Here is a 230,686-nt window from a genome sequence, read left to right on the forward strand (position 1 = left end):
CGGATCCCAAGCCGTATATCCCCTAGCTTCGAATGTACTTCTAATTCCGCCATTCGGAAACGAAGAAGCATCTGGTTCTTGCTGAACTAGGGCACTTCCTTTGAATTGCTCTAATCCTTTTGACGGATCAAAGAAAGAATCGTGCTTCTCAGCTGTAGCACCTGTGAGTGGTTGAAACCAGTGTGTATAATGAGTCACACCTTTGCTCATCGCCCAAGTCTTCACAGCAGCAGCTACCGCCTCAGCTGTCTCTGCATCAATTTTTTTACCTCGCTTTATCGCCTTATCTACTTTCTTAAAAACATCCGATGAAAGAGACGCCTTCATCTGTTCTGTACCAAAAGCAAGTTCTCCGAAGAAGTCAGAGATTTTTCCTTCCGGCAATTTGAATTCAACTTTAGGTCTGGATTGAACTAAATCCAGTGCTTTGAATCTTAAATGTGCCATGTTATGTATATAGTTTATATTTCAAATTGATTCAACAAAAATAAATATTCCCTTCCTTTTTAAATCAAAACAAGTGCATTTTTCGTATTTTTTTATCCGAACAGGGTGTTTTAACACCCAAATCGTAGTGATTTTCAGTTTTTCAGTCAAAAATTACATAATTATTAATCTGAACACACTTCTTATTTTTATAAACATTTCACATTTCATTAATTTAGCCAAAAAGCAACCCGTTGAATTTCTACTATCACCCCAATCCAGAAGAAAACACGACACTGAGTCAAGAAGAATCTGCTCACCTTGTTAAGGTTCTTCGGGCAAAGACTGGCGATGAAATTGCTATCATGGATGGTATGGGCAAAAGCTACCTCGCCAAAATTATTGAGGCCAATCCAAGGAAGTGCAGTTTTGAAGTAATAGATATCAAGGCTGCAAAAACAAAAACTTACAGGACCCATATTGCAATTGCACCTACCAAAAACATGGATCGACTGGAATGGTTTGTTGAAAAATCCTGTGAATTGGGTGCAAACGAAATATCCCTTATTCAAACCCAAAGAACGGAAAGAAAGAAAGTGAACTTGGAACGACTGGAAAAGAAGGCGATTAGTGCTATGAAGCAATCCAAGAATTTTTGGAAATGCAAAATCAATGCATTGACAAAGTTTGATTCCTTTATTTCAAATCAGTTGAATGTAGAGAACAAGTTTGCTGCCTATGTAGAAACAGGTTTTGAAGATTTACTACAAAAGAAAATAAAGCCTGAAAGTAACGTACTGATCTTAATTGGCCCTGAAGGAGATTTTTCACCTGAAGAAATTGACCAGCTCAAATCTTCCAACTTTGAGTTAGTGTCACTTGGAGATCACGTCTTACGCACCGAGACTGCAGGCATAGCTGCAGTGCACACGGTAAATCTTGTCAATCAGAGACTCTAAAAAATCTTAATGGCAGCGTTAGCCACCTCATTTTTCAACTGACGAACCCTCATGTCGAAGTCAATATCTTCATAATCGATATCATCATAAGATACTGAAGACAAAAATTCAACAAGCTTAGCGGGATGAGTAGCCGATTGCCCTTTTTCATTTACATATCGTAATTTGGTCCAAAGCATGGTCTTCAACTCAGTCTCTTCATCATTGGTCATGAAATACTCAACCACCATCGTATTGTGATTGTGCCAGATGATCCTGGAGAAAATTTTAACCCATTCTCCCATTCCAGCTGGACGGATATAGGCGATTTGATGGTTATACACCACCCAAATGGCATCGAATGCTTTATATATCTCAGACATTTGCATGCCATAGAGCTTAGGCACTTTGTCCTCCCTGGCGTTAAAGAAGTAATCAAAATACTTGGCATTATTTAAATGCTTCAACGGGTCGCAATCCTGAAAACGAATAACAGATCTTGATTTCGTTGTTTTCTGATACTTCTTTGAAGGGTCAAACTCAAACATACTCTAAATATCTTTCGGTAATGATTTGTTTATGATGGGCGACGTGCCCCGCAATGATATAAATTATTGCCCGAACAGAAACATCCGTTCCATTTGCATTACCCATTCTTTCGGTTGCCTGACTGGTGAAATTGCAAATCATCTGGATATGGCCTTCTCTGAGCACCTCGAACTCCTTCAGCATTTCCTCAATAGAATTCTTAGAATCATCCGCCATCCGAACATACAGATGATCATCAAATCCCGGCAACTTAGCTTTTTCTCCCCTGGCGATAGACATCGCCCGATAACCAAACATGCGCTCCGCATCTATAATGTGTCTCAGCAATTGCTTGATTGTCCACTTGCCTTCAGCATAAGCGTAATTGTATCGATCATCAGGAATAGCTTGAATGAATTCGATGAACTCGCCTTTTTGGCTTTTAACCATTTCAAGTACATCATTATTTTCTACCTGACTCACATAGCCAGCAAAAAAGTAATGATACTCATTAGATTCGGGTTTTGATATTTGTATCATTCGATTTGTAAAGTAAATCCGTTTAGGAATGTGAAAATTTCGGAGTAACTGTACGGTTTAAGTGTTCCATCCTTGTACGAGGCCTCGGTTAGCAATTGTCTCAAGACATCAATTTGATCATCATCTACCAAAATGACTGCCTTGCCATTCTGTAATACATATAATGGTGTTTTTTCTTTTTTCTTCTCCAGAACTATAAACTCATTATTGACATACCAGCGACCTTTGACCTTACTTGAGTTAGCCTGAAACCCGGCATTCTCCCTCTTGAATTTAAAGTTTTGCAAAAAATTAATCTGGCTCCGACCCATAATGTCTGAAGTTAACCACTGCGTTTCGAACAGCTCTGATTCAGAAATATGAGACTTATTTTCTGACAAGAAAGTTTCAAGATAGGCAGTCACCTTTTCCTCCATGGTTTGTGCATGCAGCTGCCAACCACCAAAAAATATTAGAAAGAAAATGAACCACCTCTTCATCATGGCTTATTCTTGAAACCAACCAGCATATTTTACATAGTTATCCGCAGTGCGTTCAATCATTCCTAACCCTTTCTCTCCTATTTCTTTCACCTTTCTCGCTGGATTGCCGACATAAATAGAGTTAGGTTCAATAATCGTATTTTCTAACACAATGGCACCTGCCCCAATAATGGATCCACTCTTCACCACCACATGATCCATTACAATCGCACCCATGCCAATCAGCACGTTATCCTCTAATGTACAGCCATGTACAATAGCATTGTGCCCAATGGAAACCCGATTGCCAATTACAGTCGCGGCTTTTTGATAGGTACAATGAATGATGGCCCCGTCCTGAATATTGGTGTAGTCACCGATAGTGATCGAGTTGACATCCCCTCTTACTACTGCATTGTACCACACGGTACAATGGTGCCCCATAGTTACATCACCAATAATTGCAGCTGTCTCCGCAAACCAACAATCACTTCCATATTGGGGTTCTATTCCTCTTAGCTTTCTAATCAAACTCATTTATAGATTTGTTTGTAACAAATCTATCCGTTTGAGTTTTGCCATGCAAGTATGGCAGAGTCACTCACCACAATTCCATCAGCTAATTTTTGATCAGAAATCGGCTCATCAAACTTGTTATTGACGGGCAATACACCGGCCCATACATCCAGATTATAATCATCCGCTTCATCTACAGGGTCACCTGTTCTGATTTTGGCAGATGCAGAATCAATTTTAAACTTCATTACGGAAGTAATATCCAGTTCCTTTTGGTTAGGCACCCGACATTCATCCCACCTGCCTTTCAATATATTTTCAGTGATTACAAACAAGCCATGGTTTTTATCCTCATTCGACTCTACTTCTTCCGCAGTACCAAACAAAACTACAGACCTATAATTCGCTGAATGATGAAAGGCCGAGCGAGCCAACACCAATCCGTCTAAATGTGTAACCGCCATACAGACTGGAATTCCTTCTTTCACTGCCTTCATGGTCCTACTTTTCACCGAGCCATGCACATAAATGTGATCTCCATCTCGACCATAGGCCGTTGGGATGATGAAAGGTTCTCCATTCATGACAAAGCTGATATGACAAATACATCCAGCATCCAATATGTTAAAAACTTGTTCCTTATCATAGGTCGCCCTCTTTGCTCCCCTAACTATTTTATTTTTTGATGTCTTTTCAAATTGTTCCATATCCTTAAATTTTAATGTCTCCTCAAAAATATGAATCAAGTGGATTATCATTGTAATCCAATTTTCACAAAACAAAGGGTCCAGTTATGCTACCATGGAAATCCATCATTGTCATCAACCGAAAAGAAAACCGACCGGTTTATCTGCAAATATCTGATGCAGTAATTGCCGAAATCATGCAAGGTAGAATTCAAAAAGGCTTGAAAATGCCTGGTAGCAGAATCATGGCCAGTACGCTTTGTGTAAACCGCAAGACCATTTTGCAAGCCTATGATGAATTGATGGCACAGGGCTGGATGGAGATTATTCCTATGAAAGGAACTTTCATCAAGCAATCCCTACCATATGTAAAACAACAACCTTTAGGAGAAGCAGTAAAAATTAAAGCAGAGACGCAGACAAGCTCTTCAAAGTATGATATGCCCCGGGGAGAACACGTCATAGACGATGGTACTCCGGATTTCCGTTTAGCCCCTGTAGATCTATTACTCAAGACTGCCCGATCCGTATCCAAAGGTGCAGTAGGCAAATCTATTCTTTTAGGCAATCATTTTTTTGGAGAAGCAACACTAAGAAGTAATCTTACCAAACACCTATCAACTACCAGAGCCATCAATGGAACTAAAGACAACATCTTAGTTACCAGAGGTAGCCAAATGGCCATCTATCTTGCTTTTTCCTCTTTATTATCAAAAGGAGACAAAGTCATAGTAGGTCGGTTAAACTATCATTCGGCCGATAAAGCCATCAAATCTGCAGGGGGTGAATTGACAAGAGTACCTGTGACTTCTAAAGGTTTGGATTTAAATGAAGTTGAACAGGCAGCAAAAGGCGGGAAAATAAAGGCGTTGTATATCACCCCTCATCATCAATACCCTACAACTGTAACTATGCCTGTCGAAAACAGAATGAGGTTGCTTGAACTGGCCGAAAAATTTAATTTTTACATAGTTGAAGATGATTACGATTATGACTACCATTATCTAAGATCTCCAATTTTACCTTTAGCCAGTATTGACAGGAATGGCAGAATAATATACATCGGATCATTCAGTAAAATTCTCGTTCCTTCAATTCGCATTGGCTACATGTTCGCCAGCAAATCCATCATCAAGAAATGTGGAGAACTCAGAATGATCATTGACAAATTGGGAGATCCAATTATGGAAAGAGCCCTAGCCGAAATGCTTGTCGGCAACGATATAGATCGATTTTTGAAAAAAGCGGTCAATGCCTATAAGCAAAGACGCGATCTATTTTGCCAAAAGCTCAAGGAAGGGCTGAAGGATGAAATCACATTTAATAAGCCAAATGGAGGAATGGCAGTATGGGTTACTTTCAAAAGCATCAATATTGAAGAGCTAGTCAAAGCAGCTCGAAAGCACAAACTGACATTAAAAATTGATGTTTATGAACACACCAAAAAAGCCTGTAGGCTTGGTTTTGCATCCATGAATCCAAAGGAAATAGAGTCAAACACAGATTTATTAATTAAGGCTGCTAAGACTATTCTGAATCAATAAATATCCGAACTCAAATAATTTGTTTGGTTATTCCTATCAAACACTAATAGTTTAAATATCTTGTGATATATTTAGAATTGCAACTGCCCTTTCCAATCAGCTAACTATGGATCATATCATGATGAAAAGGTTATTGAATGCGCGTAGAGCAAAGAAAATATATTAAAAACCATGGTTGGGAGGTACTATCTGACCAAAAAATAGGAGCCAATTCTCAATTGGTTTTTGTCTTTGGATCTACTGAATTGGTTCAAGATCAAAGCCTATTTGATGAGGTGAGAAAGAACTATCCCAACGCCGAAATTGTAGTCAGTTCTGGGTCAGGTGAAATCATGAATGGTCAGGTAGCACAAGATACGCTGAACGTTACCGCTATTCAATTTGATCATACGACTGTTAAAACCTTGGAAATCAACCTTGATGATGTAAAAGATAGTTTTGACGTTGGTGCTCATATTTCTGCTCATATTGAAAAGGATGGATTGTCGAACCTCATGATATTCTCTAATGGAAATCAGATCAACGGCTCTCACCTACTTACAGGACTTCAGTTCAACTTATCAGAAGCCGTACCCATCACTGGAGGATTGGCCGGAGCTTATGACCCCTTCTCGGCTACCTTTACAGGGTTGAATAATATTGGTACAGAGGGCAAAGTAATTGGCATTGGTTTTTATGGAGACAAGCTCAAAATAGGACATGCTTCGAAAGCGGGATGGACACCTTTTGGTCCTGAAAGATTTATTACTAAATCTACTAACAACATCCTTTTCGAATTGAATGACGAACCTATTCTCGATTTCTATAAAAAATACCTGGAAGGTCTTTTCGAGGATATGGTTGAAGCCATTAGAATCTACCCCCTAGGCATTAAAACGGAAAATGGAGAGGAGCGTTTACTTCGGGCTTTTCTAGACTACAATAATGAAAACGGAGGCGCCTTATTTGCTGGAGATATGCCTGAGGGCGCCAAAGTGAGAATGATGCGTTCCAATGTAAATTCCTTAATTGATGCTGCTGGTGAAGCAGCCTCAGCAAGTACACAATCATTTAAAATAGAAGACCCTGACCTGGCTATTTGTGTCAGTTGTGTGGGTCGTCAATTTGTACTTCAAGATTGGACTGGTGAAGAAATTGATGGAGTGACTGCTGTGTTTGGTGATAAAATCCCAACCACAGGTTTTTATTCCTATGGTGAGATTGCTCCACAAGGCCCAAACAAGAAAAGCGCACTACACAATCACACCATGACAATTACTACTTTTAAAGAACTAAAATGAAGTCGGAATACAACAAAATATTAAGCCGGCAGATCAAGAAATTTTCTAACGGAAAGGGTATTCCTGAGGATCTAGCTCCTTTATTTAGTAGCATCAGCGAGTTTTATGACAATTTCGAACGAGATCAGAAACTCGTAGAAAGAGTAATGGATTTAAGCTCGGATGAGTTGATGGATTCCAATCTGGAACTCAAAAAGCTGAATGAAGAAATGGATCGTTTTGTATACAGTACTTCTCATGACCTTAGAGCACCACTCCTTTCTATTTTGGGATTACTAAATATCATCGAAAGTGAAAATACTCAGTACGACATCAAAGGATATCTAAAACTCCTGAGAGATAGTACTGTGAAGCTAGATCGATTCATTAGTGACATTATTGACTACTCCAGAAACACCCGGTTGGAGATCAATTGTGTAGAGGTAGATTTTGCAGCGGTGATTGATGAGAGCTTCAAGCACCTCAATTATATGCCAGGTTGCTCCACTCTATTGAAACTGATCAACATTGATGATCATGCCAAATTGTACAGTGATGATCGGCGACTTTCCATTATCTTCAATAACCTCATATCCAATGCTATCAAATATCAAAAGTCCGATATTGAAGATAGTTTTGTCAATATTGAGGCTGAGATTACTCCGTCAGAACTTAAAGTGGAAATTGAGGACAATGGTTTAGGCATAGAAGAAAAATACTTAGATCAAATCTTCGATATGTTTTATCGTGCATCACCTGAAGCCAAAGGTTCGGGGTTGGGTTTGTACATTGTACAGGAGACCTTAGAAAAGCTACAGGGAAACATAGAAGTGGAGTCTACTTATGGCAAAGGAACCAAATTTACCGTAACGATCCCAAATATGATCTTAGGTGCATAGTATGAAAACGCTCATTTACATAGCTCTCATCTCTCTACTGCCTTTTTCAATTCGAGCACAATCATCACCAAATGATCTAACACCCTATTTCAACGCTATCGTTGTAAGCAACATGGATTCGTCCCTGGTTTGGTACCAGCAAACCTTAGGATATGAAATACTGAATAATAGACAATTTCCTGAAATGGGCTTCAAACAAGCTAATCTAAAAAAAGGAACATCTATGCTCGAATTGATAGAACTCAAATCAGCTATTTCTCCCAGTGAGGTAGTCCCTAATTACAATAGCAAAACAAAAGTAATTGGCCTTTTCAAATTTGGATTCCAAGTCGAAGATTTTGATCAATGGGTGACCTTTCTGAGGTTGAAACAGGTACAATTCAATGGTGATGTAGTAAAAGACGAAATAACGGGAAAGCGGATGGTCATTGTCTTGGATCCTGATCGTAATCGTGTACAATTGTTCGAGAGATAACTTAGCCCATACCCTTATGTCTACCATCAAATCATATATAACCTTCAAAACGATGTTAAGTCTTTTGATGTTGATGTGCGTGCTTTCTTTAAACTTGAGTCAAGCTCAAAATCTAGCCGACAGCCTTACTTTTATATACACAAATACCAATCAAAAAGTAGTGCTCACCAAAGGCATGCTTTTGGAAGTTAAAACTAAGGACAGGCAAAAGTTGATAGGAGAATTTATCGGAGGTTCTGAGTCTGAACTACTCCTAAAGCAAAAGGACAAAACTCATAAACTGGCCATTGCAAATACAAACAAAATAGTGATCTATAAAGAAGGAAGCAAAGACCCTATTACCGGTTCTGTTCGATTTGTTGTTAGTGCATCAAGGTATACTTCTTTGATACTTGGCGCAGGTGCCGCAGCTGGAGGCATCGCTACAGTGAGTAACAATAAAGCCCTAGGCATTGGATTAATTGGCGTGAGTATTCCCTTGATTTATTATGGTATAAAACTGCATTTCATGCTAAAAAATGCTGATCGTGACGTCATTAAAATGAATAAAGGCTGGACTGTTTCCAGATCGAGTTAGGCATAGGCCTCGAACGAACATCACTCCTACTTCATTGGGAAGAATATCCTCCTGGATTCTGCAATTATTGATCTAGTTTTCTAACAATGAAAACTATGTCAAGACATTCAATCATCTCCCTATTTCTGATTACTGTAATCTTCTCCTACTATTATTCCTGCACGCAGCAAGAACATAACCAACTAGCAACACGGCGCACAGACCTCACCTCAGACTTAGAACAAACCAATATTTTATGGATTGTGGCTGAAGATATGAGTCCATATATCCCTGCTTTTGGAGACAGCACCATCTCCACTCCCCACCTGGATCGATTGGCCAAATCCGGTGTATGCTATGATAACTTTTATGCGCCGCATCCGGTATGTGCGCCTGCCCGAGCGTCAATCATTACAGGCATGTATGCCAATAGCATAGGTGCTAGCCACATGCGAACCGGACCCTGGTATGCCGGCCCTGCAACAAATGAAACCATAAAAAAGTACAATGACTTACAACCCGAAGGACTTGAAGCTTACGAGGCCAGCCCTCCTGCTGAAGTAAAAATGTTTACCGAATACCTCCGTGCCGCTGGGTACTACTGCACCAACAACAGCAAAGAAGATTATCAGTTCATCAAAACCCCAACAGCCTGGGATGAGAGTAGCAATCAAGCACATTGGAGAAACAGGCCTAAAGGCAAACCATTCTTCTCTGTTTTCAATATCATGGTCACCCACGAATCCAAAATCTGGGCTAAGGCTAATGATTCATTATTGGTTGACAAATATTTGGAGGTACTCGTGCCTCCTTACCTGCCTGACACAGAAGTCTCCAAAAACAATATCCGAAGAATGTATTCCAACATTATTGAAATGGATAATCAAGTTGGTGAAATTCTAAATCAACTGAAAGAAGATGGATTGCTGGATGAAACCATAGTCATTTGGTACACGGATCACGGCGGACCGCTACCCAGGCAAAAACGACTACTCTATGAATCAGGCCTACAAGTGCCAGCCATCATTCGCTTTCCAAATCAACAATTTGCAGGAAAGCGTGATGACCGACTGGTTAGCTTTGTTGATCTGGCACCTACCATGCTCTCCATCGCTGGCATTCAACCACCAGACCATTTGCAAGGCCAGGCATTCTTAGGAGAATACGCCGCACAACAAGAATCTCAATATCTTTACGCAGCATCTGATCGCTTCGACGAAAACACAGATAGAGTTAGATCTGTGCGAGACAAACGCTACAAATTCATCCAGTACCTTATGCCTGAATTGCCCATGTACGCAGACATTGCTTATCGCAATCAGATGCCCATCATGCAGGAACTAAAACGTCTTCGAGATGCTGATCAACTCACGCCAGCGCAAGCCCTTTGGTTTAGAACAACCAAACCGACAGAGGAGCTATTTGATCTTGAAAATGATCCACATGAGCTCAACAACCTGGCTGAAGATCCGAGGTACGCGGATAAACTCGGAGAGCTTCGCATGGCTTGCACGCAGTGGATCACCGACATCAACGATACGGGCATGATCCCGGAAATCGAACTCATCACTCGATTCAAACCCAACGGCATTCAGCCGCAGACATTAACACCAAAAATTGTAAAAATGGGTTCTAAGATAACCCTCACCTGCCTAACCGAAGGCGCTTCGATCGGATATAAACTATACAACTTACATGAAGACCCTGAAACAATAAGCTGGTCAATTTATACGAAACCGTTTTCAATTGCACCAGGTCAGCTGCTAGAAGTGGTTGCTCATCGGATTGGGTATCAACAGAGTAAAATTGTAAGCACTGAATAAATTGTCAAATAACTGAAATTATCCATAGACCTAATTCCTCAAACATTGTCAAGGTTATTTTGAACTATATCAAAATAAAATTGTACTTTAGCGTTAACCAAGTAAATGATCCTCTGCACAATTTTTGATACTATTAACCAGCTAAAATAATCGAAACCCACTCTACTGTCTGATAGATTAAATCACACTCTTACAACTGACCTAGTTTACCAAAAATGACCAAGCACATTTCACTTATCATCCTTACAATTCTTGCAATAGGATCTTTCAATCTACAAGCACAGGAATCCACCAATACAAGTGGTGGCCAAACTAATGGAGACCATGGAACTGTCACTTACTCACTGGGGCAGGTAGTTTATACCCAACAGGAAGGAAGCACCGGTAGTGTAAATCAGGGAGTTCAGCAGTCTTACGAAATATCTGTTGTGGCTGGAATAGAAAATACAAATATTGATCTGAGCATTTCTGTCTATCCCAATCCAACCCTTGACTATTTGACGCTTAAAATTGAGGATTTCAAAAGGGGAAATTTTCGGTATCAGTTGCTTAATGTTCAAGGCAAAATCCTAGCGCAGGATGAATTACTCCAACCTATTTACAGAATCAACATGGACAGCTATCAACCCAATATTTATTTCTGTCTGATCAAAACCCAAAATCAAATAATCAAAACATTCAAGATTATTAAAAACTAAACCTAATGAAGCAACTATTATTTACACTCACCTGTATATTATTCTCATCAACTTTATTCGGGCAAAACCCAAACAAGATCAGTTATCAAGCTGTAGTGCGAAACGCTGAAGGAACGCCCATTACTACGGCTGTTGGGATGCAAATCAGCATCTTGCAAGGAACTGCATCGGGCACCACTGTATTCAGTGAGACTCATACCCCCACCCCAAACTCAAATGGTCTTGTTAGTATAGAGATCGGCGCAGGGACAACAGTCTCGGGCACCTTATCTGAAATAGATTGGTCCAATGGCCCTTACTTTCTAAAAACTGAAACCGATATCGCAGGCGGTACTAATTATACCATTTCAGGAACCAGCCAATTATTGAGCGTGCCCTATGCCATGCATGCTAAAACAGCAGAAACTGCTGAAAACATAAGTATTGATGCCGATGATTCGGTATTTGAGGGCTGGGACAAAGATGTAAGTGACGATTTTGACGGAAACTATAACAATCTGACTAACACTCCGACCATACCCACTAATGTAAGTGAACTCACCAACGATGCTGGTTACCTTACGGCGAGTCAAAATTTATCGACTATGTTGAGCGAAGGAAACGATGCTGGTGACAACGAGCTTGTAAACGTCAGTCAGCTAGGCATTGGAACAAGTACTCCCAATTCAAGCGCCGCACTGGAGGTAAGTTCTACTACAGGGGCCGTACTCATGCCTCGCATGACTACAGCACAGCGAGATCAACTTGCGGCTGCAGAAGGCATGCTTATTTACAATACTGACCAAAGCAAATTTCAAGGGTATGGAATGGCCTCTACATCTTCAACAGCTCTAATGGAAAATTCGGTAATCAATGATTACAAATTTTATGTTGGACGTGATTACCTCTATACCGGTCAAACTTTTGAGTTTGACAATGACGTTTCTATAGAATCAGTTACATTTTACCCGTTTTCAGTTATTGAGGCTGGAGATTTAACAGTTCAAATAGTCGAGCTAGATGGTAGCTGTGATGGAAGTGTAGTGCTTGGATCAGGCACGGTAAGCGTATCTGAACCTGGAGAAACTACTGTTACTTTTTCCTCTCCCGTGAGTTGTCCTACGGGCAAAGCCTATGCCTTCAAAATTGTTCCCGTATCGACCGTTTATGTGAGCCTTGATTGCAATAATGATCAACCACCACCAGTAAGTAATTCAAATCACATCTATTTTCATAGTAGCTCCCCAAGATGCAATCAATCTTCATCGGATCTCAAATTTACTATCACGGGCACTAATACCTCTCCAAATTGGATTGATTTGCACTAAGTTCACAAATAGGCAAAAATTCTGGACGCACAGTATTGTTATGACTAGGGTTAAATTTACTCTCCCAACATCTCGTTAGGAGGAAAAATTACTTACACCACATTTTTAAGTCTAAACAAGACAAAACTTGAAAGTCCAAATCATAGACAAGTGTCCGAGCTTTATTTTTCAATCATCACATATAAGAGCCTAAAAAAAACCTAGCCTTAACGCATATCCGAAACCACTGCTTAGATTTAAAAAATGAAAAAGATACTTTTTACTGTTGCGCTTTGCTATCATTTTATTCCAACTAGTCAAGCTCAAACAATCGGGGAAATACGGGAGGAAGTCTTGATTTTAACGGACATCCCTTTTAGTGGAGATGCCATCCAGCCTAACTTCATCAATGCAGATACCAGCGAAGTATATTCATTCAATCACATGGATTGGCTGGATAAACATGTGTCCTTATACGACTTTTTTCATAAGTACAGAGATTTATGTATTGAAAAGCAATTATACTTTACTATCACCATGATTTATATCCCGAAAAAGCAATACTACCATGATAGATATGAAGGCTACCTTCCAACAGGGGAAACAGTCGATCAATGGGTGCTTACGAGTATAGTAAGGAATGAGGAAGAATAGCTCTGCGATAACTCACTTCATGGTCACTAATACCTGATCAGACTCTCCATGCACTCAGAATTCAACACCACCCAAAATGCTACTCAGATGTTGACTAGATTTATTGCATTAGGTTTTTCACACTTGTGATGTATAAACGATGAAAAAATTATCCGAACAAATTGAAAATTACATCAAGCTGAATCCAAAAGAGAGCCAAATTCTTGATCTACACACATACAGAAAAAATTATAATAAAAAGGAAGTTGTTTTTAGAGCAGGTAACATAGCTCATCAAATTTATTTTGTCGCCCAAGGCTGCGTGCGGCTATTCTACAATGTTGATGGTTTAGACAAAACTGCATTTTTCTACACAGAAGGTCAGTTCATCTGTGCAGGAGAGAGTTTTACATTCAACATACCCGCAAGAGAAAACTATCAAGCCTTAGAAAAAACGGAGCTTTATATATTCACCAGAACCAACATTGAGAAGCTCACACAAATGATTCCTAAACTGGAAGTACTGGCTCGTATAGCTGTAGAAAACGAACTGATCACCAGCCAACGGGTCATAGCCTCTTTTGTGACCAAGTCGCCTGAAGAACGTTATCTGGATTTGATCATTACTCAACCAGAACTGTTTCAGCGGGTACCACAACAATATATTGCTTCGTTCTTGGGCGTGTCTCCAGAAACGCTGAGTAGAATTAAGGCTAGAGTCTATAAAAAACTCCGTTCTTGACGATCGTCAAGAAAAAGCTCCAAATCAAAATTTACTTTTGAAGGCAAACATTTACAAACCATGAAAAAAGTATTAGTCGCTGGAGCTACGGGATATTTAGGTCAATTTTTGGTAAAAGAATTGAACAACAAAGGGCACGATGTACGTGTGCTCATTAGGAACAAAAGTCAGAAAAGGATGTTTGATCATGTGAGTGATTTTTTCGTCGGAGAGATCACTCAATCAGACACACTTCAGGGTATTTGCGAAGGAGTGGATCAAGTCTACTCTTCCATTGGGATCACCAGACAAAAAGACGGGTTGACTTACATGGATGTTGACTATCAAGGCAATGCTAATTTGTTAGCTGAAGCCAAAAAAGCAAATGTCGGATCATTTCTCTACGTCTCCGCTATAGGTGGTGAGAAATTAAGGCATCTTAAAATATTTGCCGCCAAAGAAAAGTTCGTAGATGAATTAAAGTCCTCAGGATTGGACTATACCATTATGCGACCCAATGGGTTCTTTTCCGACATGAGGGATTTCCTAGAGATGGCCAAAGGAGGCAAAGTGTATCTGTTTGGCAGTGGACATTATAAACTTAACCCAATTCATGGTGCTGATCTGGCCAAAGTGTGTATTGATAAAATGAATTCTAATCAACCGGAAGCCATAGTAGGGGGCCCAGACCTACTATCTCAAAATGAATTAGCTGAGCTGGCACTAGCCGCATGGGGCAAAAACCCTAACGTTGTTCATCTGCCCGATTGGATAAGAAAATTCATCATCTGGATCATGAGAACTTTCACTTCTTCAAAAACCTACGGGCCAGTTGAGTTCTTCCTTACGCTCATGGCCTTCGACAACATCGCTGAACCAATTGGCGATCATCGCCTGTCTGATTATTTTGAAAGTGAAGTAAAGAAAATGAGAGAGCAAGATTAGGTACAACCAGATGTTTCAGTTCTATTTCGCCAAACTCTCAATGGCCCCTTTGTACTTCCCAAATTGAAAGTCGCTAAGGACACTTGAAAATTTCGCTTCAATCTCATCATTGGCTGGGTTGCCAATACTGCCGAGGTGGGTGTGGTTTACTGATTTGTTCAGCGACTCCCCTCCTTCTTCGATAGCTTTACCGACTTGGATATAGGCATCACGGAATGGCACCCCTTCGTTCACCAGTCGGTTCACTTCTTCTACGCTGAACAGATCATTGTATTTGGGATCGTCGATGATATCTGCTTTTACTTCGATGTTTTTCATTGCGAAAGTACATACCTCTAAGGTTGATTTCAATTCCGTGAAGGCCGGTAAGAACGTCTCCTTGATCGTTTGCATGTCGCGATGATAGCCGGATGGCAAGTTGGTCGTGATCAGCGTCACTTCGTTTGAAAGTGACTGCAGTTTGTTCATCTTGGCGCGGATCAGCTCGAAGACGTCAGGGTTCTTTTTGTGGGGCATAATGCTCGAACCGGTGGTCATTTCTACGGGCAACTTCAGGAAACCAAAATTCTGCGAGTTGTACAAACAAATGTCCATACTCATTCGCGAAAGCGTGGCCGCTATGCTGCTCATGGCAAAGGCTACCGACTTCTCTACCTTGCCACGGCTCATCTGGGCATAGACCACATTGTAGCTCAAATCCTCAAAACCCAACAATTCGGTGGTCATCTTGCGATCTAAAGGAAATGAAGAACCATAGCCTGCTCCAGATCCCAATGGATTCTGATTGGCGATCTTATAGGCCGCCAGAAGGAGTTGCAAATCATCTGTCAGACTTTCGGCATACGCCCCAAACCAAAGCCCAAAAGAGGAAGGCATGGCTACTTGGAGGTGAGTATATCCAGGAATTAGAATATCTTTATGCTTTTTACTGAGGCCATTTAGCGTTTGAAATAGCTCCTCTACCAGCTCGGTGATGATGCGGATTTCGTCACGTATGAATAAGCGTAAGTCAACCAGCACTTGGTCGTTTCGCGAACGGCCGCTGTGGATTTTCTTGCCGATGTCGCCCAATTTCCGGGTGAGCAGCAGTTCTACCTGAGAGTGAACGTCTTCGATCCCATTCTCAATCACAAAATCTCCGAATTTGATTACCTCAAGAATGTTTTTGAGTTCGGCTAATAGCTGGCCCAACTCAGTCTTGGTCAGCAAACCAATGCTTTCGAGCATCGCGGCATGAGCCATAGAACCGTACACATCAAATGGAGCCAATAGTAAATCCAACTCTCTATCTCGTCCTACAGTGTAGGTTTCTATTTCTTTCGATACCTCGTTCGTTCCTTTATCCCAGAGTTTCATGTTATTATAGTCTATAGTCAATAGTCAACCGCCCATGGACTATGGACCGCATACTATGGACTAATTTACAGTTTCAAATCCTTCAACAATTCTATATATCCCTTTATTCCTTCCTCAATCTCATCGATACCGATATACTCATCGGCGGTATGTGAGCGTGCAGAATCACCAGGACCAATCTTGATTGTATCAAACGACATCAGCGCCTGATCCGATAGAGTCGGCGAACCAAATTTTTTCATCCCCAAAAATTCTCCACGTTTCACTATCGGATGGTCTTGCGACAATCCTGAAGAATTGAGTCGCAGTGAACGAGGCTTTACCTCAACGTCCATCAGTTCATCAATAATCTGCACGGTTTCTGCATTGCTATAAGCATCAGTTGTCCTAACATCCACCACAAATTTGCAGCTGTCTGGCACTACATTGTGCTGCGTACCAGACTCAATCAGCGTTACTGTTTTCTTTATTGGGCCTAGGTAGGCTGATTCATTTTTGAATTTAAAATTCTTTAGTTTTTCAATTTCAGTTAATGCCTTATAAATCGCATTTTCTCCTTCATCTCTGGCCGCATGGCCACTCACGCCTTTAGCCTCACAATCCAACACTACCAATCCTTTTTCAGCAACAGCCATGTCCATCAAGGTAGGTTCTCCTACAATAGCCAGATCTATTTTTCCCAAACCATCAAGGATAGAAGCCAGACCATTGGCACCGGATATTTCTTCTTCTGCCGTAGCAGCTAGGATCAGATTGTAAAGCAGACCTTCCTGCTCTTGATAATGTAAAAAAGCTTGTATCAAACAAACCAATGGACCACCAGCATCATTACTCCCCAAGCCGTACAATTTCCCATCAACGATCTGTGCCTTGAAAGGATCAAGTGTGTAAGACGAAGCAGGTTTTACCGTATCAATATGCGAATTGAGTAGAATAGTAGGTTTTGCGTCATCCCAATGTTTGGATTTGAGCCAAAGGTTATTGCCTGATCGAAACGGACTCAATCCTTTATTTACAAAAAAGGACTTGACTACAGTTGCGACTTCGTCTTCTTCTCTGCTGAACGATTGAGTCTCAATCATGGCAGAGAGCAGCGCGACTGCTTCTTTTGTTTTTGGGTCGTATGATGCATCTATTTTTGACATATCACTGTTCCAGGGTAATCCTCAGATTGCACCAAGTCAATCGCATCGAAATGACAAATTTTCACCTGCTCTACACCCGCTTCAATGGCATCAAAGGCATTATCAATTTTAGGAATCATTCCGTCACTAATGGTTCCGTTTTTCTTTAGTCCATCATAGTCTTTATTTCCGATCTTAGGAATAACCGTTTTGCTCTCAAAATCGCTGAGAACACCAGGTTGTTCAAAGCAATAAACCAAGTCGACTTCGTGCGATTCTGACATGCCTGTGGCCAGTGCCGAAGCAATCGTATCTGCATTGGTGTTGAGCAGTTGTCCCTTATTGTCATGGGTCAATGCACACACCACAAGCGTTACATCAAGGTTGATTAATGAATTTAATATTTCATCATTAACTTTCTCAATATCACCTACATAACCATAATCAATTACAACATTCATTCGCTTATGCGACTTGATCAAGTTAAGGTCCGCTCCAGACATACCCAAAGCCTGGATATCAAGCCTTTGTAACTTGGCAACAATCTTTTTATTTAAGCCAGAAAAAATCATCGTCACCACTTCGATAGCGTCTTTGTCTGTAATGCGTCTACCTTCTATCATCTTGGGTTCTATCCCAAGGTTTCGCTGCCACTCCGAGGCGATATTACCGCCTCCATGTACGAGGATTTTCTTCCCTTCTATCTTGGCAAATTTCTTTAAGAAGCTATCTAACGCGGCTTCTTCATTGATGACCTTACCTCCTATTTTTACTACTGTTAGCTTCTCCATTACCCTATCAGTTTTCTAAGCACTAAATTGGCGGAAGTAACACGATGCGCGGCTTGCTGCATCACGATAGAATTCTCGCTATCAATCACCTCATCAGATACAATGACATTTCTACGAACTGGTAAACAGTGCATAAACTTCGCATTGTTTGTCAGGTTCATTTTAGCTTTATCCACCATCCATTTTTTGTCTTGCGACAAGATCTGGCCATACTCTTCGTACGAAGACCAGTTTTTAGTATAGATGAAGTCCGCCCCTTCAAAAGCCTTCTTTTGGTCATATTCCAATTGGGCTCCTTGCATAAATTCAGGTGCCAGTTCATAACCCTCTGGATGAGTCACCACAAAATCAAAATCCATCTGCCCGGCCCACTGCGAAAAAGAATTGGCCACAGCCTGAGGCAAGGCCTTTGGGTGAGGTGCCCAAGAAAGCACAACTTTCGGCTTCTTCACGGGTGAAAATTCCTTGATAGTAATCATATCTGCCAATGATTGCAGAGGATGCAAGGTGGCCGATTCCATATTGATCACTGGGATGGTACAATGTTTCACGAATTGATTGAATACCTTTTCAGTATAATCCTCTTCCTTATTGCTTAACGAAGCAAATGAACGAACGCCAATCGCATCAAAGTAACTACTCAACACACCAGCCGCTTCTTTGATATGCTCACTCGTATATCCATTCATGACCGTACCGTCTTCAAATTCCAGCTGCCAACCTTCCTGGTTCAGATTGAAGATAAAAGACTGAATACCAAGATTAAAAGCCGCCTTCTGCATGCTCAACCTGGTTCTTAAACTAGGGTTGAAAAACAGCAAGCATATCGACTTGCCAGTATATACTTTAGGACCGTAGGTCTCTATTTCTTTTTTTAATGCCAATGCTTCTTCCACCCACCCTTGGGGGTCATCCACATCATTTATTGAGCAAAAATTCATGATAATATTTCTTTTAATGCTTTCACAAAAGCGTCGACTTCTTGTTTTCCAATTCCCATTGGGGGTAATAATCGCAATACATTGGGGCTGGTAGCTGCACCTGTAAAGATTTTGAATTCAGTAAGTAATCGACTTCGGATATCTTTTACTGGATAGTCAAATTCTAAACCTAGCAACAAGCCCTTACCACGGATTTCTTTGATGGCACTGACCTCAGCCAATTCACTTTTTATGTACTCTCCCATCTCTGCGGCATTATGAATCAATCCTTCTTCTTTGATCACATCCAACACCGCTAATCCCGCTGCGCATGCCAAGTGATTGCCACCGAAGGTAGTCCCCAATTGTCCATAACTAGCTTCAAACCGAGGTGCAATCAACACGCCACCAATCGGAAAACCATTCCCCATGCCTTTGGCCACTGAAACTAAATCCGGCTGAATACCTGCATACTGAAAGGCAAAGAATTTTCCAGAACGGCCATATCCTGATTGGATTTCATCCAATATCAACATGGTGCCTGTTTCCTTACATAGTTGTTCTAAAGCAATCAAAAACTCATTAGTTGGCTTGTAGATTCCTCCAATCCCTTGAATACCTTCGATGATTACCGCAGCGTAATCTTTACTCTTTAAAGCTTCACTTACCCCTTCCAAATCATTCAATTCAAACAAATCAATATGATCCGTTGGGTTGGCAGGTGATTGAATTTTTGGATTGTCAGTAACTGCAACAGCCAATGAAGTCCGGCCGTGGAATCCTTTTTTAAATCCTAAAATTTTCTTTCTGCCAGTTTCAAAAGAGGCCAGTTTGAGTGCATTTTCATTAGCCTCAGCACCAGAATTGCACAAGAACAAGTTGTAATCCGTAAGCCCAGACAGCTCCCCTAATTCATGTGCCAATTCATCTTGAATCGGAATCTTTATTGAATTAGAATAAAAACCGATCTCTTGAACCTGCTTGGTGATATTGGATACATATTTCGGATGTGAGTGACCAATCGATATTACTGCGTGTCCACCGTACATATCCAGATACTTCGTGCCATGATCATCCCAAACATAGGCGCCTTGGGCCTTCACTACGTGAATATCAAAAACAGGGTATACTTTATAATTTTCCATGATTACTTCTCTGAGATAATGTCTGATATTTTGTCGTACGACTTCATCAAGCCCTTAATCAAGGCTGAGCTCATCCCCTCATGCTCCATTTCATTGAGGCCTGAAATGGTACATCCACGTGGTGTAGTCACTTTGTCAATTTCCTCCTCCGGATGGCTATTAGAATCTAATAGCAAACTCGCTGCCCCCATACAAGCTTGTGTAGCCATATTTTTGGCCTCAGGTGCATCAAAACCTAATTGGATCGCACCTTGTGTAGTGGCACGAATCAAGCGCATCCAAAAGGCTATTCCACTGGCACAAATAACCGTTGCGGCCTGCATCATATTTTCTTCGATAACCAAAGACTGACCCAAGGCATCGAAGATCTGCTGAGCGACTTTCATTTGCTCCTTACCTTGTTCGTTGGCGCTGAGACAAGTCATAGATTGCCCAACCGAGATCGCTGTATTTGGCATGCTTCGAATGACTGCGATGTCTTTCTTGATCACATTTTCAATATCAGCAATCGCGCGACCTGTCACTGTAGATATGAGTACATGACGACCTTCTAGTAATACTCCTTTGATTTCATTGAGCACACTATTGATTTGCCCTGGCTGGATCGCTAAAATGATAATATCCGATTGCTGAACTGCCTCAATGTTGCTGGAAGTCACTTTGACTTTATTGCTATCGAATTTCTCAGCCAAGCCCGTCACGTTTCTTTTCGTTAGCGTTAACTGATCTACGTGAAAGCCCGTCTGCTCAGCAATGCCTTGAGCTATTGAGAATCCCAAATTTCCTACGCCTATGAGTGCTATTTTCATTTTATTTAGATTTTAGTAATTAGTAGTTAGACCTTAGATCAGAATCCACTGCTCTTCAATCTCAATCCCTCCTTTTGGTCTAATCCAAACATCAAATTCATATTCTGAACAGCTTGTCCTGAAGCACCTTTGATCAGATTATCAATGACAGAGGTCACTAATACCGTATCTCCGTGCTTTTCTACATGAATCAAACATTTGTTGGTGTTTACCACCTGTTTCATATCAGGAGCTTCATCCAACATATGCACAAAGGCGGCCTCCTTATAAAATTCCTTGTACCAACTCACCACCTCTTCCTCACTCGCTTTCACCGTGGTATACAAGCTAGCAAATATCCCTTTCGGGAAATTGCCACGAACTGGCAGAAACTTGATGTCATGGGCAAAGTCATTTTGTAGTTGCTTGACCGACTGATTGATTTCTCCCAAGTGCTGATGACTGAAAGCTTTATAGATCGAAACATTGTTATTTCTCCAACTGAAATGCGTAGTTCGACTCGGGTTTTGACCTGCTCCAGTAGATCCTGTCACAGCATTAACATGCACATCTTCAGTCAACACACCTTCAGCTGCCAAAGGCAATACCCCCAACTGAATGGCCGTGGCAAAGCAACCTGGATTGGCCAGATATTTAGCTGATTTGATGTCCTCCAAATTCAATTCAGGTAAACCATAGACAAATTCATTGCCTTCAGCTTCCAGTCGAAAATCGTTACTCAAATCAATGATTTTCACATCACCAGGCACATCATAGGCATCCAAAAATTCCTGCGTCTTGCCATGACCTGAGCAGATGAAAATCACATCGACATTCAAGTCGAAGTCAGCTGCAAATTCGCCTTCAATATCCCCTATCAGGTCTTTGTGCACCGAGTGAATCGGATTACCCGCATTACTCGAACTTTGCACACAAGTAATATCTACCTGCGAGTGATTGGCTAATATTCTCAATAACTCTCCGGCTGTATAACCAGCTCCTCCTACGACCCCTACCTTGATCATGAGTTGATTGAGTTATAAATTTTAGATTGATTGGCCAATATTTTGGTAAAGCCTTTCACATCTTCACCTGACCAACCGTTATTCATTTCACCGTATTGCCCGAAGGTGGAGCTCATCAAATCTTTGTCGGAAGTAATTCCCACCACTTCAAATCGATAAGGTGCAAGGTTGACGGTGACAGTTCCGGTTACATTCTGTTGAGTATTCTCCAAGAACACTTCAATGTCTCGCATGACAGGATCCAAAAATTGCCCTTCGTGCAATAGCATACCGTACCAGTTGGCCAGCTGCTCTTTCCAGTGCTGCTGCCATTTGGTGAGTACATGCTTTTCGAGTGTGTGATGTGACTTGAGTATGACTACCGGTGCAGCAGCTTCAAATCCCACTCGACCTTTGATACCAATGATGGTATCACCTACATGTACATCACGGCCAATGCCGTACTTAGATGCCATGTCATTTAGTTTGAATATGGCGTCCACTGAATCCAGATTTTCTCCATTCAATCCCACCAATTCGCCTTTTTCGAATTGTAGTTCAACAACTTCGCTTCCTTCTTTCTCTACTTGGCAAGGGAAGGCACTTTCTGGCAACCCTAAATTTGAAGTCAAGGTTTCGTCTCCGCCTACAGAGGTCCCCCAAAGTCCTTTGTTGATAGAATATTTTGCTTTCTCCCAAGAAATTTTGACTCCCTTAGTTGCGAGATAATCGATTTCTTCTTGACGAGATAGCTTATTGTCTCTAATTGGTGTAATGATCTCAATATCTGGACAAATGATTTGAAAAATCAAATCGAAACGTACCTGATCATTACCTGCACCCGTACTCCCATGAGCAATTGCTTTGGCTCCAATAGACTTAGCATATTTGGCAATAGCCAGAGCTTGAAATGCACGTTCGGCACTAACAGACAGTGGGTACGTATTATTCTTTAATACATTGCCATAAATCAGATACTTTAAGCATTGCTCATAGAAATTAGAGGTTTCTTCCAAGCATTTGTGCGAGTCCACTCCATAAGAGAAGGCCCTTTTTTCGGTCTCAGCCAATTCCTCTTCGGAGAATCCTCCAGTATTTACGATGACCGTATGGACATCATATCCTTGATCTTTGAGATAGAATGCGCAATAGGTAGTGTCCAATCCACCACTAAATGCCAATACTACTTTCTTATCACTCATTTCTTCTTATTCAATTTTCGTTTGTTCTTGAAATTGGTCAGGCGCTGGAATCGCTTAGCGATTACACCCTTCGGTTTTTCAATTTCTTTTACTTGGGATTTTTCATCGAACAACATACCTGTACACAAGCAGTTGGCTCGATTGTTTCGTTCCAAAATATCATGGTTTGGACAACTCTTGCAACCATTCCAGAAGGCATCGTCTGTTGTCAACTCCGAAAATGTTACAGGACGATACCCCAATTCGTAGTTGATCTTGAGCACGGCCAAGCTAGTTGTGATTCCAAACAACTTTGTACCAGGAAATTTTTCCTGCGACAATTCCAGAATCTTCTTCTTGATTTTTTTGGCCAACCCAATGTTTCGGAATTTCTCGCTAACCACCAGACCTGAGTTAGCTACGTACTGCTTGTTTTGCCAGGTTTCGATGTAGCAGAACCCTGCCAATTCACCAGCATAAGTAGCGATAACAGCCTGCTCTGATTCAATTTTCTTCCGAACATATTCGGGTTCTCTTTTGGCGATACCAGTCCCGCGTGCCTTAGCAGCAGACTCAATGAGATCACAAATTTCCTGAGCATATTTGATATGCTCCATGGTTGCATATTGCACATCCACGTTCATAACCAATGAACTTTAATGGTTTAAATAAAATATTTTGAAATAATGTTGGAATTGGGGTTACCGCATAGGCAACCCAGTATTAGCAGACCCCAACGGGCCTGTTGTTCCTCCTTGGTGCAGGAGTAGCAGCGATGAATGCGATATGTACTTGCGTGTTGTTCATCCTTGTGATACAAAGAAAGAGAAAGTATGAGTTAAAGCGCAAGCTTTTGTTTTGATTTTTAATAAATCATTCAATATTTAGAGATCATCTAATATATCGATCATTTATTGAATGATTTGCAATGTTTAAAATCAGATCATCTGTTTTTTCAGAAGCATCCTCTCCTCTTCGATATCAAAATATTCGGAGAATACGTCCAATTTTTTATCCTGATCCTTCAAGAATTTTTGATGATTTTCTGACTCTGGATTGAAAGGTCGGTGAGACAAAGCAGCCTGAATTTTCCCCCATTCATTCAGCACTTTTCGAGTTTGATCAGACATATATGTTAGTTGAAATTTATCCCAGAGATAATCTTCAGCCATCTCACTCGGGTGAATCATATCAGTTTTATAAAAACGATAATCCCTAAGATCATCCATCATTATTTCGTAGGCTGGAAAATAACTCACCTGGCCACCCTGAGATAGTTCATGACACAGTACACGCAGTAAGGACTTGCTTAATTGATTTTCGACAATACCGTCTTTAATATGACGAACAGGACTTACTGTAAAAACAAACTGCAACGCAGGATTAACCTTGATCAAGTTTACTTTCACTCTTTCAAAAGACTCTTTCATTTCCTCAAGACTAAGAAGCCTCTTACTGAATTGCTTTTGAGGTATTTTATGACAATTGGCTACTATCTCTAGATTTTCAAGCCATTCGTAAATATAGGCCGTTCCCAAAGTAACAAATACCGTCTGAGCCTGAGTCAGATATGCTGACACTTCTTTGAGTTTGAGCTCCAATAAAGTTTCAAGTGTCTTTTTATCTCTACCCGTAAACTGAGAGTGAAAATCCAAATGATACCATTGCCCCCCAACTTCAACAAACTTCGAATCATCCAGCGAATCTGCACCTAACAGTTTAAAAATACTTATCGGATTATATACGGTTCCAAATGGATTGACCAGTACTTCGAATTTATTTTGCTGCAATCTAAGTCCAATATTCTCAGAAAAACAGGAACCAATAGTCAACAACTGATTTCCAAAACCAATTTGAAAACTTGAAAGTCTGGGGTGAAACTCGGTTCGGAAATTGTTTGCATTGTGGATAATCATATACCAAAGATAAGGCAATAAAAAAACCAGAAACACCTACTTAGGCATTTCTGGTTTTAAATGTGAAAAGCTCTAGCTTCTACCTACTTTATTATTGTTTAATCACTCTGTAGGTGGTTGTGTTATGTCCAAGACCTAACCTAAATAGATATAATCCTTTGGGTAGCTCACTTGAATCCCAAGTCACTTGATGACTACCAAGACTAAATGATTTGTCTTTAATCAAATCAGTCACTTTTGCTCCTATTTGATTGTACACAGACAACGTTACCAATCCTTCTTGCCTTAGCGTAAATGAAAGGTTAACCTCATCACTGAACGGGTTCGGATAGAACACCAAAGCATCAATTTCCTCTTCGAGCACTTCTTCGTTTATACCATTTGCTTGATCTAAAGTTCTAGCTCCTGAGGCACCCAAAGCGTCCAAATAAGTTCTGTGATTATTTGAGAATTCAAAACTGTTATACTCATCCCAATTGATCGACCAGGTCATGAGCCCTCTAAAATTAGGATACCCTGAAGTATTCACTAAAGTGTAATTTCCTCCATAGGAAATACCCTTAACCAAATAATCAAGCGCCTGATGCACTGTAGCTGGCGTCGTATATCCGCCTCCTGCAGCCTGTGGAGAAGCTGGCAGACCAATAGCCACTTGATCCTGCCTCAAAGCTGGAAAGCCTTGCGAATGACCTGGCACTGGAAATCCTTGCAATAACATCTCTGCCATAGCTACCTGAAAATCAGCCGTCCCTTGCTGATAACATGGGCTGTTTTGCCCAAGGCCCAACATACATCCAGTATTGTAATGCTGCACATGGATGTAATTCAAACGATCTTTGAAAGCATAGATGACAGGCAGATAAGCTCCTGCTCCTCCTCCATAATTATTAAGTCCGCCCTGAACATATAATGTTTCTGGTGCTGCAGTGAGAATGAACCCTGCTCCAAATTGACTGAGAATCGTTTGTGTACCATTAATGAAATTAACAATTTTTGGACTGGTAGGATTTCTAAAATCAGAATCTCCAGCGTCCAACGAAAGTGAGCTTCCTTCTAAATCAATATCCAACCCATCAAACCCATATTCAGTAATGATATTGATCATTGAACTACTATATGCTTGTGCATCGGCCGCGTTATCCAAATGAATAGCACCATTGGCCCCACCAAGTGAAATCAAAACTTTCTTACCTTGGCTCTGTAAGGCAGCGACATCATTTTTGAATTCTTGAGCAGTTGGGTAAATGGCATTATCCGGAGTAAATACCATGGTGGATCCCAATTGCGTTGATGGTTCTGCAAAAGACACGTTGATCACGTCCCATTTATCAGAAACTTCGCTCAGCTTCATACCGCCTGCACCATTGATAAAGTTATGCCAGTATCCCACCAAAATACGATCGGGTAAGTCTCCAGTTGGAGGAGTCACTGTTCCTACTGTAATATTTACTACCGTAGATTCGGTTGATTCATTTTGATCATCTGTAGCCTTAGCCATCAGCTGATGACTACCATCTGTAGAAGTCCATGAGAAGGTATATGGCGATGACAAATCTTCTCCTATCTTTATCGCATTTACATAAAATTCTACTTTAGAAACTGTACCGTCTGGATCTGAAGCTGAGACGTCGATCATTACAGTTGAGCCCGAATTGAAATTGGTTCCGCTTGTTGGCGCAGTAATGGACACCACTGGCAACTCGTTGCCAGGAGGGTTAGTTCCGCAATCTCCCAAATCAGTCCAAGCATCTTGCCAATGAGCACCTACACCAGGTTCATAGGCCCACGCACTACCATTACACCAACCACTATATGGATAGTCTCTACATTGATACTTCTTGCCTTCGTTTTGCACTTCGCTGCCAGCTGAGTATCCACCATTTTCCTGGTACTGCGGAGCATTGCATGTACCGCCATTATCCACCGTCACGCTGATATTGATCACGTCGGATGTAGTAGTTGCACCCTCATTATCTGTAGCTACAGCTGTTAAAGCATAATTGCCTTCTGTGCTTACCCAATCTAAACTGTAAGGTGAGGAAAGGTCCTCTCCTAGTTTGGTAGCTCCAGCAAAAAACTCCACTTTGACTACATTACCATCTGAGTCATTTGCATCAGCTGCAATCGTAACTGTGGTTCCTTCAACAAAGCCTGACCCTTCACTTGGTGCTGTAATACTCACAGTGGGTGGAACGTTGCCACCAACTGCTGTTACACTGATATTGATAGGTATTGATGTAGTGCTTGCTCCCAGATCATCTGTGGCCACAGCAGTCAAAACATAACTACCGGCACCGAATGACTGAGCATAAGTATAAGGCGAAGTATTATCATCCCCCACTTTACTACCGTCTACAAAAAACTCTACCAAAGCGACAGTACCATCAGAATCAGAAGCATCTACTGTAATAGCAATCGACCCTTCACTCAAAGAAGCGTTGTTTGCAGGACTGGTAATGGATACACTAGGCGACTGATTTTGTGGATCACCACATGGCCCCATATCCAACCAATGCGCGTACTGCCCATTACTGGTAGATGGATTATTTCCTTGCGTCCAATAATTGGCTTGATAAAGCACTCCATTGTGCGAAACCTGATTACCACCATGATAAACTATATTCGAATCCCAAGCAGGTGCATTACAAGGATTGGCTGAAACCACACTTACAGTCACTTCATTTACACCTGTAAGGCCTTCATCATCAGTAGCTGTTGCTACTATCGAATATGACCCATCTGAAGCTGGCGTCCAGTTGGCCTCATAGCTTGACCCATTTGGCGATGCATTGAAGTCCTGTCCATTTACACTAAAAACAACACTTGAAATAGTGCCGTCACTGTCAGACGCACTAGCGGATAATACGATTGAATTACCTGTAGTCAATTCAGTACCATCTACTGGGCTGGTAATAGAAACCACAGGATTTGTCCCTGCAGTGCTGTCAGAAACGCTTACTGAAACAGTCAAAGAAGTTCCGATTGCCCCTTCATTATCTGTGGCTTTTGCCGAAAGACTATAATCGCCTAAAGCGGCATTTGTCCAGCTATAACTGTATGGTTCTGTACTATCTTCTCCTAGTTTGCTTCCATTCGCATAAAACTCCACTTTAGTCACTGCACCATCAGCATCCGAGGCACTTGCTTCTAAGGTGATGCTTTCACCAATTTGATATGAAGTTCCGGCCTGCGGATTAGTTAAGGTAGCTGTAGGCGGTTGGTTTAGAGGGTTGCTTCCATCGGCAAAAACTTCATTTATCTTATTGATCAACTCAGAGCTGACATTAGACCAGCGTTTTAATTTGGTTCCGAATGACTGTGCAGAACCGCTTATTTCTAAGTCACCATAAACTGTCCAAACAATGGTTCCTGCCAGGCTATTATCAAGTACATACTGCGCCTTCAGACCTAGAGACTGTTCGTTGTCATAACTCAGGAAAAAGTTGTCTTTGGTCAAATAAGGCACTTTAGCCTGATCATCCCAATGCTCAGTCCAGCCACTATTGGCAGCTAATGCTTGCTGCTTGATATAATAGTAATTAGGAGTTCCGTCGTACACTTCTCTCGGCCAGTTCGTAAAGTCAGCACAGGTTGTAATCGGTCCATCAGGCTGCACGGTTTCACTGCGTTTCACCGTGGGAGCATTCAACGCAGCAGCTCCATCTGTCACGACTCCCCGACCATAGAAAGCTGAACCCATATTGATTTTAGAAGCTGGAACTCCAAGACCCAACAGTCCAGACAATGTGTTATGCCAATTGAATTCAGGAGCCTCTGCTCCATCGTAAGGATATAGTGGCGAATTGTGCCCTGCTATATTTGACCAGCCTCCGTTAAAATCATAGGACATGATATTGAAATAATCCATAGTTTGAGACAAAGCAGCCCATTCGAAACCGTCAAGTTTTTGAGTAGAAGCGGAAAATGCTGCAGTTATCAACTTATCTGCGCCTATGGCATCACGAATTTCTTGCACTAGCGTAGTGAAGTTGGCATAATCAGCCTCAGTCCCTGTAAAATTCATTCCTGCATAAGGCCCTGGATACTCCCAATCCAAGTCGATCCCATCAAAACCCATATTGATCAACTTCTGGCAATCTGCCACAAAAGTGGCTCGTTTGACTGGATCAGCGGCCATTTCGGGAAAATGTTTACACATACTCCATCCGCCAATTGACGCCATCACTTTCACACCATTCTGGTGAGCCATTTCCAGTAGCCCCGGTGCTCCGCCATCAGTCGGAAGTGGCAGCGGCAACGAACCACTAAGCCCCCATTCAGGGTGAGTCCATGTACTACCACCTACTTCTACGACATAACCATAAGACTCTGCTCTGGTTTTCACTTCTTCGCTGATATATTGGACTGCGTCCAACTGACCAAATAAAATGTGAAAATCCCAGCTACTATAGATGTCCGTGAAAAGTAGCTCATTTGGTGCCTGTACTTCCTCTGGCTTGTAGATATTCTTGTTTCGATGATCTCCACTATGCAACGAACCGTCTTGTGCCACGCCAAAAAAGGAATAGTTCAGAATGGTGTATTTCGAATAATCAATATTCATATGAGTCAAAGCTCCTGCCGCAGGTAGTCCTGCATTGGCTGCCTTCCATGCATCCCAATTGGTGATATACCCAACGATCTGCTTGGAATGATCTGCTGTTGTTGCATTTCCGCCTGTGTTGACCTGGGCCTGCACTAGTGAAATGAACAAAACTTGAAATAATAAGTAAAGAGATAATTGATGTAGTCTGCGATGGACACACCACTTCCTGCTCATATTTTTATATGAGTGTTTCATAGTTAGTTAGTTTGGTTTTACAATTAATTTAAACTCGGTATGCGCTTACCAATTTAGAAGCTATGTATATCAAATTTGTATTTGGAATAAATTAGCTCAATGGGATAAAGGTGTAGCGGAACTACAAAAAGGGGCGAATTGTCTTCATTTCACCATTAGGCTTGTATAATCATACTAATCGGCGGTTTCCATTGGCCACCCAGAGGAGGATTGGCATAAGTCTGACCTCTATAGATCTACTCCAGTTTGAGCACAAAAAAAGCGACCCAATTTCTTGAGTCGCTTTAGTATTTTTAAGTTTAAGTAACTTATTCAGCTACTACATTGATGTTTACATCATGCTGGACTTCTTTGTGTAAGTCCAAAGACACTTTGTATTCTCCAACGTTTTTAACTTGTGTATTAAACGTGATTTTCTTTCTATCAATTTCGAAACCTTTAGCAGCCAAAGCGTCAGAAACTTGCAATGCAGTAATTGCACCGAAAATTTTACCGCTTTCACCAGCTTTAGTTTTGATCTCCAATACTACGTCTCCGATAGATTTAGCCAAATCTTCCGCATCTTGTCTAAGCTTCTCAGCTTTGTGAGCCGCTTGTCTGATGTTTTCAGCAATCATTTTCTTATTAGAAACGCTTGCGATGATAGCAAATCCTTGAGGGATCAAATAGTTTCTACCGTACCCAGGCTTTACGTCTACTGTATCGTTTTTATAACCAAGGCCTTTGATATCTTCTTTCAATATAATTTCCATGTCCTTGTCTTATTTAAGTGAATCAGTAACATAAGGCAACAACGCAAGGTGTCTCGCTCTTTTAACCGCTTGAGAAACTTTACCTTGGAATTTCTGGCTAGTACCAGTCAATCTTCTTGGTAAAATCTTACCTTGTTCGTTTACGAATTTCAAAAGGAAGTTGGCGTCTTTGTAATCGATATACTTGATACCATTCTTCTTGAACCTACAGTATTTCTTCTTCTGATCGGCTCTGTTTATTGGCTCGTTTACTAGTGTCATGATTTTGCCTCCTCTTTCTTTTTGTTAAATGCACCGCTCTTTCTTTTCACATTGTAAGCCAATGCATGCTTGTCCAAAGCAGTAGTTAAGAATCTCAAGATTTTCTCGTCTCTTCTGTACTCAGTCTCAAGCGCGTCTACGATAGTCGCTTCTGCTTCAAACTCGAACAATTGATAAAACCCTGTTTTTTTGTGCTGAATCGGATAAGCTAATTTCTTAAGGCCCCAGTTTTCTTCATTGATGATTTTCGCACCATTGTCTTCTAGTACCTTCTTAAACTTTCCGACAGCATCCTTCATCTGATCATCAGACAAAACGGGAGTTAAAATGAATACCGTCTCGTAATTTTTCATTATGAAATATTTAGTTTAAAAATTTTGAAGTGCAAAAGTAGCCTAAATAGTTGAAAGCGAAAAGCCTTAAAGTAAAAAGGGCTATAAGTTTTAACTTGTCACTTTTAGACTTTAATCTCTCATAAGTCCCACTTTTCATTTAAATGACTAAAGGCATGATGGCCAGTAAGATCGAATTGGCATGGTACAATAGAAATATAGTTGTTGGCTATCGCCCATTCATCGTTATCCTCTCCTTTGTCATGATTCACAAAATTACCTACCATCCAATAGTAATCACGACCATGCGGGTCTCTCCTTTTATCAAACTCCTCTTCCCATCTAGCATTGGCTTGTCTCGCCACTTTTATACCCATAATAGCCTCATTTTGCTTAGGCGGGATATTCACGTTTAGCGCAATCCCTTCAGGCAGGCCATTTTTTAAAGCCTCATTAGCAATTTTCAACACATACTCATCCACATGAGAAAAATCGGCATGCCAGCTAAAATCACAAAGTGAGAATCCAATAGCGGGCGTTCCCTCAATGGCTCCTTCAATGGCAGCAGACATAGTACCAGAATAAAGCACGCTTATACTCGTATTGGATCCATGATTTATTCCACTCACAACTAAGTCTACTTTTCTCCCTTTTAATACTTCATGCTTGGCCAGTTTGATACAGTCGGCCGGTGTACCAGAGCACTTATATGCTTGAATATCTCCAAAGATGTCCGTCTTAGTTAAGCGCAAAGTATCACCAACTGTAATCGCGTGTCCCATACCTGACTGAGGCCCATCGGGAGCAACAACTACCACTTCACCGAGTTGCGCCATGAGCTCAACCAACTTTCGGATTCCTTTTGATGTGACACCATCGTCATTGGATATTAAAATAAGAGGTTTTGACATAGATTTTCATTCTTTCGTTTAGACCAACAAATAAAGCGAAAAAAAAGACCCAACTTTCATTGGGTCCTTAACATTTCTCAAAGCTTATTAAAAATCAACCGCCCTTGATGACATAACCATCTGCAATCAACCTAAACTCATTAAATATTTTTGAGGTAGCTACCTTTATATTCTTTCTTGAATCTTTATTCTCTCTTGAAAATACTCCAGAGGCATATCCTTGCCATACCGTTTGTTTCTTTTTCCGATCAAAGAATACCACAAGTAAAGTGCCATCATTCATTTCGTAATTACTGACTCTATACTCTTCACCGTCCACTTCTTCATCTTCAAAAAAATCGTCCGTTGTATTATTCTCTTTCTTTGCCCCTTCCAGAGCTTGATCGTTATTCACCCAACTTTCAAAATGAGGCTGATTATAACCTCTCAATGAAAAATCGTCATAGAATATTTTATACATCACCAGTAAGTCTGGCTTTTTAGTTTGCTTGAAATATCCCTGAGCTCCCATTCTAGAAGCAATAGTTTTTTCTAGAATTTCGCGATGATATAATGTATCATTCTCAGGACTTGTCATGAAATTGTAAGTCCGATACTTCTTGAACTTCCCTCCATAACTGTAATCAGAATCTGTAATAAAATCTTTTTGCGAGAGGCAACTTCCTAAAAGGATAATCGCGCCAAATAAACAATAGTTCTTGAGTTGTGTTGAATATGCTCTTATCATTGGTTTTTTTGATTTACAATTGAAGCATCACTACAATTACAATAATGATTGAACCCTACAATTTAAATAAAATTTATCTATTCAGGATAGAAACACAAATTTGAATTAATAAATTCCTGACTTATCAAATAGATATCAACCTTATATAAATTTGCACCCATAAAAACCTTATTAAGATGTCAAGAATTTTAATCATTGGCGCAGGCGGAGTAGGTCGTGTAGTTGCCTATAAATGTGCACAAAACTCGGAAGTATTTACAGACATTTGGATGGCAAGTCGAACCCAATCCAAATGCGATCAAATAGCAAAAGATGTTGAATCAGATCTCAATATCAATATAACAACAGCTCAAGTTGACGCTGACAATGTCCCAGAACTTGTCACTTTGATAAATAAGGTCAAGCCCAAACTTTTGATCAATGTGGCCCTTCCCTATCAGGACTTAACAATCATGGACGCTTGTTTAGAAACTGGGGTACACTATCTGGATACTGCTAATTATGAACCTAAGGATGAAGCCAAGTTTGAATATAAATGGCAATGGGCTTATCAAGACCGATTTAAGGAGGCTGGTCTTACCGCCGTGCTGGGCTGTGGATTTGACCCAGGTGTAACCAGTATCTATACAGCCTACGCTGCTAAACATCATTTTGACGAAATTCAATACCTTGATATTGTGGATTGCAATGGTGGAGACCATGGCAAGGCGTTCGCCACAAACTTCAACCCTGAGATTAACATTCGTGAAATCACACAAAATGGTCGTTACTGGGAAAATGGGGATTGGGTGGAAACCAAACCCTTCGAAATAAAGAAAGAATTAAACTATCCTAACATAGGCACAAGAGACTCCTATGTACTTTATCATGAAGAACTAGAATCACTCACTAAAAACTTCCCTAGCCTAAAAAGAGCCAGATTTTGGATGACTTTTGGACAAGAATACCTGACCCATCTGAGGGTAATTCAAAATATTGGAATGGCCTCAATTGAACCAATCAAATACAAAGGTGTAGATATTGTACCGTTACAATTTCTAAAAGAAACCTTACCCGACCCAGGGAGCTTAGGTGACAACTACGAAGGTGAAACTTCTATCGGATGTAGAATCAGAGGCTTGAAGGATGGAAAAGAAACCTCCTACTATGTCTACAACAATTGTAAACACCAGGAGGCGTTCAATGAAACCAGAGCTCAGGGAGTATCTTATACCACGGGAGTACCAGCCATGATCGGAGCTATGATGGTATTGACAGGAGAATGGACAGGTGCTGGTGTTTTTAATGTTGAAGAATTCAATCCTGACCCATTTATGGAAAAATTGAATACTCAAGGATTGCCATGGCACGAAGAACACAACATTGATTTGGAGGTCGACTAATGTCAAAATCAATACCCTCACCCAGTTTTGTTCTGGATGAACGAAAACTAGAAAGCAACCTGAAGTTGATTAAATCTGTATCTGATCAAGCTCAGATAGAAATCATTCTCGCATTTAAGGGATTTGCTATGTGGGCTGCATTTCCTATTGTTCGACAATACATCTCAGGCGCCACAGCCAGTTCTGTTCATGAAATGATGCTCTGCAACGAGCATATGAAAACCAAATCTCATACTTATGCTGTAGCCTACAAGGACAGTGAGATAGATCAGATACTCGCTGGAAGCAGCCATATCACCTTCAATTCTCTCAATCAATTGGAGCGGTTTGGCCCTAAGGCAGATGCTCAAGGTGTGTCCGTAGGATTAAGAATTAATCCTGAATATTCAGATGTTGAGACGGATTTATACAATCCCTCCTCTCCTACATCCAGACTTGGTGTAAAAGCAGATCCCTTAAAACTAAAAATTCCAGATTATGTAGAAGGCTTGCACTTTCATGTATTATGCGAATCGGATTCAGCAGCTTTGGAGCAAACACTTAAATCCGTGGAAGAAAGGTTTGGACACTTATTGCCTCAAATCAAATGGTTAAACATGGGTGGTGGACACTTGATGACAAGAAAAGACTATGACACTCAACATTTAATCAACATTTTAAAAGACTTCAAAGTCAAACACGACTTACATCTAATCCTGGAACCAGGAAGTGCTTTTGCTTGGGAAACGGGATCCCTCAAGACAACTGTATTAGACATCGTGGATAACGGGGGAGTGAAAACCGCTATTATAGATGCCTCCTTTACTTGTCACATGCCTGATTGTCTAGAGATGCCGTACCGTCCGAATTTAGCCAATGGCTATTCCGATGCCAACAATGGGAATTACCAGTATCGGTTAGGAGGCGTTAGCTGCCTGGCAGGAGATTTTCTGGAAGCTTATTCATTTGACCAGCCCTTGTCGATAGGAGATGAAATCGAATTTCTTGATATGATTCATTATACCATGGTCAAAACTAGCACTTTCAACGGCGTACAACATCCGGCCATCGGAATTATGAGAAAAAATGGGGTATTCGAACTGATCAAGTCATTTGGCTATTCAGATTATAAGAATAGACTTTCGTGACTTAGTGCTGAATTATAATCTTTTTAGTAACTGCGGCTTTTCCTTTGTACACTTTGAGGAAATAGATGCCGTTTTTAAAATTTGAAATCAGCAATTCACTAGATCGACCTACTGCGAGAAATTTGCCAGACAAATCCAGCAGTTCATACCGGTCAAAATCTCCCTGAATAGTGAGTTTTTCATTAGCTGGGTTGGGAAAGATCATTACCTCTGGTTTCAAATCATCCACACCTGCAACGACATAGTCTGAGTCTGCAAAAATGGCCCTAATCATAATCATACCCTCCACCTTTAAGTTGGGCTCCCATTTGTCCTCGGTATTCACAAAAATCTTCTGAGTACCTAAAGAACTATTGTTGTCTAGTCCAATACCTATATAGTCATTAGTAAATTGCTGAAAACCTATATAAAACTCACCCGACACAATAACTGGAGCGTCCAATTTAAAGCGGTCAAACTTATTCAACGAGGCTCCTCCCGGTATAATATAGGTCTGCTCACGCAAGAGACTAGAAGATTCTCCTGAAAGATCCTTTAGCACAGAGAGTACAATTTCCTCCCCAGAAGAAGATGGATTCAATTGGGGAAAGTAAATATCTATATGTGTTATGGTATCCGCACTTGGAACATTATAATATACAGCCAGTTGCGACTTGTTTTTATTTAATCCAGCAGCGTATTCGGCACTTCCATCATCATAAGCCAACGCTTCATGTATTTCAAAATAAGATCTAACCGTATCATTTAATCGATAGTTGTATTCCTCATCGATCAAATAAGTAATCACTTCTGCTCCTTCGGGTCCATCTATGGATTTGATAAAATAACCATCCGTTGTAGATGAGAATATTAGTTCAGTCTGAATAAAAAGAGAATCAAAGCCTGTAAAATACGAATCATTTAAAGCGGGGATAAAATTAGTATTTCGACCCATGGCTGGTAGAGAAAAGTTATCATCGCTATCATTAAGGTAATAAAGTGTTGCATCGAATTTGGAACTATCTGTGTTTGGGTAATCATAGTTTGCCAAAGTATATTCAAACTCTACTGGGTGGACTTTATTCTCTAAAGTAGCAAAGTCAAAAGATATCTCTTGATAAATGGTATCTGGGAAGTCAAATAACAAATCATACGGAATCATACTATACTCACTAAAAATAGGAGTTGGAGGTGCTGTAACTGTTCGATCTATTAAAGACTCACTTGTATCATTCCACCTATCCTGATTGAGATAAACGTAGTCTATGTGCCAGGCATCATAAGGCCCTAAACTGTTTCCAGAAGCTCTAAACCTGAATTGGAATCCCGAATGAAAGTAGTCGTCATGATCAATTTGTATAAATACTTTTTTAAACGAATCAAACAAGCTATCCGCCACACCTAACAATGCATATTCTTCATTCCACGAACCGTCTTTATCCAAGAATTCCAACTTCAACGAGTCTCTCTGCTCCGGCACCTCTCCTAGCCCTCCCATTTGCCAATAAAATGAAAACCAGACAGAATCGCGTTTATCCAGATCAACAGCTTCCAAATCGATAGGCTGAGAAGTTAGCACATCAACGGTTTCACTGTTTACTCCAGTCGGATTATGGGGACTACCAAACAGGTCGTTACCGTCAAAAGAAGCAACATTTACCGTAGGAGCAACTTTACCCAGCGTTCCGTTGATTAAAGCTCCAGTATTACTTTCCCAAAGTGTGGTATCAGCTGTGATATTTGAAAACGAAAAATCATCCCAAAATGGCAAGCTCACTGTATCCCGTATTGTATTCACTCGTGCTCCGCTTGAGCTTGATAGAGAATTTGGAATCCGGTTAATCGACTTAATCTGGATTTGCGCATAGGAAGCTATTGTCTTCATAGCGAATATCAATATTACTACCACTCTCCAAACTTTCAATTTCATACTTCTCTTAACGAAGGTTTAATTCAATATTTTATGATTTCTATTTTAATTAGATGTCAAATCCAAAGTAGGTACGTCTTCCGCAGCAGCAGAATCTACTTCCACTATCCACAAATCAATTTCCTGACCTATACGGGTGATTTTTTTCGCATTTGGAGAATGCTTAAACACTCTGCCAGGTCGGGCTTCGAGGGATTCTATTACTATATCTCCATTTGAGTCTTCTTTCTCCTTAACGATTTTCCCTTCTTTCTCATAAAACACGTCTCCCAGCTTCAATCCATATCCTCGCATCACAAACACCGCTTCGTCCAACACCATATCCGTTAGATTGAGCATTTGAAAAGTCTGATTACCCAAACCATCTCCTACTTCAAAATCAATTTTTGAACCCTTAGGTATCTCATCACCTGCTTTCAATTTTTTTCCTTGATAATACTGACCAAGAATGGTATTCAGGGCAAAATCAGGTCTATACCTTATCTCTCCTAAGAACAACCCAAGGCTTCTCAGCTCCAGTTGTGCATTTTTAAGTGAACGCTGAATCAACGATGGCATTTTAACCACTGGGGGTTTTGACGAGTTTAATGTAATGTAGATTTTTCGTCCTTCTTTTACTTTAGCATTAGCTAAAGGAAACTGCTTCAATACTGCTAACGGAGGAAACTTGGGTGAATACCCAGAATCAGGTTCAATCTCATACCTTAAGTCTCTCTCCTCTAAAAACTCACCTAAATCTTCGAGCAATATTCCTTCAAGATTAGGGACTGTCATGCTTTCTCCATGATTCGTAGTGAAAGGCAAGTAGACATAAAATACGAACAACAAAATAGCCACAGAAACTACTGCTGCCAATCCAATATGTATCAATAAGTCTTTCTTCGAAGCTCCAGTTTTACTCATTTCTTTCTTTCAGTCGGTGACGCGGCAAATTACACGGAATCAATGAAAAAATTAAATAAATGAGTGCTATAAAAAGTCAATTAAAAGAATGTTAAGTTAAATCTCTTCTTATATACATTTGCTATTAATATGGAGAACAAAATCAAAGTGGGCATCTTGTTTGGCGGTAAGTCAGCCGAACATGAGATTTCGTTGCGATCAGCAAAAAACGTAATTGAGGCGTTAGATAAAAATAAATATGAGCCAGTACTGATTGGCATCGACAAAACTGGTCAATGGCTCTATAATGAACAAACCTCACTTATTCTCCATCCTGATAATTTAGAGAAAATAAGTCTGAACAAAGAAAGTGAAAGTGTAGCACTAGTTCCACAGAGTGAAGGCCTACTTTCAGGGGCTGACCAAAAGGTAGATGTGGTATTCCCAATACTACATGGTCCTATGGGGGAAGATGGTACTATTCAGGGATTGCTGAAGTTGGCCAACATACCGTTTGTCGGTGCTGGAGTTTTAGGTTCTGCTGTCGGCATGGACAAGGACGTTATGAAACGTCTACTTAGGGATGCTGGATTACCTATTGGCAAATATGTTACAATCCGTTCTCACCAGGAGCGACCTACTTTCGGCAGTATTACGAAACAATTAGGCCTACCCTGCTTTGTAAAACCAGCCAATTTAGGGTCATCTGTGGGAATCAATAGAGTAGACAACGAAGAACAATATCACAAAGCGCTCGATGAGGCATTTTCATTTGATCACAAAGTAATTATAGAAGAATTCATTGAGGGTCGCGAGATTGAATGCGCGGTTTTGGGCAATGAAAATCCAAAGGCCTCGATTCCGGGGGAAATCTCATTTACCCATAGCTTTTACTCATACGAAGCAAAATATTTAGATGACCAAGGTTATAAAATTGACATTCCTGCCAACATTACTAATGAGCAAATCGCAGCCGTACAAAAGATGGCAATTGATACTTTTGAGGTCCTGGAATGCGAGGGTTTCGCCAGAGTAGACGTATTCTTGACAAAAGATGATAGGCTACTGGTAAATGAAATAAACACCATCCCCGGATTTACTCAGATCAGTATGTACCCCAAACTATGGGAAGCCTCCGGTATCGCTTATCCAGATTTGATTGACCAGCTATTGCAATTTGCTATAGCCAGATTTGAAAGGGAAAAACAGATCAAAAGCTCCGTATAGCTACTGCTGAATTATTATTTTGCTGGATAATTTTGTAAAGTTACCAATAGCCTGCACGATGTACATGCCGTTGTTCGTACTCTTAATATTGTCGATACGATATACTTGATTCAGTGTATTTGGGAAGGACTGTTCAGCTATCACCTCCCCATCCAAACTCAATACTCTCAATAAGATTTCTTCTTTGATGTTAAAGTTAAATTTAACCTCTACAAAATCGGTTGCCGGATTTGGAAAGGCCCTCATAGTTTCGGAAATAATAATAGGGTTATCATCGGCCGAAACAAATAGCTCAATATTGTCTAGATATAAGTTATTCCCATTTTGATTGGTGACTACAAATGCCAACCGAACATCCACATGACCAGCAAGTTCACCGAGATTAACAAAATCACTTCTCCAATCTTCAGATGTCTCTGGAGACCAAGCCGACTCATTCTGAGCTACTGCCAAAACACTGCCCTTTTTATTGTAAACTTCAAAAGGATAATCCTTGCCGCAATTCGTAGAGGCAAGAATTCGCAATCTATCATTTCTGTTTGACCTATTTGCATAAGAAACATCGAATAACATAGAAGCCTCATCTGTGTGTGAAAAGTCCAACACTGGGCTAACAAACCAATTTTCTATGTTCAATGTATCAAGATCATACCCCATAAAACTGAGCGCATAGTCACTAACATTATCTTCTCTGAATTCTGAAATTGTCCAGTTTGTAGGAGCATCCCTTCTCACATAGTACCAACCCGAACTTTCTAATGAACTCGCAAACCTCTGACGTACAGGAATTTCTTCAGAAAGAGAAGCAACTTCAAAGTTCACTGATTCCTTGTTATTGCTTAAGTCTTGATCCTCTGTTCCATTGGGTTTATCAACCTGAACAACCATTTGATAGGCGATATCAGAAAGATTTGAAACCCCTATTTCAAGCACTTCCGTCTTTCCAGGTTCAAGCAAATTTTCCAAACTAATCTCTTCCGTCTGACTCAAATTTCCATACATATAACTCAATGAGAAGCTTGTTATTGATTGGATTCCAAAATTCTTTACGTAGATATCCATTGACACATCTGATTCACAAGTAACAATCGGCAAGGATTCAATTTGTGTTATTCCAATATCATAATCATTTGCAGTACTAGAATAGATTTGGATGTCATCTAGATATAGATTATTCCCACCACCATTGCTACCTATAAAAGCAATAACGACTTCTTGACTTGCAAACTCACCAAAATTTATATCAATCTCATTCCAGTCTGATTGATCCATTGGTGTAAACGAGGCGCTTGTCTCAGGTGCAGTACTAAGGTCAGCTCCGACCTTCTCAAATAGTATATTTTCTGGCGGAAAAGTAGCTCCACAATCTGTAGACACAACTACTGTTAGTGCATCACTGTAAAACGTGGGATGATTCGCATAAGCATATTTAAACCTCAAATCGGCAGTTGACAATCCAGTTAAGTCAAACACCGGACTTAAGAAATAGTCCAACTCACCAAAGGATCCTGCCGCCGAACCAAAGTAATTTAGTATGGCCGCCTTATTTTCAGCAATTACATTAGGAGCAGTTCCAACAGTCCATGCCGATGTATTCGAATTATTGTTTTTTGTCTTCCATAAATCAGTGATTGCCTCATCTGTTCCTTCAAAATCTTCTGCCAACGGCGCAACTTGAGCAGAAGGAAAAAATGTAATTATTGACTCACAGTCATTATCTGTATTTCCATCTGTCCCTCCGTTTACAGATGCGATTTTGATCGAAATCTCATCAATATCTGATTGAATTGAAATTTCAGATGAATTGACAAAAATCGATTGTAAAGGATTTAATGTTTCATTGTATGAATCAGTAACTACTAATTCACCATCCAATAATATCTCTATGGAAAAACCAGTGATGTCATTAGTACCGTAATTTCTCACTTCCAACTGCGGTGAAAATTCCAAATCACAATTTCCAAATGTAGGTGACACAATGGAACGTATTCCTAAATCATTAACTACTTGCACAGCATCCACTTTGCCAAGACTTGTAAGCAGCTCTTTTCTTCGTGGACTGTTTTCCAAAACAGTTCTCATGCGATCACCTTGACAGGTGGTAAAAAGATTCATACATACATCATCTGTATAATCCATGTAGTTTTGAAACATATCAGTGGTAGAGCATGATGTTTGACTGACATCTGGACATCCTGAGCTGCTACTTCCTTGTATAGGTGTATCATCGCAAAAATCGTCTACACCACATCCACCATCTCCCCAGATATGTCGTAACCCCAACCAGTGTCCAACCTCATGTACTAAAGTTCTTCCTTTTGAAAAATCATCCGCATTGTAGCCCGTTCCAAAGTATTCGTAATCCACATACACACCATCGATCAATCTATTTAGATTAGGATCATTATCCATTCCCGGCTCATTAGAAACTGGAAATTTTGCAAACCCTAGCAGTCCACCACTTAGATTTGCTACCCAGATATTAAGATATTCTTCTGCTGGCCAATAGCTATTGGCTGCCAACTCCTCAGCATCATTTATAGTAAAGGAATCTTGATTCCCCACCACACGAACAATACCATCAGTAGGCAGCCCCTCAGGGTCTCTTTTAGCCAATACAAATTCTACTTTGACATCCGCAGCAGCATCTTCAAAGTCCGAAGGAGTGTTCACCTTATCGGCATTCATACGTCTAAAGTCCTCATTGAGCGTGTTGATTTGAGAAATGATTTGTTCTTGAGGGATATTGCCCATTGTCCCTTCTGATTCGCTGGAACGGTGCACTACATGCACCACCACCGGAATCTCATAAACAGTCTCACTGTAGGTTCTTCCAATTCTTTTTTGTTTGATAATCTGCTTTTCAAAGATTCTTTGTTTTAGCCAATTCTCAAATTGAGTCTTTTGCTCCTGTTGATCCATTGGTGATTTTGAATCATTAAAAAGCATGGTACCACATCTGTCTTGCGCAAAGGACAGGTTGCAGGCAGTAATCAATAAAAAAAAGAAGATGAATTTCAATCTGAAATGTGCTTTAAATCCCAAATACCATTTCAAATGAACGAAGCGAAAGGGAATAAATTGGGAGGTTAGGTGGTAAAATGTATCAGCTGATAGAGGCAACATTCACAGCATTAATGGCTTTTACCTCTGGAGCAACACGCTTAACAGCTTCCTCGATTCCAGCTTTCATTGTCATGGGAGACATTGGACAAGCTTCACACGCACCTAAAAGCTCAACTTGCACGACATAGTCATCATCAATATCAAGCAACTTAACATCACCACCATCTGCTTCCAGATAAGGTCTGATATTTTTAATGGCCTGATCAATTCTTGCTAAAAGCTCTTGTTTTTTGTCTGCTTCCATGGGGTCAATGACTTACTTACTGTAAATTTAGTTCATTTGAACAATCTTTGTCTTTTCTTTTGAGGCATTTCTTATTGCCACCTGTCTAGCTACAGTTTGAGCCAGTTCATTAAAGGCTTCCTCAGTGATTCCTTCTTTCATGACTGCAGGGTATCCACTATCTCCACTCTCCCGAATGGATTGCACAATTGGTATTTCACCTAAGAAAGGAATTTCATACTTTTCCGCCATCTTCTTACCTCCTTCTTTTCCAAATAAGTAATACTTATTATCAGGCAATTCTTCTGGTGTGAAATATGCCATATTTTCTACAACTCCTAACAACGGTACATTGATTTGAGGTTGTTTAAACATGGATAATCCTTTCTGCGCATCGGCGATGGCCACTTTTTGAGGCGTCGTCACGATCACAGCGCCAGTCACAGGTACAGACTGAACCAACGTCAAATGAATATCACTTGTTCCTGGCGGTAAATCAATCAACAAATAATCCAACTCCCCCCACTTTACATCACTTATAAACTGCTTCAGTGCTGAACTTGCCATGGGTCCACGCCAGATGATTGCATTGTCTTTTGGTGTGAGGAAACCAATCGAAAGCACTTTTACTCCATACTTTTCTATTGGGATCAGCATGTTTTTGCCATTTTCCTCAACCATGTTGGGCTGTTCATGCTCACAGTCGAACATCGTAGGCATCGATGGCCCAAAGATATCGGCATCAATAATACCAACACTTGCTCCTGTTTTAGCTAGTGCCACCGCTAAATTCGCGGTTACCGTAGACTTACCAACACCGCCTTTTCCAGACGCAACAGCAATAATGTTCTTTACATTGGGTAAAATCATCGACTTACTCCTTACACTGGTAACATCGGAGGTCATTTCGATATTTACTTTTATACCATTCGATATTGGTTCCAGCGCCTTCAAGCAATCATTCTTAATAACCTCCTTGAGCGGGCATGCCGGAGTAGTCAATACCACCGAAAAACTCAATGCATCTTCTGTGATCTCTATTTTTTGAATCATGCCCAGTGTGACCAAATCCTTTTTGAGGTCTGGATCCTGAACTTTACTCAACGCCTGCAATACTTCCTTTTCTGTGATTTTCAAGATTAAAAATGGCTTGTTCTACAATTTTTTTGCAAGTTAAAGGATATCCCTGTTTTGTATCACATAATCAAGCAATTTCGTTTTAGATTTGCACTCCGATACGGGCAAAAACAAAATCATTTCATTTAGTTGATCAAAAGTCAAACCATAGAAGAAATCAAAAGCAGGATGGATATCTATGAGGTGGTGAGCGACTTTGTTGCCCTCAAAAAATCCGGATCCAGCTACAAGGCCCTGAGTCCTTTCACAAATGAAAAGACGCCTTCTTTTATGGTGTCTCCTGCCAAGGGTATTTTCAAATGCTTTAGTACTGGCAAAGGTGGAGATGCCATTTCTTTCCTAATGGAAGTCGATGGATTGAGCTATATCGAAGCCCTCAAGTACCTGGCTCAGAAATACGCCATTACGATCGAAGAGGATGAAGTTGATCCTAACTATCAAGCTGAACAAAGTTTGCGTGAGAGTTTATTCATCACGCTAAATTTTGCCAAAGATCATTTCATTGAAAACCTCTGGAAAACAGACGAAGGGAAAAGCATTGGTCTCTCCTATTTCAAGGAACGAGGTTTTAGTGAAGAAACAATTAAGAGATTTGATCTTGGATATGCGCTAGATCAATGGCAAGGATTGATTGATGCAGCAAAGGATGCCGGTCACAAGGATGAATTCCTGGAACAAACAGGGCTAAAAATTGTAAAGGAAGACAAGGCCTATGATCGATTTCGTGGCAGAGTCGTATTCCCCATACATAACATAACTGGAAAAGTAATCGCCTTTGGTGCCCGAACGCTCAAATCCAATGAAAAAGGCCCCAAGTACATTAATAGCCCTGAGACTGAGCTCTACACCAAAAGTAAAATTCTTTATGGCATTTTTCAGGCTAAAAACGAAATCAGAAATCAGGAAAACTGCTATCTGGTTGAAGGATACACGGATGTAGTATCTCTGAGCCAAGCCGGCATTACTAACGTGGTAGCCTCTTCCGGCACATCGTTGACTGAGGATCAAATCAAGCTCATTCAGCGCTATACCAAAAATGTAACCGTACTGTTCGATGGAGACAAAGCCGGTATAAAGGCATCTATGCGTGGTATTGATATGATGCTCACTGGTGGGTTGAATGTAAAAGCTGTTCCTTTTCCTGAAGGTGAAGATCCTGACAGCTATTCTAAGCAGTTAGGTGGAGCAGCCTTTAAGGAATATCTGGATGAACATGCGCAGGATTTTATTGCTTTCAAAACTGGGATATTCTTAAAAGACGGAGGAGACGATCCGATCAAAAAAGCGGAAAGCATACGAGAGATCGTACAAAGTATATCGCTGATTCCGGATCCGATACAAAGAACTGTTTATATCCAGGAATGTAGTCGTCTGTTACATGTAGATGAAGAAACACTCATCAGCGAGACCAACAAGCTCCTACTTAAGAATAGTAAGGAAAAATGGGAAGCTCCCGTTCCTGAAATTCCACCTGAAGCCTTTGAACCTGAAAAGACCGAAACCAAAATCAGTCGTGATGACATCATCAAAGTTCAGGAGCGAGAAAGCATACGAATGCTGATCAACTATGGATCTGAGCTCATAGAAGGTATGGAAGAAGGTGAAATACCTTTGGCAGATTACTTCATGTCCGAATCAGAAGATATCACTTTCGAAACACCCATATACAACAAGATACTAGAGATATATAAGGAAAACCTGGCCCATGGCAAAATCAGCACCATCCAGCATTTTCTAGATCATGAAGACTTGGCTGTGAAACAAGCCGCGGTAGATTTATCTACGGAACGCTACGAAATAAGTACCAACTGGTCCGATAAGTTCCAAATTCATGTAGCCCATGAATCTCAGACATTAAAAAATTCGACATATACTAATATCTTGCGGCTCAAATTCCGTATCATTCAAAAGATGATTGCTGAAAATATGGAAAACATCAAATCAGCAAGCGGAGAAGAGCAGATAAATAAATTTTTAAGCATCCAGGGAGACTTGAAAAGCATGGAAATGACCATAGCTAAAACCCTTGGAAACGTAACCGTGAAGTAAACCCAAAGTAATATGCTAGACCCTGTATCAGAAGCAATAGAGGCCATAAAAAATGGAGAAGTAATCATCGTGGTAGACGATGAAGACAGAGAGAACGAAGGAGATTTTATATGTGCAGCAGAAAGCATCACGCCTGAGATTGTCAACTTTATGGCCACGCATGGTCGAGGACTAATCTGCGCCCCTTTGGTGGAAGAAAGGTGCGATGAATTGGGTCTCGAACTAATGGTAGGCAAGAACACCGTTCTCCACGAAACTCCGTTTACCGTATCGGTAGACTTGATTGGCTACGGCTGTACTACAGGTATTTCTGCAAGTGATCGGTCAAAAACAATCAAAGCTTTGGTTGACCCAAACACAAAACCTGAAGAACTAGGCAAACCGGGCCACATTTTTCCGTTGAAAGCAAAAAAAGGTGGGGTTCTTCGTAGGGCTGGACACACCGAAGCCGCCATTGACCTGGCCAGATTAGCAGGCAAATTTCCAGCTGGTGTTTTGGTGGAAATTCTAAACGAGGATGGCACTATGGCCAGATTACCTGAATTAAAAGTAGTCGCCGATAAATTCAATTTAAAATTGATCTCAATCAAAGACCTCATCGCCTATAGAATGGAGAAAGAATCTTTGATAGAAAAAGAAATCAAAGTGGACATGCCTACCGAATGGGGCAATTTCAAAATGACCGCCTACAAACAAATCAGTACAGGCGAACACCATCTAGCCTTAGTAAAAGGAGATTGGGATCCTAAAGAACCAGTGATGGTTAGAGTGCATTCTTCCTGTTTAACAGGAGATATTTTTGGTTCGTGCCGATGCGACTGTGGAGAACAATTACACAATGCTATGACCATGGTAGAAAAAGAAGGCAAAGGAGTCATTGTATATATGAACCAGGAAGGCCGTGGTATCGGTCTTTTGAATAAGCTTAAAGCCTATAAACTTCAGGAAGAAGGACTGGACACTGTTGAGGCAAATGAAAAATTAGGTTTCCAGGGCGATCATAGAGACTATGGCGTGGGTGCTCAGATATTGCATGACCTTGGTGTGGAAAAAATTAAGTTGATCACTAATAATCCAACAAAAAGAGTCGGATTAATGGGATATGGCCTGGAAATTGTAGAAAACATTCCTATTGAGGTAGACCCAAACGTACATAATAAAAAGTACCTCGAAACCAAGCGAGATAAAATGGGTCATAGTATATTAAAGAATGATTAAAAAGGTTTCTATATTTTTCGTACTACTAGCTCTTGTGCTACCCAGTGCAGCACAAGAGTTCTCTTCTCGCATGTTTCATAAAGGTTGGTTAGTCACAGAAGATCAGGATACCGTTCGAGGGGACGTGAAGTACGACATGGAAACTAATGCTGTTCAGGTTGTAGTTGAAAATGAAAAGGTTCAAACCTATAGCAGTAAGAAAATTCTGTACTTTGAAATATATGACAGCATCCTAAAAACATATCGCCAATTTTACGCGATACCCTATCAAGTAGAATCCAACTATAAAGTCCCCGTCTTGTTTGAAGTTTTGTATGAAGGTAAAACCTCATTGCTGGTCAGGGAAAAGATCGTCATGACTACTGATCCCTATAGTCAGTCCTATTTCAACGGACCTGCTGCTTCATCCGAGAAACTTTCCTTCACCTACTACTTTGTGGATACCGATGGAAATATGGAGATGTACAATGGAAAGAAAAACCACTTATTTGAAATACTAAGTAAAAATTCAAATCAAGTAAAAGAATACGTCAAGGTAAACAAGCTCAAAACAGATGAAATGAGAGATATTGTTCGTATCACAGCCTTTTATAATTCTCTTTAAACGTACTTAGAAATAAGTATTTTTAAACAATTCTACCATTTGCCTAGTTATTTGGTCTCCAATTCTTTTTAGCTTTAAACTTGACTTAAATAAGTCAGTTACAAACTTTAAAAAAATAGCTATGAAATTGAAAGCCATATTTTCCGTCCTTACTCTATCCATTTTAGTTTTTGCTTGTGGCGGAGATGATGACAATGATGATCCATTCGCAAGTGTTCCTAGTAGTGAAATTGTTGATATTGAGTTGAGAGATGCTGCACTCTCTGGATCGGCAAGTTCTTCAGGGCGAAGCGCCGCAGTAGGTCAAAAATGGTGGCTTCAAAAAGTCAGTAAAATAGACCTCTCTGGAGAATGTGGGGATGCCGAAAGCCAAGAAGTCACCACTGAATACTATTATGCTTTTTACCCTTCTGGCCAATATTATTATCAGTCCAGTAAAGAAGGTACTCCAATCTCAGCAGGTAGCTGGCAATGGGTTGATTCTAACACCAAAGACGCCATTTATGTAAATGTTCAAGCTGGACAGGTAGAATTCACTCTTAGAGGATTAAATGATGATGAACTAATAATTGCAAGTGATCAAAGTCAAGCATCTTGCACAGTTATTACTTGGGAACAATTTGGAAACCCATATGAGGAATAAACATCTTAGAGGATTTTAAATAAAAAAGGAGAGCCAAATCAGCTCTCCTTTTTTATTAATCTTATTTTAAGAAAGTCACAGAAAGACTAGCCACATCCTTTGGCACATAGGGTGACATATCTGATAAATCAATAAATTCAGAAGTGAAAGCTTCATTTGAAGGTACGTCATCCCCTGCCCCAAGGAAGCCAGTCTCCTTATCAAAGTATGCCGGCGGTACAGCATTGGTTAAATGCGCATCTATCACGGTTTGATCAGTCACTCCTAGACTTTTCAGCTCTGCATCGAAAACGGTATAAATGGAATAATCATCCATCACATCTGCCGTCTCAACAGTAGACAGGGGAAGTGCTACTTCCGCCACTGCAATATCATTGGCATCGTCAGCTCTGGCAATGAAGGCATAGTTTCTATCCACAGCCAAGTCAGCATTTACCAATTCTAAATTCAGATGATTCGAATTACCAAAAACCTCATAGAGGTCTCCAGATTTTACTACTGTCATTTTAAGCTTATTCAATTCATCCTCATTAGGAAAGCCATCGATCGTAACAGTCATTGTTTGTTTTGAGTTATCACTTGACTCTTCATAGTCAAGTCTATAGAAGGTATCTATAAAATCTTCTCCTTCCAATCTATTGATATAGTAAGGGTTTAAAATAGCTGTCCCGCTAACAGGGTTACTATTCCAGACAACCTGAAGCGCCAGACTTCCATCTTCATCTTCTACAATCATCTCATGTTCATAATTGACTCCATCATACGACACTCCATCATTAAACGTAAATGTCTTAGATCGACCATCCTCGTCACTTTCAATGGTAAAAGTTTCGACATTTGCCACATGGGCAATGCCTACTATCGTTACAACTTTCTGCAAAACGGTCGCGGCTTCCTCCCCCACATAAATAAATTCTCTTAGCGCACCATAGATGGTATTGCCAGAAACAGATTCTTCATTCATTTTTACACGTCCAGCACTTAACCCCGCTGAATTACTCAAGGTACTAGGGATATCTACTGTGAACGTTTCAGGAAATTCAGCTACAGTATTTTCTTTAGCTTCTTCCTCTGTACAAGACCACAAAAAAGCAGTCAAAAACAAAAGCAAACCGACATTTTTCATAATTATTAAATTTAATAGGTATCTTTTTACAAATAATTAAAACTTTTCTGATGTCACCTTCATCATAATACCGAAACGCACAATTAACCGATTAAGTATTTATGAGTACCGCGACATTGCTAGACATTGCGATGAATCATTCGGAGAACATCATTGATCGTGCCAAACTTGGAGACAAGGGAGCATTTAATAAGCTGGTGAGTCTCTGGCACAAGAGAATTTATAATTTTTCTCTTAAATATTTCAATGATCATGATCTGGCAACGGAGGCAACACAAAAAACCTTTATCAAGGTGTTTGACCATCTGGGGCAATTGAAGGAAATTGAAAAATTTAAGTCCTGGATATATGTGATTGCGCTGAACCAGTGTCGTGAAGAAGATCGAAAATTTGGCCGATTGTCAAAAATGTTTGTTTCTTCTGATGAGGTAAGTGAGGTGAAGTACAAACAAGAACAAACCAGCAGCCCCGAATCAGATTATGTCAAGTCAGAAATGAGTGATATAGTAACAGAAGCAATCAATGAATTGGGTGAAGAGCAAAAGGCGGTTTTGATCATGAAAGAGTATGAAGGATTGAAATTTAGAGAAATCGCAGAAATATTGAACGTTTCAGAAAATACGGTGAAATCAAGATTGTATTACGGATTGAGCCATTTGAAAAAAATATTAGAAAAGAGTAGAGCATTTAATGAATCATACCATGATGGAAAATAAAATTGATGAGGCAAAAATCATCGACTATTTGTATGGTGAGTTGCCCAAAGAGGAAATCAAAGAAGTAGAAAGCTTGTTGAAAGAACACCCCGAGCTGAAGCAAGAGATGGAAAGTATGCAAGCCACAAGAAATGCGCTGGGCACACTCGAGGACAAGGAGATCATCCCCCCCACTTTTGTTTTTAATAAAGAGCAGAAATCAGTTTCCTTCTTTCAGTCAGAAGCCTTTAGGTGGGTAGGATCCATTGCTGCCGGCTTGAGTTTATTATTGATTTCAGCAGCACTGTTAAATTTTAACATATCAAATTCCGCTCAAGGCCTGCAAATAGGATTTGGCGAACTAACACCACTCGCTGATGAGGAATTGAATAAAGAGAATGTAAAAGCTTGGATGACTGAAGTAATGGATGACTACGAATCATCTACAGATCAGAAAATTGCAGCGGTTCAAACGCAGTTGACTTCCGAAATGGAAAATCAAGATCAGAAAAACATTGCATTAATGACAAATATGATGAAAAGTCATGCGGCAGGTACAGGCCAATTGATGCAGCAATACGTGGCTCAGTTGAATGACGAAAATAAAGAGATCATTCAGAATTTCTTTACTGTATCTACTGAAAAGCAAAAGAAATATGTAAAAACCGTCATGGCCGATTTTAATGAATTTTACCAAAATCAACGAAACTACGACATGAGGTTAATTGAGACTAGCTTGAGCAAAATACAAAACACACAGGACGTCAAACAACTGGAACAAGATCAGTTGCTCGCCAGCCTGTATGATATGGTCAAAACTCAAAGTAAATAAGTACGCACATGAAATTAAAGTATATTCTAATAGCCATATTTTGTTCACTCCAAGGCACAACGCTTTGGGGGCAGAATATAGATCAGTCTAAAATGGATCGAGACCTCAAGATTGCTGAGGATGTCGTTTCTTCTTTGATCAAAGGAGAGTCTAACGATGGTCGGTTTTATTCAGCCAGTCCAAAAGCTAGTTACATCCCTGGTTTTGGAGTCATGATAAACATAAACAGTTCTGGCAAATTTTACTCTCACAATTTCGACCCGTCTTACGACATTACTTACGTACTTGATGGAGAAGACTTCAGAATTGATATCGATGAAATGGTAGAGCTTGAAATGCAGGCAGAAATATTAGCCAGACAGGCAGAAGAAATCGAGCGTCATTCTGAAATTATAGAAAGAGAAAATGAAAGAATGCTACGTGAGCAGCAACGTGCCCTAGAGGAGAAAGAACGGGAGCTAGAAAGACAAATGGAGCAATTAGAAAGAAGACGTGAGCGAGAAGAAGAAAGAGAAAAAGCCGAAAAAAGACGCATTGAGCATAGAGAAGTGAACCGAGTGGTGATTAATAGTGATGATGAATATACCTATCGTTACTCCTATAGCAACTCTGATGATAATGACGACGAAGATGACAAAGGGTACAGCTATGCTTCCAAGGGATATCAAAAGGACTTCGACGACTTAAAACCTTTGTATAGAGAAGTTATGGTTACATTCCTTACTGATTATGCCGACCTCATAGGTCAATTGGCTAACAATGAACAAGTAATGTTGGTCACTAAAAGTGGTCCGCAAGGGTTTGGAGCCGTACTTTACAATTCCTCCAACCAGGGAGGCAAATTTAGCGCCTCTTCTACTAGAAGGAACATTGCAGACTTCAAGGCGGGCCATATTTCCAGAACAACATTTGAAAACAGAATCAACTTCGTTGAAAGTAAAGGAGATGAGCAAGTTGACCCAGATTTAGAATTGTTTTCAAGTATTTTCCAAAGGCTATACAAAACCGACTTGGCAACAACCTATTATACATCCTCTCCCATTTCTTATGAGCGATTAAAGAGTTTTGGAGTTATATATAGAATGAAAATGTACTCTTCTATTTCCACCGGAAGAGATAGCTACAGAATGCCCACTCAAAGAAAAAGCAACCTGAGTCGTACAGAACGAAACGAAGAGGTAATGGCCTTATACCCACAGTTTATTAGTGAATTCAAGAGGAATATAATAGACTATGGAAAAACAATAAAAAGCCTGGAACCTGATGAATCCATACTCTTCCAAATTAGACTTACAGAATGCAACAACTGTGATATCCCCAATGAAATCAACGTGCTGGTAAAACAGCAAACGCTTTTAGACCTTGATGCCAATAGAATTAATGAGGATCAGGCTTTGGAGCAAATTCAAATAAAAGACGCTAGCTAATCTAAATTATAATTTCAAGTATAGTCTGGGACGCCTTAAGCAAGCGTCCCTTTTTTATTTACAGCACAAACATTTCTGCTGCTTGCTGTTCATTATCGTCTACCGCTTCTTTTTGAAGTGTAAAATCATTAGTCTTTACATCATAGACGTACTCTTCCTTTAGCTCTTGCTTATTCTTTGCTATATATTCGATAGCGTCAAGCGCATAATCCAACTGTTCATTAGTCATCGTTGGGTGCAACGACATCCTAGCCCAGCCTGGTTTTCCAGTAAGGTTTTGGCTATCAATACCGTCAGTGAGTCTTTTGGATTGCGACTGATCCAATTCGAACAAATAATGACAGTACGTGCTGGCACATGCCCAACCACCTCTAATTTGAACACCAAATCGATCATTCATGATTCTTACTACAGCGTTGTAGTGTATATCATCGATGTTAAAAGAAACCACTCCGATTCGTTTAGAATCCTGCTCTCCCACTATACGAACACCCTCAATTTGATTCATTCTTTCGAATGCCTTTGATACAAGCTCTTCTTCTCTACACTCTATATTTTCAGTACCCATCTTATCCTTCAAGCGAATAGCAAGCGCTGCTCGAATGGCTTGAAGAAATCCCGGTGTACCTCCATCTTCTTTGGCTTCGTCGTTAGATGTAAATCCATAATCACCCCATGGGTTTGTCCAGGTCACGTTTCCTCCTCCTGGAACACATGACTTTCCGGTATAGATTTTCTTATTAAAGAGCATGACTCCGCAGGCTCCCGGCCCTCCCAAAAACTTATGAGGAGAAAAGTAAATGGCGTCTAAAGCCTGAAGGTCATTTTCTGGATGCATATTCATGGCAACATAAGGTGCTGTCGCGGCATAATCCACAAAGCAATACCCCCCGTTTTTGTGCATGACCTCAGCCATTTCATGAATAGGAGTAATTACTCCTGTCACATTCGAACCTGCAGTAAAGGCTCCAATTTTTAGTTTCCGATCTGCATATTTGTCAATTTCGGTTTGCAGCAGGTCTAAGTCTATTTTCAAATCTTTGCCCGGTGGCACAATGACCACATCAGCAACAGTCTCCATCCAAGATACATGATGAGAATGATGCTCCATATGAGTGATAAATACAATCGGCCGATCTTCCTCATCCAGCTGTGGTGTATTTTGCTGAACACAAAGTCCAAGTATTTGCTGAAGCCGTACTACGCCGCCAGTCATACCAGACCCTGTAAGCACAAGCATGTCATTTTCAGAAGCATTTACATGTTCTCTAATTATCTGTTTGGCTTGGTTATAGGCTGTAGTCATCAGACTGCCTGTTTTATTGGAGTAAGAGTGAGTATTGGCTACCCATGGGCCAAATTTTTTGGCAACGGCCTCTTCAATTGGAGTATATAGTCTACCGCTGGCTACCCAGTCAGCATAGAGCATATCAAAGCTACCAAAAGGCGTGTCGAATGATTGGTCGCAACCAACGACATTTTTTCTTATCTCATCGAAATTCATTGGATCAGTGTTGTTTGGATTGCAAATTTACAAATCTACCTGAAGGAACAAATTAATTGAAACACTAAGTGATTAGATTAAAATGAGAAGTGCGCTTGTCAGATAATTTTGATTAATTTACTCCACCTTATTACCCCACAATTAGGGTTATTCATTAATTAAATAAAATGAGGCTTTTATTATTGCTGTCTTTCTTTCTAGGCATTGCTACGTCCACGAGTGTAGCTCAGTCTTCTCTTGCTCTTTCGAAAATTGATAGTTTAAAATCACTTTCCAAAACTGCAGCCGACAGCACACTAGTCGACCTATACAATCAGATCAGCTGGGATTATCGAAACATCGATATTGATTCCTCCATTCATTTTGCCGAACGTGCCCTTTGGCTTTCTAGAGAAATGAATTACCTCAACGGGATCAATCATAGTCTAAATTATCTTGGAATCGCTTACCGAAACCGAAGCAATTATTCTAAGGCCTTAGAGCTGTTTTTTGAAGCACTGAAGTCTTCCGAATATTCAAAAGACTTACAGGAAATTAGTTATACACTCATAAACATTGGTAACATTTACATTTTTCAAACCAACTACAAGGGAGCGATAGACTACTTCCAGCGAGCATTGGAAAATGCCAAAATCATCAATAATGAAAACATAATGGCCTATTGTTATTTAAACATAGGGCGATCACTTGTTGGACTTGAACAGTATTCGGAGGCCGAAGAGTACTATAAGCAGGCTCAAGACCTTCGGAAAGCAATGGACGATTTAGAAGGTATGGTTATCTCTAATGTAGATTTGGCCGAGTTATACATTAAGACCAACCTTCCAGATAAGGCGCTAAGACTTCTCGAAGAAAATTTGGTTAATGTCAAGCGACTTAATCATACCAGCACCTTAAGCCTCAGTTACATTAACATAGCTCGCTGCTACTTGATGAAAAATAATGCAAAAAAAGCGAGAGAATTCATACAAAAAAGTATGGTACTGAATGAAGCACATGGACTGAAAAGCAACAAGTCCCAAGCACTTCATTTGTTATCAGAAATTTCTGAAAAATCAAACAATTATAATCAGGCCCTAAACTATTTCAAGCTCTACGTAGCAACCAAAGATTCTATTTTCAATGAAGAAAACACAAGAAAAATTGAATCTCTGCACGCTCAGTATCAATCAGAAAAAGCAGAAGTTGAAACCAAATATCTTAGGGAGCAGACCAGACTTAACGAGGTAATCATTGAACGACAACGAGCAATAATAACTTTGGCAGTAATTGCCTCACTTCTTTTCCTTACTGTAGCCATTGTAGCCTTTTGGTCAAGCAATGAGCGCAAAAAACTAAATGCCCAGATTGAGGACCAAAAAGAAAGGGCTTATAAACACAACAACGACCTCATTGATATCAACAATGAAAAGAACAACTTGATTAGGATCCTATCGCACGATTTACGAGCACCTATAAATAATATCAAAGGGCTTACAGAAATTCATCAATCTGAACATCAGGAATTTGGGGCATCAGAAAATCACACATTAAATCTAATCAAGAGCGAATCGGATCGCATCCTTTCTATGATTAGTAAAATATTGAATGTAGAAGCTCTGAGTGCTACCCCTAAACCTGCAAATAAAGAGAAAGTAAATATTACTAAGGTGATAAAAGACACCATAGCAAGCTTCAGCTCAACAGCTAAGGCTAAAAACATAACTATCTCAGGCACATTCACTGAAGAAGATCATTACATTCTAGGTGATGATATTCATTTACATCAGGTAGTAGAGAACTTAGTTTCCAATGCAATAAAATTCTCAAACTCTGATACAACTATAACGTTGGATTTGATCGTTGTGGGTAGATGTGTACAACTCAGTGTAAAGGACCAAGGGCCTGGGTTAACAGAAGATGATCAAAATAAGATATTCAAGAAATTTCAAACCTTAAGTGCCAAACCTACGGCCAACGAAGTATCAACTGGATTAGGTCTTTCGATAGTAAAAAAGTATGTAAAGCAAATGAATGGCAAAATTTGGTATGAAAGCGAATTAGGTAAAGGAACCAAATTCACTGTTCAGTTTGAACTCATCTAATTCAATTACTGCACCAGCAAGAACTCATAGTTGTTACATGGGTTATAAAGTGCAAACACCGTCAAATCTGGCTGAGTAGGCACCGGATAGTAGAGTGAATAAACTTCTCCTCCACCAACTCCAAATATCTCATCTGTAATGGACTCTAGGTTATCCCTTTCTTCTGTAGTAAGGTCACAAGGATAATAATCATCTGCAGGGTCAGCGCTAGATGTAAATTGAATCTCCACCTTGTTTTCTGTGGCACTTAGCACATCAAACTTCCTAAGCGCCAGCCTCGAATTGCCATTGTCGTCTTCGTAATAAAGACCTGTAGCATATTCAGGCTGAACTAATGAATCCACACTACAAGAATAATAAGCACTGTCACTATCTAAAAACCCATAGTTGAAAGCAAAGCCAGTGGCTGAAGGAAAGAACTCATTGATAGAACCACTTTGAGACAAAGAAAATCCATTCGCATCAGCTACAAAAAATACATTCACACTGTAAGGATTGTCTTCCATAGGCTGAAAATCAAGACCCTTCACATCAAACAATGACTTATACATGGTTGCATTCCCTAACCCAGTAACGCTACCCGTGTAAACAGGAGACATTGTAGGTCCTCCAGAGCACATGGGATCTCCTGTTTCTGAAAAATTAGTAAGGTTCATTTCTGAAAAGGTGTAACTGTTTCCAGCTAAACTAAAGCTAAAAGGATCTGACAACACTAACTTACCGTCAAAAAAACCATAGCCCGAGGTTTGGTCTAGCACTACAGAATTGTCATTTGCTACAATCTCTGCATTAGTAAGGCCCACTGCAGCACTTCGAAGGTTAATGTTTCTTTGGTCCAAGTTAATACTCCAAAAAACAGACATATTTTGATCTGAAAGAGCAATCTGCTGTGTGGTTCCAGCAAACAATGAGCTAATGGTATCATACGCCAGCATATTTTCAGATAAGTCTCTGGAAAACACATCGGCGGCATTCGTTGAAGCTGGAACTAGAGATATCACAGTTTCATCTCCTGAGTTGTCAGACTTACTCGCGAATTGTAAGTTATCTCCTTCTTTGCCTACATAGTAAAATTCAAACTCAGCCCCGAAGCTAGAGGCATTCTGTTCAAACAGAAAGTGAAAAACTCCGTACGTTTCAAATATTAACTCTAAACTCAATTTTGTATCCAAACGATAGGCAATGGTCTGGTCAAAGAAATAATCATCGTCTCCGGGTACGTCAGATTCTACATGCACGGTACCGTCTTCGGCAAAATCCAAAAGAATATAAAAAACGCCCGATTCTGAAGTTGGCTGATAATTCAGCACCCAACCATTGGCTGGAGCTACGAGTTCATTTTGCAAATCACTAATTGCTGCCTCGCTTCTCTCTGCCGGTGAAGTAATCTTATCAATCTCGTTACTACACGAAGCAACAAGAACAAGGATGATGATATATAGTCCTTTAATTCGATTCATAATTATCATAATCTTGACAAAGCCGATGCTCTCAAATCATCTAAATCTATACCTGTTGATTTCAGGTAATGTTCCTTAATGGAATTTAATTTCTCTAAGATCAGCTTCCTTCCAGCGTTTCGATCCTCACAACCTGCAGTAGTACAATTTTCCTCTAAAGTGATGTACTCATCAAAAAAATCAGCTTCTGCCATATAAAATGCAATGATTTCAGCAAAATCTTCATTCGGACTACTTGTCCCGTAGGGAGAAACAAACCCTCTGATCAGTGCCTCTTCTTCCGTTACATTAAACCAAGACCCTGCACTACTATACCCTTCTGCAGAAATCTCCTCGAAGGCAGTAGGCAACTTGTCGTTTTGATGTACAATGTGAGCAAACTCATGATAAACAGTATGAAGCTGTCTGAGCAGCCATTCTTCATCATTCACATCAATGGAGTTTACATCGGTAAATGTAATTCGAGCGCCAGCATCAGCCGTTCCTAAAGTCACCGTACCGTCCCCGTTGTAAATCAATCCTCCTAAAAACACGATTTCGCCCGGAACATATCTCCTGAAATAAGCTTCGCCGCCTTCTACATCAGCATATACATCTATCCAATACTCATCAATTAGATCCAGCATGGGCCGGATCACATCCAGCTTTGGTGGTGCCACCTGTTGCCCCGGATCTACAAATTTTTCATCATATCGGTAACGCACTGCTATTCCATACTCTTGGACAAAGTTCTCATCGATGTACTTGTCCAAATCGGTTGTTGGTGCATCTACATCTGTTACCGGAGTGTCCAACTTATCTTCTTCCAAACAGGCAACTAACAGTACGACAATCAAACCAAAGCTTAGTTTGACCAATGAGCTAACTTGAGAAAGTTTCATATCTTTAAAAACTCCTTTCATATTATCTTTCATTAGGTTCTAGTCCGCCTACCTCTTGAGCTGAAGTTGGAATTTGCAATACTTTCCTATTGTCATCTGCTTCTAAAGTCGCTATTACAGATCCGTCAGGCCCCAAGTGCTCTACGGGAACCTGAAACCGCTTAAGATCAAACCATCGCATGCCTTGTGCGATGAACTCTTTCTGGCGCTCTAGAATTAAATACTCATAAAGTATAGTAAAATCTGTCCAGCTAGATGGATAAAAATCACGTAAGAGAGTCATAGACAATGTCACATCATCTCCAGAATATCTTCTATCTGTTAATACCTGTAAATCGGCTAAGGCCTCATTATTATTTCCCAGTTGAATGTTACATTCCACACGATTCAAAAGCACTTCTTCCCCTCTAAAAGGCAGGGCTATATGATAGGGTGTACCCACGTTAGAGTTAATACTACTCCTTTCAAACAAGCTCTCATAACGTACCGGATATAAGGCATTTTGCCCTTTCACCCAAGCAGGGTTTTCTCTTTCATCTGTTACATCATCAAATACATTACGAGCAAACAAACTACCATAGTCATTTCTATCGACCCCATAAGCAAAATCGGTCCTTTGTACCAGCGATATTTTTCTCATAAGCATCAAATTGCTTGGTAGGTCAGGAGAAGAATACAGCTGTGGGTAACCTGTAGTTGAAGATTTGGCCGCTCTAAACTCCTCAGAAGTCATATCTCTAACGAATGCTGCGGGGTTGCTACCCAATAATTCATTGGAGTACTCAAGACACTCTATAAAGTCCCCGGTGAACAGATAGAATCGAGAAGCAAATGCCAAAGCCGCATTTCTTGTAAAATGGTATTTACCGCTATTTGAATAAAAGCTATCATCCACCAATGCTAATCCTTGTTTTAGATCATTTTCAATTTCATCATATGTATCCGACACAGACAGTCTGCTATACTCAACTAAAAATTCGGTTTCTGGTGTTTTAATATATGGCACACCCAGTCCTGATCCATCTTTCAATATCCAGTTATCCTCACTAAACAAATTGACCAACATAAAATGGCCATAGGCACGCGCCAATAGAGCTTCTCCTTTTATTGCATCCCGGTAAGCTCTATCCGCTTCATCTATTTCAAGATCATCAATAATATTGAGGACTTCATTAGCATGAGAAATAGCCGTATAAGTTTGGTACCAGAAAAAAGCTGGTGTATCCTGCTCATTAGGATCTGAAAACGGTTCTTCCCATACATACATCTGCTGATGTGCAGGCCTGAGCGTAGTACCCACTGTATAGGTAAAATCATCAGACATCCAGTCTGTAAACGCATAGCTCGCATCTGAATAAGCATTGGTCATCAATTGTGCGGCTTTATTCAAATCATCTAAAGACACTCTATTATCAGGAATCTCTTCTAAAAATGAATTACAGGAGCTAAGTATGATAAGCCATAATACTGCCCCCTGTTTAAACTTTTCAACTAACACCTCAATTGAATTCACAACAAATACCGTTATTCTTTGTATCAATTTCTTCATCTCCTTAGATTCCAATATTTAAAGAAAATGTCACCAACCTAGGTTGTGGCAAGGATACTCCTCCTGAACTAAAAAACTCGGGGTCTTGACCATTCAGTGCATCATCCGAATAGATCAACCATAGGTTTTGCCCTTCTACGCTCAAATTCACAGTATTCAGTCCTACTTTACTCACCAGAGTCGTAGGTAGCTGGTATGACAGCCTCACCGTTTTAAGTCTGATATAATCTCCATCAGCTACGCGAATATCACTTTGGTTATAAAGTGAATAGCTAGTCAAATCTGTACCTCCAGCGGCCACTGTTCTAAATGGCAAAATAGCTGGTACATTAGTAATATTCTCATCTCCAGGCACTACCCATCGATTAGCTAATTCGGCAGGCAAAGCATCAAAATCCGTATAATTTGCTTGGACCACATCGTTCAAACGAATCTTATAATCAAACTTGCAAGATAGCAGCACACTCAGCGACAAACCTTTCCAGGTAAATGTATTCGTCAAACCTGCTCCTCCTCTTGGTTCGGTTGAGCCTTCAAATTTTAAAGTAGTGGTCAAATTATCTCTGCTCTGCAAATCGTACTGTAATACCACTTCACCATTCTCGTCGTAGAAAGTAGGAAATCCCGAACTGTTAAGGCCAGCAAACTTAGAGGAAAACAACCCTCTTCTCGGTCCTCCCAAAACAGCAGCCCCGTTTTGTCCTAAGGCATCCACCAATCTTGGACCAAAATCCAATCGTGTAATCTTGTCTCTTGTGTAACCTATATTAAAGTTCGTGGTCCATGAAAAATCGCCTCGAGTCAAATTCACCGTATTTAAAGTGAATTCAAATCCCTGAGATTCCATATCCGCAAAATTTCCGGTTTTCACACTTTGTCCGCCTACTCCACTCGTTAATACCTGACCAATCAGGTCAAAAGATTTTCGGCTGTACCAATCTATAGAGGTGTTTATTCTGTTATTCATCAATCCAACATCAACACCTATGTTCAATTCCTTCAACTTCTCCCAGGTCAACTCTGAGTTAGTCAAATCCTGAATATAAAGATAAGGTTCTTGATCAGTGGGCCGAACGGTTACATCCGCTTGCAAATTGAGCAATGCACTCGCATTCGGAGGAAGGTTACCCGAAATACCATAGGTACCTCTTAATTTCAATTGATTGATCACGCTCATGTTGGACATGAAGTTTTCACTGTGAATATTCCAGGCCCCACTTACATTCCAGGTCGGAAGGTATCTGGCACTTTTGCTTTCTCCTAATTGGTTGGATCCGTCGTATCTCACTGTGAAATTTGCTATATACTTACCCTTGTAAGCATAGCCTCCATTCAAGAACAACCCTATAAAACGATCTCTTAACTGGTTTTGGGAGTAGATATCAATGTTTTGTGAGTTGAAAAATTCGACAATGTTTGGATCGGTCACTGCGATGCCTCCACTCTCATAAACAACGCCCAATCCTGTAGTACTTTTTTCACTTCTATTGGTAAACCTAATTTCTTGACCACCTAATACATTGATTTGATGGATTTCATTGTATGTTTTTGACCACTCTGCACTTACTCTACTGAAAAAGTTAAGCATGTCACTTTTATCCAGGTAGTTAAAACCACCGATAGGTAGTACCACCACCGGATTCAGCCCTGGATTATCGGGGTCTCTGTATAGTAAATTATTGGCATCCTGAATAAACTGCGTTTCATTCGCCCTATAGGCTTCAGACTGATTCGACCTTTCATGCACCGTATGATCACGTTGGGTAGAAGCATATCTTAACTGCATGACCCCTTTCAGTGAAATATTCTTGGTTGGATTGAGTTCAAAGTCAGTCTGAGTAGAAACATCAGCCACAGTGATATCTATAAAATTGTAATTGAGCTCTTCCAAAATATTGAAATCAGCATAGTTTCTTCTGAAGTATTCTAATTCCCCATTTTCATCATACGGACGGATGGAACGGCTTGTATTGAGGGCATAACTCAGCGGATTGATATCAAAACTTCTACTATATCTACCAGTAATAGGGTCAAATTCTCTATTCCTTGTACCTGGTACAGTTTGGTCACGATAACTGGCCGACAGTTTTAGACCAAAAGTGAAAATATCAGACAGAAAATAGGTGTTTCTTGAACTTGCCGTTAGCCGCTGAACCTGATCAGCAATGGTCTGGCCAGCATCATTCAAATAACTAATGGAGTAGTAACTATTGGATTTGTCTGTACCCGAAGTGAAACTCAAAGAATGCTGCTGTTGTAACCCGTAGTCTCTAAATAATACACCAAACCAATCTGTATTGGCATTTTCATACTGATTGAGAAACTGTTCGTTTAGTCCGCCTCCGGCACCCCAGGGTATTTCATGCTGAGCAATCTTTGTATACATCTTGCCCATGGCTCCATAATTCTGTGCCCTCACAGAAGTCGTAATATCAATCAAGCCCTTTTGAGCCATTTCTCTGTAAACAGACATCTCCTCGGTAGAATTCAATAGACTGAATTGATTATAAGTTGGACGAATTTTTACAGAATAGTTACCTGAATAATTCACTCTCAACGCCCCGCTCTTACCCCGCTTGGTGGTAATAACTATCACACCATTAGCAGCACGCGCTCCATAAATTGCCGTGGCAGAAGCATCTTTCAAAATTTGAAAAGACTCGATGTCATCAGGGTTGATATTGGCTATAGATGAGCTGATTAAGGTATTGGCGTTTCCGGAAATAAAATCATCCGTATTGACATTGGCCAAATCTTCCAAAATCACTCCATCGACTACAAAAAGAGGTTGATTATTACCATTAATGGATGCGTTTCCTCGAATTCTGATTTTAGGCGAAGAACCAAAGGTGCCAGACACATTATCTACATTCACCCCCGCCACACGACCTTCCAACACTCGACTGACATCCACAATGCCATCCACTTTGATGTCATCCATTTTCAGGTTTTCAGAAGCTCCGGTAAATAGCTTGCGGTCTACTTCTTGAAATCCATTGACCACTACTTCTTGTAAGGCTACGGACTCTTCTTGAAGCCTGATTCGTATCTTTTGACTGTTGTTGCCTACGGTCAATTTCTGCTCCTTCATACCGAGCATTCTAACCACCAAAACATCACCCTTGCTAGCCGTTAGAGAAAAATTCCCATCTAAATCTGTAATTGATCCATTGGTGGTATTTTCCACAACCACTGAAACACCAATCATAGGTTCTCCATTGGGATCAACTACTTTTCCGGATATACTTGTTGTTTGAGCAAACAGAGATTTGTTCGAACAAAAGGATAACACAAACAACAATAAAAATCCTAAGCCCCTTCTAGCCATCAATCAAAAAAATTTAATAAGAATAAATCAGGTAATATTAGAATTACTCCTCTCTTGAGAAGGCATAAACCAAATCAAGTGGAACATTCTTATAATAGGCAGCTCTTTCATCGTCCGTAAGAGAATCGTTGAAATATGATACTCTGACTGAATCCACAGGATATCTAGCCTCTAAGGCATCAATGGAGTCGTCTCTAATCATAGGGAAGGTAGTAGTTTGACTCATATAAAGATTGTTGTCTTCGTTAAGAAGAACTTCAAAGTCTTCCTCATCCAATAGGTCGCTTTCCAAAGTAAGTACTTGAGTCAAAGAATCTAGAACCCAAACACCAGTATCTCTAAGCACCTGATATCCAAAATACTTTTGCTTCCTTTCAAATACTGAATCACCATCCATATTCAATTCATAATATACCAAAGGAGATCCGTCATTAAGTGAAAGTAAACTAATATCGTATTGTGAATTATTATAACTATCGTAAGCCTCTTCTATTCCTGAAAAGATAAACCCATTCAAGTACCAAGTACCTACCTCATGAGTATCCAGCAACGTCTCAACAGGCTCAGGATCATCACTACTACAAGAAGAAACAAAAACAACGGAGAAAGCGATTAATACAGATTGTAGAAAATTTTTCATATGGTACGATTTAAGGGAACTGTTATTCTTTTTTCAATTCCCGTTTGGTTGAAATTTGAACCTTTTAAATATATCAACTTAAAAGGCAAAGACCCTTGTTTTAAAAATTAAATTTTGCGTAATAATTATTCACAAGGGAAAATTGCGCAGCGTTACTTTTAGACACCCAAATAACAAATGATCTATTAGGATAGCTCTCTTGTTCATTTTAGCGCAATCACTAATTAAACAAAAAAAAATCAGAAATGGTTGATGGCAGCTACAGGTTTGTTTCAAGTTTTTTGAATTTCCTCCTAAACCATATGGACATCAACCATAATTTCCTCTTAATTTACGTTCAAACGAATCATCGAAACGCCCTTGGCCAATCATAATAATTTCCTTAAATCTCTTGCACAAAAATGCCAGTCTCAGTTTGGAGAGCAATGTGATCAATTGACCATCATCTTTCCTAACAAAAGAGCCGGCGTGTACTTTGCCGATTACTTGGCACAATTGTACAATCGACCCATTTGGTCTCCCGTGATTCTGAGCTTCGAGGAATTTGTGGAGCAAAAGCAAAGCAAAAATTTTGCTGATGACCTACAGATGATTTTTCTACTCTACAAAGCCTATAAAGAGATAGTAAAACAGCCAGAGGATTTTGATGCTTTTTTCCCTTGGGGTGAAATGATCCTCAAAGACTACAATGACATTGATAATTACCTGGTAGATGTTGAGCACATCTTCAGGGTTATAAAATCGCAAAAAGAGCTTGACGAAGCTTTTCAACATTTATCAGAAAAGGACCAACAGATCATTCAAGGATTTTGGAAAGGCTTTCTCCCTACTCCCAATAAGAAGCAAAATGAGTTTATCTCAACCTGGTCCATACTCGCTGAATTATACAGTCGGTTCAACACCTTATTGAATGAAAGTGGACTAATTTATAAAGGGAGAATGTTTCGAGAATATGCCGAAAATGTAGAGAAAGAAAATGTCAATCTATGGTTTGCCGGTTTCAACGCCCTAACTAAGGCGGAAGAAAAGATCATTAAGTCCTATCTGGATCTTGGAACAACTGATATCTTCTGGGATGTTGATGAATATTATTTCAATGATGAGAATCAAGAGTCAGGTACATTTTATAGAGAGTATGCGGCAGACCAACATTTCGGCCCAAGTATAAAACGTGACCTCAACCAACGAATCCATGATTCCAATCTTAAAATTGATGTGCTCTCGGCTCCTTTTAGCATGGGACAAATCAAGGCTGCCGCTCAAAAAATTGACACCTTAAACCTCTCAAATGCTGAGCAATCAGAACTACTGATCATTCTGACTGATGAATCACTACTTCAGAACACCTTGCATGCCCTACCCGAGCAAATAGAACACGTCAATGTCACCATGGGATGGCCCATAGCCCAGTCCAGGATTTACCTTTTTGTTTGCAAAGTGATTGCCCTCTTTGACAAATATCAATCCAGTGAAGTGAAAAAAATTCAGCATAAAGAAGTCTTAAGCCTCCTGGAATACAATGATCTATTACAAATCGGTCAAGAACGTATTCATAAGTTTGATTCCATTGGAATAAAGAATAATAACGTTTATCAAGCCGTTGAGCATATTGTCGAAGAATTTCCTGAGCTCCATTCCGTGCTGAAGCCAGCATCCAAGACATCAGAACTCAGTGATCAACTCATCACATTTTTTAATGACCTTGAGCTCAACAGTCTCACCGATATAGATCGATCTGTAGCCGTTTTGATTCATGGTACCTTAAAAAGAATTGATGCGGCCCTAAAGCAGCATAGTGTTCAACTCAACTTTACTTCATTCAACAAGCTCTTCTTGAAATTAGGAAATACACTAAAACTGCCACTATCCGGAGATCACAAAAAGGGTATTCAGGTCATGGGAATTTTGGAAACCAGAAATCTCTCTTTCAAACATGTTTTGGTGATAGGAATGAACGAGGGGAAGTGGCCCAAAGACAGTTCAAATACTTCTTTCATCCCCTACAATATTCGTAAAGCCTTTGATTTGCCAACGGTAGAACATCAGGATGCCATGCAATCCTATTTGTTTTATCGCTTGCTACATAGTGCTGAAAATCTCTGGATTTCGTACAACAATATTTCCGAGTTCAATCACAATGGCGAATTGAGTCGCTACGTGCGCCAGCTACGGTTCGAATCCAATCTGACTATTAATACTTCTTCATTGGTAAATCCTATCACTGCAGAGACTCCTCCGGAAATAACCATTCAAAAAAACGGAGACGTATTAAATAAGTTAAATGAATTTTTAACCTCAGATTCTGAGTCGACCAAAAGGCTCTCTCCTTCTGCACTCAATACGTATATTGATTGTAAGCTTAAATTCTATTTTCAACACATCGAAAAAATCAAAGAGCCGAATGAACTATTGGAAGACATGGATCCATCCTTATTTGGGAACCTGCTACACGGAGCGATGGAGCATCTTTATGAGCATAAGGAGCTCTGGACACCCGAAGATGTGAACCATGCCAAATCTGAATTAGATCAGGCCATTAAGCAGTCATTTACTGAACAAAAGCTTTCAGAGAGTCAAGGGCAAACGGGTCGTCAATTGATCGCCTATGAGGTCATCAAATCTTATATGCAGCGAATTTTAAGTTTTGATGAGATCCATTCTCCTTTTACGATCCTGGGACTTGAGGCTACAGACTACTATGTAGACTTCCCCATAGAAACCATGGACGGAAGTGTGGAAGTTGGACTCAAGGGTGTAATAGACAGAATCGACGAATATGGAGAAGCGGTAAGAGTGCTAGACTACAAATCTGGCAGGGATGATCGAAAATTTGGATTGATGTTTGATTTGATAGACGGAAAATCCTCCAAAAGGAATAAAGCAGTCTTTCAGCTTTTCTATTATTGCCTGCTTTATAAAGAAAACCATCCAGACCTCAAACGCCCTATTCAGCCTGGTTTGTTCAACAGCAAAGATCTGTTTGATAATAAATTTGATTCCCTACTCACGCAAACCGTTGATCGCAAAAACAGACCAGTACTCAATTATGCTGACTTTGAAGAAGACTTTAAGGAAGTATTGCTCTACCTGCTTACGGAAATATTCAACCCCAACATCCCCTTCTCTCAAACTGAAGATGAGCAAAAATGCCAGTACTGTACCTACAAACAGATTTGCAATAAAGGATAGTCTTGCAGAACTTTAGCCGAACAATTTTTCACAAACAAAAACAACTAACACTATGCTTAAAAAAGTAATCATTGGTTTGGTCATCGCATTTGTAGTGTACTTTGCCTACGGCGTATTCACCACACGATCACACAGCCCGCTTACTACCGCGGAAGGGAGCCTGGGAGATTTAACAGTTTCAGTTGATTACTGCCAGCCCTACAAAAAAGGTCGATTGATCTTTGGTGAAGAAAGCGAAGACGCCTTGGTTCCCTATGGGAAATATTGGAGATTAGGAGCGAATGATGCTACTGAAATCACTTTCAGTCAGGATGTGAGCTTTGCCGGTGAGTCAGTGGCTGCCGGACGATACAGAATGTATGCGGTACCTAATCTTAGCAACTGGGAAATTTCACTCAATAGCCAACTTGGTGAGTTTGGCTATTTTGAACCTGACTATACGCTGGATGTACTCAAGGTGAAAATCCCAACACGAATCAACCCAAACACCATAGAGCAGTTTACTATGGCTTTTGATTCTGATTCTACCAACCTGTTTTTAAGTATGGGATGGGACGCTACTATGATAAGAGTACCCATTGCTAAGCAGTAGTATCAAAAGACATAAAAAAAACCATTCTGATATCAGAATGGTTTTTTTTATGTCTTTGAGTTGGTCTTACTTATGCCAACTGAGCATCTAATTTTCCGGCCAATACATTTTTCGGCACTGCTCCTACTTGCTTATCCACTACTTCACCATTTTTGAATACTAGTAAAGTTGGGATACTTCTTACGCCATATTTAGCAGACACTTCAGGGTTAGAATCAACATCTACTTTTCCTACTACTGCTTTTCCTTCGTAATCCCCAGCAAGCTCTTCCACTACAGGTCCAATCATCTTACAAGGTCCGCACCATTCTGCCCAAAAATCCACCAATACAGGCTGATCTGTTGATAATACGTCGTTGAAGTTGCCGTCTGTAATTTCTACTGCTTTGTTCATGTCTATTGTTATTTAAATATTGTTATGCATCGAAAAACGCAAATATAGTTCAAATAGTTGATGCCAAAGGATTGATTTTAATGATGATCTGATAAAGAAAGTCTATCTTCCGAAGGCTATCAAAAGTTAGTCTTTAAGCAAGACGCCATTGCTATATTCATACTCTAAAGTCACATTCCCGTCTTGGTCGTACCATTTGGCCGTACCGTGCATCTTACCATCATACCAGTTACTTTCTTCCATGATCTTTCCATTATCATAGTATTGAGAGCGTTTCCCTTGAAATTCTCCCGCTACATAGTTTCTTTTTTCGGTAATCACTCCATTGTTGTAATAAATAAACTCCCCCTCTTCTATCCCATTTACATAATAGGCCTTCAAAGTAAGATTGCCTTTATCGTCCATCTCTAAATGTGTCCCGTGCATGGTTCCACTGACATAAGTGGAAATGGATTTCACCAATTCATTGGGATGATAAGTAATCCAACTTCCATTTCTATATCCATCAAAGTACTCTCCCTGCTGCTCAATTTTCTCTCCAAACTTTACTGTGGCCTTGACCAAGCCCGGCATATGATCAAACTCTACTCTTTCGGCATAATCAGGTAAATTATCTAAACTCTCGGCACCACCGGAAGTAACTACTCCAGAATCACAAGCACCCAGTACAATAAGAACTCCAAGAACAAGAATGTAAATACTGTTTTTCATTTCAAATGATTTTGATTCAAAAGTTCAAATGTAATTTTTTTACTTGAAATTTTCACTCACCTGTTTCCAGTCTTCTATAGTGTCTACATCTATCAATTTCGGTAGCAAAGCGTAACTATTATTAAGCTCTGAGATAGCCTCAATCGTTTGACTAAGCACTTTGTCCGTGCTCCAATCTATCCCGGCGAACAAACCAGGTTCAAATGCTTTCATACCAAGTAAATAGTAGCCACCATCATTCGCAGGTCCAAGTACAAAATCGTTGTTCTTTAGTTTTTGGAAAGCTTGCTGAATGTGTGCCGATGTGAGTTCTGCACAATCGGCACCTACAATACATACTCTATCATATTGCTTAAGTTCTTCCCGAAAGGCAGCGGCCATTTTATGACCTAAGTCACCACTGGCTTGAACTTTTCTTATCGCCTTCCTCCAATTATCATTGTGATCTACGTCCTGAGTATAGTATACAATCCGCTCCGCCTCAATGTTGGCTGTTTGTTCTTGGGTATAAGCCACAAGCTTATGGTAGATATCCAATGCCGTCTCATTTCCTACAGATTGAGCCAGTCGGGTCTTTACCTTTCCCAACTCAGGGTTTTTAGCAAATATGATCAGTGCTTCATTCGACATTTTCAAGAAGCGGTTTGTTTTTCAATAATTCAAAGGCAGCCAACCCAATGACCACAACATACTCTAGCGCTATCCAACTCAAGGGATGTTGATAGCCCTGATCCGAGTAACCGAGATAAGACAAAAATATCAATCCTGACCAAACCAAAGGAAAAGCGAATTTTGTGATGCTGCTAAAGGCTAATAGTGGTATGATATACCAGGGGTGAACGGTAGTTGCGAAAAGCAACTGAATAAACAATACAATAGAAAAAGCCTTTGCCCACTCAGTTTTGTTGTTGACAATAAAAACGGAATAGCTCACAATTAAAACAAGGGCAATCACTGAAAGCCAGGGTCCTGCAGTCTGCACTACATCATACCCTTTAATCCAAAATCCCATCTCACGGACAAGAAAAAACAAGCCAGCATTGAATTCAAACTTCCTAAAGAAAAGATCCAAACCACTGCCCAGGCCAGCTACTATTTCCAGGCTCAGAAAAGGCAAGAAAAAGATTACCAAAACAAACCCAATCAGAAAGTAACTCAATAAAGATTTTCTCCAACCTAGTTTCTTAAGCAAAATGGGCAAAAACATCAATGGGGTGAGTTTGGTTAACACACCGAAAGATAAAGCCACGGACCCACCTACCCATTTCTTTTGTTGATAAAACCACCAGGCCAGCAGAATAAAAAAGATTACTACGCCCTCAAAATGCAGATTAGCGGTCAACTCCAGCATAACCAATGGGTTCAGTGCGTAAATAAGAACCCGTGCAACACGCTTCGTCAAATGAAACAACAGATAGATTGCTCCCATTTCAAACAACAAAAGTATCACCCTCATCACTGTCATAGACCAGAAAATATCATTTACTCCAAAAAGAGAGGGTATAGAAAAGATGTACTGGCTAAACGGTGGATAAGTAGAATGGTAGACTTGTGAATTTAGACTTTCATAAAGTGGCTGATATTGATCCGGCAAGCCATCTATCAATGCTTCTGGTGTTGACTGGTATGGACTTATACCAGCTGACCAAATCTGCCCGTCCCATATGAAACGAAAATAGTCATCTGATAAAGAAGGTGATCCAAAAAATAAAGTTAACCTTATCACCACCGCAACGATCATCAGTTGCTTAATACTGAATTCAACTTTGAAAACAATAAACAAGTAAGACAAGAAAGCAATACCATACACAGGCACGAGCCAGACACTACTTCTGGTCATACCATATTGAATACAAAGAATGGGAATAAGTAATCCCAAAATAAGCCAGGCGGTTTTCAACCCAAATGGCTTTTTAGGCATGTTTGATATGCTTCAAAGAATGAAAGAACACGATCCCAAAACCTATGGCGAGCATCAGGTGAAAAATGATTAGCCCAAAGTCGTGCAACATCCAAGCCGAAGCGATTCCCCAAATAAAATAGACACACAACATCCCTTCTACCAATGTCCCCCAGGTCAGTTTGGGTTTGATATATTGATTGCTAGACCAACTTTCCGATCTCTTGGTGATGTTAAATTTCGGGGTTCGGATGAAAGGTGTTTTAAAACCCAAATACCCCTCCATCACGGCAATTGCATTGTGCAACGCCAACCCCATAGAAAAAGATAAAAAGAGAGGGAATTTCTTGAGGAAAGCTGTCTTAGTTTTAACTTTCTCAATTTGCCTTAATCCTACATAATAGAAGGCTGCAATTGAAAAGAATCCAATCAAAAACAAACTCCCCAGATTAAAAAGCCATGCTAAGCTTGGATTGGAATTCTTAATATAGAGCATGGGAATACTCAAAATAGAAGCCACAAGTAGTAATACAAATACACTACTATTCAACAAGTGCATAGCAGCATGCGCTTTAGTCTTAAAGGATTGATCTGACCTAAAAACTTTAAATAAGTTCTTCTTGGCGGTTTCAGCGGCTCCCTTGTTCCACCTATATTGCTGAGATTTGATGGCTGACATAATCACTGGTAGCTCTGCTGGAGATTCCACAGATTCATCAAACTGAAATTGCCACCCCTTGAGTTGTGCTCTGTAGCTGAGGTCTAAATCTTCTGTCAGTGTATCGGCAGACCAACCACCTGCATCAAGCACACAGGCTTTGCGCCAGATACCTGCCGTACCATTGAAATTCATAAAGCTTCCCGAACGATTGCGTCCCCCCTGCTCAACGGTAAAGTGTGCATCCAAACCGAAAGCTTGCATTTCGGTAAGCATAGAATAGTTCTTATTCACATGCCCCCACCGGGTTTGCACCATTCCTATTTTGTCATTTTCAAAATAGCCTACCGTTCTTTTGATGAAATCTGGATTGGGTAAAAAGTCGGAATCAAAAATGGCTGTGAATTCTCCTTTGCAGAACCCAGTACCATAGGCCAAAGCACCAGCTTTAAATCCCTTGCGATCTTCCCTGATAACATGCTGAATATCAAATCCTAAAGATTGGTAGTGTTTTATTTTCTTTTCAATGATCCCAACAGTTTCATCCGTAGAATCATCCAGCACTTGTATCTCTAGTTTTTCCTTTGGGTAATCCAGTTTTACCACACAATCAATCAATCGTTCGGCCACGTACTTTTCATTATAGATGGGGAGCTGGACGGTAACCCTAGGCTCATACGATTGATCGAACGCAGGAGATATTTTGGGCTGTGGACGCGTATATACCCAGGTTAAGTGCAACTGCCCCAAGCTGAACAAAAATATGGCTAACAAAGCCGTACAATAAACGACCACTACGATCCACTCCATCTACAAATATCTAAATATCGTTTGAATGATTTTGTATCCAGCCAAAATGGTTCCTTTAATAGTTCCGGATATCTTTGATACACCAATTCTGTTGCGATAGTTCACTGGCACTTCAGCTATTTGCATTTTCAGCTTGGCCGCTTTCAGTTGCATCTCCACTGTCCAGCCATAAGTTTTGTCCTGCATATTCATGGCTAACAAACTCTCATATCTTACAGCTCTAAATGGCCCCAAGTCGGTGTATTGCACTTTATATAAAAGCTTCAATAGATAAGTAGCCAGCCAGTTTCCAAAAACCTGCTGTGGGGTCATAGAACCTTTCTCTTTTCTACCGAGGGCTCTGGAACCAATCACCAAATCGGCATTACCCACTCTTATTGGTTCAAGCAGCGCATGAATAAACTCCGGATAGTCCGAATGATCCCCATCCAAAAAAACGACAGCATCAGGTTTGAGATTAGTTTGACTAGCGATGTAAGACATTCCTTTCAAGCAAGCATTTCCATATCCACGAGCTGCTTCTTCCAGTACCACGGCTCCTCGAGTCTTAGCCACTTCCATCGTATCATCTGTAGACCCATTGTCCACGACTATGATATGACGCACTCGTTCCTTCGGAATTTCATCAATGACCATTCCTACAGCATTTTGCTCATTAAGGACGGGAATGATTACATCTACAACTTGGGGTTTAGGCATCAATCCTCAGGATAAGGAATGAAAATGAAATTGGTGAATTTCTCATCTACAACAAACAAACAGCAAAACTCATCCGGATTTTTGTAAGCTTCTTTGAAGATATCTACATTCTTTTCTTTCACAAGATCACGCTGAACAAACTCATCCAAAAAGGACGCTGAATAATTCCATTCGGCATCCAATTCTTTTTGCTTGATCAGGATCTGACCCACGCCTACATCTGTCTTAGCAATCGGGAAAATAGGATAATCTGAAAATCCTCGGCTTCGAATTTGATAGGAAGCCTCTTTCAGATTGTCTGATACTTTGATGAAATCCTGGGTAATCGTTCCCAGGTATTTGCCGCTTAATTCTGGATCGTTATTCATAATCAATTAATAAAAACTAGGTGCCGGAGGGGGTGCCATCATTTGTTGCTGCATCATCATTTGCTGATGCATAAACATATCGTTATAATAATAATTTGATTCTCGATAGAAATCATTAATCACAACCTGAACCGGTACCACAACTTCAAATTTCACTTTCTCTTTACCAACCTTCAAAGGTTTAAATAACTTGTATGAATATGTACGATCGGGACCGCAATAAATTGATAAAAAGTCCTTAACCATATTGTCGAACAAAGGATGTAATGTATTCAACAACTTATAGGTCTCTACAAATCCTTTTTCATCTACGATACAGTGGACCAAAAGATACCCCTCTGCATCTGCCTTAATTACATCATAAAATTCTTTATTGCTTAAATGATCTTTCAACATTGAATTAAATCCCTTGAATTTGGTTAGGTTATTCAAGTCTACGCTTTGGTACACTTTGTCAGACTCACTACCACTGAACGACTCTATCTTTATACCTTCTTTATAAGTGTTGGTAATTCGCCTATTAGAAATCTGATCCTTTACTATCTCAGTTCGTGAACCTGATAAATATTGGTCTTCTGAATTTGAGGTTTTGGAGTATTTAAAATAAGCGTCAATATCATATCCCTGCTCAACTTCATGATAGGTATACACACACTGATTGACACCTAGACTATCAAAAGTCCGAACGGTCTGTTTTTGATCATTTTTAAATATTGTTTCCTTTCTCAGAACACCATTTTCATAAAAACTCTTAAAAAATCCATTCTTCCTCATCGGATAAAAAGAACTGTATTGAGCGCTATACAACTTTGAATTGCCCTTATAATAATTGACAGTCCATATACTGTCCTCTATATTAATGACCTTACCTGTATAAACGGCCACCTCCATATTTCTTACTTCACCCCAATACTCGTTAAAATGAATAGTATCCCCATTGTTGTACTTATAGTGATATTCAGCCATTTTAATCAATGAATACATATTTTCATAATCCCACTCTCTCTCCATTATTTTTGACTTTAGAACAGGTATATGTCCAAAGTACTTTAAAGCCACATCGATAAACGCTTTATTTCTTCGTGGAAAACTCTCCCAAAAATGACTACCCTTTTTACGCACCTGATAAGTTTTAATCATAGGTGACTGCATGGCATACATTTGCCCCATACCAGAGGAAAAACTATAATGAACGGCAAATTCTAAGTCTCCAAAGGCACATAAATATTTCATAAACTGTTTGTCCGTTTGGACTGTTGGACCTACTTTATATTCAACATTAAAATTAGTAGCAGTAAAAAAAGAATCAACCCCAAGAATCAACCATTCCACATCATCTGGGTCAAGTTTTATTTTTTTTTCCTCATAATCAGACTTAAACCAGATTTTCTTGTTTTGATATTTAAGTAATCCAAAGTTCTCCTCGCCGTTACTAAAATAGCTACCCAAGATAAATTCATTGGTGCTCATCGAAATGTTAACACTATTTTCGGGTGAATAATCGAGAACATCAAAATACCCTTCAATTGGTTCATTATCTAAATCATAATAGTATCCAACAGGAATTTGACACTCGCCATAAATAGCAGTAATTAACAAAGAGAAAAATAGAATTAGACGATTGATTTTCATACTCAGCTTTAAAGAACTAGTTGCAAACTAACTTCTCTTCGAATACAAAAGCAATATTCAACACCGAGTAAAGAAGTAAAAAAACTGGCGGTTAAATTCAGCTTCTTTCCTAGTTCAAGTAGCAATTGACGTGAGTTTAACACAATTAGCTATGTTATCGATTAAAACTACACTAGGAGAATTAGTGCATAATTCCCTGATCCTTTAGGAGTTTGTACTTTTCACCACAATTCATACTGGTTAATTCAGAGCCCTTAGCTCCTTTACCTTTTTTGTACTGGGCTTTGTTTTTGGCCACATAAGAGTCATAAAAGGCCTGAGCTTCTTCTCTAAAAACATCAATCACATGTCCATCCACCTCTTGATTATGTGCGTCGTTATCCGGGTAAGCTTCGATGAGTTTGGCCAATTCCGAGTCGATTTGAGTTAGGTTATTGATATCTAACTCCCCATGGTTAAACCTAGGAACACCCAGAACAAACTTGGTAATATAATGAACGGCATATATGTCTTCTGCTTCAAGTGAGGCTCCTTTCACCTCAAGTTCTCTTTGCATAGGCAAGGCAAAACTTTCGGCTATAAAAGAACGTTCTGTCCCATCCATAAAAACCAACTCCTCATAATTTTCTTGTAGCCTTTTTGTTCCAGCCAATGGATCTTTACCTTTTTGCCGATTCTCCTTCTTTTTTGCCGCTATAGCTTTCTCTGCTGGCTTCAATTGGGGAGCTGTGGTGTTCCAGGTGCTTAGAAACTCATAAAGCGGTTTTCTAATTTTACTTTTTTCTGAATGATGAAGCGTGGCAACTTTAGCGGATATGTCCTCTTGTCCAAAACTTTGAAATGAGAAAAGGCAAATCACCAATAACGCAAGGGGTGCTTTGAAATAATTCATGAGTCTGAGTTTTGAAATTCGAATGATAACTATAAAGTTAAATACATTTTGAGAAAAGGTCTACCCAATCATTGCATCCTTTTCATGTACATACGTTCCCTCCGCTTAAGCTTTGGATTACTATTCAAACTAAATTTTTATAAAACGCAACATAGTTGCATTTGTTAATCAAGAAAATTATAATTGCAACACTATTGCATTTACAGCTTTCTTATGAAAAACACCATTATTAGCCTAGATTATGTCGGATTCATATCTTCTTTGGTATGTGCTATCCATTGCGGCGGTCTTCCGCTTTTAATCAGCTTTACATCCCTTTCGGGATTAGGCTATCTCAATAATCCCTGGATTGAAGTTGCCCTGATCCTCTTCAGTTTGATCATCGCCTTCTATGCTCTAATCATCGGTTACCGACGGTGTCACCACCGTCCACTTGCCTTAATCATTGTAACCCTAGGGTTCGCCCTCCTCTTGTTTGGTCATACTTCTAGTTCAGAATGGTTCGAAATCACTTTTTCAACCCTTGGTGCGATAGCCATAGCCAGCGCCCACTTTGTCAACTGGAAGCACATCAGGTATGAATATCTCAAAAAATCCACTCGCTGATCGTGCTGGTAAATGTCTTACAAGTCCTCGAAAAGTCGAATCAGATCATTCTCAAATTTGAACAACAATCTATGACAAAGTTTAGAAAGTATACTGGACTCTTGATTATCCTATTCCTCTGCGTCTTCACCAATCTATTTGCACAGGAAGACCACAACTTCCCTCCACCTGAAAAGCCGCCTGTAGTAGTCGCAACCAAAGCCACAGCCCATATCAAAATAGACGGCAAACTCAACGAGGCAGACTGGCAAAAAGTAGACGCGACGACTTCGTTTTTTAAAATGGAGCCTAGACAAGGAGGTGACTATCTGTACGACACCAGAGTAAGTTTATTGTATGACGACAAGAACCTCTATGTGGGAGCTTTCTGCAAAGACTCCTTGGGACGCAAGGGAATCAGAGTGCAGGATTTAAGGCGAGATTTCAAATGGGGAGAGAATGATATCTTTTTCGTTCAACTCGATCCTCAAAACCTGAAGCAATACTGTGTCTCATTCCAAACTACGCCCTACGGCAATCAGCGAGACCTACAGAATTTTAACGACAGTAATACAGACAATGATTGGAATGCCCTTTGGTCGGTTCGTACGCACAGAACGGACTCTGGTTACTATGCAGAGTTTGCGATTCCATTCAAATCTATTCGTTATGAGCAAGTGGAGCCTGGGCAGTCCCCTACCTGGGGCATCACCTTTAGCCGATTGGCCAGAAGAGATTACGAGCAGACCGTATTCCCTGCGATTCCACAATCCTTTTCCCCGTACCGAATGACCTATGCTGCCCAATTAGAAGGATTGGAGTTGCCAGAACCAAGCGCCAATATCAGAATAGAACCGTATGCACTGTACCAATATGACCAAATCGAAGAAGGTGACAATCAAGATTCTGATGGCGACTTGAAGCTTGGAGGAGATATAAAATGGGCCATCAATTCTCATTCGGTCTTAGACCTCACCTTCAATACCGATTTTGCCCAGGCTGATGTGGATCGGGCCGTCAACAATCTGGAACGGTTCAATATATTCTTTCCAGAGAGGCGACAATTCTTTTTAGAAAACTCAGGCATATGGGCTGGAGCCAGCAACAGTGCAGTGGTACCATTTTTTAGTCGAACCATTGGCCTCAATGGTAATTTCAACGCTGAACCAGCCAGAATTGACGCTGGCACACGATACACGATGCGAAACGAAAAACGTTCAATTGCAGGGCTTTACATTCACCAAGCCGAAACAGACAAATCCCCTGCCGCCAGTTTTATGGCAGGGAGGTACTTACAGAATTATGGAAATGAAAACAACCTAGGCGTAATGCTTACACACCGACTGGACGAACGGTCCAGCGAACTAAGCATAGCGCAAAGCAATAACACAACCCTTTCGATTGATGGGTTCATCCGACCTACAGACGAATGGCAAGTATCCTATCTTATATCAGGATCAAGAGATAACTCGAATGACACCTTAGGTATCGCAGGCTCTTTCTTTGCAGGCGCCAGCAGCAACAAGTATTACCTGGGATGGCGTACCAACTTCGTTTCGGAAGACTACAACCCTGACATGGGATTTGTTTTTCAAAAAAATGTAATCCAGCATAATCCCGGTGGCTACTACATCTGGCGACCCAAAAACATTTCTTGGATCAGGAGGTGGGACCCTGGCGCATTTATTAATTATTACCACGATTTTAACGCTCCTGATAATTTTCAACAAGCCAATATTTATCTCTTTCCCATTTACATCTACTTCATAGACAATAGTTTTTTGCAGTACGCCATATACCCAACCTGGCAAAATATCAATTTCAGTTTTGCGCCATTGGGAATAGCCATACCTGAAGGAGAATATTACTACACCAGACAGCAAGTCAATTTTAGAACCAATCAATCCGCAAAAATATCTTTGACAGGCAGCATAAATTGGGGCGGATTTTATAATGGTCAAAGAACCACCATTGAAGGAGGGTTGAGAATTGCACCTATTCCACACGCTGCCCTTACGGTCGATTATGAATGCAACAAGCTTACTGACATTGGTGAAACACCACAGCAACTCCAAACACACCTGACCACCATCGGCTCTCGTTTTGCGCTCAACCCAAGGGTACAACTATCCGCCTTCTATCAATACAATACTTTCGACGAACAAGGAAGGTGGAATGTACGAGCCAGTTGGGAATATCAACCGCTCTCTTTCATCTACCTGGTATTTAATGACCGACAAATCAACGGGTTAGACGACCCCTTTTCTGAGCAACAGTTTATAGGAAAGATTACTTTTTTGAAGCAGTTTTAGAAGTACTTTTAAGCAACCGAGTAAGAAACGTATCCCATCATAGTCAGTCACCAGACCATCAGAAAGTTTCAAAGAGCCTAAACACCACGTCTCTATGCTGCTTACTTACAGGAATTTTTTTCTCATGAACATTTAGCATGTTTCCCTCAAAGCCAGTCACCGCATTGATGTTAATCACATAACTCCTATGGACTCTTAGAAACTGATCAACCGGGAGCTTTTCTTCCATTTTTTTTAGCACTGTAGAGTAGATATACTTATCCGACTTGGTATATACCGTGGTGTAATTATTATCAGCTTCCAAAAAGGAAATATCGCCAAAAGACACTCGTTCATAATAAGTATTTTTCTTCAGAAAGAGACAATCATTGATTCTCATGACGCGGTTCGCCTCCGAACTCGTTTCAATCTTATTGTCCATTTTTTTCGTTGATTCTTGCCTGGAATAGTTTGACAGCGCCAGCTCTATCGCAATGGATATTTCTCGATCATTGTACGGCTTGATCAAGTAGGCGTAAGGGTTAGCGCGTTTGGCTCTCTCTACAATATTCTGATCGCTGTGAGAGGATAAGAAAATAAAAGGGAGGCAATATTCTTCCTTTACCCTGGTAGCCAAGTCTATCCCATCCTTCTCTCCCTTCAATGAAATATCAATAATCAATAAATCGACGGCATAATTTTCCAGCACACTCAAAGCATCTTCCACGCTTTCAACCGGCTCCAAGGTTTTATAATCCTTGGACAGTCGCAATGCCAGGTCCAGAGCCAGTAGTGCCTCATCCTCCACGATCAAAATACATGGTTTTACTTCTTCGTTCGTCTGCATAGCATTAGGGATTAAAGTTCATCGTCAGTATCCAGGTAGAGCAGTTGTCATTCATATATTTCAGATTTCCATCCAACTGTTTTACCAGTGAGCGTACTAACTTCAATCCGAATCCTTCTTCGCTAACGGAAGGGTCCAAACCCTGGCCGTTATCTCCTACCTCCAAAACAGCACCGCCTGATCTGACTTGGAAACTAACACTGATACAAGGTGCTGCAACGCCTTCAAAAGCATGCTTCAATGAATTGATCACCAATTCGTTAACAATAAGTGCCAAGGGAATAATGAGGTCGACTTTCACCTTCTCTTCAGATAGCTCAAGCTGAGGTTTGACCTCATGATTATAACTGAATACCAGATTTTTGACTAAATCGTTAAAATATTCCTTCGCAGATATTTCCGTGTGCTGATCTGCCTGATACAGTTTCTGATGAATCAACGACAAGGCATCTACCCGATGCTTGCTTTCGCTAATGGCTTCCTCAGCCGGATGCCCATTCAAGTCGTAGCTCTGCATATTGAGTAGGCTTGATATCATCTGGAGATTATTTTTCACTCGGTGATTGAGCTCATGCAGCAGCATCCCCTTCTCGTGTTCCCTTATTGAGATGGTCTCTTTTTGTTGTGCCAGCAGCAGATTGGTCGTTTTTTTCTGCTCATTCCTGTGATAGAGAATGATGCTAAAGCCTACAAAAAACAAAACGCCTATGGCCAGACCGACCGCCAGATAAGTTCTCTGCTGACTGATGGTACCCAACAGTTCTATCTCCGTTTCACGTTTATCAATTTCATATTGAGCTTTCACCTGCTCCACCTTTTGAATGTTTTCTTTGTTCACCAGGCTGTCCTGATAGTTTTGAAAAATTTTCTGATAGGAAAATGCCTGAGCATACAACTCTTGCTGCTCATAAAACTCTACCAGCAAAAGACTAATGTCTCTCACCTGCTCCTTGAGGCCTTCCTTCAAGGCCATATCATGAGCCTCTAAAAAATAATCTTCTGCAACGGAAAAATTTCCTTCTTTCTGCTCCACCAGCCCCAGATCTGCCATATACACTGCGGTAGAATAAGGATCACCTAACTCTTGTGTGATCTTGATCGCTTTTATCAAATAACTCCTGGCTTTTCCCAGGCTGTCCATAGCATTATAGACCATACCCAAGTTGCCAGTAGCGTAGCCCTTGACAATGGCCTTTTGTCTCTGATCATTTATTTCTAATTGCAACTCTAAACTCCTCTGAAAATAGGAAGCAGCACTATCCAGTTTTCCATATAATCGATAAGCTTCGCCAAGATTGAGCATCGTCATGGCAAGATTACCAAAAGGAATAATTGAATCTTGTTGAAATTTAAAGATAGCTTCTTTAAAAAATTTACAGGCATTTAAATATTCCTTGTCTACAACAGCATTAGATCCTAATTGTACTAGTACTGCAGATTGAGCACGCTTATTATCCAATCTTTCATAAATTTCGTAAGCTTTGATCGCAAATCGATAAGACTCCTCCTTTTTACCTAAAAGCCTTTTATTCATTCCAATCTCTTCCAGCGCATAAGCTTCTAGGAGAGATATCTCATTTTTTTTCGCAAGTTCGAGCGCTTGAAGTGCAAAACGAATTCCTTCATTAAGGTCTGTATGGCTATTAGCTACTCTTATTAATGATCGAATACGATCATTAACACTCAACTTTTTTTTTTAAGCACAACCATTACACTATCAGTGTACTTTCGACTTTGTGAAAAGATGGCTTCAGAATAAAGCATTAAAGCCATGCATATAATACACCTAATCATGAGTTGGAGGTGTGCTACCATTCGAAACTTTTGCCAAAGGATCTATACAAAAGTAGAAGGGTGCCTTGGTCAGTTTTTCCGCCAGCTCTTTGGGCATTTTTTCCTTGGGCAGTTTAATGCGGCTCAATAAATTTTTGAGATAACGCCTTACTCCTTTTACACTGGGATAAGTACAAAAGAAAATTTTGAATTCCACTGCGGTAGGCTCTCCGCCAATACCAAAAAAATATGGAATGTATTCGTTGTTTGGGAAGATGGATTGAATCGTTGATATATCCGGTATAGTGATTTTATTTTCAGCCAGAGATTTAAAATAAATGGTTCCATCAGGGCCAATGGTTACGCCTTTATCTTTACTGATTTGATCCAGGTCTTTATTGAAGTTAAGTAAGTCAAGAAATGGATCGGAGGCCAGATTCATCGTGACATACATCAGATGGGCACCTTTCAAATCGACTAAATCAGTGTCTGTCAGAGCCAAATACGTTTCTGTTTCTAAGTCGAGATCGAGCGTAGAGCGCTGATCTCTAAAGGCAATTCCTTCCTTATATGCCGTACAGAACTGATTAGCATTATACGGAGAATTGGCTTCACCCGTATGAATAGAAGCAAGCAAGGGGCTGATGTTAAAATCACTCTCCTTCATAGCCCAGGTAGTGGGCGTAGGATCATCGGATGCATTGGACAATTTGATCTCAATAACACCCTTAGTTTTAGGTTTGTTGGCCATCATGCTAGATATAGGATTGGTTTAATCTTAGGTTATTCATCAAACCTAGAGCATCTAAAGGTTTAATACAAGCCAAGAGAATCAGAAATGCATTTATTTTCACCTTGTCGATCATCTCACCGACAAACCCAAATTGTTAATAGAAAATAAGGAGTAGTCTTTTGTACTTTTCTAATACGGCCTATGAACCATCTCAAACAAACTTGTTTCGGTTAACTCAGCATCTTTTTCCTTTCACTCATTACATCCAGTCATTCACTCATCTTTTTCGGTTGGGATGGAATAAAAGTCGAACATAGTGTCAGCAATGGAGCAAGAGTAGCTTACTCAGGCTTCACGAAGGTGGAGCAGTAACCACCCTAATCAACGAACTGACCACACAGCTAAAAGTGGAGGCGAAACCCGAAAAGCCTAATCAAGAGTAGGGATTTTAATTAATACCATAATGCCAAAATTAGTTAACATAACCAAAGACACCCCCAAAGCGGTACAGATTTGGGGATTTCACGGACCTTGTTCGGTCAAGGACGTAGCAGCTGCGCTCAATACCATTGGCGCAGAGCTAAGTGGCTCGGATCATGTCATTCACATCATGTCCGGTACACATGGCTACTGTAGTGGCCAAGTTGGAGCCGTAGCAACTAGAGAAGAAAAATTTGCGAACGAAGACCGATCGCTTGCTTCACCAACTACCAAAGACAACAAGAAAGTTGCGCTTGAAGTCCATGACTTCAATACGGATAAGTTGTCCGCACCCGATTATGTCACGGCAGCCATGTCCAAGCTAAACAAGGACATGAGAAGTATTGTGAACAGTAGTGACAAAACTGCCACTTTTCTACTCGCCTACTGCTGTAGCGCCGGAACGGAATAAGAGGCTGAGATCCTCTGGCAGGTGATACACTTAGTCGTGACCTGGTTACGCAAAGTTTTATCAACCAAGTCAGAAAATTCGAATCAATAATTACCAGAATTAGCACGTGTGGGTCTCATGAAGTTCAACCTTACCCATACAGGGTATCTATTGGATCATTTGAAGTCATTCATCAGAGCTACCATGCTAGCACTTAATCAATTTTTTAACATAAACTTTTAGAATATGGCTGAAAAAGCGCTAGTGTCCATGGCACAACAGTTCCAGGGACTACCGATGGACTCCTTGATTGGAGGACCACTAAACGCCGCCGCAAAAGCAAATGCGGCAATGGCTCTGACACAGACAACGTTCATGTTGGACACCTGTTTCACTAAGACTGACTCAGGAATAAAAAGTCCATCAGGAGATACGGTTTACAACTACTCTCCTATCATGATCAAAATGTCTCTGACCAGAGGGGTGATTACACCTAAGGATCCAACCGATCCAAAATCAAAAACGGATATCCAGGAAATGGAAACCAAGTTTGACCTGCCAATTATTACAATAATTCCATTGAATTCATTGGCTGTGGACAACGTGGACATCACGTTTGATATGGAGGTGAAATCTAGTTACGGAGAGGAAGCTTCTCAGGAAACAACTCAGAAAATAGCAGCTGCGGCTTCATTTGAAGCTAAAGTGGGCTATGGACCTTTCTCTGCGACTGTGAAAGGTAGTGCGAGTTACGACAAGGAAGACAAAGCGAGTTCCAGCTCTCACTATGAGAAAAGTAACTCTGCGAAGTATCATGTGGCTGTACATGCAGCCCAATTGCCAATGCCTAAAGGAGTAAATACCATCATTGATGCATTCTCCAAAGCCATTGAGCCTGTAACTATGCCAACTGTGAAAAACAGTGGCGGTAAAGGTGGTAATACACCATAATTAATTAAGAGAGGTAAATAGAACCAACCATGGCAAAAAGAAAATTTGAACCAGCCTTTGAAAACCTGCCTATGGAGCAGATCATAGGCGCTCCATTAAAAGCCACAGCATCTGCGAATGCTATGATGGCCAGAGAACAAGTTACGTTCCTAATGGATTACTGTTTTAAAAAGGAAGGGGATAGTTACGAACCTATCATGGTAGAAATGGCTATGACGCGTTCTCAATTGGATCCTGACGGTCCGTCCGGAAAGGCTACAATTAAGCAATACGTCACCAAGTTCAATTTACCTCTCTTGACTTTGATACCCTTGAATTCGCTATCTGTAGAAGAATTCGAAATTGACTTTGATATGGAAGTCACTTCACTCGAACAAAGTGAGGCAAAATCTGACAGATTGAAATCAAGTGACGCTCAAAAAGAGGGAGAAAAGGAAGTGAAATTTATGGGAAAGGTGAGCAACAAAGATCAGCAAACCAACTCCTCAAAATACGAGCGGAAAGTAGGCTCCAAGCTATCAATCAATATCAAAGGAGGGCAGCAGTCGCTACCTGTAGGACTCACCTCAATCATCGATCTATTTTCCAAAAACATGGAACCCATTGACCTGAGAGAAAAAGAACAGGATGGTGATTCCACTGATAAATAACAACTAAAAGATATACTACTATGATGAATAAAGATCAAATAATGCCTTGTCAAGTGTGCCAAACACCAGTACCCTTTGACACTCATCAATTTTTACAAGGATTTAGATTTTCCTGTCCCAACGTAAACTGCGATGCCAGCTATGGTCTTCCGCAGGACAGCCAGGGAATGGTAAAAAAGACCATCGATCAACTGGAAAAACTGAAAGCCAGAACCCGATAAACCAACAAAATTATGTTTTCATTTAAATCATTCGTTGAATCCATACAAGGCGCAGTACTTGGCGCCAATGATGCTTTGATGTCCAAAAATCTGGAAGTACTTAACCAGTACTTCGAGAAGGATGATGATGACGGAGAGATTCAGAAAAAGATCGACGAGGCCCTGAGTGCTACAGATGCTGTGGTCAATCCCAGTTCCAAGATCAGTCGACAAGATCTTGATCACGCGCTCCGCTCGATCAAAGAACTTAAAAGCACACTCAGCCAGCCCGATGCCGAAGAACAAGCGATGGCGCAGGGAGATTTGAGGCCCAAGACCGTCATACTGAACTATCCTACTACAGCGCCAGACGGAAGCATAGCCAACAAAGAGGTACACGTACCGCTGATTACGTTGGTTCCTGTTGAATTTTCCAAAGTGGAAGAAGTCAGACTCAAAGCTGACTTGGAACTCAGCCTAGTGAATGATGAATTGCAGGTAGGGCTTGGAAAATTCAGCAACCGACCTAAAAACACTGAGCAGGAGTCAGAAGCATCTAAAAAAGGCAGCGTGGGTAATGTAGAAATTGTGCTCAAACCCCAACAGATGTCAGATGGCTTGCAACATGTTGTTGACTCCTATGAGAAAATACTCAAAGCACAATTACCTAACTAATTCCATAACCAAACAAAAAACACAGTACCATGAATACGATCAACCTAAAACAAAGACTCAATATTTTCGAAGAAGCTGACACCTCTTCAAAATTGTTAGGAAAAATTGAGGCGGGAAAATATGAATTGCTAGAATTCAAAAAAAACTTTCCCAATGCAGATACTGATTACGCAAGGGTATTTGCTCCCGACCTCAATCAAAATGTATGGATCTGCGCTAGGTATCAGCAGACTCAGTATGCCTACATAGATTCACCAAAAACTTCTGAAGCTTACAACTTTGAAAATGACGGTGAAGCCATAGATGAACAAGCTTTGGTAGACTTGTTACCTGAGTTCGTGGATTTCACCTATGACTTGCACAAACCTACCTATCCTTTCCCTCTAAAAAACTGTAAAGTACCGCAGGCTCCCCCAGCACAAAACAACTGCTGTACGTTTGTAGAGGCCATACTGGTCAAGGCCTGGGAAAACAGTCAGTCCGGATTTGTCTGGAATAGCAAGAACCATGGTCAAATGATGATATATGATGCGAGTGACTACTATTCTCCAGTGACTTGCCTTGTGGATCGAAACATGGCCGTTGCCATTGATAATGAGGAGGAAGCTCCGCAGCCATGGACTGTTATACAAGGCTGGAAAGAACAATGGAAAGGAGGACACACCTTCATTATTCTAGATCACCATGCCCCAACTGACCGAGTGCTGACTTTGGAATCTAACCTTGCCTATAGGCTCAACGGTGTTGGCTATCGGATGATAGGTAGCATAGCAGATCACCCCCATCCTTCTGCAAACTGGTGGAACAATGATGAGCTATGGACATGGGAGAGAATTAAAGCCGTATACGGACATCGAAAATCGGCCAAGCTCAAAGTGAAAAACATAGCGTGGGTATAAACCTAGTGCTGTTCAAAAAGATGTATCACCCCGATCCAAAAGAAGTATTCAGCGAAGACCACAGGCCATTCTGAAGTACTGAAGCACTAACGCTAAAAGGATTCTAAAACAATAACTATGAGGTTTTTACACCTATATACGCTATTCCTATGTCTACTGGGAAGTACCAGGGCTGCTTATAGTCAGTCCAGTACAATCAGTATTGAGATGGACGCATTTTCTCACTACATCTGGCGGGATGATATAAACGATTTCATAGTATTCCAGCCTTCTATAGATTATCGTTTTCCAAGATCCAACGCAGAACATCGGCAGCCCGGACTTAATTTGAATCTATGGCTCAGCGTTAACTCGGATGTTGAATATGGGGTTCCCATGGAGTCGGCCACTACGTTGTACTACCATTGGATCACCTTGGATTCCATGGACTTCAAAGCTGGTCTGGTTCATTATTCCGGACATGACAGTACGATGATGTTTTTCGATTTACCTATTCACAATTGGATGGAGTTGTATGCCGGTTTTGCCGCACCGCAACTGTTTTTGTCACCTGAGGTTGAGATCTATTATCACGACATGACTGGGGCTTATCCAACACTAGGCCTCTCGTATGGTTGTCGCATTGGCAAGGTTCCCTTTGAAGTTTCATTTTTAACCGGCTTTCGTTTTGCTAGTCAAAATAATGATAATGGATGGCGTGAGGTCGACTTCACTTTGGGAGTTCCGTTCCATATCAAATCATTTGATCTTGAAGTCTCCATTACCCATTCGCAGTTTCCTGGCCAGTCGCTGCATCGAACTTTCATAGGTCTGAATATTTCACTTCCCTAACCGCCTGATCATGTCTTTTAAATCAATAAAACTCGTTTTACTACTGCTACCTGTCTATTGCTTCGGACAAGAAGGAAAGCCTATCAGTAGAAAAGTGTTCATCAACTATGCCGTCAACCAATTGACCAATGTTGACTACATCAATCAAAACTTCGAACTCGACTTTTATCTTCAGCAATATTGGAAAATTGATTCCACTGATCTATCTCATCAGGAGATACCAGGCGATTCATCAGAAAACCTGGCCAAGATTGATTCAGAGCATTTAAACTGGGTTCCAAAAAATGATTTCACAAATGCTATTTCAATCGAGTCCATTGGAGATATTAACTATTCCTTCGAGCATGGTTATGTTTTGCAAGACGCCCGGTACAAAGGCACTTTCTACAACCCCATGGACATGGAGCAATTCCCATTTGACAGTCAGGACCTTATCATTCATTTAGAAGATTTTTCAAAGACCAGCGAAGAACTGGAATATCTCTATGGTTCTCCTTTCGAGTATTACAAAATTGCTAGTGACACTTTTCTAATTCCCGGTGGAGCTGCCTACGAAATGGGGTTGGATTTTTCTGAATTTCACCTAAATCCCACGGCGAAAGCCGTTTTCAATAAGCATCTGTATAAGTTCGATAATCAAACCTATTCTGTTTCCCAATTTATCATGAACATCTCTCGCAAGAGGGGCTTCTACTTTACCAAGATACTTTTCATCTCATTGCTTATTGTGCTCATGTCATGGATTGTGTTTTGTATGGATCCTTTGGATCTGCACAATAGGGTGAGTTTTAGTATTACGGCCTTTCTGGCACTAACCGCACACAATTTTGTAATCAACGATCTGCTCCCCAAGATTAGCTATTTGACCACTATGGACTATATCGTTTTGGGCACCAACCTCATGGTTTTTTTCACTGTGATTGAAAGTGTAGTTGTAGCCAAAGTTGCTTTCAGAAAGTCAGAAAAAGCAGCGAATGAAATCGACAGGTTTTGCTTTCTCGGATGCCTCGCATTCTTCTTGTCACTTTGCCTATTTGTTTATATTAAATCGTTAATCAATGCTCCAGTACAATAAAAAAATAAAAACTCTCATTGATTCTCATCCGACGCCTACACTTTTCTTATCAAAGGAGGTTATCAAGTCATCCTATTTGAATCTAAAAAAAGCACTGCCCAATGTCAGTCTATATTATGCAGTAAAAGCCAATAGCCATCCCTCAATCATTGAAACATTGGTAGAGTTAGGATCGAATTTTGACGTTTGCTCCAACGCTGAAATAGACATTGTAAGCCGACTAAAAAAACCTTCGACCCAATGGATACATACACACCCCATTAAAGTACAAGAAAGCATCAGCTATGCTTATAAAAATGGCATTCGAACCTTTGTAGTGGACAACTTATCTGAGCTCAATAAGCTAACAGAGCTAAAAAGTGAAATCCGTATACTGGTGCGAATGGCAGTTGAAAACACCAACGCAAAAATTGATTTTTCAAAGAAGTTTGGTGTGATAGGTGAAACCGAGGCGATAAACCTAATAAGACAGGCACATGATCTAGGATTTAATAACCTAGGCCTTTCCTTTCATTGTGGGTCCCAAGCCATTGAACCAGAAGGGTTTAACCTGGCTCTTGCTGCTACAAAAAATATCATCGCTGTGCTCAAGATTTCCGGGATACAACTTTCCACCCTTGATATTGGCGGAGGCTTCCCAAATCATCCTTCACTTCCTGATTTCGACATTTTCAAGTATTGCGATCAATTCAAAAGTGATCTTGAAGAAATTCACACGCAGGGCCTCGAGCTCATCGCAGAGCCAGGACGATTCATCGTGGCCAACTCAATGATTCTGGCAACAAAAGTTATAGGCAAGTCCAGACGAAAAAAGAAACCGTGGTATTTCGTAGATGAGAGTGTCTACAATTCTTTCTCTGGCCAGGTTTATGATCAAATGCAATACCCACTGTGGTTGGAGGAACTCAAAGTTGGAGAGGTTCTACCCAGTGTAGTCGCAGGACAAACCTGTGATTCACTAGATATTATTCTAAAAGAAGTCGATTTGCCCGATCTGGAAATTGGGACTGTTCTCCTCTTTAAAAACATGGGGGCCTATACCTCGGCTTCGGCCTGTAATTTCAATGGATTTCCAAGGACACAAATTGTGGCTGTCGACCAGTTTTAATTATGGAACTAGATCATAAAGTTCACGAAAAACGAGAAGGCCTATTCGCAGGATTGGCTGTTTTCATCATTTTGGAGTTTCTCACCTATTTCATCTACCTCAACGCCATAAATGCACAAAAAGGAGAGATACTAGAAGGACTCTATAGAACCGCCTATGTTATCAGAACATTAATTGACGAAAAGCAACATCAACTACTCGACTGCGTGGATCAAGAAGAGTTTCCAATTTACCTGGATCAAATCGAGCCTTTGTACCGAGCCCTAAACGTAGACAGTAGCATCGAATTCATATACACGATGATACAAAAGGACTCAACTATTCATTTCATTCTAGACCCTACCCCTCCGGGTCAATATGATAAAAAAGGAATTGAGACTAAGTCTCATATTATGAACATCTATAAAGATCCCAGTAATGAGTTGAAAAAATGCTTCGATACACACAAAAAATCAATCACACACAAAGCATACAATGATCAATGGGGCTCTCATATCAGCTGCTATCTACCCTTGTTTGACGAGAAGAAGTTCATCGGGGTATTGGGCGTGGACATATCGTCAGAAACTTACAATAATCGTCTGGAACCTATAAAAAAAGCAACGCAACGAACGATGGTCACCATATTTTTTATTGCCTACTTATCCGGCATGATCATCTGGTTTCTGAGGCGATTGCAAAAGGAAATTTGTGGTGAAATGGACTCCAAATCTTATAAATAAAATGACACAGCTAAGACTCATCATATATTTTGTATCCACTTATTTGATTTCTTCGTCAGTTGGACTCAATTCGGTGATCATTCCACTCTTCATGGAAGAAAACCCCCAGGTATTTGGGCCTTTATTTTCCACCATTATTCTTTCCACGGAATCGGTCATTGCCATTATTATCTGCCTATTGATGGCCATCATAATAAGAAAAATAGGAATCAAAATATCCTTAATGATCACCATAGTTTTTAGAGCGCTGGCACTAGCAGGAATGGCATTTATTACCAGTGGTACTAGTTGGCTTATACTTTCTGCCCTGGTAGGTGCCGGCTCATTTTTTTGTCTAATGACCATTCAGTTTTGCATCAATCACATTGAAATCAAAAAATTCAAGGGTTTGGTGTATGCCCTTTTCGGAACCATCATATCCTTGGGCATAGCGACTGGCCCGATCATCTATGCCAATAAAACCATACTGTCTCGATTTTTACCTGCCTCAACTTGTGAGCTGTGGGAATACGGGCATGAAGGCCCCTTTATCATCAGTGCGGCTTTGACCTTATTATTTTCCTTGCCACTCTTTTGGAATAGAAACATTTTACCCAATCTACCCAATACCGACTCTTTTTCAATCCCTGATCTAATCTCAGCAAACAAGGGGGTATTATTTGCGGTGGCTTTATGTGGCATATCCTTTTTTGGCGTTTCCTGGCACATTACTGTTTATGGAATTAGAAATGAGCTGGGGCTTCAGGAGGCATCCCTTCTTTTGACCGCCTTCATGTTGGGATCTGTAAGTCTGGACACTCCTATTTCCACACTGTCAGAGTACTTTGATAGACGCTTTGTATTGGTCTATTCTGCACTAATTTGTACCATATTGGCCATTTTCTTACCCTTAGCGATTTACGAAAATTATCAGGCTTATATTCTACTTTTTATTTGGGGTGGTCTGATCAGCGGCATGTACTCCATTTCACTAACTCTGCTAGAAAGTAAATACGGACCTGAAGATGCCCTGGCTAGTAGCACCGTATTTGCGCTCATGGAAAACACAGGCGCGATGGGAGGACTCATTTTAATAGGTATTCTGGTTCATTTCATTGGAACGGATGGCTTCTCATACGTCATAATATTTGCGAACATGGTCTATTTTTCATTTGTCTTGATGACATATAAAGTAAAGTTTAAGTCTAGTTCTTAAAAGGTGTCCAATACCTCAATCAATTGTTCTTTTTTGCCTTTTGACAGTGGGATTTTGTATTCGCCGAGATAAACGTGAACTGGCCCTATTCGCGTTATTTTATTTAGATTGATCAGGTAAGACCTATGTACTTGATGAAAGGCATGTCCAAATGCTTTTTCTTCAAAGCTTTTCATTGTTTTCTTCAGTACACTTACTCTGTTCGCCCAGTGAATCTCTATATAATTTCCATCGGATTTCACAAAGTCAATTTGATCAAAGGAGACCTTTATGTAGTTAAAATTATCTTTTATAAAAATAGCATCCGAAACTTGGCTTGGGTGATCATTGGTGATTCTTGTGTTTTCATCTACCGTCTGACCCAACAACGATTTTGATAATGCACTAATCACTTTCTGGTTTGAACTATTCAGATAATTTTCAGGAATAGTTATCGATGCTTCAGCAGTAGCATGACTCATATCATTGCTATTCAAAAGTATAAATGGAATGTCTAACTTATCAGCGAGTCGTTTGGCGAGCTGAATACTGGCTTGCTCGCCACTTAACAGGATGTTGAGTTGAGTAGATGCATAAGTATTAGCACCAACTTCTTTATTTACCGAATCGAATGTGCTTTCTTCAAGTTGATCAATGCCAACTTCAAGGAACAACTCATTCAATGAATGATCAGAATTCTCTCTCTTTCTCATTGATTACAATGTTTAGCTGTAATCAAAGGTGAGAAGAAGCCGACAAGAACGGGTCTCTCCATTTGCCTAAATAGTCTCCTTATTAGACAGATGGTCTCCTTATTCGTCAGAATCAACCATAAAAAACTGAATGTCTGTTGTTTACACCTACAATTAAAGAGACTTCAAAATTTGACTTGGGGGGAAATTATATTTCTCGACAAACACTTTATGGAAGTAGCGGCGATTGCCAAACCCAGTCATATCAGCTACTTCGGTTACATTATGTGTACCGGACTTTAAAAGCTCAAAGGCTCTTTGCAGCCTATAGTTGCGAATAAATCCGGCAATAGACAAATTAGTGAGCGCTTTAATTTTACGGTAAAGCTGACTATGGCTCATACCTATCTCGCCGATCAATTCATCCACAGAGAATTCTTCATTACTCAATTGGGCCTCAATCAGCGCATGCAAACGATCCATCAATTCCTGATCCATTAAACTGTAACCTCCCTCTCCTTCTTCTGAATCCTTTGAGCCAATCGTATATTTGGATTGTAATAGCCGTCTTGTTTGGATTTGATGGTTTACAGTGAGCAATAGCTCATCTACACTAAAAGGTTTATTCAAATAGGCATCCGCTCCACTTTCCAACCCTTCTACTCTACTCTTCAACGTAGATTTAGCGGTCAGCAAAATTATGGGCACATGACTACTCAGCGAATTATTTTTTAGCGCTTTCGTCAGTTCGAAGCCATCTTTTTCGGGCATCATCACATCACATATAATCAAATCGGGAATATGCTTCAATGCCAGAGCCACTCCCTCGGCTCCGTCACTGGCCATTAGTGTTTGATACTTTTCTTGTAATACAGATTGGATAAAAGTCCTTAAATCATTATTGTCTTCTACGATCAGAATCACTTGTTTTTCTGATTCTGGGTCAATCCCCTGATTCTCAACTTGGGGCAAGTCATCCAGAACAAAAGTTTGATGGATTTCGCTTGCTTCATCGACTTGAGATGTGCTTATTTCGGAAGATGAAACCTGCTCAATCGGTAGTTCAACCACAAACTGCGTTCCTTTGCTTACCTCACTAGACACCCGGATTGTCCCACCTTGCAATTCGATAAGTTCCTTAGTAAGTGCTAGCCCTATACCTGTTCCTTCATACTCCCTTGTAGTGGCCCCTTCTACCTGATAGAACCGATCAAAAATGTATGGTAATTTATCTTCAGCTATTCCTATCCCGCTATCCTTCACGCTCAAAGCAATGCTATTGCCATCAACTTCTGATGGTCCAATAGTAACATCTATTGTCCCCTCCTCTGGAGTAAACTTAAGCGCATTTGACAACAAGTTGTAGATAATCTTATCCAGCTTATCTCGATCGAATAAATGATAAGAAATGGGCAGCTGTGAATCCAGATTAAGTCTGATATGCTTTTGATACGCAGCACTCTGAAAATTCTCAACCACATTTTTGACAAACTCATTTAAAGATCCTCGATAGAGCTCCACAGACATTTGTTGATCTTCAAGCTTGGATAAATCCAATAACTGATTGATCAACTGAAGGAATTTTTTGCTGTTTCTCCTGATCAGCTCCACCTGACTCCTGGTAAAGCTCTCATCCAACTTGTTTTGCTTTAATATTTGCTCAGAAGGACCAAGAATTAATGTTAGCGGCGTACGAAATTCATGTGTAATGTTTGAAAAGAACTGGGTTTTCAATCTGTCCAATGCCTTGAACTGTTCTGCTTCTTTTCGTTCAAGCTTAAGTCTATTCTTGAGTTGTATTCTGCGCCATTGAAAACGTGCAATTAGAAAAATTGTAGCTAGCGAAACAATCGCATAGAGCGACATAGCCCACCAGGACTTCCACCAGGGAGGCAGGATGGTAAGCTTTATACTTCGTGCTTGTTCATTCCAGTGGCCATCATCATTAGAGGCCTTGACTGAGAATGTATAAGACCCAGCCGGTATTCTGGTAAATACCGCTTTCCGGTCTTTATAATCTGTATAAATCCAATCCTCATTAAATGGCTCTAATTTATAAGCAAACTGGTTTTTTTCAGGTTGTTTGTAATTGAGTGCTGCAAACTCAAAGGCAAACATGTCCTGATCGTAGTTGAGTACGATTTTTTCTTCGTGGTTCAAGGCGTGCTTCAGTACCGAAGAATCGTTCACTTGTACAGATTGGTTAAACAAGAGAAAATCGGTCCATACCACTTGTGGTAAATCGGTGTTCTCCCCAACACTATCTGGATGAAAAACACTGAGTCCATTGACACCTCCGAAATACATAAAACCGTTCCGGTCCTTGTGATATGCCTTTCCATTAAACTCATCGCTTTGCAGACCGTCGGCATGATCGTAAACTGTAAAGGTGCCCTGATCCGGAACAAATTTATTGAGGCCTTTATTAGTGCTCAACCATAGATTGCCCGTATCATCGGCTAAAGCCCCATAGATAAATGCGTTCGAAAGCCCGTCTTTTTCATGATAACTTTTGAGCGTTTTCGTTTTTGGGTCAAAAAGATGAAAACCACTTTTCGATCCAATCCAAATTCTTCCATTCGGTTCTTCGGTAATATTGGTAACTTCATTGCTTGAAAGCACTTTGCTCTCGACTAGCTTAAAGATATCCTCCTTAAAATCGAACAAAAACAATCCAGCAGCCGATCCCACCCAGATTCTATTTTCTGTGTCTTGAACTATGCACGCAGCTGTTGATTGGTTAAAATTGGTTTTGTCATTTTTGATCGCATACCTCTTGATTTTTCCTTCATCAAGGTCTATCCGAAAAACTCCTTTTTTATTAGTTCCGACCCACAGCTGGTGCTGATGATCTTGCAGGATGGATTCAATCCCGATGTCTTTCATGGATACTTTATCATTTCCTTCAAAACGGATAAAATGATCACCTTTGGGTTCATAAAGGTTCAACCCATTTCTAGTTCCAATCCAAATGCGATTTTTGTGATCTTGATAGAGACTCAAGACATAATTAGCGCTCAGCGAATAAGAATCTCCTACATTGTGCCTGTACCTCCGACTTGTGTTGTTTTTTCGGTCGATTACAGTTAACCCCGTAAAGGAACCCACCCATAACTGATTTTGATCGTCCAACAAAACACTTCTCACCGCATTGTCTTGTAGAGAAATCGAGTTGTCGGGACTGTATTGATAGTGTGTAAATGTTCTGGTTCTAGGATCGTGAAAATTCACTCCTTTATTGGATACACCCACCCATAAGTTTTTTGAACGATCTTCCAAAATACTCCAGACTGTATTGTTACTTAATGACTTCGGGTCATCTTCATTGTGCTGATAGCGCACAAACGTATCGTTGGCAACATTCAGTAAGTTGAGACCACCGTTCGCTGTACCAATCCACAAGTCTGCATTTGAATCTTGATAAATGCTCAGTACATGGTTATCGTTGATTGAGGTCTCATCATCTGAGTCATACAGATATCTCCTGAAATTTTTATTTTCAGGGGCATATAGATTCAACCCATCACGAGTCCCTACCCAAATCTGCTGTTTACTGTCTTGAAATACCTTGGTGATCTCATCAGAGCTCAAAGTGAACTTATTGGCTGAGTCATGGTACAAAGAACGAACCATGCGGTTTTCTATGTCTAGTACGTTCAATCCTTTCTTTGTGCCTATCCATAGATTCCCTTTATCATCCTCCTCCAGGGATGTAATGTAATTATTACTCAGAACTGTCGAAGATGATGGGCTTTCATCATAATGGTCAAAGCCTGAAGCATCAGAGTTCAACAGGTTGAGTCCGTTTTCAGTACCAACCCAAATCTGATTTTTGCTATCTTCAAATAGTGCCGTAACATGATTGTGACTCAAGGAATTGGCTCGCGCCGGTTCATTTAGAAGAACATCAAAGGTTTCCTTTTTTGCATCAAATAGGCTTAGTCCATTTTTGGTTCCTACGAGGACTCGACCACTGCTATCCTCAACCATGCAATTGATATGACCATTGCTTAGGCTACTGGGGTCTTCAGGGTTACTTCTAAATGGTTTGAAATGGTATCCGTCGAATCGATTGAGTCCATCTTGTGTACCCACCCAAATGTATCCTTGCTGATCCTCCAGAAGACAAATGGCCGTGACCTGAGACAGCCCATGCTCAAGACCATAATATCTAAATTTTAGGTCAGGTGCATTTTGCCCAACCACTGGACTAATACCGCTGAATGTCAGAAGCATCACAAGGCCGATCAGAAGAACTCCCTTACTAAGATGAATGGTAGTTACTAGATATTTTCTCACGCGTTTTCTTAATGTTCAAAAATATATGATCAGTAGCGAAAGACCGTCTGAAAAGATTTAAACTCTGTCAAAAAAATTGATATCAACACTATTTGTTAATTATCTGATGCTAAAGATTATCGAAACCATCATATCCCCCAATATGAACGGAACTTCACCCGGATTCTTCCATTCATCAACATTTTTTTCAAAAATGGAATTTTACCTATTCATTCACGTCAAAGCTTGCATCAGCAGGTCTGTTTTTCCTTTTATGCCATGGTATTTAATATTGAAACGAACAGATTAAAGAATATAAAGATCGAAGTAGAATCTTCTTTGATCGATTACATGCAATACTCCTGGGAAGATTCCTCATTGCTTGTGAAATACCGACACGGAAACTTCTTAAAACAAAGTGTGAAAAGATATGAAGGTGTTTCGCAGGAGCAGTTTTTTGAAATGCTCAACAGCGATTCTGTAGGCAAAGCGTTGCTTCGACTAAAAAGCCGAATTAAACCCGCATCAAGCCTCGGTATAAAAAACCAGGATTTTAAGATCACCTGCTTTTGTCCATTCGTAACCCAGGTTTGGTCATCCACCCATTTTAATTGTTAAGTATCTACCGTTTAGATTTTTTAGCCATGAAGTATATCGTTTTTACTTGAAAAGCATTCCTATGAAAAATTTTACAATTAAAAAATCACTTTTCTTTATTGCTGCTGCATTGCTGGCTTCCAATCCCTTGCTTGCGCAGAATGCAGACCCCACCTTCACCTCTATGGCAGTTACCGCTGTAGATGACGGTGCTTCCTATAGGTACCTCGCCCAAACCAACGATGCGGACGGTGATGCAGTCACTGTGACAGCCCCTACCAAGCCAGATTGGTTGACACTGTCAGCTATAGATTTAACTACTATAGGAGAAGGAAGCGCAGGAGGCACAGATGGAGATCAGGCGACCGCAGAGTTTAGTGCTCCGACGGGTATTGTAGTAGATGGAGCAGGCAATATGTACGTATCTCAAAACGGCCCTAATCAACACAAAATCAGAAAAATCACGCCGGACGGCATAGTATCTACCTTAGCAGGAGCAGGTCCATCGGGGAGTGCAGATGGTACAGGAAATGCCGCTTCATTCGCTAATGCCTTTGGTCTTTTCATTGATGTATCTGATAATATCTATGTGGCTGATAATGCTCATATAAGAAAAATAACCTCGGCAGGTGTAGTCACTACCATAGGGACAACCAGCCAACCGGTAGATGTAGTAGTAGATAGCGATGGTAAAGTTTATTCGATAGAGTATAATTCGGGAGTGATTAATAGATTTGCTGCCGGCGGCGGTTCGCCGACTACCTTTTCTACGGTTAACGGAGGAGGCCAAATAGGCGGCATGGTGATCGACGCTTCCAACAATATTTATGTAGGAACAAGAGGTGCTGATATTGGTACTGGTAAGATATATAAGGTCACACCAGACGGCAACACAGTCACTGAAGAGGTGACGGATCTTAACCTAAGAGGTGGATTAGCTATGGACGGTGATGGAAATTTTTATTACACTACCTATGGCAATGAGGTTCATAAAGTGACTATGCCAGGTGCGACTGTCAGTACAGTACTCACAGGACTCAACGGATCATGGGAAGTGGCTGTAGATGCTTCTGGTAATATTTATGCCCCATCAACGAATGGTAATCAAATCAAAACCACGTTAAAAGGGTATAAACTAAGTGGTGATGCCACGAACAAGGTAGGAGATCATAGTGTAACCCTCACGGCCAATGACGGTAATGGTGGTACAGTGGATCAAGGTTTTACCATTACGGTAAATGATGTAACGCCACCGTCCTTTGAAAATAGCACTCCTTCTGCTGCAAGTATCACCGGAACTGGCCTTACACTCAATGTAGATATAGATGAAGGCGGAACGATGTACTATGTCGTGCTGGTGGATGGAGCGGCCGCACCTACCGCTGCCGAAGTAAAAGCAGGAACAGGCAGCTCAGGGGCAACAGCCGCAGCCAGCGGTTCTGCTACGGTTAGTACGGGAGATTTTACACATGCATTTAGCATTACCGGATTAAGCACCGCAACAGCCTACGATGTGTATGTGGTAGCAGAAGATGATGAGAGCTCACCCAATGTACAGACATCACCTACAAAAATTGATGTCAATACGACCAACACCCCTCCTTCCTTTACTTCTACTGCGGTCACTACCGTCAAATTAGGAAATGAATACAGCTATGACATCTCAGCAACGGATGCTGATGGACACGGACTCACTTATACGGCCCCAACAGTACCTTCATGGCTTTCCTTCAATGCAGCAGGAGTAAGTACGTTGGCCGGTAGTACAACCAGCGGCATGGCTGACGGCACTGGCACCGATGCCCAGTTTAATCAGCCAGCAGGGATAGCCAGAGGCAATTCAGGGAATATTTATGTCGCTGAATGGGCCAATCACACGATACGAAAAGTTACTCCCGAAGGTGTAGTAACCACTTTGGCCGGAAGTCACGGTACGACCGGCTTTGCTGATGGTACCGGTACAGCAGCCAGGTTTAATACTCCGGCAGGGATAGCGGTAGATGCTTCAGAAAATGTGTACGTTACTGAATTTAGTGGCAATAGAATAAGAAAAATCACTTCTGAGGGAGTTGTGACTACCATAGCAGGAAATGGTACAGGCGGCTTTGCTGACGATACCGGCACTGCTGCTCAATTTAATGGACCAATTGGCATAACGATAGATGAATCAGGGAATTTATATGTTGGTGATTTCAATAATCATCGTATTCGAAAAATTACCGCCGAGGGAGTTGTGACTACTTTAGCAGGAAGCGGCATAGCTGGCTTTGCTGACGGCACGGGTGCAGCTGCTCAGTTCAGTAGTCCTACAGGAGTGGTCGTAGATGCTTCTGGAAATTTGTATATGGGAGAATTTTCTGGCCACCGCATTCGGAAAATCACGGCTGAAGGAGTGGTGACTACTTTGGCAGGAAGTGGAATAAGCGGTTTTGCTGATGGTACCGGCACTGCTGCACAGTTTAATTCTCCGTTTTCAATCACACTGGATCAATCAGACAACGTGCTTGTGGGAGGCAGTGGCTTTCGGCTTCGCAAGATAAGTCCTGCTGGTGTAGTATCTACCGTAGTCGGTAATGGTAGTTCCGGATTTGTAAATGGAACATTATCAGAAGCACGGGTTGGACAAATCTGGGGAGTGGCAATAGAAGACCAAGGCAAGATTTTCCTTGGAGACCAAACCTCTCATACCATTCGAACAGTATCAACAAGCAATAAATTATCAGGCACTCCTACTGCAGACCATATTGGAACACATAATGTGGTTCTGGAGGTTTCAGATGGTAATGGGGGTACGGTACAGCAGAGCTTTACAGTTGAAGTATTGGAAAACACACCTCCAGCATTCACTTCTGCTGCCACTGCTTCATTTGAGGAAAATGGCACAGGTACTGCTTATACAGCTGTAGCCACAGATGCGAACAACATTACCTACAGTTTGGGATCGGGTAATGATGAAGCGCTGTTTGACATTGCAGGAAGTACTGGCGTAGTGACTTTTAAATCGGCACCAGATTTTGAAACTCCTGGTGATGGCGACAAAAACAACACCTATGTGATCAACGTCATTGCCACAGACGAAGCAGAGAATGCCTCCAATCAGGACGTGACCATTACGGTGACGGATGTAGATGAAGTTGCTCCAGTCTTCACTTCAGGTACTGCAGCTAGTTTTGCTGAAAATGGAACAGCTACTGCTTATACTATATTAGCCACTGACGCAAATACCTTGACCTACAGTTTAGGTTCTGGTAATGATGAAGCACTGTTTGATGTAGTGTCATCGTCTGGTGTAGTATCATTCAAGTCAGCCCCGGATTTTGAAACTCCTACAGATAGTGACAAAAACAATACCTATGTGATCAATGTCATAGCTACTGATGCTGCTGGCAATGCGACTAATCAAGAGGTAACAATCACGGTGACTGATGTAGATGATGCTGTATTGGGTGTAACAAACCATCTAAATACATTCTATGTGTATCCCAATCCAGTGACTGAAGAAAACTTCACTGTGAGTTTTGATCAGGTACGAAATGGTACAGTAAGCGTACTCAATATGGAAGGAAGACTGCTTAAGACATTACCTGTAAATGGAAAAAAGGTAGAGTTGAACCTCTCCGATGAAGTCCCTGGAGTCTACCTCATCAAGCTCTCTTCAGCAGAAGGTACACAACAAACGAAACTGTTCAAGCAATAAGATATTAATCAATTTTAATACACAACAACACAAACTGCTCCGATCTCTTCGGGGCAGCTTTTTTTTACATTCAATTCCTAGAAGTGTGTCTCTTAAGACTTCAACCTTTATTTACACTCTACTCTCTAATAAGACAATATTCTCCACATGAGATGTTTGTTTGGCTTAAAAACACCCTTTTCAAGCGTCAGGAGATGCTTTTTTGCTTATCAAACTTTTCCTCGGACAAGGATATATTCATTTCTCATTTTTTTTATTCCCGATGTGAAAATGATGGGAAATGCTTCTCATCTTTTGAAGACACAAGAAATCGACCGAAAAAATCCACTAACACTAGACTGAAAATGGGTATCTCCACCTATGATTTTAAATATCATCATCACTCGAAAGCTGGGTTACTATCCCCGAAATTTTGTACTTTATTTTTTATCTAACCAAATTATTTAATAGCATTGAAGTGGTTAAAATTTAGTAATGGATTTAAACATTGTCGAAATTATATTGATCACCAGTTTGGTCAACTCACTATTTCTTTTGATACTGGTATTCATCTCTAAAGCCAAGAGAAACAATATCAGTATAACTCTTACCTTGTTTATATTTCTGACATCTCTCAACTTTGTCAGCTGGATCATTGTTCCTTACCTGAGCTTTAATTATTACTGGTTTTGTTTAGATCGCTTTCCCGTTGTATTTTTTCTAGGCCCATTAGTCCGTGAGTTTTCCTGCCTCATCAGTCAAGACAATTATAACAGAAGGAAATTTTTAAGCTCTAAAAGTCTATTTGCTGGCTACTTTGATGTTGCATTAACTGGCTTAGTTTGGATATACATATGCTTCATAAACCCTGAGGATAAATTCGAAATTCTTTTTGACGTTTTTACCTTACACATCTATGAAACATTAGCTGTACTTTACAATGGTTTTTTTATTTTTCAGGCTATAAAAATTTTCAACAAAGCCGCCTCAAAATCACCAAAACTCAAACACGTTTTTTTAACGATAGTCGTAATCTTTTTTTTGTGGATCAGCACATTTCTTGCAGATCTTTCGGTCTACCCATCTCAGGTTCCCGATAGTACATTCTATCCACTTTGGCTACTTATGTTTTATCTCAATTTATACTTGGCTTACAATTTTCTATTAAGCCCGACAAGATTCACTTCACCCCTTTCAAGTTCAACTCAAAAGGATTCAGAAAAGGATGAAGATTTAGCTCAAAGGTTGAAAACATTAATGGAGTCAAGCAAGTTTTTCAGAGACCCCAAAATCACATTGGCTTCACTTAGCTCCAAACTGGAAGTAAGTTCAGGTAGGATTACGTTTATCTTGAGAAAACATTTCAAAATGAACTATTATGATTTCATCAACAAATACAGAGTTATGGATGTCATGGAGCGCTTTAGAGCCGGTGATAGTGGTAAGTTCACCATTAAGACAATAGCTGATGAATCCGGTTTTAGGTCCAAAACTACTTTTGTTAAAGCCTTCAAAAAAGAAACTAACATGCTCCCAAAAGAATATATTAGTTCAATCAACACTAAAAAGTTCAACTAAAGTTGAACTGAACATATTCCCGTTTCATTCAAAGACATAATGAATTTGCTGAAACTAGTTTTGACAAAACAGCAAAACAAATGAAACGGACAGTATTATTTCAATTTATCTTAATCATCACGCCACTGGCGAATAGTGTTTCTCTGTGGGGACAAGTGACATCAACCAATCCTGAGATCATCGATGAACTTATTAGTCGCACACTCATTGTCGAACAACTGGAGACCGATCAAAAAACAGTCGACTTTTACGATAAAAAGATTGCTAACGCAAAAAAGCAGAATTTAAAAGATAAGTATACAACCCAAAAGGGTGAGTATCTAATGTTCCCAAAAAAGTACAATGAGCTTATATCTCGGGCTGCTAACAAAATTTTAAAATCTCATCCGTCCATTGAATACAAAACCTCATCAGAGGTGGAACAGTTGCGAAAAATTGGATCATCTGGTTACACAGTTTTGTATTACGAACCGTTTACTACGGTAGGCTCCAACCTTCACATTAAGTCAATAAAGTATTCAAGAATAGAAAGTAAAAAAGCAGATTATTCCTTTTTTCTTCCTGCTATTCCTTATCGGGATGAGACAGAAATCATGGAATATGAAGATTATAAGATTGCCCTTAAACTAATGATAAATCATCTGGAAGCTACCAAGGCACAGCAGAATAAGAATTATTCATTTCATAACTACGCAAAAGATCAATCGACACAAAATTGCAGTGAAAAATCAAGGTATTCGTTAACAATAGATCAAAAGATGGTTCAGAAGAATGAATCCAAAGAATCTATGAGTAAAGCTTTTGGAAATTCCGTCAATCCGGTACCTACTGCTGAGCTTCTCAAGCTAATTGAAAATGATGTGGACCAAATAATTGCTTTGGCTATACCCTTAAACATCGTTAGCGGAACGTCTCCTGCTAATACAGCGATAAAGATTTCTAGTTCAAATGTGAACGTATTCAAATGTCTTGTAAATACGAAAACTGGTAAAATTCTGGCTGCTACCGGACAAAAAGCATCTGTCAATATCAACTCGAAAGAGTTAAAGAAATTAGGTTCTTGTAAATAGGTGTGAAATGGCCAAAGTTCTCCGCAATTTATCAGAATCTTCAAAAAACACAGTATGCTTCTAAAGGGTTATCTCAGTTCAATCAACGCTAGACAGTTCAATCAAAGATGAACTGAAAATACTCCTGTTTCAACGATACAAAATAACAAGCTTTTCCAATTGTTAAAAAGCAATTACCGACGGGCTATAGCTAGACATATCTTATGTAGAATCCATTTTAGTTAACAGTATATTTAACGAACCATAATTACATCATGAAAAGAAATTTTAAAAACCCAATTCCAGTGTTCTTATTTATAAGTGGATGTCTCTTATTCTCCATGACTGCATGTGAGGAGGAGGATCCAACTTTTTGTTTTGAATGCAAGCGTGTAATTCAAACTTTTGATTCTGATGATTTTCTTTTTCTCCGCCAAGAAGATAGCTTTTCACGTTGTGGAATTACAGAAGCTGAAATGCGTCAGGTAGAAGCTGATGGTACTAGAACAGAACAAGTCACTTCTGGCTCCAACGCAGGAGGCAGACAGGAATTTTTTACAACATGTACAAAATCACAATGATTCTAACAAAATCACATTCTCCACATGGTGGGTATGAGGAAACATATCTACCGGTTGAATTTTGGTGACTTTGTATTGCTCGTCCATCAAAGCAATGTCTCTGGCTTGAGTCGCAGGATTACAACTTACATAGACGACCTTCTTCGGTGAAAGTTTCAAGATCATGTTCACCACATTTTCATGCATCCCTGCTCTTGGCGGGTCGGTAATGATCACATCTGGCTGACCATGCTGAGCCACAAACTCGTCATTGAGCAAGTCTTTCATATCGCCAGCGAAGAAGTCGGTATTGGTGATACCATTTACTTCTGCATTGACGAAAGCATCTTGAATGGCAGCTTCCACATATTCAATTCCTACTACTTTTTTTGCATTTTTTGCACAGTAGTTGGCTATGGTACCTGTACCTGTATAAAGGTCATAAACCAGCTCATCCCCTTGCAAGTCTGCAAACTCCAGCGTTTTGTCGTATAATACTTTGGCTTGGGCAGAGTTGGTCTGATAAAATGACTTTGGTCCTATCTTGAATTCCAAAGCACCCATTTTTTCTACGATATGATCCTTTCCTGCGAAGGTTAGAATCTCCTGATCGTAAATGGTGTCGTTTTTCTTTTGATTGATCACATAGAGCAATGAAGTAATCTCTGGAAATTTCTCCTTGAGATGATTCATCAAAGTATTGATTTTTTCTTCGTCATTTTCAAAGAATTGAATCAACACCATCAACTCGCCAGCATCTGTATATCGAATCATCAAAATCCGCAACAAACCAACCTGCTCTCGGATATCGAAGAATGAATAGTTGTTGGCTATGGCGAAAGATCGTATTTCATTTTTTATGGCATTGGCTGGATCAGTCATGAGGTGACACGTATCAATATCCACGATCTTATCGAATAATCGAGGCACATGAAAACCGAGTGCATTTCGTTCGATCACCTCATCAGAATCGATCTGCTCCTTCGTCAACCATTTCTTATTGGAAAATGTAAATTCCAGTTTGTTTCTATATCTGTCGGTTTTGGCTGAGCCTATGATTGGTGCAGCCTCTGGCAATTCTACCTTTCCAATGCGAGTGAGGTGATCCATCACCTGTTGTTGTTTGAAGGCCAGCTGAGAATCGTAGGCCAGGTTCTGCCACTTGCACCCCCCACAAGCACCAAAATGTTCGCAAATCGGCTCAATACGCAAATCAGAATATTTGTGAAATTTAACTGGATAACCCTCCAGAAAGGACTTTCTTTTTTTCCGTATCTGCACATCCACCACATCACCAGGTACAGTTCTCTCTATAAAAACTACCCGACCATCATCCTGCTTTGCCAAACTCTTACCTTCTGCGGCTACCGCCTCCACCGTCAGGTTTTCAATTACAATATTCTTTTTCTTTCTTGCCATGAGCCGGCAAAATTAGATAATTGATCTTTCAAAATTCAATGTTTCAGATTCAACATTTAGGAATTATTTCGAATGGTAAAATGGTTCTATAAAGACAGAGTGGGTCAATTCAGCAAAATAAATTCCCGTTTTATCAATCCTCTGTTTATCTTGTTCCAACATGAAAAAACTGATACTGGTTTTACTTATTGCTCTTTTATCCCAACTCAAGGCTCTCGCCTTTCATATCGTGGGCGGAGAGATGGAGCTGGTACATATTGATGGTTATCAGTATTACCTCAATTTGGTTCAGTACTTCGACAAGGCACAAACTGACAATCCTGGCCCAGACCTATCCGTTCAGGTTTATATTTTCAGAAATAGCGATCATACTCTAGTAAGAACTGAAACACTCAATTTGAGTTCGGAACAGGCTGTTGAATATAGTAATCCAGATTGTGCGATTGGGTCACTACAGACTTCCAGAGTTTTTTATTCTGCAGAAATCACGCTGCAGCCTGAAATTTTCAATGAACCACAAGGGTATTATGTAGTTTGGGAAAGATGTTGTCGAAATACTTCCATATCAAATATTGTAAACCCGGGAGGACAAGGCATGACGTATGCATTGGACTTTCCTCCAGTGATCAAAGATGGAAAACAATTTATAAACTCTTCGCCACAGCTATTCCCTCCGCTGAGTGACTATGCCTGTGTAAACCAAACCTATTACACCGATTTTGCAGGTACTGATGCTGATGGAGACTCTATTGCCTACTCCTTACAACTGCCGTACAATAGTACTTCACAAGTGGCTCTTCCCATTCCACAACCTAAACCCTTTGTGGAATTGATTTATGCCAATGGCTCCAACATCAATAATATCATTCCGGGCAATCCCTCTTTAAATATAACTTCTGCCGGTTTTTTGACAGTAAACCCCACCTCTACTGGGCTGTATATTTTTTCAGTATTAGTAGAAGAGTATAGAAACAAAGAAAAAATAGGAGAGTTGAGACGCGATTTTCAGATGTTGGTCATCGATGGCTGTGATCCACCTACTCCACCAAAAGCTCAAGTTCGTTTGCCTGGAGAAACGGAATTTTACAATGAAGTTGATATCATCAACTATTCAGCTGCTGAGGAGAAGTGTTTTGAGTATTTAGTAGTAGACAATGCAGGTGAAAACGTGACCCTCAAGGCAGAAGGAGTAAATTTTAATGCCGATGTTTCTGATGTCTTTGAGTTCACTTCAGGCCCAATCAATGCATCTGGAGATACGCTAAGAGTTGAAGTTTGTATTTCTGATTGTCCATATGTTCAAAACGAGCCCTATATTATAGACCTCATTGCTTCAGACAATGCTTGCCCTCTTCCTCAGCGAGATACCGTACGAATGACCATCAATGTGGAACCTCCGCCAAATAATAGCCCCTATTATCAAAGTCCTGACGCAAACAACATTCAAATAAGATCACAAGCCGAAGGCCAAACTGTAGCGCTGGACGAATTGTTAATCGGTGTTGATGATGACCCTTTTGATTCGTTGCGGTTCTTCTTTTATGCAGAAGGTTACGACCCTGTAAACTATGGTATGTCTCTAGATACTATTTTGGACATTTATGGACGAAAAGAGGTGAAATTCAATTGGAATACAGACTGCAAAACTTACCCCTTTGGAGATAAAAACACCTTTGACCTGGGCGTAGTACTTGAGGATTATGACACTTGTGCATTTGACAGTGGAGACACCCTCTTCTATGAACTCGAGGTAATTCTTCCGCCTAATACTGCTCCAGAAATTAGTGGACCAGAGTCTGATTATAATAGACAGATTAAATCCAATTTACTTTTTGATGTACGAGCTGACGACGACGATGGAGACCCCATAGAACTCAAAGGAGTTGGAAACATCTTCAACTTTAGTAGTGTAGGAATTTCATTCGAAGACAAACAAGGTAGCGGAAATGTCGAATCGCCACTTACCTGGGATTTGTCCTGCGACAATCTGGGCATCAAAAGCACCGCAACCTATACACTCTACTTTATAGCTGAGGATACGGACTACTGTGAGGAGACCAATGCTGATACATTGGCAGTTCAAGTAAATGTGGTGGTACCTCCCAATACAAAACCAGTATTCGAAAATGAAGAATTCTATTCATTGAGCGTCAATGACGAGTTTGTTCTGGAAGTAATTGCATCTGATGGTGACAACACAGATTTACTTACTTTAGATTTATTGTCTGTCAATTCTGCACCTTCATCAGAGGGTTTTTCTTTTGAAGGAAATACAGGAGTAGGTGCAGTCTCTTCCACCCTTACGTGGACACCGGAGTGTGATTTGCTTGGAGAAAATCGCACACCCGAAACATACCCTGTTGATTTTTTAGTTTTCGATGACAATTGTCCAAACATAGAATCAAGAGTCCACACTATAAACTTCCAAGTTGAAGAGCTATCAGTCGACTACGATATCTTTACTCCTCCCAATGCTTTTTCTCCTAATGGAGATGGTCACAATGACACTTATACTTTGAGCAATCTGACGGAAGACTATTACAATCTACCTCCGGACAACTGTGATGATCAGTTTCAGTCTATTGTAATTTTTGATCGAGCTGGAGGAAAGATTTTCCAATCTAACGACAGGGAGTTTGTGTGGACAGGTGATGGTGCTGATCCAGGCACCTATTATTTTCACATTGATTATCTCAATACTGATTACAAAGGTGTCATTACTTTGGTCAGGTGATTAAAACCCAAGACCCACTCGAAACCCATGTCCATAGCTAGAACCATCCTGCACGGCACCGTAAAAGTCAACTCTAAGTACTTTGAAGAGGTGTTCTAATCCAACTCCATATTCGAGATAATGACTGGAAGCAGGTGTATGTAGATACTTGACAGTTCCTACCACCTGAGCTTTTGTTTTTCTAATAAATGGCAGTTTGTTTAAAATAAAACCATTGAAATGGTGATCAGCATGAAGGCCTACCCAACTGCCCGAAGTACTGAACTGATAATAATCTAATAGCTGATAATGATCATTGCCAAACCTGGCAAATACAGACTCATTGCCCATATGATGTTTGAAATCAATAAATGTCATCTGCTTATCATTTAGAAATGTGCCAGCCCAAGCTGTATAGTTACCGCTACCAAACAAGCCATAGTTGACACCTTTAAATACTCTGATAGCCATCTCATCAAAATCAACATCTGAACCCAGGGCAGGAATCCCCTTTCGGTAATACACAAACAACGTCGGGTAAGGACTGTCTAAATTAAACTTTTGATCTGGTCGAGTGATATACTTCTGCCCAAACTTGATGTAAAAACTTGTTCCAAAAACAAGCGCATCAGAAGTGCCAAAAGAAGTACTTGGTAATTCCGCAGTCAATGGTGCATTCGGTTCAAAATCTCGATCTTCGTTGTAAAAGAAAGAATAGTCTGCCGTGTTGTAAAGCTCATTTCTTCGGACATACTCTAAAGTTGATTTCCAGGTAATACCATTCACCACCTCGCTTGAATAATAGAGTTTGACAAACGACTTTTCATACAACTTCATATAACTCCTTCTGTTGACCAAGCTCTCAAATGAATTGATCAAAGGGGAAATGGGAGCATCCTCGTTGAATTGAGAAACGAACTTCCCTCCTTCTAAGTAAGCTCTGGTTCGTTTGATTGGATCAAACTGATAAGCAAACTTGGCCTTATAATAAAAATTATCACTCGAAAACCCATACCGTAAGGTTGGTGTGATTTGATACTTCCAAATCGCATCTTTTTCCTGGGTAAAGACCGTTTTAAAGTTGACCACAGCCCCCTCCACTGTATTGTATTGTACCAGATCATAAATAGGCTGAAATCTAAAGTATTGCTCTTTAAAGGATTGCTGTCTAAAATAACCACCTATAAATAGGTTCTCTATATTGAACTTATTGGCATACTTGTCTACTGAATCTTTGTAAGACTTGGATTCCATCAAGACCTGCAGGCTATCCTTCCACAAATAGTCTACTTTCTCAATTTTAGTTAAAGGAATGGGTCTCACATCTTCCCAATAATCTTTATCTCTCTGATTGGCTTCCTTTTCTATTTTGAGCACCTCATTGTCAAAATAACCATCAGCAAAAAGTTGTTCATTTGAAATTCCTTTGGACCGAGCTGCTTCGTCATTCAACTGTATTTGATATTCAGAATGAATACCTACAAAATTTCCATTGCCTCTAAAGCCTAACACATTTAAGTAATAGGTGAACCTTTGAGAAAGCAACATCCAAACCTCTTCCTGTACAGGAGCATACACTTGGTAGACATTGACTTGATCAATAAACTCGATCTGGTGTTCTTTAGTCAATTTCAAATCCACACTATGAATCCTCCGGGAGTCCTCCATGATATAGACAAAACCTTGGAATGCGGGATCATTTTTTCTTTTGGGAATGACTCTAATCTTATTAATCAAATGATCACCTTCGAGAATGGTCCCTTCCAGTTTGTAGTCATAAAACATCATCGCATTGTTAGCAATCGGTGAAACAAACCCACGTTCTGACAATCCTGGAAAAGTCAATAAATTATCATAAAAGGTGATCAACATCTGCGAACCCTGATTGTAGCTGAAAGCAGAATTACTACCACTCACCTTGGAGGAAATCATAACCTCTTTGATTTTATCAGGCTGCGCCACACTCAATTCAGAAACCGACTCAGACAGATATACAATACCGGTATCCAATGGAATATTCACACCCAGCACCTGGTCCGGCCTTTCGTCCAGCGTCTGCATGCCCTTGATATAGACTTTGCATTTATAAGCCTCCACTTCCTCCAAGTGATACTTCCTTTTAGCTATAGCCTCTCTAATTACTGCGTATGCAGGATCTTCACCATTAGCTGTCACCACCACTTCCTGCAATTGTAATACCTCCGGTTCCAGCACAACGTTTAGTAGTATACGACGATGATCCACTTTTAAGGGAATCTCCTGTTTTTTATAGCCTACATATTGATAAACCAATACATAATCACCCGGCGAAAGCTCGATACTATATCGGCCTTCAATATTGGTTGTGGTTCCTTTGGTAGTGTTTTGTATGTATAGCGTAGCATAAGGAAGCGGTTCTCCTTGCTGGTCAGTCACGGTACCAAAAAGCTCTGCTGACATTCCCTGAAAGAAGCCGCATATTAATAGTAGACCGACTAAAAATGATTTAAAAAATAGGTGCATGAAGTAGGCTATCCAATCACTAATTCAAAGCCAAATTAATAAAGAATCCAAAGCTGGAAACAATTTATCTCAAAAACGAGTATTACCTCAAGACTTATTAAATTCGAGCTGAATTAGAATTACCAATGCCCAAATCTCAAACAGTTGTCATCACGGGAGGAACATCAGGAATAGGCAAAGCCTGTGCAGAGCTGTATGCTTCCAAAGGATATAACCTCGTATTAACTGGTCGAAATCAAGAAAGATTAGATCAAGTCATCCAATCCTTTCAATCTTCTGGCTACCAAGCCTTGGGCGTTCAAGCTGATGCAGCCAGCGAAGAAGGTGCAAAGGATGTAATTGAACAAACCATTAAAACCTTTGGATCTTTAGACGTACTGATCTGTAATGCAGGCATCTCAATGAGAGCCATGTTTGAGGACCTGGATCTAAAAGTATTCAAAGAGGTGATGGACATCAACTTTATGGGTACTGTAAACTATGTCAAGTACGCCCTACCCCATTTACTGGAATCAAAAGGAACAATCATTGGCATATCTTCAATAAACGGACATCGTGGTACCCCTGCTCGTACCGCTTATTCCTCTTCTAAGTTTGCCATGGAAGGTTTCTTTGAAGCACTAAGAACGGAATTACTCTATCGAGGCGTGCATGTATTGGTAGCCAGCCCGGGATATACTGGTACAAATATCCGTAATGCAGCTTTGACAGCTGATGGAAAGGTACAAGGAGAATCTCCTAAAGACGAAAGCAAAATGATGACCGCCGAAGAGGTGGCGTTACGAATTTATAAAGGACATCAAAAAAAGACGAGGAACTTCATACTCACACCACTTTGCTGGTGGCTAAATTTCCTTAACCACTTTGTACCAAGACTAATGGACAAGATAGTCTATAATGTATTGGCCAAAGAACCCGATTCGCCATTGAAAGAAAAGGCTAGCTAATACGCTTGATCATTTTCGATCTGATGTATGCTTCACGTCCATTCCAATCTACCTTTACCCAAACACCTTCTTCATCAAGAATATTGAGACGGTGTCCTTTTTTCACTACTTCAATCAGATCCGCTCCTCCTGAGGGTCCTGTCATCAGGTAAGCATGATCTTCAATGATAATTCCTCTCGGTTCGCTCAGCTCAAAATTAGTTAACCAAAAAAAGAACAATAACACCACAATTGCTGAAATCGCATATGGCATAGCATTAGAACCCGACTTGAACTTTCTATAAAGAACAATGGCAATCAAGAAAATAACAACACTAAAAATGAGCATATTAAACTCAAGGTAATATTTGTGCACAAGTCCTTTGAACAGTGTAGTATCGGATAATGCAAACCCATAAACCTCATGTTCACTGGCCAGTTCTTCCATCTTATTCTGTGCCCGTTTGTCTGAAGTCTGTTCGTAATATTTGCTTAAGTAAACTAAAGCCTGGCTATAATCTCCTAACCCCTCTTTGATATAAGCCATCTTCATGAGCATTTGGGGAGAAGCCTCATTATTCCCCTCGAATACCTGCTCATAGATCTCGAAAGACTCGGTATATTTTTGAAGCTTAAACAATGAATCGGCTTGGGCCAATTGTCCCTTGATTTCCCCTCCAAAAGACGAAAAAGATGTGGTCGATAAACCGACAAAAAGTATTGTAATAAATTTGAAGATATTGTTTTGTTTTTTACTCATCTCGTGCCTACATTTGCAACCGCAAAATAAGGGAAGGGTCAAGAAAAATGAAACTTTCCGGCGCGAAAAAGTATGATTCGTTAGCTCAGTTGGTAGAGCAACGCCCTTTTAAGGCGTGGGTCCTGGGTTCGAGCCCCAGACGAATCACTTTCAAATAAAGACCTCGGTGACTGCCGAGTTTTTTATTGTCCATAGTCTAACTCGATTCGTTAGCTCAGTTGGTAGAGCAACGCCCTTTTAAGGCGTGGGTCCTGGGTTCGAGCCCCAGACGAATCACACCAAACCGTCGCATCTTATGTGACGGTTTTTTTATGCCCTAAAATCTACTTGCAAGATTTATTATTTAAACTTCCGTATAGACAGTTCTTCTGGTATCAAACTGATAACTTTCTGGATTACCAAAGAGTAAATTCCCTGGCTTTTTGGTGTCTTCACTGGTGAAAAAATCCACCAACGCTGAAGCGAGCTCTTCCTTACTCAGTTGCATATCTCCATTGATATCCAACTTTTTGAAGCAAATATCAATGAACTTAATTTCTACTCGCAATGACACGAAGAAGCACATATACTCCTGTTTAGACAAGAAGTTATTATGATCCTTGTCGTAGATATAAAATATATCTTCAGCCATTTGTTTCGCTACTTCTTCAAATGGGCCATAAATTTCATTGACCGCTACAGCCTCTAAAAATTTCAACCAATTGGTCAAATTACACCTACTTGGTTCTTGATTGGCTAAAAACTCCGTGAGTCGATGCCAAAAATCCTGCCCCCTTTTAGTTATGAAATCTTCTACTTCCGAAGGTGGCATCAGACACCTGAATATGGCTACATTGTCCCCTAGATTTTGAAAATCACTCTGCATGAGCAATCCATCATGATCGAAATCTAAAATTTTAAATAGATGGGTAAATTTTTGAGTAAGAGTTGAAGAAAGCATTTTGTAAAGAACGGAAAAAAACGGAATAATTCCTATTTAAGCTCGCCTCACCAATAGCCACTAGTCAAACAATCCGATTATATCTAGAGCAGTATATACCAATGCCAACGAGAGCAAGGCATTGATCGCCATTTTTGCTTTTTCATTCTTCATATACTTTTGAATCATAGCCCCAAACAACGCCCAAATAGATACACTGACAAAGCACACCAAAGAAAGAAATACCGTCCAACTTAATAACCAAACTGGTTTTTCATTTGCTCCCACCAGAAAAGAAGTAAAAATGGTCATTCCATAAAAAAGTCCCTTAGGATTCACTACCTGCAGCAACAATCCTCTAGAATAGCTAGCCAATTGGGTATTTTCTTGGTTGGCAACATAGCTAGCGCTGAAGGTTTTATAAGCTAACCAAACGATATAGGCAGCTCCTACATATTTCAAATACTGCTGAGCCCAAGGTGCGTAATACAATAGAGAGCTTGAAAGGACAGCACAGGCAAACAGCAGTAGAAAAAAACCTGAGGCGATACCCAACAAATATTTGAGTGTTTGTTGATATCCAAACAACATGCCCATAGAAGCACTGGAAATATTATTTGGCCCAGGCGTCATGGTAGTCACAAATACAAAAGACAAGAATGTAGCATTTACAAATTCCATAAATTTAGTGGATGACGATCAGCAATTTATAGTCGAAATAAACTGTTTGGAGGTACTTAACGTGAATTGTTTAAACGCTTTATATGAATATTTCTAATCTACGTCTAAATAGACCATCAATTGGAAGTTGTCAATTCATTTTCAAACTTCAGAAAGAAATCCACCAAATTCTCTTCATGCTCTAGTTTTAGTTTTTTCCTAAGACGATAACGAGCTGTTTTTACGCTTTCAGGTGAAATACCCAACACTCTAGATGACTCTTTCAAATTCATATTCAGTCGTAGCAGTGCCGAAAGCTTCAATTCAGCATTGCCCAAATCAGGATATTGTTTTTTGAGAAGGGCAAAGAAATCGGGGTGAACCTCTTCAAACATTAGTTTGAAGTTTTCCCAATCCTGGTCTATTCTAAAACTATCAGAGATCATCGTGTTAATTTTATTTAGCCCCTTGTTTGTATCTGGCAAAGACTCCTTCTTCAGTTCGTTGATTTTCTCTGTCAGTTCTCCCATGAGTTCATTTTTTTGAATAAAATTCAATGCATAGGAGGTCAGTTCCTTTTTCTTCTGAACCAGTTGATTTTGCAGGTCCTTTTCTTTGAGTTTTGAATTCTTCACCTTGAGTCTCAGAATCAAAATCAGAAACAAGAGAAATGAAATCACAAAAACGCCGGTAATCAACGTCCGGAATAAGAATAGCTGTTCTTCGGCCTTTTCTTTTTCCAACAATGCGATCTGTTTCTGATTCTTTTCCTCTTCATATTTTAATTGAAGAACCTCTACCTTCTTTTGCACCTCCTCTCCTCTTACTGATTGATCCAACTCATAGAGTTTCTCAAATGCCTTAAAGGCTTTCTTGTAACTACCCTCAGCAGCAGATATATCTTTCTTGTCCTCATAGGCATGAATCAAACTCAGTGGGTCACCAGACTTTTGGCTCATTTCAATAGCTGAATCTACGTAAACTTGAGCCAGGCTATACCTCCCTCTTTTTGCGTGCAAGACAGCCAAGTTGGAATAAAGATCATTCACCAAAAAATGTTTCTTATTTTCAAAAGTATCTTTTGCTTTTTGCAGATGCTTTTCAGCCACCTCTAGGGAGTCCATTTCAATAAGTATCGAACCTACATTATTGTGGAGTAATGCTTCCCCATCTACATCCCCAATAGCCTGTTTGAACACAATCGCCTTCCTAAGAAATTGAAGTGCCGTATCTAAAACCAAATTTTCTGCAAATGCCTTACCTAGATTTAAGTAAATAGAGGCCAACCTTACTGTATCTTGCATGCTCTCAGCGGCAGCCGCAGCCAACTTGCCATGAACAATGGCTCTTTTATAATTGCCCATAGCATCATACACATTTCCCAAATTTGAGTTACTCGAAGCGATACTTCTGTAATCTTCGTTTTCTGTAGCGATCCGAAGAGCTTCCAGATAGTAAGTGGCCGCATTTTCGTTGTCACCTCGAAGCCAATAAGCAGAACCTAAAATATTATTGTATATGGCCGGCATTCGAGAATCCCCCATACGTTTGGCTATAACTAGTCCCTCTTTAGCTAGAGCCTCCAGTATATCCGGATCACTTTTGCGGTACGCAAAACACGTCTGTGGTATCCATTTAAGTTTTTCTTCTGAATCAGGCATTGTAGCCAAAACCTGTTTCAGCGAGTCTAATTGAGCCCAGGCTCCAATAGATGAAAAGAGAAAAAATAAAACTATCGTAGTGCGCATGAGTTTGACTTTTGAGTACAACTCTCTTAGTTTAATCCAAAAATAGGCAATTGTCAGTCAACACAAATTACTAATGGAATGATGCAGCTAAATTGTTTACCTTACTAAAAATAAAATAGAACATGAAATACTTCTCATTCCTGTTTTTTCTTACTTTTTTCCTCTTTGGCTGCGGCTCTGATGATGATGGAGGTGACACTTTCCCTTCTTTCGAAGAATCTACTATTCAGGAAATTCTGAATGCACATAACGAATATAGAAGCGATGTGGGCATTGCGAACATTAACTGGTCCGAAGAAGTTGCCACCTCTGCACAAGCCTGGGCCGATGAATTAGCCAAAGACTGTGAGTTCAAACATTCGGGTGGGGACTTTGGTGAGAATATTTGGGCCGGCACGGAAGGCGCCTTCTCTCCCACCGATGTAGTGATGAGCTGGGGTTCTGAGATTGAAGACTATGATTACGATTCGAACACTTGCGCAACAGACAAAGACTGCGGTCATTACACTCAAATTGTTTGGGAGAATACTACCAAAGTAGGCTGCGGCGTGGCTACCTGCAATGGTAGAGACATTTGGGTATGTCAATATGATCCTCCAGGGAATTTTGTAGGCGAGAAACCTTATTAATCATTGAATATGAGGAAAATCAGATTTTCCGGAGACATAGCTCAATATAATAAATCAAGTCATGGTCTAAGTTTGAGTAAATCAAACACGAAGAGCCATGCGTATAACCAAAATATTAGTTCCGATAGATTTTTCTAAGTGCGCTATCAACGCACTTAGGGTTGCCACAGAAATTGCCACCAAACAAGGGGCAAAAATCGAGGTCGTCAATGCCTTTCATGTACCCTCTTATGCACCAATGGATGTAATGGCTGTAGATTTAGTGAATCAACCACTACTGAAGGAGGAAGAACAAAAAGTAAAAGAGGAGTTCAGATCACTGCCAGACCAAATACCACAATTGAAGGACGTAAGTTATTCCACTAAGGTATTTATGGCACCTACATCGGATGCCATTTATCAATGCACTGAACAAGATGACATTGACCTCATAGTAATGGGCACAAAAGGTCAACATGACGTGGTAGAAAATCTATTTGGTAGTGTGAGTGCACAGGTCATCAAATCTGCGGATGTCCCTGTATTGGTCATCCCAGAAAATGTGAACAGCTTTGATATAAAACATATCGGCTTTGCGGCAGACCTTCATGAGATAGAAAACATGAATCGCCTAAGCATCTTGTCTCTATTGGCCAAAATGTACGATTCTGAAATCAACATCTTCCACATTTCTGAAGAAAGTGACCAAGAGTCTATAAGTGAAGCAGCTCGTGAGCGCATGTTCCTTGAAAGCTCACTGAAGGATATCAAACATACTTTTGCTACCATCTATCATGAAGAACCCCTTGAAGGCATCATGGAGTTTTCAGAGCGTAAAAAACTAGATATGCTAGCCATGTATCCCAGACAACATAACTTATGGGAGAAGTTAGTACATGGAAGCACTACAAAAAAGGTAGTCATGCAGATCAAAATTCCGCTATTGACAATTCATGAGTAAGTCTCCTTAGATAACCTATAAGGTTTTGAAAGCCTTATAGGTTTAAGTCTCACATTAGAAAAGAAGCACCGAAGAGAAATCAACCACCTTAACTAAAATCTCTTCTTCAAATCTACTTTTTAGAATTTCATTTTCTTCATCATCAAAATCTTTATTAATAAATTTCAGTCCATGCTGAAATGATCTATCAAATATTGCTACAAATGCAAAAGTAGATCTCTCCTTATCAATTCTCCTGACCCAAGTCTTTACAACTTGATCACTTTCTTTCCGGTAGAAATAAAAGTGATGCCAATGATCGACTTTATCCCTTTTACCATCTTTCATATTAACTCCAACTGGGAGTTTCAGCTCAGGATGTAACTCCTTGTAAATTTTTAGCCTGTTTATTAGCTGATCTTCACTCATATCTATTTCGTACCTTTCGGCATACGGATAGCTACCTGGAGAGAAATTGCAAGAACTCAAGCCAATCAGGAATGCTGAACAACAAAGCCATTTTATATGATACATATTCGACTTCATTATTTCACATTTTGTGCGTTTTCATAAAAGCTTAATGCTATAAATCCATCCCCAACCAATCCAGGGTAGATTGATACATGATATTATCTTTATCAGATTGAGACAAATCGCTTTCTTCTATAAACTTACCTATCTCTAAATCACCCAACGGGAACGGATAATCAGTTCCCAGAGTTATTTTCTCAGAGCCAATCATTTCGATGATATATTTCAAATATGGAAGATCATGCGTAATACAATCCACCCAAAACTTACCTAGGTATTCTCTCGGATTGTTTGAATTGTCTATGGCTACCAAGTCTGGGCGACAGTTGAAACCATGCTCTACCCTACCAATTGTCGCCAGCAATGAACCTCCCGCGTGCGAGAAGTTGAATCGTACCTTCGGAAACTTCTCCATCACTCCACCAAAGATCAAAGAGCAGGCCGCACGAGAAGTCTCCGCTGGCATGCCCACCAACCAAGGCAACCAGTATTTAGACATATGCTCTCTACCCATCATTTCCCATGGGTGGATCATAACAGCTAAGCCGAGCTGTTCACAAGCCTCCCAGATTGGATAAAACTCTGGCTCATTCAAATTCTTATTATTGATATTCGAACCGATCTGTATGCCTGGCATACCTAATTCTTTGATTCGATGCAGCTCCTTTACCGCATGTTTTGCCGACTGCATAGGCACAGTCCCAAGCCCAATGTAATTCTTTGGATAATCATTCACTACCTGAGCGATGTGATCATTCAAAAACATCGACAACTCTAAACAATCATCTGCCTTCGCCCAATAACTGAACATCACTGGAATGGTACAAACCACTTGATAGTTTGTATTGAATTTTTCGTATTCTTCGATACGTACTTTAGGGTCCCAGCAGTTTTCGTTGATTTCCCGAAAGAACTCACCACCTTTCATCATATCAGCATAATGTGGTCTTTTATGCACCAAGTGGATAAAATCACCATAACCAAACTTCTTAGCAAAGTCAGGCAATTTTTCGGGCAGGATATGCGTGTGCATATCGATTTTCAGGTTCTTGCTCATGGGTCGTTGTTTAATGCTTTTTTGAATCTATCGACTGATTCAATCAATTTCCGAAATTAAGCATTTAGATTTGCCTTTTTGAAATTAGAATAAAAAAATTATGACTGCAGAAATCCACACCTCAAAAGGTGTAATGAAGTTGGAGTTTTTCGAAAAAGATGCTCCTAATACAGTAAAGAACTTCACTGACTTGGCTAAGAAAGGTTTTTATGATGGATTGACTTTCCACAGAGTAATTCCTGACTTCGTGATCCAAGGCGGTTGTCCTGATGGTACGGGTGCTGGAGGCCCTGGTTACCAAATCGACTGCGAGCTGGACGGCGACAATCAATTTCACGATCGCGGTGTATTGTCTATGGCACACGCAGGCAGAAATACTGGCGGATCTCAGTTCTTCATATGCCACAGTAGAACGAACACGGCTCACCTGGACAGAAACCATACTTGTTTTGGAAAAGTAGTAGATGGCTTGGACGTAATTGACCAAATCAATCAAGGAGATAAAATGGACAAAGTGGTAGTGAACGACTAATTCATTATTCAATAAGAATTTAGAGCGGCTATTCAGCCGCTTTTTTTATGCTCTCATTTTATTAATTTAGAGCAATCATCTAAACTATAAACCATGAAAATCAACATATTACTAGCTTCTTTGGCTCTGATTGCATTTACTTGTCAACCTGCTAAAAAGAAAGAAGAAAATCCTTCAGTTCCTGAAAAAGTTACAGCCCCAACCCTTACTAAGGTCTGGGAAACGGACAGCACCTTACAAACTCCAGAGTCTGTCATATATGATGAATTTCGAGACGTACTCTATGTTTCCAACATCAACGCCGTACCTCCTACCGCCAAAGACAATGATGGATATATCTCAATCATTTCGATCAATGGAGAGATCATAGAAAGAGAATGGGTCACTGAAATCTCAGCACCTAAGGGCATGGGCATTTCAGATAGTAGTTTGTTTGTGACCAACATAGACGAAATTGTAGAAATAGATATTCCAAGTGGCGTCATCATCGCAAGATATCCCATAGAAGGTGCCGCGTTTTTGAATGATATAAGTGTAACTAAAGATGAAGATGTCTACATCTCTGATACAGGAACCAATACAATACATGTACTAAATAATGGGAATGTGAGGACATGGCTCAACGACACGACATTAATAGGGCCGAATGGTCTATTGCATCAGGGAAGTCATCTCATGGTTGCTTCTTATTTTGGAGATGAGTTTTCCCGAATAGACATCAACACAAAAATGAGAGAGGTAATATCTGACTCCATTCCAGGAGGCGATGGAATTGTAGCCTATGGCGAACACTATTTCGTGTCAAATTGGAATGGCGAGGTTCATTTTGTAGATAATTTAGGAAGCAGAACCTTAGTCTTAGACACTAAAGCTGAGGGCCAAAATGCCGCTGATATTTGCTACCTGCCTGAAAAGCAATTGTTACTGGTGCCTACCTTCTTTGGGAACACTGTAGCTGCATACGAAGTGAAGTAACAAAAGACCATACAAAGGGTTGTTGAGCATAGAGAACATCAGCTTGACAACCCTTTATTCAATAATTCAGCTCTTTACTTTCCACATTCCTGAACATTCCCTCCGACTTGTAGAATTTACCCCGTTCAATCATCCCGAGATATTCGGTTTTTTCCTCTCTCCTTTCATAAACATAGTGTGTACCCAAATAGTCGAGGGAATACACGTCAAAACCCATAGATATATCAGAATCTCTAACCACCAGAGCATCAAACAGCATACCTGTATACGTTTCGTAATTATGATCGAAGTAGAAATAGAGAATATGACCTTTTTCGCTTACCGGATCTAAGACGTGTTCAGATTCTGTTCCCATCATCGTATTTTTGATTTTCATCTTTCGCCAAATGAAAAATGGAGATCCTTTACTTGTGAACAGTTTCCACTTATACCAATAGGTAATTTCAATATCACCTACTTTAAAAAATACTTTCCTGTAATAAAACAGATTCAGTGAATCGATATAAGCCGCAACCACTCCCATGAAAAACAGCAAAAAGAAAATAATCCCTCCCCACATGAGTCTTTCATCAAGATTTACTGTTTCATAAAGGAGAAGAAATTGGTTCAATGTGGATCGTTGGTTTAAAAAGTCTAACGATTAAATTTTTAAGAAATTGATCGCGTGCTTTAAATATTTAAAATAATAAGCAAAAATAGCAAATTTGGCAGGTTCCTGCTTTCAAATCGAGTACCTTCTGGATAATTTTGTACAAGCAAAGAAATTATGGAAGCAGGCGTACACACCACAAAAGAGAAAGCTCTCTCTCTCAATCTAAATGAATCCATTTATGGTACATTGGCTGAAATTGGAGCAGGACAAGAGGTGGCGTCCAATTTTTTCAAGGCTGGTGGAGCCTCTGGAACCATAGCCAAAACCATGTCAGCTTATGACATGAAGTTTTCTGATGCAATCTATGGAGCAACCAAGCGATACGTCTGCGAAGAAAAACTCCTCAAAATGCTCGACAAGGAGTATCACCTGCTATCCAAACGCTTGAATCATCGAGCCGACGAAACCCGTTTCTTTGCTTTCGCTAACACAGTTGAAACTATTAACTACCAAAAGACCAATCAAGGACATGGCTGGATTGGGGTACGGTTTCAACTGACTCCTTTCGCAGAACCCAACGACTGCATCATCCATGTCGTACTGAAAGATCCGGATATGCTCTGGCAGCAAGAAGTGCTTGGCAAAATTGGAGTTAACCTGATCTTTGGTTGTTTCAATCATTTTGGTGATCCTGAGAAACTGATGACTTCAATTGTCGACAATTTCAGTAAAGATCGAATTGAAATTGACATGTTCAGGTTGGAAGGACCTGCATTTGAAGGTATCGATAATCGGTTGATGAGTTTACAACTGGTCAAACACAAACTGACCAGAGCTGCCATTTTCAACCAACATGGTGAAGTCAAACAACCAACTTCTTTCTTATATAAGAAAAATGTGTGTGTATTGAGAGGCAGATTCAGACCCGTCACGCATGTAAATGTAGATATGATGCTGGCTGGTGTGCGTCAATTCAAAAAAGAGCTAGAAGAAAACAACGAGCAATTCGATGTCATTGCTGAACTCACCTTGAAGGACCTTACGCTTGATGGAGAAATCGACGAGCAGGATTTCCTGGATCGAGTGGACTTATTGAACTCCTTAGGACAAACCGTACTCATTTCCAATTACCAGGAACATTATCGATTAGCTGTTTATCTCAGTAGGATTACCAGAAAGGGAAAGATTGCCTTCATATTAGGCATCAACAATTTGGCGCGCCTTTTTGAAGAAGAGTACTACACCAACCTTCCTGGTGGAATTATGGAAGCCTTCGGTAAATTGTTTGCCGCCAATCAACAAGTATTGGTTTACCCAAGTAAAACCGATAGATCAGATCAACTTCAAACAAGTGATAATTTTCAACCTTCAGACCACCTCACTCATCTCTATGAGCACCTGAGAACCAACCTTTTTATTCAGGATATAAAAAACGCCAAAGTCGAAAACCTTCATATTATTTCAGATAATGTTTTAGAAATGATCAAAAAAGGTACGGCTGGTTGGGAAGAGTATGTCCCCTACAAAGTGGCTCACATGATCAAGGAGAAAAAAATGTTCAAATATTCTGGACAAACAGCAACTGTATAGGTCGCCGATCATCATAATCTGCCTTTGTTAAAAAAAATGTGGGTTATTCCATTTCCTCTTTTATATTCGTGGTTTCATGTAACAGCATAACAATTGACTGTCGCAAGATTTGTGTATCAACCTGTACACTGCGACAATCTCACTAAACAACAGAAAATGGCAGGAAGAGGAAATTTTAGCAATCGATTGGGATTCATTTTAGCAGCAGCTGGCTCGGCGGTTGGACTAGGTAATATTTGGAAATTCCCTTTCGAAGTGGAAGCAGGTGGCGGAGCCGCATTCGTACTCATTTATCTTGTCTTTTGTTTTCTGCTATGTTTCCCTGTTATGGTTACAGAGATTGCCATTGGTAGGAAAACCAGCAAAAATGCAGTGGGTGCATTCAACGCCTTAGGCTACAACAAATGGAACATCATAGGCAAGATGGGAATCCTTGCTGGTGTAGTAATCCTGTCTTTTTATAATGTAGTAGCTGGATGGGCATTGGGCTATTTCTTTGAATTGGCGCAAGGAAACTTCAATGTTGGGAAAGAGTTTGGTTCTTACGTAGCCAATGTGAGTACCACCGGAATCTACGCAGTCGTATTTATGGCAGTGACCGCCTTTGTCGTATCGAGAGGTGTGTCAGCCGGGATCGAAAAAGGAGCAAAGATTCTGATGCCGACATTGATCGTTATGATTCTCGGGTTGTTGGCTTATTCTTTAACACTTCCCAATGCGATGACAGGAGTGCAATACTACTTGATCCCTGAGTTCTCTGAATTGAATCTAAAAACTATTGGTGGAGCCTTAAGGCAATCATTCTTCTCGCTATCCTTAGGCATGGGAACCATCATTACCTACGGTAGTTATTTATCTAAGAAAGAAAATATTATTAGTTCAACTGTATCTGTCACTTTCTTCGACGTTGGCATTGCTTTTTTAGCAGGCTTAATGCTCTTTCCTTTAGTTGCGTATAGCACAGGTGGAGACATGTCTAACGTGCAAGGGGGAGCCGGTCTGATATTCGCTGCTTTGCCAAGTGTATTCGAATCATTAGGAGCTGGATTAGGCAGCTTGTTAGGAGCGTTCTTTTTCCTTCTTCTATCATTTGCCGCCTTGACCTCTACAGTATCACTGCTAGAAGTACCAGTCTCTTATGTTGTAGACGAGCATAAAATCAGTAGACCAAAAGCAACAGCCATTACAGCCGCAATTATCTTTGTTGTTGGACTCCCTTCTTTAGTTGGAAATGGATACAGCGAAACATTTACGGCTTTTATCACTTATGCGGGAGCAGCCTCACCCGTGGGTTTTATGGACTTTCTTGGACACCTGGCAGATTGTATGCTGCTATTGGGAGGGTTCTTGATTGTAACCTTCGCAGGTTATGTTTGGAAGAAAGAAAACCTAAATGAAGAAATTGCGATTGGCTACGAAGGCTACGAAAACTCCAGAGTAAAAGTATTCATCGGTTTTGCGGTACGGTACCTATGTCCAGCACTACTAGGCCTATTGTTTATCATGGTAGTATTGAGCAACTTCTTCGGCGTAGACATTATCAATTAATAAAATACATCCTAAAAAGGAAACTCAAGGTTCTTCGGAGAGCCTTGAGTTTTTTTATGTCAAAATGTGGCCTTTCTATTTTTGGATCACTCTGTATTTCTGGAGGAAATGTATTTATTGTGAGTGGTGAGGGTCAAGCCTTCCTTCTTGCACGAAGACTTCTTTGGTCGTCCCTTCCTCCCTACGAAGTGACTTGAATTAATCGTCTGGCAAGCAAAAAGAACGAGTCATCCCGTAGCCTGCCTGTCGGCAGACAAGGCTTGTTGAGGGATCTTCTAAGCTTTTGGACAATTGTGCATAAGTCAAAAGTTCTCGCCTCCAACTTTACAGACTGATCCCTATTTCTTTACAAATGTATCTTCCTCACCTTCGATGATGATTGAATAATCACCTGGCTCCAAACGTTTTAGAGGGATTTCTTTGGCTTTGCCTTGCAATATGATATCTCCATCCTTGAGTATCTCATATCGCGCTTCTCTTGAAAAAGTCATCTTATCCGTTACTAATCTTGGTGAAAAAGTAACGCTCTCCGGATAATGGTAATGCTCCATTTCAGTAGAATATAGATACCGCCCTTCAGGTAGTTCGTATTTAATTCTGTACTTATTTCCTCCATCTGTATGTTCAGGGAAAAAAACATACTGCGCACCCGCAAACCTTCCCTTAGAACGGAGTGTTTTAATTACATCCCAATAGGTCCCTTTTAGTTTTTCAATTTTGTACTTCCCGTCTCTTCGATCTCCTTTGGTGTACCAGTGCATAATTGAATCGTTGAGTACCAGGCTATCAAATTTAAAGTTACTGTGATACAAAACGGCTTCAGGATTTACAATACGTGGTTTGCAACTGTCACCATGAACCACTTTCACAGAAACGGGCGTGTATAAATCAACATCTCGAAAGGCCAATCGGACAGCTGTAAGCGACAAATTAGTTCGCGTTTTCTTTCCATTTACATAGATGGACTGAACACAAAACTCTCCTGAATCGGCATCATAAGGATTTTGAATATATAAGCCTTCACCTTTATAGACTCCAGTCAATAAAAGCTCTTGACCAAAAGTGGCCTGAGACATCAAGAATATGAGAAAAATTAAATTACGCTTCATTTTTCACTATGGGAATGAGGTAAATTTCGTAATATTTTTACTTCTAACGAAACTCCATCCCAAAATAATACAATTTCTATTCGAAACGTAATGAAACGATAGGATCTAATTTGGATGCCTTATGGGCTGGTAAGTAGCCAGATAATAAACCCACAACGACACCAACTACAAAACCAAAGAGCATCCAAAGCCAGGGAACAACAAATGTGTCCGCCAAAAAATGGGAGATAATGTTACCAACAATAAAACCCAATACCACTCCGCCAAAGCCTCCGATTTGGGTAATTACGATGGCCTCTATCAAAAACTGTTGACGAATGCGTTTGGGTGTAGCGCCCATGGCCTTACGGACTCCAATCTCCCGTGTCCTTTCTGTCACAGATACGAGCATAATATTCATCAGTCCAATAGATGCGCCTAACAAGGTGATAAACCCTATGGTAAATCCCCCTATTTGTAAATAACCGGTAATCTCTCCTAGCCTTTCTGCCAATGATTTCTTTTCTTGAATAGCAAATGAGTTATCGCTACCAGGTGTATCACGTCTAATTGCCTTCATCAGGCCAGTGGCCTCTCCCATCAGGTGTTCCATTTTGGTAGGGTCTTTTACAGATACACCCACATGATATTTCAAAGACCTGTTTTTAGCCAGACGTCGAGCCACATTCAAAGGTACGATAACCGCACGATCGGCACGACCTCCTTCAGAGCCTTGCTTTTCTAAAACGCCAACCACTTTAAATTTTGAGCCCAAAAAAGAAATAGACTTATTAAGAACATTTTCATTTTCTTTGAAAAGGGTAGTTAAAACCTCATGACCAATTAAGACTACATTAGACCCATTTTGATGTTCAAATGCGGAAATACTTCGTCCATCTTCCAAATCATAGCCTTCTACATACAAGTAATTAAGGTCACCTCCAATCACTGCAAAATTTGGGTTGGTAACTTCTGATTCGTATTTTATTTCAGCAAAGCGAGTAACACTGGTATATAAAGCCGTTACCTCACCTACTTTGTAATTCCGTACAAACTGAGACACTTCATCAAAAGTCAATGGTGGATAACTCTTTTGAGCTTTCCCTGCCTTCTTCCCTCTTTCTTCTCGAATATCTTCAACAACAAAAGTATTCGACCCAAGATTGGAGAAACTATCATTAATAGAATTTTGAATACCGTCAATAGCAGTGAGAATTCCAACTAATGAAGTAATACCAATAGCAATAATGGCTGCAGTTAATACCGTTCTGAGTTTATTGGCTAAAATTGACTTAACGGCTTCCCGGATGTTTTCGATTAGATTCATAGACAAACGCTTCTGAATTTAGACGTATGTCATGGCAATTTATTACAACAAGACAACTAATAATTGAAAGTTCAGTTTAAAAAAACCTAGAGTTAGTAAATTGGCATTCAAATATGATGGATATGCGTAAAGGTTTGGTTTTGTTCTTTCTGGTGATTTCATTCGGGCTCAAGGGGTCTCACATCCTACTCCCCATGGACAATACGCAGGCCAATCACCTAAAAGCTTACGGAATTGCCTATTGGGTACTTCAAAATGAAATCGAAGTCGATTGGCTTCTAAACTATAAGGGCGGCGCCTTTATGTTTAAGTATTATCAAAATTTTGAGAATGAACTGATCATTAGAGGGGTAAGCTATCTGGTAATTTCTGATGCACAAGCCAATGGAATTCTCAGTGAAATTGCCAGTCCATCATCCAATATGGATGCTATGAAGTTGGAAAAATACCCTAAAATAGCTGTCTACTCACCGAAAAGTAAGCAGCCTTGGGATGATGCGGTGACCTTGGTATTAACCTATGCAGAAATTCCATACGACGTGGTTTTTGATGATGAACTAATGTATGACGAATTGCCGAAATATGACTGGCTACACCTTCACCATGAGGACTTTACAGGTCAGTATGGCCGTTTCTATCGTGTCTATCAACACTATCCCTGGTACCAACAACAACAGCGTGAATATGAAGAATCTGCCAGAAAACATGGATTTTCAAAGGTTTCTCACCTGAAACTGGGTATTGTAAAAAAAATACAATCCTATGTAGCAAGTGGCGGTTTCTTATTTGCCATGTGCTCCGCCACAGACACCTATGACATTGCGCTATCAGCAGAGGGCGTAGACATTTGTGAAAGTATGTTTGATGGTGATCCTGCAGATCCCCAAGCTCAAAACAAATTGAACTTTGATAAAACTTTTGCATTCAAGGACTTTATGCTAGAACGCAATCCATATATATATGAATTCTCTAACATAGACACCCAACCCAATCAAAGAGGGTTAACAGAGGACAATGACTACTTTTCTTTATTCCAATTTTCTGCCAAATGGGATCCTATCCCTACCATGCTTACCCAAAACCATGAGCACATCATCAAAGGATTTATGGGACAGACGACAGCCTTTAAAAAACGTTTGGTAAAATCCGATGTGGTACTACTTGGAGAAACTAAGTCGATCAATGAAGCCAAATATATCCACGGGGTCTTTGGAAAAGGTTTCTGGACATTCTACGGAGGACATGACCCAGAGGACTACCAACATCTAGTAAATGAAGAACCTACAGACCTCAACCTTCATCCGAATTCTCCGGGTTATCGATTGATATTAAATAACATCCTTTTCCCTGCAGCCAAGAAGAAAAAACAGAAGACCTAATCAACTTTATCGTACATTTGAGATTCAATTAACCAAAATTCCTTAATAACATGGATAACAGAAAATTTTTACCCTTATTAGTCGTAGCGGCCTTTGCGCTTTTTGTAGTGGTCGGCCTTTCTTCTAGCCTTTTTTACACTTTAGGACCAGCTGAACGAGCAGTTGTATTTTACAAATTTGGTGCAGAGAAATTAGACAAAGACAATGTGATTGGACCTGGCTTTCATGTAAAGGCTCCTTGGAACAAAGTTTATGTATTTGATGTTTCAGAAAACAAAGTAGAAGAAGGAATGGATGTGCTCGACAAAAATGGACTGTCTCTCAGCGTTGATGTATCAGTCAGATTTACACCTATGCCTTCAAGAATTGGATACATACAGGAGACATTTCAACAAGACTATATAAGCAGACTGGTAATCCCAGAAGTAAGGTCTTCAGTCAGACAAGTTATGGGAAGATATACAGCTGAAGAAATCTACTCTACCAAGCGATCTGAAGTGGAAGATGCAATCAAAAGTGAGACCGCTGAGGTGCTAAGTCAGGAGGGCAACAATGTCATTATGAAAGCACTTCTTATAAGAGCAATTAACCTTCCTGCGCAAATCAAGCAGGCCATTGAAAATAAATTACAGCAAGAACAAGAAGCTTTGGCCTATCAGTTTAGACTGGATAAAGAAAAAAGTGAAGCAGAAAGAAAGAGAATTGCAGCTGAAGGTGAAGCGGCAGCCAATAAAATTGTTAACTCAAGCTTAACACCTCAATTACTGAAAATGAGAGGAATTGAGGCTACAATTGAACTATCAAAGTCACCAAATTCGAAAGTAGTGGTGATTGGGGGTGGCGATGAAGGCCTTCCTTTGATATTAAACAATAATTAGGCTTTAAATTGAAGCAATAATTCACTATTTTCGCGTAAAATTTTATTAGTCCTTTCACATAATTAAAATAAATCAATGGCAGAAGACACCGCAGAAATCAAAGTAGGAGATAAGAGCATTGAACTTCCATTAATCACCGGTACCGAAAATGAGACCGCCATCAATGTTGGCCAACTCAGAGCTCAAAGTGGTTTGATTACCCTAGACCCAGGGTACAAAAACACTGGAGCAACCCAAAGCGCTATTACCTTTTTGGATGGCGAAAAGGGAATTTTGAGGCACCGTGGATACTCGATAGAAGAACTGGCGGAAAACTCTACTTTTTTGGAAGTGGCTTACCTGCTGATTTATGGTGAATTGCCAACGGAAAGTGAATACAAAACATTCACTGATGATATTACACAGCACACGTTAGTACATGAAGACTTCAAGAAAATTCTTGATGGATTTCCAGCAAGCTCTCACCCAATGGGTGTGCTTTCGTCTTTGGTAACTGCGATGACTGCATTTTATCCAGAGAGCCTAGATCCAAACAGATCCAAAGAGGCGGTTTATATGAGCATCGTTAGAATCTTGGCTAAAATGCCAACTTTCGCTGCATGGGCATATAAAAACCAAATGGGACACCCTGTAGTGTATCCAAAGAACAACTTGGATTACTGCAGCAACTTCCTTCACATGATGTTCAACTTGCCATCGCAAGATTATGATGTGGATCCTGTAGTTTCTGCTGCCTTAAACAAGCTATTGATACTTCATGCTGATCATGAACAAAACTGTTCTACGTCCACTGTAAGAATTGTAGGATCATCACAAGCTAGTTTGTATGTTTCTTTGTCTGCAGGCATCAACGCACTTTGGGGTCCTCTACATGGCGGCGCAAACCAAGCAGTGATTGAAATGCTGGAAAACATCAAAGCTGATGGAGGCGACACCCAGAAGTGGATGGACAAAGCAAAAGACAAAAACGACCCTTTCAGATTGATGGGCTTTGGACACAGAGTGTACAAAAACTTTGACCCTAGAGCTAAAATCATAAAGAAAGCTGCTGACGATGTATTGGATAAGCTAGGTGTAGTAGATCCTGTTTTGGATATCGCTAAGGGACTAGAAGAAGTAGCCTTGAAGGACCCATATTTCGTAGAGAGAAACCTCTACCCTAACGTAGATTTCTATTCTGGTATTATCTACAGAGCACTTGGTATCCCTACTGAAATGTTTACTGTAATGTTTGCATTGGGTAGACTTCCAGGTTGGATTGCTCAGTGGAAAGAAATGAGAGAAAATAATGAGCCTATCGGTAGACCAAGACAAGTATATGTTGGTGAAACTGAAAGACCATATGTAGATATCAACAAGAGATAATTTATTTATCTCTAAGAGCAAGAAACCCTGTCGAAATCGTCAGGGTTTTTTTATGCCTGTATTACCTTAGCAACTTCACTAGAAATTCAACACTATGTACAACGTACTTTTATTCGCACACTCCTGGTTGAGATGGGTAGTTCTAATTCTTGCCCTGATCAATATTTATAAATCTTTTGTTGGTAAAAGTGGATCCATCTCGTATGGCAAAGCTGAAAAAGGATTGGCTGGAGCATTTGTTGGCTGCCTGCACCTAACTTTCGTTCTAGGATTGATTCTTTATTTCATTAGCCCATTTGCTTATCAAGCTTTTGGCGGATCTGAATCTGTAATGAAAAATGCCACGCTTAGATTCTGGGCAGTAGAACATGCCTTCGTAATGGTTTTGGCCATCGCAGCAGCTTCCATTGGAAAGGCAAAGGCAAAAAGAGCTGAATCAGATCCAGAAAAATTCAAAGCTCAACTGATATTTTTCTCCATTGCTCTTGTCCTTATGCTTTCAAGAATTCCTTGGGGAGAGGCCGGTCGTCTTTTCAGATTTTAAAAAGGAGATACTCCAAATTCAGATCTCAACACCTGATATACTCGATTGATGGGTAAGCCCATGACATTATAAAAGGAGCCTTGGATCGATTGAATTCCAATCATACCCATCCACTCCTGAATACCATAGCTACCAGCTTTATCAAAAGGCTGGTAGTTTTTTATATAATGCTCTATTTCGGCCGGTGAAAGGTCTTCAAATTGAACTTTGGTCACATCACTAAAACTCATCTTATGATCGGGACTAGAAATGCACACACCAGAAATCACTTCATGAGATTTTCCAGACATAGAAGCGATCATTCTAAAAGCATCTTTGTCATCCAAAGGCTTACCCAAAATTTCATCATTAGAGATTACCACTGTATCTGAAGTAAGGATCACCTCATCCCTGAAAATAGCACGGTAGGCTTTATTCTTTTTCTCGGCTAAATACTCAGCAGCAGATTCATTCGAAACATCACCTCCCAGTGTTTCATCTACATCCAATACGTGCACTTCAAATTCAAAGCCGGCATCTTTCATCAACTGTTGCCGACGTGCGGAATTAGAAGCTACGATCAATTTTTTCATTATTGTCTTCTGGTTTAATTGATCCAAATAGATAACCACAAATCACCTTGGGGTAAAAATAAGTTGATTTTTGGGGTAACGTAAACCCAGAGAAGCAAACATCCTTTACGGTTTGCATCGGTATCTCTTGTGTAATAATAGCGGCTTGAACTTTTTCTGAAATTGCCTTTTTTATACAGGTTGACATGCTGCGTTCAAAACGAATTTTTTTTGAGCTTGGCTGCTTTTCTTTTTTGATACCCAAAACTTTCTCCATTATAAAGTAATGAAGTATGGTGACATCTAATTGCTTAACCACATCAGGTATCTCCCATTCTATTTCGTAATATTTTTCTTGGCGCAACCTGATTTTATAAACCTCCTCTCCCATCATTAAACCAAAAGCCCATTTTTTTCCAGAAATCACTTCAGAAACATCCTCTTCATTATCCAACGATCGAATCAGAAAATACTCTGAGAGTTTTTCTAAAAACGTGTCTGGATCAAATTTTTTGATTTTTCTAATCAAACGATGTGTTGGGAATATCCGAAGGTCATCTGACTCCATATTGGTCAGATACATCGTATGATAATTATAAGGCTCTTCTCCAGTATGCGATGAATTGTTTTCTCGCTGTTCATGAAGATAGGCCAACGCCCCTTGGTATCTATGATGTCCATCTGCTAAGACCACTTGCTTGTTTTTCAACAAGCTCATAATCTCCTGAATAATTTTATAATCATGTATTACCCCGAGCACATCTCTAACCCCCTGATAATCCTCACAATCATACAAGGGAGAAGCCACTGTATCATCCATGTATTTTTCAATACTATTTGTCGGATCAGTATATAGCCCATGTGTTGGACTTACGTGAAGCTGAGTATGTTCCAGAAGTTTTTTACGATCATCAACTGAATGAGGCATGGTATCCTCATGCCTGAGTAATACCTTTTCATCCCAATCATAGAGTTTTATATTACATATAAAGCCTTTTCGGCAATACTCCTTGTTATCTCCTGGTAATTTGAAGTACTGATAGTAGACATATATAGCAGGGGTCTTATCTTGAACGATTATTCCTTTGGATTTCCAGTCTTCAATCCTCCTATCCAACAATTCACCATCAGGACCTTCCTTAGGAACTGATATATGAATACTATTAAATTCGTTTTGATATAGCTTTTCGCGGTATTTTTCAGATACCACATCAAACAAAGGAGAAGTCAACTCATCGATACCCTCTCCTAGTTTTTCATTATAGCGCCAGGCGCGTAATGGTTTTATTTCCGCCATAGAGTTCTAGACCAATAATTAACGGTAGGTGTTTCTTGCCTTCCATTGCTTTGAACTCTTATTGGTACTCTTTGCAGCAGGATTTGTTTCAGCCAAAGCCATAACTGCCATCACAGCGGCTATTTTTTCCTCCTCTTCATCATTCCCATCCAGAACATCAGGAGTAAAATGATTGTCAACAAACTTGGTATCAAAGTCCCCGCTCACAAATGCCTCATGATTGATGGCATATTTGCAAAATGACAAAGTGGTCTCAATACCATTGATCTGGAATTCATCAATGGCTCGAGTCATACGATCTATCGCCTCCTTTCTGGTCGCTCCTTTAGTGATGAGTTTTCCAATCATAGGATCATAATGGATAGGGATATCCATACCTTCTTCATAGCCATCATCGATACGAACACCCGGCCCTTGAGGTCTTTTGTAGGTGATTAGCTTACCAATATCTGGCAGAAAGTTGTTCTTAGGATTTTCAGCATATACACGTACTTCCAACGCATGGCCATTTATTTCTAAGTCTTCTTGAGCGAAACTAATTTTCTCACCTCTCGCCACTTTGATTTGTTCTTTCACCAAATCAATTCCTGTAATTTCCTCGGTCACACAATGCTCCACCTGCAGTCTGGTGTTCATTTCCAAAAAGAAGAAATCGTGATTTTCATCCACAATAAACTCAACCGTTCCTGCACCAACATAATTGCAAGCACGAGCTACATTGATAGCTGTTTCTCCAATGGCCTTTCTTTTTTCCTCATTGAATATAGAAGAAGGTGCTTCTTCTATCACTTTTTGATGACGACGCTGAATACTACATTCTCTTTCGAACAGGTGCAAAATATTACCATGCTCATCTCCAAGAACTTGAACTTCAATGTGTCTAGGAGAACCAATGTACTTTTCTATAAACACTGACCCATCGCCAAAGGCTGATTTTGCTTCACTTATGGCGCGAGTCATTCCTTCTTCAAGTCCTTCTGGAGATTCTACCACTCGCATACCTTTACCTCCACCACCAGCACTTGCTTTGATCAAGACTGGATAGCCAATTTCATCGGCCACTTTTTTGGCCAATTCCAAATCCTCGATAGCCTCATTAATACCTGGCACCATTGGGATATTATAAGTTGCGACCGCCTGCTTAGCAGCCAATTTATCTCCCATCACTTCCATGGATTCGGCTGACGGGCCTATTAAAGTAATGTTAGATTTTTTGAGTTGTCTGGCAAATTCTGCATTCTCTGACAAGAATCCGTATCCCGGATGAACCGCATCCACATTCAAATCCTTACAGACTTGAATGATCTTATCTATTACTAAGTAAGACTGCGATGAAGCAGCCGGGCCTATACAAACCGCTTCGTCAGCTAGTTTCACATGAGGGGCTAGTCGGTCTGCCTCACTAAAAACAGCGACAGTGGCTATTCCCATCTCTTTCGCAGAACGAATCACTCTAATCGCAATTTCACCTCGATTAGCGATTAATATCTTCTTAATATTCTTCATTTGGGGTAAAGTATTGTTCGAATCAACTATCTAGTAGCGAATATAGATGAAATATTGGCAAAGAAATTGCTATCGGGAATATCAAATAATATTGCGTAAATGTTAGCAGAAATGTTAACTTTGCACTCGTTTTAAAAACAGCATTGTTGCATTAAATCAAAGCAAATTAATGGATTTATTTGAAAAATTTAATGAGGATAGAGGCCCTCTAGGTCAGCACTCCGACATGGATAACACAAACTTTTACATGTTTCCAAAGTTGGAAGGACCAATCGCTCCTCGTATGCAGTTCAGAGGTAAAGAGGTCTTAACCTGGAGTTTGAACAACTACCTGGGGTTAGGAAATATGCCAGAGGTAAGAGAAGCTGATACTAAAGCTACTGAAGATTGGGGACTAGCCTATCCTATGGGTGCCAGAATGATGACTGGCAACACAAAATATCATGAGCAATTAGAGCAAGAACTAGGTGATTTCGTAATGAAGGAATCTTGTCAGTTGCTTAACTATGGTTATCAGGGCATTATGTCCATCATTGATGCTGTGGTAAATAGAAAAGACGTTGTAGTTTACGATGCTGAATGTCATGCATCTATCATTGATGGATTGAGACTTCATGTAGGTAAAAGATTTGTATATCTCCATAATGACATGGAGAGCTTAGAAAAGCAACTCGTGAGAGCTGAAAAACTAGCCAAAGAAAACGGCGGTGGTGTTTTAGTAATCACAGAAGGTGTTTTCGGCATGTCTGGTAGCATGGGCAACCTGGCTGGCGTAATCGAACTTAAAAAGAAATTTGAATTCAGACTCCTTGTAGATGACGCACATGGATTCGGTACTATGGGTAAAACTGGTGCTGGAACTGGTGAAGAGCAAGGTTGTCAGGATGGAATCGATCTTTACTTCTCTACTTTCGCAAAATCAATGGCAAGCATTGGCGCTTTCGTTGCGGGTGATAAGAATGTGATCGAATTCTTAAAATACAATGTAAGATCTCAGATCTTTGCTAAGTCACTTCCAATGCCGTTGGTAATTGGTGCCTTAAAAAGATTAGAGCTTCTGAAAACTCGTCCTGAAATGAAGGACAAGCTTTGGACTATCGTTAATGCGATCCAATCAGGCCTAAAAGAAAAAGGCTTCAACTTAGGTAAAACTCAGTCTCCTGTTACCCCTGTTCTTTTGAATGGTGGATGGAAAGAGGCGGCTAACATGATTACTGATCTTAGAAACAACTACAGTATTTTCTGTTCTATGATTGTGTATCCTGTTGTACCTAAGGGTGTTATCATGCTCAGAATTATACCAACAGCTGCACATAGTTTGGACGACGTGAACGAAACAATTACTGTATTCGAGGCGATTAAAGAAAAGCTAGATGCGGGCGTGTATAGAGACGCAGAAATATCACAATTGGCATAACTTAAAAAAATATTAAAAAACATGGCCTACGCCATTGATTTATGGTTTTTTAGTATAAATTGCCAACTCTTGTTTAATATTCAATAACCTTAAATAGTAAAACAATATGAAAAGATTTAATGAAGTTAGAGACCTTATCGCTTCTTTAGAGGGAGATTTTGAAAAATTCTACGACAAAAAGAACCAAGCTGCAGGTACTAGAGTAAGAAAAGGAATGCAGGAGCTTAAGAACCTTGCTCAAGAAATCAGAATCGAAGTTCAAGACATCAAGAACAAAGGTTAATCCACTGATTAATAAGAAACAAGAAGGGATGATTAAATCATCCCTTTTTTTGTGTCCAATATTTTATACTCCTCGGCGATCTGTTGTCTCAGCGTTTCACTCGCCTCTACTAATGGCAGTCTTAGTTTACTATTACCAATTTCCATGAGCTGTAAAAGTGCTTTTACACCTGTAGGATTTCCTTCAGAGAATATTAACTTCAACATCTCTTCCATATCATTAGCCATCACTTTTGACTTAGAAAAATCTCCTGCCAAAGCAGCATTCACCAAATCCGATGTATGACCAGGGAGAGCATTTGCGATCACAGAAATAACTCCATGACCTCCACACTTGATAAACGGTGTGATCAAATCATCATCTCCTGAAGTCAGGATAAAATCATCAGGCATCTTCCTTGCAATCTCCTCGGCCTGAACGACCGTATCTCCTGACGCCTCTTTAATACCAATGATATTAGGATGTTGAGCCAAAGCGATCACAGTCTTTGTCACCATATTCACTGAGGTCCTTTTAGGTACATTATACAATATGATCGGTTTTGGTGCTACATCTGCGATAGCTTCATAGTGCAGTTGTAAACCTCTTTGTGATGGTTTGTTATAAAATGGGCATACCACCAGAAAAGCGTCCACTTTAATATCAAAATTCTTGAATTTATTCACCAAGGCCTGCGTATCATTTCCACCCAAACCATATACAATAGGTAATTTTTTAGTGTTCTTAGCTATTACAAATCTTAGAACTTCTAACTTCTCTTTCCCAGTCAAAGTGGGAGATTCAGCCGTGGTACCCATCACTACCAAGTAGTCTACCCCTCCCTCACTCACATGATTAACCAACCTTTCGAGCGCATCATAATCTACACTCAAGTCTTCTTTAAAAGGCGTCACTAACGCCACTCCTGTCCCTCTAAATTTATCCATTTCTTACATTTGTTAAATAGTGATACACTTGCGTGAGATAAGACGCATATTTATCATCATTTGGGTTAATCATCATTTCAAAATATTGATCCTTGCCTTCTTCATATCTACCTACCCGGCATTTCGCCTTTGATCCTGCCAATATATTCTGTGTGTATTTATTCTGATTCCAATCCAGGCTCACCAAAAAATCGAAAGGCTCATTTCTAAAACCAGACACTGCTTCTTTCGACCAATTGCCTTTTGAGTTTAGATCCTTTTCATTGAAAAAAGCATAATCAGGATCCGGGCGCTTAGCAGCGACAGGAATAAATGACATGGTACTTACTTCCTTTCCATCGGATTCAAACTTACCGATAAGTTCCTCTAACCGATCCTGTGGGCGGTTATCATCTAAAGTATACAGCAGACCAATTTTTTTAGCTTCTTTATAGGCATCAGAAACACGAATCGCGTCATTTTTCTTCAGCGCTAAGGCAGTTTTTATTTTGATTAATAATTTTCCTATCATTTTCTGAGTATCAATTGATCATCTGATCGAAATCAGATTCGGATACGATGTTGATGTTGAGTTTTTCAGCCTTTTCAAGTTTTGCTGGTCCCATCTTATCCCCGGCAACCAAATAATCCAGCTTGCCTGAGATAGAGCTCACTACTTTACCTCCATGGTCTTTTATTATGCCTTTGAGCTCATCCCGTCCATACTTCTCAAATACTCCTGAGATCACGAACGTCTTTCCTCCAAGTACATCGCTACTGGTTTGAAATTGACTTTCATCAATTTCAAAATTGAGCCCTGCAGATTTCAACTTTTGAACCAGCACTCTGTTTTCTTCCTTAGCAAAATACTGAATCAAACTTTCTGCTATACGATCACCAATCTCAGGCACTGTTACTAATGCTTCAAAATCAGCTACCATCAACGCCTCCATGTTTTTAAAATGGATGGCTAATTTTTCCGCCACCGTTTTGCCTACAAATCGAATCCCCATCCCGAACAATACTTGTTCGAAAGGCACCTGTTTAGAGGCTTCAATTCCTTTCAATAGATTCTTTACGCTCAAATCCTGAAAACCTTCCAAATCAATCAGGTCTTCATATTTTAAATCATACAAATCTGAGATATTATTGAGCAACCCCTTCTCAAACAGCACTTTAATTGTCTGCTCTCCCATAGAATCTATGTCCATAGCTTTACGATGGATGAAATGCTCTATACGTCCTTTGATCTGCGGTGGACAGCCTTCTATGTTAGGACAGTAATGATTGGCTTCGCCTTCATACCTAACTAAGGGTGTCTCACATTCTGGACAATTTTCGATGTAATGCAGCTCCTCCGAATCTTTAGGCCGAAGTGCCAAATCAACACCAGTAATTTTAGGAATGATTTCTCCACCTTTTTCTACGTGCACCTGATCCCCTATCCTGACACCTAAGCGTTGGATCTCATTGGCGTTGTGCAAGGAAGCCCTTTTTACAGTTGTTCCAGCTAAAAGTACTGGTTCCAATTCAGCGACAGGAGTCACTGACCCAGTACGACCTACCTGATAGGTCACTCCATTTAAGCGAGTAATAGCACTTTCAGCCTTGTATTTATAAGCAATAGCCCATCTAGGGTTTTTGGCTGTAAAGCCTAAATCGTTTTGCTGCTTAAGGCTATTTACTTTGATAACGATACCATCAGTCTCCACAGGCAACTCATGTCGCTTCTCTTCCCAATGCTGGATATAAGTCAATACCTCGTCAATGTCTTTGCATTTTTTATAAGTAGGAGAAACGTTAAACCCCCACTTGGTCAACGATTCCACCGCATCAAAGTGGGTTGGTACCTCATTCCGATCGGTCATCAAGCTGTATAGGTAGCAGTCCAGTTTTCGAGCAGCGACTACCGACGAATCTTGCATTTTCAAAGTGCCAGATGCCGTATTTCGTGGGTTAGCCAAAGGTTCTTCCCCGTCTGCGATTTTTTGTTTATTGAGGTCTTGAAAAACAGAGTTGGGCATAAACACCTCTCCCCTGACTTCAAAGTTTTCGGGATAGTCGGATCCTTGCAGTTTTAACGGAATAGATCTAATGGTCTTCGCATTGGCGGTCACGTTATCACCTTTTGAACCATCCCCTCTCGTCACTGCCCTAAGGAGTTCTCCATTTTCATAAGTCAAGCTCAGCGCCACGCCATCAAATTTCAATTCGCACACATACTCGAAGGCTTCACCTTCTAATCCTTTACTCACTCTACCGTCAAAATCTTTTAATTCCTCCGGCGAATAGGTATTTGCCAAAGAAAGCATCGGGAACTTATGAGCTACCGTTTCAAAATTCTTTGTGATTGTCCCTCCCACACGCTGTGATGGCGAATCGGTTTTTTTAAGATCAGGGAATTCTGTTTCCAGCTGAATCAGGCGGCTCAACAATTGATCAAATTCAAAATCCGAAATCTCAGAAACACTCTCCTGATAATATTTCTGGTTATGATAATTGATCTGTTCGCTAAGGGATGCTATTTCTTTTTTTGCCTCTTCTACCGACATGGAGTTTCACTATTCTAATATGACAAATCTATAAAGACTTTGGCTTTTCAAATCGAGTTCTGTTGAATTATAAACATAGAATTTAAAATATTAACTCAATTGATAATAATTGTTAATGGATTGACGAATTCAGAATTACTAATAAAGAATAACAACATCATGCAGTCTTAAATAATCGTAAGTTGCTTATCAAAAATCGTAATTTATACTTGTGTCAATGTTAGCTACCTTTTCCTTGTTGAAAAATGCATTCAATCCACAGGATATACCTTATTATGTCTAAATTTGCGACTTCAAAAAAATCAAATCGCTTTGTCGAATATACTAGCAATCACAGGACGCCCCAATGTGGGAAAATCTACACTTTTCAATAGGCTCGTAGAGAGGAAAAAAGCCATCATGGATGATGAAAGTGGGGTTACACGTGATCGTCACTATGGCTTTGGCCAATGGAATGGCAAGTACTTTACAGTGATCGATACAGGCGGATACGTAACTGGCTCAGACGATATATTTGAAGAGGCCATTAGGGATCAGGTGAAACTGGCTCTAGATGAAGCAAGTGTTATTCTATTCATGGTAGATTGTCATGATGGCATGACCGATATGGATAAGGACTTCGCCAATATCCTTAGAGAATTGAAAAAACCTGTGTTTGTTGTAGCCAACAAGGCTGACAATCCAGATTTGACTTTGATGTCCAATGAATTTTACGGCCTCGGTTTAGAAAGTGATATCCATGTCATTGCTTCCACCAGCGGATCTGGAACAGGCGATTTGCTCGACGCTGTAGTTGAACATTTCGAAGATAGCGATGTAGAGAACCCCGAAGAAGGAGTGCCGAGAATCTCTATTTTAGGCAGACCTAATGCGGGTAAATCTTCATTCCTTAACGCCCTGCTCGGCAAAGATCGTTCGATCGTTACCGATATTGCCGGCACTACCAGAGATGCTATCAATACACGCTACAAACTGTTTGGCAAAGACTTTATCCTTACCGATACTGCAGGGATTAGAAAAAAAGCTAAGGTTAAAGAAGACATTGAATTTTATTCTGTGCTGCGTGCTATTCAATCTCTTCAAGACAGCGACGTCTGCATCGTAATGATTGATGCTGAGCGCGGCTTTGAAGCTCAGGACATGAATATCATTACACTGGCAGACAAGTACAAGAAGGGGATCATGATCATGGTAAATAAGTGGGATTTGATCAAGGACAAGGACAATAAGACGACTGATAACTTCAAAAAAGAGATTCAGGAGAAACTGGGCAATCCGCTTTCTTACATTCCTATCATATTCACTTCGGTTACCGAAAAACAAAGAATCTTCCAGGCCATCGAGTTGGCTATTGAAGTCAACACCAATAGAACCAGAAGAATCACGACTTCTGAGCTGAATGATGCTATGCTCTCCGAGATAGAGCACTATCCGCCGCCAGCCCTTAAAGGCAAGCACATCAAAATCAAATACGTAACACAGTTACCAACAAGAACGCCATCATTTGCTTTCTTCTGTAATCTACCACAGTACATCAAAGAACCTTACGAAAGGTTTCTGACGAACAAACTACGCTCTCATTTCGATTTCCGTGGTGTACCAATTAAAATCTACTTTAGACAGAAATAAGATTGTCAGAAGCCAAGCATCGCAGACTGTTTGAAAACCACCTACCTGAAAAAGCAGTGGACTATTGTTTCTCACTTTGGAGTGAATTGGGATTCAATTTTCGGATCACTCGGAAACGGCAATCCAAGTATGGCGATTATCGCTACGACCCTGCGACCCACTCACATACCATATCCATCAATCATGACTTGAATCCTTATGCCTTTTTGGTGACTTACATCCATGAAGTAGCCCATCTGTTTACCTATGAAAAGCATATGCGAAGCGTATCGCCACATGGACAAGAATGGAAGCTGCAATTCAAGAAGCTGATGCTGCCTATGCTACGAGAAGACATATTTCCGATGGACGTGCTGGGGCCACTAGCAAGGCACATGAAAAATCCAAAAGCGACAAGCACCTCTGACAAAGCTTTATTTGTGGCTCTCCGCAATCACGACGAAAACAAAATTGGCCTCCTACTCCGAGAAGTAGAAACTGGAAGTAAATTCCTGTTCAACAAAAAGGTCTATCGGAAGTTAGAAGTTCGGCGCACCCGAAGCCTCTGCGAACTCACAAGCAATCAAAAAAAATATTTAATTTCTGAGACAGCACCTGTCCAGGTTTTCAAGAATTAAGTTTAACCCGTCATGCCGCACCTGTTGCAGCATCCTTTACTGATAGAGCTACATTTTTTTTGCAACAGATCCCGCAACGAGTGCACGAAAGAACACGATCAGTCTCTCTTCCAAAAGACATTGAGGACGCTGCAAATGCATCTGAGTCCTATTCTAGCGACTCTGATCAATTTCATAAATTTTCCCTACTTTTAACTACCAACTAACTATACAATCGTTTTGGCTAAAAAGCACTTCGGGAAACACATTAGAGAAGGGGTATTAATAATCTTCAGTGTCTTGTTTGCACTCTTCATCAATAAGACCGCAGAGAATCATAAAACCAATCAAAAGAAAGAGATCGCTATTGAAAGCATACACAAAGAGCTCTATCGGAATTATTGGACAATAAAACGGTGGAATGAACAACATGCTGCAATTATTGCAAGACTGGACAGTCTTTCCAGCGGTTTAAAACCTGAACTGGAACTAAAATTAAAGCAAAGTGATTTTTTCAATATGAATCTACTCATAGAGAATGGCGGTTTGATTAACTCTATGTTAATCAGTAGTGCTTGGGAAGCAGCCAAAGAAACTGGTATTTTTTCAGAGTTTGATTATGAGTTACTGCAGTCAATCACCAAAGCCTATGATTTTCAAGAAACACTTACAGATGAGACGATTCCAAAAATAATGGATACCTATTTCAGTAAGGATGCCCACAGAATGGAAGAAATAGATTTAACCCTTATACTTTTTCAGCTACAAATGTATCAGCTATACGGTCATGAGACTTTATTACTCTCCTTCTATGACGAATCCATAAATATGATTCATGAGAACACGCATTTGAAGAATATGATTTATGTGGACTCTTTGAAAACTTACATTGAAAAATAAAACTAAACCACCCCACAAAGCGCATATAGCATCCTTGCTCCTACATTAGCGTTCCATTCCTTATCACCAGTTTGAGGTGCTACTTCACATAGATCAAAGCCAATTATTTGTCGCCCCGAGGCTTTCACTTGATTGATCAAATAAACCGATTCTTCAAACGACAATCCTCCGGGCACAGGCGTGCCAGTTCCAGGACAGAGTGAAGGCTGAAGTCCATCGATATCAAAGCTGATGTAAACTTTATCTGGAAGCTGAGTTACTATTTCCTTGCATAAGGACTGCCAGTTAGCACCTTCAAATTGTTGCCATTTGAGTTCCTGATCGAAATACACAGCCACTCTTTGATCTGCATTGGCTACAGCCAATTCCTCCTCACAAAAATCCCTAATACCGACCTGCACCAATTTAGAAATGGAAGGCAATTTCAAAGCGTTATACATGATCGAAGCATGTGAATGTTCAAATCCCTCATAGGCTTTACGTAAATCCATGTGTGCATCGATTTGTAGGACCCCAAAATCATCATACTTTTCACTAAGGGCTTCTAAATATCCAAGCGGTGTACTATGGTCACCACCAAGTAGTCCGACAACCTTTTCCTTATTTAAAAAGGCAAGCGTTTTACTTTTTAGTTGATTTTTGAGAGTCGTTGTACCTTTATTGACAGCTGCAATTACCTCGTTGGCTTCTGGATGCGTTCGACCTGCTTCCAGAGTCTCTATATACGGTTCGGCCATTTGTCTCAACTCTTGACTCTTGGCTCTAATATTCTTATCAATCGGCTCCATCCAAATCCCCTGCCTCCAGGTTGATTCTCTTCCGACCACCTCCAAATCCAATTGCGCGGAAGCATTCAAAATGGCTTGGGGACCATCAGCTGTACCTGCCGAATACGAAACCGTAGTATCCCATGGCACTGGCACTATAACTATACGAGAATCTCCTTCAAGAAATGGCAAACCGAATATGGAACCTTTCACCCCAACGGCACTTGGATCATAGTTAGATGAGCTAGACATAGAATTAAGTCTGCGCTGGACGAACTGGTTTATGATACTTCACCAACTCCATGTTATTTTGAGACACCTCTGCCCAAGAATCTTTAAATTTCAAATGAACCAACCCTGCTGGAGAAACATTTCCTATCACAGCACCACTCACATACTCCGCTAAATAAGTAATGGCTGGATTGTGTGCCACAATAATCACTTTGTTATTTTTTTCTTCCAGCTCGTTAATTACCCTCAACAATATGCGAGTTGATGACTCATAAAGATCTTCCATAAAACCTACATTCATCGGATCATATCCCAATTGCTCCGCAAGCAAAGCAGTAGTTCTACGCGTTCGAATAGCTGTACTGGATAGGATCAAATCCGGCGTCCCTAATAACTCAGCCATGGTTTTACCCAATTTCGATGCATCTATCTCACCGTCTGAGGTCAGCGGCCTTTCAATATCCTTGATATCGAAATTTGTGGAGTCCGCTTCGGCGTGTCTTACTAGAAAAAGTTCTTTGTTCATGTGATGTAATCCGTATTACAATTGAGCAATTTATTTAGAAATCTAAATTTCGTATTTGCTAAAATCAATTTTTTTTAATCATCTTTGACGCTTTTAGGAATTAATTTCAAATTCTATGTCGAAGAATCTGGTAATAGTGGAGTCGCCCGCCAAGGCGAAAACGATTGAGGGGTATTTGGGAAAAGATTATAAAGTAGCTTCGAGCTATGGTCATGTTCGAGACCTGCAAAAGGGTAATAACGCCATAGATATAGAAAACGGATTTCAACCCACCTACGAAGTTTCGAAAGACAAAAAGGAAGTCATACGAGACTTAAAAAAATTAGCCAAGGATGCAGAGACCATCTACCTCGCGAGTGATGATGACCGCGAAGGAGAGGCGATTTCTTGGCACTTGCAAGAGGCTTTGAAACTGGATGAATCCAAAACCAAAAGGATTGTCTTCCACGAGATTACAAAAAATGCGATCAGCAATGCCATCAATAATCCAAGGACTTTAAATGTAGATTTAGTAAATGCCCAGCAAGCAAGAAGGGTACTGGACCGATTGGTAGGGTTTGAACTTTCTCCTATCCTTTGGAAAAAAATAAAAACTGGCCTTTCAGCTGGACGTGTGCAATCAGTGGCTGTTAGACTTGTAGTTGATAGAGAAAGAGAAATCGCAGAACATAAGGCGGTTTCTTCTTTTAAGGTAACTGCTGAATTCTCGTTGGAGAAAGGCAAAGTATTGAATGCAGAATTGCCTTCCAAATTTAAAACCAAAGAGGAAGCAGAAGCATTTGTGAGCGATTGTGTCAATGCCTCGTACGACATTAAAAACCTAGAGAAGAAGCCAGGTAAAAAATCACCAGCGCCACCATTTACCACTTCTACCCTACAGCAAGAAGCCAGTAGAAAAATTGGATTTTCAGTTTCTCGTACTATGAGCGTGGCACAAAAACTATATGAAGCAGGTAAGATCTCTTATATGAGAACGGATTCTTTGAATCTGTCTGATGAAGCTATTGCTGGTGCGAAAAAAGAAATTGCTTCTAGCTATGGAGACAACTTTGTAAAGACTAGAAAATTCAAAACCAAAAATGCTTCAGCACAAGAGGCACATGAAGCCATCCGACCAACTAACTTTTCAGAAAAGCATGCGGGCAATGATGAAAGCGAAAGAAGATTGTATGAGTTGATCTGGAAAAGAGCCATCGCCTCTCAAATGGCGGAAGCTGAAATAGAAAAAACAGTGGCCACCATCGGCATCTCTACAAGAAATGAAAATCTAACCGCTTCTGGTGAAGTAGTGAAATTCGAGGGATTCTTAAAAGTATATACTGAGTCAACCGACGACGAAAACGGAGAAGAAGAAAGCAAAGGCATGTTGCCTCCATTATCTATAGGACAACCCTTGGATTTAAAACAACTCAAAGCTCGCGAAGGATTTAGTCGACATGCTGCCAGATACACTGAAGCCAGTTTGGTGAAGAAACTAGAAGAGATGGGCATTGGTCGTCCATCGACCTATGCGCCTACCATTTCTACCATTCAGAAAAGAGAATATGTGGTAAAAGAAGCTCGAGATGGTCATGAAAGAAAATACAGCGAAATCATTCTAGAAGATGGTGAAGTGGTGATTAGCGAAAAAACTGAAATCACAGGTGCGGAAAAGAACAAGCTCTTCCCTACGAACATTGCCATGATTGTAAATGACTTCTTGGTGGATTATTTCCCGAACGTGATTGACTATTCTTTTACGGCCAACGTAGAAAAAGAATTCGATGAGATCGCTCATGGTCAGAAGACCTGGAATGCGATGATAGAATCGTTCTATGGCGGTTTTCACAAAACTGTAGAAGACACAGAGCAAATAGAGCGTTCAGAAATTGGCAAAGTAAGAGAATTGGGTAACGATCCGGCAACCGGCAAGCCTATCATTGCCAGAATGGGGCGCTTTGGTGCTATGGTACAAATGGGCGAAACCAGTGAGGATGAAAATGCTGAAAAGCCTAAATATGCAAGTCTAAGAAAGGGCCAATTTTTGGATAACATTACTTTGGAAGATGCCTTGGAACTATTCAAATTGCCACGTGAAGTGGGTGAATATGAAGACAAGGTCATTACAATTGCCATCGGTAGATTTGGCCCTTACGTTAAGCATGATGACAAGTATATCTCTATAGGAAAAGATGAAGACCCATTAACTTTAAGTTTGGATCGTGCGATTGAGCTGATACAAGCTAAACAAAAAGCGGATGCTCCTATCGCTCATTATGATGATCTGCCTGTTCAAAAAGGTGTAGGTCGATTTGGTCCATTTATTAAATGGAACGGGATGTTCATCAATGTGAACAAAAGGTATGATTTTGACAATCTATCTGAAGCTGACATTGTTGAATTGATCAAAGAAAAGATTCAAAAAGAAATTGACAAGGTCATTCACAATTGGGAAGAAGAAGGCATTGTAGTTGAAAAAGCACGCTGGGGAAGGTCAGTCATCAAAAAAGGAAAAGTAAAAGTAGAACTTCCTAAAACGGTGGATGCGGCAGCACTAAGCTTGGACGAAGTACAAGCTATCATTGAGAAGAATGCGCCTGCCAAAAAGAAAAAAGCTACTACAAAAAAGAAGACTACGAAAGCCAAGAAAAAGTAGGATTTGCTACACTAGCAAATCCACATCTCTAATCAATATTCTCCTTCTGTCGAAGTTGATTACATTCTTTTCTTTGAGTTGATTCAAAGTGGTGGTTACAGTTTGCCTAGAGGTTCCAGTTAGATTGGCAATATCTTTATGAGTGAAGTTATTTTGAATTAAAGTTTCAAAACCCACTTTCTGGCCACTCTCAACTGCAAGTTCTTTCAAAAATTCAACAATTCTTGTTCTGGAATCTTTCGAAGTAATCGATTCAATGCGTTTGTCCAACTTCTCGATCTTACGTCCCATCAGACTCAATACTCGCGAAAACAAAGACTGATCAGTTTTGGCAGCGTCCAGCAATTCATGAACTACTAAAACACGAACCGTTGTATCATTGGATAGAACACGAGCATACTCTTCTCTCTTTTCCTGTTCTACCAGTGCCATTTCTCCGAATATGCTTCCTTCGCTTAAGATAGACTTTACTACCTCGTGACCAGATTCATCTTCCTTAGCCAACTTTACACTTCCTTTTTCAATGAAATAAATCAAATCCGAAGGTTCATTGATTTTAAAGATGTAATCATCTTTTTGGTAAACTATTTGACTCGAGGAAAGTACCTTCTCCCCGTATTCTAGAAGTATATCTGATCCATTATTCTTCATATCCTTGAGGTGTTATTATTTTAACCAACTAATTACATTAACACCCACCCGAACCATTACCACTACTCTATGTACTGATAGAAATTTCTTTAATTTTCGGTAAGCATTGGGATTATGCACATCGCATTTATATTTGCCCATATTATTACGATGACCTATTTATATCTAAAAGCCCTTCACATCATTTTTGTTGTCACCTGGTTCGCTGGGTTATTCTATATGGTCAGGTTGTTCATCTACGCGACTGAAGCTTCTCAGAAAGTGGAACCCGAAAAATCTATTCTGCTTAAGCAAATGCTTTTGATGCAAGGCAGACTCTGGTACATCATAGCATGGCCCTCAGCAATTATTACTTTGGCCGTAGGAACCTGGTTGGCTATTGAGAGTGCTTTCTGGACCATGCCCTGGTTTCACCTCAAAGTGCTATTCGTATTGGGGCTTTTTCTTTACCATTTCATTTGTCAAAAATTATATAATCAAATGAAAAGAGAGATATTTAAATACTCCTCTACTCAACTTCGAATCTGGAATGAAGTTGCTACTTTATTCCTTTTTGCTATTGTCTTTATTGTAGTTCTGAAAAGCACATTAAACTGGATCTGGGGAGTCGTTGGAATTATTCTTATTGGAATTTTACTGATGCTTGGCATCAAGATTTATAAAAAACTTAGAAATGATTAAAAAAGTAATACCCTCTATTCTTCTAATTACTACCACCCTGCTTGCCACTTACTGCAGTCAGCCTTATGGTAAAAATGAATTGCCAATCATGGGAAGAAAAAAAATCGTCGAAAAAGAAGTGGAAGGGGCAATCGTCATGGACACACTAGACCATATGATTGCAGACTTTGCTTTCTATGATCAAGACAGTGCATTAATTACGAATGAAACCTTCAAAAATCAAATCTACATATCAGATTTTTTCTTTACCTCTTGTCCAACAATCTGCCCGAAAATGAAAAAGCAGATGTTACGGATTTATGAGAAATTTGAAGAAAACCCTGAGGTTGCCATTCTATCGCACACCATAGATCCTACACACGACAACGTAGAAGTATTGAATGAATACGCAGAGGCACTCGGTGTGAAAAGTTCTAAGTGGCATTTTGTAACCGGAGATGAGGATACAATCTATCATATTGGCGAAAAGAGTTATATGGTAACAGCAGGAGAAGACAGCGAGGCACCAGGAGGATACATCCACAGTGGAGCCTTTTTGCTTATAGATGACCAAAGGCGAATTAGAGGGGTTTATGATGGTACAATGGAAGAACAAGTCGACATTTTGTTGTCCGACATTGATCTTTTACTCGAAGAGTTAAAGCGAAGAAAATAATGAAATTTATTGTTTTAGGATTAGCACTTGTTGTCCTAGTCAATTGCAGACCCGAAAACAGATACTCAGGTAGCGAGGCTATCAAATTTGATCAATACATGTTTCAGGGTGAGCAGTTGTATATGGCCCACTGCCTCAATTGTCATCAAAAAGATGGCTCAGGCTTGGGCAAATTAATTCCACCTCTTTCCACTGATTTTGTATCCAAACAAAAGGAATTGTCCATCTGCGGGATTAAACATGGACTAGAGGGTCCAATAACCATCAATGGAATTACTTATCAAGGGGTAATGCCGAGCAATCCTCGACTAACTCCACTCGAAATTGCAGAGATCATGACCTACATCAGCAATTCCTGGGGTAACGACTTCGGAATGATAAATACTGCTGAAGTGAGTAATGCATTAAAGAATTGTGCAGATTAACTATTTTCTAAAAGGTACTTTTCAGCCTCATCTTTTGAGTTAAGCATATCGTCTCTCACTTTTTGAATCTGCTTTCGTTGTTCTATGAGATATTGCATCACTTCTCCATGAGGAGAACCTTCTTCTACTTGCTCAAACTGCCTCATCCATTCCATCATGCCTTCATTCGCATCTTTCAATTTTTTAGACAGCTCTCTCATTTTACTGACTTTAGACGAATGGTCAATCAAAGAATCTAGCACTAGGGAATCCGCCTTTTGAGAAAGTGTAGTTGACAATGCTCTTAAGTTTCCCATTTTCGGCATTACCTCATCATGCACCAGCATCACCTCTTCAAACAAAGCTTGTTGTTCCTTTTTATCAGAATTACAGGCAAAAGTAAAAGCTGTAATAGTCAGTAGAATCAGAAGGTTTCTTAGTTGCAAAATCATAAGTATTTTTAGGTTTTTTATGCCAATAAAACACAAATGTATCAATTTAGATTAGCATCAAAACAGAAACGGAAAGAACTATACAAATTTTGATTCCGTCTGGATAATCGTTAAATTGATTATAAATAAAAATTACTAGCTATGGTTTCTATTCTATTGTTTTTCTCAATTGGGATATTGGGTGTTTGTTACTACAGGTACAAAACGATTTTAAAAAAAGAGCACAATAACTGATTTTTAAAAGAACTCATCACCCCCTATTCTCAACCGCCTTAATTATTCTATCAATTTGCTGGATGTGATGATTATAATGATGTTCTAAGAATTTGATAGTTTGATGCAATGAAAACCGTCCGGCAAACGGATGTTTAAAAATCAACTTCCCTAATGCCTCCTCTGGAAAACTTTCGATCAATTCTTTAAGAGCTAATCTATTTTTTTCAAATTGATTTTTCAGCTCGACGTAGCTAATTTCCTTGGAAGGTTCTGGCAACTGCCTAGGCATTTTAAATTTGATCTTAGAGTCGAGTAATAGTTTCAAAAGCATTGATCTCAATTTGGCACCTAGGGAGGTTTCTCCTAGAGCGTCCATTCCAAGCATTTTTTTTCGGATATATCTCAGTGTACCAAACTCCGAGTTGGACAAATGAGCCAATACCTGATTAATAGACCACCTACCCTCACTTTGAGGAACAAAAAACAAATCGTCATCCATTTTGTTCAAGCGCTCTTCTAATTGCACTCTTTGAAACTCAAGGGAGTCAAAAGCCTCCAATATTTCACTTCTTGCATCCATGTTCATCGTTTTACTCATTAAAAACAATTCGTAAATGCATCAATATTTGGAATTTACGAACTTGTAATATTTGTATTTTTCAAATACTATAAGCAACTGAGTGCTCTTTATTTCATAAGAAATATTGAATTTTTTATATTTTTTTCATTAATATAGCGGTGAAATTACACTACGATTTGTATTAATATTGTAACGGAAAATTAAAGACCACCACTTTAAATCAGGACATTTTAATACAACAGCATGCACATTTTAGATATTTTAGCCCTATTTATATGCTTAGCGGGCATCTTTATCTACGTCAACACTTATTATCTGAAACTACCCTCTTCTGTAGGCCTCATGATATTGGCTTTGGGTCTTTCATTTGCGTTGTTGGTCATCGAACAGATCATTCCTGAGTTTAAACTAGGTACAGAACGAATTTTACAGGACTATGACTACCATGAAGTCCTTTATCAACTTGTTTTGAGTTTTATGCTCTTTGCCGGAGCACTGCAGATCGATTTCAAAAAATTAGCTGAAGAGCGTACTCCTGTGCTCATATTAGCACTCTTGGGAGTCCTTATATCCACATTTACAATTGGTGGTTTTGTTTACTACCTACTGATTTGGATTGGAATTCCTCTTGACTTTATGTACTGTTTAGTATTTGGAGCATTGATTTCTCCAACCGACCCTATTGCCGTAACAGCCACTATAAAAAAATATAGCCTGTCAAAAAATCTTGAAACCAGAATTGCAGGTGAATCACTCTTCAATGATGGTATGGCCGTTGTTATTGCTTTGACCTTACTCGACTTAGCTCATGCTGGTGAAGATCACTTTTTGGGCTTTGTTGATATCGTATGGGTATTTGGTACGGACATTACTGGTGGAATTGTGATTGGCCTTTTCCTAGGCTATTTAGGCTATCGTCTATTAAAGTACATTGACAACGACGAGGTTGAAGTAGAGGTATTAATGACTCTGGCTCTTGTGATGGCTGGCACGCAGCTCGCAGAATTTGCACATGTATCTGCAAAACAAGCTGTTGTAGTCATGGGACTTGTTATTGGCAATGAAGGCAAAAGTGGCCATGTAACAAGCGCCGCCGGTGATTATGTATTTAAATTTTGGCACCTGATTGAAGAAACATTAAATGCTATGTTGTTTGTGCTGATAGGATTGGAAATGCTTATTATTCCTTGGCGACTGGATTATTTTGCTGCAGGATTATTCGCTTTCAATATTGTACTGTTTGCAAGATATTTAAGTGTTAGTTTACCGATTGCAGCAATGAGCACCTATCGAAGCTTCGAGAAGAATACCATTCATGTACTAGCTTGGGGTGGACTGAGAGGCGGCATTCCTATTGCCCTTTCCTTATCCCTTCCCGAATTCGAAGGAAAGGAAGTGATCATCACCATGACTTATACCGTAGTAGTCTGTTCAGTGCTTTATCAGGGACTAACTATTCCCAAACTGATGAGGATCACATTCCCAAGAAAATAGTTTTACCTAATGGCCTTGGTCCATATAGGCCGGGATGAATGATTCAATACATTTTTTGATACATGACTTGCTATCAGGTGTAGCAGACCATGTCTATCATGCGTTCCAATGGCGATCATTCCAGCATCTATATCAGAAGCATAGTCCAAAATGGCTTCCGCTAAATCTTCTGAATTTTTAGCTACAGTAGAGTTATTAGGAATATCATATTCTGAAACAAAAGCCTTCAATCGTTGCTGAACATCATCAGCCGTTGTCCATTCTGAATTATAAACTTTGATGATATGTAATTTGGCATCATAAAAAGCCTGTAACTCTTTTAAATCCCCTACAATTTGAGATTGGTCATTTTGAAGATCTGTAGCGAAAACAATATGCTTTACTTCTGTAAGAGAACATTCTCCCTTTACCACAATAACAGGGCATATAGCATGCCTAACTGCTTTATCTGCCACCGAGCCTACTAATATTTCCTGTAGACCAGAAGCCCCACTAGATCCCATAACAATCAAACTAGCATCATGACTTGCAATATTTTCTGAAATCGATGAGTATGGATTTCCTATTTCAATTTTATAGCTAATGTTTAGATCACTATTCTTTGGGTCATTCACAATGGCTTCAAGGCGCTCCGTTGTCTTATCCAGCAACAACTTAACATACAAGTTGTCCATAGGATCATAATGTGTCTCCCCTGAAATTTTCATAGTTTCAATATTAGGGTCCTCCACTATATGCAACAATAAAACATTTGAATCCGTATGAGCCGCCAGTGAATGAGCTGCATTAAGTGCATTCATAGACTCTTTAGAAAAATCAATAGGGACAAGTATTCTTTTCATGAAATTTGATCTTTTATTTATAAACTTTTTTAGGTTATTCATAAATTTAATGAATCCGAGTCGGAAGAGGGATATTTAATTGGAATTCATTTTTGTAAGCAAATCAATCGTGATAATATTGCCCTGCTTAGTTTATAAATAAAAATGAATCAATTCAAATCACTCATATTCTTCATTGCGTTCATAGGTCTTTTCTCATGCGATTCCTCTAGCGAGAAAAAGAAGAAACCTAGTCCAAGAGTAAAAAGCTTGAGCAAAATCACCGAACCCAGAAATGGTGTTAGAAAAACTATTGGAGACACTATTGAATTCAATGTCACTGCCAACGACACTGATGTTCAGATAGACTCGATTCAAGTATCGAATAATGGAGAAATCCTAGAAAGCAACCAATCGACTTGGTATACAAACTCAGAAAGCCCAGGCAAAAAGGACTTAACTATTTCGGTGTACTTAAATAATGGTTCAGTGGAAAAGAAAAGGCACTCAGTCACTCTCCTTTCTGACATAGAGCCAACCCGGTATACCTATAGAGTGACCAATACTTATACACATGACCCTGATGCGTTTACTGAGGGGCTTTTCATAAAAGACGGCGAACTTTTTGAAAGCACCGGAAATCACGGAGAATCTACTTTGAGACGGGTGGAACTAAAGACGGGCAATGTAATTCAATCCATTGATATATCTTCAGATTATTTTGGTGAGGGCATAAGTATAGTAGACGACAAAATTTACATGCTTACCTACAAAAAAAGATCAGGTTTCGTTTTTGACAAAGACAGTTTTGAGCAAATTGGTCAATTCTCCTATCCCACCGAGGGTTGGGGAATGACCACAAAAGATGATACACTCATAATGAGCGATGGTACTTATATCATCAGGTTTATGGAACCCGAGAGTTTTTCTGAGGTCAGACAGATCAAAGTATATGATCAAAACGGCCCTATTGACTATTTGAATGAATTAGAATATGTGAACGGAGATTTATTTGCCGTGCGATGGCAAACAGAACTTGTATACATTATAGATCCAGATACAGGAAAAGTAAAAGGCATACTCGACCTTGAAGGCATTTTTGATTATTCCCTATATGACAGACGAATTGATGTTCTCAATGGAATAGCTTATAACGAAAAAACAGACAAGTACTACATTACTGGTAAGTGGTGGCCTAAATTATTTGAAATACAGCTCATAGCTGCAAACAACATATAACATGACTTTAGAAGAAACAACAGCCAAAGTGCAAGACCTAGCATCAAAAAAAGGTGGTGCCATAGGTTCCAAAATTAAATTTCAATTTGACGAAGGAGTAATTTATCTGGACGATACCATATCTCCAACAACAGTTTCAAATGCAGATGATTATGCGGATTGTACAGTACGGGTAAGCTTGTCCAATTTCAACAAATTAATGTCAGGTGACATGAATGCTATGGGAGCGTTTATGATGGGCAAAATCAAAGTAGATGGCGACATGTCCATTGCGATGAAATTGTCGAATCTTTTTTAGCCCTTGCAATAAACTAATCTAACCTATTAGTTCTTCTCAAGCTTGATTATAGCACTAGTAAACTCTGTGGACTTATTTTATGTAAAAAATGAACATGAGCACATCAGAATTAGAAGATCTTAAATATCCCATTGGTAAATTTCAGTTTCCAACAGTCATTTCTAAAACTGAAATCGAAAACAACATTCACACCATCTGTCATTTTCCACAGGTGCTTAGAGAAACTGTTCAATATTTATCTGACGAACAACTAAATACTCCTTATCGGCCAGATGGCTGGACTGTACGTCAATTGGTCCATCATCTTGCAGACAGCCACATGAATAGTTACGTCCGATTCAAATGGACGATCACTGAAGAGGAACCAACAATAAAAGCTTACAACGAAAAAGCCTGGGCAGAACTGAGTGATGCCAAATACGATGCTATTGAACCCTCCCTACTTCTTTTGACAGCTCTCCATCTGAAATGGACCAGCCTGCTTAATAATCTTTCCGAAGAAGATATGAGAAAATCTTTCGTTCATCCGCAAAATGGAAGGAAGATTGAACTTCATGAAAACATTTCCCTATATGCTTGGCATTGCAATCATCACTTGGCCCACATTGTCAATTTGTCTGAAAGGATGAATTGGGTTTAGATTGCTACTGTCTGCTATAGTCTTTTTAACTTAATGTTTTCAATTTCTTTTCTTGATTAACTAACATTTGTTAGTTTTGAAAAAATGCCTAAAGCTGACACTAAAAAAACTAAGAAGCAGATCATTCTTGAAGAAGCTGCTACCCTATTCAGGGAAAAGGGATATTCGGCCACTACCATGCGAGATATCGCAGGAAAAGTTGGTGTAGAAGCAGCCAGTCTATACAACCATATTAAATCAAAAGAACAGATCCTTTCCAAAATCTGCTTTTCATTAGCCGACACCTACACGACTAAGATGAATCTAATCATGGCCACCGAGGAGTCCCCTATTAATAAGATCAAAGAACTTCTTCTACTCCATCTGGAAATAAATGCCATGAGTTCTCCACTTGCCAGTGTGATGAATGATGAATGGCGTCATCTAACCGAACCTGAAAAAAGTGAATTCCTAGGTCAGAGGCGCAGTTACGAAAATCATTTCCTTACTATCATAAAAGATGGAATGAAAGATGGGTCTGTGGTAGTCGAAGATGCAAAGATTGCCCTTTACACCATGCTCTCTTCCATTCGTTGGCTACAACATTGGTATCATGCCAACAGAGATATGGACGTTGAAGGCATCAAAGCAACGATAATCGGACTACTAATGAACGGAATAGAAAAGAAATGAGCAAACGTGTAACAATTGTCGGAGCAGGGTTAGTGGGCTCACTATTGGCAGCGCTCTTGGGCAAACGCGGTTATATTGTAGAGGTCTTTGAAAGAAGGCCTGACATTCGCAATGCCAATATTTCTGCTGGCAAGTCCATCAACATGGCTTGCTCTGCACGGGGCTGGAAGGCACTGGATCTAGTTGGCGCAGGAGACAAAGTCAGAGAAGCAGCCATTGCAATGAATGGTCGTATGATGCATGGCATAGACGAATCATTGACGTTTCAACCGTATGGCAAAGAAGGTGAGGCGATTTATTCCATTTCGAGAGGAGGGTTGAACCAAATTCTTATCAGTCATGCCGACCAATATGAAAATGTCAATTTCAACTTCGAACACAAGTGTATAGACATTGAGTTAGACACCCCTATTGCTATATTCGAACAAGCTGATGGAGAAATTGTCACCATAGACTCAGATCTGATCTTTGGTACGGATGGTGCATTTTCTGCCGTTCGTTCCGTAATGCAAAAGTTGAAGCACTTTGATTTTTCGCAAGAGTATATCAGTCACGACTACAAAGAACTGAGCATTGATGCTAAAGGTAAAGATTTTCAAATGGATAAGCATTCTTTGCATATCTGGCCCAGAGGGAGCCATATGCTGATTGCTCTACCAAATCCAGATGGGAGTTTTACCTGCACCCTATTTCTCCCCTATGAAGGAGAAAACTCATTTGAAAAGCTGACAACCGAATCAGAGATAAAAACTTTCTTCGAAAGTAAGTTTCCAGACGCATTGAAGCTTATACCAAATCTGGTTGAGCTTTTCAACGAAAATCCAACTTCTCCTCTGGTCATAATAAAATGCTTCCCATGGACCTACGAAGGCAAAGTGGCACTTATTGGGGATGCATCACATGCTATTGTTCCGTTTTATGGTCAAGGCATGAATGCCGGATTTGAGGATGTTTCCATTATAAACGAATTGATGGATAAGCATGGAGAAAATTGGGTGGAATTGTTCCAAGGGTTTGAAACTTCAAGAAAACCTGATGCAGACGCCATTGCGGATCTTGCGCTTAAAAATTTCATAGAAATGAGAGATTTGGTAGGGCAAGATTGGTTCTTAAAAAGAAAGCAAATAGAAAGAGCCCTTTACGAGACTTTTCCCGAACAATTTATACCGCAATATTCCATGGTATCCTTTACCAACACACCCTACAGTGAAGCGGTGAGAAAAGGAAATCAACAAGATCTGATCCTAGACGAGTTGGCAAGTAAGGAAGATATTCTCGAAATTATAGAAAGAGGCGAATTCAAATCATTCGTTGAAACAAACAACATGATCCAAAACTAAAATGCACCATTTTTACCCACTCAAAATATCGAAGCTGATCAAAGAAACAGATGACTGTGTTTCTTTGGAGTTTGATGTACCACCTCAGCATCAAGAGCTTTTCAAGTATAAGCAAGGACAACACGTTACTCTTAAAAAGATCATTGAAGGTGAGGACGTGAGACGCTCTTATTCTATTTGTACCAGTCCAAAAGAAGACCGACTAAAAGTTGCCATCAAGAAGGTGGACGGTGGAGCATTTTCCACATATGCCAATGACAAGCTACAGGCAGGTGAAGAACTTGAAGTAATGCCTCCCTCAGGCAGTTTTAATACAGAACTAAAAGCTGAGCAAACTAAAAGTTATGTTGGCTTCGCAGGAGGCAGTGGAATTACGCCCATAATCTCCATTCTAAAATCGGTGATGGATACTGAACCAAACAGTGAGTTTACCTTAATCTATGCCAATAGAGGCACGGACTCCATTGTTTTCAAGGAGGAAATAGAAGGCTTAAAAAACACTTACATGGAGCGACTAAACATCTTCCATGTGTTTAGCGAAGAGCATACCGAGTTTCCACTATTTGAAGGATTTGTTGATGAAGAGAAAGTGGCAGCTTTTTCAAAAACCATCATTGATCTTGACAACACCGATGAATTTTTCATCTGTGGACCCGAGCCCATGATGCTAGGCATTCAAGCAGCGCTATTGGATTTGAATGTAGATAAGTCAAAAGTTCACATCGAACTGTTTACTAGTCCGGTAGGTAAACTAGGAACAGGCACAGGTAAGAAACAAGAGTCTTTCGAAAAAGTAAAATGCAAAGTCACTATTCAGATAGATGGCGTAAAAATAGACTTTGACTACAATAGCAACGATTCCATTTTAGATGCTGCCGCAAAGAAGGGAGCTGATCTCCCCTACGCTTGCAAAGGTGGGGTCTGTTGTACTTGCAAAGCCAAACTCATTGAAGGAGAAGTCGACATGGCAGTCAACTATGCTCTGGAAGAAGACGAAATAGAAAGAGGATACATCCTGAGTTGTCAGGCTCATCCTAAAACAGACAAAGTGGTCTTAAGTTTCGACGAAAATTAGACGTTGAATTACGACAGGATATTGAGTAAATTTATAGAAAGCCCAAAAAGATGAACACGATAGATTTAGAAAAGGAATTTCAGCGCAAGCTAGACGCCGAGGAGAAAATCGAGCCTAAGGATTGGATGCCCGATGACTATCGAAAAACATTGATCAGACAAATCTCTCAGCATGCTCATTCCGAAATAGTTGGAATGCTACCTGAGGGCAACTGGCTCACACGCGCTCCTTCGCTCAGAAGAAAAGTGGCGGCTTTAGCCAAAGTGCAAGACGAAGCCGGGCACGGTTTGTATTTGTACAGTGCCTGTGAAACTTTGGGTGTAGAAAGAGACGGTCTTTTAGATCAATTGCACGATGGCACCGCAAAATACTCTTCTATATTCAACTACCCGACCCTGACTTGGGCCGACATGGGAGCAATCGGTTGGTTGGTTGACGGTGCAGCTATCATGAACCAAGTACCACTATGTAGGTGCTCTTATGGACCTTATGCCCGCGCAATGGTCAGAGTATGTAAAGAAGAAAGTTTCCATCAGCGACAAGGATATGAAATCATGCTGAAGTTATGTAATGGAACCCCAGAACAGAAAGCCATGGCGCAAGATGCACTCAATCGATGGTGGTGGCCTTCAATCATGATGTTTGGTCCTAACGATGCAGACTCCCCTCACACTGCGCAGTCTATGGCATGGAAGATCAAAAGATTCACTAATGATGAATTGAGACAGAAGTTCATTGACGCGACTGCACCTCAGGCGGATATTTTGGGAATCACGATCCCAGATCCAGATTTGAAATGGAATGAAGCAACTGGTCATTACGACTTTGGCCCGATTAACTGGGATGAGTTCTGGGCAGTAGTAAAAGGAAATGGTCCTTGCAACAAAGAACGATTGGCTACCAGAAAGAAGGCCTACGAAGATGGCGAATGGGTGCGCGAAGCGGCTCTAGCCTATTCAGAGAAGAGAAAGAAAAAATCAGCAGCATAACCCCAAAATTGAAAATCATGAGCAACAAAAATTGGCCCCTTTGGGAAATATTTATAAGAAGTAAATCAGGCATCAATCACAAGCATGTGGGCAGCCTACACGCCGCTGATGCTGAAATGGCAGTAGAGAATGCCAGAGATGTCTATACACGTCGCAGTGAAGGTGTTAGCATTTGGGTAGTGCCATCTAGTGAAATCACCGCTTCAGACCCTGAAGAAGGTGCAGAACTATTCGAGCCTGCGCAAAGCAAGGTGTATCGCCACCCTACTTTCTACAATTTGCCGGATGAACTGAAAAACATGTAGGATGATGAAGGATCAAAATGCATACAACTACGTTCTTCGATTAGCAGACAACTGCCTAATCCTGGGTCAACGACTTGCGGAATGGTGTGGTCACGGCCCAGTGCTGGAGCAAGATATTGCACTGACCAATATTTCACTGGATCTGATCGGTCAAGCCAGAAACTATTATCAATATGCTTCTGAACTGACCGGAAGCGAAAAGTCTGAGGATGATATCGCCTTTCTAAGAAATGATAGAGAATATCAAAACCTGCTGTTAGTTGAGCAGCCTAACACTGATTTTGCCTACACGATAACAAGGCAATATTTGTTTGACGTATTCCATTTTCATTTGCTGAATGAATTGGCATCAAGCAAAGATGATGGCATCGCTTCTGTGGCGCAAAAAAGCATCAAGGAAGTTACCTATCACAAGAGATGGAGCGGACAATGGGTACTTCGACTAGGTGATGGTACGGAAATAAGCCATCAAAAAATACAGACTGCTTTGGATCACTTTTGGTCATACGCCTTCGAGAGCATTACTCCAGATGAGCTGGATCAGCAAATGGCGGATGCGGGTATCGGGGCAGACCTAAGTAAGATCGCCGATTCGGTAAAAAAAGAAATCGAGGCTCATTTGAGAGAAGCAACTTTGACCATTCCAGAAAGTACTTGGAATCAAACGGGTGGAAAAACAGGCATGCACTCCGAACATCTAGGGTACTTATTGGCAGAAATGCAACACTTACAAAGAGCTTTTCCAGGTGCAGAGTGGTAAACACTAAAACCATATCGCCAGAAGAAGTACTGGATGTTCTACGATCTGTGATGGATCCTGAAATCCCCGTCCTTTCGGTGGTTGATATGGGAGTCATTAGACATATTGAAATCACTGATCATTTGGTGGTTACCATCACTCCTACCTATTCAGGTTGCCCGGCGATGAATACCATTGAATCTGACATTAAGAAATGCTTACAAAAAGAGGGTTATGAAAATGTAGAAGTCAAAACGGTTCTGCAACCAGCCTGGACCACAGACTGGCTGACCGAACATGGCAAGGAGCAATTGAAATCCTATGGCATTGCTCCTCCTCAAGGAAGTACATCCAAACGGTCCTTGTTTCTAGAAGACGAAACCGTGCCGTGTCCACAATGTGAATCTAAAAACACGGTGCTGGTCAGCGAATTTGGATCCACGGCGTGCAAGGCCCAATACAAATGCAAAGACTGTCTGGAACCGTTCGATTATTTTAAATGTATTTAATCCCAAAAAGTAACAAACAACAATGACCCAAACCCTACAGCACGAAATCAAAGACGGCATCGCCATCATTCGATTCAATCGACCGGACGTCTTCAACAGCTTCAATAGAGAAATGGCCCTTGGCTTTCAGTACCTATTAGACCAATGTGGCCAAAATGATGAAGTCAGAGCCATTTATCTTACTGGTAACGGCAAGGCATTTTGTGCTGGTCAGGATTTGGCTGAGGTTACCGCCTCAGATGCTCCATTCATTGAAAACATCGTAGCCGAACACTATAATCCAATCGTTCGAAGAATTAGAGAAGTCGAAAAGCCAATCATTTGTGCTGTGAACGGCGTAGCTGCTGGAGCTGGAGCAAACATTGCACTGGCCTGCGACATTGTGGTGGCCATTGAAACTGCCTCCTTCATTCAAGCCTTTAGCAAGATCGGATTAATACCAGATAGTGGTGGAACCTTCTTCCTCCCAAAACTAGTTGGTTTTCAAAAGGCAAGCGCATTGATGATGATGGGGGATAAAGTTTCTGCAGCAGATGCCGAAAAACTAGGCATGCTTTATAAAGTACTAAGTACGGAGGAATTTGAAACTGAATCCATGAAGATCGCTCAAACGATTGCCAAAATGCCAACTAAAGGATTGGTGTACACCAAAAAATTATTGAATGCCGGACTGACCAATAACCTCAATGAACAGTTGGATCAGGAAGAAATCTATCAGTCCAAGGCAGGTAAAACAGAAGATTATAAAGAAGGCGTTCAGGCGTTTTTGGAGAAAAGAAAACCGGAGTTTGTTGGTCGTTAATAAGGTGTCAGAGCGACGGTTCTCCTGTCATCTCGACCAACGGGAAAGATCTTCGCAATAAGATTTCTCCTAACGTCGAAATGACAAAAAGAAGGAAAAACAAAATATGAAAGTCTTGAATCTAACATCTAAAACATTGATTCTATCAAAATGAAAGTAATAGGAATCATCGGCGCAGGATCTATGGGCAGCGGCATCGCACAAGTAGCCGCCACAGCTGGACATGAAGTCATTTTGCTAGACAGCAGCAAACCCATGCTCGAAAAAGCCGAAAAGAGCTTAAAAAAAATATTGGATCGATTGGCTGAAAAGGGCAAACTAACAAAGTCTGAAGCAGGAGCCATTCTCGATCGCATTCAGTTTACTGATCAACTCAAGGAGTTTAATTCTTGTGAGCTCATCATCGAGGCCATCATAGAAGATTTGAATATCAAAAAACAAATTTTCAGAGAGCTGGAAAGTATTGTTGGCACCAATTGCATTATTGCCACGAATACTTCTTCTCTATCTGTATCAGCCATAGCAAGTGCTTGTGATCATCCACAAAGAGTATTGGGTATCCACTTCTTTAATCCAGCTCCATTAATGCCGTTGGTAGAAATCATTCCTGCTGTTCAAACTAACGAAGTTGTGCTTAAGGAAGCTAGATCAATCATTGATAGCTGGGGCAAAATAACTGTACAAACCAAAGATACTCCTGGTTTTATCGTCAACAGAGTAGCTAGACCATTCTATGGTGAAGCTTTAAGGATATTAGAAGAAGGTATAGCCGATGTAGCGACCATCGATTGGGCTATGACTGAAATCGGTGGATTTAGAATGGGGCCATTTACCTTGATGGATTTCATAGGAAACGACATCAACTATACAGTAACGGAGACAGTATTCAAGTCATTCTTTTATGACCCAAGATACAAACCGGCATTCACTCAAAAACGACTAGCCGAAGCTGGATATCTGGGTAGAAAAACTGGTAAAGGCTATTACGATTACTCAGAAGGTGCCTCTAAGCCAGAACCCAATTTTGATAAAACATTAGGCACACAAATATTCAATCGAATATTGGTGATGCTGATCAATGAAGCTGCTGATGCCCTATTCTGGAACATTGCTAACAAGGAAGACATAGACCTGGCTATGACCAAAGGAGTAAATTATCCAGCGGGTCTTTTACGTTGGGCTGATGAGTTTGGTATTGACAATTGCGTGAAGCAAATGGATCAGTTGTATGATGAATATTTAGAAGACAGATATAGGTGCAGTCCATTGCTCCGAAGGATGGTGAGGGACAAGAAGACTTTTTATTAATGATGACACCCAAATCCATAGTAGACCAAATGTTTGCCAACGACAATTTTAGTCAGTGGTTGGGTATTACCGTGGAGAAAGTGGAACAAGGTTTTGCGCGAATTGGCATGATCGTGAAAAGTGATATGCTGAATGGATTTGGCATAGCCCATGGCGGAATTACTTATTCATTAGCCGATAGCGCCTTTGCCTTTGCGTCTAATTCTCAAGGGAAACATGCGGTGTCCATTGAGACTTCAATCTCACACACCAAGGCGGTAAAAGAAGGAGATAAATTAACAGCAACTGCCAAAGAAGATAACCTCGCTAACAGACTTGGCATTTACAGTATTACGGTCACCAATCAGGAAAATGAAGTTGTGGCCTTATTTAAAGGAACAGTATTTAGAAAAGATACCCCATGGGGTAATTAATAGATGAAAGAAGCTTATATCATAGATGGCGTAAGAACGCCAATTGGAAAATTTGGAGGCACGCTTAGCCCAGTAAGAACAGACGATTTGGCAGCCCATGTCATTCGTGAATTGATAGCCAGAAATGAGTCATTAGACCCGGCATTAATTGATGACTGTATTCTAGGCTGCGCCAATCAGGCGGGCGAAGACAATAGGAATGTGGCCCGTATGGCTTCGCTATTGGCAGCCCTTCCCTATTCCGTACCTGGCGAAACGGTTAATAGGCTTTGTTCCTCAGGACTATCATCCATTATTCAGGCCAATCGAGCGATCAAAGCTGGCGATGGTGACATCTTTATTTCTGGCGGTGTAGAGCACATGACCCGTAGCCCATTGGTCATTGCTAAATCGGCCAAACCATTTGGTACCGATTCCAAGATGTATGATTCTAGTTTTGGCTGGCGATTCGTCAACCCAAAGATGCACGAACAGTTTGGCACTGATGCCATGGGCATGACGGCAGAAAATTTGGTAGAAAAATACAAGATTAGCAGAGAAGATCAGGACGTTTTTGCACATTGGTCTCAGCAGAAAGCAGCTGCAGCACAGGCCAGTGGCCGTTTGGCCAAAGAAATTGCCCCAGTTTCCATTCCCCAAAGAAAAAAAGACCCCATTGTATTCGCTGATGATGAGTTCATTAAGGGAGACACCACATTGGAAGCCTTGGCGGGACTTCGTCCAGCATTCAAGAAGGACGGATCAGTCACGGCAGGAAATGCTTCCGGTTTGAACGACGGAGCAGCAGCCGTCTTAGTAGCTTCAGAAGATGCGATCAAAAACCACGACTTGAAACCGATGGCTAGAATAGCATCATCGGCGGTAGTTGGCGTAGAACCAAGAATCATGGGCATCGGGCCAGTAAAGGCTGCGCTGAAAGCACTAGAAAAAGCCGGATTGACCATGGACGATATGGATTTGATCGAACTCAACGAGGCCTTCGCCGCACAGGTACTGGCCTGTACAAGAGCGTGGGGATTGGCAGACAACGATGCTAGACTAAACCCGAATGGCGGTGCCATTGCTCTAGGTCATCCATTAGGCATGACAGGTGCAAGAACAGCCTATTCAGCAGCACTCGAATTGAATTTGACAAATAAAAAATATGCGCTCGTAACCATGTGTATAGGAGTAGGTCAAGGTTATGCAGCCGTATTAGAAAGGGTATAAACTATGGCAAAACCAAAAGTAAATCCAGACGCGACTGAAAAGATTGATGCCTATTTGGCTACGGTCTCAGATGAGAAGCGTCCTATTTTGGAACTGATCCGAAAAACGGTGAATGCCGTAGACGATCGTATTCAAGAAGATTGGAAATGGCGTGCGCCATGTTTCAGTTTGGAGGGTCTGGTTTGCTGGTTTGTGGGATTCAAAACTCACGTAGGGCTAAACTTTTTTAAAGGTGCGCTCATTAAGGACACGTACGGCGCTTTTGTAGAAAACAAAAACGACGACAAAGGCAATCGGATGATGCACTACAAGTCGTTGGACGAAGTGAATACGACGGTCATCGAAGACTATGTAAAACAAGCCATCCTGCTCAACGAAAAGGATATTAAAATTGACTTCCCCAAAAAGAAGGTGATGGAGGTGCCTGATTACTTTGAAGCAGCTTTGAAAGAAAATTTGGCCGCCAAGAAAGTTTTCGAGGGATTCACAGATGCCCAGCGAAGAGACTATATCGAGTGGCTCGTGGAAGCAAAAAAGGAAGCCACAAGAGAAAAAAGAATGGCCCAAGCGATCGAATGGATTGCCGAAGGCAAAGTAAGAAATTGGAAATATATGAATTGTTAAAAAGAATCAAGATGCAAGAACCAAGACAAAAGACTTTCTTGGCTCTAAAATCTTGACTCTTGACTCTGTAAAAATGATCTACGAATTCAAAGGACTTAAACCAGTAATCGACCCGAGCGCGTTTGTGCACCCGCAGGCCACTGTGACTGGCAATGTATTCATCGGAAAAGATGTCTATATCGGTCCAGCTGCGGCCATTCGTGGAGATTGGGGCAAGATCATCATTGAGGATGGCTGTAATGTACAGGAGAATTGTACGATACATATGTTTCCGGGTACTACCGTGTATTTGAGAAAAGGTGCACATATCGGCCATGGAGCCATTATTCATGGTGCAGAAGTAGGAGAAAATTCATTGATCGGGATGAATGCCGTATTGATGGATAATGCCGTGATAGGCAAAGAATGCATCGTAGGAGCCTTGGCCTTTGTGAAGGGTGAAATGCAAATACCTCCTAGAAGTTTGGTAGCGGGTAATCCCGCCAAAATCATCAAAGAGGTTTCGGATGAAATGATCGCCTGGAAAACAGAAGGTACCAGATTGTATCAAGAGTTACCGAAGGATTGCATGAATTCTTTGAAACCATGTGAACCATTGACTCAAGAAGAACCCAATCGACCAGAGCAGGTTGTGAATTTTAAGACTTGGAAGAAGACTGAAAAAACTTAACCGTAATCGTGAGGAACGGGGACGCCAAGTCGGAGCGATCTCATCCATTGGAAAGATTGCTTCGCTCCTCTCGCAATGACGTAAATGATAAACGAATGAACCCACAAAAAATACAACACTACACCCAAGGACAATGGACCACCGGAGCTGGTGACGGCGAAATGCTTCATCATGCCATCACGGGTGAACCTATCTTTACCCACTCCATCGAAGGTTTGGATTTTAAAGACATACTGGAATATGGCCGAAACGTTGGTAATCCTGCTTTGCGCAAAATGACATTTCAGGAAAGGGGTCTCATGCTCAAGGCACTAGCTATGCACCTCCATTCCAAGAAGGAAATGTTCTATGAACTGAGTAAAGCTACAGGTGCGACTCGCGTGGATTCATGGATTGATATAGAAGGCGGCATTGGAAACCTATTCGCTTATGCCAGCCTCAGAAGACAATTTCCCAACGAGGCACACTACATAGATGGCGATACCGCTCCCCTATCCAAAGGAGGAAGCTTTATCGGCCAGCACATCATGGTGCCCAAAGAAGGGGTAGCAGTTCACATTAATGCCTTCAACTTCCCTGTATGGGGAATGCTCGAAAAGGTGGCTGTCAATTGGTTGGCTGGCATACCTGCAGTAGTGAAACCAGCAGAGCAAACTTGTTTCCTCACCGAACTGATGGTTAAAGAAATCATCGATTCTAAGATTTTACCTGAGGGTGCATTGCAGCTGATCGCAGGATCAGGGAAAGGACTCTTGGATCATGTGAGTATGCAGGATGTAGTCACTTTTACTGGATCTGCTAAAACCGGTCGCATGCTCAAACAGCATCCAAATTTGCTAGAGCATTCGATTCCATTCACCATGGAGGCTGATTCATTGAACTCATCGGTATTAGGTGAAGATGCTGTGCCAGGTACTGAAGAGTTTGATTTGTTCATCAAAGAGGTAAGAAAAGAAATCACCGTGAAGTGTGGCCAGAAATGTACTGCGATAAGAAGAATCATTGTACCGGAAAAGCTGGTGGAAGATGTGCAAATCGCCTTAGGCAAAGCCTTGGCGAAAACTACTATCGGCGATCCTGATGTAGAAGGCGTACGTATGGGAGCACTCATCAATCATACCCAAGTTGACATCGTAAAGCAGCAAATCGAACTCCTGAAAAAATCATCCGAAGTAGCGTACAGCAACGAAGACTTTGAAGTGATGGGCGCTGATAAGTCCAAAGGGGCCTTCATCTCGCCTACTTTGTTGGTCAACAAAGACCCCATGAATAGCGAGGAAGTGCACACTGTTGAAGCATTTGGTCCAGTGAGTACGATTCTACCCTACAAAGACCTGGACGAAGCCATTGCCATTTCTAAAAAGGGATTGGGATCGCTAGTATCATCCATTGTGACTGCAGATGATAAAATTGCCAAACAATATGTCTTGGGAGCAGCTTCCCATCATGGCAGAATTTTGGCATTGAACAAGGATTCCGCCAAGGAAAGTACAGGCCACGGCTCACCGATGCCATTGCTAACTCATGGCGGCCCAGGGCGTGCGGGAGGCGGAGAAGAAATGGGTGGAAAACGTGGTGTGATGCACTATATGCAAAGATGCGCTGTACAAGGTCATCCGACTACGGTGACAGAAATCGCCAATGTCTATCAATATGGTGGGGCCTATAAAGAAGACGTAGCCCACCCATTCAGTAAGCACTGGGAAGAGTTGGAAATTGGAGAAACTTACATCACCGCCAAACGAACGGTAACTACTGGCGACATAGTGAACTTTGCCAATGTGAGTTGGGATCACTTTTATGCCCACACAGACGAGACTTCACTGGATGGTACCATTTTCGAGCAGCGTGTGGCTCATGGCTACTTCATTTTGTCAGCTGCAGCTGGCCTGTTTGTACAAGCCAAAAAAGGTCCTGTATTGCTCAATTATGGATTGGAGGAATGTCGATTCACAAAGCCTGTTTATGCTGGCGCTACCATTGGCGTACGCCTGACAGTAAAAGAAAAAATAGATCAAGAAAAGAAGGATGATATAGCGAAGGGTATTGTAAAATTTCTAGTTGACGTCTATGACGAAACGGGAGAAACGATAGCCATAGCTACGATTTTAACGATGATCAAGAAGAAAGATCAATCTTAAAACTCAATACTCAGTACTATACTACTCAATACTAAAATATGAACGGAAGCGTAAACATAGCAATCAACAACGGCATAGGTATCATCACCTTTTTCCATCCTCAGAGTAATTCCTTGCCAGGTGAAATATTAAATCTATTGGCAAAGACTATTACTCAGGCGGGGCAAAATGAGGAGATAAAAGTTATTATATTAAAGAGTGAAGGAGATAGAGCTTTTTGTGCAGGTGCCAGCTTTGATGAATTGATTTCAATTGAAGATTTTGAAACGGGAAAAGAATTCTTTTCAGGATTTGCCAAAGTAATTAATGCGTCAAGGAAATGTCCTAAACTCATCATCGGTCGAGTGCAAGGTAAAGCTGTTGGTGGTGGTGTAGGACTAGCGAGTGCGGTGGACTATTGTATGGCTACCAAATTTGCTTCAGTGAAGTTGAGCGAATTGGCGATTGGGATAGGGCCATTTGTGGTGGGCCCTGCCGTAGAGCGCAAAATTGGTGTGTCGGCCATGTCACAGATGGCGATCAATGCTACCGAATGGCAAACGGCCGACTGGGCTAAAGAAAAAGGTCTATACACTGATGTTTATGAAAATGTAGATGAAATGGATGAAGCCATTCAAGTTTTGGCTAATAAACTGTCAGCATCAAACCCTGAAGCTATGCTTCTGCTCAAGCAGATTTTCTGGGAAGGCACTGAGCATTGGGATGAATTATTAGCTGAGCGAGCTGGTATGAGCGGAAAGCTAGTACTATCCGATTTTACGCGAAACGCGATCAACAAATTTAAAAACAAGTAATTGAATCATTTCGTCTTATCCCGATAGCTATCAGGAAGACGGTCGATATAAAACATTAAATACCCAACAATGGCGACTACGAAAAAAGCGAACAACCAACTAACAAACATTAGTAAGCAAAAGCTATTGAAGGCCTACAAGCTGATGGCTACAGCAAAGACGTTGGCGGATAAATATGAAGAAACCTTCAAAGTGGTTTCTAAATATGTTCATGCCACTTCTAGGGGCCACGAGGCCATTCAAATTGCCACAGGAATGCAATTGCTACCACAAGACTATTTGTCTGCCTATTATAGGGATGATGCTACGCTCCTCTCGATTGGCTGTACGCCATATGATTTAATGTTGCAATTGATGGCAAAGAAAGACGATCCCTTTTCCGGAGGCCGTACTTACTATTCGCACCCAAGTTTGAAGGATGATGACAAGCCTAAAATCCCTCATCAATCTTCGGCTACTGGTATGCAAGCCATCCCTACTACAGGAATTGCCATGGGTATTCAATACAAAGAACTAAGAAAGATTGGAGAAAAGCACAAAGAAGCACCTGTAGTGGTTTGTTCACTAGGTGATGCTTGTATTACCGAGGGCGAAGTTTCCGAAGCTTTCCAAATGGCGGCTCTAAAGCAATTACCAATCATCTACCTGGTACAGGACAATGAATGGGACATTTCAGCCCATGCGAGTGAAATCCGTTCTGGAGACGCTTCGGAGTACATTAAAGGATTCCCAGGAATCAAAGCCATGAAAGTGAATGGCACCAATTTTATCAAGTGCTACGAAACGATGGAAGAAGCGATCAAGTACGTTCGCAAAGAAAGAAAGCCAGTACTGGTACATGCTAAGGTTCCTCTGCTTAATCACCACACGTCGGGTGTACGAATGGAATGGTATCGTGATGACTTGGAAGAACACATGCAATATGATCCATATCCATTCTTTAGAAAGCAACTGGAGGATATAGGCATTTCCAAAAAGGAATTAAACAACCATGAAGAAGATGCCAGATTGCTCGTGGATGATCATTACGACAAAGCTTTGAAAGCAGAAGATCCAAACCCTCAGGATCTTTTTACTCATGACTATGCCCCTACTCCTATTACAGAAGAAAAGGGAACTCGTTCGCCGAAAGGCAAAGAAAAAGCCGTGATGGTAGATAGTGCCTTGTTTGCCGTACAAGAACTCATGGAAAAGCATGATGAATGTTTGCTCTATGGCCAAGATGTTGGACACCGTTTGGGTGGTGTGTTTAGAGAAGCTGCTACCTTGGCGCAAAAATTTGGTAAAGACCGTGTATTCAACACCCCCATTCAAGAGGCCTTCATCGTAGGCAGTACGGTAGGAATGTCTGCAGTTGGTTTAAAGCCGATTGTAGAAGTACAATTTGCTGACTATATCTGGCCAGGACTGAATCAATTATTCACAGAAGTGAGCAGGTCTTGTTATCTCACCAACGGAAAATATCCAGTGAGCATGATTCTAAGAGTACCAATAGGGGCCTATGGTAGTGGAGGTCCTTATCACTCATCGAGTGTAGAATCTGTGGTGGCAAATATTCGAGGAATAAAAATCGCCTATCCTAGCACGGGTGCAGACATGAAAGGTCTGATGAAGTCAGCGTATTACGATCCAAATCCGGTAGTCATCTTTGAGCACAAGGGCCTTTACTGGTCCAAAGTAAAAGGTACAGATGCAGCAAAAACTGTAGAGCCCGATGCAGACTATGTGATCCCATTTGGGAAAGCGAGAATAGCGCTCGAAGCTTCTGCGGAAGCAGTGGAAAATGGAGAAACCATGACTATCATCACTTACGGCATGGGCGTACACTGGTCACTCAACGCAGCTAAGAAATTTAAACACAAAGTAGAGATTGTAGATTTGCGTACGATACATCCATTGGATAGCGCCACCATCTATCAGTCGGTTCGCACCCATGGCAAGTGTCTGGTAGTTACTGAAGAGCCTGTTAACAATACATTTGCACAAAGCATTGCAGCAAGAATTCAAGAAAATTGTTTTGAATATTTGGACAGCCCAGTTAGAACGATAGGCTCTGAAAATATGCCTGCCATACCATTGAATTCAACACTGGAGGCTGCTATGATTCCATCAGCAGAGAAGGTGGAGTCGGTAATTTCGCAAATGCTGGCGGACTGAGACTAAACTTTCATTACATTATTGTAGAAAGTAAAGAGTAGATTTTTGTAAATTGATTTAAAATCAATCAGTAATGAAAAAGTCTACTCTTTTACTATCATTTGTTATATCTACGCATTTGCTAATGGCTCAAAAAGCGGATTCGGATGAAATAGATGTTTTGATAGAAAGGCACAATTTTTGGCGATCAGAAGTCGGAGTAAATGACATCAACTACTCCGACGAGTTGGCCGAAGTAGCCAACCAATGGGCCATTCAACTAAAGAAAAAGGGCTGTGCATTTGAACAAAGTGAAAATGCTTATGGAGAGAATTTATTCAAAGGAACGGTAGGTTACGTCGGTGCAAATGATGCCGTAGACTCTTGGGCAGCCGAAAAAAAGAATTATGACTACAAAAAAAACAAGTGTGAATCAGGAGAGATTTGCGGTCACTATACACAAGTAGTTTGGAAAAACACCACCGAAGTAGGCTGCGCCAAAACCATTTGTGATGGCTCTGTTATTTGGATCTGCAATTACAATCCTCCAGGCAATTTTGTTGGACAAAAACCTTACTAGGCCTCTACCATAGGAAACTCTACTCCGAAGGTGGATCCAACCCCAACTTCTCCTTCGTACCAAACACGTCCATTTAATAGCTCGGCATACCGCTTCACTAATGACAGCCCTAATCCTGAAGAACTTTCCCCATCAGTAGGTCTTGCACTTAGTTTGGCGAATTTTTTAAACAATTGCTCTTGTTCCTCGAGTTTAATCCCAGGTCCTTGGTCAGATACCTTTACCTGAACAAGGTCTTCCTGTTTTTCAATAAATACCCTGACTTGAGTATTATACTCAGAGAACTTTAATGCATTCGAAATAAAGTTCTCAAATATCAATGGCATATAAGTTCGGTCACCTTTTACCATAGCTGACTCAAGGCTATCTTCCAATATTAGTTTAATCTGTTTTTTGTGCGCAGACATTTCCATCTGTTCAACCATGTCTTTTAGCATTTCCTTTAAGTCGACCTGTTCCCAGTTAATCTTTAAGCTTTGCTGATCAGACAATTCCATTTCCAACACGCTATTAATCAGGTTTTGAGATTTTTCAGCTGATTGGCTGATCATCTCAACAAACTTGTTTCTTGTTTCTAAGTTTTCTTCTACACTCAATAAATGGATCAAACTTGTAATGTTGGACAAAGGATTCTTTAGGTCGTGTGCAAGAATCCTAATGATATATTCTTTCTCTTCAACGTGTTTCTGTAGATCTGCGGATTGAATACTAATGGTTTCTTTCTGCTGCTTAAGAATTTTATTTTTTTCTTCCAGTTCAGTCAAAGCCTTCCTTTGAATAGATTCAAAAACATATGCGATGAACAAGACAATAAGCAATAAACCTGGTAAAACTGAAACAAACCAAGCCGTTTTCATTTCTGGATTGTATTCCACCGGAAGCTTTTCTCCTTCCAAAGCCAACATGCCAAACCACTGCATCACCAAATAAGAAATTCCTCCCCAAGCTAAACCAGAAACCCTGTTCACTACTAGAATAGCTAACACTGGAATTGAAACTATCCATGGATAAATAGCTGACCAAATGCCACCGGAAAAATAAGTTAGTACAAATACTGCAAGAGCACCAATTAGCACGTACAGATTGCCAAGAATATTAAGTGGAATTTTTGTTTTGCACAACAAGGGAAGTAGTAAAAAACCTACTACATTAAAAATCATCAGCTGAACACCAAGTTGATACTCAAAGTAGACGCTAAGCCAGATGTAAGCATTAGAAAACAAGCTGGTAAGCAAACACGCCCTTACGAATAGACGAGCCCTTCTCAGTTTGTCTGGAACCGAAAAATATGCAGAGTGAATGAAGTAGTCAATTAGTGCAGAGACCTTCATACATAGCTTTTAGTGAAAAAATCAACCTTCTCTACTAATATAACGCGAAATACCATTCTTCCCCTCCTTGGTTCAACAAATTTATAAGCCAAAGATGTTTAGCCAGCTATTGAAAAAGCCAAAAAGGCACTTACCAGAATCCAAACTCCTTCTAGCACACCTAGTGAAAGCGTCTTTTTCAACGAATGATCCTCAGCATACTGAATGAGCAGAGGCAAAGAAAGGGATATTAATGCTTCACAAAAGATTACATAGACCGGGGCATTAAAGATCATCAGCGTATTATTTTTATACCACCACCAACCTGCATTGTTGGCTAAGTGTTCGTAGAGAGGAATATACATCCCTCCGGCCAAGCCAAGCATAATTGATGCCTTCGGTATTCCGAACTTCCGAGTCAACAAGACACCTATAAACCCAAGTTGCAGGATCACATTACTCCATGCAAAAGGCATATAAGCAGGAGAGCTCCATATCATTAATTCCTTGTTTGGATATACAAGACTGTTTATTGTTTCTACTAAATAATGATCCGTAATCAATTCTAAAACTCCTGCGACAGTCCCAAAAATTACTAGTCGAAGAATTAATGGATTTTTATATTTGACCGCATAGAACCAATAAAACCCATACAAGGAATAAGTAATAATACTAGCTGTAATTGGCCCTAAAGCTAAAATAGAGCTTATCAGAGACCAACCTACCAACACCGCAGCTGAGATTAAAATAGCTTTGGTGGTTTTTTTATCAAGGCCAGCAATCAAGTTTCTTTTTGTTTCCATAGTAGTCTTGGTTAGTTACCGGTTACTCCCCAGTTTTTTTTCAAAGAAGGGGGAATTAAAAAATGTGTGCGCTGGCCACTATTATAAAATTTGATAATCCCTTCCAGCAATACTTTATTGAAAGGTTTTGATATTTCATTCACAAAATTATCTCGCTCAAAGAAGCTGATCGTACCAGTCAGAAGCTTGGTGAGTTTAAGCACCAAATGATCTGCAGTGCCAACCTCATGATCAACACCAATGCACTTAGCCAAATCGACACCGCAAGCGTCAGAATACTCTTGTAAAAAGTTATGCATGAGGTAGCCGGGCAATTCATCAAAAGTATCCCCAGGTATCATATGGTTTACAAACTGAATACATGAACTCGTTAGAGCTTCCCCTGCAATGGAAGGCGCTGCCTGATGCTCGAGTATTTTTGTGGCCAGATGGAACCCTTCTTCATAAGTATCTGGCAACAGGTTTTCATTTATACCCATGAGATAGCCTACAACCTTCCATGAGTGCATATAGGCAGATATTTGCTCAGGTGTCAACTCTACTTTGAGTTGCTTTAATCCAGAAAGAATTACTGGAGCAAAAGACATGAGTGTACCAGCAAGATCCTCTTGATTAATTGGTTCTCCATAGGTTTCTACATCCCAATTTTTCCCATCTCTCCTATTTTTCAAATAGTAGCGAATAGAAGAATGAATCAAGCGCACCTTTTGAGTGGTAACAATACCTTGGCCACCTGTAGCCAATCCACCCGGAGACATGACGTTCAATACCATTTGTGCTGTTTCCATAAGGCGACGAGCTAGAGGATCTATGTCTCCTTTGTGAGACAGAAGCCTTCCAGTATCATAAAGGACTTGCGCACCTTTGGCGCACGTATAGCATAGCGGCAGTGAGCTGACATTGAGAAGCATAAAGACCTCTGGCCCGTAAGTAGCGAATACCCCTTCTCCTTTTAGTATTAAATCTTCGTCTGCCCATTCAGGCAAATGACAAGTGGATTCAAAGTATTCAAATAAGATTTGATTCAATTCAGCCCCCAACGACGCAAAGGTTTCCTTATCAAATTTATGGTTCTGAACGACAGTCATGAATATCTCATTGATTTGTCTCTCAAATCCGGAATTAATGATTTTAGCTATGGTTTCGTCTGCAATTGGATCTGTCTGTAATCGACATTGATCCAAGAATGGAGTGGTGATCTTTGAGCTATCAAAGGTCTCTTTCATACTTTAGATTGGTTACTTTTTCTCAATATAAAAAGTGAATATAACCAAACTGAATGAAGGGTGAGGCACTCCTAATAAATAATAAGCAGTTTTTTTAAGCAACTGCCGGAGCGTTCAAGTACGAAGCCCACTCCTTCTTCATTGCGCCTAGATTGTTGCGCAAAAACATGATATAGGATGGTTTGAAAGGCGGTCTCTTTAGTACCAGCCCCGCTTCTTCAAGCGTATGATTGCCTTTTTTTGCATTGCAGGCTTTGCAAGCGGTCACCAAGTTGTTCCAGGTAGATTTTCCTCCCTTAGATCTTGGCACCAGATGATCCAATGTGAGGTCGTTATCTATCCCACAATATTGACAAAGTCCGTGATCTCGTTTGAAGATGTTTTGCCGTGTAAGGACAACTCCCCGATAGGGAACATGAATATAATTCTTAATTTTAATAACAGCTGGCATTGGATAGGTAGTCGAAACCGTATGCAACTCTTCTTTATGGTCAGCCTCTAGCAATTCGGCTTTCTCCAAAAAAACAAGTAGGAATGCTCTCTGAACCGTACAAACCGTAAGGGGACTATAATCCTGATTCAAAACAAGTACTTTTCCTGACATTGCCTCTATTTTAGTATTACACCGATGTAATAGGCAATGAAAATAGCCAATTAAATGCTAAAATCGAAAATTAATCGATAGGATCACGCTCTAGGCCTGTTCGGGAACCAGTTTTTTAAGCAAAATTCGACGAGCACTTAATTGTTCGTCTCCTATTTCTGCCGAACTTACTTTTTTTACTTCACCACCGCTTACTCCAGCATATTCATCCCCTCCTAAAAAGATATATCCCAACTCTGACTTACTACCAGCGAATAGTAAATCACCAGGAATCATGTCATCCAAATTACTAACCTCTTGACCTGATTTCATTTGTTCTTCCACAGTACGGGGCAGTTTGTATCCACATACTTTAAAAACCTGTTGAATAAAACCACCTGCATCAACTCCAAATGGTGTTTTTCCACCAGGCAATAAAGGCGCATTTAGGAACTTTTTCATCACCTCTTTTAGGTATTCAAATTCCCTTTTTTGAGCAAGACTTTTCGATTCTCCATTGAAGGCCACTTGCTCTTCAAGTTTAAACAACTCATTGGTTGATATGGGCAGTACACTTCCAAACAGAATATGAACATGTTTTTTTTGAAAGTAAATCGTGCCACTCAGGTCGATGCATACCTTATAATCAGAAAGGTTTACTTGGTTGAAGTATTCTTCACTGATCGGGGTATGTTGATTTTTGTTGATCCAGCCAGTAGAATTATCGAAATGCAACTGAATTTGCATCATATCCTTCTTTTCGTCTAACACAGAATAATGCTCTCCAAAAAGTAGTTCTGAGGTTAAATCAGAATCGCTTTTAGGTTTGGCTCGCATGGCCACTACACTCAATCGGCAAATACCCTTAGGGTTATCACTCATGCTAATATTGATTTCGTTCAAGCTCTCTTTTTACATCTTTCTCTTTGATGCTATCTCTCTTGTCATGAATCTTCTTTCCTTTAGCTAGTGCCAATTCGAGTTTGGCGTATCCCTTGTCATTCACAAAAAGTCGTAGTGGAATAATCGTCAGGCCTTTTTCCTGGCTTTTAGAATCTATTTTATCCAGTTCAACTCGGTTCAATAACAATTTTCTTTCTCTCAATGGTTCGTGGTTATTAAAAGTACCCTGCTCATATACAGCGATATGCATACCCTTAATAAACATCTCTCCCTTGGAGATATAACAATAAGCTTCTTGCAAACTGGCCTTACCTTCTTTGATGGACTTTATTTCGGTGCCCTTGAGCACCAAGCCAGCTACATATTTGTCGATAAATTCAAACTCGTAATTTGCTTTCTTGTTTCGAATATTTACTTGATTTGAAAATCTCCCCTTACTCATCGTTACACTATCGAATTAAAGTTATAATTTTTATTATATCTGGCTAAAATCCAAAAATGAATTGGACAATTTTAGAATTTCATTCTTGGCATGGGTGAAGCGGTAAGCGGTGCTGTGTCTCCGGCCAGCCATTGATAATGTGCTGTCATTGCTATCATACCAGCATTGTCGGTACAGTACTCAAATCGTGGAATGAAAGTTTCCCAACCCTTTTCAGCAGCCATGTCTTCTAATTTTTTTCTCAACCCACTGTTCGCGGAAACCCCACCAGCAATAGCCACCTGGCTCACACCTTCCTGTTTTACTGCCAATTCTACCTTCTCCATCAACATATCAATCAAATGTCTTTGAATACTGGCACACAGATCATTTTTATTGTTCTCTACAAAATCTGCACCCTTCATACTCTCCTTATTCAGGAAATTCATGAAACCAGTTTTAATGCCACTAAAAGAATAATCTAAACCAGGCATTGATGTTTCATTGAATGTAAACTTTTGTTTGTCTCCTTCTTTGGCTAATTTATCTATCAGAGGACCACCAGGATACGGCAACCCCATCAGTTTCGCACATTTGTCAAAGGCTTCTCCCACCGCATCATCCGTAGTTTGACCTAAAACAGTCATATCCAGATAGTCATCCACTCTCACAATCTGAGTATGTCCTCCGCTAACCGTTAGGCACAAAAAGGGAAACTTAGGTTTTGGTTCTTCGATGAAATGCGCCAATATATGCGCCTTCATATGATGCACTCCAATCAATGGAATATCTAAAGCCAAAGCCATAGATTTTGCAAATGCTCCACCAACCAATAAGGCTCCGAGTAAACCGGGGCCCTGCGTAAAAGCAATGGCTGACAAGTCAGAAATTGTAACGTTGGCCGTGCTCATAGCTTCTTTCACCACTGGTCCGATCGCCTGCTGGTGAGCACGAGAGGCTAATTCCGGCACCACTCCTCCATATTTACTGTGTATTTCCTGTGTCGCAATCACGTTGTTCATCACCTTACCATCTATGCATACGGAAGCAGACGTCTCATCACATGAAGACTCTATAGCCAGAATAACATTTTTCACGTTTAATACTTTGTTTGATTGTAATAGTTGAAGCTCAAAAGTACAAATCTGGGCATATTTTTTGTACCATCAATCAAAGTTCCGTAATTACCGATGATTATTGTTTAAATAATCCAAATTACTTTTGCGGAGCAGTAGTTTCATGAAGGAAAATTCTCAAAAAAATTCAAAATTAAGACGCAGGCTATCGAGGCTCTTTTTGTGGCTTCCTATTCTATTGGTGGCTTTAGGAATTTTGGTTTTTTCCATTTTTCAAATACCGAAAATTCAAACCAGGTTCCTCAATAAGGTCTCCTTTCTCATTGCTGAAAATACTGGATTCGATGTAAGTATAGGGCACGCCAATCTGACCTGGTTTGATCACATGGTTCTTCAAAATGTTCGATTATACGATCATCAAAATGACAGCACGCTCATTTCAGTCAAAAACATAAAAGTAGATTTTAAACTTTTTGATTTTCTAGTCAACAGAAAATTGAATGCAGACAAGCTAGAACTTGAACGCCCTTACGTACACGTGATCAAAGAGAATGACTCTACCGAAGTCAACATTTCACGGTTTATTACGGACTTAAAAGACATCTTTAAGAAAAACAGAAAAAACAAAGAGAAAAAAACAGCACTTACATTGGATGAAATTCTAATTGAAGATGGGCTGTTTTCATACAATGACCTGAGATATAATCCCATATCAGAGGGTAAAGATTATCGTCATTTTGCCTTTGATTCCATACAGGCTCATGTTTCTTATTTCGCCTTCATAAATGACAGCCTTGGAATGAATATTAATCACCTTACTTCCATTGACCCTGAAGATCAACTGAACATCAAGGAATTTATAAGTGATTTTTCCTTCACAAAAAAACAAATGACTTTTTCAAACTTAACCCTGCAAACAAGTCAAAGTCTGATTCAAGATTCGCTGATATTTAAGTACGACCACCCCTCTCAGTTTAAGTATTTCACTGACAGCATTTCATTCTATGCCAACCTAAATAATTCAGTAATTAGCACCAATGAAATTGCCTTGTTCAGCCCAGCTCTATCTGAAATGGAGCAAAAATTAGATATTACAGCACAAGTTTCGGGTTCAATTGATCGACTCAAAATTATGAACTTCGATATTCGATCTAAAGGAAAAACAAAGTTTGGAGGTAATGCAGAATTTTATGGTTTACCAAAAATTAAAGAGACCTTCATTAACCTTGAAATTGAACAGTCCATTATAGATCCTGCTGACATTAATAACCTTATTCCTTCGAACATTCAACAACAAGCATTAAATGTAGGGGCCATTGACTTTAAGGGAAGCTTTATGGGCTTTCTTACAGATTTTGTTGCTAATGGACATTTGATATCATCGGTAGGTCAAATAAACACGGATATTAACTTTAAAATAAAAGAAAACAACAAGGCTTGGTATTCAGGAGGGCTGATTTTGAAGCATTTTGATCTAAGAAGTATCTTCCCTAATCAAAAGGACCTAAAGCACATTACTCTAAATGGAAATATCGATGGAAGTGGTTTAAGAACAAATAATACTGACTTTATTCTAAACGCCCATGTGGACTCACTTCGAATTAAAGATTATAATTATCAAAATTTGGCTACCAATGGACATTTTAAATTGGGTTTTTTTGATGGCAAACTTTCGGCCAAAGATCCTAACCTTAATTTTGATGGAGAGGTCAAAGTAGATTTAAAAGATCAAAGAAATAAGGTCAACATCAAAGCCAAATTAGATACGGTCAATCTCTATGCCATTGGATTAACTAAACAGGCCTTCAACCTTTCATCATTCGTAGATATTGACATGAAAGGGCTCAAAATGGATGACTTGGTAGGCTATATATCTCTATACGACAACCATGTTGCATATGAAGACAAACTTCTCCATGTAGATTCAGTTAAATTTTTATCTTCCTTAATCGGCTCCGAACGCCTCATTCATTTCGAAACAGATGGTTTAACAGGTGAAATGAAAGGTGAATTTCGAAACAGTGTATTCTTAAGAACAATTAAAGAATTCTACCAAGAAGTTAAACTTAATCTTGAAAACAATGAGGAAGACCTAGAGCGGTACTATGCAGATAAGTTGGATGCCGAACTTGAAAAGTATGATGTGAAGGTTGATCTGAATTTTTGGGATTTAAATAAATTCGTCAAGCCTTTTTTTCCGGAATTTGACATATCCAAAGAAGTTAAACTTCAAGGTTCATTTATTCAGGACAGTACATCAAGGCTTACATTGTTTGGCGCCATTGATTCATTGACCCTTAAGAATGTTTCACTATCTAAAAATTACCTGGACATCAATATCTCCAAAGACTACTTTGGAAGAAATACCTTTGCCTCTGCTTTTGCTTCTTCAAACAACCAAAGTTGGTCTGACAAATACGAAACAGAAAATGCCTTCGCCGATATCATTTGGTACAAAGACAGCATGACAGTCGCGATGAACATAGAACAACCTGAATTTTCAAATAGCCTGACCATTGAATCTTCAGTTCGCTTTTTCACTGATTCGACACAAGTACACTTCCAAAACTCAAATATTGAAATACTAGGAAAACAATGGACATGGGACTCATTAAACAAAATAACTAACAAGAATGAAGAATGGGTTTTTAATAGTGTCAAAGCCTCGAATGGTTCCGAAAAGTTAGAAGTATCCGGCATCTACTCACTCAAATCTCCTGAATCACTTTTCATAGATTTAAAAGATTTCAATATTCAAAATATTCAATCTTTAGTAGCCAACAAAGTAGAAGGTACGATAGATGGGCGTATAAAAATCAAAAGACAACCCGAAAATGACTTAATTGAAGGAAACCTTATAGCTCGCACTTTGAAAATTGAGGACTTTATGGTGGGAGACCTTTTTGGTGTTTCAAAGTGGGAAAGTGAATCTGAGCGCTTAGTAATGAACATAGACTTAGTTCATAATGGAAAGAAGAAAATTGACATCTCTGGTCATTACTACCCGAAAAAAGATGTTGATCAACTGAACCTCACGGCAAAATTCGATAGCGCTGATTTAAAAATAGCAGAACCATTTCTTAAAAAGAACTTCTCAAACATTGGCGGAATGGCTTCTGGTCAATTCAACATTCTGGGAACACCTAAATACCCTATCCTCAAAGGCACTGGAAAAGTTACAAATGGAGCGGTGCTAGTTAACTACCTGAACACTCGATATCAATTCAACGGCAACTTAATTTTTGACGAAAATGAAATAAGCACCAACAATTTAGTTTTAACTGATAATGAAAAAAATACAGCCTACCTGACTGGGGGTATCTTTCATGATGGCTTTAAAAACCTCGTTCTGGATTTTCAAGGTGAGTTCGAAAACTTCAAACTACTAAATACTTCAGCAGCAGATAATGATGCGTATTACGGCGTAGCCTATGGAACAGGCAGCGTTGATTTCCTTGGTGCCATAGACAACATTCAGATTACAGCTGAAGCACAAACCACCAAAGGTACCAGACTCTCCATTCCTCTTGGAGAATCTTCTGATTCACAAATTGAACAGAAAGAATACATCGAATTTGTCGACTTAAAGGATAAGCAAAGTGCACAAAAAGTAATTGAAGAGGTACACACACAAGAAAAACTAAAAATTAAAGGTGTTGAGTTAGATTTTGATTTAGAGTTTACACCTGATGCCTATGTTGAGCTAATTTTTGATGTTCAGGCCGGCGATATCATCAGAGGTCGCGGAAATGGTAACATTGAACTTCAAATCAACACTGATGGCGACTTTACTATGTTTGGCGACTATACGATCGAAACCGGAGGATATAACTTCACGCTTTACAACATCATTAATAAAGAGTTTGATATCAAAAAAGGCAGTACCATATCATGGTATGGCGACCCATACAGAGCTATATTAGATATCTCAGCTTCCTATAGGCAGTTGGCTTCCCTAGCCCCTTTGATGGTTCGCTTCTTGGACCCTGATGACATCAACTCTCCTGAGACTCGAAAAAAATACCCTTCTATTGTAGAATTGAAGCTGAAAGGAAACTTGTTGGCACCGGACATAAAATTTGATATCAATATCGAAGATTACCCTCCAAACAACCAACTACCTAATAGCTCTGTTACATTAGATGAAGTAGTCACAGCATTTAAGGCAAGCTTGAGAAATAACGAGCAGGAAATGAATCGGCAAGTATTCAGTTTGATTATTTTAAGAAAATTTTCAACTGAAAACAGTTTCCAAGTCAATAGTCAAACCCTGGGTAATAGTTTAAGTGAATTCGTTTCTAATCAGCTCAGTTATTGGGCCACACAGGTGGATGAAAACCTGGAAGTAGATGTAGATTTAGCAGGTTTGTCTGATGATGCTTATAATACCTTTCAACTGAGGCTATCATACACCTTCCTTGATGGAAGGCTCCGAGTTACCAGAGGAGGTAATTTACCCAACCAGGAAACCAAAGGAGATGTCAGTACGATTATAGGCGATTGGACTGTTGAATATTTGTTAACTGAAGACGGTAGATTTAGAGTAAAAATGTACAGTCGCTCCGATCTTGACGATATCAATTCCCAGCTAGGTGAAAGTAACTTTGAAACTGGCTTTAGTCTCCAATATATCAAAAGCTTCGACCAACTTAATCAGATTCTTTCCGACAACAGAAAAAAGAATATCTCAAAAAGAGAAAGTAGTTCAGAAGAGTCAAAAGCATTAAAAGAAATCTAAAATATTCCTTATTTAGACTTCTACTAACCCTTTATTATGATTACTTTTAGATAAGAAAATAAAAACTACTCATAGATGGAATTGAATAATTTCATGAAGTCCTACGCCGAAGAAATCAAAGGCAACTTTTCTGAATATGATGATCAGAGATCAGTGATCGTTGTACCACTCGAAATGGATCGGCAACAAGCCGTTGTAGGTGAAATTGATCATGAGAATAATCTTATCTCAATATCTTCTAAAGTATGTGTGGCTGAAGAAAATTTAAGGTTCAAAGAATTGCTCGAAGAGAACCACAGATCCACTTATGGGAAATTTACTATTGTTAATGATTTTCTTAAAGTAGAATCAAGATCTCCAGCCGATTCTATATCAGATGATTATCTCAAGTGTGCCATTCAAGAAGTGGCGCATCTCGCAGACAAGTGGGAACTCAGCATCACTGGTCAGGATATATTTTAGTCACACCAACTCTTATCCGCAACTGTAATATTTATTAGTTTTGTTTCATAGGCTGCCTTATCGTTCCGATTAATCGGAAAGGAAAGTCCGGGCAACATAGAGCATCGTACTTCCTAACGGGAAGTCCCGATTTATCGGGAAGAAAGTGCAACAGAAAACAAACCGCCCTGACAAAGTTTACTTTCGTCAGTGGTAAGGGTGAAATGGTGAGGTAAGAGCTCACCGTCTCGATGGTGACATCGGGAGCTAGGTAAACCTTACGAGTTGAAAGATCAAATAGGTTCTGCAAGGAGTGGCTCGCTCCGATCTCGATAGCTATCGGGAATGTAGAATGGGTAGATTGATAGATTTTAGCAGCAATGCTGAAACTAGATAAATGATAAGGGCCCATCCCGATAGCTATCGGGATGGGATACAGAACCCGGCTTATAGGCCTATTTTAATATTGAAACCAATATGACAAAAATTTTAATTATTGACGATGAAAAAAGCATTCGTCACACCCTACGCGAAATTCTTGAATACGAAAAGTATCAAATTGAAGAAGCTGAAAATGGAAAAGTCGGTTTAGAAAAGCTGAAAGAAGAAGATTTTGATGTCGTACTTTGCGATGTAAAAATGCCTGAAATGGATGGAATTGAAGTACTCGAACAGGCTCAAGCACTTGATCACACACCTCAATTCATTATGATCTCCGCCCACGGCAACATTGAAACAGCCGTTGATGCAACAAAAAAAGGCGCTTACGACTTCATTCAGAAACCACCAGATCTGAACAGGCTTCTGCTAACGATTAAGAATGCATTAGACAAATCTGACCTCATTCAAGAAACCAAAGTCTTAAAAAAGAAAGTAGCCAAGTCACTTGAAATAGTTGGAGAATCGAAATCTATCCAGGAGGTAAAAGAAACCATAGAAAAGGTGGCTGGAACCGAGGCCAGGGTTCTAATCACTGGCGAAAACGGTACGGGCAAAGAACTTGTAGCAAATGCTGTTCACAAATTGAGCAACAGAAGCAAAAAGCCACTAGTAGAGGTCAATTGCGCCGCAATTCCATCTGAACTGATAGAAAGTGAACTTTTTGGTCATGAAAAAGGCTCCTTCACTTCAGCTGTAAAACAACGGATCGGCAAGTTCGAGCAAGCGAATAACGGCACCCTGTTTCTAGATGAAATTGGCGATATGAGTCTTTCAGCACAAGCTAAAGTTCTTCGTGCGTTACAAGAAAATAAGATCACTCGTGTGGGTGGTGAAAAAGAAATAAAAGTAAATGTTAGAGTACTTGCTGCTACCAACAAAGACCTCAAAGAGGAGATCAATCAAAAACGCTTTAGAGAAGACCTATACCATCGTTTAAGTGTTATTCTTATCAAAGCACCGTCCCTTAAAGAAAGAGTAGACGATATTCCATTGCTGGTTGATAAATTCCTTGAAGATATTGCGGCTGAATACGGTACAAGCAAAAAAGCAATAGACGAAAAAGCTCTAGATCAGCTCAAAAAAGGAGCCTGGACTGGAAACATTAGGGAGCTAAGAAATGTAGTGGAAAGACTTATAATTATGTCAGAAGACAAAATCACAGCCGATGATGTAAAAAAATATGCGGACACCAACTAGTGATCCGCATAGTAAAATATTTTTAACCTCTTTATTTTTTACTTAGACAGTTCTGTCGAATTCACATCACCTTTTGCATAAGTGGGACATGTTCTTTGAGTGCATGCGCTCATTGCAAAAACTACCAGGGCTACTATTAGTATTTTTATTTTCATCTTATGTTATTATCAATTACCTGCTTCAATATTAGAACATAAATATATAAAAAATATTACACTTTCGGTGAAATATTGATTTTCTGTAAAATATTAGCTGAGTTATTCATCCAACGGTTAAACAACCATCAAATTGCATCCCCTAATGTCGGAATTATCCAACCTTCCCAGTATTTCAAACTCCCCATTTCCATTCAACCGCCCTAAATCTCTTGTCTCGAGAAATGCACAAGAATGCACATTAGCAAGGTCTATCACATTTACTCCACCTGTCTTACCGCATTCCAAATATGAAAAAGGATCTTCCGGGTCCCGAATCAAAATTTTCATCTGATCAGGTAGTTTATATGTGTTTGCATCGAATGAATAAGCCTGCGAGAGCAGCTCTGTCATTCCGTATTCTGAATGAATCTGAACCTCTCCCAAGCCCTCATGAAGAATGGTATAAAATTCACTTTTCACCATGTCCTTCCTCCTACCCTTCATTCCTCCTGTTTCAATAATTTTAAGACCATCCAACTTCACATCATATTCTTTCGCCCTATCCACCAAATCCAACAAGGCATAGCCCACTCCAAATAGTACGACCGATTTATCCGAAACGCTTAGAGTCTTTTGCAAATCACTCAAAAGGTCATCCAACCGCTCAAGGTAAAATCCTCCTCCTTGACCTTTCACTCCCTTCGTAACAAAAAAATCTACCATCTTAACTAAGGATGAATGGCCTTGTTCTTGATAAGAAGGCAGTAAGGCAAAAAATTGAAAATCAGAAAGTTCCTTATACAATTGCTCAAAAATTGATTCAGCATTGGCTAGGTAATAACGGGAATCCTCAATAAAATGTCGACTTCTATTCGACCCTGTAGTCCCGCTACTCAAATAAATTTCTTCCTCGATCCATTCACCCGTTTTTATTTCATGGTTTTTAAAAAAATCTATGGGTAAAAATGGCACTTCGTAAAGACTCTGAATTCTACTCTGGTCTATACTCAAATAATCAAGATATTTTCGATACACCGAACACTTCTGTGCCTGGTAGTGAAACAGCTCCATTGCCACCTCATCAAAAGATTGATGATTAACTTTGCTACTCTTTTTTTTGAAACTATTTAAAAGCTTCATAAGTTAGAAATAGTAAGGGATTAGAAGAGATCAATTGTATTAATATTGGTATTTTTAGCAAATGTAATTTTAATTGGATGAAGGGAATGTTAAAATTTTGGAATAAAGTTTTGTTGGCTCCATTTCTTGCTATTTGCATAGCAATAGCTGGGCAATCCTGCCAGGAACCGGATCCATTCCCTACTACACCTCAAATTCAATTCAATAATCTCCAATACGTAGAGCTTACTGAAAACGGCAACCCTGACTCTTTAATCTTATATTTTGACTTTCAGGATGGCGATGGAAACTTAGGTATTGAAGGAGATGAAAATTACCCGCCCTACCAAGACTATAATTTCTACTTTGACGCCAATAACCAATTGATTACGTACAATCAAGCTGAAGTAGATCTTCCTATGACAGTCTATGACCCGGAAGAAGATGCTGTCATTGAAATCAATGAAGACATTAGACCTTCATATGACTGTATTAATTATGAAATTCTTTATGTGAATTATGAAGACAGAACCTACCTTCTACCAGGAACAGACCCTGACGAGATAGACTCAGACCTTTATGAGCAAGACACGATTTTTCTTGAGAAGAATCCTTTCAGAAACAATATTGAAGTTCAGTATTATCGAAAAAGAGGTAATAACAACTATGAAGAAATAGACTGGAGATATCTAACCAGCGAATACGGCTGCGGCATTTCATTTGATGGACGATTTCCTATTCTGGATTTTGAAAGCGCAGGTGAGTCGGCTTCTTTAGAAGGCACCATTAAATATGCTATGGTCTCCACTGGTTTTAGAACTGTCCTCAGAAAAGACACGTTTAGTATCAAATTCAGAATAATGGACAGAAGCCGAAATCGAAGCGAATATGCAGAAACAGGCGATGTAACTTTAGATCAACTAATCAGGTAAACGCTAGTAAAGATCCGGGTAATTAGAAGGATCAACCTCTCCCATTATTTCATACACTTTATCGAAAATGGTTTCTACACTTGGCTTAGAATAATAATCGCCATCTGACCCATAAGCAGGCCTGTGTTCCTTAGCCGCAATGGTCACTGGTTGACTATCCAGATATCTGAAGCACTCTTGCTCAACTACTAGTTTATCCAGAATATAAGCTGAAGCCCCTCCTGGCACATCCTCATCCGCAACAACCAGTCTATTAGTTTTCTTTATAGAAGAAATAATGCTTTGATGTCTGTCAAACGGAAGCAAAGTTTGTACATCGACAACCTCAACCTCAATACCGTAATTTGCTAGTTCAACAGCAGCATCCATCACTATTCGACACATAGAACCATAAGTGACAATAGTCACATCCTTACCCTCTCTGATAACCTCTGGGATACCCAATGGTACCTTAAATTCACCCACATTATCAGGCATTCTCTCCTTAAGTCGATATCCATTTAGACATTCAATAATCAAGGCCGTATCGTCTGACTCTAGAAGCGTATTATACATACCTGCCGCTTGAGTCATGTTTCTAGGCACGAGTACATTCACCCCTCTCAAAGCATTAATAATCATTCCCATAGGAGATCCAGAGTGCCACACGCCTTCCAACCTATGCCCTCTTGATCTAATGATTAAAGGAGCCTTTTGACCACCTTTAGTTCTGTATTGTAATGTCGCCAAATCATCAGACAACGTTTGAACTGCATAAAGCAAATAATCCAAATACTGGATTTCAGCAATCGGGCGCAAACCTCTTAAAGCTGCTCCAATACCTTGACCAATGATTGTAGTCTCTCGAATACCTGTATCCGTTACTCTTAATTCCCCGTATTTTTCCTGCAAACCAGCAAACCCTTGATTCACATCACCTATCTTTCCAACATCCTCTCCTAAAGCGAATACTAATGGATTTCTGTTAAGTGCGTCATCAAAACATGCCTGAAGCACCTCTCGACCGTCCACCATTTTCGAATCTTCCGAGTACTTAGGAGCTTCTTCTCCAATATTTAGTGCAGAGTATTTAGATTCACTATACAAGTGAGATGAGTACTCGTCATATCTTTTTTCATCATTCTTTTTGAGCCAATGCACGAGCATGTCCCTACTCCTAGAAGGTTCTTGTCTTGTTAACCTTAAAGCTTTCTTAGCCCCTTTAGTCAACTCAAGTTTATTGATATTCAAACCTTCCTTTAAATTCTTAGCAATGGAGAGCAATTTTGTTTTTTCAGCACTCCGTTCAGCTACAGTATCTATCATCCCGATCAAAGAAGCCACGTCCGAATCAATAGCGGTAGTATAAGCTTTCCAAGCCTCAATACGGGCGGTTTTAGCCACTTGCTTAGCTTCTTCCTCAATCGCATCCAATTCCTTTCCTGTAGCCAACTTTTCATCCAGAATCCACTCTCGCATCTTCTTGAGACAGTCAAATTTAGCTTCCCATTCTAAACGCTCCTTAGATTTGTATCTTTCATGAGAGCCAGAAGTAGAATGTCCTTGAGGCTGCGTTACTTCTTCTACATGCACCAATACTGGCACATGCTCATTTCTTGCAATCTTCTCAGCTTTTTGAAATGTCTTACAAAGGTCCACATAATCCCACCCTTTTGTGGTCAGGATTTCAAACCCTTTTTCTTTGGCCGTTCTCTGCAAGCCTGCCAGTGCTTTTGAAATGCTTCCTTTGGTCGTATGATACTCTTTTGGCACGGATATACCGTACTCATCATCCCAAACTGCCATAACCATTGGTACTTGAAGCACACCGGCTGCATTCATAGCCTCATAGAAGTGCCCTTCCGATGTTGAAGCATTCCCAATAGTTCCAAATGCTATTTCATTTCCATTAACTGAAAATTGTTTGTATTTTTTAAGTGCTGGATTGTTTCTATAAAGCTTTGAAGCATAAGCCAATCCTAATAATCGAGGCATTTGCCCCCCTGTATTGGAAATATCCGAACTTGAGTTCTTCATTTTCGTCAGGTCCTTCCACTCCCCTTTTTCGTCAATCAGTCGCGTCCCAAAATGACCGTTCATCATTCTTCCGGCAGAAGCTGGTTCATCTTCCACAGAGGTGTGCGCATAAAGCTGAGCAAAAAATTGCTGCGAGGTCAACTCTCCAATCGCCATCATAAAAGTTTGGTCACGATAGTAGCCTGACCGAAAATCTCCATTTTTAAAAACCTTAGCCATGGCAATCTGAGGAAGCTCCTTACCGTCTCCAAATATTCCAAATTTGGCCTTTCCCATAAAAACCTCCTTACGGCCGATATAGCTATCTTCCCTACTTTCTACTGCAAGTTTGTAATCATTCAAAATTTCCTTTTTCGAGGACATGATTTCGGTAGTTTTTTCTGAGACTTTCACCATTTGAAGATAAGATTTTTAGGACGATTATAAAAGAACCTAACCCTACAAATTTAATAAACACACCACATCAATCAAATATTTTTAGGAAGAATACAAAATAATATTATATTTGAGACAAAATAAAAAGACTAAACAGAATATAATTTGGTTATTGCAAGTTTTTCAGACATAATCATAAATGATGTTAGTTTTTTGAAATTTATATTTTCATAGCTGACTCAGAACGTCAAATAATCTTCCGAATCTGAATCAGATCATGTAAATTATTAGTAACAATTATTGTCGTATATTTTATTGTAGTTAAACAATTTATGCCATGATTATCGGGGTACCCAAAGAAATTAAAAACAACGAAAACCGTGTAGCACTTACACCATCAGGAGTAAAAGAACTGAAAAGACACGGACATCAGGTATTTGTGCAAAAGACTGCCGGAGAAGGCAGTGGGTTTGCAGATGAAGAATACACCAGCGTAGGCGCTGAGCTCCTACCCACCATTGAAGACGTATACGGCAAGGCCGAAATGATCATCAAGGTAAAGGAGCCTATTGAAGCTGAATACAAATTGATCAAAGAAGACCAGTTGGTATTTACTTACTTCCATTTTGCTTCGCATGAACCATTAACCAAAGCCATGATCGACAGTAAGTCGGTGTGTTTGGCTTACGAAACAGTGGAAAAAGCTGACAGGTCATTACCACTCTTGGTACCTATGTCTGAAGTTGCTGGAAGAATGTCGATCCAGCAAGGCGCTAAGTACCTGGAGAAGCCTTTAAAAGGAAGAGGTATTCTACTTGGAGGAGTTCCAGGCGTTCGCCCTGCGAAAGTTATGATCTTAGGCGGAGGTATCGTTGGAACTGAAGCTGCTAAAATGGCTGCCGGAATGGGAGCAGACGTTACGATCCTTGACCTGAGTTTACCAAGGTTGAGATATCTGGATGATGTGATGCCAGCTAATGTTAAAACCTTAATGTCAAGTGAATACAACATCAGAGAACTGATCCAAGATCACGATTTGATTGTTGGGGCCGTATTAATCCCAGGAGCAAAGGCTCCAAAGCTGATCACTAGAGATATGCTTAAAGACATGAGACCAGGCACTGTATTGGTTGATGTAGCTGTAGATCAAGGTGGATGTATGGAGACAACAAAGCCTACTACTCACCAAGAGCCTACTTACATCATCGATGATGTAGTTCACTACAGTGTAGCTAACATGCCCGGTGCTGTGCCATACACTTCAACATTAGCGCTTACAAATGCGACCCTTCCTTATGCTATTCAATTAGCTAACAAGGGATGGAAAAAGGCTTGCAAGGAGAACAATGAATTGAAACTAGGGTTGAATGTAATCAAAGGAGACGTCGTTTACAAGGCTGTATCAGATGCCTTTGACTTACCCTATACTCCTTTAGATAAATATATTTAATTTCCATAAACCGGAATCTTCTCAATTAACTGGAAGGTTCCGGTTTCTATATTCTGCTCACTGCAGAAATGATCCAACCCATTAGTAACGACCAAATACTTCGCCTTCAACGTCTGATTGTAAATGGCTGCCTGTTGAAATGTATCGTTTGAAATTTTGACCCCTGGAGCTTTACATTCCACTACCATCAGCGGACTACCTGAACTATCATAAGCCACAATGTCTGGTCTTTTCTTTAATCGATTGTACCTAATTTCAAACTCTGTTTTTAGAAGTGATTTAGGGTACTTTAAGTAATCATTCAAGAATTTAAGAAAATGTTGCCTCACCCATTCTTCCGGGGTTAACATCACATATTTTTTACGAAATTCATCCCATATTTCCCTCCCCTTTTCTGTTTCTTTAACTTTAAATTGAAACCGGGGAAGATTCAACTCCTCCATGACTACTAATTATTTACTTTCAATATTAGCACAATTCATTTACTTTTAATCTCAATCCGGATGTTACTCATTAACATCTACATAACTTCAAAGCAATTCCCATATGAAAACAAAGAAAGAAATAGTTGATAACTGGCTCCCAAGGTACACAGGTGTAGAATTAGAAGACTTTGCTGAGTACATCCTACTCACAAATTTTGCTAACTACGTTGAAATTTTTGCAGAAAAATTTGATGTAAGCGTAGAAGGCAAAGACAAGCCTATGCAATCTGCTACGGCCAACAATATCACTATTATAAACTTTGGAATGGGTAGTGCCATGGCTGCCACTGTGATGGACTTACTTTCTGCCATCGAGCCCAAAGCAGTCCTGTTTTTAGGAAAATGCGGGGGACTGAAGAAAAAAACACAGCTCGGTGATTTAATTCTTCCGATTGCGGCCATTCGAGGAGAAGGTACTTCCAATGATTATCTACCTATAGAGATTCCGGCACTCCCTTCATTTAGACTGCAGCGTTCTGTTTCTTCTATGATCAAAAAGCACGAAATGGATTACTGGACTGGTACGGTATATACCACAAACCGAAGAGTATGGGAACATGATAGAAAATTCAAAAAGTATCTGAGGAAAATTCGAGCCATGGGTATTGATATGGAAACGGCGACTTTATTCACTGTAGGATTTATCAATGAAATACCGCGAGGTGCACTTCTACTTGTATCTGACAACCCTATGACCCCTGCAGGAGTCAAAACCGATGCATCAGACAAGAAAGTAACGAGTCACTTTGTCGATAAGCACATTCAGATAGGTATTGATGCTTTGCTTGAATTATTCAACTCTGGCGATTCAGTCAAACATATGAGGTTTGACTAGTCTTATGAATTCGCGAGTATAGTAACAAACCAACGCCCACAACAAAGAACAGCATCAATGCAATGGTGCTGTTTCTCATTGACCCTGTCCATTGCTCTATAAAGCCAAAAGAAAATGTACCAACCACTATAGAAAGTTTTTCTACCACATCATAGAAACTAAAGTAAGAGGTATTGTCAATAGTATTATCCGGGATCAATTTTGAGAAAGTTGATCTTGACATAGATTGAATTCCTCCCATCACCAGTCCTACAACTACCGCTAATCCATAAAACTGATATTCTGTTTGCAGCACATAGGCGTAACCGCAAATTCCTATCCATATAATCAACATCGACAATATGGAGATACCATTGTTGTACTTCTTTGATATGGCCGCAAACATATATGCACCAGCGATGGCAACAAGCTGAATTATAGTAATCGTAACTATCAGTTTGGACGCCTCAAGACGTAACTCTTTCTCCCCAAAGATTGCAGCCAAGTGCATCACTGTTTGAACTCCTGCACTATAAAAAAAGAAAGCTAGCAGATACACCTTCATCGCCCTAAGATTTTTAAGAGATTGGAAAACAATCTTAAGTTCCTTCACTCCTTTCAAAAACAAATTGTCTGTTTTCTTCAAACGATCCTTATTGTCTGGCAAATAAAAGAAACTATACTGCGCAAAGCCAAACCACCAAAGACCCACAAGTAAAAAAGAAAGTCGAACGACTTCTGATTCAGCTTCGAATCCCAGAGACTTATGCATTATTATCATAGCGAAACTTATCAAAAGCAATAATACACTACCGATATACCCGTAAGCATAACCCTTAGCACTCAGCTTATCATATTCAGATTCGGTGGTGATTTCAGGAAGGTACGAATTATAAAACACTAGACTCCCCGAATAGCCTACACCAGCTAAGATAGAACACACAATCCCGTATTCAATATTACTGCCTTCAAACCAGTACAAACCTGCTGTCGATACTGCACCAAGGTACGTGAAAAGCTTGAGGAAAAATTTTTTTTTACCACCATAGTCTGCCATCCCAGACAACCAAGGAGATATAAATGCTACAATTAGAAATGCAGCAGCCACCGCATAAGAGTACAACACCGTGTTTGTTATTTCAGAACCGAAAAAAACTACTGTTTCGGATTCAAAAGCCGCTCGGGTGACTCCATTAAAGTAAATAGGAAATAAGGTGGATGAAATGACTAATAGGTAGGCAGAATTTGCCCAATCGTACATGCACCAGGCCTTTTTTATTTGATTATCAGATGGCATAGTCATAAAAAAAGGCCTCGATAAATCGAGACCTTTCCATATTATTAAAGATTAGTAATTAATCAACTCTTTTAGAAGAACTGTAAAGTACTTTCCTAGCATTCGCTTCTTTAAACTCCTGCTGAACATCAGTTACGATACCCATCTTGGCATCTACATCTACTTTCATAGACATTGTAATCTGATCTCTTTCTACTTCACTCAATTTATCCTTCTCTTGGTTTACAAATCGAACCACATCCTTTACTTCAATGAACACATCATTCACTTGAATCTTGGGAGTAGTACCATAAATGGCTGTTCTCTTTGGTTTACCAATGTACACATAGCTCACCAACGATTTTCTCTCCAGCTTACTCAACTGAGTAGACTTTGGAAGCTTCTGCTCTACCATGATAGTAGTTTCTCTCAATACTGTTGTCACCATAAAAAAGAACAACAACATGAAAATAATATCTGGTAATGCAGCCGTTGGAATTTCCTGAGAGGTACCTGAACTTTTCTTAAACTTTGCCATATCAACCTCCTATTTTATTTGGTTCAGCAATGGATATCGCTCTTGGAATACCAGCTCTTGCTTTAGTATACATTTCTTTTTGCTCTGGATCCTTTTTATCCAATTGCAAAAACTCTTCAGCAGTGATACCTACTCTTTCACCATACACTTCATTGTAAGCGGCATTGACTTCGTCAAGTACTCTTACATAAAGCTCATAGCTCGTTCCTCTATCTGCCTTGAAAGACACAATTGCCTTTCCTGGTTCATCGGAAGAATCAGATCTTCTGCCTTTACTATTCACATGCCTTCTCAAAGTTGCAGGCAGTTGATTGTACAACAATCTACCATCCGCAGAAGGCTTACCAAAGTTCAAAATAAAATCTTTGATCATTGGTCGCAATTTAGTCACATCTCTCATTGGCTCATCTTCAACCAATAATTGGTCATTAGAGTTAGCCAAAATCTTAAAGATGTTTCTATCATTTGTTTTTACCTCTGGTGGCGGCTCGTTAGGATCCGGCTTCGGAGGCAAAAGCATCGCGATTCCTTTGTCGTTTGCAATCGTGGTGGTTACCAAGAAGAAAATCAACAAAAGAAAGGCAATATCCGCCATCGAACCCGAGTTTACCTCGGCCGCAGGTCTATTTTTACCTTTCGCCATAATCTTATTTTACTGCTTTTGAAACTTCTGTATAAACAATGCCGCCTAGTGCACCTATGATCAAAATGTACATCATAGTCAGCAATCCACCTACAAACTTAGATAGACCTTCGTCAACACCAAGCTCAAGAGCAGAAGCAGTCACTTCAGACCCGGACAAAGCGTAAGAGATAATAAATACGACAACCAAACCAGCTACACCAGCACCTGCTTTAGTCAATGACTTAGGATCACTTACTGAATTTATTATTGGAAAGACAATCGCAGCTAATCCTGCTAGGATCGTCAATGTGTAAGACACATATAATGCTATATCTATAGAATCCATTTCTAATTTCTTTTTAAGTGAAAAATCTTATTTAGCAGAATGCTTAACCAAGATATCTACTAAAGAAATAGAAGCATCCTCCATAGAGTTAACTAGTGAATCAATTTTAGAAACAAGGTAGTTGTAGAACAACTGTAGAATAACCGCAACGATCAAACCACCAACTGTAGTCAAAAGTGCTACTTTAATACCACCAGCAACCAAGGCAGGAGATACATCACCAGCTTCAGCAATCGCGTCGAATGCGTCGATCATACCAATTACAGTACCCATGAAACCAAGCATTGGAGCCAAAGAGATGAAAAGTGAAATCCACACCATTCCTTTTTCCAATTTACCCATTTCAACAGAACCGTAAGCGATGATTGATTTTTCAACCATTTCAACACCTTCTGACATTCTCATCAATCCTTGAACAAAGATAGAAGCAACAGGTCCTTGTGTATTTCTACAAACATCCTTTGCAGCTTCAACACCACCTGAGTTCAATGCACCTTCTACTTGCTCCAACAACTTCTTAGTGTTAGTAGTAGCCAAGTTCAAAGTGATAATTCTTTCGATGGCAACAGCCAATCCTAAAATTAGACATAGCAACACGATGCCCATGAACTGCCATCCACCTTGGATGAACTGATCTTTTACGATTTGATGAAAACCAGGCTCTTCAACCGCTACTTCTTCGTAATCAGCTGCAGCAACCTCTTCTTCTACATACTCTTCTTCCGCATACTCCTCTTCAACAGCTGTGCTATCGCCTTCAGCTACCATCTCAGTAGAATCAGATGCTACTTCTTCTGTAGCTACTTCATCCTGCGCCATTGTTTTTAGGGTGCTCATTGTAAACACACCAGTCAACATCAATAAAATTACTAATCTTTTCATAGTCTAATTTTTAGTAAATCTTTAATAAAGGTTTAAAAGTTATTCTTTTTTAATACTAATTCAGTGCAGAGAGGAAGGGATTCGAACCCCCGGTACCCTTTTGGGGCACACTCACTTTCCAGGCGAGCACCTTCAACCACTCGGTCACCTCTCTCTAACTTTTTTAGTTTTCTCCAAGCGACAAATAAATTATAAAATTACACTATTTGCAAATAGTTACATATTAATTTGGATAACACCATTTAAATGGTCATTTCGCCCCTTATTGGAATGCTAAGTTTCTTTTTGACCTGCTCAATGGACTTTTCTGTACCCAGCAAATGCATCATCTTAGCCACTGCTGCTTCGGTAGTTATATCAAGTCCGCTTATGACTCCAATCTCTGTCAACTTTTTACTCGTTTCGTACCTACCTTGAATTACACTTCCTCCAATACACTGGGATACATTTAGAATTACAATTCCTCTATTCACTGCCTCTTCTAATAGGTCATTGAACCAATCGTAGTTCATAGTATTGCCTGAACCATATGATTCAAGAATTACCCCTTTCAGTCCTTCTATGCTCAAAATACCCTTCACTACCGCAGGTGAAATATTTGGGAAAATCTTTAAAATAGCAACATCAGGATCTAATTCAGAACTGTATTTCAACTCCTCGTCTTTGTATTTCTTCAGAAAAGATTCGTTGTAGACAATCTCTACGCCGGACTCTGCCAAGTATGGGTAATTTTCAGATTCGAACGCTGCAAAGTTGCTGCTTCTAATTTTCTGTGCCCGGTTGCCTTTTAATAGGTAATAATTAAAATAGAGACATACCTCTGTAACCATTGCATGATCTCCATTTCTTGCCGAGGCTATTTCTAATGCAGTAATCAAATTCTCCCTTGCATCCGATCTAGTCGCACCTATAGGGATTTGAGCTCCAGTGAAAATGATCGGCTTATTTACTCCCTTGAGCATAAAGCTGATCGCCGAAGCTGAATAGGCCATGGTATCCGTACCATGAAGAATCACAAAACCATCGTATTGATGATAGTTATCTTTCAATATAGAAGCCATATCTTTCCATTGTTCTACATTGATATTGGAGGAATCAACTGGTTCTGGAAATGAAATAACCGTTAGTTTGAGGTCTAACTTATGCAACTCTGGTATCTTTTCTAATACCAGACTGAAATTGAATGGTGCCAGAGAACCTTCCTCGTCATACACCATACCAAAAGTACCCCCTGTATATATCAAGAGGATGGAAGATTTGGGGTCTTCCGAACTGGTCGCAATGTTGACTACTTTAAATTTACTTACTTGGGTCATTCTTGTTGTTTAATTGAAAATGCGATTGGCATTTTCGGTAGTAGCATTAGCTACCTCATTTTTGGTAATACTTTTTACAGCAGCTATTTTTTCAGCTACTAGCTCAAGATAAGCAGGTTCGTTTCGCTTACCTCTATGTGGGACCGGTGCAAGATAAGGACTATCCGTCTCCAATACCAAATGATCTAATGGGATTGACTCAAGCACAGGCTCAAGTCCTCCATTCTTAAAAGTAGCTACTCCTCCGATCCCCAAGAGAAAACCCAACTCAATAATTTGATTGGCCTGCTCCACCGAACCAGAAAAACAATGGAATATACCGCGGAAATTTTCGGTTTTTAGATCCGATACTAAAGCTATAGTTTCATCAATAGATTCCCGGCAATGGATGACAATAGGCTTATCTTTCTCAATCGCCCATTTGGATTGGATGTTAAATGCCTCTTTTTGCTGTTCGAAATGAGTCTTGTCCCAATAGAGGTCCGTACCCATCTCCCCTACTGCCACAAAATCCCTTTTGTTCAGCCAGTCCTCTACTATATAAAGCTCCTTCTCAAAATTCTTATCTACAGAACAAGGGTGCAAACCCATCATTGGAATACAATATCCCGGATAACGGTATTCTAGCTCCAACATCGCATCAATGGACTCGCTATCTATGTTGGGCATGTATATTCTCTCAATACCATGCTCCTTAGATCTTTCGATCATATGATCTAAATCATCCTTGAATTTATCCGAATAAATATGTGCGTGTGTTTCAATTAACTGCATTCCGATTTATTATAAGTTTCACCTAATACTTTCTACCCTTCCAAACCAACTTTATCGGCATTAGGCAAAACGCAAATGTGATTAAATAAAAGACGAAATCATAGATTTCGAAGAGTAGAAGATGGACTATAGAAAACCTAGAATCAGTAACCTTTTCGATTTGGGAAGCGATTTTCAATTTCAACACAATGACAGTAATTCCCAACATTATCCAAAAAGGATTGTCAAATGTCAGATGTATAAGAGCAGGCCAAAACAACCATTTAATCAAACCACCTAGCCAAACCAGCGGATTCAAATCAAGCAATCCTTTCATCCAACGCTTGCGTTGATGAAGCAACTCCAAAAACGTTGCAGGCTTTGTGCTAGCTACTGCAGATGTATTGAAGTTCACGACTAGTTTGCCTCCATTTGACAGAACGGCCTTTAACAAAGTAATATCTTCTACAATAGATTGTTTCAAACCTTCATGACCGCCAATTTCATCATACGTTGATTTGGGAATCAAGAGATTGTTTCCCCAAGCAGTCAAGCCAACACCCATTCTTGCAAACCAGCCAATGATCCATTCATTGAACAACCAGTCAATATTTTGCAGTGAGCTCAGCCAACCACTTTCAGTAACTTTGGTTAACCCCACTACAATTTCACGCTTATCGAACACCCCACTCAACATTCCCTGAATCCAATCCGGGTGAAACTGCATATCTGCATCAGTAAGCAACAAAAAATCTCCCTTGGCTTGTTTTGCCAATTGAGAAAGTACTTTTTGCTTTCCGAATGAACCATCCCGATGATGAAGAGAGAGGACGGATGCATTTTCTGGTTTATGCTTTTCCAAATACTCCAAAGTTGAGTCATCGGAGTCGTCGTCGCCCAACAGGATTTCAAACTTTGATGAAGGATAAGTCAACTTCATCAGGCTGTCGCAAAGTGCTCGGACATTTTCCTCTTCATTTCTTAGCGCTATCAGTATGGAAACAAAGGGCTCTTGTTGTTCCTTGTGATTTTTTGCTTTTTCCAGTTGGGATCCAAGCACGATGACCAAAAACAAAATCCATATTAAAACCACTCCGATGGTAATCGACGCTAACATATTTCTTGGTCAATTAATCCAAACTTAAACCCCTGATCAACGCAGTACTGGAGATATCTTGGCAATACCCACTTCAATTTGTTAATTGACTTTTCGTTATCATGAAAAACTATAATATCCCCTGATTTTGTCTTTGATTTCAAAACCTTCAGGCATTTTTCATTACTCAGTGTTTTGTCAAAATCCCCGGCCATTAAAGACCAAAGCACGACCCCATCACCTTTTTTGAATCGACCATAAGGTGGTCTAAATAAAGAACTGCCGTCGAATTCATCGATAATAGCTTGTCCTCGTTTCTTATTCTCAAAATAGGTTTGCCTTGATATTTTTCTTCCATCGAGATGACTATAACCATGATTGGCGAGCTGATGCCCAGCATTTTTAATCTTTTGGATCAGATCCTGATGTTTTTCTATTTGTTCGCCAAGAAGAAAAAATGTAGCTGAGACGGAATACTCCCCCAAAGACTTTAATACAAAGTCTGTCACCTCTGGTATTGGACCATCATCAAAAGTCAGGAATATCTTGTTGTCTTTATTTGGCAGTCTCCATAGATGCCTTGGGAACAGAAAATGAAAAAAACTCGGTATTCTATGAAGATAGAAGCCCAAGGTATTATGTTTTGAATTTGGCTGACAATAGGGTCACATCATCACGGTAGTCTTGTCCTTGACGAAAATCATTGACAAATTTCATTATGGCCTCATTAAGTTCATGAGGTTTAGAGTTTTCCACGCTCTTGATAGCTTTCAAGATGCGTTCCTCTCCAAACTCCTCTTCTTCAGGGTTAATCGCTTCGTTCAACCCATCCGTATAACAAAACAGATAAAACTGATCCAAGTCATTCACAACTCCCATTTCTATAAAGGGTAATGGAGAAAACATACCCAGCACTGTGGTGCCCTTAGTGAGCTCCACATCTTCCTTCAAATTCTCCTGCAGCAAAGGAGGGTTGTGACCACAATTCACATACCTCAGTTGTTTATTCGATTGGCTATAAATAGCCACAAAGAAAGTAATGAATATCTCACCGTTTCCACTGAATTTAATCTGATGGTTCAATTCAGAAACAATAGTTTTTAAATCATTAGTCTGCCTCACCAAAGTATGCAGTGAAGCCTGAAAATTGGACATCATCAAAGCAGCCGGCACTCCTTTTCCTGACACATCAGCAATGCACAATAAAAACTGATCGTCATCAATTGGAATATAATCATAATAGTCTCCTCCCACATTATGATGCGGTTGGTAGTAGGCGGCCACTTCGAACCGATCTGTTGCCGGTAAGTTCTTTGGGAATAGATAATTTTGAACCTGCTTAGCAATTTCTAGTTCCTTCTTAAAAGCTTCTTGTGCTAGTTGCTGACGAGCCAATTTCTTATTTTCAATAGCCACCAAAATAATATTGGTTAAAGCCTCCAAAAATGTAGTCGCCGAATTGCTTGTAAAGCCAGCCTCAGTTTCAGCGATATCCCCTACAAACACCAGCGCCAGCAATTCATTCTTATGCATCACAGGAATGACATGATCAAACTCTTGACATTCGGTTTGACCTAATGCCTTCACTTTCTCCTCACCCTCGAATTGATCAACTGGAATATCTTCTATAATCGCTGCATCGACACCAAAAAACACCTTGCAATTCCACTCTCCTTCTGACTCAACGAATAACGCCAACTTCTTTACCTTTAGATTAGCCAATAGGGTGAAGTGATATATTTTATATAAGGACTCTTCCGACAGGTTGTTATTGATCGCTTCCGTTACTTCAAGCAACGCATTCAATTCCAACTCCTTGAGGTCTGATTCTATGGTTTTGGTTTGTCCCATTTAGCTTGTGTGCGCCTTTAATCCTTCTTTAGAGGCCAGGTAGTAATAATTCCTAAAATTAATCTCTATATCAATGCCCTCAGCATCCAACTCGACGTCTGGTTCATTGTAGCAACGCAGCCAATTTTTTCTGACCATTTTAGCCAGAATAGGCTTCAAATCTTCGTCCGACAATCCCAGAGTCTCCTTCAAGTCATTATAATGAATCAAGAAGTACAATTCGTCCAATATGTCAAATTCGAGGTCGCTCATACTCGATTGGGTTTAAGGTTAGATTTTATGGATTCGATCTCTCCAGGTGTAGGCCCCAAAATTAGAGGCTACCCCAAAGAATACAACATAAAAAGGGTAAATTATTTGAAGTAAAGCAAAACTTATCAAAGACACCCTATTGTCCTGGGCTTTACTCACTGAATATATAAATATGTAGTCCACCATAAACTTAGCACCTAGAATATAAACACCTAAAAGGTTCACAGTGAAAGCGGCATCAATTATCATCCAACTCCAAACTCCATAGAGAAAAAACAAAAGAACAGGAACAATCATAGAAAATTTGTCCTGATGAAGTTTCCACTTAGACGCCCACCTCCTTCGCTGATGATAAAAACCCTTCCAACTTTCCGGGGCTTCACTCTTTACTAATGCCGCTTTGAGAAATTTGATGTTATAAGGATATGCTCGGTGAATTTTTCTCAACAAAAACTCATCATCACCTGAAGCAATATGCTCATTGCCTTCAAAGCCACCTATCCCTTCAAATACTTCTTTGGAGAAAGAATAATTGCAACCATTAATCATGGTCGGCTTGCCAATTTTCATCGTAGCAGCTCCTACACCTACCAAGGCAGCGAGTTCTATGTTCAGCATATCAATCCACCTGGACTTTTTTGCATTAAAAAGTTTAACAGGTCCAAAGGCCAATTTCACCCCACTAGTAAAAGCTCGTTTATGGTCATCCAACCAGTGCTCTGTTACCTCGCTATCTCCATCCGTACATACGATTAAATCTGCTTTGGCCAAACTAACCCCAAAAGTGATCGCTGCTTTTTTCCCCTCTTGCTTCTCGGGTAACTGAGTATAGTTTAACCCTTCATATTCCATTTGAAGCGACTTGACAATAGATTTAGTACCATCTTGCGAATGATCGTCCACTATTATAACCTCAAAACTTGAACTAGTGAAAGACGAATTAAAAATGGATCGAATGAGCCTTTCAATATGCTGAGATTCATTTCTTACAGGTACAATTACGGAAGCGAATACATCTGTATGCCCCTTTGGGAAAACAACCGGAAACTTTTTAGCATGCCACAACCATAGGAGAAGCAGCAAGACGCCTCCATAGCACAGAGTCATAACACTAGCAATCCAATATATCAAAGCGCTTTCTTTAGATCAGACACGAACAACACTCCAATTAATGCCGGTAAAACGATATTAATCATCCATACCATAAAACTTGCAACGATCACAACGCTTAAATCAGAAATGAAAAAACTAAAAAATAGCGTTGCGGACAGTTCTCTTTTTACCAAATCTCCCAACACCGACAAGTTAGGAATGAGGGTTTTAACCAGAAAAATCCAAAAAATTCCGTAAAGAATGGTAAGCAAAGGAAGCTGAATACCTAAAGCCCAAAAAATCAAATAAAACTGGACGACGAACACGAAATACCTTCCGACTGAAATGCCCCCAATCACGATAATGGATTTAACATCAAGAGATATTAATAAAGTAATGTATTGACGTATTTGATCTCTAAAAATATAGAAAACAAGACCAAGCATAATTACACTAGATATCGCAACAACAAATACAACACTCAATTCATCCATTGGAATGTTAAGGCCTCGACTAACTAAGAAAAACACCGACACTACTCCAAAACCTAGCGTCGGTAATAGCTGAGAAAACCGATCTATAGCTAAGCCTGAAAATACATGGTCTCTATTTATTTTGCTCAACCCTAAATAGCGAGAAAAACCATCTCCAATTCCAAAGGGGCTAACCACATTCAGGCTTTTGCCAGACAGAATCGTTTTCATACATCTCCAGACAGATGGTTGCTGAATAGGTTTCAAAATGAATCGCCATTTCCATGCTTCAATGCCAACATTCAATGGGAGAAGAGCGAGACAAAAAATCACCCCTAATCCATTGACCAAATCAACGGACTTAAGCATGGTCATGGCTTCTTTATTGTTTATGAACTTCAATCCAATTACAGCAAAAATTGTTAAAGGCAGCACCCAAGACCAAAGAAACCAAATGAGTTTCCACCAACCATTACTTGTTCGATTTGATAATGCTCTAATCATTTCTCAATATATGACTTCATGTCACTTTTCATAAAAGGTAATCTTTCTATCTTGCAATGCTATCCAACTCCATGAATAAAACTAAGGAAAAAATCATTTTAGGTCTAGACCCCGGCACCACAGTGATGGGATATGGAGTAATACTTGTCCAAGGAAGTAAATTAACTACACTGCAACTGGGTGTGATTCATTTGAGCAAGTACAAATCCCATGAACTCAAGCTCAAGAAAATTTTTGAACGGGTAACTCATGTCATTGAGGAATTTGGCCCAGACGAAGTGGCACTGGAAGCACCATTTTTCGGTAAAAACGTACAGTCTATGCTCAAACTGGGTAGAGCTCAGGGCGTTGCCATGGCAGCAGCCCTAACCAGAGACATTCCTATTACCGAATATGCTCCTAAGAAAGTAAAACAATCTGTGACTGGGAATGGTAATGCATCAAAGGAACAGGTAGCTGCCATGCTCCAGTCTATATTGAAACTTAAAGAAATTCCGAAGTTGCTGGATGCTACAGATGCCTTGGCAGTCGCTCTCTGTCACCATTATCAAGGAGGCAAACCTCAGACCTCCTCCAAAAGCTGGAAAGCCTTTTTGTCTGATAATCAAGATCGGTTGAAGTAAAGGAAATACTACCAATTTCTAATAACGTCATCACGAGCAGCGCGAAGTGATCTCTATATACTGAACAAGATTGCTTCACTTTGTTCGCAATGACGATAAATAATTTAGTAGGCTACCAAGTAGTAGACTTAATCTTCTGCGCAGCGCGCATAATATCTCTTCGGCTAATCTGCCCTTTTAGGATACCATTTTCGGTTACTGGAAATCTTCTGAAATAAGTATTTAAAAACTCGTTGGCGCAAGCCACCACATCCATGTCCATCTCCAGAGTTTTCACATTGCTAGACATAAAGTCTGATACTTTACCTTTTCCACTGGGAATGTTGTGATAAGAAGACTGAACCAATACCTTCAAACAATCCTTCTCAGAAAGCATACCGACTAATTCTCTCTTTTCATTTAATACAGGGCCTCCAGAGATTTTCTTTTTAAGCATGATATCAATAGCTTCTGCTATTTCTTGATCTGGAGTAAAAGTGATTAGGTCTTTGGCCATGTAGTCTGCAATAGTCTCATATTTGATGCCTTGTTCTTGCTCTACACGAGCGCCTTTAAAGTTCATTACCATGGTTGATTTAGTTAGAAGTTGAAATTAGACGAACTCTTATATTACCATATTTTCGACCAAATCGCAAGCAAAATCCTTATAAAATACAATTTCAGTAGGATATTTGCAATATGTTTATTAGTTTGATGCCAAGCCTAGGAATTTTGACCACCCATTGATGTTTGAACTTTATTGATAAAAGAGTGTTAATTATATCAGAATAGTTAATCTCTTATTAGAAATAAACCGTATAAAATATTAAATTTGCGGGCTCGTTTATACTAGTACTAGGCAAAGAGAGCCCTAAAAAAGGAAAACAATATCATATGAGACAACTGAAGATCACACAATCGATTACTAACAGACGTGAAAGTCATACCTTAGAAAAGTATTTTACAGAAGTTAGTAGTGTGCCGATGATTACTCCTGATGAGGAGGTTGAATTAGCACAAAGAATCAAACAAGGAGATGATCTTGCTCTTGAAAAATTAGTAAAAGCGAACTTAAGGTTCGTGGTATCTGTAGCCAAGCAGTACCAAAACAGAAGTTTACCGTTGAATGACTTGATCAATGAAGGTAACCTTGGGCTAATAAAAGCCGCAAAGAAATTTGACGAAACCAAAGGATTTAAGTTTATCTCTTACGCCGTATGGTGGATTCGTCAGTCGATCATGCAAGCACTTGCTGAGCAGTCTCGAATCGTAAGATTGCCTATGAACAAGTCTGGAGCGATCAACCAAATCAGAAGAGCTTATGCTGAGCTAGAGCAAAAGTACGAGAGAGAGCCAACCGAAGAGGAATTGGCGGATATCTTGGATATGAAGCCTAGCGAAGTAAGAAACACACTCGGCGCTGAGGTGAAGCAAATGTCTATGGACGCTCCTTTCGGTGAAGATGAGTCTGGTTCTCTTTTGGACGTTTTAGAAAACAAAACTACTGTCCCTACCGACGGTCAGATGGTATTCAACGATTCATTGAAAGTAGAAACTATCAGAGCTTTGTCTACTTTGACTGCCAGAGAAAGAGAAGTAGTAAGAATGAGCTTTGGTATCGGATCTGACAACCCATTCACCTTAGAGGAGATTGGTGATATTATGGGCTTGACTAGAGAACGTGTAAGACAAATCAGAGAAAAGGCCCTACAAAAATTGAGAGAGCCATCTAAAAATCAAAGATTGAAAGAATTCTGTGCTACTTGATCAGTAGTATAGATTTATGATATTGAAAGTCCCGTTTTTGACGGGACTTTTTTTATGCCCATACCTATACAGGTTATACAATTTGGCCTGCCACGTGCGTTTCATCTATCATTTCAATTTATTGAAAACCTTACTTCAAAAGAAACAACTCCTGTATTCCCATAAGTGAGTTCTGAAAGGCATTGCTGCAATAACCTCTAGTTCAAAAATTCAATTTTAACCAAGAGTTGGTGAACTAATTGAAATATAAAATGGTTTTTTTGTCTAATTAATTATTACTTTTGTTAGACATGAATAAAACCATAAGCATTCTGGGGTCTGGATTCTCCTCGCTCGCATCAGCCTGCTACTTAGCCAAGGCCGGATACGCCGTCACAATTTTTGAAAAGAATGATCAAATTGGAGGTAGAGCCAGGCAATATCAAAAAGATGGGTTCTTATTTGACATGGGCCCAACATGGTATTGGATGCCAGATGTTTTCGAAAGGTTCTTCAATGATTTTGGTATTCAGCCACATCAATACTATAAGCTCCACAAGTTAAATCCAGCTTATCAGGTATACTTCGATAAAAATGACTCCATTTCTATTTCTTCTCATCTGGATGAAATCTATGATTTATTTGAGAAGGAAGAAAAAGGAAGTGCAGATCAGCTGAGGCAATTTTTAAAACAGGCCGAAACAAACTACAATGTGGCGGTAAAGGACATCGTGTACCGACCAGGAATATCTCCGTTGGAACTGATCAGTCCTAAAACCATCAACAGACTCCACCAACTATTTTTTGATATACGGAGGCAGGTAAAACAAAAATTCAATAACCCCAGACTCATTAAAATTCTGGAATTCCCGGTACTCTTCTTAGGTGCTAAACCTAGCAACACGCCGGCCATGTATAATTTTATGAATTGGGCTGACTTTGGACTTGGCACCTGGCATCCAGAAGGTGGAATGTACAGTGTAGTTGATGGCATTGCTAAATTGGCTGAAGATCTTGGAGTTACTATTGAACTGAACTCGCCTGTCGAGAAAATAGAAGTCAATGCAAAGGGTACGGTTGATGGCATTCGCATAAATGACCAACTGATTCCTTCAGACATTGTGCTTAGTGGCGCAGACTACCACCATACCGAACAACTACTTGACCCACTTCATAGACAATACTCAGACAAATACTGGTCTAATAAAACCTTTGCCCCGTCTAGCCTTCTGTTTTATGTGGCCTTCGACAAAAAAATCAATAACGTGAGTCATCACACCCTGTTCTTTGACAAAGAATTTGACTCTCATGCGGCCTACATCTATGATATGCCTGCCTGGCCCAAAGACCCATTGTTCTACGCCAGCTTCCCGAGTATGACGGATGAAAAATTCGCGCCCGATGGAAAAGAAGCTGGTACTTTTTTGATTCCAATAGCAGCAGGCATTGAAGATTCTGATGAAAACAGAGAAAACTACTTTAATCTCATTATTGACAGGATGGAAAAGCTAACCAATCAAAAACTAAAAGAGCACGTGCTTTTTACGAAGTCCTACTGCATCAACGATTTTATAAAAGACTACAATTCATACAAAGGCAATGCCTATGGCCTGGCCAATACGCTCACCCAGACGGCATTTTTAAGGCCCAAAATAAAAAGCAAAAAAGTTAAGAACCTGTACTTCACAGGACAGCTCACTGTTCCTGGCCCTGGAGTGCCACCTGCACTGATCTCCGGAAAAATAGCAGCAGACCTAATCACCAAGCAACTAAAAAAATGAAAGAATTATTTGATCAAGTATCTCATTTGAGCAGTGTGCTTATCACCAAAAAGTATAGCACCTCATTTTCTATAGCGGTGCAGCTTCTCGCTCCTCGTATTCGTCCTGCCATCTACAACATTTATGGATTCGTAAGATTGGCCGATGAAATCGTCGATAGTTTCGAAGGCTATCCCAAGGAAGAATTGTTGGACAGATTTGAGGAAGAATACAACTACGCACTAAAACATAAAATAAGCACAAATCCGATCATCAATGCCTTTCAAAATACGGTGGCTGAATATCAAATAGATGATGCGCTTGTTCGAGCATTCCTAAAAAGCATGCGCGCAGACCTCACCAAACAGGTGTATCAAAATCAGCAAGAAATGGCAGCATACATTTATGGTTCAGCAGATGTTGTTGGGTTGATGTGTCTGAAGGTTTTTGTAAATGGAGATCAAGCTGAATTCGATCGACTCAAAGGGCCTGCGATGAAGCTCGGCTCAGCATTCCAAAAAGTGAACTTCTTGAGAGATTTCAAGCAAGACTTTGATGAATTGAACAGAACTTACTTTCCCAATATCAACCCTGACACTTTAAAGGCAGAAGAAAAAAACCAAATCATTCAGGAGATCAAAGAAGAATTCAAGGCGGCCTATGATGGAATCAAAAAACTACCCAACGAAGCCAAGTTGGGGGTATATGTGGCTTATAAGTATTATTCAAAGCTGCTCAAACAAATAGACCAAACACGACCTGAAGTATTAAAAGAAAAAAGAATAAGCGTATCCACGCCATCCAAAACATATTTACTAATTAAGTCTTACATTAGCTACCAACTCAATTTTATTTAGTCATGCAGCTCCTGTTGTTTTTAGGCTTCCTCTCTACCGATTCTATTATTCAAACTCATGTAGTGCATGAGTTTCACCTCCTTGAAACCAGAGAGGAAGAACTCGCATTTATAGACAAATACCAAGACGATTCAGACCCTACCAAACTTGGATATGTGTGTGCTGTAGAAATGAAACAGGCTGAATATGGGATCAATCCGATTTTCAAATACAAGACCTTTGTAACTGTCAAACAAAAGCTAGATGAACTGATCGAAGCCAACCCAACCAACGTCCATTTAAGATACGTTCGATTGCTGCTCCAAGAGAGTACTCCAAAAATCCTGGGTTACAACGAAAACATAGAAGAAGACAAATGCATACTCACCGAAATATTGGAGGTCAATGATGAATCGGACTTGCTAGATGATTACATTTATAAAAATACTTCGCTATGATAGCTTTCTATATACTCATCACTATAGTTACGTTTAGCCTGATGGAAGTAGTCACCTGGCTCACGCACAAGTATGTGATGCATGGTTTTTTGTGGTATTTGCACGAAGATCACCATCAACCGAAGTACCAAAATCTTTTTGAAAAAAATGACACTTTCTTCGTCATTGGGGCAATTCCGAGTATCATTCTTTTTTACCTTGGAACAGTCCCTGATATCAACTTTAAATTTTTCATAGCACTGGGCATCTTGTTTTATGGAATTGCTTATTTTCTGGTTCATGATGTATTGATCCACCAAAGACTTCCATGGTTCAAACACACCAAAAACAACTACCTCGTTGGTCTAAGAAAGGCGCACAAAACACATCACAAACATTTGAATAAAGAAGATGGCGAGTGCTTTGGCATGCTGCTGGTACCTAAAAAATACTTTAGAAAAGCAGTCCAATGACACCCATGTATTTCTACATACTCATGGGTTCTGTCATCGTACCCATGCTCTACTCCATTTTTGTCTGTGATTTCATTATCCACTGGAAAAAGTTCTTTTTATCTACAGCCAGTATCGCTGTCTTATTTTTGATATGGGATGCTTTTTTCACCTCCTGGGGTGTATGGGGGTTCAATGATGACTACTGCTTGGGTCTATACATCTTGCGTATGCCTATCGAAGAATGGTTATTCTTTTTCATCATTCCTTTCTGTAGCCTGTTTACGCATTTTGCGTTTTTCTACGCTTTCCCAAAACTGAAGCTAAATAAGCAACTGACGCAAATCATTTCTGCTTTGATCGTGCTCACGGCAGCATCGCTGATCATCATCTACCCTACCAGAGCCTACACCGCAGTCAACTATTCTTTTCTGCTCATTACCCTGTCACTTGGCATCCTATTCAACATCAGACGGCTGCAGCAGTTTTACATCTCCTTCCTGATTATACTCGTTCCGTTCTTTATCGTCAATGGGTTGCTCACTGGGGTATTAAGTGAAGCACCAGTGGTGTGGTATGATAACCAGGAGAATCTAGGCATCAGGCTCCTCACCATTCCCATCGAAGACATTGGCTATGCTTTCACCATGCTATTTGGCAATCTGGTGATATTTGATTGGCTGAAAGATTAACGGGCATCTTAGCTAATGCCAAATAGCTAGAAGAGCATTATTCAAACAAGCGGCATTACCCATTTAGTAGGGTTACCTTCTAGGTTCGTAGGTTGTCATAGCCTTTGCGAAAAATCCAGCAATCGGCAAAAACATGTACTCAATTAATAAAAGCCCCAACTTTCATTGAGGCTTTATCTTAGTCATTAATAGAATCCCAAACCTGCTTCACTTTTTTACATATATTTCGAACCTCACTTGAAGTTATGTGATCTTCGGCTTTAGCAGGGACAATTCTTCCAGCAAAGATATCAAGACAATAACAAGCCTCGGGAAGAACAAATTCACCAGGTTTTATGACTTCAGCAGTCAGATATGTAAGAATCGTATCCGAAACAATTTTACCCTGTTGAATGGAAAATGGCTTTCCTTTTGAAATGTGAATTTTCACACCTCCATAAAATACATCTCCATCAATTTGACTTTTAATAACAAGATCTGGAGCCACCAGAACATCTACACCTCCAATAATTGTAGACTTCCTTTTGGGCTTTATCACCTCATATTCGGTCTCCTTAAAAATTGATGGTAGTTGCATTTCAACAAATCGTTCAAGAGCTTCAATAGATACTTGTCTATCAATTTCTTGCCTCCTATTTTTCGGAACTCTTGACTTCAATATACCTAAAGCATCAATAACTGGATCTAAATTCCCGTTGTCACCCAGACTTTTTTTCAATCGTGCCTTAGGCAATTGATACCAAGGAATTAAAAAAGGATTTGGTTTCATTTGCTGATTAACAATCTTCTCCTTACCTGCATCAGTTGCATTATAAAATTCTGCTAACTGATTTAATGATATTTTGTAATTTCCCATTGCAACTAACCTTTTGGTGGAAAACTATCATTACCATAGGAGTTCTTCTGACGGATTTTCCCATCTATTCCATGAACTAGCATTTCTGACTTGTTGGCAATCGCTAATTCCCTTGCTTGTCTTATTGCATCTTTTTGTGTTGATGCAATTTTTGAAGCGAGCAGAGCACCTTCCTTCTTTACAGCCCAATTTCCATTTGAACTGGTTAAAACATGAATGTTTTTTTTCATGATATTATTTATTTTATTAAAATTTCTCAACCTACCCGAGATCATCTCGTATTATTTGATAATCCTAATAAAATTAATATCTTCGCGTCGCGAAACATGAAGGTCTACTCGTTTAGATCATCAAAACATGCCGATTGGTTCACATTGGATTGATTGGCATGTTTCTTACAACTGTCTTGCCAAAAGGTCAACACTGCCATATCGACATAATTAACAAAAATTAACAATTGGTTATGGCATATTTACTGACAAAACACTGTCAGTTTTAAAGTTATTAATCTGAATATTAAAATTTCAGCGATATTAGAAGTTTAAATCTTGAGGCAGCACATCTCAATAAATTTAATTTTATAGCACTTACCCCCTCCCATTATAACCCTTCAATAACCCATTAATAATATTCCACTGGGCGAGGATGTAGGTGCCCATGATCCAGATGGAGGCGTTTTCCATGGGAGCGTAGAATTTGTTGATCGCGATGAGCGAATCGGATAAGATGAAAAGGATGGCACCGAAGACCACTTGATTGAAGCTTTCCGTATTGGTTCGGCCATTTCTATATACCGCTCCTAGTGCCATCGTACAAATCAAAGTGGCATAGATGGTTACTGGAATCTTCAAACCATCTAAAGAAGGCCAAAGGGTGTACAGCAACCCAATAGCAAATACCGCAAATGGCAAGACATTAAACATATGCTGAATCGGAGCGAAATTATCACCTCCACCCTGCGTTTTAGCATTTTTGAACGAGAAAAAGTATAACGTTTGCGCGACAGCGAAGGCACCAAGTCCTAGCAAAAAGAACCAATCCGCTTCACCCACATACATCAAGGCTACATCTCCAAACCAGGAAAAGAGTAAGGCAAATACAGCTAAAATGAAGGATAGATTCACAGGCACTCTCATGCCTTTTCGAAAGTATACCAGCAACACAGGCATCAACAGCGGTTTGGTGAACTGATTGAGCCAACTCCACTCCATCGCATGACTGAGCAGTTCAGCTACCGCGATGACAATAAATACATACTTGAGAATCTGGGCTGTTTTTTCGTCTTTCATCTATCTACATTGCTTTACTCACGAAGTGAGGGTTTAATGCCCAAACACTTAACTTGTAAACTATTATTTTCTTAATCAATCCTCATGAGCTTGCTCTGAGGCCGGTTGACTAGCTAGCGCCAATTTCTTAACCGGATTCGAATATAAATAGATGAGTCCAATTAAAACGGTCGCCGAAGCAATATAAAAGACCAAAGAGATGTTTGCCAGTTCATTGTTGTAGATGAGGCCCGATAAGAAAGCACCCATACCAATGCCTATCTCCAGTGCAATGTACATGGTAGCAATTCCTCTCCCTCGATGCGCTTCATTGCTAAGGTCAATCGTCCAGGCAAAAATGGTGGGTGAACAAATCCCTACGCCCAAACCAAACGCCACACCACTGATTACAAACATAGTTTGGTTATCGGTATTGGCTAACAGTAGCATAGCCACCAGCAAAATCATACTCCCTATTTTGAGCACTGGAATTCTTCCATATTTATCCGACGCTTTGCCGGCAACAATTCTCACCAACAAGGAAGCAATGGTAAAAAAGGTAAAAAACAGTCCACGATTAGGGAAGCCAAGTTTATCACTCAAATCGGGTATTACCGTAAGAATAGCTCCAAAAGAAAACACCGATAACATCATCATCAATGAAGGTGAAATCACATTGGGCTCGAAGACTTCGTTGGGTTTTACATAAAAATGACTGGCAGATAGTTTCTCTCGATCTTTCAATGACTCTTTCATCCCGATCAAAATCAAAACGGAAAGTATAGCAAATGAAGAGGAGCTATAAAACATAGCATTCAATCCTGCACTAGACGCAATGAAAGAACCAATCGCTGGTCCGGCTGCCATTCCTAAACTACTGAAGAATCCAACGATGCCCATCGCTTCTCCCCTTCTTGCGGCTGGCACAATATCCGCCACATAAGCCGAGGTACCGGTAGGTTTGAATCCTGTAGAAAATCCATGAAAGAATCTCAGTGCAAAAAAGCCAATAATTCCAGTCACAAAGGGGTAGATCAGCGCAGCGATACCACTCACCAAAGCCCCTACAACCATCACAGGAATTCGACCGACTTTGTCGGCCAACTTACCACTGAAGGGTCTGGACAATCCTGCCGTGACGGTGAATAGGGCAATAATAAGCCCTTTGTATTCTCCTCCTCCCAGGCTATCCAGATAGGATGGCAACTCTGGGACAATCATATTGAAACTTCCGAAAAACAGAAACCCACTCAAGCATAGCAGAGCGAATTGGAGGGTGAAAATTGAGTTATTGTTGTTCATAGTAGGCACGCAAAGCTAACCCGAATATCATATAAACCTTCCGAGGTTTATATCTCTTCTCTATTAGGAAATTATTAAAAGTGATGAAGTCTAATCGACCTTAAAAACTGGTGAACGTAGAACGGCTCTTTTTGTCCAGTTTCAGATCTTTCAGCAGCTGAGAGTTTACACGTATTTCAACAAAATAAGATTGGCGAGGACCAAACGGCACCCAGTTGAAATTTAACGTCCAGCAGTGTAAATCTCTACCGATATTTAAACGAGTTACGGTAAACTCCTTATTCTTTATATCATATCCTGAGTTAAAACCAATTCGGGTTTTATCAGTAATACTCAAATTACCATTGAAATTCAGCGTTTGGGTAATGACCGGGTCATTGAACCCATTCTTGGTATAGTTGAACGCGTAGTTTACATTCAGCGCCCAGGGAACGTCGAAAGGCACATACTGGTTAGGATCTCTTGAAATAAACTGGTTTACATTTCCAGCAATTTGATTCTCCTCCATACCTGGCAAAAATGGATTGTCTGGATCTGAGTTATTAATATGATCTGGGTTCATGCCCACGCCTTGACCCTGCTGACCTTCTTTTGACTTACTCCCTTTTGGTTTCAAATTAAGTCCTATTGCTACATTGGCTCTGGTCAGTCGACCCAAGCCTTCTCCATTGTCCCAAGCCAGTCGATTGATTCTTCGTTGATAAACCTGATCATTAGAACCTATACTGTCCAACACGTACACATAAGGATCAATTGTTCCACTCATATTTAGGCTCACCACTCTATTAAACAAGCTCGTACGGGCGTTCCAGTTGATGTTACTCAGATTGAAAGAATCTGCCAAGAAATTATAACCTGAAGACATGGATAGGTTGTCAAATATTTTCACCTTTTTATATTCTTCTATAGAGTCGTTTTTTGCCTTTACCTTCATTTCTAAGTTATGATTCATAGAAAAGGATAAACTGGCACTTTCACCTTGAGGTGGCCCTCCATAAGCAAAGCCCTGATACTTAGACAATGTACGTGTGTTTCCGTCTTCGTCAATCTGCACCTCACTATAATTGCCCTTCGAAGGATCTCCAAAATCAGGACTGTAACTAAAACCTACACTAGGTGTGATAACGTGTCTAATCGCTTTAACCTTGCCCCCACCAAAATTATACATCCCGTAAAACCGCGTAGACACCGACGCTCCTGAACTGTACCAGCCCGCTCTAGAAAATTGTCTCAATGTGTCCACTCTCACTCCTTCTTCTACTGGATCATAAGTGTATTGCAGTTCTTTAGGATACCATACTTCAGTGTAGTTGAAACTAGGACTGACCGTCAAATATTTCATCACGTTGAAAGAAGTCGCAATTGGAATGGTGTGCCTCGCTCCCAGCTTGGCTCGATCAAATAATGTGGCTAGGTTATCCGAGCTAAAACCAATCACACTATCATCCAGCGGATTTCTATTAACCACGTCAAAGCTGGGGTTAGCAACCGCGGAATTGGATAATTCACTTTTTGCCACCAGATTATAGGAGAATCCCAATTTGCTTAATATACCGTTCTTTGAGCTCACCATATTTTTAAATGGGTAAATTCTGTTCATATTGAAACTCATTTCTGGCAAGGTCACATTGACAATTTCTGTACTGATATTTTGGCTATGTCTGGCATTGACACTCAAATTGAACGGAGTCCCCTGAAAAGTCTTTGAGTAAGAAATATTCGAGTTGAATTGTGCATTTACACTTTGTTGATAGTCATAACCTACATTGTTGGCGTTTGCAGAATAAGTAGATGTACCCGCCGATACCGAAGCTGAAAATCGAGAAGTCCCGACCGACTGCGGACTATGTGACCAATTCAACCAAAAATCCTTTGAGAACGAATCATCCTCAAACTGTGTGCTATTAGTCTTATTGTATCTCAGGTTGAAATTACCAGAAAATGCATATCTCTTTCGATAGGTCGAAACACTTTGTAGGCCATAACTTCCATTGGTGAAAATGTCTCCGGTCAATTTCAGATCCATGTAATCATTGATATCGAAATAATACCCGCCGTTCCTTAGGAAAAAACCACGCTGCTGATCTTCGCCATATGATGGAAAAATGATTCCTGAAGCCTTTTCTTTTGGCTGAGGGAACATACCAAATGCGAATCCAATTGGCGTTGCTATTTCCCCAAAGTATAAATTGAATGGACCAGAAACTACCTTGTTGTTGGGGATTACCTTCAATTTAGATGATTTGATGTAGTAGTGCGGGTAGGCATGGTCGCAAGTAGTGTATTTGGCCCCTCTGATAAACATCTCATCTTTTTCGTTTTTCTTCACCTTTTCACCATGCATAAAAGCTCCATCCTGCTCGGTAATCACCCCGTTGATCAGTGCTCGCTTCGACTTGAAATTGTACTTAATATCGTCGGTTTCGTACACATCCTGTTTTTCAGTAAATACCGGCTTTCCTACTTTTCTTCCTGTAGTATCGATTACATATTTCGCCTGAATGGAGTTGGTCACCCAATCCAGCGAAATTCGCTCTGCAGATAGCGATATGTCTCCGTAGTCAATTTTAGAATCTCCATACAGATACATCATTTGATTTTCTAAATCAAAGAAAATAGAGTCGCTGGCCTTATAATCAATCGTAGTCTCAATATCACCTTTAGGCTTCTTGGTCACAGCTTCAGGCACGGTTTCTGTTAAACTGTCTACCACAGCGGGATCAATCCCCAGACTTTCTGCCAAACTATCGATGACAGCGGCGTCTGCACCCAAAATGTGCTGAGCGGAATCGGCGATTAGCGGCAAGTACTCAGGATGATTCACTAAAGAGTCTCGAAGACCCAAAGAATCGACCAATTGAGGCAATTGCTGCAGGATTTGAGCCGTATCTAGTGTGGGAACTTGACCAAAAGCTGAAAACCTAACGGAAATGAGAAAAAGAAATGGGACTACGTACTTGATAATGCGCACCAGGGGTTTTCAGTTACGAGTAAAAATTTACATTTTTGTACAAAAATATTGCCATTATAATTTAAACTAGCGTATCTGGATGAAAAATATTTTTGCAATATCATTTTTTTCGATTTTGTTCATTTTGAGCTCCTTCAACTACACCGGGGTAAAGGATGTGACCATTAGAAAAATTGTGATTGATGCCGGCCATGGAGGCAAAGACCCTGGCACTTTTGGGTCTTATTCTAAAGAGAAAGACATTGCGCTGAGCATAGCGATGGAGACCGGTAAAATCATTAAAAAATATATGCCTGAGGTAGAGGTCATTTATACTCGACAGGATGATAGTTTTCCAACTCTTTTCGAGAGATCTGATTTAGCCAACAAAAATGACGCTGATCTTTTCATATCCATCCATTGCAATAATGCACCCTGGAGCAACGAGGTGCATGGCACAGAGACTTATGTCATGGGTCTCAAAAATTTTGATAGAAATTTTGAGGTGGCCAAAAGAGAAAATTCTGTAATACTTCTAGAAGAGAATTACGAAGAAACCTATCAGGGCTTTGACCCGAATTCACCTGAGTCGTATATTCTATTTTCATTAACACAGTCCGTCTACCAAGAGCAAAGCATTCTGTTGGCTACGAATGTAGAAGACCAATTCAAAAATCGTGTAGGAAGAAAAAGCAGAGGCGTTAAACAGTCGAGCCTGTACTTGCTTTGGAGCTCTGCTATGCCCAGTATATTAGTCGAAACTGGATTTTTGAGTAATCCCAAGGAGGAGAAGGAATTAAATGATAAATTGCAACAAACCTATATCGCATCTGGTATCTACCGTGCGTTTCGTGATTACAAAACCGAAATAGAATCTAAAAATTAAACCTAAACGTGAGCAAAGAAGTAAAAGTAGGCTTGTTCGCCATCATCTCAAGTGCCATCCTCTATCTCGGATTCAACTATTTGAAAGGAAAGGACTTCTTCTCTCCTACCAATAAGTATTATGTTCTCTACAAGAATATTGATGGATTGAATGTTTCAAATCCTGTGATTGTCAACGGCTATGCTGTGGGCCGTGTGAGCTCAATTGGCATTTTACAAGAGAGAGACAATAAGATTATTGTAGAACTAGACGTGGATGAAAATGTAGTCTTGGGAGATTCCACTGTGGCTCAACTAACCAACAGTGATTTCTTAGGTAGCAAAGCTATTTTGCTACAAATTGGTGACTTATCTAAACCCTTAGAAAGTGGTGATACCCTAAGGTCTGACATAGACAAAGGCTTGGCAGCGCTATTTGAAAGTGCCGAACCCATTACTTCGAACCTTACAGTAACGATTAGAAGAATCAATGAAATTTTGCTAGGAATGGAAGGCGCTGGTGAAGATATCAAAGCCGTTTTGCAATCACTTAATACTACACTAAAAGGTGTCAATCTTTTTGTAAGACAAAACAACCAAAACTTGAAGCAGACCCTAACCGGGGTAAACACTTTGCTAGCCAATGTAAATACCAAGGTTGACATGCTTGAACCCATTTTACTCAATGCCGACTCTACCATTAGTATGGTCAATGACTTACCACTTGACAGCACACTAAACTCATTAAATGGAACACTTGCTGAACTGACATTGCTTTTAGATGATATCAATGCAGGAAATGGAACTGTCGGTAAAATTTTAAAAGAAGACAGTCTTTACAACAACCTAAACAAGACCATTCAAGATTTAGATCAGCTTTTGATTCACTTTGATCAAAACCCGAAACATTTCCTTGGACCACTCGGTAAATCCAGAAAGAAAATCGAAAAAGACAGGGCTAAAGCGGCTGCAGCTGCGGAGTAAACCAAAATCATCCAAATGTAACAAAAAAGTCCCGTCAGGTTTGACGGGACTTTTTTGTATATCAATTCCGAACTTTATTATAAAATAAATCCAAAGCTTATCGCTTGCAACTCTGGCCCTCTGCCTTCAGCAAAGACATCATTTAGATCATAATTGAAGAACAAGTCCATGCCTCTGAATCCTACCTGCGCTTTTATCCCGTATCTGAAATTATTCAGATAGTAATTACCCTTGTCCTTATCCTTCTTATTATCACCGTTTTCCGAGTATTTGATTTTAGTCCAGCTATCTATACGGTAACCTGCATACATTCCAGCTCCGATTCTAAATCCTCTATTACTGTATTTACTCCAATTCCACCCACGATTTCTTCCTCTTGAATTAAACTCTAGCATGGGCATCAAGCTAGCATTAACATAAGTGGCGGCTAGTTTACTTTTCTTACCGTTGATATTCGGGTCTTCCACAAAAGTGGTTTCGGCATCAGTTTTGGTGATTCGCACAGCTGTATTTTCCATTTTCCAGTTGTACCAAGTCATATTTCCACCCCACTTCAATTTTAGAGGCCCTGCTATCCTCGTGTGATATGCTCCACCAACCCCTACATACCATGAACCCCAGGGTTTGACCGCATAGGCCGCATTATTATTGTCTGGGAAAGAGCCGTTCTCCAGCCAGTTGTTCATTCCCAACTCCACTTCAAACGTACCGTATGTACCTCTGCCACGAGGCTTACGCCGATCAACTCTTACGTATTCATCGTCATCGTAATCATCGAATCGGCTCCCATAGTCATCCCGATCATATCTTCTTTCATATTTATCGTCTTGATAGCTATCATCTCCATAGTAACTCAAGGGTTCAGTAGACTTATCAACATCTACATTAGTGTCCTTCCTGTATTTATCAGACTCATTGACTATGCTTATTTCTTCTGTATCAGAAGAAGTAGAATCTATACTTTGGTTCAGTTCACCAATCATGGCATTAATATCGTATTCTTCAAGGTCTTTCAGGTCCTCTTCAGTTTCCGCATAGATAACCATCTTACTGCGTTCTCCAAACTCTATCACCACGGTATCTTCCTGTATCGGATCTCCTGCCCTAGCTCCTATGGCAAGGACACCTGAGAGTATAAATAGTCCTAATCTTTTCATTGTATTATTTATTTAAGTTTTTGACGTTATTCTTTTTTGAGTTTTTTTGAAAGAGGTTGTCTTTGGCATCTCTAATATCTGCCCAGAGTTCTCCTGGTTTTATTTCGCGGGTTTGCTCCCATATTTCCTTTATTTTGTTCCCACTGGTTGTATCAGTCTTTTGTTCAGCAATCATCTCTTCTTGTTTAGGCAATGACCTACTTCCACGCTTATAGGTGATTCTGATAGATTTGATTTTTTTCTTTGTAGCCTGATTTTCTGTTTTGGGAGTTTCGATTTCAGCTTCTGCCAATTGCGTTTCTTCTATTTCCAATATTTCATCAGTTTCCATCACTTCAGTTTCCTTATCAGTTTCTGATTTTGCCAGAGGCTGTGTTCGCTCCAAAGGTTCCGCTGTTTTTAACACAACTGTAGACCGTTGTACTTCTTTAATAGGCTCATCAAGTTCCGCCACCAACTGTGGTTCATCCTGCATTTCGTTAGCCACTGGCTCTTTTTCCTGTATTAGCTTAGAAGAAACTTCAATTAAGGCCACTTGATCTTCGGTTGGCGATTCATTATTCCATAGGAAGGCCACCCAACCGGAAACAAGTAATATCAACACTGCCGCAGCCACCCGCCATATCGTAAAGACAGGAGCTTTCTGCTTTTCGTCGAGCATGGCTTCCAGCTTTCCCCAGCTATCCACCTTTGGCACAGATGGAGAATTTTTCAGTTTATCTCGAAATAACTTATCCGTCTCTTTAGCTTCCATTGTCTCTCTTTTTAAGTTCCCTTTCGTTTTCTGCTAACTTCTTCTGCAGTAAACTTCTTGCTCTACTCAACTGCGATTTGGAAGTATTAACAGAAATCTCTAGCTGTTCTGCAATCTCTTTGTGATTGTACCCCTCAATCGCATACAGGTTAAAAATGGTTTGATACCCTTGTGGCAATTCCCGAATCATCAACATCAAATCTTCCGCTTCTAGGCTTTGATCTGCTGTTTCAAAATCCACAGCCGGATTGATTTCATCCAAATCCACTTCTTTGTACAACTGCCTATTGTTTCTTATCCATTCCAGACAAGTCGTCACCATAATTCTTCTAATCCACCCTTGAAAACTACCCTCACCCTTAAACTGATCTATCTTTCCAAAGACCTTCACAAATCCACTGAGCATCATTTCTTCAGCCATATCCACATCACTGATATATCGTCTACACACAGTGAGCATCACCGGAGCCTGCTGCTCATATAGCAGCTTTTGAGCGCGCCTGTCTTGACGCTTGCACTGACGGATCAGCTCAGATTCGGAGTTTATTTGACCTATTTTGAAACCCATTGGTTATGAATTCATGGACAAGATGCAGATTGGTTGCATCGGGTTGCATCGGTTTGTAAATTTATTGAATTAATAAATGAACCGCGTGAAACAATATCGGAGCTCTAGGTATGATTAGTTAGGTAACATTGAATATCTTAATCACTACAAACGAATCAACTATGAAAATCACTACCATCCTATTTAGTTTCCTTTTTACATTCAGCAGCTTTGCTCAGGAGTCAGATGCTATCGGCTCTATATTTCCAGAAATGCCGACTGAAGATTTGTTTGACAATAGCATTTCACTCCCAGATGATATAAAAGGAAAGTACTCAATCATTGGGCTGGCCTACAATAAAAAATCAGCGGATAAAATGCCTAACTGGGTGGTACCCATATACAAAAAGTTTATCGCAGAGCCTCCGGGATTGCAAATAGGCTATGATGTCAATACTTACTTTGTTTACATGTTCAGTGGCATGACTGTGGCTCTAAAGGATGTAGTAAAAAACAAAATGATGAATGAAATGGATGAGGTACTCAAGCCACACACTCTCTTTGAGACGGGTGAACTAAAAAGTTATCAGAAGATTCTAGATATGCTGGGCAGAAAAGACACGCCCTATTTTTTCATACTAGATCCGGAAGGTAAAATCCTGTGGGCCACCAGAGGTACGCCGCGTGAATCTAAAATCAATAAATTGGCTTCTTATATAGATGAAAGCAAGTGACATGCGAACAAGTTTCGACCAAGCGTCCTAAATACCAGATGAATACTGGCTAATACTCTTTAAAACTCAGGAGGGTTAAATACATCTATCGCGTTTTATATTAAACAAATAAACACGTGATATGAAGATTTCATTTTATCAGTTTTCCCTAATTACACTTACAATTTTCCTTTACTCCTGCGATGCAATGGAGTCCGAAGAGATTGAGGTTTCGCCCAATCTTTCATTTGATATGGTGATGGCCACCTTTGGTGACAACCTCGACCCAACAAACCTTCCCAACTACGCAAATCAAGCTATTCCTAACTATATCAATGAGGATAACACTGGCGGCAATAGCATCACAGATGGCGGGGCTCTTTTAGGTCGTGTACTGTTTTACGACAAAAAGCTTTCTTCTGATAACACTATCTCCTGTGCCAGCTGTCATCAGCAAGCCTTTGCCTTTGGGGATCAAGCCATAGCATCAGTTGGGGTAAATGGTTCTACTGGTCGTCATAGCATGCGATTGGTCAATGCTAGATTCGCAGAAGAGGAGAACTTCTTTTGGGACGAGAGGGCAAGTAGTCTGGAAGAGCAAACTACCATGCCTATTCAGGATCATGTGGAGATGGGCTTTAGCGGACAAAATGGTGACCCTGATATCGATAGTCTCATTAATAAATTGGATACTGAAGGTCACTATCAAGAGCTATTTACCTTGGCATTTGGAGATAGCGAAATCACTGAATCTCGCATGCAGAACGCCCTCGCCCAGTTCATCAGGAGTATTGTTTCTTTTGATTCGAAATATGATATGGGTAGAGCATCCTCGGGTAACAACAATGACAACTTTTCCAATTTTACGGATTTAGAAAATGAAGGCAAAAGGCTATTTATGCAAAGAGCTGACCTGAATAATCAGGGCGTAAGAGTAGGTGGCGGTCTAGACTGCAACACCTGCCATCGAGCACCTGAATTTGATATTGATCCTGACTCTAGAAATAATGGAATAATAACCGCGCTAAATGGCGGTGCGGATACCGAGGTGACTCGATCACCATCACTAAGAGACTTATTTGGGATCGACGGCTCAGCCAATGGTCCATTTATGCACAATGGTTTCTCTACTGATTTTGACGATGTGTTGGAGCATTATGAAAGTGTACCGATGGGCAACAATACAGACCGAAGGCTTTCGGCTGACGGAGGACGCCGAGGGGGTGGCGGTGACATGGTTCGAAACTTAGCCATTACTGACCAAGAAAAAGCAGCCGTTTTGGCCTTTATGAAAACGCTGACTGGAAGCAACATCTACATCGATGAAAAGTGGTCTGATCCTTTTGAGTAATTTTATACATTTGGCTCATGGGATTTAATCAGCAACAAAAGCGTAAGCTTAAAGAAGTGGTGAATGGGCAACATACTTACTTTGATCAGCTAGAATCTCAGATAAATGAGCTCAAAAATCAGGCGAAATTTCTTAAAGGGAGGATTGATGAAAATTCTAAGAATTTAGGCTGGAAAGAAAAATTGTTTGGTGGCAGCCTTGGTGGAAATAAAGAGTTAGCTGAACTGGTAAAGAGCACTGAAAATGAATTACAAAAGGTTGAGTCCACCTTGGAAAAACTAGGTAAAGAGCTTAAAGAAAAGCCAGATATAATTAAAAAAGAATTGACTAACGCCCTAAAGGAAATAGATTCTTACTTTAAAAAATTAACTGATGATAGAACTTTGCACTATGACTTATACAAGGCAAGCAAAAAATATGAGGAACTTTTGAAAAAAGCTCATCAAGGAGTCATTGATGCATTATTATTTCTAAGTTGGGAAAAGTTAATTAATCACCCTGAAGCTAGTGAAAAGCTAAATGGATTCAAGAATGAAACTTTAAAGTATCAGAAGATTGTGGATAAATTAAGAGATAACTCTTCAACTCAACCTATACCTGCGGCTAACTTGATTGATTTGATAAAATTTGATTCGCAAGAAGTCGCAATGTCAAGCTTTAAAAAGTTACTAAGTCAAACCTCAAAATATAAAAAATACACCGACAGCTTTTTAATTCAGTCAAAAAAAGAAATCCAGGAGTACAGAAGAAAGGCCTATGAGGAGGTGACTGATCAACATCTCGATTGAAACTTTAAAGAAACAAAAAACCCTGACGTCCCGATAGCAATCGAGAGTCAGGGTTAGACTATAAACTTGAAATGTGTTCTTTTTTAACGACCTGATCTTTTCACGGTACTCAGTTCTTCTTCATTGATGACATTCACATCAGCGTCACCTTTGTATCGGACAGTGCTTAAACCATTAGCATCTACGGAGAGTCGCCGGTTGGCATTCACTCGGACATTTGAGGCTCCAGATGCAGAAACATCAGCGGTTTCAGATTCATGATCGTAAGCCTTGAGTGTAGAAGCACCAGATACATCTACTTCCAGATACTCAGATTCTCCTTCCAGATCTAAGGAGCTTGCTCCATTTAAATAAATTTTTAGTTCCCTAGCCTCCAAATTCATTTCTCCAGAAGAGGCACCTCCCAGGTCAATTTCCAAATCATCTACTTCAAAATCTTTGAGTTCGAAGTAGGATAATCCTTTGCTATTGATTTTTTCCAGCCCAGGCATGGTGATAAATACATCCAATCGGAATTCATCATCAAGGTCCTTAAGAATATCCCACTTTCTACCTGCCATATCTATCTCTAAAATGTTTCCATATTTTTTAATCAGCACATCTTGTTTGTAGCGTTCTCTACCTTTCACTTCTATTTTATAATCATCTCCCTGAGTGATGTAAACATTGTAGATACCTCCTACTTCCAACTCATCAAAATCTACTATATCAAAGCTCATAGGTTCGCCGTCGTATGACTTCACCTTATACTTATCCTTTCTTTTAGATTTAGACTTCAATTTAGATTTTGAACTTTTTCGATCACCTCGGTCCAATAAACCTTTAGAGTTATATCGTTCGCTGCAGGTCAGGCAATCCAATCCATCTTCTGTAAAAATCCATTCGTTGGTGGTTGTGATTTGCCAGCTCCTATAGCCATTGCGGTTGAAGGTATGTTCAATAATATCAACCATGTCATCATCCATGACAAATTTTTGATTGTATGGGATATACAAAGTCATGTCTAGTTCCTGAGCTCTGAACTTCGACCTGTTTTTAAAAGAATAATCTGAATCAAATATCAATTCATTATCTTTTTGACGCACCTCATAAGTTATCATCTGAGCATTCTTTTCAGCTTCTTGACGAGATCTGCCATGGGCTTCATATCTGAGGTCTAGTCGAACGACAGAATCCTTATGGCCACGCAATTTCAGACTGGTAGCATCTATTCCACGAAAGTCCACATAGTCCAGGGTCAAAAGGATCGGTTCAGCCCTGTTCAGGTCAAATGTTCTGGATTCTCTATATGAACCTTCATTTCTGAACTCTCCTATGACGCTAGGTACTGCAATAGATAAACTAATTAGGCAAATGACCCAAACACCAAATATTGACCACCCTAATGGGGCTCGAAGCACCATACGCTTAGTGATAATCGAAATGCCTAACAGACACAACACTAAAAATGGGATAAAGGCTGTTAAAAAAACGGCTAGAAAAGTAAATCCAGAAACACTCTCTGCCAAGATTCCGGCGGGTAAGAAAGTAGCACTAATCCAATCTCCAAAACCAGTAAACAGTCCAAGCAGTACACCAGCCGCTACAAACAAGCTAATCATACCTGATACACCAATCATTGTGATCACGATACCTGCAAAGACTCTGACAACATCCATCAGTACTCTTGAAAAAGGCCCTAACAAGCCACCCAAGGCTGTGAACAAGGCAGCGATCAATCGAAATGGAAAAAGTAAAACTTTAGCCACAGCACTTTCTTCACCTTCTTCTTGTTTTAAACTTTTCTTGACGTTGTGTTCAATATTTGACAGTGTGACCGGCTCTCCTTGCATCTGCATTTTGTCGGTAAGAGACTTGGCGACAGGTGTAATCATCCATAATATGATGTAAATGATCAGACCTGTTCCACCAAGGAAAATAGATAGCACGAAAATCAGTCGAATCAAAGTAACATCCGCTGCAAAATAAGCAGCAATACCACTAGACACTCCTCCCAACACCTGATTGTCAGGATCCCGAAACATCTTTTTTACTTCTTCATCATCTCCCAGAGTGGTTGACCCAGGGATGACTATCCAAAGAATAATATAAGCCATGAGTACCGCTCCACTCATAAAGCTTACGAATATGTTGAGCAGAAGCAATACAGCTATCAATCGAATCCAGAGTGGGTCAATGCTGAAATAATAAGCAATACCAGCAGCCACACCACCAATGACCTTTCTTTTTTCATCACGGTGAAGCTTTTGTTTTCCTGGATCATTTGCATCATGAGCTCGTTGTTCTTCTTTTTGCTTTTCTTTTTTCTCCTGTTTCTCTTCGGAAGTAGGCTCTTCTTCAGTGTGAGCTGGTGCATCATCCTCGAGTGCCTCAAAATCAGCCACTGTTCCCATGGTATCAATCAAAGATTGGACATCATCATGATTAATGATTTGCTTGCCGTCGTCTAGTTTGGACAAGAATATCTCCGCCACCCTACTTTCAATATCTGCAATGATCTCGGCGCTATCTTCATAGTTAGAAAAATAGTTATTGATGGTTTCTAAATACTCCTTCAGTTGAGCATATCCATCTTCTTCTATATGAAAAATAATACCGCTTATATTGATACTAATATTTTTCTTCATTGTCTTTTATTTTATACTTGATCCAACAGAATGGCATCCCATTGGGAAATTTCGGTTTATAGTTTTGTTGAAGGTTTTCATGATTTGGCTGTTTTGGTTTTTGACACCTTTTTGGCACTTATCTTTTTAGTAGACGACACTAATTCCTTCCAAGTATCATCTAATTTACCTAAAAACTCACTCCCCTCATCGGTGATAGTGTAATACTTCCTAGGTGGCCCTGATTTGGACTCCACCCATTTGTAATCTACCAATCCAGCCTTTCTGAGGCGAGTAAGCAGTGGATACAGCGTACCCTCTACTACCATGATTTTTGCTGAGGTGAGTTCTTCGAGCATATCTGAAGCGTATACCTCTCCTCTCGAAATGATTTGCAAAATGCAAAACTCGAGAATGCCCTTTCTCATCTGTACTTGTGTGTTTTCTATCTTCATATCCAATTGTCTTGGGCTTTGCTCAACTCAACAAGCTTCCTACAATCTGGAAGACAAGTGCGAACAAGAGAAAAATTAAAATAATCATAGTCTTGAATTTTTGTGAGTTTAGTTAGCATCGAACTTGAGTTAGGTTCGACGCATATTTTGAAATTCTTTTTGACCTTGCTAACTCTATACGGAATAGTACCTTGCAAGGCCAAGTACTGGGTGAAAAAAATTACATTTTGTTATTTTTCTTTATTCAGTTCAATAAATTATTTAAATAATTATAATTTATTCTCTTCGTTTAGATGTTATACTTCCAAACAGGTAAGAAGAACCTCCGATTTTCAACCCCATTAATCCGGAATCAAACGAGAAATTCATCAGACTCATAGAATATAATTGAATAGCAAAGTGAGAGTATTTAGATTTGTTGAGATAGTTCAATTGATGCACGTGAGAATAGTCATTGCCGCCATCCTGGGATGGCTATGTATTTCCAACTCCTTTGCTCAGTCCAATACACCAAAATATAGTAATGAATTTTTGGCGATTGGAGTGAACGCGCGTGCTTTGGGTATGGCTAGTGCCTTTACTTCTGTAGCGAATGATGCAAGCGCTGGCTACTGGAATCCATCGGGGCTCACTCAACTCGAATACAAGTACGATGTTTCCCTCATGCATGCCCAATATTTCGCAGGTATTGCAAACTACGATTATCTAGGCTTCGCTACTCAAATTGATTCCATCAGTTCACTTGCCTTTTCTGTTATTCGATTTGGAATAGACGACATCCCTGACACGAGGTTTTTGTATGATGCCAATGGTGCACTCAACTATGACAACATTCAATTCTTCTCTGCCTCAGACTATGCATTTCTCTTTTCCTATGCCAGAAAACTGGATATACTTGGAGGCGTTGATGTAGGAGGTAATGCCAAAATCATTTATCGACATGCCGGTAATTTTGCATCTGCTTGGGGTTATGGGATAGACCTGAGTGCGACAAAGTCATTCAACCAACTTAACCTAGCAGTAATGCTCAGGGATATCACAGGCACTTATAATTCCTGGTCGCACAACACCGAACTGGTCGCAGATATTTATACGCAGACTGGCAATGTAATTCCTGAAAACTCGATCGAGATTACTTTACCAAGAGCCATTCTAGGTGCCAGCTATCAATTTACCATCAAGCAAAAATTTGGATTGCTCGTGGCCATGGATCTAGAGACTACTTTCGATGGAAAAAGAAACACATTGATCAAGTCAAACACCATTTCTATTGATCCAAAGATAGGAATAGAAGCCAGCTATATATCAAAATTCTTTCTTCGATTTGGCGCAGGCCAATTTCAAGAGATTCAAAACTTTGACCGTACTACTTCCACCGTCTATCAACCCAATTTTGGTGTAGGCGTCAAACTCCAAAATTTTAATATCGACTATGCACTCACTGACATAGGAGATCAGGCTGAAACACCATACTCTCATGTTATTTCACTTAAACTTGGATTTGATGATAAGAAATAAGTGTTATATCACCTTGGCATTCTTATGCATACTAACTACTACCATGGCACAACCTTATGGCAACGAATGGATAGATGCAAATCAGCGTTATTTCAAAATCAAAATTGGTGAGGATGGAATTTACAGAATGACCCAGCCAGAGTTGGCCGCCTCTGGTTTTCCCGTAACTATAGTAGATCCAAGAAGAATACAGCTGTACCATCAGGGCCAAGAAGTGGCTATACATGTGGAGGGTCAAATCGATGGGAGTTTTGATGCATCAGACTATTTAGAATTTTATGCAGAGAAAAGCGATGGAAGTATTGACACCCAGCTGTATAATGACCCCGCTAATCAGCCACACACTTACTACAATATTTTTTCCGACACGGCTGCCTACTTCTTAACCTATAAGGTTAACCTTGAAACCGGCCTCCGAATGAACGAATTTTCGGAAAACAACACAGGTGGTTTACCTGCTGAAAATTATCACATTGAAGAGAGCCTGTTATTAAAAACAGACGCCTATTATGAAGGTCAGAGCTATGGTTCGGACAACAAGATCGTACTCCCTACTTATGATCGAGGGGAAGGCTGGACCGGCAGTTTTGCAAGCTTAGGCCAAAGTTTGGATAATACGATTAGCGGGTTAAACAATCAAGTACAGGATGATATCAATCCATCTATCGAAGTCATGCTCGTAGGAGGTAATAACAACAGTCATAATGTCACCATTTTCGTAGGGCCAAACTCAGGGTCGTTAAGGGAAATTGCCACCGCTTCCTTCGATGCAGATGAAAATTATTTAGTTTCAGAGCAGATCAACTGGACCGATATGACTGGAGGTAGCATGCTTGTGAGAGCTACAGTAAATGGAGTTGCTGGAGCTGCTGACCGTGTTTCTGTTTCTTACATAAAAGTAGACTATAGTAAGGGATATGATATGGGATCAGCCAATAATAATCGGTTTGTCATGAAAACAAACGGTGGCAATAAGTCCTATATAGAGGTAAGTAGCGCTCCTTCTAACATTGTCCTTTATGATATTTCCACAAGAATAACCCCAATATCAATAGGCATAAACGAAGGCACCGGTACATTCAATGCTGTCATTGACAACACAGCTACTCAAAGGACGCTATTTGCTCAGTCAGGACTAAAGACAATTACATCCTTTGAAGAAGTATCTTTCAACCTATTCAACCCAGCCAATTACAACTACCTGATGATCAGCCACAGTGATCTAAGAGGAAACACCAGCAGTGGTCAGGGAGATCAGGTGACTGCCTACAAAAACTATCGAGAATCCGTAGCAGGAGGCGGGTATACCGTGCTAGACATCGACATTGAAACCATCTTCAATCAATTTAACTACGGCAACCCCTCTCCCCTTGCCATTAGAAATTTCTGTGAATACATCTACGACAATGGTACTCCCGAATTCCTTTTCCTAATTGGGAAAGCATCAAATGTGCAAGCCAATTACTACAGGCAAGATCCTACGACAACGACTACCAGACATTTCATTCCTACGTATGGCTATCCTGGAGCAGATGTTCCCTTTTCTGCTGGCTTTGATGGAGGTGATGGATATGGTGTGATCGCAACAGGGCGAATAAATGCTACAGAACCAGATCATATCGAAGCTTATTTAAATAAAGTCATTGAGGAAGAGGCACTACCCTTTAATACGTTAAGGCAAAAAAACCTCGTTCATCTTAGCGGAGGCAACACCGAATCTGAACTCAATGTATTTCGCTCATACATTGACGGCTTTGCCAGTATAGCAGAAGGTGAGCTTTTAGGAGGAGAGTCTGCTCAACTCTCTAAAAACAACAACAGTGCGGTTGAGTTTATCAATATATCAGATGAAATAAATGACGGTGTCATGATGGTCACTTTCTTTGGTCATTCCAGTGGTAGTATTACTGACATAGAAATTGGAGAAGTTTCGGATCCTGCATTCGGCTATTCCAACAAAGGCAAGTATCCCATTTTTATGGTGAACGGATGTCTGGCTGGAGACTTTTTCAGTGAAAACGAATCCTTCGGTGTAGACTGGATTATCACACCAAACTTAGGCGCGTTGGGCTTCATGGCACACAGTCATGTAGCTTTTTCTAATAACCTGAGAAGGTACACGAACCTCTTTTATACCATTGGCTTTACAGATGAGTCATTCATCAGCAAGTCTGTAGGAGAAATCAAGAAAGAAACTGCCTTAAGGTTTATCAATACTTATGGCTCATCAGAGTCATCTATTTCTCAGGTTCAGCTTGTAAACCTCCAAGGTGACCCCGCAGTCAAAATATTCGGACCGGACAAACCGGATTATGACATAAACGAGGCTTACATCAAGGTTGAAACTTTTGATGGATCTGAGTTGCTAGCTACAGTAGACTCATTTTACCTTGAGATGAATATTCGAAATTTTGGAATCTATGCTACTGACACTTTTGATATTTCAATAACGAGGACCTTCGCAGACGGCAGTACTAAAATATACGGACCTGAATTATACGATCAAGTACTAAGAGAAGATACTGTCCAGTTTACCATAGACAATGAAGTGAGTAATCCCTCAGGTTTAAATACTTTCACCATCAATCTGGATCCATTCAATCGAATAGACGAAATGGACAAAACCAACAACACTGCTTCTATCGATGTATTTTTATCTTCAGGCAGCACATTCAATTTGTTTCCTAGCAATCTATCCACACAGTCCGAGCCTAGCCAAACCTTCTATTTTCAGTCTTCAAACTTACTAGTTGGCACAAGATCGTTCGACATTGAAATAGACACCTCAGCAACCTTCGACAGCCAGTACTTAATTAGTCAAACTATCAGTACAAAAGTCATTGGCAAGCTAGATATTAATCTCGAAGGCAAAGGAAGCATTCCCAACAGTAGAGTCTTCTATTGGCGAACCCGATTTACGGACCCGCAACCTTCTGAAGGTGATGAGTGGGTTACAAGTTCTTTTATATTTGATAGAAATCTTGGTGAAGGCTGGGCACAAAACAACCCAGTTCAATTTACTGAGGCTATTACTGAAGGACTTGATTTAGAACCCAATACTGGCGTATGGAGTTTTCAATCTCCCACATTACAGCTTGAGGTTCAAAACTATGGATCGAATCATTCAAGTTTCGATTATCAAGATACAGAAGTACTACTCAACGATCGCAACTACTTCATTACCAACTCCCATGCCGATCCTGGATGTAGAAACAACACCATTAATTTTCTAGCGTTCAAGCGACAGTCTACGGTACCATTCAAACCCGTTTCACCACCAGGATTCGATGAGCTGCAGCCGCTAATTTGTGGTGTCCTCCCTCAAGTGATATTTAACTACACTTCTGGGGATATGAGCAATGCATCATATGGTCCTGAAGCTTTTATTGATAACCTAGAAAATGATGACAAAGTATTGATTTTTTCACTAGGTGCAGTCGATTATTCTACTTGGTCAAATGAATTTAAGGATGCTTTGGAAACCTTAGGCTTTGACAGGACTAATTTAGATGCACTTCAGGATGACGAACCTGTTATTATGTTTGGTGCAAAAAATATGGCAGCCGGTACTGCAAGAATTGACACCTCAGGTGTAGTTCCCAAAAACGCACAACAACTTCAGCTAACAGAAACAATAAATGGTAGTTATGACACCGGGGAAATTTCTTCAGGACTCATAGGACCGGCCTTGTCCTGGTCACAGTTAACTGCTGATATTCAAGATTCTGGTAATCCAGGCGATGATTCAAAGACACTATCGATATATGGAGTTAAACAGGATCGAACGGAGGACTTACTAGATCAGAGCACCTCTTTAAACAATTTTGATTTGAGTAATGTAGATGCTAACCTCTACCCATATACCAGGGTGCAATTAGAAATAAGTGATCCAGTACTTCAGACTCCACACCAACTCAAATCATGGAGAGTGGACTATGAGACGGCTCCTGAGGGTCTATTGCTTGTAAACAGTCAAGAAGGGACCTCCAGCCCGATAGAACTTCAGGAAGGACAGCCCTACAATGCTTCCTATACATTTTGGAATTTCTCCAAAAAAGAATTCTCAGACTCAATCAAAGTGAATTATG

General features: G+C 40.1%; 210 protein-coding genes, 3 tRNA genes and 1 other RNA gene (2 of these 214 running past the window's edge). 108 read left to right on the forward strand and 106 right to left on the reverse strand.

Annotated elements, in window-relative coordinates:
* On the reverse strand, positions 1-447 hold the beginning of the coding sequence (locus ACO6S2_RS13770; protein ID WP_422359139.1) for a glutamine synthetase III. 1,719 nt of this gene lie to the left of the window's left edge; the window shows 447 of its 2,166 coding nt (coding positions 1-447); it begins with the start codon at positions 445-447; its stop codon lies beyond the left edge, outside the window.
* A gap of 233 nt (positions 448-680) precedes the next feature.
* On the opposite strand from ACO6S2_RS13770, the gene ACO6S2_RS13775 reads away from it, so the two are divergent.
* Positions 681-1,385 carry an RsmE family RNA methyltransferase gene (locus ACO6S2_RS13775; RefSeq protein ID WP_422359140.1) on the forward strand — a complete coding sequence of 235 codons (705 nt, stop codon included), beginning with the start codon at positions 681-683 and terminating at the stop codon, positions 1,383-1,385.
* Here the strand turns inward: ACO6S2_RS13775 and ACO6S2_RS13780 are convergent.
* The 5 genes from ACO6S2_RS13780 to ACO6S2_RS13800 are packed head-to-tail and all read right to left on the reverse strand — an operon-like array spanning position 1,382 to position 4,116.
* Complete coding sequence (locus tag ACO6S2_RS13780; RefSeq protein WP_420581026.1) at positions 1,382-1,912, reverse strand: acyl-CoA thioesterase; 531 nt, start codon at positions 1,910-1,912, stop codon at positions 1,382-1,384. The two genes, ACO6S2_RS13775 and ACO6S2_RS13780, sit on opposite strands and share 4 nt — an antisense overlap.
* Positions 1,905-2,432, reverse strand: a complete 528-nt coding sequence (locus ACO6S2_RS13785; protein ID WP_422359141.1) for a DinB family protein — start codon at positions 2,430-2,432, stop codon at positions 1,905-1,907. The genes ACO6S2_RS13780 and ACO6S2_RS13785 overlap by 8 nt, the downstream gene beginning before the upstream one ends.
* A complete protein-coding gene (locus ACO6S2_RS13790; protein ID WP_422359142.1) occupies positions 2,429-2,914 on the reverse strand; it encodes a hypothetical protein in 486 nt (161 codons plus the stop codon). Before ACO6S2_RS13790 ends, ACO6S2_RS13785 begins: the two co-directional genes overlap by 4 nt.
* Positions 2,915-2,917: 3 nt before the next feature.
* A complete protein-coding gene (locus ACO6S2_RS13795; protein WP_422359143.1) occupies positions 2,918-3,430 on the reverse strand; it encodes a gamma carbonic anhydrase family protein in 513 nt (170 codons plus the stop codon).
* A gap of 23 nt (positions 3,431-3,453) precedes the next feature.
* Positions 3,454-4,116, reverse strand: coding sequence for a pyridoxamine 5'-phosphate oxidase family protein (locus ACO6S2_RS13800; RefSeq protein WP_422359144.1), 663 nt, complete (start codon positions 4,114-4,116; stop codon positions 3,454-3,456).
* Positions 4,117-4,202: 86 nt separating this feature from the next.
* Between ACO6S2_RS13800 and ACO6S2_RS13805 the strand changes: the two genes are divergently transcribed.
* From ACO6S2_RS13805 to ACO6S2_RS13855, 11 genes are all read left to right on the forward strand, one after another.
* Positions 4,203-5,639: a PLP-dependent aminotransferase family protein gene (locus ACO6S2_RS13805; RefSeq protein WP_422359145.1), complete on the forward strand. Its 1,437-nt coding sequence runs from the start codon at positions 4,203-4,205 to the stop codon at positions 5,637-5,639.
* Positions 5,640-5,776: 137 nt separating this feature from the next.
* Positions 5,777-6,919 (forward strand): FIST signal transduction protein, encoded by a 1,143-nt coding sequence (locus ACO6S2_RS13810; RefSeq protein ID WP_422359146.1) that lies wholly within the window; start codon positions 5,777-5,779, stop codon positions 6,917-6,919.
* Positions 6,916-7,797, forward strand: coding sequence for a sensor histidine kinase (locus ACO6S2_RS13815; RefSeq protein ID WP_422359147.1), 882 nt, complete (start codon positions 6,916-6,918; stop codon positions 7,795-7,797). The genes ACO6S2_RS13810 and ACO6S2_RS13815 overlap by 4 nt, the downstream gene beginning before the upstream one ends.
* Before the next feature lies 1 nt (position 7,798).
* Positions 7,799-8,272, forward strand: a complete 474-nt coding sequence (locus ACO6S2_RS13820) for a VOC family protein (protein WP_422359148.1) — start codon at positions 7,799-7,801, stop codon at positions 8,270-8,272.
* Positions 8,273-8,288: 16 nt separating this feature from the next.
* The gene (locus ACO6S2_RS13825; protein WP_422359149.1) at positions 8,289-8,849 is read left to right on the forward strand and encodes a hypothetical protein; all 561 of its coding nucleotides are present in this window, start codon (positions 8,289-8,291) and stop codon (positions 8,847-8,849) included.
* 95 nt (positions 8,850-8,944) lie between these two features.
* Positions 8,945-10,651 (forward strand): sulfatase-like hydrolase/transferase, encoded by a 1,707-nt coding sequence (locus ACO6S2_RS13830; protein ID WP_422359150.1) that lies wholly within the window; start codon positions 8,945-8,947, stop codon positions 10,649-10,651.
* A 215-nt stretch (positions 10,652-10,866) separates the two neighbouring features.
* Complete coding sequence (locus ACO6S2_RS13835) at positions 10,867-11,349, forward strand: T9SS type A sorting domain-containing protein (RefSeq protein ID WP_422359151.1); 483 nt, start codon at positions 10,867-10,869, stop codon at positions 11,347-11,349.
* 5 nt (positions 11,350-11,354) lie between these two features.
* Complete coding sequence (locus ACO6S2_RS13840; protein WP_422359152.1) at positions 11,355-12,656, forward strand: hypothetical protein; 1,302 nt, start codon at positions 11,355-11,357, stop codon at positions 12,654-12,656.
* Positions 12,657-12,899: 243 nt separating this feature from the next.
* A complete protein-coding gene (locus tag ACO6S2_RS13845; protein WP_422359153.1) occupies positions 12,900-13,289 on the forward strand; it encodes a hypothetical protein in 390 nt (129 codons plus the stop codon).
* A 139-nt stretch (positions 13,290-13,428) separates the two neighbouring features.
* The gene (locus ACO6S2_RS13850; RefSeq protein WP_422359154.1) at positions 13,429-14,010 is read left to right on the forward strand and encodes a Crp/Fnr family transcriptional regulator; all 582 of its coding nucleotides are present in this window, start codon (positions 13,429-13,431) and stop codon (positions 14,008-14,010) included.
* Positions 14,011-14,070: 60 nt separating this feature from the next.
* Positions 14,071-14,934, forward strand: a complete 864-nt coding sequence (locus ACO6S2_RS13855; RefSeq protein WP_422359155.1) for an SDR family oxidoreductase — start codon at positions 14,071-14,073, stop codon at positions 14,932-14,934.
* A 21-nt stretch (positions 14,935-14,955) separates the two neighbouring features.
* Here the strand turns inward: ACO6S2_RS13855 and argH are convergent, their stop codons facing one another.
* The 16 genes from argH to ACO6S2_RS13935 all read right to left on the reverse strand — a co-directional run bounded on the left by argH (position 14,956) and on the right by ACO6S2_RS13935 (position 32,943).
* A complete protein-coding gene (argH, locus tag ACO6S2_RS13860; protein ID WP_422362448.1) occupies positions 14,956-16,290 on the reverse strand; it encodes an argininosuccinate lyase in 1,335 nt (444 codons plus the stop codon).
* Positions 16,291-16,355: 65 nt separating this feature from the next.
* The gene (locus ACO6S2_RS13865; RefSeq protein WP_422359156.1) at positions 16,356-17,435 is read right to left on the reverse strand and encodes a M20 family metallo-hydrolase; all 1,080 of its coding nucleotides are present in this window, start codon (positions 17,433-17,435) and stop codon (positions 16,356-16,358) included.
* Positions 17,423-18,205 carry an acetylglutamate kinase gene (gene argB / locus ACO6S2_RS13870; RefSeq protein WP_422359157.1) on the reverse strand — a complete coding sequence of 261 codons (783 nt, stop codon included), beginning with the start codon at positions 18,203-18,205 and terminating at the stop codon, positions 17,423-17,425. The genes ACO6S2_RS13865 and argB overlap by 13 nt, the downstream gene beginning before the upstream one ends.
* Positions 18,205-19,149: an N-acetylornithine carbamoyltransferase gene (locus ACO6S2_RS13875; RefSeq protein ID WP_422362449.1), complete on the reverse strand. Its 945-nt coding sequence runs from the start codon at positions 19,147-19,149 to the stop codon at positions 18,205-18,207. Before ACO6S2_RS13875 ends, argB begins: the two co-directional genes overlap by 1 nt.
* On the reverse strand, positions 19,143-20,270 hold the full coding sequence (locus ACO6S2_RS13880; RefSeq protein WP_422359158.1) for an aspartate aminotransferase family protein: 1,128 nt from the start codon (positions 20,268-20,270) through the stop codon (positions 19,143-19,145). The genes ACO6S2_RS13875 and ACO6S2_RS13880 overlap by 7 nt, the downstream gene beginning before the upstream one ends.
* A 2-nt stretch (positions 20,271-20,272) precedes the next feature.
* Complete coding sequence (proC, locus tag ACO6S2_RS13885; protein WP_422359159.1) at positions 20,273-21,079, reverse strand: pyrroline-5-carboxylate reductase; 807 nt, start codon at positions 21,077-21,079, stop codon at positions 20,273-20,275.
* Positions 21,080-21,117: 38 nt separating this feature from the next.
* Positions 21,118-22,083, reverse strand: coding sequence for an N-acetyl-gamma-glutamyl-phosphate reductase (gene argC, locus ACO6S2_RS13890; protein ID WP_422359160.1), 966 nt, complete (start codon positions 22,081-22,083; stop codon positions 21,118-21,120).
* Positions 22,080-23,264, reverse strand: coding sequence for an argininosuccinate synthase (gene argG / locus ACO6S2_RS13895; RefSeq protein ID WP_422359161.1), 1,185 nt, complete (start codon positions 23,262-23,264; stop codon positions 22,080-22,082). The genes argC and argG overlap by 4 nt, the downstream gene beginning before the upstream one ends.
* Positions 23,261-23,887, reverse strand: a complete 627-nt coding sequence (locus ACO6S2_RS13900) for a GNAT family N-acetyltransferase (RefSeq protein ID WP_422359162.1) — start codon at positions 23,885-23,887, stop codon at positions 23,261-23,263. The genes argG and ACO6S2_RS13900 overlap by 4 nt, the downstream gene beginning before the upstream one ends.
* A 294-nt stretch (positions 23,888-24,181) precedes the next feature.
* Positions 24,182-25,159, reverse strand: a complete 978-nt coding sequence (locus ACO6S2_RS13905) for a GSCFA domain-containing protein (protein ID WP_422359163.1) — start codon at positions 25,157-25,159, stop codon at positions 24,182-24,184.
* 91 nt (positions 25,160-25,250) lie between these two features.
* Positions 25,251-29,960 (reverse strand): Ig-like domain-containing protein, encoded by a 4,710-nt coding sequence (locus ACO6S2_RS13910; protein WP_422359164.1) that lies wholly within the window; start codon positions 29,958-29,960, stop codon positions 25,251-25,253.
* Positions 29,961-30,268: 308 nt separating this feature from the next.
* Positions 30,269-30,712 carry a 50S ribosomal protein L9 gene (gene rplI, locus ACO6S2_RS13915; protein ID WP_422359165.1) on the reverse strand — a complete coding sequence of 148 codons (444 nt, stop codon included), beginning with the start codon at positions 30,710-30,712 and terminating at the stop codon, positions 30,269-30,271.
* Between the two features lie 9 nt (positions 30,713-30,721).
* Positions 30,722-30,973: a 30S ribosomal protein S18 gene (gene rpsR, locus ACO6S2_RS13920; RefSeq protein ID WP_084370700.1), complete on the reverse strand. Its 252-nt coding sequence runs from the start codon at positions 30,971-30,973 to the stop codon at positions 30,722-30,724.
* Positions 30,970-31,326: a 30S ribosomal protein S6 gene (gene rpsF, locus ACO6S2_RS13925; RefSeq protein ID WP_422359166.1), complete on the reverse strand. Its 357-nt coding sequence runs from the start codon at positions 31,324-31,326 to the stop codon at positions 30,970-30,972. The genes rpsR and rpsF overlap by 4 nt, the downstream gene beginning before the upstream one ends.
* 119 nt (positions 31,327-31,445) lie before the next feature.
* Positions 31,446-32,216 (reverse strand): 5'/3'-nucleotidase SurE, encoded by a 771-nt coding sequence (surE, locus tag ACO6S2_RS13930; RefSeq protein ID WP_422359167.1) that lies wholly within the window; start codon positions 32,214-32,216, stop codon positions 31,446-31,448.
* 94 nt (positions 32,217-32,310) lie between these two features.
* Positions 32,311-32,943, reverse strand: a complete 633-nt coding sequence (locus ACO6S2_RS13935; RefSeq protein ID WP_422359168.1) for a DUF4136 domain-containing protein — start codon at positions 32,941-32,943, stop codon at positions 32,311-32,313.
* Positions 32,944-33,119: 176 nt separating this feature from the next.
* Here ACO6S2_RS13935 and ACO6S2_RS13940 point away from each other — a divergent pair, with 176 nt between their 5' ends.
* Both ACO6S2_RS13940 and nspC read left to right on the forward strand, forming a co-directional pair.
* Positions 33,120-34,325, forward strand: coding sequence for a saccharopine dehydrogenase C-terminal domain-containing protein (locus ACO6S2_RS13940; RefSeq protein WP_422359169.1), 1,206 nt, complete (start codon positions 33,120-33,122; stop codon positions 34,323-34,325).
* Complete coding sequence (gene nspC / locus ACO6S2_RS13945; protein ID WP_422359170.1) at positions 34,325-35,452, forward strand: carboxynorspermidine decarboxylase; 1,128 nt, start codon at positions 34,325-34,327, stop codon at positions 35,450-35,452. Before ACO6S2_RS13940 ends, nspC begins: the two co-directional genes overlap by 1 nt.
* Before the next feature lies 1 nt (position 35,453).
* Here nspC and ACO6S2_RS13950 read toward each other — a convergent pair whose 3' ends face one another.
* Complete coding sequence (locus ACO6S2_RS13950) at positions 35,454-37,229, reverse strand: T9SS type A sorting domain-containing protein (RefSeq protein WP_422359171.1); 1,776 nt, start codon at positions 37,227-37,229, stop codon at positions 35,454-35,456.
* Between the two features lie 177 nt (positions 37,230-37,406).
* Positions 37,407-38,264, reverse strand: coding sequence for a PASTA domain-containing protein (locus ACO6S2_RS13955; protein WP_422359172.1), 858 nt, complete (start codon positions 38,262-38,264; stop codon positions 37,407-37,409).
* 129 nt (positions 38,265-38,393) lie between these two features.
* On the opposite strand from ACO6S2_RS13955, the gene ddlA reads away from it, so the two are divergent.
* Positions 38,394-39,470 (forward strand): D-alanine--D-alanine ligase, encoded by a 1,077-nt coding sequence (ddlA, locus tag ACO6S2_RS13960; RefSeq protein WP_422359173.1) that lies wholly within the window; start codon positions 38,394-38,396, stop codon positions 39,468-39,470.
* Here ddlA and ACO6S2_RS13965 read toward each other — a convergent pair whose 3' ends face one another.
* From ACO6S2_RS13965 to ACO6S2_RS13975, 3 genes are all read right to left on the reverse strand, one after another.
* A complete protein-coding gene (locus ACO6S2_RS13965) occupies positions 39,471-42,491 on the reverse strand; it encodes a choice-of-anchor J domain-containing protein (protein ID WP_422359174.1) in 3,021 nt (1,006 codons plus the stop codon). It lies immediately after the preceding gene.
* A gap of 85 nt (positions 42,492-42,576) precedes the next feature.
* Positions 42,577-42,840 (reverse strand): NifU family protein, encoded by a 264-nt coding sequence (locus tag ACO6S2_RS13970; protein WP_422359175.1) that lies wholly within the window; start codon positions 42,838-42,840, stop codon positions 42,577-42,579.
* A 27-nt stretch (positions 42,841-42,867) separates the two neighbouring features.
* Positions 42,868-43,956, reverse strand: a complete 1,089-nt coding sequence (locus ACO6S2_RS13975; protein ID WP_422359176.1) for an Mrp/NBP35 family ATP-binding protein — start codon at positions 43,954-43,956, stop codon at positions 42,868-42,870.
* Positions 43,957-44,085: 129 nt separating this feature from the next.
* On the opposite strand from ACO6S2_RS13975, the gene dnaG reads away from it, so the two are divergent.
* The 4 genes from dnaG to ACO6S2_RS13995 all read left to right on the forward strand — a co-directional run bounded on the left by dnaG (position 44,086) and on the right by ACO6S2_RS13995 (position 48,470).
* Entirely contained in the window at positions 44,086-46,005 is a 1,920-nt protein-coding gene (dnaG, locus tag ACO6S2_RS13980; protein ID WP_422359177.1) for a DNA primase, read from the forward strand.
* A 12-nt stretch (positions 46,006-46,017) separates the two neighbouring features.
* Positions 46,018-47,223, forward strand: a complete 1,206-nt coding sequence (locus ACO6S2_RS13985) for a bifunctional 3,4-dihydroxy-2-butanone-4-phosphate synthase/GTP cyclohydrolase II (protein ID WP_422359178.1) — start codon at positions 46,018-46,020, stop codon at positions 47,221-47,223.
* Positions 47,216-47,827 carry a hypothetical protein gene (locus ACO6S2_RS13990; RefSeq protein WP_422359179.1) on the forward strand — a complete coding sequence of 204 codons (612 nt, stop codon included), beginning with the start codon at positions 47,216-47,218 and terminating at the stop codon, positions 47,825-47,827. Before ACO6S2_RS13985 ends, ACO6S2_RS13990 begins: the two co-directional genes overlap by 8 nt.
* A 121-nt stretch (positions 47,828-47,948) precedes the next feature.
* Positions 47,949-48,470, forward strand: coding sequence for a hypothetical protein (locus tag ACO6S2_RS13995; protein WP_422359180.1), 522 nt, complete (start codon positions 47,949-47,951; stop codon positions 48,468-48,470).
* A 61-nt stretch (positions 48,471-48,531) separates the two neighbouring features.
* Here the strand turns inward: ACO6S2_RS13995 and ACO6S2_RS14000 are convergent, their stop codons facing one another.
* Positions 48,532-49,596, reverse strand: coding sequence for a hypothetical protein (locus tag ACO6S2_RS14000; protein ID WP_422359181.1), 1,065 nt, complete (start codon positions 49,594-49,596; stop codon positions 48,532-48,534).
* Between the two features lie 101 nt (positions 49,597-49,697).
* On the opposite strand from ACO6S2_RS14000, the gene ACO6S2_RS14005 reads away from it, so the two are divergent.
* The 3 genes from ACO6S2_RS14005 to ACO6S2_RS14015 are packed head-to-tail and all read left to right on the forward strand — an operon-like array spanning position 49,698 to position 52,550.
* On the forward strand, positions 49,698-50,312 hold the full coding sequence (locus ACO6S2_RS14005) for an RNA polymerase sigma factor (protein ID WP_422359182.1): 615 nt from the start codon (positions 49,698-49,700) through the stop codon (positions 50,310-50,312).
* Positions 50,299-51,123: an anti-sigma factor family protein gene (locus tag ACO6S2_RS14010; RefSeq protein WP_422359183.1), complete on the forward strand. Its 825-nt coding sequence runs from the start codon at positions 50,299-50,301 to the stop codon at positions 51,121-51,123. Before ACO6S2_RS14005 ends, ACO6S2_RS14010 begins: the two co-directional genes overlap by 14 nt.
* An 8-nt stretch (positions 51,124-51,131) precedes the next feature.
* Positions 51,132-52,550 carry a hypothetical protein gene (locus ACO6S2_RS14015; RefSeq protein WP_422359184.1) on the forward strand — a complete coding sequence of 473 codons (1,419 nt, stop codon included), beginning with the start codon at positions 51,132-51,134 and terminating at the stop codon, positions 52,548-52,550.
* Positions 52,551-52,608: 58 nt separating this feature from the next.
* Here ACO6S2_RS14015 and ACO6S2_RS14020 read toward each other — a convergent pair whose 3' ends face one another.
* Entirely contained in the window at positions 52,609-54,054 is a 1,446-nt protein-coding gene (locus tag ACO6S2_RS14020) for an aminotransferase class V-fold PLP-dependent enzyme (protein ID WP_422359185.1), read from the reverse strand.
* A 167-nt stretch (positions 54,055-54,221) separates the two neighbouring features.
* Between ACO6S2_RS14020 and ACO6S2_RS14025 the strand changes: the two genes are divergently transcribed.
* On the forward strand, positions 54,222-56,138 hold the full coding sequence (locus ACO6S2_RS14025) for a tetratricopeptide repeat-containing sensor histidine kinase (protein ID WP_422359186.1): 1,917 nt from the start codon (positions 54,222-54,224) through the stop codon (positions 56,136-56,138).
* Positions 56,139-56,143: 5 nt separating this feature from the next.
* On the opposite strand, the gene ACO6S2_RS14030 is transcribed toward ACO6S2_RS14025, so the two are convergent.
* From ACO6S2_RS14030 to ACO6S2_RS14050, 5 genes are read right to left on the reverse strand one after another with little or no spacing between them, the layout of a single operon-like run.
* The gene (locus ACO6S2_RS14030) at positions 56,144-57,598 is read right to left on the reverse strand and encodes a DUF4302 domain-containing protein (RefSeq protein WP_422359187.1); all 1,455 of its coding nucleotides are present in this window, start codon (positions 57,596-57,598) and stop codon (positions 56,144-56,146) included.
* 5 nt (positions 57,599-57,603) lie between these two features.
* Positions 57,604-58,500 carry a substrate import-associated zinc metallohydrolase lipoprotein gene (locus tag ACO6S2_RS14035; protein WP_422359188.1) on the reverse strand — a complete coding sequence of 299 codons (897 nt, stop codon included), beginning with the start codon at positions 58,498-58,500 and terminating at the stop codon, positions 57,604-57,606.
* 1 nt (position 58,501) lies between these two features.
* Entirely contained in the window at positions 58,502-60,028 is a 1,527-nt protein-coding gene (locus tag ACO6S2_RS14040; protein WP_422359189.1) for a RagB/SusD family nutrient uptake outer membrane protein, read from the reverse strand.
* 4 nt (positions 60,029-60,032) lie between these two features.
* Positions 60,033-63,356 (reverse strand): SusC/RagA family TonB-linked outer membrane protein, encoded by a 3,324-nt coding sequence (locus tag ACO6S2_RS14045; protein ID WP_422359190.1) that lies wholly within the window; start codon positions 63,354-63,356, stop codon positions 60,033-60,035.
* Between the two features lie 43 nt (positions 63,357-63,399).
* Positions 63,400-63,996 (reverse strand): hypothetical protein, encoded by a 597-nt coding sequence (locus ACO6S2_RS14050; protein WP_422359191.1) that lies wholly within the window; start codon positions 63,994-63,996, stop codon positions 63,400-63,402.
* A 360-nt stretch (positions 63,997-64,356) separates the two neighbouring features.
* On the opposite strand from ACO6S2_RS14050, the gene ACO6S2_RS14055 reads away from it, so the two are divergent.
* Both ACO6S2_RS14055 and ACO6S2_RS14060 read left to right on the forward strand, forming a co-directional pair.
* Positions 64,357-67,185, forward strand: coding sequence for a PD-(D/E)XK nuclease family protein (locus tag ACO6S2_RS14055; RefSeq protein WP_422359192.1), 2,829 nt, complete (start codon positions 64,357-64,359; stop codon positions 67,183-67,185).
* 52 nt (positions 67,186-67,237) lie between these two features.
* Positions 67,238-67,777 carry a DUF2911 domain-containing protein gene (locus ACO6S2_RS14060; protein WP_422359193.1) on the forward strand — a complete coding sequence of 180 codons (540 nt, stop codon included), beginning with the start codon at positions 67,238-67,240 and terminating at the stop codon, positions 67,775-67,777.
* A gap of 70 nt (positions 67,778-67,847) precedes the next feature.
* On the opposite strand, the gene trxA is transcribed toward ACO6S2_RS14060, so the two are convergent.
* The 9 genes from trxA to ACO6S2_RS14105 all read right to left on the reverse strand — a co-directional run bounded on the left by trxA (position 67,848) and on the right by ACO6S2_RS14105 (position 75,841).
* Positions 67,848-68,171, reverse strand: a complete 324-nt coding sequence (gene trxA / locus ACO6S2_RS14065; protein ID WP_422359194.1) for a thioredoxin — start codon at positions 68,169-68,171, stop codon at positions 67,848-67,850.
* 126 nt (positions 68,172-68,297) lie between these two features.
* Complete coding sequence (locus ACO6S2_RS14070; protein WP_422359195.1) at positions 68,298-68,882, reverse strand: toxin-antitoxin system YwqK family antitoxin; 585 nt, start codon at positions 68,880-68,882, stop codon at positions 68,298-68,300.
* 39 nt (positions 68,883-68,921) lie between these two features.
* Positions 68,922-69,512 carry a TIGR04282 family arsenosugar biosynthesis glycosyltransferase gene (locus tag ACO6S2_RS14075; protein ID WP_422359196.1) on the reverse strand — a complete coding sequence of 197 codons (591 nt, stop codon included), beginning with the start codon at positions 69,510-69,512 and terminating at the stop codon, positions 68,922-68,924.
* Positions 69,502-70,803, reverse strand: a complete 1,302-nt coding sequence (locus tag ACO6S2_RS14080; RefSeq protein ID WP_422359197.1) for a glycosyltransferase family 87 protein — start codon at positions 70,801-70,803, stop codon at positions 69,502-69,504. The genes ACO6S2_RS14075 and ACO6S2_RS14080 overlap by 11 nt, the downstream gene beginning before the upstream one ends.
* Positions 70,796-72,250, reverse strand: a complete 1,455-nt coding sequence (locus ACO6S2_RS14085; protein ID WP_422359198.1) for a cellulose synthase family protein — start codon at positions 72,248-72,250, stop codon at positions 70,796-70,798. Before ACO6S2_RS14085 ends, ACO6S2_RS14080 begins: the two co-directional genes overlap by 8 nt.
* Positions 72,251-72,949: a glycosyltransferase family 2 protein gene (locus ACO6S2_RS14090; RefSeq protein WP_422359199.1), complete on the reverse strand. Its 699-nt coding sequence runs from the start codon at positions 72,947-72,949 to the stop codon at positions 72,251-72,253.
* Positions 72,949-73,317 (reverse strand): hypothetical protein, encoded by a 369-nt coding sequence (locus ACO6S2_RS14095; RefSeq protein WP_422359200.1) that lies wholly within the window; start codon positions 73,315-73,317, stop codon positions 72,949-72,951. Before ACO6S2_RS14095 ends, ACO6S2_RS14090 begins: the two co-directional genes overlap by 1 nt.
* A 6-nt stretch (positions 73,318-73,323) precedes the next feature.
* On the reverse strand, positions 73,324-74,949 hold the full coding sequence (locus ACO6S2_RS14100; RefSeq protein WP_422359201.1) for a hypothetical protein: 1,626 nt from the start codon (positions 74,947-74,949) through the stop codon (positions 73,324-73,326).
* A gap of 181 nt (positions 74,950-75,130) precedes the next feature.
* Positions 75,131-75,841, reverse strand: coding sequence for a hypothetical protein (locus tag ACO6S2_RS14105; RefSeq protein ID WP_422359202.1), 711 nt, complete (start codon positions 75,839-75,841; stop codon positions 75,131-75,133).
* Positions 75,842-76,054: 213 nt separating this feature from the next.
* Between ACO6S2_RS14105 and ACO6S2_RS14110 the strand changes: the two genes are divergently transcribed.
* Both ACO6S2_RS14110 and ACO6S2_RS14115 read left to right on the forward strand, forming a co-directional pair.
* Positions 76,055-76,447, forward strand: a complete 393-nt coding sequence (locus ACO6S2_RS14110) for a MerC domain-containing protein (RefSeq protein ID WP_422359203.1) — start codon at positions 76,055-76,057, stop codon at positions 76,445-76,447.
* Positions 76,448-76,518: 71 nt separating this feature from the next.
* Complete coding sequence (locus ACO6S2_RS14115; RefSeq protein WP_422359204.1) at positions 76,519-78,738, forward strand: DUF5916 domain-containing protein; 2,220 nt, start codon at positions 76,519-76,521, stop codon at positions 78,736-78,738.
* 58 nt (positions 78,739-78,796) lie between these two features.
* Here the strand turns inward: ACO6S2_RS14115 and ACO6S2_RS14120 are convergent, their stop codons facing one another.
* The 3 genes from ACO6S2_RS14120 to ACO6S2_RS14130 all read right to left on the reverse strand — a co-directional run bounded on the left by ACO6S2_RS14120 (position 78,797) and on the right by ACO6S2_RS14130 (position 82,091).
* On the reverse strand, positions 78,797-79,564 hold the full coding sequence (locus ACO6S2_RS14120; protein WP_422359205.1) for a LytR/AlgR family response regulator transcription factor: 768 nt from the start codon (positions 79,562-79,564) through the stop codon (positions 78,797-78,799).
* Positions 79,565-79,568: 4 nt separating this feature from the next.
* Positions 79,569-81,251 carry a histidine kinase dimerization/phosphoacceptor domain -containing protein gene (locus tag ACO6S2_RS14125; protein WP_422359206.1) on the reverse strand — a complete coding sequence of 561 codons (1,683 nt, stop codon included), beginning with the start codon at positions 81,249-81,251 and terminating at the stop codon, positions 79,569-79,571.
* Positions 81,252-81,350: 99 nt separating this feature from the next.
* On the reverse strand, positions 81,351-82,091 hold the full coding sequence (locus tag ACO6S2_RS14130) for a hypothetical protein (RefSeq protein ID WP_422359207.1): 741 nt from the start codon (positions 82,089-82,091) through the stop codon (positions 81,351-81,353).
* Between the two features lie 442 nt (positions 82,092-82,533).
* On the opposite strand from ACO6S2_RS14130, the gene ACO6S2_RS14135 reads away from it, so the two are divergent.
* From ACO6S2_RS14135 to ACO6S2_RS14185, 11 genes are all read left to right on the forward strand, one after another.
* Positions 82,534-82,962, forward strand: coding sequence for a hypothetical protein (locus ACO6S2_RS14135; RefSeq protein WP_422359208.1), 429 nt, complete (start codon positions 82,534-82,536; stop codon positions 82,960-82,962).
* 225 nt (positions 82,963-83,187) lie between these two features.
* Positions 83,188-83,892 carry a DUF2589 domain-containing protein gene (locus ACO6S2_RS14140; RefSeq protein ID WP_422359209.1) on the forward strand — a complete coding sequence of 235 codons (705 nt, stop codon included), beginning with the start codon at positions 83,188-83,190 and terminating at the stop codon, positions 83,890-83,892.
* 29 nt (positions 83,893-83,921) lie between these two features.
* Positions 83,922-84,542: a DUF2589 domain-containing protein gene (locus ACO6S2_RS14145; RefSeq protein ID WP_422359210.1), complete on the forward strand. Its 621-nt coding sequence runs from the start codon at positions 83,922-83,924 to the stop codon at positions 84,540-84,542.
* 20 nt (positions 84,543-84,562) lie between these two features.
* Positions 84,563-84,763: a hypothetical protein gene (locus ACO6S2_RS14150; RefSeq protein WP_422359211.1), complete on the forward strand. Its 201-nt coding sequence runs from the start codon at positions 84,563-84,565 to the stop codon at positions 84,761-84,763.
* A 12-nt stretch (positions 84,764-84,775) separates the two neighbouring features.
* Positions 84,776-85,417, forward strand: a complete 642-nt coding sequence (locus ACO6S2_RS14155; RefSeq protein WP_422359212.1) for a DUF2589 domain-containing protein — start codon at positions 84,776-84,778, stop codon at positions 85,415-85,417.
* Positions 85,418-85,446: 29 nt separating this feature from the next.
* Positions 85,447-86,316 (forward strand): hypothetical protein, encoded by an 870-nt coding sequence (locus ACO6S2_RS14160; protein ID WP_422359213.1) that lies wholly within the window; start codon positions 85,447-85,449, stop codon positions 86,314-86,316.
* Between the two features lie 117 nt (positions 86,317-86,433).
* A complete protein-coding gene (locus ACO6S2_RS14165) occupies positions 86,434-87,147 on the forward strand; it encodes a hypothetical protein (protein WP_422359214.1) in 714 nt (237 codons plus the stop codon).
* 10 nt (positions 87,148-87,157) lie between these two features.
* Positions 87,158-88,222, forward strand: coding sequence for a hypothetical protein (locus ACO6S2_RS14170; RefSeq protein ID WP_422359215.1), 1,065 nt, complete (start codon positions 87,158-87,160; stop codon positions 88,220-88,222).
* Positions 88,206-89,330: a type III PLP-dependent enzyme gene (locus ACO6S2_RS14175; protein WP_422359216.1), complete on the forward strand. Its 1,125-nt coding sequence runs from the start codon at positions 88,206-88,208 to the stop codon at positions 89,328-89,330. The genes ACO6S2_RS14170 and ACO6S2_RS14175 overlap by 17 nt, the downstream gene beginning before the upstream one ends.
* A 2-nt stretch (positions 89,331-89,332) precedes the next feature.
* The gene (locus tag ACO6S2_RS14180; RefSeq protein ID WP_422359217.1) at positions 89,333-90,052 is read left to right on the forward strand and encodes a hypothetical protein; all 720 of its coding nucleotides are present in this window, start codon (positions 89,333-89,335) and stop codon (positions 90,050-90,052) included.
* A gap of 1 nt (position 90,053) precedes the next feature.
* Positions 90,054-91,247: an MFS transporter gene (locus ACO6S2_RS14185; protein ID WP_422359218.1), complete on the forward strand. Its 1,194-nt coding sequence runs from the start codon at positions 90,054-90,056 to the stop codon at positions 91,245-91,247.
* Here ACO6S2_RS14185 and ACO6S2_RS14190 read toward each other — a convergent pair.
* Both ACO6S2_RS14190 and ACO6S2_RS14195 read right to left on the reverse strand, forming a co-directional pair.
* The gene (locus tag ACO6S2_RS14190) at positions 91,244-91,939 is read right to left on the reverse strand and encodes a LytR/AlgR family response regulator transcription factor (protein WP_422359219.1); all 696 of its coding nucleotides are present in this window, start codon (positions 91,937-91,939) and stop codon (positions 91,244-91,246) included. The two genes, ACO6S2_RS14185 and ACO6S2_RS14190, sit on opposite strands and share 4 nt — an antisense overlap.
* A gap of 153 nt (positions 91,940-92,092) precedes the next feature.
* Positions 92,093-96,217 carry a hybrid sensor histidine kinase/response regulator transcription factor gene (locus ACO6S2_RS14195; RefSeq protein WP_422359220.1) on the reverse strand — a complete coding sequence of 1,375 codons (4,125 nt, stop codon included), beginning with the start codon at positions 96,215-96,217 and terminating at the stop codon, positions 92,093-92,095.
* Between the two features lie 258 nt (positions 96,218-96,475).
* Between ACO6S2_RS14195 and ACO6S2_RS14200 the strand changes: the two genes are divergently transcribed.
* The 5 genes from ACO6S2_RS14200 (at position 96,476) to ACO6S2_RS14220 (ending at position 103,677) form a co-directional block, all read left to right on the forward strand.
* Positions 96,476-96,814 (forward strand): hypothetical protein, encoded by a 339-nt coding sequence (locus tag ACO6S2_RS14200; protein ID WP_422359221.1) that lies wholly within the window; start codon positions 96,476-96,478, stop codon positions 96,812-96,814.
* A 61-nt stretch (positions 96,815-96,875) separates the two neighbouring features.
* On the forward strand, positions 96,876-100,490 hold the full coding sequence (locus tag ACO6S2_RS14205) for a T9SS type A sorting domain-containing protein (protein ID WP_422359222.1): 3,615 nt from the start codon (positions 96,876-96,878) through the stop codon (positions 100,488-100,490).
* A 474-nt stretch (positions 100,491-100,964) separates the two neighbouring features.
* Complete coding sequence (locus tag ACO6S2_RS14210; RefSeq protein WP_422359223.1) at positions 100,965-102,047, forward strand: helix-turn-helix domain-containing protein; 1,083 nt, start codon at positions 100,965-100,967, stop codon at positions 102,045-102,047.
* 80 nt (positions 102,048-102,127) lie between these two features.
* Entirely contained in the window at positions 102,128-103,117 is a 990-nt protein-coding gene (locus ACO6S2_RS14215) for a hypothetical protein (RefSeq protein WP_422359224.1), read from the forward strand.
* Positions 103,118-103,371: 254 nt separating this feature from the next.
* The gene (locus ACO6S2_RS14220; RefSeq protein WP_422359225.1) at positions 103,372-103,677 is read left to right on the forward strand and encodes a hypothetical protein; all 306 of its coding nucleotides are present in this window, start codon (positions 103,372-103,374) and stop codon (positions 103,675-103,677) included.
* Here ACO6S2_RS14220 and rlmD read toward each other — a convergent pair.
* Positions 103,669-105,075 carry a 23S rRNA (uracil(1939)-C(5))-methyltransferase RlmD gene (gene rlmD, locus ACO6S2_RS14225; RefSeq protein WP_422359226.1) on the reverse strand — a complete coding sequence of 469 codons (1,407 nt, stop codon included), beginning with the start codon at positions 105,073-105,075 and terminating at the stop codon, positions 103,669-103,671. The two genes, ACO6S2_RS14220 and rlmD, sit on opposite strands and share 9 nt — an antisense overlap.
* Positions 105,076-105,235: 160 nt before the next feature.
* Here rlmD and ACO6S2_RS14230 point away from each other — a divergent pair, with 160 nt between their 5' ends.
* Positions 105,236-107,809, forward strand: a complete 2,574-nt coding sequence (locus ACO6S2_RS14230; protein WP_422359227.1) for a gliding motility-associated C-terminal domain-containing protein — start codon at positions 105,236-105,238, stop codon at positions 107,807-107,809.
* Here the strand turns inward: ACO6S2_RS14230 and ACO6S2_RS14235 are convergent, their stop codons facing one another.
* Complete coding sequence (locus tag ACO6S2_RS14235; RefSeq protein WP_422359228.1) at positions 107,810-110,290, reverse strand: DUF5686 and carboxypeptidase regulatory-like domain-containing protein; 2,481 nt, start codon at positions 110,288-110,290, stop codon at positions 107,810-107,812. It abuts the gene before it with no gap.
* Between the two features lie 125 nt (positions 110,291-110,415).
* Between ACO6S2_RS14235 and ACO6S2_RS14240 the strand changes: the two genes are divergently transcribed.
* Positions 110,416-111,237, forward strand: a complete 822-nt coding sequence (locus ACO6S2_RS14240) for an SDR family oxidoreductase (protein WP_422359229.1) — start codon at positions 110,416-110,418, stop codon at positions 111,235-111,237.
* On the opposite strand, the gene ACO6S2_RS14245 is transcribed toward ACO6S2_RS14240, so the two are convergent.
* Entirely contained in the window at positions 111,230-111,976 is a 747-nt protein-coding gene (locus tag ACO6S2_RS14245; RefSeq protein ID WP_422359230.1) for an SH3 domain-containing protein, read from the reverse strand. The two genes, ACO6S2_RS14240 and ACO6S2_RS14245, sit on opposite strands and share 8 nt — an antisense overlap.
* A 74-nt stretch (positions 111,977-112,050) precedes the next feature.
* Here ACO6S2_RS14245 and ACO6S2_RS14250 point away from each other — a divergent pair.
* Both ACO6S2_RS14250 and ACO6S2_RS14255 read left to right on the forward strand, forming a co-directional pair.
* A tRNA-Lys gene (locus ACO6S2_RS14250) sits at positions 112,051-112,123 on the forward strand.
* Positions 112,124-112,179: 56 nt separating this feature from the next.
* Positions 112,180-112,252 (forward strand) — tRNA-Lys (locus ACO6S2_RS14255).
* Between the two features lie 67 nt (positions 112,253-112,319).
* Here the strand turns inward: ACO6S2_RS14255 and ACO6S2_RS14260 are convergent.
* The 3 genes from ACO6S2_RS14260 to ACO6S2_RS14270 all read right to left on the reverse strand — a co-directional run bounded on the left by ACO6S2_RS14260 (position 112,320) and on the right by ACO6S2_RS14270 (position 115,303).
* Entirely contained in the window at positions 112,320-112,916 is a 597-nt protein-coding gene (locus ACO6S2_RS14260) for an EF-hand domain-containing protein (protein ID WP_422359231.1), read from the reverse strand.
* Between the two features lie 60 nt (positions 112,917-112,976).
* Positions 112,977-113,576: a LysE family translocator gene (locus ACO6S2_RS14265; RefSeq protein WP_422359232.1), complete on the reverse strand. Its 600-nt coding sequence runs from the start codon at positions 113,574-113,576 to the stop codon at positions 112,977-112,979.
* Positions 113,577-113,692: 116 nt separating this feature from the next.
* Positions 113,693-115,303 (reverse strand): tetratricopeptide repeat protein, encoded by a 1,611-nt coding sequence (locus ACO6S2_RS14270; protein ID WP_422359233.1) that lies wholly within the window; start codon positions 115,301-115,303, stop codon positions 113,693-113,695.
* 122 nt (positions 115,304-115,425) lie between these two features.
* Between ACO6S2_RS14270 and ACO6S2_RS14275 the strand changes: the two genes are divergently transcribed.
* Entirely contained in the window at positions 115,426-115,932 is a 507-nt protein-coding gene (locus ACO6S2_RS14275) for a pathogenesis-related family 1 protein (RefSeq protein ID WP_422359234.1), read from the forward strand.
* Positions 115,933-116,029: 97 nt separating this feature from the next.
* Positions 116,030-116,872, forward strand: a complete 843-nt coding sequence (locus ACO6S2_RS14280; RefSeq protein WP_422359235.1) for a universal stress protein — start codon at positions 116,030-116,032, stop codon at positions 116,870-116,872.
* A gap of 54 nt (positions 116,873-116,926) precedes the next feature.
* On the opposite strand, the gene ACO6S2_RS14285 is transcribed toward ACO6S2_RS14280, so the two are convergent.
* A complete protein-coding gene (locus ACO6S2_RS14285) occupies positions 116,927-117,280 on the reverse strand; it encodes a hypothetical protein (RefSeq protein ID WP_422359236.1) in 354 nt (117 codons plus the stop codon).
* A gap of 154 nt (positions 117,281-117,434) precedes the next feature.
* Positions 117,435-118,439 carry an amidohydrolase family protein gene (locus ACO6S2_RS14290; protein ID WP_422359237.1) on the reverse strand — a complete coding sequence of 335 codons (1,005 nt, stop codon included), beginning with the start codon at positions 118,437-118,439 and terminating at the stop codon, positions 117,435-117,437.
* A gap of 97 nt (positions 118,440-118,536) precedes the next feature.
* Between ACO6S2_RS14290 and ACO6S2_RS14295 the strand changes: the two genes are divergently transcribed.
* Positions 118,537-118,971, forward strand: coding sequence for a peptidylprolyl isomerase (locus ACO6S2_RS14295; protein ID WP_420580952.1), 435 nt, complete (start codon positions 118,537-118,539; stop codon positions 118,969-118,971).
* A gap of 93 nt (positions 118,972-119,064) precedes the next feature.
* Positions 119,065-119,946, forward strand: coding sequence for a hypothetical protein (locus tag ACO6S2_RS14300; protein WP_422359238.1), 882 nt, complete (start codon positions 119,065-119,067; stop codon positions 119,944-119,946).
* Between the two features lie 58 nt (positions 119,947-120,004).
* On the opposite strand, the gene ACO6S2_RS14305 is transcribed toward ACO6S2_RS14300, so the two are convergent.
* Positions 120,005-120,556, reverse strand: coding sequence for a hypothetical protein (locus tag ACO6S2_RS14305; protein WP_422359239.1), 552 nt, complete (start codon positions 120,554-120,556; stop codon positions 120,005-120,007).
* 156 nt (positions 120,557-120,712) lie between these two features.
* Between ACO6S2_RS14305 and ACO6S2_RS14310 the strand changes: the two genes are divergently transcribed.
* On the forward strand, positions 120,713-122,128 hold the full coding sequence (locus tag ACO6S2_RS14310) for a TonB-dependent receptor (protein ID WP_422359240.1): 1,416 nt from the start codon (positions 120,713-120,715) through the stop codon (positions 122,126-122,128).
* A gap of 156 nt (positions 122,129-122,284) precedes the next feature.
* Positions 122,285-123,676 (forward strand): sodium-dependent transporter, encoded by a 1,392-nt coding sequence (locus ACO6S2_RS14315; RefSeq protein ID WP_422359241.1) that lies wholly within the window; start codon positions 122,285-122,287, stop codon positions 123,674-123,676.
* A gap of 338 nt (positions 123,677-124,014) precedes the next feature.
* Here ACO6S2_RS14315 and ACO6S2_RS14320 read toward each other — a convergent pair whose 3' ends face one another.
* Entirely contained in the window at positions 124,015-124,785 is a 771-nt protein-coding gene (locus ACO6S2_RS14320; RefSeq protein WP_422359242.1) for a hypothetical protein, read from the reverse strand.
* A 76-nt stretch (positions 124,786-124,861) separates the two neighbouring features.
* On the reverse strand, positions 124,862-126,091 hold the full coding sequence (locus tag ACO6S2_RS14325) for an ABC transporter permease (RefSeq protein ID WP_422359243.1): 1,230 nt from the start codon (positions 126,089-126,091) through the stop codon (positions 124,862-124,864).
* A 122-nt stretch (positions 126,092-126,213) separates the two neighbouring features.
* Between ACO6S2_RS14325 and ACO6S2_RS14330 the strand changes: the two genes are divergently transcribed.
* The 4 genes from ACO6S2_RS14330 to ACO6S2_RS14345 all read left to right on the forward strand — a co-directional run bounded on the left by ACO6S2_RS14330 (position 126,214) and on the right by ACO6S2_RS14345 (position 130,257).
* The gene (locus ACO6S2_RS14330) at positions 126,214-127,470 is read left to right on the forward strand and encodes an asparagine synthetase B (protein WP_422359244.1); all 1,257 of its coding nucleotides are present in this window, start codon (positions 126,214-126,216) and stop codon (positions 127,468-127,470) included.
* A gap of 50 nt (positions 127,471-127,520) precedes the next feature.
* The gene (locus tag ACO6S2_RS14335; protein ID WP_422359245.1) at positions 127,521-128,348 is read left to right on the forward strand and encodes a prohibitin family protein; all 828 of its coding nucleotides are present in this window, start codon (positions 127,521-127,523) and stop codon (positions 128,346-128,348) included.
* Between the two features lie 75 nt (positions 128,349-128,423).
* On the forward strand, positions 128,424-129,713 hold the full coding sequence (locus ACO6S2_RS14340) for a citrate synthase (RefSeq protein WP_422359246.1): 1,290 nt from the start codon (positions 128,424-128,426) through the stop codon (positions 129,711-129,713).
* 94 nt (positions 129,714-129,807) lie between these two features.
* Entirely contained in the window at positions 129,808-130,257 is a 450-nt protein-coding gene (locus tag ACO6S2_RS14345) for a hypothetical protein (RefSeq protein ID WP_422359247.1), read from the forward strand.
* Here ACO6S2_RS14345 and ACO6S2_RS14350 read toward each other — a convergent pair.
* Genes ACO6S2_RS14350 through accC form a run of 3 tightly spaced genes read right to left on the reverse strand, consistent with a single transcriptional unit; the run spans position 130,254 to position 133,611 of the window.
* Positions 130,254-130,829 (reverse strand): Maf family protein, encoded by a 576-nt coding sequence (locus tag ACO6S2_RS14350; protein ID WP_422359248.1) that lies wholly within the window; start codon positions 130,827-130,829, stop codon positions 130,254-130,256. The genes ACO6S2_RS14345 and ACO6S2_RS14350 overlap by 4 nt on opposite strands.
* The gene (locus ACO6S2_RS14355; protein WP_422359249.1) at positions 130,804-132,105 is read right to left on the reverse strand and encodes a DUF1015 domain-containing protein; all 1,302 of its coding nucleotides are present in this window, start codon (positions 132,103-132,105) and stop codon (positions 130,804-130,806) included. The genes ACO6S2_RS14350 and ACO6S2_RS14355 overlap by 26 nt, the downstream gene beginning before the upstream one ends.
* A gap of 18 nt (positions 132,106-132,123) precedes the next feature.
* The gene (accC, locus tag ACO6S2_RS14360) at positions 132,124-133,611 is read right to left on the reverse strand and encodes an acetyl-CoA carboxylase biotin carboxylase subunit (RefSeq protein ID WP_422359250.1); all 1,488 of its coding nucleotides are present in this window, start codon (positions 133,609-133,611) and stop codon (positions 132,124-132,126) included.
* A gap of 169 nt (positions 133,612-133,780) precedes the next feature.
* Between accC and ACO6S2_RS14365 the strand changes: the two genes are divergently transcribed.
* Both ACO6S2_RS14365 and ACO6S2_RS14370 read left to right on the forward strand, forming a co-directional pair.
* A complete protein-coding gene (locus ACO6S2_RS14365; protein ID WP_422359251.1) occupies positions 133,781-135,028 on the forward strand; it encodes an aminotransferase class I/II-fold pyridoxal phosphate-dependent enzyme in 1,248 nt (415 codons plus the stop codon).
* Positions 135,029-135,134: 106 nt separating this feature from the next.
* The gene (locus tag ACO6S2_RS14370) at positions 135,135-135,311 is read left to right on the forward strand and encodes a histone H1 (protein ID WP_422359252.1); all 177 of its coding nucleotides are present in this window, start codon (positions 135,135-135,137) and stop codon (positions 135,309-135,311) included.
* A gap of 32 nt (positions 135,312-135,343) precedes the next feature.
* Here ACO6S2_RS14370 and dapA read toward each other — a convergent pair whose 3' ends face one another.
* From dapA to ligA, 3 genes are read right to left on the reverse strand one after another with little or no spacing between them, the layout of a single operon-like run.
* Positions 135,344-136,237, reverse strand: a complete 894-nt coding sequence (gene dapA / locus ACO6S2_RS14375; RefSeq protein WP_422359253.1) for a 4-hydroxy-tetrahydrodipicolinate synthase — start codon at positions 136,235-136,237, stop codon at positions 135,344-135,346.
* Positions 136,230-136,748, reverse strand: coding sequence for a DUF6913 domain-containing protein (locus tag ACO6S2_RS14380; protein WP_422359254.1), 519 nt, complete (start codon positions 136,746-136,748; stop codon positions 136,230-136,232). Before ACO6S2_RS14380 ends, dapA begins: the two co-directional genes overlap by 8 nt.
* A 10-nt stretch (positions 136,749-136,758) precedes the next feature.
* Positions 136,759-138,768 (reverse strand): NAD-dependent DNA ligase LigA, encoded by a 2,010-nt coding sequence (gene ligA / locus ACO6S2_RS14385; RefSeq protein WP_422359255.1) that lies wholly within the window; start codon positions 138,766-138,768, stop codon positions 136,759-136,761.
* Positions 138,769-139,080: 312 nt separating this feature from the next.
* Between ligA and der the strand changes: the two genes are divergently transcribed.
* The 3 genes from der (at position 139,081) to ACO6S2_RS14400 (ending at position 141,893) form a co-directional block, all read left to right on the forward strand.
* The gene (gene der / locus ACO6S2_RS14390; protein ID WP_422359256.1) at positions 139,081-140,397 is read left to right on the forward strand and encodes a ribosome biogenesis GTPase Der; all 1,317 of its coding nucleotides are present in this window, start codon (positions 139,081-139,083) and stop codon (positions 140,395-140,397) included.
* A gap of 2 nt (positions 140,398-140,399) precedes the next feature.
* On the forward strand, positions 140,400-141,014 hold the full coding sequence (locus ACO6S2_RS14395; RefSeq protein ID WP_422359257.1) for a SprT-like domain-containing protein: 615 nt from the start codon (positions 140,400-140,402) through the stop codon (positions 141,012-141,014).
* A 219-nt stretch (positions 141,015-141,233) separates the two neighbouring features.
* Positions 141,234-141,893: a hypothetical protein gene (locus ACO6S2_RS14400; RefSeq protein WP_422359258.1), complete on the forward strand. Its 660-nt coding sequence runs from the start codon at positions 141,234-141,236 to the stop codon at positions 141,891-141,893.
* 2 nt (positions 141,894-141,895) lie between these two features.
* Here the strand turns inward: ACO6S2_RS14400 and ACO6S2_RS14405 are convergent, their stop codons facing one another.
* Positions 141,896-142,912: an agmatinase family protein gene (locus tag ACO6S2_RS14405; protein ID WP_422359259.1), complete on the reverse strand. Its 1,017-nt coding sequence runs from the start codon at positions 142,910-142,912 to the stop codon at positions 141,896-141,898.
* 4 nt (positions 142,913-142,916) lie between these two features.
* Positions 142,917-143,417 (reverse strand): SixA phosphatase family protein, encoded by a 501-nt coding sequence (locus ACO6S2_RS14410; RefSeq protein WP_422359260.1) that lies wholly within the window; start codon positions 143,415-143,417, stop codon positions 142,917-142,919.
* A gap of 115 nt (positions 143,418-143,532) precedes the next feature.
* Here ACO6S2_RS14410 and topA point away from each other — a divergent pair, with 115 nt between their 5' ends.
* On the forward strand, positions 143,533-146,052 hold the full coding sequence (gene topA, locus ACO6S2_RS14415; RefSeq protein WP_422359261.1) for a type I DNA topoisomerase: 2,520 nt from the start codon (positions 143,533-143,535) through the stop codon (positions 146,050-146,052).
* A gap of 6 nt (positions 146,053-146,058) precedes the next feature.
* Here the strand turns inward: topA and ACO6S2_RS14420 are convergent, their stop codons facing one another.
* Positions 146,059-146,703, reverse strand: coding sequence for a Crp/Fnr family transcriptional regulator (locus tag ACO6S2_RS14420; RefSeq protein ID WP_422359262.1), 645 nt, complete (start codon positions 146,701-146,703; stop codon positions 146,059-146,061).
* A gap of 114 nt (positions 146,704-146,817) precedes the next feature.
* On the opposite strand from ACO6S2_RS14420, the gene ACO6S2_RS14425 reads away from it, so the two are divergent.
* The 3 genes from ACO6S2_RS14425 to ACO6S2_RS14435 are packed head-to-tail and all read left to right on the forward strand — an operon-like array spanning position 146,818 to position 148,464.
* Positions 146,818-147,384, forward strand: a complete 567-nt coding sequence (locus ACO6S2_RS14425) for a CopD family protein (protein ID WP_422359263.1) — start codon at positions 146,818-146,820, stop codon at positions 147,382-147,384.
* On the forward strand, positions 147,377-148,039 hold the full coding sequence (locus ACO6S2_RS14430; protein ID WP_422359264.1) for an SCO family protein: 663 nt from the start codon (positions 147,377-147,379) through the stop codon (positions 148,037-148,039). Before ACO6S2_RS14425 ends, ACO6S2_RS14430 begins: the two co-directional genes overlap by 8 nt.
* Positions 148,039-148,464 (forward strand): c-type cytochrome, encoded by a 426-nt coding sequence (locus ACO6S2_RS14435; RefSeq protein ID WP_422359265.1) that lies wholly within the window; start codon positions 148,039-148,041, stop codon positions 148,462-148,464. Before ACO6S2_RS14430 ends, ACO6S2_RS14435 begins: the two co-directional genes overlap by 1 nt.
* Here ACO6S2_RS14435 and ACO6S2_RS14440 read toward each other — a convergent pair.
* Together ACO6S2_RS14440 and ACO6S2_RS14445 are read right to left on the reverse strand one after the other, a co-directional pair.
* The gene (locus ACO6S2_RS14440; RefSeq protein ID WP_422359266.1) at positions 148,461-148,895 is read right to left on the reverse strand and encodes a hypothetical protein; all 435 of its coding nucleotides are present in this window, start codon (positions 148,893-148,895) and stop codon (positions 148,461-148,463) included. The two genes, ACO6S2_RS14435 and ACO6S2_RS14440, sit on opposite strands and share 4 nt — an antisense overlap.
* A gap of 250 nt (positions 148,896-149,145) precedes the next feature.
* On the reverse strand, positions 149,146-149,691 hold the full coding sequence (locus ACO6S2_RS14445) for a DinB family protein (RefSeq protein WP_422359267.1): 546 nt from the start codon (positions 149,689-149,691) through the stop codon (positions 149,146-149,148).
* 243 nt (positions 149,692-149,934) lie between these two features.
* Here ACO6S2_RS14445 and ACO6S2_RS14450 point away from each other — a divergent pair, with 243 nt between their 5' ends.
* A complete protein-coding gene (locus tag ACO6S2_RS14450; RefSeq protein ID WP_422359268.1) occupies positions 149,935-151,185 on the forward strand; it encodes a cation:proton antiporter in 1,251 nt (416 codons plus the stop codon).
* Between the two features lie 2 nt (positions 151,186-151,187).
* Here ACO6S2_RS14450 and ACO6S2_RS14455 read toward each other — a convergent pair whose 3' ends face one another.
* Positions 151,188-152,027 (reverse strand): universal stress protein, encoded by an 840-nt coding sequence (locus ACO6S2_RS14455; RefSeq protein WP_422359269.1) that lies wholly within the window; start codon positions 152,025-152,027, stop codon positions 151,188-151,190.
* Between the two features lie 144 nt (positions 152,028-152,171).
* Between ACO6S2_RS14455 and ACO6S2_RS14460 the strand changes: the two genes are divergently transcribed.
* From ACO6S2_RS14460 to ACO6S2_RS14555, 20 genes are all read left to right on the forward strand, one after another.
* Positions 152,172-153,245, forward strand: a complete 1,074-nt coding sequence (locus tag ACO6S2_RS14460) for a glutaminyl-peptide cyclotransferase (RefSeq protein ID WP_422359270.1) — start codon at positions 152,172-152,174, stop codon at positions 153,243-153,245.
* Position 153,246: 1 nt separating this feature from the next.
* The gene (locus ACO6S2_RS14465) at positions 153,247-153,543 is read left to right on the forward strand and encodes an SCP2 sterol-binding domain-containing protein (protein ID WP_422359271.1); all 297 of its coding nucleotides are present in this window, start codon (positions 153,247-153,249) and stop codon (positions 153,541-153,543) included.
* A gap of 94 nt (positions 153,544-153,637) precedes the next feature.
* A complete protein-coding gene (locus ACO6S2_RS14470) occupies positions 153,638-154,183 on the forward strand; it encodes a YfiT family bacillithiol transferase (protein ID WP_422359272.1) in 546 nt (181 codons plus the stop codon).
* Between the two features lie 84 nt (positions 154,184-154,267).
* The gene (locus tag ACO6S2_RS14475) at positions 154,268-154,855 is read left to right on the forward strand and encodes a TetR/AcrR family transcriptional regulator (RefSeq protein ID WP_422359273.1); all 588 of its coding nucleotides are present in this window, start codon (positions 154,268-154,270) and stop codon (positions 154,853-154,855) included.
* Complete coding sequence (locus ACO6S2_RS14480) at positions 154,852-156,195, forward strand: FAD-dependent oxidoreductase (RefSeq protein WP_422359274.1); 1,344 nt, start codon at positions 154,852-154,854, stop codon at positions 156,193-156,195. The genes ACO6S2_RS14475 and ACO6S2_RS14480 overlap by 4 nt, the downstream gene beginning before the upstream one ends.
* A 1-nt stretch (position 156,196) precedes the next feature.
* A complete protein-coding gene (paaE, locus tag ACO6S2_RS14485) occupies positions 156,197-157,270 on the forward strand; it encodes a 1,2-phenylacetyl-CoA epoxidase subunit PaaE (protein WP_422359275.1) in 1,074 nt (357 codons plus the stop codon).
* 50 nt (positions 157,271-157,320) lie between these two features.
* Complete coding sequence (gene paaA / locus ACO6S2_RS14490; RefSeq protein WP_422359276.1) at positions 157,321-158,259, forward strand: 1,2-phenylacetyl-CoA epoxidase subunit PaaA; 939 nt, start codon at positions 157,321-157,323, stop codon at positions 158,257-158,259.
* Positions 158,260-158,273: 14 nt separating this feature from the next.
* Positions 158,274-158,564, forward strand: coding sequence for a 1,2-phenylacetyl-CoA epoxidase subunit PaaB (gene paaB / locus ACO6S2_RS14495; protein ID WP_394334424.1), 291 nt, complete (start codon positions 158,274-158,276; stop codon positions 158,562-158,564).
* 1 nt (position 158,565) lies between these two features.
* Positions 158,566-159,324 (forward strand): 1,2-phenylacetyl-CoA epoxidase subunit PaaC, encoded by a 759-nt coding sequence (gene paaC / locus ACO6S2_RS14500; protein ID WP_422359277.1) that lies wholly within the window; start codon positions 158,566-158,568, stop codon positions 159,322-159,324.
* The gene (paaD, locus tag ACO6S2_RS14505) at positions 159,318-159,812 is read left to right on the forward strand and encodes a 1,2-phenylacetyl-CoA epoxidase subunit PaaD (protein ID WP_422359278.1); all 495 of its coding nucleotides are present in this window, start codon (positions 159,318-159,320) and stop codon (positions 159,810-159,812) included. Before paaC ends, paaD begins: the two co-directional genes overlap by 7 nt.
* Before the next feature lie 22 nt (positions 159,813-159,834).
* The gene (locus ACO6S2_RS14510; RefSeq protein ID WP_422359279.1) at positions 159,835-160,614 is read left to right on the forward strand and encodes an enoyl-CoA hydratase-related protein; all 780 of its coding nucleotides are present in this window, start codon (positions 159,835-159,837) and stop codon (positions 160,612-160,614) included.
* Between the two features lie 150 nt (positions 160,615-160,764).
* Positions 160,765-161,922: a 3-hydroxyacyl-CoA dehydrogenase NAD-binding domain-containing protein gene (locus tag ACO6S2_RS14515; RefSeq protein WP_422359280.1), complete on the forward strand. Its 1,158-nt coding sequence runs from the start codon at positions 160,765-160,767 to the stop codon at positions 161,920-161,922.
* Positions 161,922-162,335 carry a hydroxyphenylacetyl-CoA thioesterase PaaI gene (gene paaI, locus ACO6S2_RS14520; protein WP_422359281.1) on the forward strand — a complete coding sequence of 138 codons (414 nt, stop codon included), beginning with the start codon at positions 161,922-161,924 and terminating at the stop codon, positions 162,333-162,335. Before ACO6S2_RS14515 ends, paaI begins: the two co-directional genes overlap by 1 nt.
* A 3-nt stretch (positions 162,336-162,338) precedes the next feature.
* On the forward strand, positions 162,339-163,544 hold the full coding sequence (gene pcaF, locus ACO6S2_RS14525) for a 3-oxoadipyl-CoA thiolase (RefSeq protein ID WP_422359282.1): 1,206 nt from the start codon (positions 162,339-162,341) through the stop codon (positions 163,542-163,544).
* A gap of 3 nt (positions 163,545-163,547) precedes the next feature.
* Positions 163,548-164,168: a YdeI/OmpD-associated family protein gene (locus ACO6S2_RS14530; RefSeq protein ID WP_422359283.1), complete on the forward strand. Its 621-nt coding sequence runs from the start codon at positions 163,548-163,550 to the stop codon at positions 164,166-164,168.
* Between the two features lie 73 nt (positions 164,169-164,241).
* The gene (locus tag ACO6S2_RS14535; RefSeq protein ID WP_422359284.1) at positions 164,242-164,838 is read left to right on the forward strand and encodes a transferase hexapeptide repeat family protein; all 597 of its coding nucleotides are present in this window, start codon (positions 164,242-164,244) and stop codon (positions 164,836-164,838) included.
* An 8-nt stretch (positions 164,839-164,846) separates the two neighbouring features.
* On the forward strand, positions 164,847-166,979 hold the full coding sequence (gene paaZ / locus ACO6S2_RS14540; protein ID WP_422359285.1) for a phenylacetic acid degradation bifunctional protein PaaZ: 2,133 nt from the start codon (positions 164,847-164,849) through the stop codon (positions 166,977-166,979).
* Between the two features lie 38 nt (positions 166,980-167,017).
* A complete protein-coding gene (locus tag ACO6S2_RS14545) occupies positions 167,018-167,773 on the forward strand; it encodes an enoyl-CoA hydratase/isomerase family protein (protein WP_422359286.1) in 756 nt (251 codons plus the stop codon).
* A 69-nt stretch (positions 167,774-167,842) separates the two neighbouring features.
* Entirely contained in the window at positions 167,843-169,930 is a 2,088-nt protein-coding gene (locus tag ACO6S2_RS14550) for an alpha-ketoacid dehydrogenase subunit alpha/beta (protein ID WP_422359287.1), read from the forward strand.
* A gap of 73 nt (positions 169,931-170,003) precedes the next feature.
* The gene (locus tag ACO6S2_RS14555) at positions 170,004-170,489 is read left to right on the forward strand and encodes a CAP domain-containing protein (RefSeq protein WP_422359288.1); all 486 of its coding nucleotides are present in this window, start codon (positions 170,004-170,006) and stop codon (positions 170,487-170,489) included.
* Here ACO6S2_RS14555 and ACO6S2_RS14560 read toward each other — a convergent pair.
* The 7 genes from ACO6S2_RS14560 to tsaD all read right to left on the reverse strand — a co-directional run bounded on the left by ACO6S2_RS14560 (position 170,486) and on the right by tsaD (position 176,832).
* Positions 170,486-171,820 (reverse strand): sensor histidine kinase, encoded by a 1,335-nt coding sequence (locus tag ACO6S2_RS14560; protein WP_422359289.1) that lies wholly within the window; start codon positions 171,818-171,820, stop codon positions 170,486-170,488. The genes ACO6S2_RS14555 and ACO6S2_RS14560 overlap by 4 nt on opposite strands.
* Before the next feature lie 98 nt (positions 171,821-171,918).
* The gene (locus tag ACO6S2_RS14565; protein ID WP_422359290.1) at positions 171,919-172,602 is read right to left on the reverse strand and encodes a DUF6989 domain-containing protein; all 684 of its coding nucleotides are present in this window, start codon (positions 172,600-172,602) and stop codon (positions 171,919-171,921) included.
* Between the two features lie 11 nt (positions 172,603-172,613).
* Positions 172,614-173,828: an oxygenase MpaB family protein gene (locus tag ACO6S2_RS14570; RefSeq protein WP_422359291.1), complete on the reverse strand. Its 1,215-nt coding sequence runs from the start codon at positions 173,826-173,828 to the stop codon at positions 172,614-172,616.
* 94 nt (positions 173,829-173,922) lie between these two features.
* The gene (locus tag ACO6S2_RS14575) at positions 173,923-174,432 is read right to left on the reverse strand and encodes an HNH endonuclease (RefSeq protein WP_422359292.1); all 510 of its coding nucleotides are present in this window, start codon (positions 174,430-174,432) and stop codon (positions 173,923-173,925) included.
* Between the two features lie 90 nt (positions 174,433-174,522).
* Positions 174,523-175,293: an NlpC/P60 family protein gene (locus ACO6S2_RS14580; RefSeq protein ID WP_422359293.1), complete on the reverse strand. Its 771-nt coding sequence runs from the start codon at positions 175,291-175,293 to the stop codon at positions 174,523-174,525.
* Position 175,294: 1 nt separating this feature from the next.
* Positions 175,295-175,756, reverse strand: a complete 462-nt coding sequence (smpB, locus tag ACO6S2_RS14585) for an SsrA-binding protein SmpB (RefSeq protein ID WP_422359294.1) — start codon at positions 175,754-175,756, stop codon at positions 175,295-175,297.
* A 71-nt stretch (positions 175,757-175,827) separates the two neighbouring features.
* Positions 175,828-176,832 carry a tRNA (adenosine(37)-N6)-threonylcarbamoyltransferase complex transferase subunit TsaD gene (tsaD, locus tag ACO6S2_RS14590; RefSeq protein ID WP_422359295.1) on the reverse strand — a complete coding sequence of 335 codons (1,005 nt, stop codon included), beginning with the start codon at positions 176,830-176,832 and terminating at the stop codon, positions 175,828-175,830.
* 220 nt (positions 176,833-177,052) lie between these two features.
* Here tsaD and ACO6S2_RS14595 point away from each other — a divergent pair, with 220 nt between their 5' ends.
* The 4 genes from ACO6S2_RS14595 to ACO6S2_RS14610 all read left to right on the forward strand — a co-directional run bounded on the left by ACO6S2_RS14595 (position 177,053) and on the right by ACO6S2_RS14610 (position 183,628).
* Entirely contained in the window at positions 177,053-181,549 is a 4,497-nt protein-coding gene (locus ACO6S2_RS14595) for a translocation/assembly module TamB domain-containing protein (RefSeq protein ID WP_422359296.1), read from the forward strand.
* Positions 181,550-181,624: 75 nt separating this feature from the next.
* Positions 181,625-182,011, forward strand: coding sequence for a hypothetical protein (locus ACO6S2_RS14600; protein ID WP_422359297.1), 387 nt, complete (start codon positions 181,625-181,627; stop codon positions 182,009-182,011).
* A gap of 44 nt (positions 182,012-182,055) precedes the next feature.
* Positions 182,056-182,456: RNase P RNA component class A (gene rnpB, locus ACO6S2_RS14605), an RNA gene on the forward strand.
* A gap of 11 nt (positions 182,457-182,467) precedes the next feature.
* A complete protein-coding gene (locus ACO6S2_RS14610) occupies positions 182,468-183,628 on the forward strand; it encodes a sigma-54-dependent transcriptional regulator (RefSeq protein ID WP_422359298.1) in 1,161 nt (386 codons plus the stop codon).
* 272 nt (positions 183,629-183,900) lie between these two features.
* On the opposite strand, the gene ACO6S2_RS14615 is transcribed toward ACO6S2_RS14610, so the two are convergent.
* Entirely contained in the window at positions 183,901-184,905 is a 1,005-nt protein-coding gene (locus tag ACO6S2_RS14615; protein ID WP_422359299.1) for an acyl transferase, read from the reverse strand.
* 86 nt (positions 184,906-184,991) lie between these two features.
* On the opposite strand from ACO6S2_RS14615, the gene ACO6S2_RS14620 reads away from it, so the two are divergent.
* Entirely contained in the window at positions 184,992-185,816 is an 825-nt protein-coding gene (locus tag ACO6S2_RS14620; RefSeq protein ID WP_422359300.1) for a hypothetical protein, read from the forward strand.
* A gap of 3 nt (positions 185,817-185,819) precedes the next feature.
* Here ACO6S2_RS14620 and ACO6S2_RS14625 read toward each other — a convergent pair whose 3' ends face one another.
* Entirely contained in the window at positions 185,820-188,195 is a 2,376-nt protein-coding gene (locus ACO6S2_RS14625; protein WP_422359301.1) for an alpha-ketoacid dehydrogenase subunit alpha/beta, read from the reverse strand.
* A gap of 349 nt (positions 188,196-188,544) precedes the next feature.
* Here ACO6S2_RS14625 and ald point away from each other — a divergent pair, with 349 nt between their 5' ends.
* Positions 188,545-189,657 carry an alanine dehydrogenase gene (gene ald, locus ACO6S2_RS14630; protein WP_422359302.1) on the forward strand — a complete coding sequence of 371 codons (1,113 nt, stop codon included), beginning with the start codon at positions 188,545-188,547 and terminating at the stop codon, positions 189,655-189,657.
* Here the strand turns inward: ald and ACO6S2_RS14635 are convergent.
* Positions 189,654-190,100: a type I restriction enzyme HsdR N-terminal domain-containing protein gene (locus ACO6S2_RS14635; RefSeq protein ID WP_422359303.1), complete on the reverse strand. Its 447-nt coding sequence runs from the start codon at positions 190,098-190,100 to the stop codon at positions 189,654-189,656. The two genes, ald and ACO6S2_RS14635, sit on opposite strands and share 4 nt — an antisense overlap.
* 103 nt (positions 190,101-190,203) lie before the next feature.
* Here ACO6S2_RS14635 and ACO6S2_RS14640 point away from each other — a divergent pair, with 103 nt between their 5' ends.
* Positions 190,204-190,977, forward strand: coding sequence for an AMP nucleosidase (locus ACO6S2_RS14640; RefSeq protein WP_422359304.1), 774 nt, complete (start codon positions 190,204-190,206; stop codon positions 190,975-190,977).
* Here the strand turns inward: ACO6S2_RS14640 and ACO6S2_RS14645 are convergent.
* The 14 genes from ACO6S2_RS14645 to ACO6S2_RS14710 all read right to left on the reverse strand — a co-directional run bounded on the left by ACO6S2_RS14645 (position 190,955) and on the right by ACO6S2_RS14710 (position 201,960).
* Positions 190,955-192,217 (reverse strand): MFS transporter, encoded by a 1,263-nt coding sequence (locus ACO6S2_RS14645; RefSeq protein ID WP_422359305.1) that lies wholly within the window; start codon positions 192,215-192,217, stop codon positions 190,955-190,957. The genes ACO6S2_RS14640 and ACO6S2_RS14645 overlap by 23 nt on opposite strands.
* A gap of 94 nt (positions 192,218-192,311) precedes the next feature.
* A complete protein-coding gene (locus ACO6S2_RS14650) occupies positions 192,312-192,770 on the reverse strand; it encodes an ExbD/TolR family protein (protein WP_422359306.1) in 459 nt (152 codons plus the stop codon).
* A gap of 1 nt (position 192,771) precedes the next feature.
* Positions 192,772-193,413 (reverse strand): ExbD/TolR family protein, encoded by a 642-nt coding sequence (locus ACO6S2_RS14655; RefSeq protein WP_422359307.1) that lies wholly within the window; start codon positions 193,411-193,413, stop codon positions 192,772-192,774.
* 4 nt (positions 193,414-193,417) lie between these two features.
* The gene (locus ACO6S2_RS14660; RefSeq protein ID WP_318171454.1) at positions 193,418-193,741 is read right to left on the reverse strand and encodes a hypothetical protein; all 324 of its coding nucleotides are present in this window, start codon (positions 193,739-193,741) and stop codon (positions 193,418-193,420) included.
* 27 nt (positions 193,742-193,768) lie between these two features.
* On the reverse strand, positions 193,769-194,623 hold the full coding sequence (locus ACO6S2_RS14665; RefSeq protein WP_318171453.1) for a MotA/TolQ/ExbB proton channel family protein: 855 nt from the start codon (positions 194,621-194,623) through the stop codon (positions 193,769-193,771).
* 66 nt (positions 194,624-194,689) lie between these two features.
* Positions 194,690-194,777, reverse strand: a tRNA-Ser gene (locus ACO6S2_RS14670).
* Between the two features lie 88 nt (positions 194,778-194,865).
* On the reverse strand, positions 194,866-195,939 hold the full coding sequence (locus tag ACO6S2_RS14675; RefSeq protein ID WP_422359308.1) for an asparaginase: 1,074 nt from the start codon (positions 195,937-195,939) through the stop codon (positions 194,866-194,868).
* Between the two features lie 9 nt (positions 195,940-195,948).
* A complete protein-coding gene (locus tag ACO6S2_RS14680; protein WP_422359309.1) occupies positions 195,949-196,713 on the reverse strand; it encodes a TatD family hydrolase in 765 nt (254 codons plus the stop codon).
* Positions 196,714-196,735: 22 nt separating this feature from the next.
* The gene (locus tag ACO6S2_RS14685) at positions 196,736-197,809 is read right to left on the reverse strand and encodes a glycosyltransferase (RefSeq protein WP_422359310.1); all 1,074 of its coding nucleotides are present in this window, start codon (positions 197,807-197,809) and stop codon (positions 196,736-196,738) included.
* Positions 197,803-198,420, reverse strand: a complete 618-nt coding sequence (locus tag ACO6S2_RS14690) for a polysaccharide deacetylase family protein (protein ID WP_422359311.1) — start codon at positions 198,418-198,420, stop codon at positions 197,803-197,805. Before ACO6S2_RS14690 ends, ACO6S2_RS14685 begins: the two co-directional genes overlap by 7 nt.
* Positions 198,421-198,424: 4 nt before the next feature.
* On the reverse strand, positions 198,425-199,639 hold the full coding sequence (locus ACO6S2_RS14695; protein ID WP_422359312.1) for a GAF domain-containing SpoIIE family protein phosphatase: 1,215 nt from the start codon (positions 199,637-199,639) through the stop codon (positions 198,425-198,427).
* Complete coding sequence (locus ACO6S2_RS14700) at positions 199,640-199,891, reverse strand: hypothetical protein (protein WP_422359313.1); 252 nt, start codon at positions 199,889-199,891, stop codon at positions 199,640-199,642.
* 18 nt (positions 199,892-199,909) lie between these two features.
* Positions 199,910-200,998 (reverse strand): glycosyltransferase, encoded by a 1,089-nt coding sequence (locus tag ACO6S2_RS14705; protein WP_422359314.1) that lies wholly within the window; start codon positions 200,996-200,998, stop codon positions 199,910-199,912.
* 20 nt (positions 200,999-201,018) lie between these two features.
* Complete coding sequence (locus tag ACO6S2_RS14710; RefSeq protein ID WP_422359315.1) at positions 201,019-201,960, reverse strand: lysylphosphatidylglycerol synthase domain-containing protein; 942 nt, start codon at positions 201,958-201,960, stop codon at positions 201,019-201,021.
* Positions 201,961-202,031: 71 nt separating this feature from the next.
* Between ACO6S2_RS14710 and ruvC the strand changes: the two genes are divergently transcribed.
* The gene (gene ruvC, locus ACO6S2_RS14715) at positions 202,032-202,583 is read left to right on the forward strand and encodes a crossover junction endodeoxyribonuclease RuvC (RefSeq protein WP_422359316.1); all 552 of its coding nucleotides are present in this window, start codon (positions 202,032-202,034) and stop codon (positions 202,581-202,583) included.
* 112 nt (positions 202,584-202,695) lie between these two features.
* On the opposite strand, the gene ACO6S2_RS14720 is transcribed toward ruvC, so the two are convergent.
* The gene (locus ACO6S2_RS14720; protein ID WP_422359317.1) at positions 202,696-203,145 is read right to left on the reverse strand and encodes a CBS domain-containing protein; all 450 of its coding nucleotides are present in this window, start codon (positions 203,143-203,145) and stop codon (positions 202,696-202,698) included.
* Between the two features lie 311 nt (positions 203,146-203,456).
* Here ACO6S2_RS14720 and ACO6S2_RS14725 point away from each other — a divergent pair, with 311 nt between their 5' ends.
* The 6 genes from ACO6S2_RS14725 to ACO6S2_RS14750 all read left to right on the forward strand — a co-directional run bounded on the left by ACO6S2_RS14725 (position 203,457) and on the right by ACO6S2_RS14750 (position 208,485).
* On the forward strand, positions 203,457-204,329 hold the full coding sequence (locus ACO6S2_RS14725; RefSeq protein WP_348306746.1) for an RNA polymerase sigma factor RpoD/SigA: 873 nt from the start codon (positions 203,457-203,459) through the stop codon (positions 204,327-204,329).
* 290 nt (positions 204,330-204,619) lie between these two features.
* Positions 204,620-206,089, forward strand: coding sequence for a phytoene desaturase family protein (locus ACO6S2_RS14730; RefSeq protein ID WP_422359318.1), 1,470 nt, complete (start codon positions 204,620-204,622; stop codon positions 206,087-206,089).
* The gene (locus tag ACO6S2_RS14735; protein WP_422359319.1) at positions 206,086-206,925 is read left to right on the forward strand and encodes a phytoene/squalene synthase family protein; all 840 of its coding nucleotides are present in this window, start codon (positions 206,086-206,088) and stop codon (positions 206,923-206,925) included. Before ACO6S2_RS14730 ends, ACO6S2_RS14735 begins: the two co-directional genes overlap by 4 nt.
* A gap of 2 nt (positions 206,926-206,927) precedes the next feature.
* Positions 206,928-207,362, forward strand: a complete 435-nt coding sequence (locus ACO6S2_RS14740) for a hypothetical protein (protein WP_422359320.1) — start codon at positions 206,928-206,930, stop codon at positions 207,360-207,362.
* The gene (locus ACO6S2_RS14745; RefSeq protein WP_422359321.1) at positions 207,359-207,814 is read left to right on the forward strand and encodes a beta-carotene hydroxylase; all 456 of its coding nucleotides are present in this window, start codon (positions 207,359-207,361) and stop codon (positions 207,812-207,814) included. Before ACO6S2_RS14740 ends, ACO6S2_RS14745 begins: the two co-directional genes overlap by 4 nt.
* Before the next feature lie 5 nt (positions 207,815-207,819).
* Positions 207,820-208,485, forward strand: a complete 666-nt coding sequence (locus ACO6S2_RS14750; protein ID WP_422359322.1) for a lycopene cyclase domain-containing protein — start codon at positions 207,820-207,822, stop codon at positions 208,483-208,485.
* A gap of 178 nt (positions 208,486-208,663) precedes the next feature.
* Here ACO6S2_RS14750 and ACO6S2_RS14755 read toward each other — a convergent pair whose 3' ends face one another.
* The 5 genes from ACO6S2_RS14755 to ACO6S2_RS14775 all read right to left on the reverse strand — a co-directional run bounded on the left by ACO6S2_RS14755 (position 208,664) and on the right by ACO6S2_RS14775 (position 214,882).
* Positions 208,664-209,341, reverse strand: a complete 678-nt coding sequence (locus ACO6S2_RS14755; RefSeq protein ID WP_422359323.1) for a hypothetical protein — start codon at positions 209,339-209,341, stop codon at positions 208,664-208,666.
* Positions 209,342-209,346: 5 nt separating this feature from the next.
* Positions 209,347-209,571, reverse strand: a complete 225-nt coding sequence (locus ACO6S2_RS14760; RefSeq protein ID WP_422359324.1) for a DUF2188 domain-containing protein — start codon at positions 209,569-209,571, stop codon at positions 209,347-209,349.
* 357 nt (positions 209,572-209,928) lie between these two features.
* The gene (locus ACO6S2_RS14765) at positions 209,929-210,630 is read right to left on the reverse strand and encodes a lysoplasmalogenase (protein WP_422359325.1); all 702 of its coding nucleotides are present in this window, start codon (positions 210,628-210,630) and stop codon (positions 209,929-209,931) included.
* Between the two features lie 75 nt (positions 210,631-210,705).
* The gene (locus ACO6S2_RS14770; RefSeq protein ID WP_422359326.1) at positions 210,706-211,911 is read right to left on the reverse strand and encodes an MFS transporter; all 1,206 of its coding nucleotides are present in this window, start codon (positions 211,909-211,911) and stop codon (positions 210,706-210,708) included.
* A 100-nt stretch (positions 211,912-212,011) separates the two neighbouring features.
* A complete protein-coding gene (locus tag ACO6S2_RS14775; protein ID WP_422359327.1) occupies positions 212,012-214,882 on the reverse strand; it encodes a putative LPS assembly protein LptD in 2,871 nt (956 codons plus the stop codon).
* A gap of 79 nt (positions 214,883-214,961) precedes the next feature.
* On the opposite strand from ACO6S2_RS14775, the gene ACO6S2_RS14780 reads away from it, so the two are divergent.
* Together ACO6S2_RS14780 and ACO6S2_RS14785 are read left to right on the forward strand one after the other, a co-directional pair.
* Entirely contained in the window at positions 214,962-215,747 is a 786-nt protein-coding gene (locus tag ACO6S2_RS14780) for an N-acetylmuramoyl-L-alanine amidase family protein (protein WP_422359328.1), read from the forward strand.
* Between the two features lie 8 nt (positions 215,748-215,755).
* A complete protein-coding gene (locus tag ACO6S2_RS14785; RefSeq protein ID WP_422359329.1) occupies positions 215,756-216,709 on the forward strand; it encodes an MlaD family protein in 954 nt (317 codons plus the stop codon).
* A 77-nt stretch (positions 216,710-216,786) separates the two neighbouring features.
* Here the strand turns inward: ACO6S2_RS14785 and ACO6S2_RS14790 are convergent, their stop codons facing one another.
* The 3 genes from ACO6S2_RS14790 to ACO6S2_RS14800 are packed head-to-tail and all read right to left on the reverse strand — an operon-like array spanning position 216,787 to position 219,188.
* Entirely contained in the window at positions 216,787-217,866 is a 1,080-nt protein-coding gene (locus ACO6S2_RS14790) for a hypothetical protein (RefSeq protein WP_422359330.1), read from the reverse strand.
* A 4-nt stretch (positions 217,867-217,870) separates the two neighbouring features.
* A complete protein-coding gene (locus ACO6S2_RS14795; protein ID WP_422359331.1) occupies positions 217,871-218,620 on the reverse strand; it encodes a hypothetical protein in 750 nt (249 codons plus the stop codon).
* Positions 218,610-219,188 (reverse strand): RNA polymerase sigma factor, encoded by a 579-nt coding sequence (locus ACO6S2_RS14800; RefSeq protein ID WP_422359332.1) that lies wholly within the window; start codon positions 219,186-219,188, stop codon positions 218,610-218,612. The genes ACO6S2_RS14795 and ACO6S2_RS14800 overlap by 11 nt, the downstream gene beginning before the upstream one ends.
* 161 nt (positions 219,189-219,349) lie before the next feature.
* Here ACO6S2_RS14800 and ACO6S2_RS14805 point away from each other — a divergent pair, with 161 nt between their 5' ends.
* From ACO6S2_RS14805 to ACO6S2_RS14815, 3 genes are all read left to right on the forward strand, one after another.
* Entirely contained in the window at positions 219,350-219,901 is a 552-nt protein-coding gene (locus ACO6S2_RS14805) for a hypothetical protein (RefSeq protein WP_422359333.1), read from the forward strand.
* 121 nt (positions 219,902-220,022) lie between these two features.
* Positions 220,023-221,231 carry a cytochrome-c peroxidase gene (locus ACO6S2_RS14810; RefSeq protein WP_422359334.1) on the forward strand — a complete coding sequence of 403 codons (1,209 nt, stop codon included), beginning with the start codon at positions 220,023-220,025 and terminating at the stop codon, positions 221,229-221,231.
* 17 nt (positions 221,232-221,248) lie between these two features.
* Positions 221,249-222,019, forward strand: coding sequence for a hypothetical protein (locus ACO6S2_RS14815; protein WP_422359335.1), 771 nt, complete (start codon positions 221,249-221,251; stop codon positions 222,017-222,019).
* 83 nt (positions 222,020-222,102) lie between these two features.
* Here the strand turns inward: ACO6S2_RS14815 and ACO6S2_RS14820 are convergent, their stop codons facing one another.
* The gene (locus ACO6S2_RS14820) at positions 222,103-224,646 is read right to left on the reverse strand and encodes a PspC domain-containing protein (RefSeq protein ID WP_422359336.1); all 2,544 of its coding nucleotides are present in this window, start codon (positions 224,644-224,646) and stop codon (positions 222,103-222,105) included.
* A gap of 77 nt (positions 224,647-224,723) precedes the next feature.
* Positions 224,724-225,080 (reverse strand): PadR family transcriptional regulator, encoded by a 357-nt coding sequence (locus tag ACO6S2_RS14825; RefSeq protein WP_422359337.1) that lies wholly within the window; start codon positions 225,078-225,080, stop codon positions 224,724-224,726.
* A gap of 435 nt (positions 225,081-225,515) precedes the next feature.
* On the opposite strand from ACO6S2_RS14825, the gene ACO6S2_RS14830 reads away from it, so the two are divergent.
* Positions 225,516-226,598 carry a PorV/PorQ family protein gene (locus tag ACO6S2_RS14830; protein ID WP_422359338.1) on the forward strand — a complete coding sequence of 361 codons (1,083 nt, stop codon included), beginning with the start codon at positions 225,516-225,518 and terminating at the stop codon, positions 226,596-226,598.
* A protein-coding gene (locus ACO6S2_RS14835) for a C25 family cysteine peptidase (RefSeq protein ID WP_422359339.1) crosses the window boundary here: on the forward strand, positions 226,585-230,686 show its 5' portion. Its footprint extends 935 nt past the window's final position; the window shows 4,102 of its 5,037 coding nt (coding positions 1-4,102); it begins with the start codon at positions 226,585-226,587; its stop codon lies beyond the right edge, outside the window. Before ACO6S2_RS14830 ends, ACO6S2_RS14835 begins: the two co-directional genes overlap by 14 nt.

The sequence above is a fragment of the Reichenbachiella sp. genome (genome assembly GCF_965233835.1).
GTDB lineage: Bacteria > Bacteroidota > Bacteroidia > Cytophagales > Cyclobacteriaceae > Reichenbachiella.

What these genes read in the sequence shown, in the direction of transcription:
- ACO6S2_RS13985 (WP_422359178.1), top strand. Translation starts at nt 46,018, where the DNA reads ATGCTAGACCCTGTATCAGAAGCAATAGAGGCCATAAAAAATGGAGAA.
- ACO6S2_RS14580 (WP_422359293.1), bottom strand. Translation starts at nt 175,293, where the DNA reads ATGAGTGATAACCCTAAGGGTATTTGCCGATTGAGTGTAGTGGCCATG.
- ACO6S2_RS14070 (WP_422359195.1), bottom strand. Translation starts at nt 68,882, where the DNA reads ATGAAAAACAGTATTTACATTCTTGTTCTTGGAGTTCTTATTGTACTG.
- ACO6S2_RS14615 (WP_422359299.1), bottom strand. Translation starts at nt 184,905, where the DNA reads ATGAAGCTTTTAAATAGTTTCAAAAAAAAGAGTAGCAAAGTTAATCAT.
- ACO6S2_RS14205 (WP_422359222.1), top strand. Translation starts at nt 96,876, where the DNA reads ATGAAAAATTTTACAATTAAAAAATCACTTTTCTTTATTGCTGCTGCA.
- ACO6S2_RS14830 (WP_422359338.1), top strand. Translation starts at nt 225,516, where the DNA reads ATGCACGTGAGAATAGTCATTGCCGCCATCCTGGGATGGCTATGTATT.
- ACO6S2_RS14110 (WP_422359203.1), top strand. Translation starts at nt 76,055, where the DNA reads ATGAAAAACACCATTATTAGCCTAGATTATGTCGGATTCATATCTTCT.
- ald (WP_422359302.1), top strand. Translation starts at nt 188,545, where the DNA reads ATGATTATCGGGGTACCCAAAGAAATTAAAAACAACGAAAACCGTGTA.
- paaI (WP_422359281.1), top strand. Translation starts at nt 161,922, where the DNA reads ATGATGACACCCAAATCCATAGTAGACCAAATGTTTGCCAACGACAAT.
- ACO6S2_RS13840 (WP_422359152.1), top strand. Translation starts at nt 11,355, where the DNA reads ATGAAGCAACTATTATTTACACTCACCTGTATATTATTCTCATCAACT.
- ACO6S2_RS14810 (WP_422359334.1), top strand. Translation starts at nt 220,023, where the DNA reads ATGAAGATTTCATTTTATCAGTTTTCCCTAATTACACTTACAATTTTC.
- ACO6S2_RS14240 (WP_422359229.1), top strand. Translation starts at nt 110,416, where the DNA reads ATGCCCAAATCTCAAACAGTTGTCATCACGGGAGGAACATCAGGAATA.
- ACO6S2_RS14790 (WP_422359330.1), bottom strand. Translation starts at nt 217,866, where the DNA reads ATGAAAAGATTAGGACTATTTATACTCTCAGGTGTCCTTGCCATAGGA.
- ACO6S2_RS13995 (WP_422359180.1), top strand. Translation starts at nt 47,949, where the DNA reads ATGAAATTGAAAGCCATATTTTCCGTCCTTACTCTATCCATTTTAGTT.
- ACO6S2_RS14735 (WP_422359319.1), top strand. Translation starts at nt 206,086, where the DNA reads ATGAAAGAATTATTTGATCAAGTATCTCATTTGAGCAGTGTGCTTATC.
- ACO6S2_RS14175 (WP_422359216.1), top strand. Translation starts at nt 88,206, where the DNA reads ATGCTCCAGTACAATAAAAAAATAAAAACTCTCATTGATTCTCATCCG.
- ACO6S2_RS14025 (WP_422359186.1), top strand. Translation starts at nt 54,222, where the DNA reads ATGAGGCTTTTATTATTGCTGTCTTTCTTTCTAGGCATTGCTACGTCC.
- ACO6S2_RS14445 (WP_422359267.1), bottom strand. Translation starts at nt 149,691, where the DNA reads ATGGATGCAAGAAGTGAAATATTGGAGGCTTTTGACTCCCTTGAGTTT.
- ACO6S2_RS14460 (WP_422359270.1), top strand. Translation starts at nt 152,172, where the DNA reads ATGAATCAATTCAAATCACTCATATTCTTCATTGCGTTCATAGGTCTT.
- ACO6S2_RS14290 (WP_422359237.1), bottom strand. Translation starts at nt 118,439, where the DNA reads ATGAGCAAGAACCTGAAAATCGATATGCACACGCATATCCTGCCCGAA.
- ACO6S2_RS14430 (WP_422359264.1), top strand. Translation starts at nt 147,377, where the DNA reads ATGATTAAAAAAGTAATACCCTCTATTCTTCTAATTACTACCACCCTG.
- argH (WP_422362448.1), bottom strand. Translation starts at nt 16,290, where the DNA reads ATGAAACTCTGGGATAAAGGAACGAACGAGGTATCGAAAGAAATAGAA.
- ACO6S2_RS14455 (WP_422359269.1), bottom strand. Translation starts at nt 152,027, where the DNA reads ATGAAAAGAATACTTGTCCCTATTGATTTTTCTAAAGAGTCTATGAAT.
- ACO6S2_RS14230 (WP_422359227.1), top strand. Translation starts at nt 105,236, where the DNA reads ATGAAAAAACTGATACTGGTTTTACTTATTGCTCTTTTATCCCAACTC.
- ACO6S2_RS14420 (WP_422359262.1), bottom strand. Translation starts at nt 146,703, where the DNA reads ATGAAGAATAATGGATCAGATATACTTCTAGAATACGGGGAGAAGGTA.
- ACO6S2_RS14180 (WP_422359217.1), top strand. Translation starts at nt 89,333, where the DNA reads ATGGAACTAGATCATAAAGTTCACGAAAAACGAGAAGGCCTATTCGCA.
- ACO6S2_RS14285 (WP_422359236.1), bottom strand. Translation starts at nt 117,280, where the DNA reads ATGAGTGAAGATCAGCTAATAAACAGGCTAAAAATTTACAAGGAGTTA.
- ACO6S2_RS14515 (WP_422359280.1), top strand. Translation starts at nt 160,765, where the DNA reads ATGAAAGTAATAGGAATCATCGGCGCAGGATCTATGGGCAGCGGCATC.
- ACO6S2_RS14190 (WP_422359219.1), bottom strand. Translation starts at nt 91,939, where the DNA reads ATGAGAAAGAGAGAGAATTCTGATCATTCATTGAATGAGTTGTTCCTT.
- ACO6S2_RS14800 (WP_422359332.1), bottom strand. Translation starts at nt 219,188, where the DNA reads ATGGGTTTCAAAATAGGTCAAATAAACTCCGAATCTGAGCTGATCCGT.
- ACO6S2_RS14465 (WP_422359271.1), top strand. Translation starts at nt 153,247, where the DNA reads ATGACTTTAGAAGAAACAACAGCCAAAGTGCAAGACCTAGCATCAAAA.
- ACO6S2_RS13905 (WP_422359163.1), bottom strand. Translation starts at nt 25,159, where the DNA reads ATGATTATCCACAATGCAAACAATTTCCGAACCGAGTTTCACCCCAGA.
- ACO6S2_RS14020 (WP_422359185.1), bottom strand. Translation starts at nt 54,054, where the DNA reads ATGAATTTCGATGAGATAAGAAAAAATGTCGTTGGTTGCGACCAATCA.
- ACO6S2_RS14740 (WP_422359320.1), top strand. Translation starts at nt 206,928, where the DNA reads ATGCAGCTCCTGTTGTTTTTAGGCTTCCTCTCTACCGATTCTATTATT.
- ACO6S2_RS14720 (WP_422359317.1), bottom strand. Translation starts at nt 203,145, where the DNA reads ATGAACTTTAAAGGCGCTCGTGTAGAGCAAGAACAAGGCATCAAATAT.
- ACO6S2_RS13935 (WP_422359168.1), bottom strand. Translation starts at nt 32,943, where the DNA reads ATGATAAGAGCATATTCAACACAACTCAAGAACTATTGTTTATTTGGC.
- ACO6S2_RS14815 (WP_422359335.1), top strand. Translation starts at nt 221,249, where the DNA reads ATGGGATTTAATCAGCAACAAAAGCGTAAGCTTAAAGAAGTGGTGAAT.
- ACO6S2_RS14760 (WP_422359324.1), bottom strand. Translation starts at nt 209,571, where the DNA reads ATGAAAAAAAACATTCATGTTTTAACCAGTTCAAATGGAAATTGGGCT.
- ACO6S2_RS13785 (WP_422359141.1), bottom strand. Translation starts at nt 2,432, where the DNA reads ATGATACAAATATCAAAACCCGAATCTAATGAGTATCATTACTTTTTT.
- ACO6S2_RS14080 (WP_422359197.1), bottom strand. Translation starts at nt 70,803, where the DNA reads ATGCCTAAAAAGCCATTTGGGTTGAAAACCGCCTGGCTTATTTTGGGA.
- ACO6S2_RS14130 (WP_422359207.1), bottom strand. Translation starts at nt 82,091, where the DNA reads ATGATGGCCAACAAACCTAAAACTAAGGGTGTTATTGAGATCAAATTG.
- ACO6S2_RS13990 (WP_422359179.1), top strand. Translation starts at nt 47,216, where the DNA reads ATGATTAAAAAGGTTTCTATATTTTTCGTACTACTAGCTCTTGTGCTA.
- ACO6S2_RS14565 (WP_422359290.1), bottom strand. Translation starts at nt 172,602, where the DNA reads ATGGAAACAAAAAGAAACTTGATTGCTGGCCTTGATAAAAAAACCACC.
- rpsR (WP_084370700.1), bottom strand. Translation starts at nt 30,973, where the DNA reads ATGACACTAGTAAACGAGCCAATAAACAGAGCCGATCAGAAGAAGAAA.
- ACO6S2_RS14355 (WP_422359249.1), bottom strand. Translation starts at nt 132,105, where the DNA reads ATGGCGGAAATAAAACCATTACGCGCCTGGCGCTATAATGAAAAACTA.
- ACO6S2_RS14770 (WP_422359326.1), bottom strand. Translation starts at nt 211,911, where the DNA reads ATGAACAACAATAACTCAATTTTCACCCTCCAATTCGCTCTGCTATGC.
- smpB (WP_422359294.1), bottom strand. Translation starts at nt 175,756, where the DNA reads ATGAGTAAGGGGAGATTTTCAAATCAAGTAAATATTCGAAACAAGAAA.
- ACO6S2_RS14645 (WP_422359305.1), bottom strand. Translation starts at nt 192,217, where the DNA reads ATGTACGATTGGGCAAATTCTGCCTACCTATTAGTCATTTCATCCACC.
- ACO6S2_RS14335 (WP_422359245.1), top strand. Translation starts at nt 127,521, where the DNA reads ATGGATAACAGAAAATTTTTACCCTTATTAGTCGTAGCGGCCTTTGCG.
- ACO6S2_RS14000 (WP_422359181.1), bottom strand. Translation starts at nt 49,596, where the DNA reads ATGAAAAATGTCGGTTTGCTTTTGTTTTTGACTGCTTTTTTGTGGTCT.
- ACO6S2_RS14115 (WP_422359204.1), top strand. Translation starts at nt 76,519, where the DNA reads ATGACAAAGTTTAGAAAGTATACTGGACTCTTGATTATCCTATTCCTC.
- ACO6S2_RS14215 (WP_422359224.1), top strand. Translation starts at nt 102,128, where the DNA reads ATGAAACGGACAGTATTATTTCAATTTATCTTAATCATCACGCCACTG.
- ACO6S2_RS14235 (WP_422359228.1), bottom strand. Translation starts at nt 110,290, where the DNA reads ATGCACCTATTTTTTAAATCATTTTTAGTCGGTCTACTATTAATATGC.
- ACO6S2_RS14120 (WP_422359205.1), bottom strand. Translation starts at nt 79,564, where the DNA reads ATGCAGACGAACGAAGAAGTAAAACCATGTATTTTGATCGTGGAGGAT.
- ACO6S2_RS14035 (WP_422359188.1), bottom strand. Translation starts at nt 58,500, where the DNA reads ATGAAAGGAGTTTTTAAAGATATGAAACTTTCTCAAGTTAGCTCATTG.
- ACO6S2_RS14470 (WP_422359272.1), top strand. Translation starts at nt 153,638, where the DNA reads ATGAGCACATCAGAATTAGAAGATCTTAAATATCCCATTGGTAAATTT.
- ACO6S2_RS14085 (WP_422359198.1), bottom strand. Translation starts at nt 72,250, where the DNA reads ATGGAGTGGATCGTAGTGGTCGTTTATTGTACGGCTTTGTTAGCCATA.
- ACO6S2_RS13970 (WP_422359175.1), bottom strand. Translation starts at nt 42,840, where the DNA reads ATGGAAGCAGACAAAAAACAAGAGCTTTTAGCAAGAATTGATCAGGCC.
- surE (WP_422359167.1), bottom strand. Translation starts at nt 32,216, where the DNA reads ATGTCAAAACCTCTTATTTTAATATCCAATGACGATGGTGTCACATCA.
- ACO6S2_RS14705 (WP_422359314.1), bottom strand. Translation starts at nt 200,998, where the DNA reads ATGACTCTGTGCTATGGAGGCGTCTTGCTGCTTCTCCTATGGTTGTGG.
- ACO6S2_RS14095 (WP_422359200.1), bottom strand. Translation starts at nt 73,317, where the DNA reads ATGAATAACGATCCAGAATTAAGCGGCAAATACCTGGGAACGATTACC.
- ACO6S2_RS14140 (WP_422359209.1), top strand. Translation starts at nt 83,188, where the DNA reads ATGGCTGAAAAAGCGCTAGTGTCCATGGCACAACAGTTCCAGGGACTA.
- ACO6S2_RS14545 (WP_422359286.1), top strand. Translation starts at nt 167,018, where the DNA reads ATGAACGGAAGCGTAAACATAGCAATCAACAACGGCATAGGTATCATC.
- ACO6S2_RS14275 (WP_422359234.1), top strand. Translation starts at nt 115,426, where the DNA reads ATGAAATACTTCTCATTCCTGTTTTTTCTTACTTTTTTCCTCTTTGGC.
- ACO6S2_RS14795 (WP_422359331.1), bottom strand. Translation starts at nt 218,620, where the DNA reads ATGGAAGCTAAAGAGACGGATAAGTTATTTCGAGATAAACTGAAAAAT.
- ACO6S2_RS14805 (WP_422359333.1), top strand. Translation starts at nt 219,350, where the DNA reads ATGAAAATCACTACCATCCTATTTAGTTTCCTTTTTACATTCAGCAGC.
- ACO6S2_RS14755 (WP_422359323.1), bottom strand. Translation starts at nt 209,341, where the DNA reads ATGGGAAATTACAAAATATCATTAAATCAGTTAGCAGAATTTTATAAT.
- ACO6S2_RS14825 (WP_422359337.1), bottom strand. Translation starts at nt 225,080, where the DNA reads ATGAAGATAGAAAACACACAAGTACAGATGAGAAAGGGCATTCTCGAG.
- proC (WP_422359159.1), bottom strand. Translation starts at nt 21,079, where the DNA reads ATGAAAATAGCACTCATAGGCGTAGGAAATTTGGGATTCTCAATAGCT.
- ACO6S2_RS14650 (WP_422359306.1), bottom strand. Translation starts at nt 192,770, where the DNA reads ATGGCAAAGTTTAAGAAAAGTTCAGGTACCTCTCAGGAAATTCCAACG.
- ACO6S2_RS14320 (WP_422359242.1), bottom strand. Translation starts at nt 124,785, where the DNA reads ATGAAGCGTAATTTAATTTTTCTCATATTCTTGATGTCTCAGGCCACT.
- ACO6S2_RS14600 (WP_422359297.1), top strand. Translation starts at nt 181,625, where the DNA reads ATGGAATTGAATAATTTCATGAAGTCCTACGCCGAAGAAATCAAAGGC.
- ACO6S2_RS14620 (WP_422359300.1), top strand. Translation starts at nt 184,992, where the DNA reads ATGTTAAAATTTTGGAATAAAGTTTTGTTGGCTCCATTTCTTGCTATT.
- ACO6S2_RS14765 (WP_422359325.1), bottom strand. Translation starts at nt 210,630, where the DNA reads ATGAAAGACGAAAAAACAGCCCAGATTCTCAAGTATGTATTTATTGTC.
- ACO6S2_RS13940 (WP_422359169.1), top strand. Translation starts at nt 33,120, where the DNA reads ATGTCAAGAATTTTAATCATTGGCGCAGGCGGAGTAGGTCGTGTAGTT.
- ACO6S2_RS13835 (WP_422359151.1), top strand. Translation starts at nt 10,867, where the DNA reads ATGACCAAGCACATTTCACTTATCATCCTTACAATTCTTGCAATAGGA.
- ACO6S2_RS14435 (WP_422359265.1), top strand. Translation starts at nt 148,039, where the DNA reads ATGAAATTTATTGTTTTAGGATTAGCACTTGTTGTCCTAGTCAATTGC.
- ACO6S2_RS14340 (WP_422359246.1), top strand. Translation starts at nt 128,424, where the DNA reads ATGGCAGAAGACACCGCAGAAATCAAAGTAGGAGATAAGAGCATTGAA.
- ACO6S2_RS14345 (WP_422359247.1), top strand. Translation starts at nt 129,808, where the DNA reads ATGTACAACGTACTTTTATTCGCACACTCCTGGTTGAGATGGGTAGTT.
- ACO6S2_RS14280 (WP_422359235.1), top strand. Translation starts at nt 116,030, where the DNA reads ATGCGTATAACCAAAATATTAGTTCCGATAGATTTTTCTAAGTGCGCT.
- ACO6S2_RS13815 (WP_422359147.1), top strand. Translation starts at nt 6,916, where the DNA reads ATGAAGTCGGAATACAACAAAATATTAAGCCGGCAGATCAAGAAATTT.
- ACO6S2_RS14270 (WP_422359233.1), bottom strand. Translation starts at nt 115,303, where the DNA reads ATGCGCACTACGATAGTTTTATTTTTTCTCTTTTCATCTATTGGAGCC.
- ACO6S2_RS13805 (WP_422359145.1), top strand. Translation starts at nt 4,203, where the DNA reads ATGCTACCATGGAAATCCATCATTGTCATCAACCGAAAAGAAAACCGA.
- ACO6S2_RS14710 (WP_422359315.1), bottom strand. Translation starts at nt 201,960, where the DNA reads ATGATTAGAGCATTATCAAATCGAACAAGTAATGGTTGGTGGAAACTC.
- ACO6S2_RS14635 (WP_422359303.1), bottom strand. Translation starts at nt 190,100, where the DNA reads ATGGAGGAGTTGAATCTTCCCCGGTTTCAATTTAAAGTTAAAGAAACA.
- argB (WP_422359157.1), bottom strand. Translation starts at nt 18,205, where the DNA reads ATGGAGAAGCTAACAGTAGTAAAAATAGGAGGTAAGGTCATCAATGAA.
- ACO6S2_RS14075 (WP_422359196.1), bottom strand. Translation starts at nt 69,512, where the DNA reads ATGTCGAATGAAGCACTGATCATATTTGCTAAAAACCCTGAGTTGGGA.
- ACO6S2_RS13820 (WP_422359148.1), top strand. Translation starts at nt 7,799, where the DNA reads ATGAAAACGCTCATTTACATAGCTCTCATCTCTCTACTGCCTTTTTCA.
- ACO6S2_RS14695 (WP_422359312.1), bottom strand. Translation starts at nt 199,639, where the DNA reads ATGGGACAAACCAAAACCATAGAATCAGACCTCAAGGAGTTGGAATTG.
- ACO6S2_RS14090 (WP_422359199.1), bottom strand. Translation starts at nt 72,949, where the DNA reads ATGCCTAAACCCCAAGTTGTAGATGTAATCATTCCCGTCCTTAATGAG.
- ligA (WP_422359255.1), bottom strand. Translation starts at nt 138,768, where the DNA reads ATGTCGGTAGAAGAGGCAAAAAAAGAAATAGCATCCCTTAGCGAACAG.
- nspC (WP_422359170.1), top strand. Translation starts at nt 34,325, where the DNA reads ATGTCAAAATCAATACCCTCACCCAGTTTTGTTCTGGATGAACGAAAA.
- ACO6S2_RS14245 (WP_422359230.1), bottom strand. Translation starts at nt 111,976, where the DNA reads ATGAGTAAAAAACAAAACAATATCTTCAAATTTATTACAATACTTTTT.
- ACO6S2_RS14160 (WP_422359213.1), top strand. Translation starts at nt 85,447, where the DNA reads ATGAATACGATCAACCTAAAACAAAGACTCAATATTTTCGAAGAAGCT.
- ACO6S2_RS14260 (WP_422359231.1), bottom strand. Translation starts at nt 112,916, where the DNA reads ATGCTTTCTTCAACTCTTACTCAAAAATTTACCCATCTATTTAAAATT.
- ACO6S2_RS14145 (WP_422359210.1), top strand. Translation starts at nt 83,922, where the DNA reads ATGGCAAAAAGAAAATTTGAACCAGCCTTTGAAAACCTGCCTATGGAG.
- ACO6S2_RS14105 (WP_422359202.1), bottom strand. Translation starts at nt 75,841, where the DNA reads ATGAATTATTTCAAAGCACCCCTTGCGTTATTGGTGATTTGCCTTTTC.
- ACO6S2_RS14170 (WP_422359215.1), top strand. Translation starts at nt 87,158, where the DNA reads ATGTCTTTTAAATCAATAAAACTCGTTTTACTACTGCTACCTGTCTAT.
- ACO6S2_RS14780 (WP_422359328.1), top strand. Translation starts at nt 214,962, where the DNA reads ATGAAAAATATTTTTGCAATATCATTTTTTTCGATTTTGTTCATTTTG.
- ACO6S2_RS13825 (WP_422359149.1), top strand. Translation starts at nt 8,289, where the DNA reads ATGTCTACCATCAAATCATATATAACCTTCAAAACGATGTTAAGTCTT.
- ACO6S2_RS13810 (WP_422359146.1), top strand. Translation starts at nt 5,777, where the DNA reads ATGCGCGTAGAGCAAAGAAAATATATTAAAAACCATGGTTGGGAGGTA.
- argC (WP_422359160.1), bottom strand. Translation starts at nt 22,083, where the DNA reads ATGATCAAGGTAGGGGTCGTAGGAGGAGCTGGTTATACAGCCGGAGAG.
- ACO6S2_RS14450 (WP_422359268.1), top strand. Translation starts at nt 149,935, where the DNA reads ATGCACATTTTAGATATTTTAGCCCTATTTATATGCTTAGCGGGCATC.
- ACO6S2_RS14625 (WP_422359301.1), bottom strand. Translation starts at nt 188,195, where the DNA reads ATGTCCTCGAAAAAGGAAATTTTGAATGATTACAAACTTGCAGTAGAA.
- ACO6S2_RS14185 (WP_422359218.1), top strand. Translation starts at nt 90,054, where the DNA reads ATGACACAGCTAAGACTCATCATATATTTTGTATCCACTTATTTGATT.
- ACO6S2_RS14300 (WP_422359238.1), top strand. Translation starts at nt 119,065, where the DNA reads ATGAAAATCAACATATTACTAGCTTCTTTGGCTCTGATTGCATTTACT.
- ACO6S2_RS14310 (WP_422359240.1), top strand. Translation starts at nt 120,713, where the DNA reads ATGGAAGCAGGCGTACACACCACAAAAGAGAAAGCTCTCTCTCTCAAT.
- ACO6S2_RS13850 (WP_422359154.1), top strand. Translation starts at nt 13,429, where the DNA reads ATGAAAAAATTATCCGAACAAATTGAAAATTACATCAAGCTGAATCCA.
- ACO6S2_RS14380 (WP_422359254.1), bottom strand. Translation starts at nt 136,748, where the DNA reads ATGATAGGAAAATTATTAATCAAAATAAAAACTGCCTTAGCGCTGAAG.
- ACO6S2_RS14675 (WP_422359308.1), bottom strand. Translation starts at nt 195,939, where the DNA reads ATGACCCAAGTAAGTAAATTTAAAGTAGTCAACATTGCGACCAGTTCG.
- ACO6S2_RS14015 (WP_422359184.1), top strand. Translation starts at nt 51,132, where the DNA reads ATGAAATTAAAGTATATTCTAATAGCCATATTTTGTTCACTCCAAGGC.
- ACO6S2_RS14750 (WP_422359322.1), top strand. Translation starts at nt 207,820, where the DNA reads ATGTATTTCTACATACTCATGGGTTCTGTCATCGTACCCATGCTCTAC.
- ACO6S2_RS14665 (WP_318171453.1), bottom strand. Translation starts at nt 194,623, where the DNA reads ATGAAAAGATTAGTAATTTTATTGATGTTGACTGGTGTGTTTACAATG.
- paaE (WP_422359275.1), top strand. Translation starts at nt 156,197, where the DNA reads ATGCACCATTTTTACCCACTCAAAATATCGAAGCTGATCAAAGAAACA.
- ACO6S2_RS14155 (WP_422359212.1), top strand. Translation starts at nt 84,776, where the DNA reads ATGTTTTCATTTAAATCATTCGTTGAATCCATACAAGGCGCAGTACTT.
- ACO6S2_RS14265 (WP_422359232.1), bottom strand. Translation starts at nt 113,576, where the DNA reads ATGGAATTTGTAAATGCTACATTCTTGTCTTTTGTATTTGTGACTACC.
- argG (WP_422359161.1), bottom strand. Translation starts at nt 23,264, where the DNA reads ATGAGTGATAAGAAAGTAGTATTGGCATTTAGTGGTGGATTGGACACT.
- ACO6S2_RS14730 (WP_422359318.1), top strand. Translation starts at nt 204,620, where the DNA reads ATGAATAAAACCATAAGCATTCTGGGGTCTGGATTCTCCTCGCTCGCA.
- ACO6S2_RS14350 (WP_422359248.1), bottom strand. Translation starts at nt 130,829, where the DNA reads ATGAAAAAATTGATCGTAGCTTCTAATTCCGCACGTCGGCAACAGTTG.
- ACO6S2_RS14165 (WP_422359214.1), top strand. Translation starts at nt 86,434, where the DNA reads ATGAGGTTTTTACACCTATATACGCTATTCCTATGTCTACTGGGAAGT.
- ruvC (WP_422359316.1), top strand. Translation starts at nt 202,032, where the DNA reads ATGAATAAAACTAAGGAAAAAATCATTTTAGGTCTAGACCCCGGCACC.
- ACO6S2_RS14010 (WP_422359183.1), top strand. Translation starts at nt 50,299, where the DNA reads ATGATGGAAAATAAAATTGATGAGGCAAAAATCATCGACTATTTGTAT.
- ACO6S2_RS14050 (WP_422359191.1), bottom strand. Translation starts at nt 63,996, where the DNA reads ATGAAAAATTTTCTACAATCTGTATTAATCGCTTTCTCCGTTGTTTTT.
- ACO6S2_RS14480 (WP_422359274.1), top strand. Translation starts at nt 154,852, where the DNA reads ATGAGCAAACGTGTAACAATTGTCGGAGCAGGGTTAGTGGGCTCACTA.
- ACO6S2_RS13800 (WP_422359144.1), bottom strand. Translation starts at nt 4,116, where the DNA reads ATGGAACAATTTGAAAAGACATCAAAAAATAAAATAGTTAGGGGAGCA.
- trxA (WP_422359194.1), bottom strand. Translation starts at nt 68,171, where the DNA reads ATGAACAAAGCAGTAGAAATTACAGACGGCAACTTCAACGACGTATTA.
- ACO6S2_RS14550 (WP_422359287.1), top strand. Translation starts at nt 167,843, where the DNA reads ATGGCGACTACGAAAAAAGCGAACAACCAACTAACAAACATTAGTAAG.
- rplI (WP_422359165.1), bottom strand. Translation starts at nt 30,712, where the DNA reads ATGGAAATTATATTGAAAGAAGATATCAAAGGCCTTGGTTATAAAAAC.
- ACO6S2_RS14660 (WP_318171454.1), bottom strand. Translation starts at nt 193,741, where the DNA reads ATGGATTCTATAGATATAGCATTATATGTGTCTTACACATTGACGATC.
- ACO6S2_RS14135 (WP_422359208.1), top strand. Translation starts at nt 82,534, where the DNA reads ATGCCAAAATTAGTTAACATAACCAAAGACACCCCCAAAGCGGTACAG.
- accC (WP_422359250.1), bottom strand. Translation starts at nt 133,611, where the DNA reads ATGAAGAATATTAAGAAGATATTAATCGCTAATCGAGGTGAAATTGCG.
- ACO6S2_RS13780 (WP_420581026.1), bottom strand. Translation starts at nt 1,912, where the DNA reads ATGTTTGAGTTTGACCCTTCAAAGAAGTATCAGAAAACAACGAAATCA.
- ACO6S2_RS14560 (WP_422359289.1), bottom strand. Translation starts at nt 171,820, where the DNA reads ATGAAGGTCTCTGCACTAATTGACTACTTCATTCACTCTGCATATTTT.
- rlmD (WP_422359226.1), bottom strand. Translation starts at nt 105,075, where the DNA reads ATGGCAAGAAAGAAAAAGAATATTGTAATTGAAAACCTGACGGTGGAG.
- pcaF (WP_422359282.1), top strand. Translation starts at nt 162,339, where the DNA reads ATGAAAGAAGCTTATATCATAGATGGCGTAAGAACGCCAATTGGAAAA.
- ACO6S2_RS14030 (WP_422359187.1), bottom strand. Translation starts at nt 57,598, where the DNA reads ATGAATCGAATTAAAGGACTATATATCATCATCCTTGTTCTTGTTGCT.
- ACO6S2_RS14220 (WP_422359225.1), top strand. Translation starts at nt 103,372, where the DNA reads ATGAAAAGAAATTTTAAAAACCCAATTCCAGTGTTCTTATTTATAAGT.
- ACO6S2_RS14570 (WP_422359291.1), bottom strand. Translation starts at nt 173,828, where the DNA reads ATGAAAGAGACCTTTGATAGCTCAAAGATCACCACTCCATTCTTGGAT.
- ACO6S2_RS14535 (WP_422359284.1), top strand. Translation starts at nt 164,242, where the DNA reads ATGATCTACGAATTCAAAGGACTTAAACCAGTAATCGACCCGAGCGCG.
- ACO6S2_RS14655 (WP_422359307.1), bottom strand. Translation starts at nt 193,413, where the DNA reads ATGGCGAAAGGTAAAAATAGACCTGCGGCCGAGGTAAACTCGGGTTCG.
- ACO6S2_RS13910 (WP_422359164.1), bottom strand. Translation starts at nt 29,960, where the DNA reads ATGAAACACTCATATAAAAATATGAGCAGGAAGTGGTGTGTCCATCGC.
- ACO6S2_RS13955 (WP_422359172.1), bottom strand. Translation starts at nt 38,264, where the DNA reads ATGAGTAAAACTGGAGCTTCGAAGAAAGACTTATTGATACATATTGGA.
- ACO6S2_RS14150 (WP_422359211.1), top strand. Translation starts at nt 84,563, where the DNA reads ATGATGAATAAAGATCAAATAATGCCTTGTCAAGTGTGCCAAACACCA.
- ACO6S2_RS13830 (WP_422359150.1), top strand. Translation starts at nt 8,945, where the DNA reads ATGTCAAGACATTCAATCATCTCCCTATTTCTGATTACTGTAATCTTC.
- ACO6S2_RS14370 (WP_422359252.1), top strand. Translation starts at nt 135,135, where the DNA reads ATGAAAAGATTTAATGAAGTTAGAGACCTTATCGCTTCTTTAGAGGGA.
- topA (WP_422359261.1), top strand. Translation starts at nt 143,533, where the DNA reads ATGTCGAAGAATCTGGTAATAGTGGAGTCGCCCGCCAAGGCGAAAACG.
- ACO6S2_RS14555 (WP_422359288.1), top strand. Translation starts at nt 170,004, where the DNA reads ATGAAAAAGTCTACTCTTTTACTATCATTTGTTATATCTACGCATTTG.
- ACO6S2_RS14745 (WP_422359321.1), top strand. Translation starts at nt 207,359, where the DNA reads ATGATAGCTTTCTATATACTCATCACTATAGTTACGTTTAGCCTGATG.
- ACO6S2_RS14680 (WP_422359309.1), bottom strand. Translation starts at nt 196,713, where the DNA reads ATGCAGTTAATTGAAACACACGCACATATTTATTCGGATAAATTCAAG.
- ACO6S2_RS14045 (WP_422359190.1), bottom strand. Translation starts at nt 63,356, where the DNA reads ATGGCTAGAAGGGGCTTAGGATTTTTATTGTTGTTTGTGTTATCCTTT.
- ACO6S2_RS14820 (WP_422359336.1), bottom strand. Translation starts at nt 224,646, where the DNA reads ATGAAGAAAAATATTAGTATCAATATAAGCGGTATTATTTTTCATATA.
- ddlA (WP_422359173.1), top strand. Translation starts at nt 38,394, where the DNA reads ATGGAGAACAAAATCAAAGTGGGCATCTTGTTTGGCGGTAAGTCAGCC.
- ACO6S2_RS14100 (WP_422359201.1), bottom strand. Translation starts at nt 74,949, where the DNA reads ATGAAAATCAATCGTCTAATTCTATTTTTCTCTTTGTTAATTACTGCT.
- ACO6S2_RS14425 (WP_422359263.1), top strand. Translation starts at nt 146,818, where the DNA reads ATGCACATCGCATTTATATTTGCCCATATTATTACGATGACCTATTTA.
- ACO6S2_RS14610 (WP_422359298.1), top strand. Translation starts at nt 182,468, where the DNA reads ATGACAAAAATTTTAATTATTGACGATGAAAAAAGCATTCGTCACACC.
- ACO6S2_RS14405 (WP_422359259.1), bottom strand. Translation starts at nt 142,912, where the DNA reads ATGTCTAGCTCATCTAACTATGATCCAAGTGCCGTTGGGGTGAAAGGT.
- ACO6S2_RS14325 (WP_422359243.1), bottom strand. Translation starts at nt 126,091, where the DNA reads ATGAATCTAATCGAAAACATCCGGGAAGCCGTTAAGTCAATTTTAGCC.
- ACO6S2_RS14725 (WP_348306746.1), top strand. Translation starts at nt 203,457, where the DNA reads ATGAGACAACTGAAGATCACACAATCGATTACTAACAGACGTGAAAGT.
- ACO6S2_RS14330 (WP_422359244.1), top strand. Translation starts at nt 126,214, where the DNA reads ATGCGTAAAGGTTTGGTTTTGTTCTTTCTGGTGATTTCATTCGGGCTC.
- ACO6S2_RS13790 (WP_422359142.1), bottom strand. Translation starts at nt 2,914, where the DNA reads ATGATGAAGAGGTGGTTCATTTTCTTTCTAATATTTTTTGGTGGTTGG.
- paaC (WP_422359277.1), top strand. Translation starts at nt 158,566, where the DNA reads ATGATGAAGGATCAAAATGCATACAACTACGTTCTTCGATTAGCAGAC.
- ACO6S2_RS14440 (WP_422359266.1), bottom strand. Translation starts at nt 148,895, where the DNA reads ATGATTTTGCAACTAAGAAACCTTCTGATTCTACTGACTATTACAGCT.
- rpsF (WP_422359166.1), bottom strand. Translation starts at nt 31,326, where the DNA reads ATGAAAAATTACGAGACGGTATTCATTTTAACTCCCGTTTTGTCTGAT.
- ACO6S2_RS14575 (WP_422359292.1), bottom strand. Translation starts at nt 174,432, where the DNA reads ATGTCAGGAAAAGTACTTGTTTTGAATCAGGATTATAGTCCCCTTACG.
- ACO6S2_RS14510 (WP_422359279.1), top strand. Translation starts at nt 159,835, where the DNA reads ATGACCCAAACCCTACAGCACGAAATCAAAGACGGCATCGCCATCATT.
- ACO6S2_RS13880 (WP_422359158.1), bottom strand. Translation starts at nt 20,270, where the DNA reads ATGGAAAATTATAAAGTATACCCTGTTTTTGATATTCACGTAGTGAAG.
- ACO6S2_RS14365 (WP_422359251.1), top strand. Translation starts at nt 133,781, where the DNA reads ATGGATTTATTTGAAAAATTTAATGAGGATAGAGGCCCTCTAGGTCAG.
- ACO6S2_RS14475 (WP_422359273.1), top strand. Translation starts at nt 154,268, where the DNA reads ATGCCTAAAGCTGACACTAAAAAAACTAAGAAGCAGATCATTCTTGAA.
- ACO6S2_RS14640 (WP_422359304.1), top strand. Translation starts at nt 190,204, where the DNA reads ATGAAAACAAAGAAAGAAATAGTTGATAACTGGCTCCCAAGGTACACA.
- ACO6S2_RS14210 (WP_422359223.1), top strand. Translation starts at nt 100,965, where the DNA reads ATGGATTTAAACATTGTCGAAATTATATTGATCACCAGTTTGGTCAAC.
- ACO6S2_RS14200 (WP_422359221.1), top strand. Translation starts at nt 96,476, where the DNA reads ATGGTATTTAATATTGAAACGAACAGATTAAAGAATATAAAGATCGAA.
- ACO6S2_RS14315 (WP_422359241.1), top strand. Translation starts at nt 122,285, where the DNA reads ATGGCAGGAAGAGGAAATTTTAGCAATCGATTGGGATTCATTTTAGCA.
- ACO6S2_RS14410 (WP_422359260.1), bottom strand. Translation starts at nt 143,417, where the DNA reads ATGAACAAAGAACTTTTTCTAGTAAGACACGCCGAAGCGGACTCCACA.
- ACO6S2_RS13900 (WP_422359162.1), bottom strand. Translation starts at nt 23,887, where the DNA reads ATGAACGTGGATGTGCAATATGCAACCATGGAGCATATCAAATATGCT.
- ACO6S2_RS13795 (WP_422359143.1), bottom strand. Translation starts at nt 3,430, where the DNA reads ATGAGTTTGATTAGAAAGCTAAGAGGAATAGAACCCCAATATGGAAGT.
- ACO6S2_RS14700 (WP_422359313.1), bottom strand. Translation starts at nt 199,891, where the DNA reads ATGAGCGACCTCGAATTTGACATATTGGACGAATTGTACTTCTTGATT.
- ACO6S2_RS14685 (WP_422359310.1), bottom strand. Translation starts at nt 197,809, where the DNA reads ATGTTAGCGTCGATTACCATCGGAGTGGTTTTAATATGGATTTTGTTT.
- ACO6S2_RS14530 (WP_422359283.1), top strand. Translation starts at nt 163,548, where the DNA reads ATGGCAAAACCAAAAGTAAATCCAGACGCGACTGAAAAGATTGATGCC.
- ACO6S2_RS13845 (WP_422359153.1), top strand. Translation starts at nt 12,900, where the DNA reads ATGAAAAAGATACTTTTTACTGTTGCGCTTTGCTATCATTTTATTCCA.
- ACO6S2_RS13855 (WP_422359155.1), top strand. Translation starts at nt 14,071, where the DNA reads ATGAAAAAAGTATTAGTCGCTGGAGCTACGGGATATTTAGGTCAATTT.
- ACO6S2_RS14040 (WP_422359189.1), bottom strand. Translation starts at nt 60,028, where the DNA reads ATGAAGAAATTGATACAAAGAATAACGGTATTTGTTGTGAATTCAATT.
- ACO6S2_RS14060 (WP_422359193.1), top strand. Translation starts at nt 67,238, where the DNA reads ATGCTTAAAAAAGTAATCATTGGTTTGGTCATCGCATTTGTAGTGTAC.
- paaA (WP_422359276.1), top strand. Translation starts at nt 157,321, where the DNA reads ATGAACACGATAGATTTAGAAAAGGAATTTCAGCGCAAGCTAGACGCC.
- dapA (WP_422359253.1), bottom strand. Translation starts at nt 136,237, where the DNA reads ATGGATAAATTTAGAGGGACAGGAGTGGCGTTAGTGACGCCTTTTAAA.
- ACO6S2_RS13865 (WP_422359156.1), bottom strand. Translation starts at nt 17,435, where the DNA reads ATGTCAAAAATAGATGCATCATACGACCCAAAAACAAAAGAAGCAGTC.
- ACO6S2_RS14005 (WP_422359182.1), top strand. Translation starts at nt 49,698, where the DNA reads ATGAGTACCGCGACATTGCTAGACATTGCGATGAATCATTCGGAGAAC.